At 43.0% G+C, this 230,686-nt stretch carries 228 protein-coding genes, 13 tRNA genes, 3 pseudogenes and 3 riboswitches (2 of these 247 only partly in view); of the genes and pseudogenes, 43 read left to right on the forward strand and 201 right to left on the reverse strand.

Annotated elements, in window-relative coordinates; all coding sequences use genetic code 11:
• The 4 genes in view from GGQ95_RS03815 to GGQ95_RS03830 are tightly spaced (at most 4 nt apart) and all read right to left on the reverse strand, a layout consistent with a single transcriptional unit that may run on beyond the window.
• Nucleotides 1–92 carry the beginning of an AAA family ATPase gene (locus GGQ95_RS03815; protein WP_183186388.1) on the reverse strand. 3,112 nt of this gene lie to the left of the window's left edge, so only the first 92 of its 3,204 coding nucleotides appear in the window; its start codon is at nt 90–92; its stop codon lies off the left edge, out of view.
• Nucleotides 89–763, reverse strand: coding sequence for a hypothetical protein (locus GGQ95_RS03820; protein WP_111646432.1), 675 nt, complete (start codon nt 761–763; stop codon nt 89–91). The genes GGQ95_RS03815 and GGQ95_RS03820 overlap by 4 nt, the downstream gene beginning before the upstream one ends.
• 4 nt (nt 764–767) lie before the next feature.
• A complete protein-coding gene (locus tag GGQ95_RS03825) occupies nt 768–2,183 on the reverse strand; it encodes a hypothetical protein (RefSeq protein ID WP_183186475.1) in 1,416 nt (471 codons plus the stop codon).
• The gene (locus tag GGQ95_RS03830; RefSeq protein WP_183186389.1) at nt 2,168–3,490 is read right to left on the reverse strand and encodes a DUF7281 domain-containing protein; all 1,323 of its coding nucleotides are present in this window, start codon (nt 3,488–3,490) and stop codon (nt 2,168–2,170) included. Before GGQ95_RS03830 ends, GGQ95_RS03825 begins: the two co-directional genes overlap by 16 nt.
• A 695-nt stretch (nt 3,491–4,185) precedes the next feature.
• Between GGQ95_RS03830 and GGQ95_RS03835 the strand changes: the two are divergent.
• Nucleotides 4,186–4,784 (forward strand): annotated as a pseudogene (locus GGQ95_RS03835) (IS982 family transposase); the annotation flags it as partial.
• 37 nt (nt 4,785–4,821) lie between these two features.
• Here the strand turns inward: GGQ95_RS03835 and istB are convergent.
• A complete protein-coding gene (gene istB / locus GGQ95_RS03840; RefSeq protein ID WP_183186390.1) occupies nt 4,822–5,586 on the reverse strand; it encodes an IS21-like element helper ATPase IstB in 765 nt (254 codons plus the stop codon).
• Nucleotides 5,583–7,169, reverse strand: coding sequence for an IS21 family transposase (gene istA, locus GGQ95_RS03845; RefSeq protein WP_312856939.1), 1,587 nt, complete (start codon nt 7,167–7,169; stop codon nt 5,583–5,585). The genes istB and istA overlap by 4 nt, the downstream gene beginning before the upstream one ends.
• A 124-nt stretch (nt 7,170–7,293) precedes the next feature.
• Between istA and GGQ95_RS18250 the strand changes: the two are divergent.
• Nucleotides 7,294–7,560: pseudogene (locus tag GGQ95_RS18250) on the forward strand (transposase); the annotation flags it as partial.
• 54 nt (nt 7,561–7,614) lie between these two features.
• Here GGQ95_RS18250 and GGQ95_RS03850 read toward each other — a convergent pair.
• From GGQ95_RS03850 to brxF, 10 genes and pseudogenes are all read right to left on the reverse strand, one after another.
• On the reverse strand, nt 7,615–9,468 hold the full coding sequence (locus GGQ95_RS03850; RefSeq protein WP_183186391.1) for a UvrD-helicase domain-containing protein: 1,854 nt from the start codon (nt 9,466–9,468) through the stop codon (nt 7,615–7,617).
• A gap of 15 nt (nt 9,469–9,483) precedes the next feature.
• The gene (locus GGQ95_RS03855) at nt 9,484–11,514 is read right to left on the reverse strand and encodes an ATP-dependent nuclease (RefSeq protein ID WP_183186392.1); all 2,031 of its coding nucleotides are present in this window, start codon (nt 11,512–11,514) and stop codon (nt 9,484–9,486) included.
• A gap of 230 nt (nt 11,515–11,744) precedes the next feature.
• A pseudogene (locus GGQ95_RS03860) lies at nt 11,745–12,193 on the reverse strand (restriction endonuclease).
• Nucleotide 12,194: 1 nt separating this feature from the next.
• Nucleotides 12,195–12,371 (reverse strand): hypothetical protein, encoded by a 177-nt coding sequence (locus GGQ95_RS18800; RefSeq protein ID WP_376768702.1) that lies wholly within the window; start codon nt 12,369–12,371, stop codon nt 12,195–12,197.
• Between the two features lie 148 nt (nt 12,372–12,519).
• Nucleotides 12,520–15,720, reverse strand: coding sequence for a DEAD/DEAH box helicase (locus GGQ95_RS03865; protein WP_183186393.1), 3,201 nt, complete (start codon nt 15,718–15,720; stop codon nt 12,520–12,522).
• 38 nt (nt 15,721–15,758) lie between these two features.
• On the reverse strand, nt 15,759–16,472 hold the full coding sequence (locus GGQ95_RS03870; protein ID WP_183186394.1) for a hypothetical protein: 714 nt from the start codon (nt 16,470–16,472) through the stop codon (nt 15,759–15,761).
• Nucleotides 16,473–18,428, reverse strand: coding sequence for a BREX-3 system phosphatase PglZ (gene pglZ, locus GGQ95_RS03875; protein WP_183186395.1), 1,956 nt, complete (start codon nt 18,426–18,428; stop codon nt 16,473–16,475).
• A 104-nt stretch (nt 18,429–18,532) separates the two neighbouring features.
• Nucleotides 18,533–21,367 (reverse strand): DNA methyltransferase, encoded by a 2,835-nt coding sequence (locus GGQ95_RS03880; RefSeq protein ID WP_183186396.1) that lies wholly within the window; start codon nt 21,365–21,367, stop codon nt 18,533–18,535.
• 15 nt (nt 21,368–21,382) lie between these two features.
• Complete coding sequence (locus tag GGQ95_RS03885; protein WP_183186397.1) at nt 21,383–25,084, reverse strand: DUF6079 family protein; 3,702 nt, start codon at nt 25,082–25,084, stop codon at nt 21,383–21,385.
• Between the two features lie 15 nt (nt 25,085–25,099).
• Complete coding sequence (brxF, locus tag GGQ95_RS03890) at nt 25,100–25,543, reverse strand: BREX-3 system P-loop-containing protein BrxF (protein WP_183186398.1); 444 nt, start codon at nt 25,541–25,543, stop codon at nt 25,100–25,102.
• 1,016 nt (nt 25,544–26,559) lie between these two features.
• On the opposite strand from brxF, the gene GGQ95_RS18255 reads away from it, so the two are divergent.
• On the forward strand, nt 26,560–26,715 hold the full coding sequence (locus GGQ95_RS18255) for a hypothetical protein (protein ID WP_244963591.1): 156 nt from the start codon (nt 26,560–26,562) through the stop codon (nt 26,713–26,715).
• A 65-nt stretch (nt 26,716–26,780) separates the two neighbouring features.
• The gene (locus GGQ95_RS18955) at nt 26,781–26,960 is read left to right on the forward strand and encodes a hypothetical protein (RefSeq protein ID WP_231734672.1); all 180 of its coding nucleotides are present in this window, start codon (nt 26,781–26,783) and stop codon (nt 26,958–26,960) included.
• 296 nt (nt 26,961–27,256) lie between these two features.
• On the opposite strand, the gene GGQ95_RS03900 is transcribed toward GGQ95_RS18955, so the two are convergent.
• Nucleotides 27,257–28,141, reverse strand: coding sequence for a LysR family transcriptional regulator (locus GGQ95_RS03900; RefSeq protein WP_183186399.1), 885 nt, complete (start codon nt 28,139–28,141; stop codon nt 27,257–27,259).
• A gap of 123 nt (nt 28,142–28,264) precedes the next feature.
• Between GGQ95_RS03900 and GGQ95_RS03905 the strand changes: the two genes are divergently transcribed.
• Nucleotides 28,265–29,455, forward strand: coding sequence for an MFS transporter (locus GGQ95_RS03905; RefSeq protein WP_183186400.1), 1,191 nt, complete (start codon nt 28,265–28,267; stop codon nt 29,453–29,455).
• A gap of 590 nt (nt 29,456–30,045) precedes the next feature.
• On the opposite strand, the gene GGQ95_RS03910 is transcribed toward GGQ95_RS03905, so the two are convergent.
• Entirely contained in the window at nt 30,046–30,708 is a 663-nt protein-coding gene (locus tag GGQ95_RS03910; protein WP_066150298.1) for a DUF975 family protein, read from the reverse strand.
• A 345-nt stretch (nt 30,709–31,053) separates the two neighbouring features.
• Nucleotides 31,054–32,901 (reverse strand): monovalent cation:proton antiporter family protein, encoded by a 1,848-nt coding sequence (locus GGQ95_RS03915; RefSeq protein WP_183186401.1) that lies wholly within the window; start codon nt 32,899–32,901, stop codon nt 31,054–31,056.
• A gap of 215 nt (nt 32,902–33,116) precedes the next feature.
• Here GGQ95_RS03915 and GGQ95_RS18265 point away from each other — a divergent pair, with 215 nt between their 5' ends.
• Nucleotides 33,117–33,521 (forward strand): heavy-metal-associated domain-containing protein, encoded by a 405-nt coding sequence (locus tag GGQ95_RS18265; protein WP_244963595.1) that lies wholly within the window; start codon nt 33,117–33,119, stop codon nt 33,519–33,521.
• Nucleotides 33,522–33,919: 398 nt separating this feature from the next.
• Nucleotides 33,920–34,393, forward strand: a complete 474-nt coding sequence (locus tag GGQ95_RS03925) for a CBO0543 family protein (protein WP_066145300.1) — start codon at nt 33,920–33,922, stop codon at nt 34,391–34,393.
• A 564-nt stretch (nt 34,394–34,957) separates the two neighbouring features.
• Here the strand turns inward: GGQ95_RS03925 and GGQ95_RS03930 are convergent.
• The 3 genes from GGQ95_RS03930 to GGQ95_RS03940 are packed head-to-tail and all read right to left on the reverse strand — an operon-like array spanning nt 34,958 to nt 36,698.
• A complete protein-coding gene (locus GGQ95_RS03930; RefSeq protein ID WP_066145303.1) occupies nt 34,958–35,746 on the reverse strand; it encodes a YhfC family intramembrane metalloprotease in 789 nt (262 codons plus the stop codon).
• 35 nt (nt 35,747–35,781) lie between these two features.
• The gene (locus tag GGQ95_RS03935) at nt 35,782–36,423 is read right to left on the reverse strand and encodes an SdpI family protein (protein ID WP_183186402.1); all 642 of its coding nucleotides are present in this window, start codon (nt 36,421–36,423) and stop codon (nt 35,782–35,784) included.
• A complete protein-coding gene (locus tag GGQ95_RS03940; protein ID WP_044745815.1) occupies nt 36,420–36,698 on the reverse strand; it encodes an autorepressor SdpR family transcription factor in 279 nt (92 codons plus the stop codon). Before GGQ95_RS03940 ends, GGQ95_RS03935 begins: the two co-directional genes overlap by 4 nt.
• A 369-nt stretch (nt 36,699–37,067) precedes the next feature.
• Here GGQ95_RS03940 and GGQ95_RS03945 point away from each other — a divergent pair, with 369 nt between their 5' ends.
• Together GGQ95_RS03945 and GGQ95_RS03950 are read left to right on the forward strand one after the other, a co-directional pair.
• Nucleotides 37,068–37,340 carry a winged helix-turn-helix transcriptional regulator gene (locus tag GGQ95_RS03945; RefSeq protein WP_044745828.1) on the forward strand — a complete coding sequence of 91 codons (273 nt, stop codon included), beginning with the start codon at nt 37,068–37,070 and terminating at the stop codon, nt 37,338–37,340.
• 58 nt (nt 37,341–37,398) lie between these two features.
• The gene (locus tag GGQ95_RS03950) at nt 37,399–38,640 is read left to right on the forward strand and encodes an aminopeptidase (RefSeq protein ID WP_183186403.1); all 1,242 of its coding nucleotides are present in this window, start codon (nt 37,399–37,401) and stop codon (nt 38,638–38,640) included.
• A gap of 197 nt (nt 38,641–38,837) precedes the next feature.
• Here the strand turns inward: GGQ95_RS03950 and GGQ95_RS03955 are convergent, their stop codons facing one another.
• Nucleotides 38,838–39,110 carry a hypothetical protein gene (locus tag GGQ95_RS03955; protein ID WP_080862439.1) on the reverse strand — a complete coding sequence of 91 codons (273 nt, stop codon included), beginning with the start codon at nt 39,108–39,110 and terminating at the stop codon, nt 38,838–38,840.
• 249 nt (nt 39,111–39,359) lie between these two features.
• On the reverse strand, nt 39,360–39,560 hold the full coding sequence (cspD, locus tag GGQ95_RS03960; protein WP_044745812.1) for a cold-shock protein CspD: 201 nt from the start codon (nt 39,558–39,560) through the stop codon (nt 39,360–39,362).
• A 713-nt stretch (nt 39,561–40,273) separates the two neighbouring features.
• On the opposite strand from cspD, the gene GGQ95_RS03965 reads away from it, so the two are divergent.
• Entirely contained in the window at nt 40,274–41,779 is a 1,506-nt protein-coding gene (locus GGQ95_RS03965; protein WP_183186404.1) for a flavin monoamine oxidase family protein, read from the forward strand.
• Between the two features lie 218 nt (nt 41,780–41,997).
• On the opposite strand, the gene GGQ95_RS03970 is transcribed toward GGQ95_RS03965, so the two are convergent.
• The 13 genes from GGQ95_RS03970 to GGQ95_RS04030 all read right to left on the reverse strand — a co-directional run bounded on the left by GGQ95_RS03970 (nt 41,998) and on the right by GGQ95_RS04030 (nt 43,519).
• Nucleotides 41,998–42,071 (reverse strand) — tRNA-Arg (locus GGQ95_RS03970).
• A 99-nt stretch (nt 42,072–42,170) separates the two neighbouring features.
• A tRNA-Arg gene (locus GGQ95_RS03975) sits at nt 42,171–42,268 on the reverse strand.
• A gap of 5 nt (nt 42,269–42,273) precedes the next feature.
• Nucleotides 42,274–42,344, reverse strand: a tRNA-Cys gene (locus tag GGQ95_RS03980).
• A 5-nt stretch (nt 42,345–42,349) separates the two neighbouring features.
• A tRNA-Gly gene (locus GGQ95_RS03985) sits at nt 42,350–42,421 on the reverse strand.
• Between the two features lie 3 nt (nt 42,422–42,424).
• Nucleotides 42,425–42,499 (reverse strand) — tRNA-Gln (locus tag GGQ95_RS03990).
• Nucleotides 42,500–42,520: 21 nt separating this feature from the next.
• A tRNA-His gene (locus GGQ95_RS03995) sits at nt 42,521–42,593 on the reverse strand.
• A gap of 12 nt (nt 42,594–42,605) precedes the next feature.
• Nucleotides 42,606–42,679: transfer RNA gene (locus GGQ95_RS04000), tRNA-Trp, on the reverse strand.
• Between the two features lie 3 nt (nt 42,680–42,682).
• Nucleotides 42,683–42,767: transfer RNA gene (locus tag GGQ95_RS04005), tRNA-Tyr, on the reverse strand.
• Nucleotides 42,768–42,779: 12 nt separating this feature from the next.
• Nucleotides 42,780–42,852, reverse strand: a tRNA-Phe gene (locus GGQ95_RS04010).
• A gap of 288 nt (nt 42,853–43,140) precedes the next feature.
• Nucleotides 43,141–43,230, reverse strand: a tRNA-Ser gene (locus GGQ95_RS04015).
• A 6-nt stretch (nt 43,231–43,236) separates the two neighbouring features.
• A tRNA-Ala gene (locus GGQ95_RS04020) sits at nt 43,237–43,309 on the reverse strand.
• Nucleotides 43,310–43,320: 11 nt separating this feature from the next.
• A tRNA-Pro gene (locus GGQ95_RS04025) sits at nt 43,321–43,397 on the reverse strand.
• A gap of 50 nt (nt 43,398–43,447) precedes the next feature.
• Nucleotides 43,448–43,519 (reverse strand) — tRNA-Gly (locus tag GGQ95_RS04030).
• A gap of 295 nt (nt 43,520–43,814) precedes the next feature.
• On the opposite strand from GGQ95_RS04030, the gene yoyC reads away from it, so the two are divergent.
• Nucleotides 43,815–44,096: a protein YoyC gene (gene yoyC / locus GGQ95_RS04035; protein ID WP_066145315.1), complete on the forward strand. Its 282-nt coding sequence runs from the start codon at nt 43,815–43,817 to the stop codon at nt 44,094–44,096.
• A 44-nt stretch (nt 44,097–44,140) separates the two neighbouring features.
• Here the strand turns inward: yoyC and GGQ95_RS04040 are convergent, their stop codons facing one another.
• Nucleotides 44,141–46,447, reverse strand: a complete 2,307-nt coding sequence (locus GGQ95_RS04040) for a putative bifunctional diguanylate cyclase/phosphodiesterase (RefSeq protein WP_183186405.1) — start codon at nt 46,445–46,447, stop codon at nt 44,141–44,143.
• A 132-nt stretch (nt 46,448–46,579) separates the two neighbouring features.
• Between GGQ95_RS04040 and GGQ95_RS04045 the strand changes: the two genes are divergently transcribed.
• Complete coding sequence (locus tag GGQ95_RS04045; protein ID WP_183186406.1) at nt 46,580–47,017, forward strand: Hsp20/alpha crystallin family protein; 438 nt, start codon at nt 46,580–46,582, stop codon at nt 47,015–47,017.
• A gap of 65 nt (nt 47,018–47,082) precedes the next feature.
• Here GGQ95_RS04045 and GGQ95_RS04050 read toward each other — a convergent pair whose 3' ends face one another.
• From GGQ95_RS04050 to GGQ95_RS04065, 4 genes are read right to left on the reverse strand one after another with little or no spacing between them, the layout of a single operon-like run.
• Nucleotides 47,083–48,102 carry a LacI family DNA-binding transcriptional regulator gene (locus GGQ95_RS04050; RefSeq protein ID WP_183186407.1) on the reverse strand — a complete coding sequence of 340 codons (1,020 nt, stop codon included), beginning with the start codon at nt 48,100–48,102 and terminating at the stop codon, nt 47,083–47,085.
• A gap of 12 nt (nt 48,103–48,114) precedes the next feature.
• Entirely contained in the window at nt 48,115–49,641 is a 1,527-nt protein-coding gene (gene galT / locus GGQ95_RS04055) for a UDP-glucose--hexose-1-phosphate uridylyltransferase (RefSeq protein WP_183186408.1), read from the reverse strand.
• A gap of 2 nt (nt 49,642–49,643) precedes the next feature.
• The gene (gene galE / locus GGQ95_RS04060; protein WP_183186409.1) at nt 49,644–50,630 is read right to left on the reverse strand and encodes a UDP-glucose 4-epimerase GalE; all 987 of its coding nucleotides are present in this window, start codon (nt 50,628–50,630) and stop codon (nt 49,644–49,646) included.
• Between the two features lie 21 nt (nt 50,631–50,651).
• Complete coding sequence (locus GGQ95_RS04065; RefSeq protein ID WP_183186410.1) at nt 50,652–51,812, reverse strand: galactokinase; 1,161 nt, start codon at nt 51,810–51,812, stop codon at nt 50,652–50,654.
• Nucleotides 51,813–52,106: 294 nt separating this feature from the next.
• Between GGQ95_RS04065 and GGQ95_RS04070 the strand changes: the two genes are divergently transcribed.
• Nucleotides 52,107–52,889, forward strand: coding sequence for an EcsC family protein (locus GGQ95_RS04070; protein WP_183186411.1), 783 nt, complete (start codon nt 52,107–52,109; stop codon nt 52,887–52,889).
• Between the two features lie 5 nt (nt 52,890–52,894).
• Here GGQ95_RS04070 and GGQ95_RS04075 read toward each other — a convergent pair whose 3' ends face one another.
• The 5 genes from GGQ95_RS04075 to GGQ95_RS04095 form a co-directional block, all read right to left on the reverse strand.
• Nucleotides 52,895–55,099, reverse strand: a complete 2,205-nt coding sequence (locus tag GGQ95_RS04075; protein WP_183186412.1) for an alpha-galactosidase — start codon at nt 55,097–55,099, stop codon at nt 52,895–52,897.
• 364 nt (nt 55,100–55,463) lie between these two features.
• Nucleotides 55,464–56,003, reverse strand: a complete 540-nt coding sequence (locus tag GGQ95_RS04080; RefSeq protein ID WP_275900421.1) for a glycerol-3-phosphate responsive antiterminator — start codon at nt 56,001–56,003, stop codon at nt 55,464–55,466.
• Between the two features lie 57 nt (nt 56,004–56,060).
• Complete coding sequence (locus GGQ95_RS04085; protein ID WP_172798628.1) at nt 56,061–56,228, reverse strand: hypothetical protein; 168 nt, start codon at nt 56,226–56,228, stop codon at nt 56,061–56,063.
• Between the two features lie 35 nt (nt 56,229–56,263).
• On the reverse strand, nt 56,264–57,664 hold the full coding sequence (locus GGQ95_RS04090; protein ID WP_044742302.1) for a HAMP domain-containing sensor histidine kinase: 1,401 nt from the start codon (nt 57,662–57,664) through the stop codon (nt 56,264–56,266).
• Nucleotides 57,661–58,335 carry a response regulator transcription factor gene (locus tag GGQ95_RS04095; RefSeq protein ID WP_044742301.1) on the reverse strand — a complete coding sequence of 225 codons (675 nt, stop codon included), beginning with the start codon at nt 58,333–58,335 and terminating at the stop codon, nt 57,661–57,663. The genes GGQ95_RS04090 and GGQ95_RS04095 overlap by 4 nt, the downstream gene beginning before the upstream one ends.
• A gap of 925 nt (nt 58,336–59,260) precedes the next feature.
• On the opposite strand from GGQ95_RS04095, the gene GGQ95_RS04100 reads away from it, so the two are divergent.
• Both GGQ95_RS04100 and GGQ95_RS04105 read left to right on the forward strand, forming a co-directional pair.
• Entirely contained in the window at nt 59,261–59,728 is a 468-nt protein-coding gene (locus tag GGQ95_RS04100) for an Hsp20/alpha crystallin family protein (protein WP_183186414.1), read from the forward strand.
• A 260-nt stretch (nt 59,729–59,988) separates the two neighbouring features.
• Nucleotides 59,989–60,243 carry a sigma-G-dependent sporulation-specific acid-soluble spore protein CsgA gene (locus GGQ95_RS04105; RefSeq protein WP_066145358.1) on the forward strand — a complete coding sequence of 85 codons (255 nt, stop codon included), beginning with the start codon at nt 59,989–59,991 and terminating at the stop codon, nt 60,241–60,243.
• Between the two features lie 254 nt (nt 60,244–60,497).
• Here GGQ95_RS04105 and GGQ95_RS04110 read toward each other — a convergent pair whose 3' ends face one another.
• Nucleotides 60,498–60,905, reverse strand: a complete 408-nt coding sequence (locus GGQ95_RS04110; protein ID WP_044742298.1) for a YppG family protein — start codon at nt 60,903–60,905, stop codon at nt 60,498–60,500.
• Nucleotides 60,906–61,318: 413 nt separating this feature from the next.
• On the opposite strand from GGQ95_RS04110, the gene GGQ95_RS04115 reads away from it, so the two are divergent.
• On the forward strand, nt 61,319–61,495 hold the full coding sequence (locus GGQ95_RS04115; protein WP_082063547.1) for a YppF family protein: 177 nt from the start codon (nt 61,319–61,321) through the stop codon (nt 61,493–61,495).
• Between the two features lie 423 nt (nt 61,496–61,918).
• Here GGQ95_RS04115 and GGQ95_RS04120 read toward each other — a convergent pair whose 3' ends face one another.
• Both GGQ95_RS04120 and GGQ95_RS04125 read right to left on the reverse strand, forming a co-directional pair.
• A complete protein-coding gene (locus GGQ95_RS04120; protein ID WP_044742296.1) occupies nt 61,919–62,287 on the reverse strand; it encodes a YppE family protein in 369 nt (122 codons plus the stop codon).
• Between the two features lie 27 nt (nt 62,288–62,314).
• Nucleotides 62,315–62,548, reverse strand: coding sequence for a hypothetical protein (locus GGQ95_RS04125; protein WP_044742295.1), 234 nt, complete (start codon nt 62,546–62,548; stop codon nt 62,315–62,317).
• 203 nt (nt 62,549–62,751) lie between these two features.
• Between GGQ95_RS04125 and recU the strand changes: the two genes are divergently transcribed.
• A complete protein-coding gene (recU, locus tag GGQ95_RS04130; RefSeq protein WP_066145361.1) occupies nt 62,752–63,348 on the forward strand; it encodes a Holliday junction resolvase RecU in 597 nt (198 codons plus the stop codon).
• Between the two features lie 51 nt (nt 63,349–63,399).
• Nucleotides 63,400–66,090: a PBP1A family penicillin-binding protein gene (locus GGQ95_RS04135; protein ID WP_183186415.1), complete on the forward strand. Its 2,691-nt coding sequence runs from the start codon at nt 63,400–63,402 to the stop codon at nt 66,088–66,090.
• Nucleotides 66,091–66,120: 30 nt separating this feature from the next.
• Here the strand turns inward: GGQ95_RS04135 and GGQ95_RS04140 are convergent, their stop codons facing one another.
• The 18 genes from GGQ95_RS04140 to GGQ95_RS04225 all read right to left on the reverse strand — a co-directional run bounded on the left by GGQ95_RS04140 (nt 66,121) and on the right by GGQ95_RS04225 (nt 83,354).
• Nucleotides 66,121–66,624: a YpoC family protein gene (locus tag GGQ95_RS04140; RefSeq protein WP_312856940.1), complete on the reverse strand. Its 504-nt coding sequence runs from the start codon at nt 66,622–66,624 to the stop codon at nt 66,121–66,123.
• The gene (gene nth / locus GGQ95_RS04145) at nt 66,614–67,282 is read right to left on the reverse strand and encodes an endonuclease III (RefSeq protein ID WP_183186417.1); all 669 of its coding nucleotides are present in this window, start codon (nt 67,280–67,282) and stop codon (nt 66,614–66,616) included. Before nth ends, GGQ95_RS04140 begins: the two co-directional genes overlap by 11 nt.
• A 209-nt stretch (nt 67,283–67,491) precedes the next feature.
• Nucleotides 67,492–68,190 carry a DnaD domain-containing protein gene (locus tag GGQ95_RS04150; RefSeq protein ID WP_044742290.1) on the reverse strand — a complete coding sequence of 233 codons (699 nt, stop codon included), beginning with the start codon at nt 68,188–68,190 and terminating at the stop codon, nt 67,492–67,494.
• A gap of 474 nt (nt 68,191–68,664) precedes the next feature.
• A complete protein-coding gene (gene asnS / locus GGQ95_RS04155; RefSeq protein ID WP_044742289.1) occupies nt 68,665–69,957 on the reverse strand; it encodes an asparagine--tRNA ligase in 1,293 nt (430 codons plus the stop codon).
• A gap of 121 nt (nt 69,958–70,078) precedes the next feature.
• Nucleotides 70,079–71,269 (reverse strand): pyridoxal phosphate-dependent aminotransferase, encoded by a 1,191-nt coding sequence (locus GGQ95_RS04160; protein ID WP_066145378.1) that lies wholly within the window; start codon nt 71,267–71,269, stop codon nt 70,079–70,081.
• 15 nt (nt 71,270–71,284) lie between these two features.
• Nucleotides 71,285–71,764 (reverse strand): cell wall elongation regulator TseB-like domain-containing protein, encoded by a 480-nt coding sequence (locus GGQ95_RS04165; RefSeq protein ID WP_080862421.1) that lies wholly within the window; start codon nt 71,762–71,764, stop codon nt 71,285–71,287.
• A 14-nt stretch (nt 71,765–71,778) separates the two neighbouring features.
• Nucleotides 71,779–71,949: a YpmA family protein gene (locus tag GGQ95_RS04170; protein ID WP_080862420.1), complete on the reverse strand. Its 171-nt coding sequence runs from the start codon at nt 71,947–71,949 to the stop codon at nt 71,779–71,781.
• 575 nt (nt 71,950–72,524) lie between these two features.
• Entirely contained in the window at nt 72,525–75,239 is a 2,715-nt protein-coding gene (gene dinG / locus GGQ95_RS04175; protein ID WP_159720046.1) for an ATP-dependent DNA helicase DinG, read from the reverse strand.
• 217 nt (nt 75,240–75,456) lie between these two features.
• A complete protein-coding gene (panD, locus tag GGQ95_RS04180) occupies nt 75,457–75,840 on the reverse strand; it encodes an aspartate 1-decarboxylase (RefSeq protein WP_044742285.1) in 384 nt (127 codons plus the stop codon).
• Nucleotides 75,841–75,856: 16 nt separating this feature from the next.
• Nucleotides 75,857–76,708: a pantoate--beta-alanine ligase gene (panC, locus tag GGQ95_RS04185; protein ID WP_066145387.1), complete on the reverse strand. Its 852-nt coding sequence runs from the start codon at nt 76,706–76,708 to the stop codon at nt 75,857–75,859.
• Nucleotides 76,708–77,544 carry a 3-methyl-2-oxobutanoate hydroxymethyltransferase gene (gene panB, locus GGQ95_RS04190; protein ID WP_066145391.1) on the reverse strand — a complete coding sequence of 279 codons (837 nt, stop codon included), beginning with the start codon at nt 77,542–77,544 and terminating at the stop codon, nt 76,708–76,710. Before panB ends, panC begins: the two co-directional genes overlap by 1 nt.
• 241 nt (nt 77,545–77,785) lie before the next feature.
• A complete protein-coding gene (locus GGQ95_RS04195; RefSeq protein ID WP_221211993.1) occupies nt 77,786–78,763 on the reverse strand; it encodes a biotin--[acetyl-CoA-carboxylase] ligase in 978 nt (325 codons plus the stop codon).
• Nucleotides 78,733–79,950 (reverse strand): CCA tRNA nucleotidyltransferase, encoded by a 1,218-nt coding sequence (locus tag GGQ95_RS04200; protein WP_183186418.1) that lies wholly within the window; start codon nt 79,948–79,950, stop codon nt 78,733–78,735. The genes GGQ95_RS04195 and GGQ95_RS04200 overlap by 31 nt, the downstream gene beginning before the upstream one ends.
• A complete protein-coding gene (gene bshA, locus GGQ95_RS04205; protein WP_044742280.1) occupies nt 79,947–81,083 on the reverse strand; it encodes an N-acetyl-alpha-D-glucosaminyl L-malate synthase BshA in 1,137 nt (378 codons plus the stop codon). The genes GGQ95_RS04200 and bshA overlap by 4 nt, the downstream gene beginning before the upstream one ends.
• Nucleotides 81,080–81,793: a bacillithiol biosynthesis deacetylase BshB1 gene (gene bshB1, locus GGQ95_RS04210; protein WP_183186419.1), complete on the reverse strand. Its 714-nt coding sequence runs from the start codon at nt 81,791–81,793 to the stop codon at nt 81,080–81,082. The genes bshA and bshB1 overlap by 4 nt, the downstream gene beginning before the upstream one ends.
• Entirely contained in the window at nt 81,783–82,205 is a 423-nt protein-coding gene (gene mgsA / locus GGQ95_RS04215; protein WP_044742278.1) for a methylglyoxal synthase, read from the reverse strand. The genes bshB1 and mgsA overlap by 11 nt, the downstream gene beginning before the upstream one ends.
• A gap of 13 nt (nt 82,206–82,218) precedes the next feature.
• Nucleotides 82,219–83,046 carry a 4-hydroxy-tetrahydrodipicolinate reductase gene (gene dapB, locus GGQ95_RS04220; protein ID WP_044742277.1) on the reverse strand — a complete coding sequence of 276 codons (828 nt, stop codon included), beginning with the start codon at nt 83,044–83,046 and terminating at the stop codon, nt 82,219–82,221.
• A complete protein-coding gene (locus GGQ95_RS04225; protein WP_044742276.1) occupies nt 83,019–83,354 on the reverse strand; it encodes a nucleotide pyrophosphohydrolase in 336 nt (111 codons plus the stop codon). Before GGQ95_RS04225 ends, dapB begins: the two co-directional genes overlap by 28 nt.
• Nucleotides 83,355–83,509: 155 nt before the next feature.
• On the opposite strand from GGQ95_RS04225, the gene GGQ95_RS04230 reads away from it, so the two are divergent.
• Nucleotides 83,510–84,382, forward strand: a complete 873-nt coding sequence (locus GGQ95_RS04230) for a YitT family protein (RefSeq protein ID WP_183186420.1) — start codon at nt 83,510–83,512, stop codon at nt 84,380–84,382.
• A gap of 60 nt (nt 84,383–84,442) precedes the next feature.
• On the opposite strand, the gene ypjB is transcribed toward GGQ95_RS04230, so the two are convergent.
• The 35 genes from ypjB to GGQ95_RS04405 all read right to left on the reverse strand — a co-directional run bounded on the left by ypjB (nt 84,443) and on the right by GGQ95_RS04405 (nt 116,364).
• On the reverse strand, nt 84,443–85,228 hold the full coding sequence (gene ypjB, locus GGQ95_RS04235) for a sporulation protein YpjB (RefSeq protein WP_183186421.1): 786 nt from the start codon (nt 85,226–85,228) through the stop codon (nt 84,443–84,445).
• Nucleotides 85,229–85,286: 58 nt separating this feature from the next.
• On the reverse strand, nt 85,287–85,880 hold the full coding sequence (gene lhaT / locus GGQ95_RS04240; protein WP_183186422.1) for a lipoprotein heptaprenylglyceryl N-acetyltransferase LhaT: 594 nt from the start codon (nt 85,878–85,880) through the stop codon (nt 85,287–85,289).
• A 302-nt stretch (nt 85,881–86,182) separates the two neighbouring features.
• Nucleotides 86,183–86,950, reverse strand: a complete 768-nt coding sequence (locus GGQ95_RS04245) for a menaquinol-cytochrome c reductase cytochrome b/c subunit (RefSeq protein ID WP_159720055.1) — start codon at nt 86,948–86,950, stop codon at nt 86,183–86,185.
• Nucleotides 86,951–86,999: 49 nt separating this feature from the next.
• A complete protein-coding gene (gene qcrB, locus GGQ95_RS04250; protein WP_066145421.1) occupies nt 87,000–87,674 on the reverse strand; it encodes a menaquinol-cytochrome c reductase cytochrome b subunit in 675 nt (224 codons plus the stop codon).
• Nucleotides 87,675–87,677: 3 nt separating this feature from the next.
• Complete coding sequence (locus GGQ95_RS04255) at nt 87,678–88,187, reverse strand: Rieske (2Fe-2S) protein (protein ID WP_159720056.1); 510 nt, start codon at nt 88,185–88,187, stop codon at nt 87,678–87,680.
• A gap of 145 nt (nt 88,188–88,332) precedes the next feature.
• A complete protein-coding gene (locus GGQ95_RS04260; protein WP_066145425.1) occupies nt 88,333–88,782 on the reverse strand; it encodes a YpiF family protein in 450 nt (149 codons plus the stop codon).
• Nucleotides 88,783–88,873: 91 nt separating this feature from the next.
• A complete protein-coding gene (locus tag GGQ95_RS04265; protein ID WP_066145428.1) occupies nt 88,874–89,404 on the reverse strand; it encodes a ReoY family proteolytic degradation factor in 531 nt (176 codons plus the stop codon).
• Nucleotides 89,405–89,461: 57 nt separating this feature from the next.
• Entirely contained in the window at nt 89,462–90,718 is a 1,257-nt protein-coding gene (locus GGQ95_RS04270; protein ID WP_080862409.1) for a tetratricopeptide repeat protein, read from the reverse strand.
• Nucleotides 90,719–90,742: 24 nt separating this feature from the next.
• The gene (locus GGQ95_RS04275; RefSeq protein WP_066145434.1) at nt 90,743–91,642 is read right to left on the reverse strand and encodes a hypothetical protein; all 900 of its coding nucleotides are present in this window, start codon (nt 91,640–91,642) and stop codon (nt 90,743–90,745) included.
• 465 nt (nt 91,643–92,107) lie between these two features.
• Entirely contained in the window at nt 92,108–93,394 is a 1,287-nt protein-coding gene (gene aroA, locus GGQ95_RS04280; protein ID WP_183186423.1) for a 3-phosphoshikimate 1-carboxyvinyltransferase, read from the reverse strand.
• Nucleotides 93,395–93,405: 11 nt separating this feature from the next.
• Nucleotides 93,406–94,509 carry a prephenate dehydrogenase gene (locus tag GGQ95_RS04285; RefSeq protein WP_044742263.1) on the reverse strand — a complete coding sequence of 368 codons (1,104 nt, stop codon included), beginning with the start codon at nt 94,507–94,509 and terminating at the stop codon, nt 93,406–93,408.
• Nucleotides 94,510–94,566: 57 nt separating this feature from the next.
• Entirely contained in the window at nt 94,567–95,664 is a 1,098-nt protein-coding gene (gene hisC, locus GGQ95_RS04290; protein ID WP_066145436.1) for a histidinol-phosphate transaminase, read from the reverse strand.
• A 30-nt stretch (nt 95,665–95,694) separates the two neighbouring features.
• Nucleotides 95,695–96,474, reverse strand: coding sequence for a tryptophan synthase subunit alpha (trpA, locus tag GGQ95_RS04295; RefSeq protein WP_066146492.1), 780 nt, complete (start codon nt 96,472–96,474; stop codon nt 95,695–95,697).
• A 4-nt stretch (nt 96,475–96,478) separates the two neighbouring features.
• On the reverse strand, nt 96,479–97,693 hold the full coding sequence (gene trpB / locus GGQ95_RS04300; protein WP_183186477.1) for a tryptophan synthase subunit beta: 1,215 nt from the start codon (nt 97,691–97,693) through the stop codon (nt 96,479–96,481).
• The gene (locus tag GGQ95_RS04305) at nt 97,674–98,327 is read right to left on the reverse strand and encodes a phosphoribosylanthranilate isomerase (protein WP_066145439.1); all 654 of its coding nucleotides are present in this window, start codon (nt 98,325–98,327) and stop codon (nt 97,674–97,676) included. Before GGQ95_RS04305 ends, trpB begins: the two co-directional genes overlap by 20 nt.
• Nucleotides 98,311–99,087: an indole-3-glycerol phosphate synthase TrpC gene (gene trpC / locus GGQ95_RS04310; RefSeq protein WP_066145442.1), complete on the reverse strand. Its 777-nt coding sequence runs from the start codon at nt 99,085–99,087 to the stop codon at nt 98,311–98,313. The genes GGQ95_RS04305 and trpC overlap by 17 nt, the downstream gene beginning before the upstream one ends.
• Complete coding sequence (gene trpD, locus GGQ95_RS04315; protein ID WP_066145445.1) at nt 99,080–100,099, reverse strand: anthranilate phosphoribosyltransferase; 1,020 nt, start codon at nt 100,097–100,099, stop codon at nt 99,080–99,082. Before trpD ends, trpC begins: the two co-directional genes overlap by 8 nt.
• A complete protein-coding gene (gene trpE, locus GGQ95_RS04320; RefSeq protein WP_066145447.1) occupies nt 100,092–101,615 on the reverse strand; it encodes an anthranilate synthase component I in 1,524 nt (507 codons plus the stop codon). Before trpE ends, trpD begins: the two co-directional genes overlap by 8 nt.
• A 276-nt stretch (nt 101,616–101,891) precedes the next feature.
• Nucleotides 101,892–102,272 carry a chorismate mutase gene (aroH, locus tag GGQ95_RS04325; protein WP_044742257.1) on the reverse strand — a complete coding sequence of 127 codons (381 nt, stop codon included), beginning with the start codon at nt 102,270–102,272 and terminating at the stop codon, nt 101,892–101,894.
• Nucleotides 102,265–103,371: a 3-dehydroquinate synthase gene (gene aroB, locus GGQ95_RS04330; RefSeq protein ID WP_066145449.1), complete on the reverse strand. Its 1,107-nt coding sequence runs from the start codon at nt 103,369–103,371 to the stop codon at nt 102,265–102,267. Before aroB ends, aroH begins: the two co-directional genes overlap by 8 nt.
• Nucleotides 103,371–104,534 carry a chorismate synthase gene (gene aroC / locus GGQ95_RS04335; RefSeq protein ID WP_066145452.1) on the reverse strand — a complete coding sequence of 388 codons (1,164 nt, stop codon included), beginning with the start codon at nt 104,532–104,534 and terminating at the stop codon, nt 103,371–103,373. The genes aroB and aroC overlap by 1 nt, the downstream gene beginning before the upstream one ends.
• Before the next feature lie 121 nt (nt 104,535–104,655).
• On the reverse strand, nt 104,656–105,429 hold the full coding sequence (locus GGQ95_RS04340) for a CheR family methyltransferase (RefSeq protein ID WP_183186425.1): 774 nt from the start codon (nt 105,427–105,429) through the stop codon (nt 104,656–104,658).
• Nucleotides 105,430–105,512: 83 nt separating this feature from the next.
• Nucleotides 105,513–105,959, reverse strand: coding sequence for a nucleoside-diphosphate kinase (ndk, locus tag GGQ95_RS04345; RefSeq protein ID WP_044742253.1), 447 nt, complete (start codon nt 105,957–105,959; stop codon nt 105,513–105,515).
• Between the two features lie 102 nt (nt 105,960–106,061).
• Entirely contained in the window at nt 106,062–107,024 is a 963-nt protein-coding gene (gene hepT / locus GGQ95_RS04350) for a heptaprenyl diphosphate synthase component II (protein ID WP_044742252.1), read from the reverse strand.
• 28 nt (nt 107,025–107,052) lie between these two features.
• Nucleotides 107,053–107,757, reverse strand: coding sequence for a demethylmenaquinone methyltransferase (locus tag GGQ95_RS04355; protein WP_066145455.1), 705 nt, complete (start codon nt 107,755–107,757; stop codon nt 107,053–107,055).
• Between the two features lie 4 nt (nt 107,758–107,761).
• Nucleotides 107,762–108,577 carry a heptaprenyl diphosphate synthase component 1 gene (locus tag GGQ95_RS04360; RefSeq protein WP_066145458.1) on the reverse strand — a complete coding sequence of 272 codons (816 nt, stop codon included), beginning with the start codon at nt 108,575–108,577 and terminating at the stop codon, nt 107,762–107,764.
• 113 nt (nt 108,578–108,690) lie between these two features.
• Nucleotides 108,691–108,912: a trp RNA-binding attenuation protein MtrB gene (gene mtrB / locus GGQ95_RS04365; protein ID WP_044742249.1), complete on the reverse strand. Its 222-nt coding sequence runs from the start codon at nt 108,910–108,912 to the stop codon at nt 108,691–108,693.
• Nucleotides 108,913–108,943: 31 nt separating this feature from the next.
• Nucleotides 108,944–109,510 carry a GTP cyclohydrolase I FolE gene (gene folE, locus GGQ95_RS04370; protein ID WP_044742248.1) on the reverse strand — a complete coding sequence of 189 codons (567 nt, stop codon included), beginning with the start codon at nt 109,508–109,510 and terminating at the stop codon, nt 108,944–108,946.
• Nucleotides 109,511–109,818: 308 nt separating this feature from the next.
• Entirely contained in the window at nt 109,819–110,091 is a 273-nt protein-coding gene (gene hbs, locus GGQ95_RS04375) for a non-specific DNA-binding protein Hbs (protein WP_149917072.1), read from the reverse strand.
• 473 nt (nt 110,092–110,564) lie between these two features.
• Nucleotides 110,565–112,043 (reverse strand): stage IV sporulation protein A, encoded by a 1,479-nt coding sequence (gene spoIVA, locus GGQ95_RS04380; RefSeq protein ID WP_044742246.1) that lies wholly within the window; start codon nt 112,041–112,043, stop codon nt 110,565–110,567.
• A 136-nt stretch (nt 112,044–112,179) separates the two neighbouring features.
• Nucleotides 112,180–112,899, reverse strand: coding sequence for a YphF family lipoprotein (locus GGQ95_RS04385; RefSeq protein WP_044742245.1), 720 nt, complete (start codon nt 112,897–112,899; stop codon nt 112,180–112,182).
• Nucleotides 112,900–112,926: 27 nt separating this feature from the next.
• The gene (locus tag GGQ95_RS04390) at nt 112,927–113,130 is read right to left on the reverse strand and encodes a DUF2768 domain-containing protein (RefSeq protein ID WP_044742244.1); all 204 of its coding nucleotides are present in this window, start codon (nt 113,128–113,130) and stop codon (nt 112,927–112,929) included.
• Between the two features lie 179 nt (nt 113,131–113,309).
• Nucleotides 113,310–114,338 (reverse strand): NAD(P)H-dependent glycerol-3-phosphate dehydrogenase, encoded by a 1,029-nt coding sequence (locus tag GGQ95_RS04395; protein ID WP_044742243.1) that lies wholly within the window; start codon nt 114,336–114,338, stop codon nt 113,310–113,312.
• Nucleotides 114,339–114,359: 21 nt separating this feature from the next.
• On the reverse strand, nt 114,360–115,670 hold the full coding sequence (der, locus tag GGQ95_RS04400; protein ID WP_066145463.1) for a ribosome biogenesis GTPase Der: 1,311 nt from the start codon (nt 115,668–115,670) through the stop codon (nt 114,360–114,362).
• 94 nt (nt 115,671–115,764) lie between these two features.
• Nucleotides 115,765–116,364 (reverse strand): YphA family membrane protein, encoded by a 600-nt coding sequence (locus tag GGQ95_RS04405; protein WP_066145465.1) that lies wholly within the window; start codon nt 116,362–116,364, stop codon nt 115,765–115,767.
• A 489-nt stretch (nt 116,365–116,853) separates the two neighbouring features.
• On the opposite strand from GGQ95_RS04405, the gene GGQ95_RS04410 reads away from it, so the two are divergent.
• The gene (locus GGQ95_RS04410; RefSeq protein WP_080862395.1) at nt 116,854–116,988 is read left to right on the forward strand and encodes a YpzI family protein; all 135 of its coding nucleotides are present in this window, start codon (nt 116,854–116,856) and stop codon (nt 116,986–116,988) included.
• Nucleotides 116,989–117,229: 241 nt separating this feature from the next.
• On the opposite strand, the gene fni is transcribed toward GGQ95_RS04410, so the two are convergent.
• The 9 genes from fni to prsW all read right to left on the reverse strand — a co-directional run bounded on the left by fni (nt 117,230) and on the right by prsW (nt 125,159).
• Nucleotides 117,230–118,279, reverse strand: a complete 1,050-nt coding sequence (gene fni / locus GGQ95_RS04415) for a type 2 isopentenyl-diphosphate Delta-isomerase (protein WP_159720069.1) — start codon at nt 118,277–118,279, stop codon at nt 117,230–117,232.
• A gap of 12 nt (nt 118,280–118,291) precedes the next feature.
• Nucleotides 118,292–119,449, reverse strand: a complete 1,158-nt coding sequence (gene rpsA / locus GGQ95_RS04420) for a 30S ribosomal protein S1 (RefSeq protein WP_066145474.1) — start codon at nt 119,447–119,449, stop codon at nt 118,292–118,294.
• A gap of 135 nt (nt 119,450–119,584) precedes the next feature.
• Complete coding sequence (locus GGQ95_RS04425; RefSeq protein WP_066146498.1) at nt 119,585–120,166, reverse strand: lysophospholipid acyltransferase family protein; 582 nt, start codon at nt 120,164–120,166, stop codon at nt 119,585–119,587.
• A gap of 5 nt (nt 120,167–120,171) precedes the next feature.
• Entirely contained in the window at nt 120,172–120,840 is a 669-nt protein-coding gene (gene cmk, locus GGQ95_RS04430; RefSeq protein ID WP_066145479.1) for a (d)CMP kinase, read from the reverse strand.
• Nucleotides 120,841–120,928: 88 nt separating this feature from the next.
• Nucleotides 120,929–121,111: a DUF5359 family protein gene (locus GGQ95_RS04435; RefSeq protein WP_080862393.1), complete on the reverse strand. Its 183-nt coding sequence runs from the start codon at nt 121,109–121,111 to the stop codon at nt 120,929–120,931.
• A gap of 58 nt (nt 121,112–121,169) precedes the next feature.
• Nucleotides 121,170–121,841, reverse strand: coding sequence for a flagellar brake protein (locus GGQ95_RS04440; RefSeq protein WP_183186426.1), 672 nt, complete (start codon nt 121,839–121,841; stop codon nt 121,170–121,172).
• A gap of 76 nt (nt 121,842–121,917) precedes the next feature.
• Entirely contained in the window at nt 121,918–123,261 is a 1,344-nt protein-coding gene (ypeB, locus tag GGQ95_RS04445) for a germination protein YpeB (protein WP_183186427.1), read from the reverse strand.
• An 18-nt stretch (nt 123,262–123,279) separates the two neighbouring features.
• Nucleotides 123,280–124,014: a spore cortex-lytic enzyme gene (gene sleB / locus GGQ95_RS04450; protein WP_231734580.1), complete on the reverse strand. Its 735-nt coding sequence runs from the start codon at nt 124,012–124,014 to the stop codon at nt 123,280–123,282.
• Nucleotides 124,015–124,484: 470 nt separating this feature from the next.
• Nucleotides 124,485–125,159, reverse strand: a complete 675-nt coding sequence (prsW, locus tag GGQ95_RS04455; protein WP_044742232.1) for a glutamic-type intramembrane protease PrsW — start codon at nt 125,157–125,159, stop codon at nt 124,485–124,487.
• 127 nt (nt 125,160–125,286) lie between these two features.
• On the opposite strand from prsW, the gene GGQ95_RS04460 reads away from it, so the two are divergent.
• On the forward strand, nt 125,287–125,490 hold the full coding sequence (locus tag GGQ95_RS04460; protein ID WP_066145498.1) for an NETI motif-containing protein: 204 nt from the start codon (nt 125,287–125,289) through the stop codon (nt 125,488–125,490).
• 246 nt (nt 125,491–125,736) lie between these two features.
• On the opposite strand, the gene GGQ95_RS04465 is transcribed toward GGQ95_RS04460, so the two are convergent.
• Nucleotides 125,737–126,510, reverse strand: a complete 774-nt coding sequence (locus GGQ95_RS04465) for an SDR family NAD(P)-dependent oxidoreductase (RefSeq protein WP_066145501.1) — start codon at nt 126,508–126,510, stop codon at nt 125,737–125,739.
• A 250-nt stretch (nt 126,511–126,760) separates the two neighbouring features.
• Nucleotides 126,761–129,904, reverse strand: a complete 3,144-nt coding sequence (locus tag GGQ95_RS04470; protein ID WP_183186428.1) for an efflux RND transporter permease subunit — start codon at nt 129,902–129,904, stop codon at nt 126,761–126,763.
• A gap of 151 nt (nt 129,905–130,055) precedes the next feature.
• On the opposite strand from GGQ95_RS04470, the gene GGQ95_RS04475 reads away from it, so the two are divergent.
• Nucleotides 130,056–130,913, forward strand: a complete 858-nt coding sequence (locus GGQ95_RS04475; RefSeq protein WP_183186429.1) for a TetR/AcrR family transcriptional regulator — start codon at nt 130,056–130,058, stop codon at nt 130,911–130,913.
• Between the two features lie 355 nt (nt 130,914–131,268).
• Nucleotides 131,269–131,589 carry a DUF1033 family protein gene (locus GGQ95_RS04480; RefSeq protein WP_139788126.1) on the forward strand — a complete coding sequence of 107 codons (321 nt, stop codon included), beginning with the start codon at nt 131,269–131,271 and terminating at the stop codon, nt 131,587–131,589.
• Nucleotides 131,590–131,776: 187 nt separating this feature from the next.
• On the opposite strand, the gene kapB is transcribed toward GGQ95_RS04480, so the two are convergent.
• The 7 genes from kapB to GGQ95_RS04515 form a co-directional block, all read right to left on the reverse strand.
• Nucleotides 131,777–132,163, reverse strand: a complete 387-nt coding sequence (gene kapB / locus GGQ95_RS04485) for a kinase-associated lipoprotein KapB (RefSeq protein WP_066146501.1) — start codon at nt 132,161–132,163, stop codon at nt 131,777–131,779.
• Between the two features lie 38 nt (nt 132,164–132,201).
• Complete coding sequence (locus tag GGQ95_RS04490; protein ID WP_080862387.1) at nt 132,202–133,173, reverse strand: asparaginase; 972 nt, start codon at nt 133,171–133,173, stop codon at nt 132,202–132,204.
• Nucleotides 133,174–133,207: 34 nt separating this feature from the next.
• Nucleotides 133,208–134,200 carry a YpdA family putative bacillithiol disulfide reductase gene (locus GGQ95_RS04495; protein ID WP_080862386.1) on the reverse strand — a complete coding sequence of 331 codons (993 nt, stop codon included), beginning with the start codon at nt 134,198–134,200 and terminating at the stop codon, nt 133,208–133,210.
• A gap of 72 nt (nt 134,201–134,272) precedes the next feature.
• Nucleotides 134,273–135,550 (reverse strand): Glu/Leu/Phe/Val family dehydrogenase, encoded by a 1,278-nt coding sequence (locus GGQ95_RS04500; RefSeq protein WP_044742226.1) that lies wholly within the window; start codon nt 135,548–135,550, stop codon nt 134,273–134,275.
• Between the two features lie 253 nt (nt 135,551–135,803).
• Nucleotides 135,804–136,391, reverse strand: a complete 588-nt coding sequence (locus GGQ95_RS04505; protein WP_066145521.1) for a genetic competence negative regulator — start codon at nt 136,389–136,391, stop codon at nt 135,804–135,806.
• 610 nt (nt 136,392–137,001) lie between these two features.
• Nucleotides 137,002–137,778 (reverse strand): metallophosphoesterase, encoded by a 777-nt coding sequence (locus GGQ95_RS04510; protein ID WP_139788138.1) that lies wholly within the window; start codon nt 137,776–137,778, stop codon nt 137,002–137,004.
• Between the two features lie 14 nt (nt 137,779–137,792).
• A complete protein-coding gene (locus GGQ95_RS04515) occupies nt 137,793–138,188 on the reverse strand; it encodes a hypothetical protein (RefSeq protein WP_080862384.1) in 396 nt (131 codons plus the stop codon).
• A gap of 91 nt (nt 138,189–138,279) precedes the next feature.
• Here GGQ95_RS04515 and GGQ95_RS04520 point away from each other — a divergent pair, with 91 nt between their 5' ends.
• From GGQ95_RS04520 to GGQ95_RS04530, 3 genes are read left to right on the forward strand one after another with little or no spacing between them, the layout of a single operon-like run.
• Entirely contained in the window at nt 138,280–138,510 is a 231-nt protein-coding gene (locus GGQ95_RS04520) for a spore coat associated protein CotJA (protein ID WP_044742222.1), read from the forward strand.
• Nucleotides 138,507–138,767 (forward strand): spore coat protein CotJB, encoded by a 261-nt coding sequence (locus GGQ95_RS04525; protein WP_044742221.1) that lies wholly within the window; start codon nt 138,507–138,509, stop codon nt 138,765–138,767. Before GGQ95_RS04520 ends, GGQ95_RS04525 begins: the two co-directional genes overlap by 4 nt.
• 25 nt (nt 138,768–138,792) lie before the next feature.
• Nucleotides 138,793–139,362, forward strand: coding sequence for a manganese catalase family protein (locus GGQ95_RS04530; protein WP_066145530.1), 570 nt, complete (start codon nt 138,793–138,795; stop codon nt 139,360–139,362).
• A gap of 70 nt (nt 139,363–139,432) precedes the next feature.
• Here the strand turns inward: GGQ95_RS04530 and GGQ95_RS04535 are convergent, their stop codons facing one another.
• The 5 genes from GGQ95_RS04535 to GGQ95_RS04555 form a co-directional block, all read right to left on the reverse strand.
• On the reverse strand, nt 139,433–139,834 hold the full coding sequence (locus GGQ95_RS04535) for a DUF2663 family protein (protein ID WP_066146504.1): 402 nt from the start codon (nt 139,832–139,834) through the stop codon (nt 139,433–139,435).
• A 135-nt stretch (nt 139,835–139,969) separates the two neighbouring features.
• Nucleotides 139,970–140,548, reverse strand: coding sequence for a LysM peptidoglycan-binding domain-containing protein (locus tag GGQ95_RS04540; RefSeq protein ID WP_066145532.1), 579 nt, complete (start codon nt 140,546–140,548; stop codon nt 139,970–139,972).
• Nucleotides 140,549–140,559: 11 nt separating this feature from the next.
• A complete protein-coding gene (locus GGQ95_RS04545; protein ID WP_183186430.1) occupies nt 140,560–141,150 on the reverse strand; it encodes a CPBP family intramembrane glutamic endopeptidase in 591 nt (196 codons plus the stop codon).
• Nucleotides 141,134–142,642 carry a RecQ family ATP-dependent DNA helicase gene (locus GGQ95_RS04550; RefSeq protein ID WP_066145538.1) on the reverse strand — a complete coding sequence of 503 codons (1,509 nt, stop codon included), beginning with the start codon at nt 142,640–142,642 and terminating at the stop codon, nt 141,134–141,136. Before GGQ95_RS04550 ends, GGQ95_RS04545 begins: the two co-directional genes overlap by 17 nt.
• Nucleotides 142,629–143,690 (reverse strand): YpbB family protein, encoded by a 1,062-nt coding sequence (locus GGQ95_RS04555; protein ID WP_066145541.1) that lies wholly within the window; start codon nt 143,688–143,690, stop codon nt 142,629–142,631. Before GGQ95_RS04555 ends, GGQ95_RS04550 begins: the two co-directional genes overlap by 14 nt.
• Before the next feature lie 603 nt (nt 143,691–144,293).
• Here GGQ95_RS04555 and GGQ95_RS04560 point away from each other — a divergent pair.
• The 3 genes from GGQ95_RS04560 (at nt 144,294) to serA (ending at nt 147,328) form a co-directional block, all read left to right on the forward strand.
• Nucleotides 144,294–144,542, forward strand: coding sequence for a ferredoxin (locus tag GGQ95_RS04560; RefSeq protein ID WP_044742215.1), 249 nt, complete (start codon nt 144,294–144,296; stop codon nt 144,540–144,542).
• Nucleotides 144,543–145,069: 527 nt separating this feature from the next.
• A complete protein-coding gene (locus GGQ95_RS04565) occupies nt 145,070–145,570 on the forward strand; it encodes an inorganic diphosphatase (protein ID WP_044742214.1) in 501 nt (166 codons plus the stop codon).
• Nucleotides 145,571–145,753: 183 nt separating this feature from the next.
• Nucleotides 145,754–147,328 carry a phosphoglycerate dehydrogenase gene (serA, locus tag GGQ95_RS04570; protein ID WP_183186431.1) on the forward strand — a complete coding sequence of 525 codons (1,575 nt, stop codon included), beginning with the start codon at nt 145,754–145,756 and terminating at the stop codon, nt 147,326–147,328.
• A 258-nt stretch (nt 147,329–147,586) separates the two neighbouring features.
• On the opposite strand, the gene GGQ95_RS04575 is transcribed toward serA, so the two are convergent.
• The 16 genes from GGQ95_RS04575 to GGQ95_RS04650 form a co-directional block, all read right to left on the reverse strand.
• Nucleotides 147,587–148,399 (reverse strand): histidinol-phosphatase, encoded by an 813-nt coding sequence (locus GGQ95_RS04575; protein WP_080862379.1) that lies wholly within the window; start codon nt 148,397–148,399, stop codon nt 147,587–147,589.
• Nucleotides 148,400–148,694: 295 nt separating this feature from the next.
• Nucleotides 148,695–149,822 (reverse strand): RsiX family anti-sigma factor, encoded by a 1,128-nt coding sequence (locus GGQ95_RS04580; protein WP_080862378.1) that lies wholly within the window; start codon nt 149,820–149,822, stop codon nt 148,695–148,697.
• A complete protein-coding gene (gene sigX / locus GGQ95_RS04585) occupies nt 149,800–150,348 on the reverse strand; it encodes an RNA polymerase sigma factor SigX (RefSeq protein ID WP_080862377.1) in 549 nt (182 codons plus the stop codon). The genes GGQ95_RS04580 and sigX overlap by 23 nt, the downstream gene beginning before the upstream one ends.
• A gap of 111 nt (nt 150,349–150,459) precedes the next feature.
• Complete coding sequence (locus tag GGQ95_RS04590; protein WP_183186432.1) at nt 150,460–151,176, reverse strand: ATPase; 717 nt, start codon at nt 151,174–151,176, stop codon at nt 150,460–150,462.
• Nucleotides 151,169–151,669, reverse strand: a complete 501-nt coding sequence (locus tag GGQ95_RS04595; protein WP_183186433.1) for an ECF transporter S component — start codon at nt 151,667–151,669, stop codon at nt 151,169–151,171. The genes GGQ95_RS04590 and GGQ95_RS04595 overlap by 8 nt, the downstream gene beginning before the upstream one ends.
• Before the next feature lie 5 nt (nt 151,670–151,674).
• Nucleotides 151,675–152,247, reverse strand: a complete 573-nt coding sequence (locus tag GGQ95_RS04600; protein ID WP_044742207.1) for a cob(I)yrinic acid a,c-diamide adenosyltransferase — start codon at nt 152,245–152,247, stop codon at nt 151,675–151,677.
• Nucleotides 152,248–152,263: 16 nt separating this feature from the next.
• Nucleotides 152,264–152,677, reverse strand: coding sequence for a bifunctional adenosylcobinamide kinase/adenosylcobinamide-phosphate guanylyltransferase (locus GGQ95_RS04605; RefSeq protein WP_044742206.1), 414 nt, complete (start codon nt 152,675–152,677; stop codon nt 152,264–152,266).
• Complete coding sequence (locus GGQ95_RS04610) at nt 152,611–153,264, reverse strand: histidine phosphatase family protein (protein WP_183186434.1); 654 nt, start codon at nt 153,262–153,264, stop codon at nt 152,611–152,613. The genes GGQ95_RS04605 and GGQ95_RS04610 overlap by 67 nt, the downstream gene beginning before the upstream one ends.
• Nucleotides 153,222–153,995: an adenosylcobinamide-GDP ribazoletransferase gene (locus GGQ95_RS04615; protein WP_044742204.1), complete on the reverse strand. Its 774-nt coding sequence runs from the start codon at nt 153,993–153,995 to the stop codon at nt 153,222–153,224. The genes GGQ95_RS04610 and GGQ95_RS04615 overlap by 43 nt, the downstream gene beginning before the upstream one ends.
• Nucleotides 153,968–154,552 carry a bifunctional adenosylcobinamide kinase/adenosylcobinamide-phosphate guanylyltransferase gene (locus GGQ95_RS04620; RefSeq protein WP_080862372.1) on the reverse strand — a complete coding sequence of 195 codons (585 nt, stop codon included), beginning with the start codon at nt 154,550–154,552 and terminating at the stop codon, nt 153,968–153,970. Before GGQ95_RS04620 ends, GGQ95_RS04615 begins: the two co-directional genes overlap by 28 nt.
• Complete coding sequence (gene cobD, locus GGQ95_RS04625) at nt 154,549–155,619, reverse strand: threonine-phosphate decarboxylase CobD (protein WP_183186435.1); 1,071 nt, start codon at nt 155,617–155,619, stop codon at nt 154,549–154,551. The genes GGQ95_RS04620 and cobD overlap by 4 nt, the downstream gene beginning before the upstream one ends.
• Nucleotides 155,594–156,526 (reverse strand): adenosylcobinamide-phosphate synthase CbiB, encoded by a 933-nt coding sequence (cbiB, locus tag GGQ95_RS04630; protein ID WP_159720871.1) that lies wholly within the window; start codon nt 156,524–156,526, stop codon nt 155,594–155,596. The genes cobD and cbiB overlap by 26 nt, the downstream gene beginning before the upstream one ends.
• Nucleotides 156,527–156,543: 17 nt before the next feature.
• On the reverse strand, nt 156,544–158,028 hold the full coding sequence (locus tag GGQ95_RS04635; RefSeq protein WP_183186436.1) for an adenosylcobinamide amidohydrolase: 1,485 nt from the start codon (nt 158,026–158,028) through the stop codon (nt 156,544–156,546).
• 2 nt (nt 158,029–158,030) lie between these two features.
• Nucleotides 158,031–159,083 carry a FecCD family ABC transporter permease gene (locus GGQ95_RS04640; RefSeq protein ID WP_066145570.1) on the reverse strand — a complete coding sequence of 351 codons (1,053 nt, stop codon included), beginning with the start codon at nt 159,081–159,083 and terminating at the stop codon, nt 158,031–158,033.
• A complete protein-coding gene (locus GGQ95_RS04645) occupies nt 159,049–160,014 on the reverse strand; it encodes an ABC transporter substrate-binding protein (RefSeq protein WP_066146510.1) in 966 nt (321 codons plus the stop codon). Before GGQ95_RS04645 ends, GGQ95_RS04640 begins: the two co-directional genes overlap by 35 nt.
• A 137-nt stretch (nt 160,015–160,151) precedes the next feature.
• Nucleotides 160,152–160,365: riboswitch (cobalamin riboswitch) on the reverse strand.
• 215 nt (nt 160,366–160,580) lie between these two features.
• Nucleotides 160,581–161,195: a PH domain-containing protein gene (locus GGQ95_RS04650; protein ID WP_183186437.1), complete on the reverse strand. Its 615-nt coding sequence runs from the start codon at nt 161,193–161,195 to the stop codon at nt 160,581–160,583.
• Between the two features lie 393 nt (nt 161,196–161,588).
• Between GGQ95_RS04650 and GGQ95_RS04655 the strand changes: the two genes are divergently transcribed.
• Genes GGQ95_RS04655 through GGQ95_RS18710 form a run of 3 tightly spaced genes read left to right on the forward strand, consistent with a single transcriptional unit; the run spans nt 161,589 to nt 165,049 of the window.
• Entirely contained in the window at nt 161,589–163,313 is a 1,725-nt protein-coding gene (locus tag GGQ95_RS04655) for an ABC transporter ATP-binding protein (protein ID WP_156450487.1), read from the forward strand.
• Nucleotides 163,314–163,319: 6 nt separating this feature from the next.
• Nucleotides 163,320–163,997: a response regulator transcription factor gene (locus tag GGQ95_RS04660; protein WP_066145579.1), complete on the forward strand. Its 678-nt coding sequence runs from the start codon at nt 163,320–163,322 to the stop codon at nt 163,995–163,997.
• Complete coding sequence (locus tag GGQ95_RS18710) at nt 163,994–165,049, forward strand: sensor histidine kinase (protein WP_311975121.1); 1,056 nt, start codon at nt 163,994–163,996, stop codon at nt 165,047–165,049. Before GGQ95_RS04660 ends, GGQ95_RS18710 begins: the two co-directional genes overlap by 4 nt.
• A gap of 39 nt (nt 165,050–165,088) precedes the next feature.
• On the opposite strand, the gene GGQ95_RS04670 is transcribed toward GGQ95_RS18710, so the two are convergent.
• The 14 genes from GGQ95_RS04670 to GGQ95_RS04735 all read right to left on the reverse strand — a co-directional run bounded on the left by GGQ95_RS04670 (nt 165,089) and on the right by GGQ95_RS04735 (nt 178,969).
• A complete protein-coding gene (locus tag GGQ95_RS04670) occupies nt 165,089–166,882 on the reverse strand; it encodes an ATP-binding protein (protein ID WP_082741628.1) in 1,794 nt (597 codons plus the stop codon).
• Nucleotides 166,882–167,598 carry a response regulator gene (locus GGQ95_RS04675; RefSeq protein ID WP_044742195.1) on the reverse strand — a complete coding sequence of 239 codons (717 nt, stop codon included), beginning with the start codon at nt 167,596–167,598 and terminating at the stop codon, nt 166,882–166,884. Before GGQ95_RS04675 ends, GGQ95_RS04670 begins: the two co-directional genes overlap by 1 nt.
• A gap of 618 nt (nt 167,599–168,216) precedes the next feature.
• Entirely contained in the window at nt 168,217–169,401 is a 1,185-nt protein-coding gene (ccsB, locus tag GGQ95_RS04680; RefSeq protein ID WP_066145586.1) for a c-type cytochrome biogenesis protein CcsB, read from the reverse strand.
• The gene (gene resB, locus GGQ95_RS04685; protein ID WP_066145589.1) at nt 169,385–171,040 is read right to left on the reverse strand and encodes a cytochrome c biogenesis protein ResB; all 1,656 of its coding nucleotides are present in this window, start codon (nt 171,038–171,040) and stop codon (nt 169,385–169,387) included. Before resB ends, ccsB begins: the two co-directional genes overlap by 17 nt.
• 13 nt (nt 171,041–171,053) lie before the next feature.
• On the reverse strand, nt 171,054–171,575 hold the full coding sequence (gene resA, locus GGQ95_RS04690) for a thiol-disulfide oxidoreductase ResA (RefSeq protein ID WP_066145592.1): 522 nt from the start codon (nt 171,573–171,575) through the stop codon (nt 171,054–171,056).
• A 111-nt stretch (nt 171,576–171,686) separates the two neighbouring features.
• Complete coding sequence (gene rluB / locus GGQ95_RS04695) at nt 171,687–172,424, reverse strand: 23S rRNA pseudouridine(2605) synthase RluB (RefSeq protein ID WP_066145594.1); 738 nt, start codon at nt 172,422–172,424, stop codon at nt 171,687–171,689.
• A 314-nt stretch (nt 172,425–172,738) separates the two neighbouring features.
• A complete protein-coding gene (locus GGQ95_RS04700) occupies nt 172,739–173,272 on the reverse strand; it encodes a spore maturation protein (RefSeq protein ID WP_183186480.1) in 534 nt (177 codons plus the stop codon).
• Nucleotides 173,272–173,865, reverse strand: coding sequence for a nucleoside recognition domain-containing protein (locus tag GGQ95_RS04705; RefSeq protein ID WP_044742189.1), 594 nt, complete (start codon nt 173,863–173,865; stop codon nt 173,272–173,274). The genes GGQ95_RS04700 and GGQ95_RS04705 overlap by 1 nt, the downstream gene beginning before the upstream one ends.
• Nucleotides 173,858–175,006 carry a D-alanyl-D-alanine carboxypeptidase family protein gene (locus tag GGQ95_RS04710; RefSeq protein WP_066145597.1) on the reverse strand — a complete coding sequence of 383 codons (1,149 nt, stop codon included), beginning with the start codon at nt 175,004–175,006 and terminating at the stop codon, nt 173,858–173,860. The genes GGQ95_RS04705 and GGQ95_RS04710 overlap by 8 nt, the downstream gene beginning before the upstream one ends.
• Nucleotides 175,007–175,327: 321 nt before the next feature.
• Nucleotides 175,328–176,236: a superoxide dismutase gene (locus tag GGQ95_RS04715; RefSeq protein ID WP_183186438.1), complete on the reverse strand. Its 909-nt coding sequence runs from the start codon at nt 176,234–176,236 to the stop codon at nt 175,328–175,330.
• Between the two features lie 115 nt (nt 176,237–176,351).
• Nucleotides 176,352–176,843: a YpuI family protein gene (locus GGQ95_RS04720; protein WP_066145605.1), complete on the reverse strand. Its 492-nt coding sequence runs from the start codon at nt 176,841–176,843 to the stop codon at nt 176,352–176,354.
• 19 nt (nt 176,844–176,862) lie between these two features.
• Complete coding sequence (locus tag GGQ95_RS04725) at nt 176,863–177,282, reverse strand: hypothetical protein (RefSeq protein WP_066145608.1); 420 nt, start codon at nt 177,280–177,282, stop codon at nt 176,863–176,865.
• A gap of 348 nt (nt 177,283–177,630) precedes the next feature.
• On the reverse strand, nt 177,631–178,212 hold the full coding sequence (gene scpB / locus GGQ95_RS04730; RefSeq protein WP_044742184.1) for an SMC-Scp complex subunit ScpB: 582 nt from the start codon (nt 178,210–178,212) through the stop codon (nt 177,631–177,633).
• Nucleotides 178,193–178,969 (reverse strand): segregation/condensation protein A, encoded by a 777-nt coding sequence (locus GGQ95_RS04735; RefSeq protein ID WP_080862362.1) that lies wholly within the window; start codon nt 178,967–178,969, stop codon nt 178,193–178,195. The genes scpB and GGQ95_RS04735 overlap by 20 nt, the downstream gene beginning before the upstream one ends.
• 251 nt (nt 178,970–179,220) lie before the next feature.
• Between GGQ95_RS04735 and GGQ95_RS04740 the strand changes: the two genes are divergently transcribed.
• Nucleotides 179,221–179,745, forward strand: a complete 525-nt coding sequence (locus tag GGQ95_RS04740) for a DUF309 domain-containing protein (protein WP_376768703.1) — start codon at nt 179,221–179,223, stop codon at nt 179,743–179,745.
• A gap of 11 nt (nt 179,746–179,756) precedes the next feature.
• Here the strand turns inward: GGQ95_RS04740 and GGQ95_RS04745 are convergent, their stop codons facing one another.
• The 6 genes from GGQ95_RS04745 to GGQ95_RS04770 form a co-directional block, all read right to left on the reverse strand.
• Nucleotides 179,757–180,104 (reverse strand): GNAT family N-acetyltransferase, encoded by a 348-nt coding sequence (locus tag GGQ95_RS04745; RefSeq protein WP_066145617.1) that lies wholly within the window; start codon nt 180,102–180,104, stop codon nt 179,757–179,759.
• 104 nt (nt 180,105–180,208) lie between these two features.
• Nucleotides 180,209–180,673: a 6,7-dimethyl-8-ribityllumazine synthase gene (gene ribH, locus GGQ95_RS04750; RefSeq protein WP_044742180.1), complete on the reverse strand. Its 465-nt coding sequence runs from the start codon at nt 180,671–180,673 to the stop codon at nt 180,209–180,211.
• 51 nt (nt 180,674–180,724) lie between these two features.
• Nucleotides 180,725–181,918, reverse strand: coding sequence for a bifunctional 3,4-dihydroxy-2-butanone-4-phosphate synthase/GTP cyclohydrolase II (locus GGQ95_RS04755; RefSeq protein WP_066145624.1), 1,194 nt, complete (start codon nt 181,916–181,918; stop codon nt 180,725–180,727).
• Between the two features lie 19 nt (nt 181,919–181,937).
• Nucleotides 181,938–182,588: a riboflavin synthase gene (gene ribE / locus GGQ95_RS04760; RefSeq protein ID WP_066145627.1), complete on the reverse strand. Its 651-nt coding sequence runs from the start codon at nt 182,586–182,588 to the stop codon at nt 181,938–181,940.
• A 14-nt stretch (nt 182,589–182,602) separates the two neighbouring features.
• Nucleotides 182,603–183,688: a bifunctional diaminohydroxyphosphoribosylaminopyrimidine deaminase/5-amino-6-(5-phosphoribosylamino)uracil reductase RibD gene (gene ribD, locus GGQ95_RS04765; protein ID WP_080862359.1), complete on the reverse strand. Its 1,086-nt coding sequence runs from the start codon at nt 183,686–183,688 to the stop codon at nt 182,603–182,605.
• 288 nt (nt 183,689–183,976) lie between these two features.
• A riboswitch (FMN riboswitch) is annotated at nt 183,977–184,112 on the reverse strand.
• A 539-nt stretch (nt 184,113–184,651) separates the two neighbouring features.
• Nucleotides 184,652–185,089: a peptidylprolyl isomerase gene (locus tag GGQ95_RS04770; RefSeq protein WP_044742176.1), complete on the reverse strand. Its 438-nt coding sequence runs from the start codon at nt 185,087–185,089 to the stop codon at nt 184,652–184,654.
• 478 nt (nt 185,090–185,567) lie between these two features.
• Between GGQ95_RS04770 and GGQ95_RS04775 the strand changes: the two genes are divergently transcribed.
• Nucleotides 185,568–186,455, forward strand: coding sequence for a DUF1002 domain-containing protein (locus GGQ95_RS04775; RefSeq protein WP_044742175.1), 888 nt, complete (start codon nt 185,568–185,570; stop codon nt 186,453–186,455).
• Between the two features lie 192 nt (nt 186,456–186,647).
• On the opposite strand, the gene lysA is transcribed toward GGQ95_RS04775, so the two are convergent.
• From lysA to GGQ95_RS04835, 12 genes are all read right to left on the reverse strand, one after another.
• Nucleotides 186,648–187,967 carry a diaminopimelate decarboxylase gene (gene lysA, locus GGQ95_RS04780; protein ID WP_066145634.1) on the reverse strand — a complete coding sequence of 440 codons (1,320 nt, stop codon included), beginning with the start codon at nt 187,965–187,967 and terminating at the stop codon, nt 186,648–186,650.
• A 224-nt stretch (nt 187,968–188,191) separates the two neighbouring features.
• Nucleotides 188,192–189,667, reverse strand: coding sequence for a spore germination protein (locus GGQ95_RS04785; RefSeq protein ID WP_044742173.1), 1,476 nt, complete (start codon nt 189,665–189,667; stop codon nt 188,192–188,194).
• Nucleotides 189,630–190,223: a stage V sporulation protein SpoVABEA gene (gene spoVAEA / locus GGQ95_RS04790; RefSeq protein WP_280528785.1), complete on the reverse strand. Its 594-nt coding sequence runs from the start codon at nt 190,221–190,223 to the stop codon at nt 189,630–189,632. Before spoVAEA ends, GGQ95_RS04785 begins: the two co-directional genes overlap by 38 nt.
• A gap of 5 nt (nt 190,224–190,228) precedes the next feature.
• Nucleotides 190,229–190,579, reverse strand: coding sequence for a SpoVA/SpoVAEb family sporulation membrane protein (locus GGQ95_RS04795; protein ID WP_044742172.1), 351 nt, complete (start codon nt 190,577–190,579; stop codon nt 190,229–190,231).
• 3 nt (nt 190,580–190,582) lie between these two features.
• Nucleotides 190,583–191,593: a stage V sporulation protein AD gene (gene spoVAD, locus GGQ95_RS04800; RefSeq protein ID WP_044742171.1), complete on the reverse strand. Its 1,011-nt coding sequence runs from the start codon at nt 191,591–191,593 to the stop codon at nt 190,583–190,585.
• A 17-nt stretch (nt 191,594–191,610) separates the two neighbouring features.
• A complete protein-coding gene (locus tag GGQ95_RS04805; RefSeq protein WP_066145637.1) occupies nt 191,611–192,045 on the reverse strand; it encodes a SpoVA/SpoVAEb family sporulation membrane protein in 435 nt (144 codons plus the stop codon).
• Complete coding sequence (locus tag GGQ95_RS04810) at nt 192,042–192,476, reverse strand: stage V sporulation protein AB (protein WP_044742169.1); 435 nt, start codon at nt 192,474–192,476, stop codon at nt 192,042–192,044. Before GGQ95_RS04810 ends, GGQ95_RS04805 begins: the two co-directional genes overlap by 4 nt.
• Nucleotides 192,463–193,086 carry a stage V sporulation protein AA gene (locus GGQ95_RS04815; protein WP_044742168.1) on the reverse strand — a complete coding sequence of 208 codons (624 nt, stop codon included), beginning with the start codon at nt 193,084–193,086 and terminating at the stop codon, nt 192,463–192,465. Before GGQ95_RS04815 ends, GGQ95_RS04810 begins: the two co-directional genes overlap by 14 nt.
• 119 nt (nt 193,087–193,205) lie before the next feature.
• Entirely contained in the window at nt 193,206–193,958 is a 753-nt protein-coding gene (sigF, locus tag GGQ95_RS04820) for an RNA polymerase sporulation sigma factor SigF (RefSeq protein WP_044742167.1), read from the reverse strand.
• A 13-nt stretch (nt 193,959–193,971) separates the two neighbouring features.
• Entirely contained in the window at nt 193,972–194,412 is a 441-nt protein-coding gene (gene spoIIAB, locus GGQ95_RS04825; RefSeq protein ID WP_183186441.1) for an anti-sigma F factor, read from the reverse strand.
• Nucleotides 194,413–194,751 (reverse strand): anti-sigma F factor antagonist, encoded by a 339-nt coding sequence (gene spoIIAA, locus GGQ95_RS04830; protein WP_221212008.1) that lies wholly within the window; start codon nt 194,749–194,751, stop codon nt 194,413–194,415.
• Nucleotides 194,752–194,898: 147 nt separating this feature from the next.
• Complete coding sequence (locus GGQ95_RS04835) at nt 194,899–196,074, reverse strand: D-alanyl-D-alanine carboxypeptidase family protein (protein ID WP_044742164.1); 1,176 nt, start codon at nt 196,072–196,074, stop codon at nt 194,899–194,901.
• A gap of 471 nt (nt 196,075–196,545) precedes the next feature.
• Between GGQ95_RS04835 and GGQ95_RS18960 the strand changes: the two genes are divergently transcribed.
• Nucleotides 196,546–196,956 (forward strand): hypothetical protein, encoded by a 411-nt coding sequence (locus GGQ95_RS18960; protein WP_458294271.1) that lies wholly within the window; start codon nt 196,546–196,548, stop codon nt 196,954–196,956.
• A 64-nt stretch (nt 196,957–197,020) separates the two neighbouring features.
• Here GGQ95_RS18960 and GGQ95_RS04845 read toward each other — a convergent pair whose 3' ends face one another.
• The 9 genes from GGQ95_RS04845 to GGQ95_RS04885 form a co-directional block, all read right to left on the reverse strand.
• Entirely contained in the window at nt 197,021–198,322 is a 1,302-nt protein-coding gene (locus tag GGQ95_RS04845) for a pyrimidine-nucleoside phosphorylase (RefSeq protein WP_183186442.1), read from the reverse strand.
• Between the two features lie 217 nt (nt 198,323–198,539).
• The gene (locus tag GGQ95_RS04850; RefSeq protein WP_183186443.1) at nt 198,540–199,361 is read right to left on the reverse strand and encodes a purine-nucleoside phosphorylase; all 822 of its coding nucleotides are present in this window, start codon (nt 199,359–199,361) and stop codon (nt 198,540–198,542) included.
• A 12-nt stretch (nt 199,362–199,373) separates the two neighbouring features.
• Nucleotides 199,374–200,555 (reverse strand): phosphopentomutase, encoded by a 1,182-nt coding sequence (gene deoB / locus GGQ95_RS04855; protein WP_183186444.1) that lies wholly within the window; start codon nt 200,553–200,555, stop codon nt 199,374–199,376.
• A 172-nt stretch (nt 200,556–200,727) separates the two neighbouring features.
• The gene (gene xerD, locus GGQ95_RS04860; protein WP_044746540.1) at nt 200,728–201,624 is read right to left on the reverse strand and encodes a site-specific tyrosine recombinase XerD; all 897 of its coding nucleotides are present in this window, start codon (nt 201,622–201,624) and stop codon (nt 200,728–200,730) included.
• 6 nt (nt 201,625–201,630) lie between these two features.
• Nucleotides 201,631–201,843 (reverse strand): YqzK family protein, encoded by a 213-nt coding sequence (locus GGQ95_RS04865; protein ID WP_066145649.1) that lies wholly within the window; start codon nt 201,841–201,843, stop codon nt 201,631–201,633.
• Between the two features lie 628 nt (nt 201,844–202,471).
• Nucleotides 202,472–202,927: a ferric iron uptake transcriptional regulator gene (fur, locus tag GGQ95_RS04870; RefSeq protein WP_044746542.1), complete on the reverse strand. Its 456-nt coding sequence runs from the start codon at nt 202,925–202,927 to the stop codon at nt 202,472–202,474.
• A gap of 318 nt (nt 202,928–203,245) precedes the next feature.
• Entirely contained in the window at nt 203,246–203,893 is a 648-nt protein-coding gene (gene spoIIM / locus GGQ95_RS04875) for a stage II sporulation protein M (protein WP_044746543.1), read from the reverse strand.
• A gap of 90 nt (nt 203,894–203,983) precedes the next feature.
• Nucleotides 203,984–205,147, reverse strand: a complete 1,164-nt coding sequence (locus GGQ95_RS04880) for an endonuclease Q family protein (protein ID WP_159720104.1) — start codon at nt 205,145–205,147, stop codon at nt 203,984–203,986.
• Nucleotides 205,148–205,163: 16 nt separating this feature from the next.
• A complete protein-coding gene (locus GGQ95_RS04885; protein ID WP_183186445.1) occupies nt 205,164–205,715 on the reverse strand; it encodes an NUDIX domain-containing protein in 552 nt (183 codons plus the stop codon).
• 254 nt (nt 205,716–205,969) lie between these two features.
• Here GGQ95_RS04885 and GGQ95_RS04890 point away from each other — a divergent pair, with 254 nt between their 5' ends.
• Nucleotides 205,970–206,890 carry an aldo/keto reductase gene (locus tag GGQ95_RS04890; RefSeq protein ID WP_080862350.1) on the forward strand — a complete coding sequence of 307 codons (921 nt, stop codon included), beginning with the start codon at nt 205,970–205,972 and terminating at the stop codon, nt 206,888–206,890.
• Nucleotides 206,891–207,266: 376 nt separating this feature from the next.
• Here GGQ95_RS04890 and GGQ95_RS04895 read toward each other — a convergent pair whose 3' ends face one another.
• From GGQ95_RS04895 to GGQ95_RS04920, 6 genes are all read right to left on the reverse strand, one after another.
• The gene (locus GGQ95_RS04895; protein WP_066146519.1) at nt 207,267–207,485 is read right to left on the reverse strand and encodes a YqkE family protein; all 219 of its coding nucleotides are present in this window, start codon (nt 207,483–207,485) and stop codon (nt 207,267–207,269) included.
• A gap of 126 nt (nt 207,486–207,611) precedes the next feature.
• A complete protein-coding gene (locus tag GGQ95_RS04900) occupies nt 207,612–207,851 on the reverse strand; it encodes a YqkC family protein (RefSeq protein ID WP_044746547.1) in 240 nt (79 codons plus the stop codon).
• On the reverse strand, nt 207,844–208,179 hold the full coding sequence (locus GGQ95_RS04905; RefSeq protein WP_066145657.1) for an iron-sulfur cluster biosynthesis family protein: 336 nt from the start codon (nt 208,177–208,179) through the stop codon (nt 207,844–207,846). The genes GGQ95_RS04900 and GGQ95_RS04905 overlap by 8 nt, the downstream gene beginning before the upstream one ends.
• Nucleotides 208,180–208,277: 98 nt before the next feature.
• Nucleotides 208,278–208,661 (reverse strand): sodium/glutamate symporter, encoded by a 384-nt coding sequence (locus tag GGQ95_RS04910; RefSeq protein ID WP_066145659.1) that lies wholly within the window; start codon nt 208,659–208,661, stop codon nt 208,278–208,280.
• The gene (locus tag GGQ95_RS04915) at nt 208,658–208,906 is read right to left on the reverse strand and encodes a helix-turn-helix transcriptional regulator (protein WP_044744993.1); all 249 of its coding nucleotides are present in this window, start codon (nt 208,904–208,906) and stop codon (nt 208,658–208,660) included. The genes GGQ95_RS04910 and GGQ95_RS04915 overlap by 4 nt, the downstream gene beginning before the upstream one ends.
• Before the next feature lie 387 nt (nt 208,907–209,293).
• Nucleotides 209,294–209,935: a hypothetical protein gene (locus GGQ95_RS04920; RefSeq protein WP_044744994.1), complete on the reverse strand. Its 642-nt coding sequence runs from the start codon at nt 209,933–209,935 to the stop codon at nt 209,294–209,296.
• Nucleotides 209,936–210,561: 626 nt separating this feature from the next.
• Between GGQ95_RS04920 and GGQ95_RS04925 the strand changes: the two genes are divergently transcribed.
• Entirely contained in the window at nt 210,562–210,759 is a 198-nt protein-coding gene (locus GGQ95_RS04925; RefSeq protein ID WP_066145662.1) for a YqzH family protein, read from the forward strand.
• Between the two features lie 104 nt (nt 210,760–210,863).
• On the opposite strand, the gene GGQ95_RS04930 is transcribed toward GGQ95_RS04925, so the two are convergent.
• Together GGQ95_RS04930 and GGQ95_RS04935 are read right to left on the reverse strand one after the other, a co-directional pair.
• Complete coding sequence (locus GGQ95_RS04930; protein WP_066145664.1) at nt 210,864–211,649, reverse strand: SDR family NAD(P)-dependent oxidoreductase; 786 nt, start codon at nt 211,647–211,649, stop codon at nt 210,864–210,866.
• Complete coding sequence (locus GGQ95_RS04935; protein WP_183186446.1) at nt 211,646–212,611, reverse strand: MBL fold metallo-hydrolase; 966 nt, start codon at nt 212,609–212,611, stop codon at nt 211,646–211,648. The genes GGQ95_RS04930 and GGQ95_RS04935 overlap by 4 nt, the downstream gene beginning before the upstream one ends.
• Before the next feature lie 537 nt (nt 212,612–213,148).
• On the opposite strand from GGQ95_RS04935, the gene proI reads away from it, so the two are divergent.
• Nucleotides 213,149–213,982 (forward strand): pyrroline-5-carboxylate reductase ProI, encoded by an 834-nt coding sequence (proI, locus tag GGQ95_RS04940; protein WP_066145668.1) that lies wholly within the window; start codon nt 213,149–213,151, stop codon nt 213,980–213,982.
• A 307-nt stretch (nt 213,983–214,289) separates the two neighbouring features.
• Nucleotides 214,290–215,339, forward strand: a complete 1,050-nt coding sequence (gene namA / locus GGQ95_RS04945; protein ID WP_231734571.1) for an NADPH dehydrogenase NamA — start codon at nt 214,290–214,292, stop codon at nt 215,337–215,339.
• Between the two features lie 78 nt (nt 215,340–215,417).
• Here the strand turns inward: namA and GGQ95_RS04950 are convergent, their stop codons facing one another.
• Both GGQ95_RS04950 and rnz read right to left on the reverse strand, forming a co-directional pair.
• Entirely contained in the window at nt 215,418–215,966 is a 549-nt protein-coding gene (locus GGQ95_RS04950; protein ID WP_066145670.1) for a histidine phosphatase family protein, read from the reverse strand.
• A 23-nt stretch (nt 215,967–215,989) separates the two neighbouring features.
• Nucleotides 215,990–216,916: a ribonuclease Z gene (gene rnz, locus GGQ95_RS04955; RefSeq protein ID WP_066145673.1), complete on the reverse strand. Its 927-nt coding sequence runs from the start codon at nt 216,914–216,916 to the stop codon at nt 215,990–215,992.
• A gap of 163 nt (nt 216,917–217,079) precedes the next feature.
• Here rnz and zwf point away from each other — a divergent pair, with 163 nt between their 5' ends.
• Both zwf and GGQ95_RS04965 read left to right on the forward strand, forming a co-directional pair.
• Complete coding sequence (gene zwf / locus GGQ95_RS04960; protein ID WP_066145676.1) at nt 217,080–218,570, forward strand: glucose-6-phosphate dehydrogenase; 1,491 nt, start codon at nt 217,080–217,082, stop codon at nt 218,568–218,570.
• Between the two features lie 23 nt (nt 218,571–218,593).
• Nucleotides 218,594–219,205 (forward strand): cyclase family protein, encoded by a 612-nt coding sequence (locus tag GGQ95_RS04965; RefSeq protein WP_044744431.1) that lies wholly within the window; start codon nt 218,594–218,596, stop codon nt 219,203–219,205.
• A 487-nt stretch (nt 219,206–219,692) separates the two neighbouring features.
• On the opposite strand, the gene GGQ95_RS04970 is transcribed toward GGQ95_RS04965, so the two are convergent.
• The 4 genes from GGQ95_RS04970 to GGQ95_RS04985 form a co-directional block, all read right to left on the reverse strand.
• Complete coding sequence (locus GGQ95_RS04970) at nt 219,693–220,316, reverse strand: hypothetical protein (protein WP_066145679.1); 624 nt, start codon at nt 220,314–220,316, stop codon at nt 219,693–219,695.
• Between the two features lie 124 nt (nt 220,317–220,440).
• Entirely contained in the window at nt 220,441–220,947 is a 507-nt protein-coding gene (locus GGQ95_RS04975; RefSeq protein ID WP_066145682.1) for a hypothetical protein, read from the reverse strand.
• Nucleotides 220,948–221,660: 713 nt separating this feature from the next.
• Nucleotides 221,661–223,070, reverse strand: a complete 1,410-nt coding sequence (gene gnd / locus GGQ95_RS04980; RefSeq protein WP_066145685.1) for an NADP-dependent phosphogluconate dehydrogenase — start codon at nt 223,068–223,070, stop codon at nt 221,661–221,663.
• Nucleotides 223,071–223,329: 259 nt separating this feature from the next.
• Nucleotides 223,330–223,506 (reverse strand): hypothetical protein, encoded by a 177-nt coding sequence (locus GGQ95_RS04985; RefSeq protein ID WP_156450475.1) that lies wholly within the window; start codon nt 223,504–223,506, stop codon nt 223,330–223,332.
• Between the two features lie 293 nt (nt 223,507–223,799).
• Between GGQ95_RS04985 and GGQ95_RS04990 the strand changes: the two genes are divergently transcribed.
• On the forward strand, nt 223,800–224,132 hold the full coding sequence (locus GGQ95_RS04990; RefSeq protein ID WP_066145691.1) for a hypothetical protein: 333 nt from the start codon (nt 223,800–223,802) through the stop codon (nt 224,130–224,132).
• 292 nt (nt 224,133–224,424) lie between these two features.
• Here the strand turns inward: GGQ95_RS04990 and GGQ95_RS04995 are convergent, their stop codons facing one another.
• From GGQ95_RS04995 to GGQ95_RS05005, 3 genes are all read right to left on the reverse strand, one after another.
• A complete protein-coding gene (locus tag GGQ95_RS04995) occupies nt 224,425–224,745 on the reverse strand; it encodes a DMT family transporter (RefSeq protein ID WP_066146524.1) in 321 nt (106 codons plus the stop codon).
• A gap of 163 nt (nt 224,746–224,908) precedes the next feature.
• Nucleotides 224,909–225,013, reverse strand: a riboswitch (guanidine-I (ykkC/yxkD leader).
• A gap of 585 nt (nt 225,014–225,598) precedes the next feature.
• Nucleotides 225,599–226,060 carry a chemotaxis protein CheW gene (locus GGQ95_RS05000; RefSeq protein ID WP_183186447.1) on the reverse strand — a complete coding sequence of 154 codons (462 nt, stop codon included), beginning with the start codon at nt 226,058–226,060 and terminating at the stop codon, nt 225,599–225,601.
• Nucleotides 226,061–226,443: 383 nt separating this feature from the next.
• Complete coding sequence (locus tag GGQ95_RS05005) at nt 226,444–227,562, reverse strand: tripeptidase T (protein WP_159720113.1); 1,119 nt, start codon at nt 227,560–227,562, stop codon at nt 226,444–226,446.
• 273 nt (nt 227,563–227,835) lie between these two features.
• On the opposite strand from GGQ95_RS05005, the gene GGQ95_RS05010 reads away from it, so the two are divergent.
• Nucleotides 227,836–229,176: a PepSY-associated TM helix domain-containing protein gene (locus GGQ95_RS05010; RefSeq protein WP_159720114.1), complete on the forward strand. Its 1,341-nt coding sequence runs from the start codon at nt 227,836–227,838 to the stop codon at nt 229,174–229,176.
• A gap of 220 nt (nt 229,177–229,396) precedes the next feature.
• Here GGQ95_RS05010 and GGQ95_RS05015 read toward each other — a convergent pair whose 3' ends face one another.
• Nucleotides 229,397–230,686 carry the 3' portion of an acyl-CoA carboxylase subunit beta gene (locus GGQ95_RS05015; RefSeq protein WP_044744440.1) on the reverse strand. 261 nt of this gene lie beyond the right edge of the window, so 1,290 of the gene's 1,551 nt are visible here — the last part of the coding sequence; the start codon falls outside the window, past its right edge — the gene reads right to left on this strand; the stop codon is at nt 229,397–229,399.

The raw sequence follows: 230,686 nt of genomic DNA on the forward strand, positions 1-230,686 counted from the left end.
GTTATAATGACGTGTTCGTCAATTCCCGATAAATCCAATAATGTCGGCGGATAGTCGCGAATTCCTGAAAAAGTAAGTCGCCACGGAATCATTCTCCTTCTCCCTTCTGGTAAAGGTTATACCGCTTGAAAAATTTCAAAACCTCTTCTTTGCTTAATTGGTTCGATTGACTAAATTCCGTTGCTCGACGCAGAAAAGAATCGGAAAACATATGAACACCAATAGCAGTAAGTTGATATGCCTTCTCTTGGGAATTCGTATCATATTCTTCAATCGCCCCAATCTTTTTAAGCGGATCGATATTGGCCAAAATACGTTGATTAGCTTTCGTTGTTTCATGTCCAAAAGCGTTCAGTAATTGGTCAAACAGCGTAAATTCATGCTGTAAAACTTCCTGGTGGTAAAACATGTACAAAAGAATCGCAAGACTTTCTTTCGTTAACGTATTTCGGGCTGCCCGAGCCGGTACTCTCATTAACGCGACTACTTGATCACGACGTTCATCATAAATCACTTTAAAATAACGGCTTACAGCTTGATTGACCCTCGTTAAAAATGAAAAAAATTTGTCATTATCCCCTTGGATATGAAGCAATTTTTCTACTTCTTTTCTGGAAAGGCCAAAGTTCCCCGAACGAATGGAGGCAGAAGACGAAAAAAGTATGTTCATGAATGCTAACTCCTCTTGCTCCGATAAAATCCCTTTCAACGATTGCATAGCATTTAATGGATTGACATTCACATCATCATTGTATTTGTTCATTGAATCATTCTTCTTGTTCTCTCCGATGATTTCGTTTTCGGATGATATAGGATCCATCCTCATGGTTCATCCACTCCCATTTTCTCTCGTACTTTGGAAAATCTTTTTTTTGGTCTGGCTTTAACATGATAATTTTTTTAGTACCGACTAGAGCAGAAATCGCTGTCATTCCATTGATTACATCACTCCATTCAGAAGAAGTTGCCTCAATAATGACTTGTTCTATCGGGACTTCTTCATATTCTTCGAGATAGGTTTCAATCGCCTCGGTCTTTATCATCGTTTTCGTTAACAACCAGCTTGATTCTCTCATCAGTTCTTCTATTTTATCCTGAGATATTTCCTCTGATGAATAAAGGATTTCTTCCTCTATCTCATCGCTTGATTCCACTATAGGTTCATAGTTTTCCAAAAATTCAACCGCTTCACCAATAGCATATGGCGACAGGGGGGCGGGAAATTTAATTGGAATCCATAAGCCGTCAATCTGCTCTTCTTCATACTGGCCCTGCTCCATAAAACTTAATAATTGATGGGCGTTCGGCACATCCGAATCGAGGGGAGGATCGAACATTTGAATAATAAATTCGCGCACTTTTTCCGGTCGAATAGTAGAGGATAACGGTGTTTTTTGCATATGGGTAAATTTCAAATATTTATTAATCATACCTAAGCTCAAGTTTGTTCCTTCTGCAAGAGCGGCTGTCCCTTTTTGCATTAAATCCGCTAGAACGAGACTATCCTCCAATGTTTGAAACTGACGAAAACGCTCTTGAAGCTTCAATTCTAAATCTTGCATTAAATGATGAATAAGTTCGAGCTGAGGAAGCGCATGACGATCAGCAAGCATCTCGAGTTCTCGCTCTTTCATTAATTGAATGGCATTTTCGACATTCCGGATCATACTGGCAATTTTATTTCCACCGGAGATTCCTTGATCATCATATGCTTCACTCAATTCAGCATCACGCCTAGCCTGAAACAAGGATCTTCCAATATCATCATGCATATAATAGGCTAACGAATCGTTAGCTAACCGAATCAATGCATCCATCATTCGTTTCCCTGTATCTCTCATCTTCAACTGACGAGATTGTTTAGAAATCCAGTTATATTTAACAAGAACATTGACAACCTTTTCGACTTTCTCCTTAGTTGGAGGTTCTGGATCATTATATCGGTTGCGATAACGATAATAAACGGTTTCCGCATTTTCAATCGGATCATCTAAACCAAGCGCTTCCTCATAGATTAATTGAATCACTCTTAAAAATCGAAGAATTTCACTAGGTGATTGGAAAGCGTTTTGTGAGCCTAAATCACTTAAAACTCCTGATAGTGAGGCAATATCCCTCATTGTTTGCAGCACTTCAGGGGCTGATTCATTTGCTTGAAAAATCGAGATTAATGATTGATCCATCTTTTCCAACTTTCTACATCCCCTAATATTTGTTCTTGTTCCAATTTATGATCTTTTAAGAATGCTGTCATGTATTTCTCGTACATTTCCCATTGTTCCATGATTCTATGGTCATGGGTAATCCATTTTAGTTTAAGAGAACGATGCGGTGAAATAACGGTATACAATTCTTTTGCAATTTGAAAACCATCCGAGTCATAATCTGTCCAAATCATGGTCTGTTGTATCGGACTGTTCTTTAACAGTTGATGAATACAATGTTTATGAGATGTTCTCAGATGTCCATCTACACACATGACAAGGGAGTTTGTTTCTTTAATAAAATCTCCTTCTGCATTCATTCTTGTTAATATTCCTCTATTTTCAACTAACCATAAAGTCGTTGCCTTCGTAGAATAATCATCTGCTGAAATGGATAAATCCGTTAATGCGTGAACGGGACCAAATTGATATGACGAATAGTTTCCAATGAGTTGTCCAGAAAAATAAAAAGGAGTAATATTTCCTAAGCTAGAAAGACCGAGGAGAGCTGCCGGACATTTTGTCCATTCTTCTAAATGTGTAATAAATTCTTGCTTATTTGAATCAAATTTCTTTGAACCGCCAATTTTTTTAAAATAGCTCGCTCCGATTTCTTTCCAGTCAAAATTTGTTTTTTGAAGACACAATTGTAAAAAAGCAACTACAAAATGAAGAAACTTCAATTTTTTTTGCAATGACCATTTTTCTGGAAATAAATATGATTCTTCTATTTCATAAAAGTCTAAATCAAGCACTTTATTTATAACTTCTATTAAGGAATTGAATCCCCTCTTTCTTTGGTAAGAAAACAACTCTATCTGGTCATCATTTATTTGAATCAATTTTGTCGTATTCTTCCATTCACGAAACTCCCGATCGATGGCATCTTTCTTTTGCTGAATACACTCCTGCTGATATTGATACAACCGATATCCCATTCGATAATACATCGTCTTGATTGTTTTTTCATCTTTTTCAAAGCGAATCTCTTTCATAATCCATCCTTGCTCAAGCCATCTTAATGTTCTTTGAGCATGATCGTCGAGTTTCACTTTTTTTCGAGGTGTGAAATTTAAATCCTTTAAAGAATCATCTATCTTTACTGTTTCTTTTTTGTAAGGAGACAGGGTGAGTAATCCTACAACCCGGTAAGTTCTTTCCGTGCGTTTAACAATTTTTACATCTATAAATGGAGAAGATGTTTGGTCAATGCCTAATGTTTCAAGTTCCTCACCCTTTTTTAAAATATATTTTTGGATATAGTTAACCGTTGCCTGATCAATCAAAGCTATTCTCCTCTTTTTCCTTGAATTTATTGTCGATCATATAAGAACTTTAAAACATTCTATTACCATATTGGCAATAAGCTGTGACATGCTTTTGCTCTTCATATTAATACAGGAAAAATCAAATTTGGATTTATAATATTGGACTTTACACAAAACCTTTATGGTTATTTGAATAATGAGACAACACAGGCAGATTACTAATGAACCTCTTTCACCTACACTCCGTTTAGAGACGGGAGGGAGAATTCTCGGAAAATGTTAAAATTCACTTTACCAAAATTTTTCCGGGGTGTTACTAGGCCATTTACTTTTAAATTTTATCAGTTCTAACCCTTTTGAAATTCTAAAACCATGATTATACCCCTATTGTTTAAAATCCGTTCTTTGTTGTTCAAATGGTCTAATACCAGTCTTTATTGCTTGGGGACTTGGGTGATAGAGTGGATAGGCGAATTGGCCATTCCACTTTGAAAATATTGCTACATTTTTATTTAAAACTAGCGAATGTGGTTCAATTTCTTTTAATGCTTCTAAGGCGGATTGACCTAGTATGACAATCACCTTGTTTAAGGAAAAAAACTTTAACCCGTGGTGCTAGATAAAGACCACGATACATAAAAATATAGCCCTTGCCTGGAAAATCCCTTTAAAATGAAAGTGCCAACCTACATTTCAAAGGAGAATCCTCATTCATGCAAAAGCCCTTTCATTTTACAACAAACAAAACGAACATTCAAAAACCATATGCCGCCATTTTATCGATCGTGATACACGGTTGTCTTATATCGAACCACATTTGAAGAGACGCAATCGGCACTTGTTGAAGCAAACCGATGATGGGACCATGGCGATTCATGTGCTTGGAAAGTTATTCGGCTTTACGTCGGAACGGGCATGGCATCGCTTTGTCGTTGGAAACTTATTCATGGAAGAGTCGTTCCCTGAACGTTCTCGATACAATCATCGATGCCGTTCGTTACGTTGGTCCATCAAATGGATTCGACATCGGCTAGCTAAACGTGGAAAACATCATGTGCATGCTGTCGTGGACAGTTTACCAATCAAGTGGTGTCACTATGCACGCGCTTCACGGATCAAACGATTCCGAGAGGTGGCGGATATGGGGTACTGTGCTTCCAAGAAGATGTTCTTCTACGGATTTAAGTTACACATCCAGATTACGGACCAGTCGCTTCCTATGGGATATGTGGTCACGGCTGCTTCGTATCATGATCGAATCGTGGCAGAAGAAGGCATGACTCAACTTCCGCATCCTTACACGTTAGGAGATATGTAACCGTCAAGTAAAATTGAACACTTTTTGATCATTAATTTTGAACAGTTTCATCATTAAAAATGGAAATTCTGTGCTTCATTCGATAGCTGTCTCCATTTAAATGAATCACTTCGGCACGATGGATGATTCTGTCTAATACAGCTGTGGTGATAGCCGGATCACCGAGTAATTCTCCCCACTCACTCGGCCCTTTATTGGATGTTAGGATAATCGACGATTGATTGTACAAGTCATTAATCAAATGAAAGAATAAATTCGCTTCTCGTTGATCCATCGCTATAAACATTAAGTCGTCGATAATCACTAAGTTCGATTCCCTCAGTCGTTGAAGACGAATTTGTGATTTCCGAGTAATTTCCTCCGTTTTTAACGCTTGAATCAACTCTCCCATCGTAATAAACGTCACTTTATACCCTTGATGAATCGCTTCAATCCCGAGTCCAATCGCCAAATGGGTTTTTCCGACACCTGGCGGTCCTAACAGAATCAAATTAAAGAGTTGGTCTAACCATGAGAGTTCTCGCAATTGGTGAAATTGTCTTTTCGTCAGTGATGGCTGTTCTTGTAGTTGAAACTCATCTAACGTCTTGTAGTAGGGGAAAGACGCCCATTTCAAACGCCTCTCCCGTAATTTCTCCTCCCGACGATGTTGTTCATAACGTAACACATCGTATAAAAAACGTAGATATGTCACCTCATTCGTCTCTGCTTGTTTCACTAATATAGGCAGATGAGAAGCCGTTTCTGTCAAACGTAATACTCGTAATAACTCTTGTACATTCGTTAACTGGCTCATTTCGTTCTTCCCTCCAAAATCCCGATATATTCATTAACGTTTCTTACAGCTGGTTGTGCACAAAGGATAGAATGACTCTCCTCCTGCAATGATTGGATTCGGTTTACCTGAACGGCTTTGCCGGAAGTGTTCAATCGATGTTGCCGTTGTAAGTAACCGACCATATCTGTAAACTCTGAAGCACTATACAGCTGTAATTCGATGCACTTTTGTAGTGCTTGGCTGCAGAGGGACGTCGGAGAGTGAGCCAATTTTTTTTGAATGAGCTGCAATTGATCGCGTATATATCGCGGATAGGCTTTTCGTATGTGTTCTAGATATTCCTTTGCCACATCTGGTTGTTCAAACTGGTTGGCAACCCTTTTGATATAGGCATTGATGCCTTTCGTTCGATCTCGCAAATGGTTTCGGTTTTGAATCAGCTTTCCTTTGCCATGAGCGATCGTGTGCTTTCCTAAGTATTCCCCTGTTTCAGAATCGTAGATGAAGAGCTCCTGTTCCCTTTGTATGACAATTTGTACTGTTTTTCCAAACGGCATATAGGTTCCGCACGGAACCGTATATCGATTCGATTTGTACAGAATCGTATTGTCCTTTCTAACCGTTCTTGTTATACTGTTTGTGAGGTTTGGGTTTTGGACGTAGGTCACGTCCACTGATAGAGAGATCGGTCGTAAGTGTTGTTTTTCGAGTTCAAACACGTCGACTGGTCTCTTTTTTGTTGTGTTATGAACTCTCCCATTACCTGTTCGCCGTAACCATTCCCATCCTTGTTCATTCCACAGATCGAGATTCGTAAATATCCGATGTTTGGCAAAGTTGTGTTTGATAAATCCTATGACATTCTCAATTTTCCCTTTGCTTTCCGGGTCTGCCTTTCGACATACATGAAGAGTGAGGTTGCGCTGTCTTCGATAGGCTTCAAACTCGGCGGTAAGAATGAGGTCCCCGGCATTTTCACTAACCACAATCAGGTTATCCTGATCATAAACAAGTTCGTTTGGGATTCCACCAAACCATTGGAACGCATTCTCATGAGCTTGAATGACATCTCTCGTTGTAAAAGGACGATCCAGCCACTCCATGTATTTATAACGGCAGTGCGAAAGCACAAAGGCGATAAAATATAAATCGATATCCTTGCCTTGTTGATGTTTTACTTTCACTTTTCCAAAATCGACTTGCGCTTGGTGACCCATTGGTGGATCTGGCACTGCTTGATATTGGCGAATCGAGGGTTCCTTTGGGATTTTCCATTCCTCTCGTAAACTACGTACATAACTCCGAACCGTACTTTCTCCCACGCAAAGGTCAGGATAACGTTCCTCTAACCAGTCTTGTACCTGAGACGCTGATAAATCTGGATGCTTCTGAATCCAATGTAAAATAAGCTCTCGATAAGGGTCTAACTTTTTTCTTCGTTGCTTCGTAGAAGCTAACCATGTTGTCATGTCCTCAGGTGAACGCTTTAAATAGTTATATAATGTCGTTCTGGATATCTTTAATTTTTTAGCGACGGATGTTTTACTAAACCCTTGTTTTAAAAGTTGATAAATTTCCATATACATTTCCCACTTATCCACCTTTCAGTCCCTCCAACAGCTAGATAAAATCTCAACATCTATCATAGCTGTTAGGAGTAAAATTGGTAAATAAGTGTCCAATTTTATTGGGCGGAAACTGTCCACTTTATTTTAGCAGTTACAAGATAAAGGATACGTCAGTCAACCATTACAAAAGAAGCTTCATCATGAATATGGGATTGCTTTTTGGACACCATTCCGCAAAAATCAACAGGTTTCTGGGAACAATGGATGCGTCGAAAACGAAAAATCGCGGAAACCATCTTTTCTCCTTGTGGACGTATTTCGTCTCACTTCGATCCGTGCTCACAGCGTCGAAGGGGTTGAAACGGCATTAGACGATATTTTATTAGCTTACACGCTTGTTTCTCTTGAGCTAGTTGAACAGTAGAGTCCAACTAGCTCAAGGGGTAACTTATATAAGTGCTAATGATTCGTCAATGATTTATAGCTTTTTAACAACTTGCACAAGCCCTGATTCTATCAAAACCTGATGTAATTTTTTTATTTTTATACAATGCTGATTCTTGTCTTTTCTAACACGTGAAAAAGTAAAGTCAATTCTCTTTTTTGCTCTGGATATTGCTACGAAAAATGTGCAATTATCTTCGTTAGTTTGTGTATCGTAACTAAAAAATGCCTGATCCTCTAATCCTATAAAAAAAACAAATTCATACTCAAGTCCTTTGCTTTTATGAACTGTCATAATAGGTACGATATTTTTTCCCTCAAAATACTCTATGGCCTCTACCCAATCGTTATTTAGTATGAATTCACTCCATAATAACTGGGCAGTTCGACTAATTAATTCCCTAAAATATTTTTCTTCGTTATACTGTTGATAGATAGTTTTTATCCTTTCGTATCCCCAAAAATCTACGATTTCATTCATTAATTTTAATAAGTCAGTTTCATCTTTTTGAACAGACAATCTTATTAACCTTTTCTTACAGTTTGATATCAATGTATCTATTGAATTGTAAATTTTACCCATATTTTCAAACTGGTTATCATCATCTATTATGCCATCTAATAAAAGCGAAAATTCAGTTAGAAACATCCATTTATCTGCATTACGTTCATTTGCTAAATATAAGACACTTAAAAGGAGTTTAACTATATCTTCCTTTAGTAACTCTTGAAACTCTCCTTCATCTCTTGAACGAATATCCAATTCATTCAATTTATCCTGAATTTTACATGTGTAACTAGCTAAACTCCGTTTCACAAGAATAACAATTTCACGTGGGTCAACATTAGATTGAATTAAATTTTTTATTTCATTAGCTATTGTCTCTGCCTCTTGATCGCAATCATCAAAATAATACAAATTAGCCTCTCCATCCTGCATATCCCATTTGTCATTAGGTTGAATATGAATTTTTCCTTTATTAAGTAATGGATATAAAGATGTTTGAAGTTGAATTAATCTTGGAGCAGAACGATGATTCATTAAAAGTTCTTTTTCGACACTTTTAAAATCATCCTTAAAATCTTCAAATACATCTGTTTTTGCTCCTGCCCAAACCATAATTCTTTGCTTACTATCCCCTACAGCAATAAGCTTAACTGAAGATTGTAAGAAACATGTCCTAACTAATTCATATTGGATAAATGTAGTGTCTTGAAATTCATCCAAAAACACATGACTATATGTAGCGTTTAATGCCCTTAAAATCAATGGATTTGTTCTAATTAAATACTCGGCTAATATCGAAATCATCGAAAACGTTACCTGAGACTTCCCTGTTTCATTATCATTTAGTAAGTCATGCCACAAGTTTTTAAGTGTCTGGCTCTTATGAGGCAAAGATATCTCTTTCTTTATTGTTGCATGAATTCTTTCTTTTAGCTCCGATTTTTTTTTGCAATGAATCGCATCTGGGTAATGTTTAATAAATATCCTTTGTAATATCTCATTATTTGTAATTTCATAATTCCGTGAAGGTCTATATTCTTCTGGAATTGCTAACCGAAACCGATCAACAATAGACTTAGCAAAACTATCAAAAGTCATTGAATCAAATCTTTTGGAAAGCTCTTTTCCACAACGCCTTTCAACTCTTTCAGCTAAATTAGACTTTGCATCTTTTTTAAAACTAATAGCTAAAATCTTCCTTGGATAGGGACATGTATTAGTTTGTAATAAATAACATGCTTTTTGTGCTAATAACTCGGTTTTGCCCGCACCCGGTCCAGCTACAACAAGCAAGTTTTTATTAGTCACAACAGCTTCTAACGCGGCATCTTCTAAGCATACTCCTTCAGGTTTCCAATCAGAAGGACTTATAAACTTCATATAAAAAAATTCCCCCTATCCCTCTATTTTTTTCACAATAGCATTTATGAAACGTTCTAAAGGCTCAGGTAATTGTAATTGGGAGAAATCTAATTTTTCAAGAGCCCTCATGTGAGTTACTGGTTTACTTTTGTATAAAAAAAAGTAGTTATACCAAATCATTAGTTGTTTTTGAGCCTCGCTATAAGTTCTTCCGTCCCCCCCATTTTGTTTTAATGTCGCCTGAATGTAAGAAGTTAATCGTTCTTGATATTCTGAAGAACTATAATCTTCATCGCTAAGGCTAGCTATTTTCTTAGTTACATTATTAATTTTTAATCTAGGTCCCTCGTTTTTATCTAAAGAGTCTATATATTCCTTATAGTATTTTTCGAGCAACATGAAGTCTAGATCTAATGGATAGGAAAAATAAACGTTGTTATCTTCCAAAAAACTAATCCAAGGATTAACTACCTCATCCTTGTAACCTATCTTTTTTTCTATTTGTTCCAAATCATCTGAAAAATCCTCTATACCTTCAACGGTTGACAACTTTTCGTTTGAAAGTCCATTCTCAATTAATTGTTCTATTGCATATTTAATTCTTCCCCATCCTCCACCCTGTCTTTCACGGTCAAAATCAAGAAGTGTTATATGTGGGATATCTAAATCTTTTAATAACTTCCAAAAATGATTCACATGCCGTCCGCCAAGAGGAACAATTGATATACCTTGGACATCAATATCACGTCCCAAAGAAGTCAATATTTTCTTAATAACATACTCTTCACTATCACCTTCACCCAATATAACAAGTTTAGCGAAATACAACTCTGGATAGGCCTCTACTGCTCCTTTGACGTATTTAAAGCAGTCAGATTCTTTTTTAGGTAATTTTATTTCTTTTATTACAGATGATCGTCTCTTATTACATATCCTAAAATGACGAATGCTCTTACAGTCTACTCGTTTTATAATTGCTGGCGAGTGCGAGGTCAGAATGGTCTGAGCATTTTCTTTTGTAGAAATGTCAATTAGGTTTTTCATAACTTTTCCGAGCAAGTGAGGAGCAATATGATTTTCAGGTTCTTCGACTGCCACAATTGTTAAAACGGGTGGGATTATGTTAAAAGAGCGTTGATTAGCTCCTATTTCAGAGAGTGCTTGGTTTTCAATTTCCAATAAAGTATTTACCAGCGACAAATAAAATAAAGATCGTAATCCATCCCCAAGTTCATTTACACTATAATCTCTTTCAGTTTCTGTAGGAAAAAATTTAAGCTCCACTCTTTTCAGAATCGTTTCCATGTCAGTACCATTAAATGTTAAAACAGCTTGATTATATCGGTTATCTCCATGATATTTGTTCCAGTATTGTTGTATCGCTGATTTAAGAGTATTAATACCTGTTTCATTGTTGAAAAGCTTATCTAATTCAGCAGTCTTTTTCCTTATATCATCAACCGTTCTGTCTGCCCAGTTAACTCCATTTAAAATACGATACAGTATAGAGCCTGAAACATTTTTCAGTTGTTCATTTGGATCACGCAAGGCAGGAACATAAATACACTTAATATTTGACAACATTGCTTTCGTAGCCCGTTTCTTATGTTGCTCTTCGATTTCACTGTCTTCCGATGCAGTAATAAAATAAATTTGGCTATCTATATTTCCTTCAAAACTGTTTCCTCTTTCCCAAGTAGCTTCTAATCGAATTCGTATATAAGGAGGTTTACCAACATCCTCTACCACAAAGTTGTCAAAAAACGTTGGAGTGCTATATGTTATAAACCCATGATTGTCTTGTAACTCCGGAAACTCAAACACCGCTTCAATATATAGTTCACATCTATCCATTTCATCTGGTTTTTTATCAAAAGGCAAATGAAAATCTGAGCGTTTCAATGAATTATTCCCTTCACCAAACAGCTTTAATAATGCATGAATAAGAGCTGTCTTCCCAGAACTATTGTTCCCAATAAAAGTAGTTAACTGATCAAAACGTACAACGGTTTCTTTATCTCCAAATGAACGGAAATTTTTCACCTTTAATTTTGTTAACTGCATCCAAAATCCCCTCCCAAAAGTAATAATTAAGCGTATGAAACCAACAAAAAACATTCGAAGAGTGATAAGTATCTTAACAACTTCTATCCATACACTTTAAATTCCTTAACTTCTTTCTCTTAGATGTTTCTGTACCTATATAGAAATATATCGTATGTTTATATAAAATAATGTCGATTTTTGTCATAAAACAAAAAAAGACAAAAGCTCTTCCGCTTCTGTCGTCTCATTCATCGACTCACCGCTCGCAGCATAAATTTATTCACATTATTCTCCGGTCCTATGAACTCGATGCTGGTGCCGATGGCATTAAAGTGTTTGCGAGCAAAGTCGATTTTCGCTTGTTCTTCCGGACGTAAATTCGCTTCATGTTCCGTACCTTTTGTCTCAAGGACAAATACAGTTTTTCTTCACCATCGTTATCGACGACGAGCGCCCAGTCCGGGTTGTAAGAGCCAATCGGCGTGTCGATTTTAAACCAGCCTGGCAGTTTGACGTATACTTTCACATTTTCGTCGTTTTCAAACCGCTGTGCGAAACTCGCTTCGATATCGGAATCGTAGACGACATGGTCAAACGGCGATTTTTCGCTACGAATGGCGTTGTCGTTTAAGTAAGCAGTTCTTCGTTTTGGAATAACTCCACTGCATAATAAGCATCGTTGCCGATTTTGTAATATTTCACACCTTCTTCAATAACAAGCGCATTTCGCGTTGAATGATTGTCGTCACTTCTTCCATAAATTTTTGTGGGTTGTTTTTGAAATCGTCCAAACGCTTGCAGCCGGTCAAAATTTCCACGATCGTCTTCCGCGTTAAGTTCGTGCGGTTTTGCAGCCGTGTAATGATATCCGACATGCTAGGACATTACATGCTCTTTAACACACTCTCTGAAAATTATTCTACATAAATTATATCGAAACCCTGATTCGGTAATATTTTTAACACCAACTCATTCCTCTCCCCTCAGGTTTGGAAGGAGTTGGTGCATTCATATCCTTCCATCTCAAAACACAAAAATTTCCTCGGCCATTGCCCTTTCCTGAACGATTTGACCGTCTTGCACTACATAAATATAGAGCTTGCTCAAGATATCAGCTAAGTCTTCCAGGTGTTCTTCTGACGGCATATAGTCTGGATCATGCGTTAATAGAATATAACGCTCTTCGCCGTTAAAGCGTTCGCTATAAAAATCAACTAGAGCGAGGCAGTCAAACATTTTAATATTCATCCGTCCATTTGCTCTTTCGTATTTCTCTACGACTTCTTTATAATCAGTAGCCATCACTCTTTTGCTGCGTCCTGTAGGTGCTATTTGCAACGAGAAAATCTTTTTTGGTGGCTTCATACTGATATTCTTTTGACGAAGAATAACATTTAGACGCTCTTCTTTTTTCATATCCAAATCAATTAAATGCGCGTTCATCTGGTTAATGAGAGCACTATTGCGATTGTCGATATTTTCCTGTTGGTACTTTTCTAATTTCTCTAGCGTGCTTCGATATTGCTCATTAAAGGATTTCTCTAAAAACTCCTGGAGCTTATCTAACTGTTCTTGACGTTTCAATTGGACCTCATTCCTAATGAAGGAGGCATGTTTTAGCACGTGTCCAAGGCATTCATTTACTGTATCGTCGCTTAATTCAACAACGCTTTCATAAAAATTTCCAACAAATAGCCAGTATGGATCAAGTGAAATGATTTCACCATTTTCTCGTTTCGCCAGGTGGATATAATGGTTTTCTAATTCTTTTCCTGTTCCATCAACAACACTAATATTGTATATCTCTACTCTCAATGGCTCCGGAATATCATAAGTTGCTAAATACCCGCCCCATGAGCGTTTTTCATTTTCTTTTTTCATTAACCCCATACTTAGCCTAAAAATCGGATGATCGCTATTTAATAAAGCTACTTCCTCCGATTCGTATTCACGCACACCTGTAAAACGGTAGCTCTCCCCTTGGTACCGGGATAACTCCGGTAAGCTATCGCGAATAAATTTTGGCAACCGTTCAATACGTTTTACTTTGCCATCATTTGCATCGTATATACGAACTTTTTTCTTTTCCAGAACGTATGTCGCTAAATCTGAATAAGCACGAAACGGAATACGTTTGACTTTTAAGTCATTTTGCTCACGTTTTAAAACGGCTAAATCAAGCGGATCTTCAACCATCCGCTCTTCCTGCATCAACTGTAATAGCTTTTGATGTTCTTCCGACAATGTTTTTTCCATATTGGCGATAACATCGTCTAAGTGTTCTCGATTTAGGATCGCTTCCTGCATTAAATCTGCTAAACTATCGAACCGATCCTCTAGTACTTCGCCAATAAAGTCATAAACTAAGTCGGAACCCAAATCCTCCTTCATTTGCTCCATCTTTTCAAGAAGGCGAATCATCACACTACCTTCACGCGTATTTTGTGCCACTAGGTTAAATATGAATACTTCGTTTTTCTGTCCAATACGATGAATACGTCCCATTCGCTGCTCTAATTTGTTCGGATTCCAAGGGATATCATAGTTAATCATTTGATTACAAAACTGAAGGTTGATGGACTCCCCACCTGCATCTGTTGCGAGCATAATTTGGCATTCGTTTCGGAAAAGCTCAACCTGTCTTCTGCGTTCATCCATCGAAAAACTACCTACAATTTTCGCAACCTTTGGCACATGCTCAAGAAGTTTTCTTTCCAAATAATTCAAAGTATCTGTCGACTCAGTAAAAATAAGGATTTTTTCATTTTGTTGAAGTAATCCATTCGTTCCAAATAACGTTTTCTCTAATTCTTGATACTTTCTCTCGACCGCATATAATTTAAGATTTTCCGCTTGCTCAATCAACTTCTTTAAAACAATCAATTCCTTCTTCAGTTCAACTGTATCAATGGAATCGATAGATTGTTCTAATTGCTTCTCAATCAATTCTCGTTGTTCACTTGCTTCTTCTAAATAATGTTCTAGCTCTAGACTTCCTAATTTTTTTATATGCTTTTTTCTTTCCTCTTCTGTCTGTTTATATAACTGCACTAAACGTTTATATCTTCGTTTAAGTGATAAATGAATGGATTCTAGAGACGAACTCAGGCGGCGTTGCAGCAACATCATGGCAAACGCCGTACTATTGTTTCCTTTACTCATCGCTCTATTAAAGTGCTCTCTCACATATTGGGTGACCGCATCATATAAAGCAAGTTCCTGGTCAGTCAACGTATACTGAATCGTTTTCGTCGTTCGTTTCGGAAAGATCGGTGTTCCATCAAAGTTTTTCATACTTTCTTTCAAGCGGCGGATCATGAATGGATTCGTTTTCTCACGCAAACTTTCATTTCTACTAATACTAGAAAAAATATCCTCGTCAATTAATTTCATTAGATGACGAAAGTTTTCCATATCTCCTTTGTGTGGGGTAGCCGTCAACAATAAACAATGCGGTGTCTTGCGCAATATTGACTCGCCTAATTGATACAGTTTTGTTCTCGAAATGCGCTTCTTTGTTGTTCCACGAGTATACGCCGCCATTTTATGTGCTTCGTCAACAATAATCAAATCAAATTGTGCTTCTTGAATGAATCGTTTGACATCTTCCCGTGCAGCCCAATACATAGAAGCTAAACATAATTCGTTAGCAGCAAAAGGATTTTTTCCACCGTATTCCTTTAATGCATTTCGATTGATAATGTGAAAGTGTTCATTAAATTTCTCTAATAATTCTTCCTGCCATTGTTTCACGACTAATGGTGGAACTAAAATTAGAATTCGCTCTACGCTATACCTAGCTTTTAATTCTTTAATGAGCATTCCCGACATAATCGTTTTACCAGCCCCCGGATCATCAGCCAGCAAAAAACGAATTTCGGGAACTTGCAGCATTCGGCCGTAAACCGCTTCAATTTGATGTGGCAACGGCAATAGTTTTTTATTCCCTAACGCTCTTGTTCGTGAATATTTCACCTCATTGCGTAATATTAAATATTGTAAATATCGCTGGAGGTCAAGCCCTTGAATCGCGCTTTCATTTTTATTTTGTTTTAAACTCCTTAACTCTGTTACTTTGTCTTTTTCCAACATTAATTCGTAAAATTGATTTGTATCCCGTCCGATCGCTTCAACAATATAAAAGTCACCAAACAACTCGAATCGTTTAATTTCAACATTTTCCGGAAAATGCGGCCCATGCACAATTTCACCGATGTTAAACATGATACAACCTCCATGAATAGCAATAAGAGATGTCGCTATCAAGACGATAGCTCGACTATCAATAAATCGATTCCTTGTCTATTGAGCTGAAACTGATCACTCGCTCGTAACTCTGTTGCACTGATATCGAACGAAAACGGAAAAAATAAGGCGTGATTATGAAGCAGATCGATAGGCATTGCCGTAACATCTGTTGCCCGCAAAATGACTTCCGTAATAAATAAATGAAGATCGGTAGATGCTATCGGTATCTTAGAACTTGGTTTATACGAACGGCTTTTTAACAGATCAACAATTCCCCACGTCTTGATGCTGGTTAATACAGCCGATGTTGCTACCTCTACACGTCGCCGATCTCCATACAAAGCTTTCATTTTCCTTCCAATTGCGGAGCTTGGAACCTCATCTTGTAAACGGAATAGCTTTCCTAATTCTTGAACTAGATCTTTAAAAAATGGGTACGCCAAAATCGTCATTCCCCAATGGGCCAATAACCGTTCCTCCTTCGTCAAAGAAGGAAACGCTTCAAGTGCCTTATCGCGTAATGAAATGAACTCTTCATCTACTAAATACCATATTTTCATTAACATCGTAATTGCGTTTTTTCTGGATTTTGCCCCTTGAATATCACTTCGCAAAAAATAATCAAGCGCTTCATACATTTCTTTTCGCGATAACTTCCTTGCTTCATTGGCTGTAAAGTCTAAATGGTGTAACATAATTTTTTGATCAAATCCTACTGGTTTTACCATTTATGATCCTCCTAACCTCGGAATCACTTTGACAAAAGGAACAATGACTTCCTCAATGCTAATACCGCCGTGACTCACAATCCGTTCGTTTTTATTGACAAATGCTTGACCGTAAGGAGCTAACAAAGCATGATAGTCTTCAGGCAGTCCAACGCCCGACCAAGAAATACCGCTCATTTTACCTAGCGCATCGTTCAATAGAAGCGGATTATTATAAATTCGAACTCGTTCCCCTTTTTGCTCAACTAGAACCCCTTCAGAAACGCGCCCGATGCCTACACTTTCCGTATTTCCATGGTCAGAAGTAATATATACGGTAAATTTTTCACGATGCAAATCCCTTAACAACTGTGCTAAATAACCAGTATCTAGCCATAGCTGCAGCTCTAACATTAAACTCTTTTCTCCTTGCACAGCCCCGTGAATCAGTTGGTCAATCATATCAATAACAGCACCGTACACTTTAATAGTAGGGCGCTTAAATGCGGCAATTCCTTCTTTTTTGTAAACTTCCTTTCCTAGACCTTTTTGATAGGACACATACTGTTTTAGCAGTCCATTGTTTTCCCAGAACGCTTTCCAATAGCGTTCTTCTTTTGCTGTTGTATCAAGATTTTGCGAAAACGCTGAAGGCATGAATCCAGAAAAAAGAGCTTGTCGAGAAACAGAAGTTAACGTCGGCACCCACGCAAATACACTGTTTTCTTCAAATGAAAACCCTTGGCTCACTAAATGATGTTTCATTTTTCTCCATTGAACATAGCCCATTCCATCTAACACAAGCAGCGCAATTTTTTCATTTTGCTCCCGCTTGGATGCAAGAAATTGGGGAATATGATGAACCATTTTCGGCTTAGGAACTGGCGGCAAACTGGTTAATGAACGGTAGGATTCCAACATCCATTCTTCAAACTTTTTATTGACTTCCTGAAAAAGAGTGTGTACTTCACTCTCCAGTTCTCCCTTACCTATATCTAAAATCGTACACTTATATTCCCCTAGCCATTCCATGATAGTGAGCCAATCTTTATAGCGAGAAGCAGACGTTAACTGTGCCACAATTTTGTCACGAAGATAACGAATTTTTTCGTTTATGACTCCTTCCTCATCCACTTCTATGCCATGCTTCATCCACGTCGGAAAGGAGCAAGAGCTCGTTATTTTTACTTTTCTTATATACCCCTCAGCAAATAAATCATTCATTAATCTTCTCACGTCTGAATTTGAAAACGGATGAGCCAAATACAGAGGGCTTTCTTCTAATATGCTTCCCTCTTTCAACTCAGTAAGCTGTTCAATAAATTGTGCCCACTGCCTCTCGATATACTGAAAGAAGTAAGCAGAGGATGTAAGCAAATGTTTAACAGGAATGTCGGAAAACACACTTTGACCTGATAATTGATCAGATAAAAACTGCTGGACAATGGTCGGCAATTGCTTCTTTTCATAATGAACAGAAAGAAGCAATTTATACAACTCGGCTTTGTTATCAATGAACTCATAGGCAATTTTATAAACATGTTTCACGATGTATTCTAATGTTTCCCGATCAGAACAAGAACCTTGATATTGCTTATGGGCGAAAAACAGTGCATCAAAGTCTTCTTTGTCAAGATATTTGATAACACTTGGGGAAAATTTCGGAAATAAATCGCTAATTTTTAGTCTGATATGGAACCCTGCTCTTAAAAAATCAAAAGGAAAGCATTCACGATCTTCCTCGTTGCTAAAGGCAAGCAATTTCACTTCATTTTGCTCGATCTTGTCTCTCCATTGCGACTCATATAGGTAACGAACGAGGATGCTGTCGTTAAAATGAACAACTTCATATTGATATTCCCGCAATCGTCGCAAAATAATTTCATCATTTAATAAATAATCAGGGTCATTTACTAATAACAACCGGTTCTGTTGATTTTCCAACTTTTGAATAATTACATCACGCCATGTTCTCATTGTCTCACCTTAAAAATCGTTTCTTTTTATCCTTACCTACCATTATAACAACATTAATATAGAGAAAGCCTGATTTTCCGGCAAAAAATCAGGCTTTCTATCCATTATAATCCTAAGCGAATTTGGGCGTTGTCATAGTACATTAACAGCTTGTCATCCTCTTGAATCACGCTCTCCGGCAAGCGTTCGCCAACTTTAACAATTTTCTCATAGTCTTTTTCGCTCCAAGCCTTCTTAAACCCGGCACGGATCGCTTCAGTGCGGAATTGCTTGAGCTTTTTCTTGCTCTTTTCAAGTTCTTCTAGGTAGCCTTCAAATTCACGCAATAACGCCTTTTCGCGAAGCTTCTCCAAGTCGGCTTGTTTGTTTGGATCTGGCACATACCAGCGATTCAGCGCTTTTTCTTTCAACTGCGCGGCATCATTTTCCAATCCACGCAAATCTTTATAGTTTTTGCGCAGGTAGCTTGCAATTTGATCTGGGACCGGGCCATCGCCTTCGTATTTCAAGAAGTTTTGATGCAGTAGGTCATCTAATTCCGGCAGCTTCTCATGTTTCGCAATATGTTGAATTTCTTTCATAAAGTTTGGATGCAAATCCTGCCGCGTTTGCGGTTTCTTTAATAATTGCTGGCGAAGCCATTCGATCGCGCTTGTTTCATCGGTGACAAACAAGCTTGTTTGAACAAATTCTTTCACTAACGTTCGTTTTTTATCGTACTCGGCAACTTGACTCTCTAAAAACGCCATGCCGTCACGCATCGGGAAGCGTTGTGCCACGCCAGCCTGAAACTCCGCCGATGAAATTGGTACAGGCAAACCGTTTTGCACATGATACGCAACCATACGGTCAAATAGAATACGGGGTGTGCGCTCCGCAATAATCTGCGCTTCCCCTTTATGTCCAATAAATACCGGTAACTGTTCAAGATGTTGGCGGACAAAGGTCCAGGCGGATTCTTCGGTGTTTTGTTGCTCTTTCATTTTTGTTACGGTTTCATATCTCGGTTTATAAGCTGAGATTACCAAATCTTGCTTTACTGCTGTAGTTGATGTTATAGCTTTAAAACTCCCTTGCTTTTTATCTAACACCGAAACATTCGCTATAATAAAACCAGCTTTTTGAATCGCTTCTTGTATTGTGTTCCAAACCGATGCTTGGGAATTACTAAACTCTACGGTTATCCATCGGTTTGGCTTCAAAACTCGATAATACTGCTTAAAACAATCGTAAATCAATTCTTTATAGTCTAAAAGTGACTTATTTTGAGCTTTGTTCACAATTGCTTCCTTTTGATTGTTTGTGCGAATTTTTAGCCACGATTCCCACAAAACGTTTAACTCAGAATACATTAAATTTGCTCCGAAAGGGGGGTCAGTAAATATATAGTCAATTGTTTCATCCCCAATTTGATTTAAATCTTGTGCTGCTTGAGTAGTTATTAAATTGGTTTTATTGAAAGCAGTACGATATTCGGCTAGTATTTTAGCAAGTCTATCAATTTTATTCTTTATTACATATCTTAAAGAAGGATCTACGACTTGTGATCCAATATAAAGTGTACCACTTAGGTACTGATTTACCTGCGAAAAGTGTGTAGGTACGTATCTTGCTATTTTAGCCATTCCCAAAATTGCTTGTTCAAAGGTATAAATTAAGTAATATTTTAGACCACCTTCAATTCTATTAAGTACATCGAATAATTTAGATAGAACATATAACGCCCGCCTAGTATAAAATTGATGCACGTACTCAATTCCGTGACTTTTTCTAGGCTGATCAGTATTTACACCTGCAGGCAGGTTCACTAGTGGTACTACGTAAGGGATTAAAGTATTTTCGACTTTATTTATTAAGTCAATGTCATACTGATCAACTTTTTTTGTAAAGTTCTGTTTTCCAACATTATAGTTAATTAAATAAGGAACTTGTTTAGAAAAGCCCACCACCTTATTTAAAATTGGATCGTAACGGTGTTCTATTACTCTTTCTAACAATCGCTTGTTTAATTTTGCAGAACAATAAGGACAGTTAAACTCACTTCTTACTTTTCCACTTTCAAAGTCTAAAGCTACTTCAGTAAATACTATTTCGTTTGAACAATTAGGGCACATAAAAACATCACTATAAACAGTGTAGTTTATTCTACCTATAATACAATTACCATTCTTATCTACTTGCTTTTGACCATCAATACTATGAATTGTTTCAAACATCCAACCACACTCTTCCTCAACTTCCGAAAGAATGCGAAGAGCTGTTTTTTTATATTCTTCAGCATCGGGTATGTTTGTATAATTATAAGAAATAAAGCTGGCTACTGGGGAGATATCACTTAAAATTGCTTTTCTTTGCCCGATTTTTGAAAAAATACTACCATCCAATAATATTTCACCATTGGAACCAAGTTGAAAGTTCATATCTTCAAGTGTTTTTTCATAACCACTTAACGCCGCAGATACACCGGTCATGCCAGTTCCCGAAAAAGCGTCAAGAATTATATCACCAGGTTTTGTATAATGAAGTATGTATCTTATGATAGCTTTAAATGGCACTTTAGTATGATAACCATGTGCCATATACATCGCATCCGTCTTCCCTTCACTCACATCCGCCGCAAACGGTTCCCGATGATACTCCTCATTCTCATCTCTACCGTACTTCTCTTTTTTCTCACGTTCCCATTCCTCAATAAAATCATTAATCCATGGATTCGGGCACGCTGTGTAGTATGGCGGATCTGATAACGCGATAATGTCCTCGTCATCGCCAATCGGGAAGCCTTCAATTTTTTTTAGTTCCGGCAACTTTTTGCGCAGTTCGTTTCGGAAATATTCTCTTCGCTCTTCGTCATTTTTAAATGTCATGCCTAAGCAGACAACGGGACCGTTGTCTGCTTGTTCATGATTATCAAGTAAAGACAATTGCTTTTCGTCCATTGTTGTTTCCTCCCTTTATTTTTTCACGAGAATGCGAACTCGGTGCGGCTGATTATTTCCGACAATCGCTCTCATTAATTTTTCGAAATTCTTCCTCACATCATCAACCGTTAACGGATTGCCGTCACCCATCATTTGGACCAGCTGGTCGATATGAATCTCTTCTTTATGAATCCCTTTTAATAAATCATTTATAATTTCAAGAAGGCGAATGTCAATCGGCAAATCAAATTTCTGCTTTTGGATAAAGTCGTTCACAAGCTGTTGTTGATCAGCATTTAGTAGAGAAAGGCCTTCTTGTACGATCAGATCATTAAAGTTCGTTAACAGCGTTTCTGTCCATGTCTGAAGCAAGTCCTCGAGCCGCTCCTCTAGTTGTTCCAATGTATGGCGTTGTACCATCCGTTCATCGCGCGGGTTGAACTTGCAGTATGGACATATCGGATCGCGTCGTAAATGTTCGCGCGTTAACTGATAGCAAGATTTTAGCAACTGAATGTTTTTATTCCATTCATCTAGCGCATGGCGAGATAATAGATCAATGTGCGATGCGAGCTCTTTCAAAGCCATATAACGTCTGTCATTTAGCAATGCCTTTTTCTTATTCTCCTCTGTTGCATTCAATCGTGCTTGCTGATGCAACTGCAAATAGTGCTCGATATACTCGTCCTTTAATTTTTCCAACTCACGAATTTCGCTTGTGCAATCGTTATTTCCCTTTAACACAATCGCTAAATTGTCTAACGCTACATCCACGTTTTCAAGCCATTCTTTATTCGTTGACATCACCAATTTCGCCTTTGACAAGTAATCGGCTACTTTTGTATATTCATGGATTTTTTGTTGTAGTTGTTCGAGAGTCGCCACAATTTTTAAGGTTTCGTTCTGCTGTTCAATGTCGGACACGCTGTATTTTAAGTTCGTCATTTTAGCCCGCGAGTTGTATACTTGCAAACCTTCTAAAAAGTTTTTTAGGCTTTCAAGCTTTGCAATATATGCGTTACGCTCCTCATTCGAGAATAAAGGACCGTCCCAAATATCGAATTTATTGCGCACATCATTTACCATTTTTACCGTTTTTTCGATAGCGTGCCGTGATTGACTCATGATTTGCTTGATGGCAAATTCAAGCCAATTGTCATCGGTCACATTTCCTTTGCCTACTTCAAACATTTCAATTAAGGCGTTAATAGCCGGAATTGGCAATCCGCTCGGTTTTTTAATATGGCTAAAATGGGTTAACTTGTTTAAAGGCAGTTTAATAAACTCGTTAAAATTCATTGCTTCGTACGTTTTGTTATCTACCGTTACGACAATTTCACCTTGTTGAATAAGAGCTCCTAGTATAACAACCAGCAGTTCCGGTTCCATACGAAACTCTTTTGTTAATCGAACGTCTTCCGTACCTTGCGCCGTATAAATCGTTTCGATTAACTCGTTTTGGTTTAATACTTGCCCGTGCCCTTTTTCCTCTAATTTTTCAATCACCCAACGGGCATAACCAGAGTTGCGAACATTCACTTCACCCTTTTGATCTAATAACACTAGGCCATTTAGAATGGCTGCCCCTTGATTTGTTTTTCTTCCATTGATATAAGAAAGGGCATCGCTTATATACGTCGCCATATTCTCTTTTGTTAAGTAGCCTCTTTCTAGTTTTCGGAAAGAAGGATAATCCCGATATTTTTCCTCAAACCACTGGCTTAACAAGCCTTCAGCCACTGTATTAATAATTTCGATCAGCGTTGCATTACCCGGCAAAAACATACCAAATTCCATTACCGATCCTTTTTTACCACGGTACTGAATTTCAAACGCCTCTACAAAATTTTCTTTTAGCCAATTAGCAAGACTACGTAGATAGCTTACAGCTTTATCATTATACAATCTCTTTGTCGTAGTTGCCGCATCATTACTCATCTCACGTGCTCCGCCATACAAGCGCAATAAGCGAACAAATCGTTCGTCCTTTTTAGTCATGCGGAAAAATACTTCATCGGCCTTTTCTTCGTCTTTAAATTTCGGTTGTTCAAACGGCCGCAGCATATAAATATAAAAATCGCGCTCAGGCTGCGCCGTTGAACGTTCGTTTGGCGCCCCGAAAAATAAATAACCTTGCCGTTTGACACGGCGATCTTCCCATGGAATTTCATGGAGCCAAATTTTATAGCCAGTAACGTACGTGTTGTCTGCTACTTCGGTTGCTTGCTTCAGCACTTCGAAATAGTAGCGGTCTAATTGATGCTCTGCCAATTCTTCCCCACGTTTTTCAATAAGTTCATCAACCGCAATATCTTTTTTTACATCCAGATAGTACTGTCCGTTCTCCTGGTTTGTAGAAATATATTGGAAACTCACAACTGCCATAATCTCTTTAAGTACGGCTTCAATTGTTGTTTTTAAGAAATCCGCTGCGTCATCATCCATGTCTAGCAATGTCCCAATATTTAAAAATAACTTGTCTCGCAATTCTTCGGATGTTAAACCGACAGGAACGTTAATATCGTCTGTTGCTAAGCGGTAAACAGCAAGCGCATTAACAATACGCAAAGCGGACGGCTTATAAGTGGGACGTTTTAATCCGTTTTGCACGCGATCTTTCAGCGTCTGTACTTTGCCCATCACTTCTTTTACATTCGGGTTACTTCTTAGTGAAGAATCTTCCTCAATATATTGCCAATAACGGTCAAAAGAAATGATGCCTGTTTCATTTTCTGGAACCTCTTCGGTCAATAGCTTGCGGATTTCTCTACTAATTGTTTGTAGTACAACACGTTTTTCGGCAATATTTACTTTTTCAAATGTTTCTAAGTATGCTGGATGAATCGGAAACATGTTCACATATGTCTCTAAATCTTCGCCAAGGCGATGGTATAATGATGTAAATTTACTTAAATGCTCACGGATGAGCGCTTTTTGTTTTTCATCTTTTTTCAGTAATCGCTCTGATACAACATAGGCAATGTCTTCACGGATAATTCTTACTTCTTGGAAACGTTCTTTTACGCGACGTAAAGAATCAGCAACGAATTGAAACTTTGGATTGTCGAATAACATTTCTTGGATTCCAGCGATAAAACGTAAACGAGTTTTACTACAAACTTCGCCAAATTCGCGTAAAAAACCTAAGTCTAACGTGAGTTCTTGCTCTTTGCGGCTGCGCAAGTAGTCTAATAATTCATCTACAACAAGCAGAAGCCCTTGGTCAGGGTATTGTTCATGGAACAATTCCATCATTTCATAAAGCATGTCTTTGTTGTTTGTCACTTCTTCAGCTTTTGGGAAAGTATAATCAATTCCCAAATCCGCTAAACCTTGTTGTAGAGCTTGACAAATGATATCGCGTAAAGACATTTTAACAGCGCCAATTTCGGTGCGGATGACTTTAAACTTTCCCTCAATTTCTTTCGCCTTTTCGGCTACACGTTCATTTTTAATATAGAAGCTCGCACCTGGCTGTTCGGCAATCGTCGAAATAACACTCATTAAGTGCGATTTACCTGTTCCATAGTTACCAACAATCAACAAACCTTTGTTATCGACGATACGGTCGAATTGAAGTTGCTCGATGATGATATCATCGAGTTGTTCCGCCATACGCTCTGAAATAACATACGTGTTTAATAAATGTACTGCCCGTTCTTTATTATCGGCATCGCGCAATTGTACGACTGACTCAATTGGCTCAAATTGAATTAAATCGCTATAACGTAACATAACGATTCCCCTTCCTTATACTGTTATGATTTTCCCTTCAAATTCACTGCACTTAAAATATTCCGGGTGCTCAGGAGTCGCATATATTAATGCGTTTCCCTTGTATTCACCTGGCCAAGACACAAGAAGATTAAACCGCTTACTAAGCTGCTCGAGCAACCGTACTGGATGTTGCTGCAATTGTTGATCGAATAAAATTTCGATATTTCCTAACCAAAGTATAGGTACACTGTAGCTACTGAGGTGATCGTTAAGGACTTCCCCTACTTTCAAAGGATAGCTAGTTTTTGGTAGTTCCTGTAATTTTTCACTTACCAACAAACTAACATTCACATACGGAATGAAAAGAGTATTAGCGAGTTTTTTATCTTCAGCTATTGCAAGCCCAACGATAAAAAGGAGCTTGTGCCAGCATGATTCCAAAGTCTCGATTTCAGCTACAATTTTTTGAAGGCTCATAGCATGCGCACCTTTCATTATACAAAATTCTATATTTCCTAATTAGAAATTTGATTATCATTTGGATAATTTTACATTTTTACTAAAAATAAGAATAAAAGTAAATTTTGTTGGATGATATTACAGTACTAATATTTTTATAATATTATGTTGTTTGTCTCCCCATATACCCTAGGTTGTATATCATATGCTCTATATTTTAGTAGGAAAGGGACACTCTCGTAGATATATTATCTCATAATATAACTTGATTTAAGAGAACCAAAATAAGTGTCATTAGCAGGAAATCACGATTAAGATTAGCCCACTTTTTCATAGAGTAGAGCGATTTTTCTAAAAAAACTTTATACATGTTATCATCTTTCAAACAGGTTAAACAATAGCTTTTCACCACATATTTTTTAATTATAATACTCTTGATATGCCATGATACAATTAGATCATTTGCTTCAATCTCCCTCATTAAACACATAGAGTAATAAATTACTCAAAAAGAACTAACATCTCATACACATGTTCTTTTGAAACAAAGTCCTTTCCAAAAGATATCATAACTCTTTTAAAAAGAAAACGCATATCTCTACATACTGCTTAATTACAAATTTGTTCTGTCCAGTTGTAGAGAATTTTTTCATCTTCATAGTAGGGTTAAAACGAAACATTTATTTGTAAAACGCGACTATATATCCCATATTTTACAAAATAGACAGCCGTTTTGGCACGAAAAAAATGCTCTTGGTTTTTCTGTGGAAGCGCTGGCCGTTTTGAGTGATGAAGGTGGCGGTTTAATCAGCCTCCCCTTCCCGGTTACGATGCTATCCTGTTTAACGCCCTTCCCATTCTTTATGCCTGGCTGCTTGCCTCCTTCTGTTTCCATGCTCTTCGCCGGGGATGGCCCCGCAAGAAGCGTGAAGATATTTGGCTTACAAACTAGCCACTGCGTTCCAGCATTTGTTTGTGAATTCAATATGACAGCACCTGAATATTTCTATATCTATTCATTGGGAGGGGGTGGCATGAAAAGCATCAAACCTGGCCGGGGACCTTCGCTGCAAGGGTTCGTCGGGAGCATCACCGCTGTTGTATTCGGAATTTTTTGGATGGGGATGGTGTTTTCCATCACGCGTGATTCACCGTTTGGAGCCACCCGGTTTTTTCCGTTTTTGGCCTGATTTTTATCGGGCTTGGCATTTTTCAAGCGGTTTATCATTACAAAAATGCTACAGGAAAAAACCGCATGTCCGTGCTGGATATTGTCGACAGCCGCGAAGAACCCGATCCGCTGAACGTTCGATTTGGCCATGAACCAGCGGCCGGAGCGGCAAGAGAGCCGCTATTGCCCCGATTGCGGAAAACAAGTGCATCGCGACTTTCAATTTTGTCCGAGATGCGGGAAAGCTTTATCCCCTTGACGTGAGTCCTGGGGAGTATTTCATAATCTGCGGGCTGCTACGGCGGCGAGGAGGGCTTTACTCGCTTCCTAAACTGTATAGCGATAAAGCGCTTCTAGGTAGGCTGGGACATACCGCCGGCTTGCCCTTCAGCCGCGAGCTTGGGCCGATCTCGTTTCATTTATCGCATGTACCATTGAATCAGCCGCAAGAGCGCCTGATGGCCACACTAAAAAATATCGGTAGCCCCGCCGGAAATCCTCCCTCTTTCGCCGCCAAAATTCGTCGTTCTTTCACGATTCAACGCTATGACAATAACTCACTATTCTGCCAACATCTTTATCAACCGCTGGGCCGCTTTTGATAAATAGCGGTCTTTCAGCCACACCAATGCCGTCTCCGAGCATAATGCTGTATCGGTGATCTCAAGGACTCGCAGTTCCTTGCGAATGAAAGGCGGAATCGCCGTCCGCGGCATGATGCTGGCTCCCATGCCGAAAGCGACGAGCGAGAGCACAATGTGGACATCTTGGCATTCGCATACAACATTGCGGCGAATACCGAAACGCCCCCATTCCGCCATCAGCTGCTCATATAGCCCTTCTCCCTTTTCGCGTCGGACGAGAAGAAGGGGAACGTCCGCCAATTCCGTTATCGACACCGCGGTTTGATTATTCAACATTTCCCAAGACGTTGGAGCCACCAACATAAACGGCTCCGTACCAAGCCGAACCATTGAAAGCCCGCTGTCATCAATCGGAAGGCTGACAATCGCCAATTCGATGTCGCGCCGCTCTAAACGCTCGCGAATGCTGAACGGGTCCCCTCCCCACAAGCGAAATGAGACGTGCGGATATTGCTCGCGAAATCGCTGAAGCTTCTCCGGCAAATAGGATGCACACAATAAAGCGACACCGAGCGACAGTTCTCCCCGCCCTCCATCCCCTGTTTCTTTGACTTCCCGCATTGATTCTTCCAACACATGTAAAACGTGCCGGGCTTTTTCATACAACACTTTCCCGGCTTCCGTCAATTCCACGCTCTTTTTATTTCGCTGTCTCTCAAGCAGCGTTACGCCAAGCTCTTCTTCCATTAGGCGCAGCTGCTGGCTTAGCGGCGGCTGGGCCATGTTTAGCTTTTTAGCCGCCCGCGAGATTTGTCCTTCTTCTACAATCGCAAGAAAATAACGCAATTGCCGAATGTCCATGGCGATCCTCCTATATAGGCAAAACGTATATATCAACTATTTAATAGATATTTAACATATAATTATAGACATGATATGCTAGAGAAGGCAATACCGCAAAGATCCAACAGGAAGGAGAGACAGATGCACCAACAGCCACTATGGACAAAAAATTTTATTCTCGTCGCTTTTGTGAACTTTTTTACATTTTTTATTTTTTATTATTTGCTTGTCACACTGCCGGTGTATGCCGTCCAAGAACTGCATAGCAGCCCGTCATCCATCGGCTTAATTACGACGATATTTCTCATCGCAGCCATTATGGTACGGCCAATTTCCGGAAAGTGGATGGGAAAGTCCGGGAAGTACGTCATCTTTTTAAGTGCGATGATCATCATGGGCGCCGCTTCGCTTTTGTATTTTTTCGCGCATTCGCTTGTCGGTTTGCTTGCGCTTCGCTTTTTTCACGGTCTCGGTTTCGGCATGGCGACGACCGCTAACGGCGCGATGGTGGCCGACCTAATTCCCGATTCGCGAAAAGGCGAAGGGATGGGCTATTTCGGTTTAACGGTCAATCTCGCGATGGTCATCGGCCCGTTTCTCGGCTTAACGTTCATGCGGCACGGGGCGGCCGCTATGTTTAGTATAAACGCTTTATGCGTACTCGTAGCGATTGCCATCGGGCTATTCATCCGCTTGCCAAAGCAAAACGCGGCCAGCCGCTCCGCCCAAGCGCAGAAAACAGCCGGAAAGCTTTGGGAACGCTCCGCCATTCCTGTTTCCCTTTTGGCGGCTTTTTTTGGGCTGGCGTATTCCGGAATCATTTCCTTTGTTTCGATTTACGCGAAGGAAGCAGGGTTTTCAAGAGCAGCCAGCTACTTTTTTATCATCTATGCAGCCGTTCTCCTTATTTCACGGCCGTTCACCGGAAAATGGTTCGACCGCTACGGAGCGAAGGTGATCATCTATCCGGCCATCGTTTGCTTTGCGCTTGGCACTTATTTGCTTAGCACGGCGACAACCTCGCTTGTTTTTCTTGTTTCTGCCGGGCTCATTGGGCTTGGCTGGGGCACGACGTTTCCGAGCTTGCAAACGATCGCGATTCAAGTCGCTCCGCCGCCCAACAGAGGTTTGGCAACGGCAACGTTTCTATCGATTTTCGACTTCGGATTTGGCATGGGTTCCTTTTTCGTGGGGCTTGTCGCTGCCAAAACAGGCTACAGCGTTTTATATCTTGGCAGCACGTTTCTTATCCTTGCCGGTATCGGGCTGTATTACTGGTTCGACCAACGAAGCGGTGGCAAATCCGGCATAACCGTCCGCCAAACAGGCTGATGGCACCAACCATAAGAAAAGCGCCCCCGAAGAGCGCGCGAACCAAGCTTGACCCTGCGCAGACCGCTCAGCGGCGATGGGACTCAGCGTGTCGCCGCCGCAGTGTGGGACGGAGCCTCTCAAGGCGATGGCGCCCTTCTCTCTGGATCAATTTCCATTTAATAAAAAAATCTCTTCCCCACCCGCCAGAGCATTTTCTATGATGAGAGGGCCTTGTTTATGCTGGATTCCTTTACATACTAGCACTAGGGTGAATAGTTACCAAAAAAGCAGCCAACACTCTCTTTCTATCGGAGTTTTAGCTGCTTTTGGCCGGGCCAATCCATCGATCGAAAAACCGGCCTGTCAAATGCTTTTGGCTGGTTTCCTGCGATCCTCTTTATCCAAACACAAGGCCGATTGTTCGTTTCCTTTCAATCTAGCGAAGCATCCGACTGATCCCGATTTTCCCCATAAAATCTATCGGAATTTTTGTCCAAAAAGCAATGGCGGCAACGGAAAGCCCATCACGAGGCAATCCGCTAGCCGCCATTATCTTGTTTCGCATGCGATGGGAGGTGCATGCAGCGATGAGCAGCGATCGTACCTGATTATTCCACGCTTTCTTCTTGCGTGCGGATGAATTCTTCGTAAAAGGCAGCAAGTGAAGCATAGACATAAGGAATAAGCCATAATAGTCCGATGCCAAGGGTGAAAATACTTAAAATTCCCCAACCGATAAAGCTCAAATATAATAAAAACAGCTTCCCTTTATACCCTTTCATCCGCTTGCGGCTTTCTGTAATCGCTTGAAGAGCGCCGTATTCCGGGTGATCTTTCAATAAAAAGAAGGTTTGTGAATATGCCAATGATTTAATGATTCCAGGGATAATAAGCAATAGGCTCCAAAGCAAGACGAAAACGCCAAACAAAATCGAGGTGCCGATCAGTTTAAGCGAACGCTTCCCTTCTCCATAAATGGTGAAGATGTTGGCGATGTTAAAATCGCTTCCTCTATATACCTCTAAAAATAACCAATATACTACGATACTGAATGGAATCGCGGCAAGGGAGTACAGGATGTTAAATACATCGGCCGAAGCGGGCGTGTTCTCCTGCTCAAGCCATACGTCCCATCCCCCGCTTATGATGATCTCTATGACCGTCGGAATGAGCACACTCACCAAAAAATAGATCATCATCAATAAAACAGCTGTGCCCCATTTTCCTTTAAGAGACTGCCTTGCTTGACGCTTCAATGCTGATAAACTCATGATGCTTCCTCCTTGTTCATAAAATAACACCTACAGTCCCAATATACGCTGCTCGTTTCCAATTTATCATAGATTTCATAAAATCTCCACCTTTCATAACAAATAATGGTAAAAAATTACCTTTTTTTAAGCTTGTCGTCATGAAGCCAAACAAAAAGAGTTGATCGAATCCCCTCACTCCTTCACCATCTTGCGTTTGGCAGGCTTCTATATACAAAAGAAAGAAGCGTTGTTCTTCTTTCGCACAACGCTTCCTTCTTTCTCACTAGTGTGGATTACCTATCATTTCATTTAATGGATAAACCTGCTTCTTTTCTATCAAAAGCAAAAAACAGCTCTTTCGCTTCACAATGCTTTCCCGTATTCGAACAGTTCCTTTAGCTCCCACACATATTCTTCCGAGCCCGTAACAATCAGCCGGTCGCCCATGCGCAATTCTGTATCTCCATGAGGAATGAGCGACTCGTTGCCGCGGAAAATGCGGACAATAATACAATCTCCTAAGAATGGAAATTGACGAAGCAAGACCCCATGGTACGCGGAATGATTCATTTCGATTTCATGGAGCGCCACGTTGCTATCTGTCAGCATATCGACAATATGAGGCGAAACAATGAAGGACTTTAAGACCGCAGCCGCCGAAAGAGCAATGGAAGCTGTTTCAATTCCCTTTGCCTGCAATTCTTGAACGGTATTTGGCGAGTCAACAAAGGCGATGACACGTGAAACTCCCTGCTCCTTCGCCCAAGCAGCCACTTGCGCATTAATTGCTTCATTGCCCGTCAGAACGACTACAACATCCGCAGCAAATGCCCCGTTTTCCTCTAATACCGCAAATGAATAATCTTCAATATCAATAATCGGGAACACATGATCCAATGCCAAAAGCTCCAGCTTTTCTTCTTTAATATGGTATAGGGTCGTCTCGTACTGCTGAGCGTTTAAATCCCGGGCGGCCGCCAATGTAAACTGATTCGTGCCAATCAGCTTCACTGCCATTTTCGGTGTTTCCTCCACCTGCTTCTTATATAGCTTCTTAAACATGATCGGCGAAACGACGCTCGTTAATACGGCCACTAAAATAAGCGCGCCTTTCATATTTTCATCAATCATCCCGAGACGTTCGGCAATGGTCGCGGCGGCAATGACAAGCGACAGTGTGGAAACGAGCAAAAACCCCGAAGCAAGCGTGGTTCTGGAATCATACCAAATACGCAGCAAATAGACAGGCACCACCTTCGAGATGACAAGAGCGAGAAAGAGAAGCGGGATGAGCAATAAAATTTTCGGTTCGGCAAAGAGCGGCCGCAAATCCAAGTTCACTCCAACCATCACAAAAAAGATCGGAATGAAAAAACCATAGCCGAAGGAATCGAGCTTATGGACAAAATCTGGATTGGGCGATAACAACGAAACAAGAACGCCAGCTAAAAACGCGCCTAAAATATTTTCAGCTCCAAGCGACTCCGAGAGAGCCACCAGCACAATAATAAGCGTAAAGACGGCGCGAGTGCCGATTTGAATCGTTCCCTTTGCCATCGTTTCAACAAACGAACGGCGTTTAAAATGTTTCCCGGCGAAATAAAACAGAACGCCAGCAACAAACAAGCCAAGAAGCAGCCACGTATTTCCGCTATTGGATTCATTTGCGGAAACAAAAACAGCCAACAACACCATCGTTACTAAGTCAGCAATGACCGCAATCAGCAAAATCGTCTGGCCAACGGATGTTTTCATCAGCTGGGCATCCTTCAACGTCGGCACAACCACCCCAAGCGAGATCGTCGAGATGATCAGCGTCATTAAAAAGGCATTATCCACGTAGCCGGCCCAGACAAATAAATAAGACAGACCAAGTGATACGAGAAAAATTCCGACAAACACTGTAGAGGCCAGAACAAATGTGTTCGGTTCGTCCTCCTTCTTCTTTTTCGTTTTACGCGCAAATGCCGAAAAATCAATTTCCAATCCGCTTAAAAACATCAGAAAGAGAAAACCAAGTGTCGACAATGTTTCAAGCCACATATCGTACTTAACGATATTCAATCCCGTTTTACCGATCATAATTCCAACAACCGTTTCAGCAACAACAACCGGAATAACTTGGAGGCGAAAACGATGCAGGAAAAGCGGAGTAAAAAATGCGACAACAATGACAATGAGCAAAGATGTAATCGATGAATGCTGCCCCATCATCGTTCCTCCTTTCATTTGTTTTCACCATTATATAAAATCGCGAAGAAGTTTACAATTTTCCCGTCCCTATCCAACCATTGGACGATCTCTTTTTTGAGCTAAAAGCTCGCTCTTTATCATTTGCTTCCTTTCCGCTTGACTCTTTGCGAAAAAATGCTCAACCCCTAGACTTGGTCAGACGCCGGAGTTCATTTTATGGATAAAAATTGCAAATGTTTGGTTACACTAGTGTGTGGCGGCATTTGCCTTTATCCCGGATTTGTGTTGTGCTTAACAACCGATCAGCCGTTTCACAGCACGATTTCATGAAGTACGGGGCGGCGGCGTACCTTCCCCCGGTGCAATGGTTCAACCATTTTCAAGTTTGTATGGATGCCACAAAAGAAATTATGAATTTAAAGGAGAAGAGTATGTCAGAAGCAACCTTTTTTGTCACAGAAGCAGTTTCCCAGCAGCCAATTCAGCAAATCGAACAGCTTTTAAACTCACTTGAAGGCGTTGAAAGAGTATTAATCGATACGGCTGATGGGGAAATCAAAGTCGAATTCGACGACAAAAAAATTTCAAAAGAACAAATGATGATTACGTTACAGCAGCATCATTTTCATATCCAGTAAAAAATGGTGATCGACAATGTCCGTTTTGGCTTTGTCGACCACCATTTCAAGTTTTAAAAGCTTCAACCGTCAATTCCAGCATGTCTACCCCGTTTGCTACTCTCATAGATGAACCTCCTAATTGTTCTTTTATGATGAAAAGTACTTACACTATAATATAATGATTTATCATATTTAAAAATTTATTATATCAAAAAATATTTTTCGTCAATATTTTAATTCGTTCCTCCATTTCCAATGAACCTTCCTTAACCCACACTCGGTTAAGAGGAGGGAGATTTCGTATATGGATCGTATCATACGAAGGCTATAGCAGCCATCGTTTATAAATATTCATGAATTCTTCAAACTCGGGCATACTAAACAAAGACAAAACGATTTTAGGAGAGAAGCATGCCATGGACAAACTGATTTTATGGGCATTGCTGTTTCTTGGCATCGCCTTATTGCTCTTTAGTTTCATCAGAAAACCGTTGCTCATCAAAAACTCTTTGCTCGCCTTTTTAATTCAAGCATACTTTTCTACCTTTTTTGGTGTCATTGTCGTCGAAACCCATACGCTTGACTACCCTGTCCGATTTTTACCCGAGTATTTCGATACGAGCATTTTATTTGAATATGTATTATTTCCTGTTGTTTGTGTTTACTTTTATCAAACATCGCTTCGTTCATCATTTTTAGGGATCGTTGGCCAAAGCCTATTGTATACAGCAGCTATGACCGTGATTGAAGTATTATGTGAGAAACATACGGATTTAATTGAATATTACACATGGAAATGGTGGTATTCATTTGTGACGATGTTTTTATTAACGATGTTTGTCCGAAGCATTATGCTATGGGTCGACCATAACAAACTATCGAGGGAATAAAGGAAAAAGATGAGAGAATACCATCTATCGTTCTGTATGGGGGATTGTGAGCGAAATCAATAAATGCTCCAGTCATTTCGCTTCTAATCCCTCCGCTGTCTGGAAAGCCCTTGGCGGACAAGGCACGCGGACGAGCGAAGGCAGTAAAGCAGAGTGAAAGCGTCTATCAACCATTTTTCATGTATTAAAGAGGAGGCATAGAAAAGAAAAACGGTATTTCACCTGTCATATCATCACTGATTCTCTGCCTCTCCCTGATAAAATGGGCTGAGCTCCAAACATTTGTCTGGTCTGCAGCCCATTTTATCGCGGTTTCAAAACAGCAGCGAATCACTCAAAATTCTAAATACTCCACTATTAATCTCTATTAATTGCACACTTTCACCATTTTCAGGATATTTTTGCATCTTTTTTATCCTGCTTTACTTCGATTGACAAGTGTTTGCAAATATTCTTCACCGTTTTTCATTCGTCGAACTTATGAGGAAGCGCAGCACGGCTAAAATTAGCATGCTTCAGCGGCACAAGAAACTAAGCACAATCATCGCCTTCCCTCAATTCCAATCAGCCTTGTTCCTTTACAAACTGCGTTTTCACCCTTCTCGTCCAGATCAGGGCAATGATAGCGAATATAAACGCGACACCTTCAACAAGCCAAATGTTCGTAACAGCTTTCACTTGATACAGCGCCGGAGCGACATCCATCAGTGCGTGAAGCAAAATCGCATAAATCACATAGCGAAACTGACGTCTGCGCACCCCGAACAGCACAAGAAGCGACATCGCAATATGAAAGGAAAGAGCAAAAAGCCGTTCAAAACCGCCAAGCATATACATAGCAAATGTCGTCTGCTGTACTTGCTGCTTCAGCAGCGCTGCCTGATCTGCTGATAAAGATGCAGCGATCACTTGCTCGAAGGCCCCTGATTGAATTAAGTTGGTCAAAATCCAAGCATTGACTGCACCTATTCCGCCAATAAGAATCGCTTCAATGCCGCCATGTCCGATACCAAACGATAGTCCATCCTGATAATCGTGATGTCTCTTCAACAGCCAGCGAAAGCCGAGATAGCGCCCCATCTCTTCAAATATTCCGGCAGCCAACGTTGCATATACTACAAATAAAAACGGATTGTCCGTCCATTTGAGCGATGGGCCAGTAGGGTCAATCACCGCAACATGAAGCAATTTTTCTAGAATTTGCGAAAACAAAATGAAGATGAGAATCCCTACACCTAAAGGCTTCCAGGACAGCCAGCCTTTTCTTCTCCCATAAATCACTAGACCAATTGGAATAAACACCGAAATAATAAATTGAACAATAATCCCTGCCATACTTCCTGCCACGATCATACTCCTCTCTCTTCCCTGCTCTTATTTTTCCACCATCAATGGCCGCTTTGTTCTTTTCGGAAATACAAATACGACTGAATGACCAAATAGAGGACGCCAGCCATCACCGCGATGATAAACGTGAAAAAGCGCCACGCTCCTTCGATAAACACCGTCATCGTCAGAATCATGCCAAGCAGCACAAATACTTTCCCGCCTAAACGATGGGTTTTATTCCATACAGTTTCATTTGCTAACGTCCAAGGTGTCCGAATGCCAATAAAATAGTTAGGCTTCATTTTCGGCATATAATTTCCTAGCACAATAAACAGCAGGCCGATTCCAAGCGGCACAAACAAATTGACATCGACAGGGAAGCCGAGATTGTAGGCAAGCGTTACAACATGAAGAGCGAAAAAGAAAAGAACAAGCACAACAAGAATCACTTGGTAGCTTCCTTTAAAACTCTCATAATTTTTACGTTTTGGATCCATCTTTGGCATTACGTTCATTAAGATGACAACGGCAGTGATCAATACCGGCGACAGAAAGGCGCCAAACCATTTGCTGCTGTAGCCATCCACTTCTCCCTCTGCGTTCCAATGGGTAGCGACTTGGTCAGGCAAATAAAAAATAGCGGCAATGCTCAATACATAACTTAAAACGGTTAAGATGACCACAATCCGGTTCGACCTCATGAGCCCTTCCCTCCTTTATCAAAAAAATCGTAAAACCAGCTCATCAAATCTTGAAACACAGTGGTGTTCAAAGAATAATAAATATGCTGCCCAACCCGTCTATCTTGAACGAGATCGGCCTGCTTCAAAATTTTTAAATGATGTGATACGCTGGGCTTTTGCATTTCGAAATGAGAAGCAATCTCCCCAGCTGTTAAGTCCCCCTTTCTTAACAAAGTAAGAATTTGTCTTCGCGTCGGATCAGCGATTGCTTTAAATGCTTCGTTAAAAGACAATGGTTACATCACCTTTCGATATGATGTAGTTCAATATTTAGAAAATCATCTAAATATAAAACAAAAAAATATTTAGATATTCTTCTAATTTTAATTATATTCTATTTTGTATATATTTGTAAAGAACCATTTTTAGCTGGAGCCTCCTGTCTCTAAACGGAGAATAAACGGAGAATAAACGGAGGGGGAATCAAAAGTGTTCTCCCATGTTTTTCCCTTGTTTTCAGTTGATAAGATCCTCTATTTATGAGAAAATACTACGAAGAAGCAGAACGTTTGCACGGATAGAAGGTGAAAGTTTTGAAAGGGCTTAAAAAGAAAACGGGTTCATGCCACTCATCAAACCTTTGCCCTAAGTTTGAAGCCGCGATGACGTTACTAAGCAAACGGTGGATTGGCTTAATTATCAGCCAATTATTAGAAGGGAAAACAAGATTTTCGGAAATCGAAGCCGCCATGCCGATTAGCGGCAAGCTGCTATCGGAACGGCTTAAAGAATTAGAAGAGGCCGGTATTGTCGAGCGCAACGTCTATCCCGAGACTCCGGTGCGCATTGAATATGTATTGACAGCAAAAGGACAAGCGTTACAGCCCGTCATTGAGGCTATCGAGCAATGGGCGCAAGCTTGGGAGAAAGACTAAAGATGGATTGTCATACAAACTTGCGATTTGATGTTAAAGTGAAGAGGAGGATTTGGTTATGGAACATTTGGAACAATCTCTTGATAAATATGCGGCACTTGCTGTTCATATTGGCGTCAATATTCAAAAAGGACAAACGCTCGTTGTTAACGCTCCGCTCGATGCTGCCGCGCTTGTTCGCAAAATCGCCAAAAAAGCCTATGAAGCCGGAGCCAAGCACGTATATGTCGAATGGAGCGACGAAGAATTGCAATATATTAAATATAAGCATGCACCAGATGAAGCGTTTTCCGAATATCCGATGTGGCGGGCGCAAGGCATGGAAGAGATGGCGAGAGAAGGAGCAGCCTTTCTTTCCATTTATTCTCCTAATCCCGATCTATTAAAGGATGTCGATCCGAAGCGCATCGCGACATTTGCGAGAACATCTTCCCAAGCACTGCAAAATTACCGCAGCGCTTTGATGTCCGACCAAAACTGCTGGTCCATTATCTCCGTCCCAACGGCAGCCTGGGCGAAAAAAATATTTCCTGATTTATCGGAGCAAGCGGCGATCGACAAGCTGTGGGAGGTTATTTTTCAAGTAACACGCGTGCACGAAGAAGATCCAATCCAAGCTTGGGAAAAGCATAATCAAAAGCTGGCCAAAATGGTGGATTATTTAAATCAGAAGCAATACAAACAGCTGATCTACACAGCTCCAGGCACGGATTTAACGATTGAGCTTGTCGAAAACCACATCTGGCACGGCGGAGCGTCAACCAGTGAAAGCGGCATTCGCTTTAATCCAAACATCCCAACTGAAGAAGTATTTACAATGCCGCACAGAGACGGCGTAAACGGAAAGGTCCGAAACACAAAACCGTTGAACTACGGCGGTAACGTCATTGACGGATTCACCCTTACATTTAAAGATGGAAAAGTCGTCGATTTTTCAGCAGAAACGGGCTATGAAACATTAAAGCATTTGCTCGAGACGGACGACGGAGCACGACATCTCGGAGAAGTGGCTCTCGTTCCACACCGTTCGCCGATTTCAGATTCTCATCTCATTTTTTATAACACACTATTTGATGAAAACGCGGCCTGCCACCTCGCTCTTGGGAAAGCCTATCCGACTAATATTCAAGGCGGAACATCCATGGCGAGAGAAGAACTGACCGTGCACGGCATCAACGACAGCCTCATCCATGAAGATTTCATGATCGGCTCCGCCGAATTGAACATCGACGGCGTCACCAAAGATGGCAAGCGCGAACCGATTTTCCGCAACGGCAATTGGGCGTTTAATCCAGAATAAAAAATCCATACCATACAAAATAGGATGACGCTTTTATTTCTGTCTTCCTCTAAAAATATAAGCCGCGGCCCTTTCATACGAAAGGTCGCGGCTGTCTATATGTTATGCGGCGAATGATTCTTTCCTCGTTTTAACAGATACAAAATAAAAAGGGAGCTTCTTTCCCCAAGCAGTCCCTGTCATGATTCAGTCACTTTTTATTTGCCGTTTTGTTTCTCTTCTTTGTAAGTTTTATGATAAAGCTTTAGCCTCTCTAGTTCTTCCCGATAATGCAATAGACGCTTTCGCAACTCCTTCGTCTGGCTCGGCGTGACCACTTTTCCTTCTAGGCTTTTTCCCGTTCTTAGCGCTTGCTTCACTTCTTCCCTCATGGTCACAAGCTTTTGTCCCGTCTCTCTTACTGTTTTTGTTTTATAAGCCCGCATCATCTTAATCAACATACTTTTCGCATCGTCCGCTTTGTTATTCAACTCTCCACCTCCAAAATTGGCCCTTCTTCGCTATGGTCCCATCCCATCATTTCTAATGGAAATCCGTATCCAACAGACTATACCAATATCCGTCATGGCTGTTTCCGATTTTGCTCAATGCTGGCTGAACGCGCTTGTTCTTCATCAGATCCGAAAGGCGGTTCCTATCAAACAAATACGTAAAACTTAAGAAAATAAAAAAGGAGGGCTGTAAAAAAAGAAAAAGCAGCCCACCCTTTCGCATCTCAATTAGCTTTTTCTTACGTTCGTCGCTTGAGGGCCACGGTTACCTTGCTCCACTTCAAAAGTAACTTCTTGGCCTTCCTCTAAAGATTTAAAGCCTTCGCCTTGGATCGCTGAGAAATGGACAAATACGTCCGGACCGCCTTCAACCTCGATGAATCCAAAACCTTTGTCAGCGTTAAACCATTTTACTTTACCATTTTGCATAAAAAAAATCCTCCTAAAATGTACCTTAATGCACATATCCATTTTTTAACCATTTCACAAGTAATAAAAAGACATTAAAAACTGCAACCTCTGAGGAGATTTAACCTTGCCATCCCCTTTGAAGCTACAGCATGTTTAAATCCCTATTGTATTAAAAGTAAAATGGTTTAAAATCACTATAACATACTTTTTATATAAAAGCAAAACATTTTACCAACTTTTTCACTTGATGACTGCTGTTTCCTTCAAGCAGCGAGCATCCCCCCTCTCCTCTATCACTTAAAGACCGAATAAATGGCGTCTATAAAGCCCGCGTTTTTCACACATGAAACAACGCCGCTTTCAGCTCCATTCATGTTTCGGTGAAGCGGTGTTGTTCAACCATCCGACGGCTAAAAACATCCCAAACTTCCCTTTGCTGCCCATGTTAACATAGCAAGAATATGTCATTCCATGCAGACACACTATCCTTCCTTGTATACTTTTAAATGAATCGCTTCTGCCCCCAAACAGCAAAATCATGCGCTCTCCAGCAACTGAAGACTCACGGAACGCCGTTGAAAATACGAGTTACTCGCGCGATCCCTAGGCAAAGATGAGCATAGGCATGTGCATTTTTTTATCATATATGTACTTTCCTTCCGAATACGATAAGTAATAAAGCTTTTCTTCATGAACAGCGCGAGAATTTCCCATAAAAAAGGGGGGAAAGTATGTATAGTTATGTGTTTCCAAAGCTATCCACGGAAAAAATGCTTTCCATTATTAGGAATGGGCTAAAGAAAACGGACGACCCTAAAAAAGTCATTGTGATCGGCGCGGGCATGGCAGGACTTGTTTCTGCTTCTTTGCTGAAGCAGGCGGGACATCAGGTCACCATTCTTGAAGCCTCGGAACGAGTCGGCGGAAGAATATACACGATCCGCTCTAATTTTCGCGGAGAGGATCAATATCTCGAAGCAGGCGCCATGCGCATTCCGCACACTCATTATTTAACGCTTGAATATATTAAAAAATTTAAGCTCCCTGTCAATCCGTTCATCAATAGCACACCTAACGATTGGCTTTACTTGCGGGGAACGCAGGCTCGTTTAAAAGCATACGAAAAAGATCCAAGCATCTTTGGATTTCCTGTTTGGCCACAAGAGCGAGGAAAAACTGCTACTGAACTGTTGCAAATGGCTATTAAACCCGTCATCGATTTTATTCAGAAAAATCCAATCAAAAATTGGCCGATTGCCATTCGTGAATTGGATAAATATTCACTGGATACTTACTTGCGATACAATCCTTTTGGAATGAGGCTGTCCCGCGGCGCTATTGATATGATTAAATCCATTCAGACAGTAGAAGGATTTCCAGAGCTTTCTTTTTTGGAAATGCTGCGCGAATTAATGGTGCTATTTACCCCAAACATTAAATTTTATGAGATTACTGGCGGAAACGATCAGCTTCCTAAAGCGTTTGTCCCACAATTGCAAAATGATATTTTATATGGACAAAAGGTTCGAAAAATTGAACAAAATCAAAATCAGGTTACCGTCTATTCCGTGCATACCAAAATTTTAGAGCCATTTCAAATTACAGGCGATCTCGTCATTGTGACCATTCCATTTTCGATTTTACAATTTGTAGAGATCGAGCCAAGAAACTCTTTTTCCCAAAACAAGTGGAAAGCGATTCGCGAGCTTCACTATGTCGGTTCCACGAAAACTGGTATTCAATTTAAACATCGTTTCTGGGAAAAAGAAGGAATGTTTGGCGGTCGAACCATCTCTGATCTTCCAATTACTTATACGCAATATCCAAGCCACGGACTGGGAAGCTCTGGTCCAGGAGTTGTACTGGCCAGCTACACATGGGAAGACGATACGATACCATGGGATAGTTTAAGTGATGAAAATCGGCTAGAGTATACCCTTAAAAACTTGGCTGTTATTCATGGACAGCAGGTTTATCATGAGTTCGAAACAGGAATTAGCCATAGTTGGGTTCGTTATCCGTATTCTGGAGGGGCGTTTACGATGTTTAAGCCCGAGCAAGTCACTGAGCTTTCGCAATATATCGGTTCTCCCGAAGGAAGAGTCTATTTTGCAGGAGAACACGCTTCAACGGTTCACGGGTGGATCCAAGGGGCGATTGAGTCGGGAATTTGTACAGCATACGAAGTCCATAAAGTGCCAAAATCCTACCTTGAAGCGCAAACCACGCTAAAATAATCAAGGGGCCATATAGAAGCAACCAATGATCCAACGCGCAAACTGCAGCTTCAATAAAAATACGGCTTCCCTTCAAATCGCTCAATATGTTACGATTTCAGAACTCAGAGCTATCTAAAGCAACAACTACAAAAGACCAATCGAACTAACCTGAAGCAAAAGAGCTGCTTTTGCTCATTAAAAAAGGGGTTCCTTTTATAGGAAACCCCTTTTTTCAGCGTCCCAGGAGAGACTCGAACTCCCGACCGACGGCTTAGAAGGCCGCTGCTCTATCCTGCTGAGCTACTGGGACATCATCCTAAGCTTCTGTCACAAGCAATTTGCTATGCCTCTTTCATTTGTTCGAAAAACAGAGCAATGAGACGGTTCGTCGATCCATTGGACCGCCACAAGCGGGTGACGGGACTCGAACCCACGACATCAGCAACTCGTCACATATTCAATGACGTATCGCTCGTGGCTGAAGTTTTGCCACTAAACTACACTCGCAACAAAGGCGGCACCCGGATTCGAACCGGGGGTAAAGGTTTTGCAGACCTCTGCCTTACCACTTGGCTATGCCGCCATCAAAGCGGAAGACGGGACTCGAACCCGCGACCCCCACCTTGGCAAGGTGGTGTTCTACCACTGAACTACTTCCGCATTTGGCTGGGGTAGCTGGATTCGAACCAACGCATCACGGAGTCAAAGTCCGTTGCCTTACCGCTTGGCTATACCCCAATCCTCTTCATATTCAAAAGGGGCGACTAGTGGGAATCGAACCCACGAATGCCAGAGCCACAATCTGGTGCGTTAACCACTTCGCCATAGCCGCCATGCTGGAAAATGGCAGGGGCAGTAGGAATCGAACCCACACCGGAGGTTTTGGAGACCTCTGTTCTACCATTAAACTATGCCCCTAACTGGTGGAGGGGGACGGATTCGAACCGCCGAACCCACAGGGAGCGGATTTACAGTCCGCCGCGTTTGGCCACTTCGCTACCCCTCCAGCTATAAAAAATGGCTCGAGACGGAATCGAACCGCCGACACAAGGATTTTCAGTCCTTTGCTCTACCGACTGAGCTATCGAGCCATGATACGATGTATATTGGTCCTATGTTTAGCCTTTCTCTTTCCATTCGCATCCGTACATTAAAATATGATGCAGAACAGCTATTTTGTCAATATGACATAGGCGACGGGTCATTGATCAAACATTCCAGATAAGTTAACCATAAATCCCCTTTACTTTCCTATACAACAAAGTGAATTCACCGAAAACAGTTAAACATATGTATGTCTTTAAAATTATTGCAATAAAACTTCTATGATTCCGCTATCACTTATATGTATGACATCTAATCATGCGATATGTATAGGACGGAGGAGGAGGGATTCGAACCCCCGCGGGCTGTGACACCCCTATCGGTTTTCGAAACCGACCCCTTCAGCCAGACTTGGGTACTCCTCCATTCGATGGAGCCTATCGGGATCGAACCGATGACCTCCTGCGTGCAAAGCAGGCGCTCTCCCAGCTGAGCTAAGGCCCCAAAAATGAAACTGGTCGGGAAGACAGGATTTGAACCTGCGACCTCATGGACCCGAACCATGTGCTCTACCAAGCTGAGCTACTTCCCGCTCTAAAGCAACCATTCACACATGAGCACCGATTACAAAGATCCTTTTGAAGCGGAAGACGGGACTCGAACCCGCGACCCCCACCTTGGCAAGGTGGTGTTCTACCACTGAACTACTTCCGCATGCTTAAAAACGTAAGCAAGTATTATTATAATAAAACAAGTGAGATTGTCAACATGATTTTTTTCAAGCCGTCACTATCTATATTTAAATAGCGACGATTTTTATTCTATATCGATACAAATAATTTGTCAATATATTTTTTAAGGAAAAACGGCCAAAAACAACCGTCATCTAGCCTTTGCCTAAATTAACGCCTTAGAGCCATTCACATTCGGAATAATCTGTTTTTATGATTTTATCATACAATCGTTGTATAATGAATTTTGTACTTTTGCGCAACAAAGGGGGATCTCTATGGCTGCATTTATGCATTTGTTTGAAGCTTATCGATCACTTTGGTCCAATCGCTCGCTCAACAAAGAGGAAGAGCTGACAGAGGAAAGATGTAAGGCGCTCATTCATGAAGCGATTGAAAAAGAGCTGAGAGATGAAATGACTCATCCACGCGTTCGTCAAGCTCCAGAGGTGAAATTTCATTATGCTGTTAAACGCATTATGGCTTCGCCGTTAGCCAATGAAACAAAATTGGCGCTTATTGAACTCCATTTAGACGTGATGGAATACGTTCAGCGATAGCCTTGGACACCCTATCGCCTCCCTCTTTCCTTTGTTTGGGGAGGCTATTTTAAATACACTTTTTCAAATTCTTCCTTTGCTAACGGTTTTCCCAGAACATATCCTTGAATTTCATCACAATGAAGAGAACGAAGAATTTGCAGCTGTTGAAATGTTTCCACGCCTTCAGCAATCACGCGCAGCTTCAAATTTTTCGCTAAACCGATAACGGAAGCGACAATCGCTTGATCTTCCTCCGTTTGCGCAATTCCATCAATAAATACTTTGGCGATCTTTAAACGATGAATCGGAAATTTACGCAAATAGCTAAGAGAGCTATAACCTGTTCCAAAATCATCAATGGAAATATGAACTCCTAACGCTTTCAGCTGTTTAAGCTTTTGAATCGTGTGTTGCTCATTAAAAATGGCCACTCCTTCTGTGATTTCCAGATCCACGCTGTCTGCTGTCAAATTTGTTTTCTTCAAAATGGCCGTAATCTGTTCAACCAGCTTTTCCTGTAAAAACTGCTTAGGCGAGATATTGACACTGATTCTGAGCGCTCGTCCTGTCTGCTCATTCCATTGCTTCACTTGCCGGCACGCTTCTTCCATCACCCACTCGCCAATGGCGATAATCTGCCCTGTTTCTTCTGCAACAGGAATAAACATATGCGGAGGAATCAAGCCCATTTGCGGATGATGCCAACGAATCAGCGCCTCCATGCCTATCATTTGACCTGTAGCGATATCAAGTTGCGGTTGATAAAAAAGAGTAAATTCCCTCTGTTCAATTGCCTGATAGATCGCTGTTTCAATTATTGTTTTTTGCATGATTCCTTGATCCATTTTGCCATTAAAAAATTGATATTGGTTCTTTCCTTGTTCTTTAGCGCGAGATAACGCAATGTCTGCCTTTTTCATCAGAGATTCTCCTGTTTCTCCATCATATGGAAAAACAGCGATTCCCATGCTCATAGAAACACGCATTTCCAGATCGTTAACCGGCAAAGGCTGTTTAGAAACAGATAAAATCGATTCAACGATCGAACGAAGCTGTTGGAGCTTATACACCGGCGAAACAATTAAGGCGAATTCATCGCCTCCCTGTCGCCCGATGACATCTGTTGGTCGAAGTGACTGCTTTAACCATTCTGTCATTTTCACCATAAGAGCATCCCCCGCTCGATGGCCAAAATAATGATTTACCTGCTTAAAACGATCTAAATCAATGAATATAACAGCGAGCAAATGATGCTGTTGCTTCGCTTCCTGAAGCGCCTGCTCAAGCGCCGCAATAAACGCACTTCGATTGAGCAGACGTGTTAAACAATCATGCCTCGCCAAATAAAGCAATTCCTCGGTCTTTCTTTCTGATTCCGTTGTCTGATTGACCAGCTTTTGCTCCAATCCTCTATTTAAAAGCTGCATGCTCCTAAATAATCGCGTACTCTCATACAAAGCAACAGCTTGTCGCATTATAACAAAGACGCCAATAGCCATAAAAATCACAGCGATCTCTCTAGCCTCACGCGCTTCTTCATGCAAAATGAAGAAAAAAATCGAAGGAATGAACGCCATATATAAGAACAGAACTTTAAATGACAAGAGACTTTTCTGATTTTTTAAGTACAGAGAGATCTCCCTATCAGCAAATACAGCTGACAGCCCCATCATCAATAAACCGGCAAAAATAAGAAAATCCAAAGAATGGCTTGGAGAGGAATAATCGAATAACAGCGTCCTTGCTCGATCCGTCCCATCCGCTGCTATCAAAAGGATAGCCCCTGCTATATGCCAGGCCAAAACAGGTTTTGCCGCTGAACTAGAAGAAAAAAAGAAAATGCCTAATACATATGCAGTCGCTAATTCTAACAGAAAAATACTAGAGAAAATAAAAAGGTCGGAAACGGATAAATACGAAAGAGAGAACAGCCGATTCAAACCAATCGAGCCTACTAACGCCCCAACGGAAACGATAATCAACACATCCAGCAGTTGCTGAAATAAATGGACTCTAGTTTCTTTCGCCGCTGCCAAAGATAGAAGCGCGATAAAATACAAAATCATAGAAATTTCATCCAATCCATTAGTTTGCCATAAAAACCATTCCGTCTGTTTAACGGCCGTTTCATACAACAAGATGCTTTCACGAATCCAATAAGTCGACAGACTGATCAACAGCAGCAACCAAAACAGCCGCTGTTTCGGCCGCAAACGCCGGTAAGCTAGCCATATCCATACCAAAATAACAGATGTGCCACATATAGCAACCAAGATATGAACAATGGGATGGCGAATGAAAAGAAGACAGCAATAGTAAAGAGCAAGATAGATCAAGCTAAAGGTTACACATTTCCATTTATTTCCCATATACTTCATCCTCCTTTCTTTTCTATCATATGTCGCTTCTAGAAAAGCAGCTGGATGAATGATCACATCGTATAAAAAATAAGCAGAGAAAAATACTATAATCGACATGAAGAAAGAAAGGAGGAATGGCCAATGCCATTAGTGCCTTATGATCCATTTCGTCATTTAGAAACGATGCGGCGCGATTTCAATCGTTTATTTACTCATGATTTTTCACCATTATTTCATGATAGCGAAACGATGATGCCGCGCGTTGATGTGCATGAAACCGATAAGGAATATATGATTTCCTGCGATCTTCCGGGGCTTGAACGCAAGGAAGATGTTCATATCGATGTTCATCAGCAAACTCTTCACATCAGCGGAACCATTCAACGAGACGAATCCGTCAAAGAAGAACAAATACATCGGCGCGAGCGTTTTTTCGGCCGCTTTCATCGTTCTATTCCGCTTCCTTCTGACGCAGATGCTGAACAAATTCGGGCAACCTATAAAAACGGCGTCCTCAATATCCATGTTCCGAAAACAAATAATCAGCAACGAAAATCGATCGATATTCAATTTCATTGAACCGTTTGTCTATAAAAACAGGGTGTCCTGCATCAAGAACACCCTGTTTTTCCATATACATAAAATCAATCCTTTTTTATATAAACACCGCTGCTTTCACGGACAACTAAGGCAGTCGGGATGACGACTTTTTTTGACAAATGCCGCTTGGTGGAAAGCCTTTCAACCAACAGTTCAACGGCGGTTTCCCCCATAAATTCCGTATGCACTTTAACGGTTGTCAGCGGCGGCTGAACAAACGCTGATGTGGGAATGTCATTAAATCCGACCAGTGACATATCTTTTGGAACACGAACACCCGCTTCATGCAGTGCTCGCAAGGCGCCGATCGCCATCGAGTCGCTAGCAATGAAAAAAGCAGTCGGACGATCATTTCTCGTTAGCGCTTGTTTCATCAGTATATATCCATCTTCCGCCGTAAAGCGTCCAGTGAATACATAATCCGGACGATAGATTCCTTTTACATATAAATATTCATAAAACGTCGCTTCCCGTTCATCGTTAATCGGTGTCTTTCCATCGATATACTCCCGGCCGCCGATGTAGCCAATACGTTTATGGCCAAGAGAGAGAAGGTAATCGAGCACGCCAATCATCGATTGGCGAAAATCGGCGACAACGGAATCAAACCGCTTTTCATCAGGCGCAAAATCGACAAACACTATTTGTTCCGCGCTTGATGAAAACACCTCAATATCTTTTGGGCCGAATTTTCCGATCGCGATGATGCCATCGAGCCCTGAGAGCCATTCGGACTCATAGGAACCGTCCTGCTTAAACAATTTCACAAGTTCAATTTGGCGATGAAAACATTCTTTTTCCACCCCTAAGCGAATCGCCATATAATAAGGATCACCTAATTCCTGAGCTTCAGAGTACCAATGGACAAGGCCGAATCGCAACCGTTCTTTCGCCGTTTGTTGGCTGCGCTCACGCATCGTTTTATAATTTAGCTCTTGTGCGATTTCAAAAATTCGCTTTCTCGTTTCTTCTGACACAGAGAGCGTTGGATCATAATTTAATACGCGTGACACGGTCGCTACCGACACTCCCGCTTTTTCTGCGATTTCTTTTAATGTCGCCATGGATGAAACATGTCACTTCCTTTCCACATGCGCCTGTTCTGCTACCCTCCGCAAAAACATCCGGAACGCCCGCTTTCCTTCTTCCGTCCGTTTAAACACGCCCGCATGTTCAAGCACGACAATAAAGCGTTGTCCGACTTCATAGCGCAACATCTCTTCCACATTTTCCTCACTGAAACGGTTGTATCGACCGCGCATCCGTTCGATCCAACCGGCGTGCTTCCGCAGCGGCGCATCCCAATGTTCCGTTGGAATATTGCGCACAAGGCACTGCTTGAGCGCATCCAATTCGGCCGCGAGCCGTCCCGGAAGAACCGCAAGCCCCATTACTTCAATCAGTCCAATGTTCTCCTTTTTAATATGATGCAACTCTTCGTGCGGGTGGAAAATGCCGTACGGATGCTCTTCAGATGTCCGATTGTTGCGCAAAACGATATCCATCTCAAATAAATCGCCACGCCGACGCGCAATGGGTGTCACGGTGTTGTGCGGTGTGCCGCCGGTTTCATGGAGAATCCCGACGCTTTCATCGCTATAGGTTCGCCATGTTTGATAAATCAGATCGGCCGCATTGAGCACCTCGGATTTTTGGCCGCGCAAACGGATGACTGACATCGGCCAGCGAACCATGCCGACGGTTAATGACGGATAAGATGGCAGCTGGATCGATTCCTCGATGGCCGCTTTCTCCATGGCGAATCCATAACGCCCGCCTTGAAAATGGTCATGCGCTAAAATGGAGCCGCCGACAATTGGCAAATCAGCATTCGATCCGATGAAATAATGCGGAAATTGTTCGATAAAATCGAGCAAGCGGGCAAATGTCTTCCGTTCCATTTTCATCGGTACATGTTTACCGCTAAGAACGATGCAATGCTCGTTGTAGTATACATAAGGAGAATATTGAAAATACCACTGTTCATCTAATAGCGAAAGCGGAATCATGCGATGATTGGCGCGCGCCGGATGATGCCAAGTTCCCGCATATCCTTCATTTTCCGCACAGAGCACACATTTCGGGTACGACGAAGGCGGCTTCGCTTTTAATTGAGCAATATCCTTTGGATCTTTTTCCGGTTTTGATAAATTAATGGTAATATCAATATCCCCGTACTCCGTTTTCACCTTCCACTGACGATTTTTTGCAATCCGATCCATTTGAATATAGTTAGAAGCGCAGCTCAATGAATAAAACCAGCCGGTCGCCTCCATCGGGCTGTTTCGATATTTGGCCAAAAACTCGCGAATGACTTCTGACGGTCGCGGCATGAGACAATTCATCAGCTTCGCTTCCCATATATCCCGCTCCGTTACCGTGTTGGTTTGCAATCGCCCTTGCTCGTACGCCCAATCGAGAATCGCTGCTAAAATCGGGGAGGGGGAGGACGGAAGCGGCGGAAGCTCTTCAGAGGGGTGCCACTCTTCTAGCCCAAGCGTGGCAAGCAGCCGATTGCGCACATAAATGACATCTTCCCGCTGAATCAGCCCTTGGGCAACCCCGTACTGAACAAGCTGCTCAATCGCTTCATAAATGTTCACATTCACACACCTCGGTACCCGTTCGGTTTTGCATGATGCCACTCCCAAGCAGAGGCCACGATGTCATCGATGTTCGTATACGTTGGCTTCCAACCAAGCTCCCGCTTCGCTTTTTCCGCAGAAGCGACCAATCTCGCTGGATCGCCGGCACGCCTTGGCGCTACAAGCGCTGGAATGTCGCGACCCGTCACGCGACGAGCGGCTTCAATCACTTCCTTCACAGAAAATCCGCTTCCATTTCCGAGGTTGAACACGTCGCTTGTGCCACCGTTTCTCAATTTTTCTACTGCTAATAGGTGAGCATCGACTAAGTCAAGAACATGGATGTAGTCACGGATACATGTTCCATCATGCGTGTCGTAGTCTTCGCCAAAAATTTGTATCTCGCTTCGCTGTCCTAACGCCACTTTTAATATAAGCGGAATTAAATGCGTTTCTGGATGATGATCCTCTCCTAAATAAGCGCCATATGCCCCAGCCACATTAAAATACCGCAGCGAAATATAACGGATACCGTAAGCCTTGTCGGCCCATTTCATCATTTGTTCCATCGCTAGCTTCGTTTCGCCATATGCGCTTTCCGGCACTGTTGGGTTGGTTTCAGAGATCGGTATTTGCGTCGGTTCCCCATATACGGCAGCCGTCGACGAAAAGACGATGCGTTTGACATCAAACTCATTCATCGTCTCTAGCAGCACTTGCGTCCCATACACATTGTTATCATAATACTTTAGCGGCTCCTGCATGCTTTCACCCACAAGAGAATGAGCCGCGAAATGGATCACCGTATCCATGTCATAGCTGCTAAACACATGCCGCAAGAAACGGCGGTCACGAATGTCTCCATGACAAAAGATCGCTTCTGGATGGACCGCTTCACGATGTCCCGTTTGCAAATTGTCCACGACTACGACTTTTTCACCTTTTTCAATGAACCGATACACCGCATGGCTCCCAATATAGCCAGCTCCTCCGCAAACAAGAATCATTATACCATCTCCTTTTCTTCTTTATATTTCTCTCGCTCCGCCGCCGATTTTTGCCACATAAAAGCTCGCTTCATAGCCAATTTTTTGCTTATATTCACATCCGACCCGTTCAATGAATGAAGCGATATATTTGTCTTTCACAATATTCACTGTACAGCCGCCAAAACCGGCTCCCGTCATGCGAGCGCCAATGGTTCCTTCGTGCTTCCACGCTGTTTCTACAAGAGTATCAAGTTCTATACATGTCACTTCATAATCGTCACGCAATGAGACATGCGATTGCCGCATCAGTTCGCCAAAGCGCGCTAGATCGCCTCGTTCTAATGCCTCCGCCGCCTCCATCGTTCGCTCGTTTTCGGTAACGGCATGGCGAACTCGTTTTTGTTCGCTAGGAGAAAGAAGATGTTCATACCGCTCAAACTGCTCGCTTGTCATCTCTCCAAGGGAATGAACGTCGATCTCCTTCTGCAACTTTGCAAGCGCGGCTTCACACGCCGCTCGCCGCTCATTATACGCTGAATCGGCCAATCCCCGTTGTTTATTGGTGTTGGCGATCACAATCGAACAATCCTGAAAGCTTAATGGCAAATAGCGATACGCTAGTGTTTGGCAGTTTAATAGAAGCGCATGGTTAAACTTCGCCATTCCAATAGCGAACGGATCCATGATGCCACAATTCACGCCGATATATTGATTTTCTACCTGTTGGCTCCATTTGACAAGCTCAAGCATATCGATGTTTCCAGCAAATAGCGTATTGATCAGGACAGCTGTGGCCAGTTCAATCGAAGCGGAAGAGGATAAACCAGCTCCATTTGGAATATTTCCATAATAAAGAACGTCAAATCCGGTGTCTATTGAGCATGCTAACTGCATGGTAGCGATCATTCCTTTTGGATAATTCGCCCATCCATGTTCTCGATGATAAGCTAAATCATCAAGCGAAACAGTCACTACTCCATGTTCGAAAAAATTTTTCGAAAACAGGCGAATCCATGAACTGCCGTTTTTTCGGGCAAGCGCATATGTCCCGATATGTAGCGCACACGGCAGGACATGTCCGCCGTTATAATCCGTATGCTCACCGATCAAATTGACGCGTCCCGGAGCGAAAAACACGCGAATGTCTCCTTTGCCTTTACCAAATAAAGAAACAAAATCATCCATTAACTCTTTCATCATTTACATGCCTCCTGCCGGTTAGCTTTATTCCCATCTTTATTGCTAGAACGAATCGAATCTTTAGCCCCACAGTTGAGCGAAATCGGATCATCATCTGCTCGCTTTAGAACAAATGTTGATGTATCTATCTATCAAATAGAACCTTCAGTAAAATATATATTAATGTTTACTAAAAATTTTACTATCGTTTTTACTTAATCACAATGATAAATTTTGCGCTTTGAAACATTTTTTCGCTTTGAACGTATAACAAATCATAAACATATCCACCTTATGAATAAAGGGGGCTCATTCATGGAAAATAAATTTGATCTTGAAAGAGAACTACATAAAATCGAACAATGGGAAAAAGACCAAAAAGATTTATGGTTTTGGGAAAAGCTAGGCCGTCTGCCATTTAAGCTGTTGGACAAGGTCACGCCAGCCATCATCCATAAAAAGCTGGGCCAGCTCTTAGATGAGCTTGGAAGCTATATCCAAACAGGCGGGCAATACCTTGTGCAAAATGAAAAAGTTCTTGAAAGATTTCCCGCGTCATCGATTGAGGAAGTATCTCATCTGCCGCTTGAAAAAATGGATCGCATTTGCGATGAGTTCATTGAATCACGAATCGCTTTTGCACAATATCAAGGAGCAACAACCGGGATCGGTGGCGTTTTTACACTGGCTATTGATATCCCTGTCCTTCTTGGGCTCGCTTTAAAAACCTTACAGGAAATCGCGCTCACGTATGGATATGATCCAAAAGAAAAAAAGGAACGCATTTTCATTGTCAAGTGCCTGCAATTCACTTCGGCCGATATCGTTGGCAAAAAAGCGATTATTGACCAGCTGTCCTCATTTTCCAACGACCATCAGCAAGTCTTTTCACAGCTGCAAGGATGGCGCGAGGTATTAATGACCTTCCGTGATCAATATGGATGGAAAAAACTATTTCAGATCGTTCCGATCGTTGGAATTATTTTTGGATCCATGTTTAACAAAATGTTTATCGAAGATATTGCAGAAACAGGAAAAATGCTGTATCGAAAACGAAGAATTTTGGAAAAGATTCATCAAATAGAATCCGCTGTCTAACCTGACTAGACAGTGGATTCTATTTGATTTGCTTTTAACAGCCATATGACACTTACAAAATCTCCCGATCGTTCCGGCACATTCAGTCCAGCATACATTAACTCATCCCCTCCGTATGTTTCGCCGCTATCCATGATACGGTAATTTTTATGTGGATCAAGCCCTTTCAGGCGAATAAAAGCGAGCGGCGGATTGGCTTCTGCTAGCACCCTGAAGTAAGCAACGAACGCTTCCGTTTGATCTTCAGATACGAACATCCAAGCAGTTTCATTTCCCGAAAATGGGCTCAATATGCGGTAAAAGGTGCCGAACTGGACAAGACGGCGAATTTGTTTGTAAAAAGCGACTTGTTCCTTTATCTTTGCCCGCTCTTTGCCGCTCAATTTTGTGACATCGAGCTCATAGCCAAAATTTCCTGACATCGCTACATGGCCGCGCATATCCAAAGAGGTGATTCGATGGACTTGGCGATTCGGAACGGCCGATACGTGCGCTCCCATCGATATAACCGGATACACAAAGCTCGTTCCGTATTGAATGGCTAAGCGGGAAACCGCATCTGTATTGTCACTGGTCCATGCTTGCGGCATGTAATAAAGCATCCCCGGATCAAAGCGCCCCCCTCCTCCTGAACAGCTTTCAAACAAAATCTGTGGAAATCGCGATATGATTTCTTCCATTACTCGATATAGACCGAGCATATATCGGTGCGCTGTTTCCCGCTGTCGCTCCGGAGGCAAGGAAGGAGAGCCAATTTCTGTCATATGTCGGTTCATATCCCACTTTACATACGAAATAGGAGCGTTGGCAAGCACATTTGTGATCGCTTCAATCATATAATCACATACTTCCTTGCGGACATAATCGAGAACAAGCTGATTTCTTCCTTCCGAACGAGGCCGATTCGGAACATGCAGACACCAGTCAGGATGCTTCCGATACAGGTCGCTATCAGCGGAAACCATTTCCGGTTCTATCCATATTCCAAATCTCAGCCCCATTCCATGGATTTGCTTCGCCAGTCCCTCTAATCCATTTGGAAGCTTGCGTTTATCAACGATCCAATCCCCTAATGAGCTTTTATCATTATCGCGATGTCCAAACCAGCCATCATCGAGCACAAACAACTCAATGCCAAGCTCCGCAGCCGTTTTTGCAATGTGGATGATCCTTTCTTCATTAAAATCAAAGTGCGTAGCTTCCCAGCTATTGATCAAAATCGGACGTTCGCGGTCTCGGAACGCCCCGCGAGCAAGCCGGGCACGATATAATTCGTGGAACGTTTGCGACATCCCGTTCAGTCCTTGATCAGAGTAGACCATGACGACTTCCGGCGTTTGAAACGATTCGCCCGGCTCCAATAGCCAGGCAAAATCGAACGGATTGATGCCCATCACGACACGGGCGGTACGAAACTGGTCAACCTCTATTTGGGCAAGAAAATTTCCGCTATATACAAAGCTCAGTCCATACACTTCTCCCCGATCTTCAGTCGCAGCTTCCCGCAATAAAGCGATAAACGGATGATGCTGATGGCTGCTTGCTCCTCGACGGCTCTCAACCGATTGGATCCCCTCCCTCAGTTTGCTTCGAACCACTGACCGTTCCCTCGCCCAAGCTCCCGACAAATGGATCCACTCATAATCCGCGTCGTGAAAGTCGACATTCATGCTTAATGCCCGTAATAGTTTAATCCGCTCTGTCCCTTGATTTTCCAAACGAACCGAACGAGTGATAGCGCCGAATTCCTCGTATGCGGTGTATAATAAAATCGCTCGCAATCCCGTTTGCCGATCCTCCAAGACGATTTCAAGCGTCTCTGCTTCCTCCTCGCTCTCTACATATGTTGCTGGTAATCCTTTGATCGTTGGTTTTCCTTTATAAATTCGATGCATGTGATAGCGCAAATCAGAAATCGTCGATCCGTTTTCAAGCTGCACTTGATAGGCTGGAGTGCGGAAATCGGTATTGCCGTATGCTGGATATTCTTGCGGCAGCGTGTCTAAAGAAAACGACCGATCGTTCGGCAAAGGATTAGGAGAAAAGGCGCGTCCCCGAAACCGCAGCTTTCTTGAGAGAGAAGCTTTGCGAATCCGCTTTCCCCAATATAAATGAGCTAGGTAGCCTGATTTAACAATTTGCATGACATAGCTTGCCTTGCTTGTTTGCAAATGAAACTGGCTTGTCGCAGGATCAAATGAAATGGCCATCCGCTTTCCTCCTCCGTATGATATATTCGAAAAAATGTGCAAACCAAAATGAACGCACCCGTTGTGCTATAGGGATGGTACGCAATGCTATACATTATAAATAAACCGGATGCGTCAACATCTGTCCCCTTGTGAGCAGGAGATCTTTCGTTGATTACTCATTACATCATATTTCGCTCCTCTCTTCTTTTTCACATCTTTATCGCGTTGGATACTCGAACACAGGCGCTACATCCCCTTTCCTTGTGTAAAAAACAAAAGAGACCACACCAAACACGACAAGCGTTCTGCTTATCATGCATGCGCGGTCTCTCCTAATCTCCTGGCGCCTTATTCACATTATTTTTAAACAAACCCGATCTGCCTATTGAATTTCGTTATATTTTCTATAATATTCCAACAGTTCTTGATTGGAAGTTGTAATCGCTGATGCCCCTGCATTCAATGCACGTTCGACATCCTCTATCGTGCGTACCAGCCCCCCGGCAAAAATCGGAATGCCTGTCCGCTCTTTCACCTCGCGAATGACATGAGGCATGGCCCCAGGCATCACCTCGATAAAATCCGGCTTCGTTTTTTCAATGAGCTGATAGCTTTTTTCCAAAGCGTGAGAATCAAGCAGAAAAATGCGTTGGATAGCCAGCACCTTTTTTTGTCTTGCCTTCATAATCACGCTTCCCCTTGTTGAAATCAATCCGTACGGCTTAAATTCTTGGCACAAATATTCAGCCGCATACTCGTCATGGCTTAGCCCTTGAATTAAATCAGCATGAATGATTAAGCTTTTTTTATGCTGGCACGCATAACGAAACACGCTTTTCAACTGCGAAATATGCAATTCCAGCAACACCCCATACCGATATGGGCTGCTTAAAAAGCGATCAAAATCTTTCATTGTTTTCATGGCAGGAATGATCTTTTGCTGTTCGATATTCAAAATCATCCCTCTCTTCTGCTCTCTTTATGATTCATGGCTTTTTGCCGGCTCCATGATCGTTAGGCAGGATAGCGAAAGCATCGTTCTTGGTTTGCAGGCACTTATTTTAATGCCTCGCTTTTGAAACTTTTCAATCACATGTTGAATGGCTTTCTTTTGGTGATTGATTCCTCCATGCAAGTGGTCTTCCATTCTCTTCTCACCTTTCTTCCTCGCTCTGTCATTTTTCATAAAACAGCTTTAGGAATAAACAGTTCCACTGTTGTTCCTGCGCCCACCTCGCTTTGAATCGAAATCTGTCCGCTATATTTATCCACAATTTCCTTTGCGATCGCGAGACCAAGCCCTGCTCCGCCTTTCTCGCGGCTTCTTACCTTATCGACACGATAGAAACGCAAAAACACCTTTTCTAATTCGTCACGGGGAATTCCAATTCCTTTATCTACAACCGAAATTGATACATATTTTCCTTCTTCTTTTAAACAAACCATAATTTTCTTATTTTGTTGTGAATATTTTACGGCGTTATCCATTAAAATGAGCAACAGTTGTTCTAAATGATGCTTGGCCATTCGAACATGAACCGTTTCCTCAAGCTCGTTATCAATGATAAAATGAAAACTTGGATGAAGAACACGAAAGTTTTTCACAACTTGCTCCGCCGCCTCGCTCGGCGAAATCGGCTGAAGATCAAGAGGAACAGCAATCGCTTCCGCCTTTGATAAATCTAATAGCTCAAGCACAAGCTTTTTCAAACGCACGACTTCTTGGGATGCTGCTTGCAGCGATTCCTCTAAAATGTCGCGATTATTTTTCCCCCAGCGATTTAATAAGGAAAGATGTCCTTCCAAAATGGCGATAGGGGTGCGCAATTCATGGGAAGCATCTTCAACAAATTGCTTTTGCTGTTCAAACGAATCCTGAATCTCATCCATCATTTTATTAAACATGATCATTAATTGGGTCATCTCGTCGTTTGAAGCAGGGACATCCATCCGCTGCTCAAATCCCTTATTTTTGATGTCCATCATCGTTTTCGTTACCGATTGCAGACGTCCGACAAAATGCTGGGCAATGAACATTCCAATCAATGCGCTCATGACCATGGCAATAATACCGATGCATGTCATCATGATGAACAGCATATTCGTCATATGCTGGACTTTGACCAGATGACGAATAATTTCAATGGTCCCGCTCGCCGTTCCGAAATGAAACGGCTTGCGCAGCACAATGGAGCGTTCATCATTTACCAAATGATATTCAATCTCTAATCGTTTCGGTTGCGCTGCAGGAAGCAACGAAACAGATGCATGATTAGAAACGGACACCATCACATTTCCTTTGTCATCAAGAATGCGAATCACCTGATATTTTTCGTTCAACTTTTCAAGCAACGGCTGACCTTCACGAATGCTCTCTCGAGATATATTACGTTTTTCCTCGTAATAAGTTTCAATTTCTTCAATTGTTTTTTTCATTGTTTTTTCTTCTTCATTCAGGAGCCACTGCTTCACAACTTCATATTGCAGGCATGTAAATAAAAAGTACATAACAAAAATCACGGACCCTGAAAGAAAAGTGAGCTTCCATTTTAATGAGACGTTTCCAAGACGAAAAGGTTTCATGACCGCATCACATATCCAGAACCTCGTACTGTTTGAATATAGCGCTCCTTATCTTTTTCATCCAGTTTATGACGCAAATAACGAACATACACATCGACCACGTTCGTTTCGACCTCCGTATCAAATCCCCACACTTTGTCAAGAAGCATATCCCGTGTCAAGACAATATCAATATTTTGTAAAAAGGTAACAAGTAAATCATATTCCCTTTTTGTCAAGTCGATGATTTGCCCTTCTTTTTTCACGATGCGCGCTTTGACATCAACAAGCAGATCCTTAAATGCTAAGCACTCCTGCTCAGAAGCAGGCTGAATGCGGCGGAACAGCGCCCGAATACGGGCAAGCAATTCCTCGATCGCAAATGGCTTGACAATATAATCATCAGCACCGTTATCTAACCCCATCACGCGATCGAATACACTGTCTCTTGCGGTAATCATAATCACTGGGGTTTGCTTAACCGCTCTTAAACGCCGGCATACTTCCATCCCATTGAGGCTCGGCAGCATCAAATCGAGCAAAATAAGCCCCCACTCTTCCGATAAAGCAAGATCAAGGCCTTTCCTTCCATCATTACATACACATACTTCATATCCTTCATGGAGCAGGTCTAGTTCAATAAAACGAGCCAGGTTGGTTTCATCTTCAATAATTAAAATCCGCTTGTTCATTTTTTGCTCCCTCCTACTATCAACGCATTCTATTTGATCAAGGCCTCAGTCAAGAGCCTAGAAGCGGCGGTGGCTGGATCTTTGCTAAGCCTAACTAAAAATCTACAACTTGTCTCCGGCCGCCGCATGGATTTTCCAGCGGTGATTCACTCCATTAAAAAATGGCATTGATATCCGTGATGCTAGCTGAGCATCGCATGCAACGATTATAGATGATTGAACTTGCTCCCTCCATATTTCTCCGCTATGTGAGCAGGCGATGAGCCGCTTTCAATGGCCGCCCGAACATGAATGTTGACAGATGCCGTTCATTCGCCATCACGATGACAGCCCAAAGACAGCCAGTGAGTCGATTGGACTTGACACCACGAGTTACTTCATATATATCATATCAAAAAGAAATGCCAACCGCTTCAAACGGTCAGCAACGATGATGTAGCTGAGCTTAGTTTTGCACAACCTGCGGATCTTTATATAAAGCTTTTTACATTCGTGTAACGAAGGCACCTCTCCCTTATCCAAAACCGGCCGTTCAATTTTCCAGTGATATTCTGTCGTCTTTTTATCAAGAGTGGTGATCAAATAAATCCATAAACGCTTGAACGATTTCAACAAGCTGATACATAAGCAACGATAAAGCCGTTCCTGAGAAAAAAAGCGTAATCAGCATTCTCACATGCTCTCCTCCTTCGTGATGCCGGGTTCGTTGTGTTAAAAGGATGAGCATTCGATTCATGTGTGGATTCATTTCAAGAAATGCTGCTCTTATTCCGGCTTTATTAGCATTTTTCATCATCCATTTCCATCATAAAGGATCAATCTTAAAAACAAATGAAATTTCATTAAAAAAATGGGGAGTGACCTTTTTGGCGAAACGAGAATACATTTAAAGAAGAGAATTTTAACGCGAAAGGAGAGCTACATGATGAACGAGCATTTTCAACCACCTATGCGAAAAAAACGAGACGACGAACCGTTCCAACGCCTCCGTGAAATGGTGGATCAATTTTTTGATGAAAAGCCGATCAGAAAAATGTTTGAAACACTAGATGAATACTTCCATGAAACCTTCTCCCGCTCTTATATTCCAATCGACATCCATGAAACAGCTGCGGAATATGTGATTACCGCCTATCTCCCAAATGTCAACCGCCAGCAAATTCAATTAGAATTCCATGAAAAGGTATTGCAGCTTACCGTCTATAGTGATGAAACACTGGAGACAACAGACGAACAAAAGCAGATTTACAAAAAACGACGCATGCACCACCGTACTACCCGTTCTATCCCGCTTCCTTATCCTGTGACCGAAAAAGAGATTCAAGCCTCCTTTGAAAACGGAGAGTTGGTCATTCGCCTGCCACAAAAGAAAAAATATATTGATATCAACTAAAAAGTGCAGAAAAAGCACCTTTTTAAACACATCGACCGAGAAGTCTCCCACCCCTATGTGAAGTGGAGGTGGGAGAAGCTCATGTAAAATAAGGAATCATCAACACTTGTGTGCGCCCATACATACTTTTTAACGTTCTGACGGACTCTATGAATGAAAGGACTTTCTATGAAAAAAGGAGAGAAGCGCCGTTCTTGATCATATCCCATTGCTGTCAACAGCGGAATCCCCAAAATTTTTACGATAAGGAGATGAAGAAGATGGAAACCACCTTAGCTTATCTGCGGGAAGCGCTATCCAATTATCTGGACTACCATAACGATATTCCAAGTCACATTTATCATAAACTGCTGGAAAAGCCTTACGCGAACGAAGAAGAGTTTGTCCGTCATTTATCGCAAAAAGAAGCCGCTTTTTTAAACCATGTTTTGCCGTATGAAATTCATTATGCGATGAACGAACAAGACATGAAGCGCGCTCACCAGCTCAATGAAGTATACGAGCAGCTACTTTAGCCGAAAAAAGCATGCGATCCAAAATAAGCCTTTATGCGGAGCCGTTTCCTTATGGTGATAAGGAAACACCGCATCCTATCAGGAGTCTTGTCTCTCCATTGGAGAAAGGTTAAGAAAATGGCGTTCTTCATCATAAAGGGACTCCGCCAAAAGCTTTCATGAGACGATTCTTGCTCCTACCATCTTCATAGTAAAAACAGACGATGAATCGCTAAACATCGGCCATCCTCACACAGATAGGAGGATGGCGTTTATTATGCTTTAAATGCCCCGACCAATCCTTTCAGCACTCCACCGATTTGATTGACGGTCTGAATCATTTGTCCCATTGTATTCATCATTTTATTGATATCGTATGTGCCATCGGAATTTTTAAATTGGGACATAATCGACGGAAGGCCTGAAGCAGGCGGCTTTAGCACCGGACCAGATGGTGCGTATGGCACAGGATACGGAGCTCCCGCGTTTTTTCCTACTGGATAAGGCGGATTCGTGCCGTGCATAAAATAAGGCTGCTGATTCATAGAATTTCCCACTGGGTATCCTTGGTGGATTGGCCAATGCGAAAACGCTTGAGAATAGGGCATATGCCATCCCCCTGTTGGATAAGGCCACTGCGGAGATGACGGCGGAAGCGGAACACGATACGGATATTGATACATAACATCCTCCCCCACTTTTCGATATACGTGCAACTTGAAAATCAACGGTCGAAGGCAAGACGACAAAAATTCATGGATCGATGACGCAGTCCGTTATTCGATTCATCCGCCGCCGAAAAGCCACACGCACTTCATCTAAAGTTCCACCTGTAAAAAAGCTAAGTACATTTCTATAGGCTGACACCATTATATGTATAGAATGGGCGAAAAGTGAAAATGGCGCCGTACATCATCCATCCTGAAAATCCTTCATTTATCCATGTGCGCGAACGGAAAAGTTCAGCAACGGGCTATTTTCATCCTTACGAATTGTCATATGTTGTCGGAAGTTTCAATTTTTCGAATTTACATCAACCATTATTTTTTATGATAAGATGAACAAAAAGATGAGATGGATAAAGGGGGCATCGATCATGAATACGACAGAATTAAAGGGGAAATTTATAGCGAAAAGAAACTATGAACCGGCCAGCATCAACGAGCTGCTTGATTTTGCCCGTCAAGTATACCTGCGCGGGGAGCTTACGATTTCTGAATATCGCGATCTCACCCGACAGCTGGAGCTAGCAGGCGCTCATAAGCCTGAATAACCGATGGATCATTCATGAAGACAGGACGGGCTCGCTGCTTTTTCATGATTTCATCCGACCCGGTCGAAACATCCACTGTTCGCGGTTATCGGTTAAGCTGTATAACCTGAACATAAGCCGAGTGAACTAATTCCGCTTTCTGTAGATGTTCTACTTAGAAAACTGAATGATGGGTTCCATGGATAAGCATGTTGAAGCGCCCGCTTTTCTTTCTGGCTTTTGCAAAGGAAGGCCAGAAAAAAGCAGGCCTATTTTTTTGAAAAAAAAGTGAACACTCAACATCTAATCTATGCTGATCAGCCTCCCTCCTTTCAAGCAAACAGCGGATATATACGAAAAAATGCCCCCAAATACAAAGGAGGTCAGGCTTTTCCTTTCATCTCAAATATAAATAAGGCTATCCCTTAACAGATGGATAGCCTTTTATTGATTTGATCTCATTTCCAATCGTTCGCTGACAAGAGTAAGAGTATAGTCAATGGATTGATGAAATTGCTTCAAGCGTCGAAGCTTGACCGCAGGATAAAACGCCTCGACTACAATTTTTTCGATATTTTCGCTTGTTGCTTCGATTTGCTGCGAATGAACATGCTGCGGCCGCTCTGTGCGGATCCAAGCGAGCGCCTCCTGCCTCCATTTCTCTACCGTTTGACTGACAGCATCAGCAAACGGCTTTACCTGCTGGAAAAAATCAGGCTGTTCATGGCTATTAACGGCTTTTTCAGCTATTTGTAAAATTTCATCATTATATTTGAGCAACTCGTTTGTCAAACGTCTAAGCTGTTCATACATGTCGCATTTCTCTCCTTTTGAAAACCATTATACAAAATGAAGCTTCGATGCGACAAACACTTTCTTCTCAGCCTCGTGATCCAGCTGCTTCTCTACATGGTCAAGCTGCGCAGCTAACTCGTTGATTTGCGACTGCTGATTTCGCTGCTGTTCTTTCACGAGATCATCCATCATTTCATCCATTTTTTGATCAATTTGCTGCATCAACTCCAAAATTTCTTCCAGTTGTTTTTCCACTTCCTCTTTTCTCACCCACCGCATATGCGAATCCTCCCCCTTACCCGTTTGCTTTTAAACATTCGCCGTTTTCCGCGTGCTCCCTTCACACTTGACAAAACTAGAAGCGTTTCGGCAAAGAAAGTCGTCTTTTTTATTTCTTCGTGCAATTTCGACATTTTCTTTATTCCCCCTATTCCAGCTCTCCTATGGTATAATAAAAAACATTCAAAGGAGATGAGGAGAATATGTTCAAATATCCCGGTGGCAGACAATATAAAGTGAAGGAAACAGAAGAAGCCGTTCAACCCCTTCATCAAAATTATGGAAACCGCGGGATGACGTTAGAAGAGGATTTAAATTCCACCAATGAGTATTACCGCGAGCATGGCATTGCCATCATTCATAAAAAGCCGACACCGATTCAAATTGTCCGTGTTGACTATCCAAAGCGCAGCGCTGCTGTCATTAAAGAGGCCTATTTTAAACAAGCATCAACAACGGACTATAACGGTGTTTATCGCGGTAAATATATTGATTTTGAGGCAAAGGAAACGAGAAATACAACCTCTTTCCCTTTAAAAAATTTTCACGAGCATCAAATTCAGCACATGAGGCAGGTGCTTCAGCATGGAGCCATTTGCTTCGTTATTTTGCGTTTCGCTTCCTTGGGTGAAGTGTACCTGCTGGATGCTTCGCATTTGCTTTCCTTTTGGGAAAGACAGCAATCTGGCGGTAGAAAATCGCTAACCAAACAAGAAATTGAACAGTATGGCCATCACATTTCACTTGGCTATCAACCTCGAATTGATTATATTAGAGTAGTAGAAAACATCTACTTTTAAGTAAGAAATCAAATCAATTTCTTACAATGATTAGAAAGGTAGGATTTGCTTATGTCTGGTGAATATCGTTCTCGTGCAGAACGGAAGCAAGCAGCAAAACAACCAAAGCAAAAAAAGAAAAAAAAGCGAAAAGCCAACTCGTTATTGAAAACAATCGCACTCTCGCTTATGTTGTTAATCATAATCGGATTAGTCGGAGGGATTGCGACATTTGCCTATTTCGTCAAGGGCACACCGCCGCTTGATGAAGCCAAAATTAAAGACCCTTTATCATCGACTGTCTACGATATGAATGGTCATAAAATCGCTGAGCTCAGCGCGAATGGCCAAAAACGAACGTACGTTTCCTATTCTGACATTCCGAAAGTCTTGGAAAACGCGGTGCTGGCAACAGAGGATGCCCGGTTCTATCAGCATCACGGCGTCGATTTTATCCGGCTTGGCGGCGCGGTGCTGGCGAATGTGAAAGAAGGGTTTGGAGCGGAGGGAGGAAGCACCATCACTCAACAAGTGGTTAAACTCTCCTTCCTTTCATCCGAAAAAACGCTCAAACGCAAATCACAAGAGCTGTGGCTGGCCCTTCGTCTTGAGCAAAAATATTCTAAACACGAAATTTTAGAGATGTATTTAAACAAAATTTATTATTCGAACAGTATTTATGGGGTGGCTAAAGCGGCAGAGTTTTATTTTGGCAAAACCAATTTGAAAGACTTAACGCTCCCTGAAGCGGCCCTGCTCGCAGGCTTGCCGCAAAGCCCAAACAACTATAATCCGTACGAACATCCGGAAGCGGCGAAAAAGCGGCGCGACGTCGTGTTATCGCTTATGGCCAAGCATGGATTTATTACAAAAGAAGAAGCGGAAAAAGCGAAGAAAGTGCCGATTTCCTCCATGCTCGTCGATCGGAAAAAGAACAGCGGCACGGCCTCGCTTCCATATGATTCGTTTATCGACGAAGTGATTAGAGAAGTAACAGATCAAGCGAACGTGAACGTATATGAAGATGGATTAAAAATTTACACGACGCTCGATCCAAATGCCCAAGATTATGTAGAAGACTTGCTTAATTCTAATGAGTTATTTACAAAGAAAAAGGATTTACAATCATCCATTGCTTTAATTGATACAAAAACTGGCGAAATCCGTGCACTTGGCGGCGGACGCGATCCAGAGAACGTTACATTCGGCTTCAACTACGCGATTCAGCCAGTTGGGCAGCCTGGTTCAACCATTAAACCAATTTTAGATTACGGTCCAGCCATTGAATATTTAAAATGGTCGACAGCCCATCAGCTTGTTGATGAACCATATCAATATTCAGATGGCACGCCGATTAAAAACTGGAATGGCAGTTATGAAGGCGCGATGACGATGCGGACGGCTCTTGCCAAATCACGCAACATTCCTGCTTTGAAGGCATTTCAAGCTGTTGGTCGAGAACGTGCGAAACAGTTTGCCAATAAGCTTGGCATGGGATTTGACACCGTTTATGAATCATATTCTATCGGCGGTCTTGAAAAAGGCGTATCGCCGCTGCAAATGGCTGGGGCTTACAGCGCTTTTGGCAATAATGGGGTCTATATCAAGCCGCATGCGGTCACTAAAATTGTCTTTCCTGATAATACAGAGATGAATTTGACGCCAAAACCGAAAACAGCGATGAAGGATTATACCGCTTATATGATTACCGACATGCTCAAATCAGTCGTGCAATCCGGAACAGGTACGCTTGCGAACGTGCCGGGTCTTCATATCGCTGGGAAGACGGGAACCACCAACTATGATAAAGATACGGCCCGTAAATACGGCTTGTCTAGCAGCGCGGTCCCAGATAGCTGGTTTGTCGGCTATACGCCAAATTATACGGCGGCTGTATGGACCGGCTTTAGCAAACGAAGCAGCACAGCGGATTTATCGACATATGAACAAAAGCTGCCGCGCTTGTTATTCAAAAAGGTCATCGCCCATGTAGATAAAGGCGGCAAAGATTTCCCAATGCCAAATAGCGTAGAGAAGCTGCCAATTAAAAAAGGCTCCAATCCGCCGAAGCTGGCAAGCAAATATACGCCAGCCAGCGAAATTACGTATGAATGCTTTATAAAAGGAACAGAGCCGACGGAAACAGCAAAAGATGAGCCGCCAGCAGCACCAGCGAATTTGCAAGCCGTCTATGATGCTGCCACAGATGCCATTTCCCTTTCTTGGAAATATGACAACGGTTCAAATGGAGACATGGCATTTGAAGTGCGTATCAAAAATGATAAAGGCGACTCAAGTGTGATTCCAACGTCCAACTCTTCTTTAACCATTAATCATCCGACTCCAGGAGCCGTTTATACGTTTGAAGTATATGCGGTAAGCAAGGACGGACAAATCAGAAGCAATCCAGCCGTGGCGACTGTCAATGTTCCGGGCAACGAACAGGAGGAACCAAACGGCAACAATAATAACAACGGAAACAATGGGAATGGAAACAACAACGGAATTCCTGGCAATAACGGGAACAACGGAAATGGAAACAATAACGGAATTCCTGGCAATAACGGGAACAATGGGAATGGAAACAATAATAATTCTGGGAATGACGGCAGCGGCAATTCTGGCAACAATAATAACGGAACTGGCGGCAATACAGAAAATGGTGGAAGCGGCGGACCAAATAACAACGGTGGCAGCTCTGGCGGAAGCACACCGCCAACAACCCAAAATACCAGCCCTAATAACTCAACTCAAACCCATTAACGGCCTAATGCCGCTAGAAAAAAGGATGCCTCAACATGGAGGCATCCCTTTTTTTACAATCGCCCGCTTCTTATAAAAAAGCTTCGCCGCTTCCTCAAACAATTCATTTAATTGAACAAATGAAGGATACGTATCACATCGCTGAAAAATGAATTGCAAGCGCTCCATACAGTTCATCGGTTTAAGCGGCAGCGATTCCACTTCTTTTTGCCACATACGAAGCTGGGTGACTTTGCTTTGATTCATCCAAAATAAAAGCATTATAAAATAAGATAACCCGCGAATCATCGGCTTCTGGACAAGCGTTCGGTTTCTTTCCGCAAAAAGTGCCTGAAGCTGCGCTTTTTCCTCATTCCACAGCTTCAGTAAAGCAGGGATCGATTGTTCTGCTTTTTCCCAAGGCACATAAGCGCTATCTACGATATCATAATAAAAATACACTGTTTTAAGTGCATAAGGGAACGGAGCCTCTTCTTGTTTCTCAATCATCTCTTCTTCTTGGAAAAACAACGGATGAACAAAGTCAATCGGCACTTGCAATTTTCTCCCTGCCCTTCATTCTTTTCTTTCCTTCTCGACATAGTTCAAGCAGGGGACAGATTTCGCATTTTGGTGATTGGGCTTTGCAATGATAACGCCCGAAAAAAATCATCCGGTGATGGGTAATCGACCACTCTTCTTTTGGTACCTTTCTCATCAGGATTTCTTCTACTTCAAGCACAGAGTCCTTCCAACGGCAAAAACCAAGCCGTTTGCTAACTCTCTCCACATGTGTATCCACTGCGATCGCTGGGACGCCAAAAGCGACCGAAACCACCACATTCGCCGTCTTGCGCCCAACCCCCGGCAGCTTCATCAATTCGTCGCGATCACAAGGCACTTCTCCTCCATATTGTTCGAGCAGCATGGTGCACAGCTTTTGAATATTTTTCGCTTTGTTCCGATACAGTCCAATCGATCGGATATCTTGTTGAAGCTCTTCCAACGGAACCGATATATAATCTTCAGGCGTTTGATATTTTGCAAATAAATGTTTTGTTACTTTATTTACGAGCGCATCCGTGCATTGCGCCGACAAAACTACCGCAATTAGCAATTCAAAAGGGTTGCGGTGTATCAATTCGCAGTGAGCGTCCGGAAACATCTCTCCCATTCGATCCAAACAAATGCGAATTTGTTGCCGATTCAGCATAAGAATTCTCCTTTCGTTTTACAGCCGCTAACAATAGCGGCGATTCTATTCTTTCTCACATCAAAGCTTGTCCTATTACGTTTCGTCACATAGGTCCGTATGAACCTTCCCCATCTCCATTCCATTAAGAAGTGGGAGACTTCTCGGCGGATGATGTTAAAAAAGTGGCTGCCTCAATCATAGAAAAACGAGAGACGGGGGCCTCTCGCTTACGATTCTAGCCAATTATAAAATGTAACGGTTTGTCGATGCTCTTCCTGTGATACAGGCTTGGCTTTCGATTGATGCTTGCGGAATTTTTGGCCATAATCTTTCGCCTGTTCAATCGTACGCACTCCATTCTTTTTCCACTCAAACAAAATTCGATCAATATAACGGAAATTTAATTTCCCGGACAATACCGCTTCGCGAAGCGCGGCTTTTATGATAGCTGGATCATGCCCATCTTGATCCATCCACATCGCCAGCGTCTCGCATTCAAACGGCGAAAGCGGTCGGCCAAACTCTTGTTCAAACATCGTATACAAGCTTTGTTCCTCTTCCTGGCGCTCTTTCTTGTGTTCGTTCATCGACTCGGAAATTAAATGATGCACTAACTTTTCCCATAGCGGCTTAAGCGAGTATTTTTCGCCCAAAATGGCTCCATCCACCTGTTCTTCAATAGAAACAAATCCTTTTTGCAAAAGCTTCCGCAATGCTTCCATACATTGTGCCGGCGTTAACGTCATCCTTTCTGCCAGCTCATCTGGAGTTGGAAACCATACCCCTTCTCCCATAAATGCATGCAAATGCAAAAGCAGCATAAATTCTACTTCCGTTAAACCTAAACGTTTATAATGCTGCAAAAGCAGCTTTGGAATTGCAATGCTGCCTTGGGCCAGCCATTCCGCCATTTTTTCTTTGTCCATTGGAATACACCTCAACTATAAGTATAACATGGATGCTAAGTATTAGATAATCTATATCGATATAACTTGACACCTTAACAGTTGCGTCGATATAAAGTCGACGGTCGTGTGACTGAACAATACGGCTTACAGACCCATCAATCGGTCTGTAAGCCGCCTGTTGTTCGGTGCTGTGCCACGCTAAGGCATAAGCAGGAAAGTTATTGACTTTTCTTGGACCGTCGAAAAATAGAAGTTTGCTTTTGAATAAATAATCAGTTCAATCTTCTCGTTGTATCTATGCATATAAATACAACTGAAAACAGGTGTCTGTCAAAACCTACACTCGAAAGAATCTCACGACTTGTCTAAATCATGTAATAAGCACGATCATCAAGCCATTGCGTATTAGGAAGATAAGAAAGCCCCCTAAAAGCTTGGGGGCTAATTCAACACGATAAACAAAACATGGATTCAATAAAAATACTGGTGCGATTATGGATATAATCGGTTTAATAGCCGTGGGAACGGAATCGTTTCACGCACATGTTCGACTCCGCAAATCCAAGCCACTGTACGCTCTAACCCTAAACCGAAACCTGAATGAGGTACAGAGCCGTATTGACGCAATTCTAAATACCATTGATACGCTTCAATTGGCAAATGATGCTCCTCTAAGCGCTGTTTAAGCAGATGGTAGTCGTGAATCCGTTCAGACCCACCAATAATTTCGCCGTACCCTTCCGGTGCAATTAAATCCGCACAAAGCACCACATCTGGACGGTTCGGATCAGGCTGCATGTAAAACGGCTTTAACGCAGTTGGGTAGTGGGTAATGAACACTGGCTTGTCAAAGCTCTCCGCAATCGCTGTTTCATGCGGCGCTCCAAAATCATCTCCCCATTGAATATCATCAAATCCTTTGTCATGGAGAAGTTTAATCGCCTCATCATATGTAATGCGCGGAAATGGAGCTTGAATCTGCTCAAGCTTTGATGTGTCACGTCCCAAAGTTTTTAATTCAAGCTGGCAATTTTTCAACACCGCTTGAACGATATACGATACATATTCTTCTTGTATCTTTAAGTTATCTTCAAATTCATAGAAGGCCATCTCCGGCTCGATCATCCAAAACTCAATGAGATGGCGGCGTGTTTTCGATTTTTCCGCACGGAACGTCGGACCAAATGAGAACACTTTTCCAAGCGCCATTGCGGCTGCTTCCATATAAAGCTGACCGCTTTGAGAAAGATAGGCATCTTCATCAAAATATTTTGTATGGAATAACTCCGTTGTTCCCTCTGGTGCACTTCCTGTTAAAATCGGCGGATCTACCTTGACAAATCCGTTGTTATTAAAAAATTCATAGGTTGCCCGGATGATTTCATTGCGAATTTTCATAATCGCATGCTGGCGTTTTGAACGCAGCCATAAATGGCGATGATCCATTAAAAACTCGACACCATGCTCTTTTGGCGTAATCGGATAATCAACCGCTTCATGAATGGTTTGTATGTTTGTCACCGATAATTCATAGCCAAATGGCGAGCGCTCATCCACGCGAACAATCCCTGTCACATATAAAGATGTTTCTTGCGTAATGGATTTTGCCGCCTTAAAGACGTCTTCCGCTACTTGCGATTTTTCAACTACTCCTTGAATAAAACCAGTGCCATCGCGCAGCTGCAAAAAAGCGATTTTTCCGCTTGAACGCTTATTTGCCAGCCATGCGCCGATCGTCACCTCTTGTCCTACATATTTGCTTACTTCTGCAATTGTTGCTTTCACCGAAAATTCCCTCCAACATTTGTTCAAAAAACTATGTATGCATAACTTATATTATACCTTTCAGCCAAAATGTAAGCAATACACGAAGCGGCTCTGTCATCGACAAAGCCGCTTTTGAAGCTTATACACGATTTGCGCGTTGCTCCATAAATTGCTGAATGCGCTCCATCGCCGTTTCTAGCACATCAAGCGATGTCGCATAAGACAAGCGAACATTATCGGGAGCACCAAAGCCAGAACCCGGAACAAGCGCCACCTTTGCTTCTTCTAAGAGAGCTGTGACAAATTCGTCTACATGGTGATATCCAGCCATTGCGGCCGCCTGCCGCGCATTCGGAAACAAATAAAATGCGCCTTGCGGTTTAACGCACGTAAATCCTGGAATTTGAATGAGTTTTTCATAAATAATATTTAACCGTTGTTCAAAGGCTTGCCGCATTTGTTCCACTGGCTCTTGCGGCCCACTGTATGCAGCAATAGCGGCATATTGAGCGATGGAAGTCGGATTTGAAGTGCTGTGGCTTGCAAGATCCGTCATCGCCCGAATGATCTCTTTATTTCCTGCAGCATATCCAATCCGCCAGCCAGTCATCGAATGCGATTTAGACAAGCCATTAATGATTACCGTTTGCGCCTTTAACTCTGGCGACAATTGAGCAATGGACACATGGCGATGTCCATCATAGACCAGCTTTTCGTAAATTTCGTCCGAGACAATGAATACATCATGCTCCAAGCAAATTTCACCAAGCGCTCTTAGTTCTTCTTCCGTATAAATCATTCCTGTCGGGTTACTTGGTGAATTAATAATAACCGCCTTTGTGCGATCAGTAATAACCGATTTTAATTGCTCAGGCGTAATTTTAAATTCGTTTTCCTCAAGCCCCTCGACATAAACAGGCACTCCTCCAGCAAGCTTTACTTGTTCCGGATAGCTGACCCAATATGGCGTTGGAATAACGACCTCATCACCTTCGTCTAAAATGACTTGAAATAAGGTATAGAGCGCATGTTTTGCTCCCACGCAAACGATTATTTCAGATGGCTCGTAGCGAAGCCCTTGGTCTCGTTCAAACTTTTTCACAATTTCCGTTTTTAAGCCCGCTAGTCCACCGGAAGGCGTATATTTTGTATGTCCCTCATTCATCGCCTGAACGGCCGCATCCATAATGTGCTGCGGTGTATTAAAATCCGGCTCTCCTGCTCCTAAACCGATGACATCATATCCAGCTGCTTTCAGCTCTTTCGCTTTAGCCGTAATCGCCAATGTCGCAGAAGGCGTGAGCGATGCCACTCGTTTTGCTAATTTCATGATCCATGTCCCCCTTCATGATTGTTGAAAGCTATATCTTTTCAAAAAAGCACCGTCTTTAAAGCTGAGGTAGTAAAAAGAATAACGATTGTTTTGATCAATATATGTCAGCTCCCAAAGAGGCACTCCTTTTTCCATGCCAAGCTTTGCGGAAACAATCTTTTTCGGATTTCGTTCCGCTGTTAACTTTTTGATGGCTTCTTCCTGTGTAATTCCGCTCTTGGCGTCTTTCACCACGATGCTTCCACTTTTCTCCGGAACCCAAACAATTTTGCGAGCTCCTTTACGATCATCACCCATAAATACAATATAGGTCTTTTCACCGTAATATGTATAAACTTGATCGATACGCGCAAAGGCCACTCTCTCAATCGCTCGCTTTCTTGCTGTTTCCATCAGCGATTGCTTCTGTCCGATCGCTGTGTGATAAACGCTTGCAGCTTGCCAAAAGAAAATACATAGCACAACAAAGCATAAAATACCCCACTTTTTCATAACAAACCACTTCTCTATGTACGGTAAATCGTAAAAACCGCTTTATTTTGATCTTTTTCATCAAGCGCCAATCCAAACATTAAGTTCTGCCTTTTCAGCGTTCGATTCAAGCAGTCAACAACTTTATATAAATCGGGTGAGTGCTGAATTTTGACAGTGGCTAACACCTCGATTTTACTTTCCATTTCACATTTTCCTCCTCCATGCCACAAATTTTGTTACTCATAGGAACAGAGCGGCGTGGCTACACTATACATACAACAAATTTGTGTTGTACCTTTCCATAATTATAACAGGTTCGTTGGACAATTTCATAAAAAAATTCCCCCACCTACATCTTATGGATCCCGCATCGTGTATATATACGATGCGGGATTTAAATGACAATTAGGCTTCCTCTCATTAAAGCTACCCGATCTTTTTGGGCAAAGGAAATGCTCTTTCATCCGTGTTCGTTATCTGATGATCGAAAAGCAAACGATCAAAAAACTTTCAATGGTTCCTCACCATATCTTTATAAAAGCCCTCTTCATCTTACATGCGACAAGATCCAGCGACGCTGCTCTATTCCGCTATCCTACCTATAGATTGCTCATTTGCTCTCTATTTACACGATCAACACTCATCCATTATCTGTATACTATTTTAACGGCCATCACCATTCAAATTTTTTCGTGATGTATCCATGTAACGCAGGCCTAAACAACCTTGTTTAACCATTTGACGAGCGAAAATAAACCGAACCCCATATCTAGCATTGTCATTTTTTCAAGCTTTGCAAAAGCTGCTCTAGCGGTGCTTCATAAATAGATACGGGGGGAAGCGAACCTACAAAATATTTTCCATAAGAAGCAGTGGTTAAACGGCGATCCAATACAAATAGCACTCCGGAATCAGTTGCTGTACGAATGAGGCGGCCAAAGCCTTGCTTAAAACGAATGATCGCCTGAGGCAGCGACAGATCATAAAACGGCCGTCCGCCTTTGGCGCGAATGCGCTCACTTTTCGCTTCTATCACAGGGTCATCTGGCGGAGCAAATGGCAAGCGGACCATGACAATAAAAGATAGCTGCTCCCTAGGTAAATCAATCCCTTCCCAAAAGCTGCTCGTTCCAAATAAAATGGCACGGTCAAATTGTAAAAAGGCCTTTGTGAGCTTTGCCGCATTTCCTCCTTGAATTCCTTGAGCAAGCAACACCAGTGTTTCGTCCTCATTTTTTTCTTTCACAATGGCAGCCGTCATTCGCAGAAGCTCATATGATGTGAACAATACCAGTATTTTCTCTTTGACCTGCTTTTCAATTTCTAGCAATTGTTCAGCTACAGCATGGGCATACTCTGGAAGCGACACATCTACAATAGACGGTAAGTCGCTTGGAATCATAATTTTTGCTTGGCGCTTATAATCAAATGGAGATGGAATCATGCGACAAATGGGATAAAAATCCTCTAACCCAAGCTGTGAGATTGCATAAGCAAATGAATGGTCCGTTGTTAAGGTTGCCGATGTCAAAATAACACTTTTCTTTCTTGTAAACAACCGCTCAGCAAAAAATTCTTCAAGCTCAATCGGCTGTGCATAAATAGCAGTGGCATTAGCGGCCCCTTTCACATCCGCCTCCATCCAGCGAACCACCTTCGAATCCGTATCTTCAAGCAAAAAGCGCAGACCATGAATCATGTCGTTCAGTACCGTCACATCTGTAAAGAACGAAAGGGAGGAAAGCGAAGGGTCGAGCATTTTCAGCTGTTCCGCCTTCTCTGCCAGCTCGGAGGTGTGATGACAGAGCCGCCAAAGCAACTCACGAATAGCGTTCCAATGTCTCCCTTTCTCTTCGCTTGGATGAAAGCGATAGCGCAGCCGCACGGCATTGGAATTCGTTTGTTTTCGCAGCACGTATTGCCGGATCATGCGAAACCATTCATCACATTCCAATTCAATGTCGCTTAACACAGACTGAAAATACATAAAATAGGCTTGTTGTTCAAGCCGTTTTCGAAGCTGAAAGAAGGATCCTTCATCATGACCATTTCCGATGCGAGTTAATAATAATCGAACAGCTACATAATCAACGCTCTGGCCAAAGTATTGAGAAGCAACATCCTCAAGATGGTGTGCTTCATCAACAATGAGCTGCTCATATGGCGGAAACAGCGGCTTATCAGAATTCAGATCCTGCAATAAAAACGCATGATTGGTAATAATCAGGTCGGCCTTACTGGCTCGCTGGCGCGCCCTCTGGAAAAAATCATACTCCGCTTCTTCTTTTTCCTCATCCATATGCAGCATGGTCCAAAGCAGTTGGCCGCCCGAAGATAGCTGAAGCTCATCAACATCGCCTGTCTCCGTTTCTGTTAACCAAACGAGCAACTGGCACTTGGTTAGCACTTCATCGTAGTTTTTGTTTGGTTTATGCAAAAAGTGAACAAATTTTTCGAGTGAAAGATAATTTCGTTTCCCTTTTAATTGCGCGACATGAAATGGAAACGACGCGATACTTTGGAGCAATGGAATATCGCGCTCCATCAGCTGCTGGCCTAGCTGGAGCGTATATGTACTAATCACAACAGGCTTTTGATATTGCCGAGCAAAGTAAAGACTCGGAATAAGATAGGCCAACGATTTCCCAATTCCAGTTCCTGCTTCAATTAAAGCATGTTGTGATGTATCGAGGGCCTCATAAACCATTTCCATCATGTCCCATTGTCCTTGTCGATGTTCGTAATCACGGAAAGGAAGCGTCTCCGTATGGGTGAACCATTCTCGAAAGGAAACGGGACACTCTCCAATTTTTTGAGGAAGAGGAGACGGTTTTCGCAATGCGATTCCTTGGTAGTAACTATATTGGTCATCATGCAAGGATGTTATTTTTTGGGCCAGCATCGCATCCATAATCGAATGGACATCGCTTTTCATATCGCGCGATAAACGGCACAATTGCCGCAATGTCGCGACCGGCAGCGCCTCCAATTTATCAAGTAAAGCGAGCCATAATTGGGCTGTAACCTCCGCATCGCTATCCGCCTGATGAGGATGCTGATGGGGAATATGCAATGCCTTCGCCATATCACTTAATTTATAGCTTTCCATGCTCGGGTATAAAATTCGAGAAAGTTCAACCGTATCAATCATCGGCGGCTCCGGCAAAAAAACTCCCGCTCTGTTCAATTCCTCCTGCAAAAACGGCCAATCAAATGCAACATTATGGGCAACAAAATACGATTGCTTCAATAGTGCAGCAACTGTCGGGGCAAGTTCAGAAAAAAGCGGCGCATGGCGCACCATTTGCTCACCAATTTGCGTCAATTGCTGGATAAAAGGTGGAATGCTGCATTCCGGGTTAACAAAACTGGAGAACCGTTTGACTATTTGTCTATTTTCAATAACGACGAGCCCGATTTGAATAATTCGATCCCCTTTTTTCACTGAATTCCCTGTTGTTTCTAGGTCTATGACTACAAACCGTTCATCCATCGTTTCACCTCAATCGCGCAATAATAGGGGCGTTCTCTACTGAGAAACAGCCCCCTTTTTTATGACAGGAAAAGCGGTAGCATCACCGCCTTCCTGCTTTTATATCCATACAAACGGATCGAATCTCTATCCTGGCCAAACATTTATAATAAGCCGGAACCATTACTTTTCTCCCTAAACATGAGAGGTTCTGTCTTTAGAAAGCTTGAGCTTCAGCTTACATCACTGTATGAGCTGGTTCGGCTACCATTAATTGCTGAATTCGATTATGCTCGTCCATAATCGCGATTTTCGGACGATGCGCCGCAATTTTCTCCTCTGGAATAAGGGCATAGGAAATGACGATGATGACATCATCCTTTTGCACAAGACGAGCAGCCGCTCCATTTAAGCAAAACACACCGCTTCCCCGTTCTCCTGGAATAATATATGTTTCAAAACGTGCGCCGTTATTGTTATTAACAATTTGTACTTTCTCATTTGCTACCATGCCAACCGCGTCCAAAATATCTTCATCAATCGTGATGCTTCCAACATAATTTAAATTCGCTTCCGTCACACGCGCACGGTGGATTTTTGCATTCATTAATGTACGAAACATGATTGTCCCCCCAACATTACGATTCCACATCAAGAGTTATATTATCAATGAGTCGCGCATTTGTAAACCTGACAGCAAGCGCAATGATGATTTTTCCAGATATTTTCTGAAGCGGTTGCAAATCTGGATAAGAATATACTTCAACATAATCAATGATACCATGTGTATAAGTTTGAATATAATCTTCAACAAGAGCACAAATAGCCGATGGATTGCGCTCGCCATTTTCAATCGCCCGCTTCGCTTTTTGCAATGCCGCGTACAGGGCAGGAGCTTCTTTTCGCTCTTCCGGAGATAAATACACATTGCGCGAGCTTTTCGCTAGCCCGTCCGCTTCGCGAACAGTCGGAACTGGAACAAGCTCGATCGGAAAATGGAAATCGCGAATAAGTCCATCAACCACTGCTACCTGCTGCGCATCTTTCATCCCGAAGTAAGCACGGGTCGGCATGACAATATGAAATAGTTTCGTTAATACCGTAGCCACGCCATCAAAATGCCCCGGTCTTGATTTTCCGCATAATACATCAACGCGCTCCTTGACGGCCACCTGCACGCTTAATGGCCGCGGATACATTTCTGTCACGGATGGATAAAACAATAGATCCACCCCTGACGCTTTGGCGATCTTTTCATCTCTCTCCATATCGCGCGGATATCGGTCGAAATCTTCATTTGGCCCAAACTGCAATGGATTAACAAACACGCTTAATACAACAATATCATTTTCCTCTCGCGCTTTTTTCAGCAAGGCAGCATGGCCTTCATGCAAATACCCCATTGTCGGTACAAAGCCAATGGACTTTCCTTGCTGACGGTATTGGGCTGTTTTTTGCTGCATTTCTTGGATCGTTTGAATGATCATCATTACTGCTTTCCTCCATATAGTGCAATCCATTCTTCTTCTTTCATCGTAAACATATGCTCACGTTCAGGAAACTGCCGAAGCTTTACCTCCGTCACATAGCTTGTCAAGGCATGCTGCATCGTTTCTTCAATATTGGCATATTTTTTAACAAACTTAGGTACCCGTTCTACTCCATATCCGAGCACATCATGATAGACAAGCACCTGTCCATCTACTTCATTACCTGCTCCTATTCCAATAGTGGGAATGGTTAATTGCTTAGTAATTTCGGCGGCAATCTGCTTTGGCACGCATTCGAGAACTAAAGCGACCGCTCCGGCCTCCTCGCACCATTTTGCATCTTGTAAAAGTTTGCGAGCGCTTTCAGCGTCTTTCGCTTGCACTTTATATCCACCAAGCACCCCGACAGATTGCGGAGTTAAACCTAAATGGGCAACAACTGGAACACCTGCTTCAGTCAGGGCACGAATGACCTCTATGACTTCGCCGGCCCCTTCAACTTTTACGGCATGAGCTCCAGACTGCTGCATGATGCGCTGAGCATTGCGAAGTGCTTCTTCCCTCGACAGATGGTAAGACATAAACGGCATGTCCGTGACAATGAACGTGTTCATGGCTCCACGCCGCACTGCCTTCGTATGATGAATCATGTCCTCCACTGTTACCGGAATGGTGGAATCATATCCGAGCACAACCATCCCAAGCGAATCGCCGACAAGAATCATGTCTACTCCAGCAGCTTCCGCAAGCTTTGCTGACGGAAAATCATACGCTGTCAGCATCACAATCGGCTCGTTTGTCTTCTTCATCTTCAAAAAATCACTGGTTGTTTTCATGGCATATCCCTCCTCCTTGTTTGCAGAGGAGATGAATCTCCGAATAAAAAAACCTTCTTCCCCACCTTGAGAAGAAGGATGTTGATTGTATCGGCCGAGTTCATCCCTCTGTCCCAGTCCTTTAGCGGATCAAGGCAGATCACATTGACAACACTGACACATTTTTCATGGTGCAGTTCTTCGCTAAAAGATACTGCCCTTGTACATCCATCTATATTTTAACAAAATTCGAACACTTTTGCTACAATGAAATATCGGCGGAATGAATGTGATGAATCGTTCCATCATGGTCTTCCAGGATTAATACGCCTTCATCTGTAATGCCGCGCGCGAAACCACGGATCGTTCCGTTCAAGGTGCGAGCGGTAATTTCTTTACCAATGCTTATAGCGTATCCTTCCCATAGCAGCTTGATCGGCAAAAAGCCATGCTGCAAATATTGCCGATACAATGTTTCCATTTTTAATAGTACTTCCTGGATGAGACGAGCTCGTTTTATTTTTTCTCCCTTTTCAATCGCCAATGATGTGGCAATGCCGCGAAGATCTTCAGGAAATTGATCGCGTTCATGATTGACGTTCACTCCCATTCCAATCGTAACAGAATGAACGCGATCAGGATCAGCCTGCAGCTCCGTTAAAATGCCGACACATTTTTTGCCGTTGATTAAAATATCATTCGGCCATTTAATATCAGGAACAAGCCCCGCCACTTCCTGAATAGCTTGGACAATAGCGACAGCTGTCAGCAACGTCAGCTGTGGCGTCTTTTGCGGCGGAATCGGCGGTCTTAAAATTAAACTCATCCAAACTCCTGTCCCTTTTGGCGAAAACCATTTTCGATCCATTCGGCCGCGCCCTGCCGTCTGCAATTCAGCGACAACAATCGTCCCCTCTTTTGCTCCTTCATGTGCCAACTGATGAGCCATTTTTTGTGTAGAGGTCACTTCTTCTTCAAAATAAATCGTTTGTCCAAACACCTCTGTTTTTAAACCAAGGCGGATTTCATTGGCTGTAATTTTGTCAGGCGTACTCACAATTCTGTATCCAAGGCGGCGCACCGCTTCAAGCTCAAATCCTTCCTTCCGCAAATCTTCAATATGCTTCCAAACGGCGGTTCTGGAACAGCCGAGAATATCGCTGATTTTTTGTCCGGAAATAAAATCGCCATTGGCCTCAGAAAATAATTCTAGCAATTTTTTTCTTGTGTCAGATTGCATGAAATGAGCCACTCCTTTATCCGCTCTTTGTCATTTTCTACTTTTCCTTGAATCACCGCCCGCTCCACTTTCTTCAGCATATTTGCCAGCCACGGACCGCCCGGACGTCCCATCCATCCCATGATATCTTTTCCGGTAATAGCTAAATCACTTCTGCTTTTAATAGGCAATTGAGCAAAGAGAGCGACGAGCCGTTGGCGATTGCTATAAGCATCTTCCATATCAATAAGGGAACGAATGGTTTCTGCCGCTAAAGCATAATCAAGCCCAAACTCATACAACTGCTCTTTTTTCCAATCATCATGTGAGCGAATGAGGGGCAGAATGCGCAAAATATGTTGCACATCCTTCATTAGCCGGTTAGGCAGCTTCCAAAGTCGCAAAAAAGCGGAAGATTCTTGATCGCTTAACAGCAAATAGCACAAAAATCCCCAGCGCTCCATCGAAGAGGACAATGCTTTCCAATCATATTGCGCCAACTTTTTTAACGGCTCTTTTTTTTCGCGAAGTCCCGGCAAATACACATATAATCCTGTTTCCTCTAACAGTGAGAAAGCCTTCTCTGCAAATGGGCCCGCCATCAATTTCTCAAACTCGGCTGTTATTCTTTCCACCGAAATATGCGCCAACAGCGAAGCATGTTCAATAATCGCCTGCTTCGTCTCCATTTCTAACGCAAAACCGAGCTGACTGACAAACCGGATCGCCCGCATCATGCGAAGAGCATCTTCAGAAAAACGCTCGCTCGCCTTTCCAACGGTACAAATGATTTTAGCAGAAATCGCCCGCTGTCCATGAAACGGATCGTATAGTGTTCCATGATCGTCCATCGCAATGGCATTCATCGTAAAGTCGCGCCTTTGCAAGTCTTCGCGCAGGGAACGGACAAATGTCACAGACTCGGGACGACGATAATCTTCATACGTACCTTCCGTTCGAAAGGTTGTCACTTCATATGGAATACCGTCGTTTAACACAACAACGGTTCCATGCTTTAAACCAACGGGAATCGTTTTTGGAAAAAGCTTGATCACTTCTTCGGGAAGAGCGGATGTGGCAATATCAATGTCGCCAAGCGGACGATTTAGCAAATAGTCGCGAACCGCACCGCCGACGAAATAAGCTTCATATCCATGTTGCTTCAGTTTACGAATAATGCCAAGTGCGCGTTGAAACGGTTCTTTCATCGCTTCACCTCTTTTATCAACGAAAAATAAACATCTTCGTATTGCTGTAAGATGTGCTGCGAATGAAATTTTTCATAAACAGCTTTAAGCGCTTGTTCAGCCATATATGTATGCAAATCTTCGTTTGTCAACATTTGTAGCGTTTTTTCAGCTACTTCTTCGATATTGCCAAGCTCGCATAGAAACCCTGTCTTGCCATCTTCAATCACTTCAGGAATGCCGCCAATGTTTGTGCCCACACACGGAACTCCGCAAGCCATTGCTTCAAGCAAAACAAGTCCAAAGCTTTCTTTTTCCGATAAAAGCCATTTGACATCACTCATCGAATAAAGCTCTTCTAAATTTTCTTGTTTTCCTAAGAAAAGAACGTCTTCTGTTAATCCTAGTTGCCGCACTAATCTGCACACAACGGTCATTTCTGGTCCATCACCAACGAGCAGTAGTTTAGCAGGAATTTGGCTGCGAACATGCAGAAAGGCATGCACAACATCTTGAACACGCTTCACCTTGCGAAAATTGGACACATGGATAATGACCTTTTCTTGTTCTGTTATTCCATATTGTTGTTTTAAATGCTTAACATCTTTTTTATGATACACGCGTTCATCAACAAAATTATAAATGGTATGAATATCCTTTTGAACATCAAGCAGCTCGTAAGTTTGCTTAACAAGTGCATTCGACACAGCCGTAACCAGATCCGATTGTTCAATTCCAAATTTTATCATATCGCTTAACGACGGATCATATCCGAGAACGGTAATATCCGTCCCGTGAAGCGTCGTCACAATTTTCACATCGTATCCAACCATTTGCTTGGCTAATACCGCACAAACCGCATGCGGAATCGCATAATGAACATGCAGCACATCCAGCTTTTCCCGTTTGGCTACTTCAGCAATTTTACTTGCTAATGCCAAATCATATGGCGGATACTGAAACACGGAATACTGATTGACTGTTACTTCATGATAATAAATATTGCAATATACTTTATTTAAACGAAAGGGCATGCTTGAAGAAATAAAATGAATTTCATGTCCTTTTTCCGCCAGCAATTTTCCCAATTCTGTGGCGACAACACCGGATCCGCCAACCGTTGGGTAACAGACAATTCCTATTTTTAGCTTCATTGTTTCTCTCCTAGCAAATCATTTGAAATGACGAGCGGCTGTTTCGTCATAAATCCTTCGGCAAACAGCACTCCGACTTGCTTTCCCCATAACCGCTCGCGGCTTTCAACGGTTTCAATATAGCCATTGGTTAACGGCGTATCAACCGACTGAGCTGTTTTTTGAAATTGACTTGCATAAGCTTTCAGGCTCGCCAGCTTTGTTTCCATCGTATGGCTAATATCAACAACAAAATGTGGCCGTTCATAACTGTTAATCATGTAGTAATAAAGCGATGAAACACGATGTGCCGGCAGCTCTCCTGCCTCATAACGGCGAATCCCAGCCGAAAACATCGCTTCTTCGACAAGAAAAGCACAATTTCCATGATCGGGATGACGATCTACCCAATACGGTGCAAAGATGGCTCGTGGACGATATTGGCGAATAACAGCGGCAATACAGCGAATAGCTTCTTCTGTTTTATATAAGCCCCGATCGGGCAGATGAAGATTGATTCTTGCCGCAACTCCGAGCAGCTCAGCTGCTTTTTGCGCTTCTTTTTGCCGCAGCTCTACAGTTCCGTTAGACGACAGCTCTGCCAAGGTTAAATCGCAAATGCCGATTCGACACCCTTGCTTCGCATATTTGGCGATCGTTCCCCCCATCCCGATTTCCACATCATCTGGATGAGCGCCAAATGCTAGTATATCAAGTTGCTCACGCTCCATTTTCGTCACCTTTTCTCTCATGAATAATAGTCCGCCATTGGAAGTCGCCACGCTCAAGTCCTCTAATTAAAATTTCGGCCGTCCCCATATTAGTGGCCAGCGGCACATTATAGACATCGCATAACCGAAGCAGAGCACTGACGTCCGGCTCATGAGGCTGGGCGGTTAAAGGATCACGGAAAAACAATATCATATCGATTTCATTGCGTGCAACCATAGCGCCAATCTCTTGATCCCCGCCTAACGGTCCCGAACAAAACCGATGGATAGGCAAACCGGTTGCCTCCATAATGCGCAAACCCGTTGTTCCCGTTGCATACAGCTCATGCTTTGCTAAAATCGTTTGATAAGCTGTCGCAAACTGAATCATATCCGCCTTTTTTTTATCATGCGCGATTAAGGCAATTTTCACGCTGACACCCCCGCTATTCAATAATATGCTCTAAGCCATACACAAGCGTTTGCAGCTTCATCACGGTTTCGATTGATAGCTTGACTCCAGACATAAATGACCCGCGATGAAACGAATCATGACGAATGGTTAATGATTGTCCATTTCCGCCGAAAATGACTTCTTGATGCGCAATCAACCCCGGCAGGCGGACACTGTGAATCGGAATCCCGTCATAAGAGGCTCCTCTAGCACCTTTAAGCGTCTCTTTTTCATCAGGATGCCCTTGCTTTTTAGTTGGTCGCACCGCCGAAATAAGCTGTGCTGTTTTTACAGCTGTTCCAGACGGAGCATCAAGCTTTTGGTCATGGTGCAGCTCAATAATTTCAACATCAGTAAAATATTTGGCGGCCATTTGAGCAAACTTCATCATTAAAATGGCACCCACTGCAAAATTCGGTGCAATAATCGCGCCCATTTCTTTTTCTTCCGCCAGCTTTGTTAATTGCTCAATCTCTTCTTGACTAAACCCTGTCGTTCCCACTACGGGACGAACCCCATAGCGAAGCGCGATCTCAGTATGGCGCTTGCCCGTTTCCGGAGTCGTTAAATCAACTAAAACATCCGGCTTTGTCTCTTGAAAGCAGCGTTCAATATCCGTATACACTGGCGCATGAATGCCGTTAAAACCATCTACCTCTGCTAAGTCCTTTCCATCATGGATGCGGTCAATCACCGCCACAAGCTGAAAATTCTCCGCATGATGCACAAGCGCTACCGCTTCCCGTCCCATCCGTCCTCGCGGGCCTGCCACTGCTACTTTAATTGGATTATTCACTCTTTCTCTTCCTTTCTTGTCCATCTGTTTTGATCTCTTGTCTGAAACTTTTCCATCACCATATCATGCGCTTTTTCTAAATCAATTTGAAGGGAGTTCGCAAAGCAAATCAAGACAAATAATAAATCGCCAAGCTCCTCTTCGATCGTCTTTTCGGTTTCTGATTTTTTCTTTGGCTTTTCTCCATAATAATGGTTGACTTCTCTCGCTAATTCCCCTAATTCCTCAGTCAACCTAGCCAGCATGGCAAGCGGGCTGAAGTAGCCTTCTTTAAATTGGCCAATATAATCATCAACTTCCTTCTGCAATTGCTGGATCGTTTTTTCCGACATATCGTTGATTCCCACCTTTCATGCTTTCATGTTAGCTAAAAGCAGCCATTTTGACAAATATTTTTGCGTTTCGTTGCTCAAGTCCTCCTCTTCCACTATAATTTATAATTAATGACTGAGATCGCCGGCCTATCATTACTATACGGAGGTGTCATATGGTTTTTGGACTGAAAATTAAAAATGTCTTATTTATTTTACTTGGCGCGGCTATTTTCGCATTTGGACTCGTTCATTTTAATATGCAAAATAATCTAGCGGAAGGAGGAGTAACAGGCATCACGCTTCTCCTTTATTTCTTGTTCGGCATCGATCCCTCCCTCACGAATTTGCTGCTGAACATCCCGCTTTTTTTTATCGGCTGGAAGCTGCTCGGACGCCATTCATTTTTTTATACCATGATCGGGACCGTCAGCTTATCCTTATTTCTATGGATTTTTCAACATTATGCAATCAAGATGCCGCTAAAGCATGATTTAACGCTCGCAGCCTTGTTTGCCGGCGTTTTTGTCGGAATCGGGCTTGGGATCATCTTTCGCTATGGGGGAACAACCGGGGGGGTCGATATTATTGCAAGGCTTCTCTACAAATATCGCGGAATTAGCATGGGAAAAACCATGTTTGCTTTTGATGCGGTTGTCATTACATTGTCGCTTTTATACCTTTCATACCGCGAGGCCATGTACACACTAGTTGCCGTCTTTATTGGCGCCCGCGTCATTGATTTTATGCAGGAAAGCGGTTATGCTGCAAAAGGAGCGACCATTATTTCTGAAAAGAGCGAAGAAATCGCTGCCAAAATTTTAACAGAAATGGAGCGTGGTGTAACCGTTTTAAAAGGACGCGGCTCCTATACCAAAAGAGAACGAGATGTGCTTTATTGCGTAGTAGCCAAAAATGAATTACCGCGCCTTAAAAATGTCATTATTTCCGTAGATCCCCATGCTTTTGTCGCCGTGACAGATGTGCATGATGTACTCGGTGAGGGATTTACCCTCGATGAAAATAAGCAGCCCATTCAAAACGATTAAGAGCAAAAGCATAAGGCCGGTCTGCCAAGCAAAAAGGCTGAGATTCGACCTCAGCCTTTTTTATTGTTTCTCATGTGAGCGAGCTTTTTGCTTTTCTCCACGATATTTGCGAAACCCGACATAGGTTAATGTCAATATAATCATTCCTCCCGTAGAAATCATCACCCACAATAAGGAAGAATCTGCTTCATCCTTTTTCATATGATTAAACAATGCCGCAAGATCTTGCCTCATTTGCGCAAGCTGCTCCTGCTGCTTGGCTTTGTCAAGGGCATGAAAGCTCGGGCTTTGGAGCTGTTCAATGTCTTGATCTGCCTTTTTGGCCCAGGCAGGCTCCACATCAATTTTTACGCTTGGCTCGATGATTTCATATTGATGCAAAAATTGCTGTAGCACCGTTTGAAACTGCTGCTCATCCCCGCTCTCAATCGCTGTTTCAATTTCCTGAAATGCCCCCATAATCGAAGATTCCATTTCCGCCCAAAGCGGCTGATAATTGGAATGAACAGCATCGATTACAAGACGAAACTGCACCACTTGATCAATTCGGTCTTCCGCCGGCAATGTGGAAGCGGTAATGGCTTTTAACGCATTTTCATGCGTGATGGTGATGGCACGCCATTCATCCATCGATTTAAGGCGATCGCGTGCATTTAACTTTAAAAATTCATCAGAAAAATAATTCAACACGTCCTTCGCTTCTTCAAAACGCTTATTTTTAGCAAGCTGCAATGCCTGATCTGAAATTTTATCAAGCCTTTGCCATTCATCATGATGTGTAGCAAAGACAGCTGACGGAAATGCACAAAGGATCATAATGATCCATATGACTGCCATTCGCCTCATTCTTGTCCCTCCTCCGCTAACTACTACAATGTATGAGAGGCTGGACAAGGTTAGACCATTATTTGAGCGAAATTTGTAGACGACCTTCTTTTATTCCCAATATATAAGCAACGGCAATAGAAATCATGCTTAGCCAGAAAGTAAAATAGCCGATTTGCGGGATATACTGTTCAAGCATGCTGTAACGAGGCAGCATCTGAAACACATAATCGATCACATCATTATGCAGGGTCCATATAGCAGCAAAAGCTAAATGCCGCACCTTCATTCGATAGAATGGGGCATACAGCAAGCCTTGAATGGCCATTGCTCCGTGAGAGAAAATAAGCATCCATCCTTGCCATCCAAGCGTTCCAGTCACTTTCCAGACAAGAATGTTCATAACGACCGCCCAAATTCCGTACTTCAATAGAGTCACCATCGCCAGAGCTTCTAATAATGGCCAATTTCTTTTTAATATAAAAGCAAGCAAGACAAAAACAAAAAACAAACTAGCGGTAGGGCTGTCAGGGACAAATAATAAAAATCGGCTTGGTGTTTCCGCAAGCTGCGGTCCATACCATATATATCCGTAAATAGTTCCGGCAATGTTGATCACGAGCAGCAGCCAAAGAACAGAGGGAGCCGCAAGTAAAAGATACCACTGTATCATGTTCCACCTCCTTTCTTCTATGCAAGCTTATATGTTATAGCCGACGAAAATTCTTTGATGATTAGAAACAAGCTAGTGGCTTGCCGCCGTCACGCTTTGGCGTGACCAAGCCCCAAACGGCTGGCTATTCCAGACAAATTCATGTGCCTGGAAAGCGGTGTTATTCGGTCGTCCGACCGTCGAAATCGGTTATCATCCGCTCACTTTCGGATAAGTGTTGAACCATCAAATTGTATTTATTATATAGATGAAAGAAAAAAGCTGACTAATAGTAGCCAGCTTTTTTCCTGTCACTTTTAATCCTACTCTGCTTTCAATCCTGCAATAAATTCAGATAGCTTTTTCAATTCTTCATCTGTTCCTTTGAACACCCCAGGAGGCATGCCGCCTTTACCTTCTTTAGCAATTTTCGCAATTTCTTCTGGCTTTAGCCCCGTGCCGACAAGCGAAGGCGCTGCTGCTCCTCCGGAAAGGTTTTCACCGTGACAAGTTGTACATGTATTTGCTTGGGCAATTTTATATCCGTCCGCGTTTTTGTCGATTTCGACTTCAGCACGGATTTTCCCTTGTTCCGCAGCTTTTTTCCAGTCGTGAGTAACGACCGATTCCCAAGTAAGGAAAACCATTGCTGCAAGCGTTAACAACATCATGCCGACCGCAACTGGGCGTTTCCATGGCCGACGTTCCGGCCCGCGATCTAAAAATGGCGCAAGCAATAATGCTCCAAAGGCAAGACCCGGCATCACGATCGCACCAATGACTGTATAATCACTTGAAGCATATGAGTATTTCAGCAATTGGTATAGAAACAAGAAATACCAGTCTGGAAGCGGAACATATGACGTATCTGTCGGGTCAGCGATCCGTTCCAGCGGAGATGGATGAGCAACCGTTAAACATAAAAAACCAACTAGAAAGACCGCGCCAACCATCCATTCCTTTAATAAGAAGTTCGGCCAAAACGCTTCTGTTTTTCCTGGATATTCCGAATAATCCTTCGGAATATTCGGTTTTCTCACAGCAGAAACACGCGAATCGCCGACGAATTTCATCCCTTTTCCGCGATGCATATCATGTTTCCCTCCTTTATCTTATAGATTCATCCATGAATCATATATTTTACAGTGGACCAGAGATTCCTTGTTTGCGAATCATCAAAAAGTGCACAGCCATTAATCCAAGCAATGCAGCTGGCAAGAAAAATACATGGATCGCAAAGAAACGTGTCAACGTTTGTGCACCGACAATTTCCGGATGACCCGCTAATAGCGTTTTCACTGCCGTACCAATAATCGGAGTAGCCTCAGCGATTTGCAAACCAACCTTTGTTGCAAATAGCGCTTTCATATCCCATGGAAGCAAGTATCCTGTAAAGCCTAGCCCCATCATGACCATAAAGATGAGCACGCCGACAATCCAGTTCAACTCACGAGGCTTTTTATAGGCCCCTTGGAAAAAGACGCGCAATGTATGTAAAAACATCATGACAATGACAAGACTTGCTCCCCAGTGATGCATTCCGCGCACAATTTGACCGAATGCTACTTCATTTTGTAAATAATACACGGACTCCCAGGCATTCTTAATATCTGGAACGTAGTACATGGTTAAAAACATTCCTGATAAGATTTGGATGACTGTAACAAAAAATGTGAGCCCTCCAAAACAATAAACGAATGCAGAAAAGTGATGGGCTGGGTTTACATGCTCTGGCACTTCATGGTCAGCGATATCTCGCCACAAAGGCGTAATATCTAACCGCTCGTCTACCCAGTCATAAATTTTATTTAACACGTATTACGCCTCCCCTCGTGGTTTCGCTTTACCTAAATACAACTTGCCATCCTTCACCTTGTACTCGTAACGGTCTAACGGAGCCAATGGCGGCGTTCCAGGCACGTTTGTACCATCCTTTGTATAACGGCCATAGTGGCATGGACAGAAAAACTGATTTGGGTGCGACTCATCCGCATTCCAGTTAACGGTACAGCCAAGATGCTTACAGATCGGAGACAAGGCAATGATATTACCTTTTTCATCCTTGTACACCCATGCCGATTTTGGCTCGTCCGCTTCATACCATGCGTCTTTCACTTTGACTTTAAAGTCGAAGCGCTGCGGCTCTGTTGTGATGTCTTTCACTTGCGCAACCGCCACCATTTCTGTCGCCTCTTCTTCCCTTAAAATCGGATCTAGCGCGAACCGCACCATTGGCATGAGAATACCAGCAGCCATAAATCCGCCCACTCCCGTTAATGTGTAGTTTAAAAACTGGCGTCTTGATACACGGTGTTTCTTTTCGCTCATCATTTTCCCCCCTCTATGTAAAATTAAGTCCATCCGGACAAAATCTTATAACACATATAAAACTAGGACATTCTAATGATAGCTCAAGATGGAGACAAGGTCAATAAGATCGTCAATGAAAACGCTCGCAAATCAACCGTATCCTCTACGTCCAATGCGAAATGAATGAGCTTAACAGCTTGGATGTTTGTTCACGGACCATTTGCTGCTGATAGACCTCATCCATATGTTCAAGCGGAATAGAAGGCAAAACAAACAGCTTGCCGCCAAGCTCTGTTTCGTTCCACATCCGATCGCTTGTTAAATAAAAGACGTGAGCCATGCCGCTTTTCTTTAATTCATCTGTCCAAACGTTCAACCGTTTCACACATTCTTCCTTCGTTTCGGTTAAAAAGTATGTAAATGGCGGAAGCAAGAAGAGACGCCCCTTCAACTGCCGCTCCACTTCACTTGCAAGCAGCTGAACAAGTTCACCGCCGGCAACAGCCGTTTTCGTCGCATTGGATAAGGTAAGTTGGACCAGAGGAAGCAAAGCTGTATCAATATATTGCTTCTCTTTTTCATACATATCCACATCGCTTACTGTCCACTTCACAATTTTATTCTCCCCTCTTTTTGGTTATCCATTCCTCTTTATCAACATACCATACTTGCACAAAAAAGAAAAACCTTGCATCACGCAAGGTTTACAGCTGTTTTAATTTGTCTGTCAACCGCTTGAACTCCAGTTCATCTTGACGATCCAGCGCTTCATCAATAAGCTTCATCAGCCGTTCTTTTTGAAAGTTATAAAGCGATTTTTCTAAAAATTGCTCTGCAAGTATTTGATCTTTTTCATTCACTTGTGTATATTTTGGGGCATACGGATTTTCTTCCAGCACGGCAACGTATTGCGGCGAATGAAATGAAGCTCGAAAATTAAGCTGGATGTAAATATCTTCTTCGCGGTTAAGGCGAATATCATGAAATGACTTTTCAGCATCTGTCGTCATGACGTTTTCTTTATAAAAGCGAAACGGAACATCGTCAACGCAATGAGTCGACATCACCATTCCCCGCGGGCAATATTGGGCATTTTCCACAAAATGCACTCTGCGCATCAGCTGGTCGTGACTCATTAAGTAGTTTAAAATCCATACACACTCGCGCCTTTTTAACTGGTAGTGGCTCAAAAACCAACGAATGAACTCCTTTTTTTCGTTCACCGATACTGTCATCCTACTCCTCCCCCTCTATTGTTTTCCAAGAAAGAGGTTTATGTTCACCCAAGCCCCTTACTCTTCGAGCTGCCATAACATGTGCAGCGCTTCCGTATGAACCGGATCAATCCGCACAATTTGTTCAAATACTTCTTTAGCACGTTCCCGATTTCCTTCTTCCAGAAGAAAATAACCGTATTCTTCAAGAAAATCAACGTCATTCTTAAAGAAAGTATATGCCTCTTGATAATGGTTTAATGCATCCGAATACATCTCAAGCTTATGTTTAGCACGGGCCAACATCCATTCCATTTGCGGATCATATTCTCCCTGTGCCATCGCCTCTTCAATGCAAGCAAGCACCTCATCATAGCGCTCTTGATGCAGAAGCATATGCATCAAAGTAAGAAACGCTTCGATATATCCTGTATCGATTTCAATGGCCTTTCGGATATACGTTTCTGCCTCATTTTCCTTTCCAAGCTTTAAAGCAAGCTTACCGGCGTATAAAAACAGTTCTTTGTTCCATTCATCTATTTGCAACCCTTCCTTGGCCATTTCGTAGCCTTCGCTTATTTGGCCTTCCTGTTCATATGACTTAGCCAAATATAAGTAAAGAGGGACATAATCCTGATCAAGCTCTTTGAGCTGTGTTAGTTTCTCAATGGCAGTTTGATAATATTCGGCCTGAAAAGCGGTAAACCCGTAGCCAAACAATATATGGCTGTCCACTTTTTGTTGCAGAGCCTCCTCGTAATACGGCAAAGCCTGTTCGAATTCTCCGAGCAAGCTAAACGCCTCTGCCACTCGTTCCGAAATTAAAGTGCCTGCTACCGTTGTCTCCTGCTCAAGAATTTTCCGGTAAAAATGAATGCTCTGCTGATAGTTCCCATTGGCAAAATACAGCTCAGCAAGTGCGAATTGAATAATAGGCTCATCCGGCAGTTTCTCATATGCTTTTTTGAGCTTCTGCTCGCTAACTTCCTCAAGCCCCTGCATTTGATAAAGATCGGCTGCCAGCAAGCATGCCCTCGGAAACAGAGGATCCTGCTCGTCCACATCTGCCAATATTTCTAGCGCCTTCTCTTCTTCATCCAGTTCCATATAGATTTCCGCTAAAAACAGCTGTATTTCACCGTCTTCTGGATAACGGAACGAAAGCTCTTCCGCTATTTCGCAAGCCTCATCGACCATTCCCCACGAAAACAGCTGCTCTGCCAGCATATATTTTTCTTCATCCGTTGCTTCAGCTTTTACTTTCGGGACAAGCGCCAGCGCCTTTTCCACCTCTCCGCCTTCCACAAGCTGAAGAATTTGTTCCATCTGCTTCATAACCGACACTTCCTTACTACAAACTTAAAAATCGGCTGCAAACATTCCCGGTACACGAATCGTTCGCTCTTTTCCAAATCCCGGATAAAAAAACAAGTGATTGCCCGCTCTCATGATTCTTCCATTATGAACCGTAATCATCGGAATATGTTTATCATAATCGACAATCGCCGTTTCGGCAACTGAATCGCTCAGCAATGTGCGAGCATACAGATTATAATCTACTTCGCCACCAATACGCACATCTCCTTTGTGCGGATAAACGCCGATTTTTTTCAACACATCCAATGATAAAGGGGTACGTTCTTGCAGTGCAAACGGAATAAACGGAATGCGATAAGAAGATAGGAGCTCCTTCCAACGCATTTGTAGACGCTTGGTCGCGTCTTGGGTGATCCAATAAGGAACAAGTGTTACCGGATACGATACAAACGCTTCGTACATCCAACTCCATGGGGCTTCTTCCAAGCGCTCCTCTCCCTGCAACTCAACAAACAAAACAGGAACTTTCCATCGCTTGCACGCTCTGATGAAGGAAGGGGTTAACAGACGAAAAGGAATTTTGGCGCCGATGAAATAATCAATGGGGCTGTTTAGCAAACTTTGCCGCAGCTTTTGCAACGCATTGGGAAGTTGTTGCTCATATAAAACATCGCATACAGCCAGCAGTGATGTACATCCTTTAGAAAGGAAATGCTGCTGCATATATTCCTTAAATTCCGGAAAAGAACGTGGCGTTTGAAAGGAGAAATCAAGCATAATATATCCAGGTGTCAATAAAAATTCGTTCACTGGCATGCGGATCCATCGATAAGCCTTTGTCTGTTGGCTTATGTAATCAATGCGGTTTCCATCAACCACAATGGAACAGCGCTGTAACTGCCCATTTTTTATCATATTCGCTTGATCAATAATATATGGCACGGTTTCATTCCTCCCACACTTGTCCTTATGACAAGCTATGAGAGAATCGAACCGCGTATGAATATTTTTTCAAAGAAGAGACAATCCATGCGTGAATGGATCAAACATTAGCAAAATCGTAAAAAATCATGGACACAATCCTGTATGATCTATGAAAAAACCAATTGATCAACGCGGATGGAAGACAAAATAAACAACGTCGGAAAAATCAGCGGTTGAAGGCCAGCCATACGAATGCGGACAAAGACCGAGAATATATAATGCTTCTCGGCGACTCTCCTTATGATCAGCGGACCCCTCTCCATCGATTGATTTCAATCATAGGCTCTGTGCCGTATGATATCAAATGAACCACCTCCACTCCGTTAAGAGGTGGGAAACTTCTCGGTGGATGATGTGAAAAGAGGATGACACCGTCAAGGAAGTTTTGCTCTCTTGCGGTTCATCCCCTTCTTCTTATTTTGACTAGCAAAGCACCTGCAAATGCTCAAAAAACGTCGGGTAAGATACAGCGATTGCTTCCGAGCGCTTGAGCGACACCGTGCCTTCCGTAATGCAAGCAGCGATCGCCAGCATCATGCCAATTCGATGGTCTCCATAGCTATCGACAATAGCTTCTTTCGCCTTCAATGCTGTTTTTCCATGAATTCGCATTCCATCTTCTGTCGCTTCAATTTCAGCGCCTAACTTGCGCAATTCCGACACAACCGTATCGATCCGGTTCGTTTCTTTCACTTTTAGCTCGCTTGCATCCTTAATGACAGTTGTTCCTTCTGCTTGAGTAGCCAACAGAGCAATAATCGGTATTTCATCGATTAAACGCGGAATAAGCGCTCCGCCAATTTCCACCGCTTTTAATTTAGAGGTTCGAATGGTAATGTCGCCAAGCGGCTCCGTTTCTTCATTGCGAATGTTTTCAATGGTTAAATCCGCCCCCATTTGCTGCAGCACATCGATCATTCCTGTTCGAGTTGGATTCAATCCGACATTTTTTAGAACGATTTCGCTGTTGGGCACAATCGCGCCCGCGACTAAGAAAAAGGCGGCTGACGAGATATCGCCGGGAACATAAATATCCGCTCCTCGCAGCTGTTGTTTTCCAGTCACAGAAACGCTGAGCCCATTCGTTATCACTTCACCGCCAAATAATCGCACCATTCGTTCTGTATGATCACGCGACTTGATCGGCTCTGTTACTGTTGTCGTACCATCAGCCATGAGCCCCGCCAATAAAATGGCCGACTTTACTTGGGCGCTGGCAACCGGAGAAGTATAGTGAATCGGCTGTAAACTTCCGCCGCGAATGGAAATAGGCGTATAATTCCCGCCATCTCTTCCATCGATACGGGCCCCCATCATGCGGAGCGGTTCTGTCACTCTTTTCATCGGACGTTTCGCAATGGATTCATCGCCAATAAGGCAAGCATGAAAGGAGCAGCCCGCTAAAATACCAAGCAACAATCGTGTTGTCGTTCCTGAATTTCCGACATTTAAAATTTCCTGCGGCTCCAACAACCCCGCTATTCCATTTCCTTTTACCACCACATCCGTCCCATTTTGTGCAATATCGACTCCCATTTTGCGAAAACAATCAATCGTACTTAAACAATCCTCACCTGTTAAAAAATGAGCAATCGTCGTTGTGCCGCGAGCAATCGCTCCAAGCATAACCGCTCGATGAGAGATGGATTTGTCCCCAGGAACTTCAATGGTTCCCCGCAAGGACTGAACATTGTTTCTTAATGCTTGCATGTTGTTCCTCCTCATCCTTCATATGTTTCATAATTCGTGTGCGCACGGATGCATTGTTTTGCCTTTTCGCGATCCATTTCGCTTTGAAAGCTGAGACGGAGCACACCGTAAATTTCTTTCCTCGTTTCAATAATGCGGATGTTGGTGATACTAATCTTTTCTTGTGCTAGATATCCAGTAATCTCAGAAATAACCCCTGGATAGTCAGGAACATCTACATATAAATCATAAAAAGACGGTATTGCCCCTTTCGTCCTTACAGGCAATCCATCACGAAATTGTTTGGCTTCTAAAAAATAGCGATAGATTTCCTCGCTTTTTTCCTTCTCGACAAGCGAGCGGATCCTATGCATCTCAGCAAGCCATCGATCAAACAACGATAGCAGTTCAGTTTTGTTATGTATCAGAATATCGCGCCACATTTCCGGGTTGCTTGAAGCGATACGCGTAATATCGCGAAAACCGCCAGCCGCCAGCCTGCTGACAAGCTCGTCTTCGCTCTCATATTGCTGGGCCTGATGGACAAGGCTCGCGGCAATAATATGCGGAAAATGGCTGATCACTCCCGTAATCCGATCATGGTCGTTTGGCGATAGAATGACAAAGTTCGCTTTCGTTCCTTTCAACCATTGCTTCAATCGCTCCACTTCACTCATCGGCACCGCCTCTGTCGGCGTTAAAATATAAAACGCATTTTCAAACAAATGCGCTTTTGCCGCTACTACACCGCTTTTATGGGACCCTGCCATCGGGTGTCCGCCAATAAACATCACACCTTGGTCCAGCAACGCCTTCGCCTGCTCGATAATCCGCTGCTTCGTGCTGCCAACATCCGTTACAAGCACAGATGGACGCAAACGGTATGTCAACATATCGGTTAAAATTTTTTCAGTCTGCATCACTGGCGTTGCTAAAATAATGACATCAGCCCGGCTCATCCCTTCTTCAACAGAAGCAGCCGCTTCATCAATGACTGCCAGTGTGCGAGCCATCCTTATTTCATCTTCATTGATATCAAATCCGACAATCGTTGCCTCAGGATGCTCCTTTTTAATGGCAAGCGCCATCGAACCTCCAATGAGCCCAAGGCCGACGACAAAGACCGTTCCTTTCAACAAATTCACCTTCTTCTTTTACATATGCCCGCTGCGCAACTAGGCAGCGGGCTTTTGTCAAACGAGTTGCGTTTCTTTCAACATTTGTCCAAGCACTTGGAAAAGCTTTTGATTTTGTTCCTCCGACCCGATGGTAATCCGCACGGAAGTCGGAAATCCGAGCGCATTTCCAGAGCGCACAATCATTCCTTTTTCTAATAAGTATTGAAATACGCGATTCCCCTCTATTCCGAAATCAATCAAAATGAAATTCGTTTCGGAAGGGTAATAAGATAGACGATGTTCCTGACAGAAACGATAAAACTTTTCCAGCTCTTGTTTATTTTTAGAAACACATTGCTGGATAAATGTCTGGTCACTAAGAGCAGCCAGCGCTGCCGCTTGGGCAACACTCGATGTATTAAACGGCTCGCGGGCCGGTTCAACCTGCTGAATCAACGCTTCGTTTGCTACACCGTAGCCAATGCGCAAGCTCGCTAATCCATAAGCTTTCGAAAACGTGCGCAAAATCATTAAATTGTGATATTCATTTAACAGCGGTACGGTTTCTGGATAGTCTTCCGCCGTGACATATTCATAGTATGCTTCATCTAATACGACAAGCACATGCTTTGGAACTTGTTGTAAAAAGGCGGATAGCTGCTGCTCATCGACATACGTGCCCGTTGGGTTATTCGGATTGCATACCCAAACAATGCGCGTCTGTTCATCAATCGCAGCAAGCATGGACGACAAGTCATGACATCCATCCACAAGCGGAATTTCACGAATTTCTGCTCCCTCAATTACAGCGTTATGGCGATATTGCGGAAAAGTTGGAGCAGCCATCACTGTGTTCGTCTCCGCTGACAGAAAAGCACGGCAAAGAATTTGGATTACTTCATCTGAACCATTGCCAAAAAGAAGCTGCGTTTCTTTCACTCCGAGATGCCGTGCTACTTCTTCCCGGAGAATGCGGGCGTAACCGTCTGGATACAGCTCAAGCTGATCCAAAACCTCGACAATCGCCTTTTTAACAGTTGGAGAACTGCCATATGGATTTTCATTCGAGGCCAGCTTGATGACATCCGTTAGTCCATATTGCTGCTTTACTTCCTCCATCGATTTACCTGGCTGATAAGGGGGCAGCCCTTGCAATTGATTTTTAATTTTCATCTTCTCACCCCATTGCAAATTTTGGCTGATTTAAGGAGTGCAGCGTTTTCCCAACGGCGCCGTCAGCATTTGAGCGTACCGCTGAAATTCATTGAGCGCTTCCTGTTTTGTCTCTTCATGCAACAGCCGATCCCCGAGCTGTTCCATTTTTTGGACAAGCGCGCTGCCAATGATGATACCATCGCTATAGTTTTTCAGCATGCTCACCTGCTCGCTTGTTGAAATTCCGAAGCCGACCGCTACCGGAACCCGGCTGTATTGCTTCACTTCCATTAAAAATGATTCCAATTCATCAGGCAGCGTATCTCGTACACCGGTTACCCCAAGCGACGAAACACAATACAAAAAGCCTTGTGCGCTGGAAGCAATTTTCTCGATTCGCTGTTTGGATGTTGGTGCTACTAACGAAATGCAGGCGACACCAGCCTCTGCGCTCAGCTTGCGAATCGGTCCGCTTTCTTCAAATGGCAAATCAGGAATTAAGACGCCGTCGACTCCATTTTCCTTCACTAAAGTAAAAAAGAATTCTTCTCCTAATTGTAACACAGGATTGTAATAGGTAAAGAGAATAATAGGAATTTTCACACCTTTTTTTCGCAGCACCGGCACGAGTTCAATCGCTTTTGGTAAGTTCATTTTGTGCTTCAGCGCTCTTGATGTTGCCCGCTGAATGATGGGACCGTCTGCGAGCGGATCAGAATAAGGAACTCCCAGCTCCAATATATCGGCACCAGCTTCTTGAAGAGCAAGCGCTAGCTCCACTGTTATATCTGGATGCGGATCCCCGGCCATAATGAATGGAATAAACATCGTTTTAGTCGTTAGAGATAGCTGCAATGTCAGCTCCCCCTTTCTCTCTATTCATAATGGCTTGCACATCTTTATCGCCCCGTCCTGACAAGCATACGAGCACCGCGCTGTCCTTCGGAAGGTGTGGCACTAGTTTAAACGTATGAGCAAGAGCATGAGCAGATTCGATCGCTGGAATGATTCCTTCCTCTCTAGCAAGCAGCTGGAAGGCATGGAGCGCTTCCTCATCTGTGACACTCTCGTATTGCACACGCCCAATGCTTGCTAAGTAAGCATGTTCTGGACCGACTCCAGGATAGTCAAGGCCAGCTGAAATGGAGTAAGGTTCCAGTATTTGTCCGTATTCATCTTGCAACAAATAGGTGAGTGAACCATGAATCACTCCTTTGGTGCCTTTTGTTATTGTCGCGGCATGGTAAGGGGTGTTCGTGCCTTTTCCTGCTGCTTCCACACCAATAAGCGCAACCTCGTCGTCTAAAAACGGATAAAACGTGCCAATCGCATTGCTTCCTCCGCCTACACACGCCACGACGACTTCTGGAAGCTTTCCTTCACGCTCTAAAAATTGCTGTTTAGCTTCATCGCCGATAATGCGCTGGAATTCACGTACCATTTTTGGATAAGGATGCGGTCCGACAACCGAACCGATCATGTAAAAATGATCGTCACAATGCTGAACCCAGTAGCGGATGGCCTCATTGGTCGCGTCTTTCAATGTTCGATTTCCGCTAAAAACAGGCACGACTTCCGCTCCTAAGAGTTTCATGCGAAACACATTTAACTCTTGCCGTTTGATATCTTCTTCGCCCATAAATACGATGCATTCCATGCCAAAGCGTGCGGCGACAGTGGCCGCAGCGACTCCGTGCTGTCCCGCTCCAGTTTCAGCAATCAGTTTCTTTTTGCCCATTCGCTTTGCTAAAAGCACCTGTCCGATCGCATTGTTAATTTTATGAGCACCGGTATGGTTTAAGTCCTCACGTTTCAAATAAATTTTCGCTCCATTGAATTTTTCAGTAAGGTTCTTAACAAATGTGAGCGATGTCGGCCGCCCTGAATACTCTTGCAAACTATCCATATATTCCGTTCGAAACGTTGGATCCGCCATGGCTTTCTCAAGCTCTCTCTCTATTTCTTCAAGCGGGAGCATTAACGTTTCGGGAACAAACTTGCCGCCAAATTCCCCAAATCTCCCATTTTCATTTGGTTCCTTGTACATCATGCTTCACCCTCTTTTCAATCTCCATCATTTTCCGCGCACTTTTTTTACCGTTTTCTTCGATACCACTGCTTATATCCACACCATGGGGGCGATAAGAAAGCAGTTGGGCCACATTATCTGGCGTTATGCCGCCTGCAATGAAACACGGGACTCCCTGGCGATTCGCTTCTTCCAAATAAAAGGGGATTGCTTCCCAGTTAAACGATAGGCCTGTTCCGCCCCACGCTCCTTTCACTCGACTGTCAACAATATAGCCGTCAGCAACTGTTGCATATTGTCTCATTTTACTCAACGCCTCTTCGCTATGATGAATCGCTTTCCAAACAGGCAAATCCGTTGCCGCTTTGATCTTTGCTATCTGCTCCACCGTTTCCGTGCCATGACATTGAATCACAGAAAGAGGAAGCAGCTCTGTGACTGCATAAATGTCCTCTGCTGAACTGTTTACAAACACCCCAACCAGCTGCTTCTTCCCTAAATCCACCATCTTTAACCATGTTTTCGCTTCATGCGCATCGACCTTTCGCTTGCTTTCGGCAAAAATAATCCCAAGATAATCCGCGCAGCTCTTGATCCCTTTTTGCAGATCGGAAAGGGACTGATGCCCGCAATATTTAAGAAGGACGGACATCGCTTCTAACCTCCTTGTATAGCTCGTCAACAGCCTGCATCACATCGTCTTGTCTCATTAACGATTCACCTACTAACACTGCATGTGCGCCGTATGCGCGTACCCGCTGTAAATCATAGGCATTCGCAATACCGCTTTCACTGACTACCACGCATGATGGAGGCACATGCGGGAGCAAATTCTTTGTTGCGTCTAAAGAGGTCGTAAATGTCTGCAAATCTCGATTATTAATGCCCACTATTTCTGGAGTAAATCGTTCTAAAATGGCTTCCAGCGTTTGGCGGCTATGCACTTCGACTAAGCATTCCAAGCCTTTTTCATATGCCTCTTCATAGAGCTCATGCAGTTTTTTTGGTGAAAGTGCTTCTCCAATTAATAAAATGGCATCGGCACCGATTCTTGCACTCTCTTCAATTTGCAGCCGATCAATGATAAAATCTTTACGCAACACAGGAAGACGGACCGTCTCTTTAATCTCGATTAAATATCGGTAATGACCTTGGAAATAAGTTTGATCCGTCAAAACAGAAATGGCATCCACTCCCGCTTGTTCATACGCTTTGGCAATCTCAACAGGCTGGAAATTGGGCCGGATAATCCCTTTGGATGGAGACGCTTTTTTCACCTCAGCAATCATCCCTATGGATCGCTTCGCATTTTTAAGTGCTGTACACAGCGAAAAGCGTGGAAAATGATAGCGAGGCGGTAATTCTATTCGTTCGATCTCATTTTGCTTTGTAGCAAGAATTTGCTTAAGCATAATTTTCCACCTCCCTCGTTTGCAAACGATGCAATTGTGCAAGCGCCCGCTTCGTTCTGATTGCTTCTTTTGCCAGTTTGACCCCTTCATGAATCGTACTGGCTTTTTGGGCAATATAAAGCGCGACACCTGCATTCAGACAAACAATATTCTCAGCGCTCTCATTCGCTGTTCCTGCCATCACCATCCGCAAAAGCGCTGCGCTCTGCGAAGCGTTATAGACTTGAATATCTTCGAGCCTTCCGCGAGGCAGTCCGCACTCCTCAGGAGTCACGACAAAGCGGCGAATGTTTCCATCCTTTAGTTCAACGATATCTGTTTCAGTGGTGATGCTGCATTCATCCAATCCATCTCGGCCAGTTACCAGCACAACATGAGAGGAGCCGAGCCGTTTCAGTGTTTCCGCCAATTTTTCAGCATATGCTGTTGAATATACGCCAATCACTTGTCGCTTGCATCCAGCAGGGTTGGCAAGCGGTCCAAGCAGATTAAATGCGGTGCGAAAGCCGATTTCTTTACGTGGAACTGCTGCATGCTTCATCGCCGCATGGTAAAAGGGAGCAAAGAGAAAGGCGAGCCCTTTTGTTTTTAGCGCTGCTTTCGCTTCCTGCGGTGTTCCTTGAATATGAATGCCAAGCTGTTCCAAGACGTCAGCGCTGCCGCTCGTCGATGATACAGCTCGATTGCCATGTTTGGCCACCTTAACCCCAAGGGAGGAAACGATAATGGCCGCTGCTGTAGAAATGTTAAATGTCCGTTTTTCATCTCCCCCTGTGCCGCATGTATCAATGATTTCCTCATCATACTCAATGCGGAGCATTTGACTGCGCATGCCACGCGCTAATCCTGTTAATTCATCGACCGTTTCGCCACGCAAGCGCAAAATCGATAAAAAGCTGGCAATCTGACTTTCTGTTGCCTCACCTGACATAATGGCAATCATGGCATCATACGCTTCTTGTTCACTTAGCGAATATCCCTCAATACATTTGGCTAATAGCTGTTTAAGCATATAAACGCCCCCTTTTTGTGAACACCTTTTCTGCCAGCTCGATGGATTTTACTAGCGCACTTGCTTTATTATGGGTTTCCTTCCACTCCCGTTCGGGGATGGAGTCAGCCACGACACCGGCGCCAGTCTGCACATAAGCATAACCGTCTTTCACCATCGCCGTGCGAATGGCAATGCAAGAATCGATGTTGCCATCAAAACCGATATAAGCAATTGTTCCGGCGTATATGTGGCGCGCCGTTGGTTCCAATTCATTTAAAATTTGCATGGCCCGGACCTTTGGGGCCCCGCTTACTGTTCCAGCAGGAAATGACGCCAGCAAGGCATCAATAGAATGAACTCCGTCTTTTAGCTCCCCTGTTACTTTCGAAATCAGATGCATAACATGAGAAAATTTACCGATCTCCATCAGCACAGGCGTCTTCACTGTTCCATATTTCGCCACTTTTCCAATATCATTTCTTGCTAAATCTACCAGCATATAATGCTCTGCCTGTTCCTTCGGGTCGTTCAATAATTCAAGCGCTAACGCTTCGTCCTCTTCTTTCGACCTTCCTCGCCGGCGCGTTCCGGCAATCGGATGGATTTCAATTTGGCGCTGTTGCACTTGCACTAGCTTTTCTGGCGAGCTTCCCACAATTTCTTCTTCATCTGTTTGAATATAAAACATATATGGCGACGGATTGATTTTTCTGAGCATGCGATATAATTGAAATCCAGTGATGCGAACGGGAATCGTAAAACGCTGCGACAGCACAGCTTGGAAAATGTCCCCCGCTTCAATGTAGCGTTGGATCGCTTCGACATCCCGCATAAACGAAGCTCGATCATATGTTGACGATAGTTGTTTAAAAGAAATGCGCTGCAGTTCTTCATCATCAAAAAGCGGTAAAATTGGCCGATGAATTCCAGATGTTGCCTTTTTCATCAACGCTTCTATGCTTCTCAATCCTTCTTCATACTTTTTTTGTTTTTCTCGCTCATGATCGTCCTCGTGCAGACGAACATAATGAATCAATACAACTTCACGCTTTATGTGGTCGAATACAATCAGTGATTGACAAATTACAAAATAAGCCATTTTCATTGCAAGATCGCGTTGGGAATGCAACGGCACTTTTTCAATCGTTGAAATAAAATCATAGCTTAAATAACCAACGGCCCCTCCGACAAACGGGATATCCGTTTCAATCGGCTTTACTCGCAGCTTCTTTTCCACATGCAAAAACGCTTCTTTTAATGTGAGGGTTGTAGCGATTTTCCCATGCTCATCAACAACGAAAAACGATTGGCCTGTTTCGCTCTGAATTTTCAAAAAAGGGTCAATCCCAATGAATGAATATCGCGACCATGGCGATTGTTCATCCTTGCTCTCCAGTAAAAAATGGGCCTCATCTTTTAAATTTTCAAAGAGCTGCAATGGTTCCAGTACATCAGCAAAAAAACGGCGCACAATCGGAATCGTGCGAAATTCAGCGGAATCTTCCAAAAAAGTGGTTAATGTGCAGTTTTTCATTTTTCTCTCCTCCGTTTACTCGGATGGAGAATGAGGGTTTATGAGGCATAAAATGAGGAAAACCCAAAGACGTGGCGTCTTTGGGTAGAATCATCCCATACATGCACTCACCTCAGCTAAACTCGCTCATTCTCATCTACCCTATTACTCGTCTCACTCACTTCATTTACTACCATTCATGCTTTGTTACTCGCGGCAAAAAATGCCGTCACACTTCATCTTCTCCACTCTTCTAGTCAACATAGCAGAAGTGCGCTTCTGCTTTTTCCTATAATATTACAAGTCTGTTTTTTTTGTCAATGATAAATCTGGTCGAAGCTGGACCGCGTTGCGCAGATAAATATGAATGACCTCATCTTGCGCTTTAGCAGTTTGTGCGGTCATCATAATCCGAATACAGCCCGGCAAAGAGCCGGGAACCGGGATTTCTCTTGTACACATGACTGGCACATACGTCCAGCCCTCAATTCGGCGCAGCGCTTGAGCAGGAAATGCAGCCGTTAAATCATCGGTAACTGAGATCAGCACAGATACTACATCGCTTGCTTTTATCCCGTTTGCTTGAATCATATGCCTTAGCAACTCTTCAGTAGCATCCACAATTTCTTCGGCATCATTACTCGTGACGGTTGTCGCTCCTCGAATTCCTCTAATCATCAGCTTTCTCCCCACTTTGCCAAAATTCATTTAAAAGCGATAACGCCTGTTTATCATCTATTTCCTCTACGCATACATGTCCAATCTCTCGCAAAAGCACCATGCGGATTTTTCCCGACTTCGCTTTTTTATCTCCCTTCATTTTTTGCAGCAATCGTTCCGGATCAAGCTGCTTCGGCGGAACAACAGGGAAGCCGTACGATTCAAACCATTTGGCGAAATGATGGTCAACAAATGATAAGCGATATGTGCGCTCGCTGACAAAAATCGCAAATAGCATTCCGAGCGCTACTGCATCTCCATGTGTCATCACACCATATCCTAGCTCGCTTTCCAGCGCATGGGCCAGCGTATGGCCGAAATTGAGATGAGCACGAACTCCTGTTTCTCGTTCATCCTCAGACACGATACGCGCCTTTACTTCGATTCCTTTTCGAATACAATGCTGCAATTTTTCCCCTCTAACATCAGCAAGGCTATGAATGTTCATTTTGAGCCAGTTGTAAAACCCCGGATCGCCAATTAGAGCGTGTTTCACAACTTCAGCAAATCCAGAGCGCAGTTCGCGCTCCGGCAATGATTGTAAAAGTTTCACATCATACACAACCGCTTCTGGTTGATAAAAAGCACCGATCATATTTTTTCCAAGTGGATGATTAATCGCTACTTTCCCTCCGACGGCACTATCATGGGCGAGCAATGTGGTCGGCATTTGAATATAAGGAATCCCACGCATAAATGTTGCAGCCACAAAGCCAGCCAGATCGCCAACAACCCCGCCGCCAAACGCAATGATAAGTGAATGGCGATCCAAACCATACGTCAGTGCTGCCGTTTGGCAAGCATAATAATGTTCAAATGATTTAGCGGCTTCTCCGCTCGGAATCACGTGTGTGTAAACATCATAGCGGCGGCTGAGCGGCTCGACAAGCTGGGACAAATAGAGAGCTTTCAGTGTTTCGTCTGTAACAACCATTATCTTTGTCCCGTGCGGAAAGCCGAGCTCTTCAAGCCATTGCGGCAATAATTCAAGCATTCCTTCCCCTAAACAAAGCGGGTACTGTTTAGTCGCTGTTTGTATAGCTATCTGCTCCATCATTAAAACTCCCTTGCATATCGGCGCATCTGTTCCATATTCGCTTTAATTAAATCCATTCGATCTTGGCCAAATTGGTCAACAATGGCCGCGGCAATTTCCCAAGCGACCACTGCCTCAGCAACAACGCTGGCGGCTGGAACCGCGCAACTGTCTGAACGCTCAATGCTGGCGGCAAACGGCTCTTTTGTTTCAATATCGACACTTTCAAGCGGTTTATATAAAGTCGGAATCGGCTTCATCACTCCGCGCACCACAATCGGCATCCCCGTTGTCATTCCGCCTTCAAAACCGCCAGCGCGGTTGGTGCGGCGGCGAAATCCTACTTCCCTATCCCAAGTAATTTCATCATGCACGGCGCTTCCCGGAAGACGGGCGGCTTCAAAGCCGATGCCGATTTCAACTCCTTTAAAGGCATTGATGCTAACCATCGCCGCCGCAATTTTGGCATCAAGCTTTCGATCATAATGAACATAGCTGCCAACCCCTGCTGGGACTCCTTCTACGATCACTTCAACAATTCCGCCGACGGAGTCACCGTTCGCTTTCGCTTGGTCAATCGCTTCCATCATTTTTACGGCAGCCTCTTCGTCAAAGCAACGAACAGGAGATTGTTCCGTAACGCTTTGCAGTTGCTCAAGCGACTCATAAGCAGGAGACTGTGCCCGCACACCGCCGATCTCCAGAACATGACCAGCTACTTGAATTCCAAGCTCCGCTAAAATCCGTTTCGCTACCGCTCCAGCGGCTACACGCGCGGTCGTTTCCCGCGCAGATGAGCGCTCCAGCACATTCCGCATATCGCGATGGCCATATTTGATGGCACCATTTAAATCCGCATGCCCCGGACGCGGTCTCGTCACTTTCCGTTTAACCTCTTCTGTTTCAAGCGGTTCGATGGACATAATATTTGTCCAATGCTTCCAATCCCTGTTTTCGACGACAAGCGTAATTGGTGAGCCAATCGTTTTGCCATGACGCACGCCGCTTAAAATTTTCACTTCGTCTTTTTCGATTTGCATCCGTCTGCCGCGTCCATATCCTTTTTGTCTTCTCGCTAACTCTTCATCAATGTGCTCCTTTAGAAGCGGAAGACCTGCTGGGACTCCTTCTAAAACTGCCGTAAGCTGTGGCCCATGTGATTCCCCTGCTGTTATGTATCTCATTTTCTAGTTCTCTCTCCCTTCAACTCTTTAACGCGTTTATGTAAAAATATATCATAATTTCACAAAATGAAAAGCCCCTATAAAAAAAGAACTCATCAATGACGATGAATCCTTTCGATTTTCAGTCTATTTTCCGATAAAAAAACGTGTCTTCCGTCTCAAATCCATAAGAGAATGGATTGAAAATTTGCTCCGTGCTTCCAACGAAAAAAATACCGTCTGGACGCAGCGCTTGGCTAAATTTATGGTACAGACTGTGCTTCGCTTCTTCGGTAAAATAAATAAGGACGTTTCGGCAGACGATCAAATCGTAGTTCGTATCGAACGGATCCGCAAGTAAGTTATGCTTTTTAAACGTGACCGCGTTTTTTACATTTTCGTCTATTTTATAATACATTCCTTCTTTTGTAAAAAACTTTTTTTTCATATCCTCTGGCACTTCCTGCAACGAACGTTCTGCATAAATCCCTAGCTTGGCACGGCGAATGGCATTGTCGTCAATGTCCGTTGCCAAGACAGATAGTTGTGAAAGCGGTAAAAGCTTGGATAAAATCATCACGAGCGTATAGGGCTCTTCTCCTGTCGAGCAAGCTGCGCTCCATATTTTTAAACGACGGTTTCGCTCGAGTAGCTTAGGCAAAATTTTTTTCTCAAGCACTTCCCATCGTTTAGCATTCCGATAAAACTCCGACACGTTGATCGTCATGCGATCAAGAAACTCGTGAAAAAGCGCTTGGTCTGCCTCTATTGCTTTAAAAAATTCTTGAAAGCTTTTAAATCCTCTCTTCTCATAGAGAGAGGTCAGTCTTCTTTTCATTTGCGCTTCTTTATATTGGGACAAATCAATTCCCGTTTTTTTTCTAACACTTATCACAAATTGCTGGTAATCGTCCATTTGTGTTTCTCCTCTTCCTCATTACCGTGTGTTACGTATAAGAAAAGCGACTGGCCCTTTCTTGGAGCCAATCGCTTGCTATATTAATACACCCATTCATGGATCAACTTTGAATAGTTGACAAGCTCTTCTTTTTGGAAAAATAAGTTGATCTCGCGCTCGGCACTCGCTGGCGAATCCGATCCATGAATCACATTTTTGCCGACCGTTAAGCCGAAATCGCCGCGAATGGTGCCAGGAGCCGCTTCTTGAGGGTTTGTTTTGCCCATCATTTGACGCGCTGTTGCAATGACATTTTCTCCTTCCCATACCATGGCAAATACAGGACCGGATGTAATAAAGTCGACTAATTCTCCAAAAAATGGACGCTCTTTATGCTCCGCATAGTGCTGCTCCGCCAATTCCCGGGAAACTTGCATCAGCTTTGCGCCAACCAACTGAAATCCCTTTTTTTCAAAGCGAGATACGATCTCGCCGATTAAATTACGTTGAACCCCATCAGGCTTGACCATTAAAAATGTTCTTTCCATTGTTTATACGCCACCCCTAAAAAAGTTATGTACTAGGAAAAGGATTCCCACAAAAATAGTAACATTGTTTCTCTTAATTAGCAATATTCAACATGAAAGCGTTTAAAACTTTCTTTTGCCGATATACTTTGCTAAATTTCGCAATGTTGAACGGGCTTTGCTTTTTGGAAGCTCGTCTAATATGTCTAATGCTTTTTGCAAATACCAATCGCTTAATGCATATGATTTTTCAATCGCACCGGATGCTTTGATGCAATCAATAATCTCTTTCATTTCACCGGCCGATGTACCGGGGTGGACGCGTACAATTTTCTGTCTTGCATCGGCATTCTCCATGGCAAACAAAGCAGGCAAGGTAACGTTTCCTTGCAGCAAATCGCTTCCTGCTGGTTTGCCTAACTGCTTTTCTGTACCAATAAAGTCAAGAATATCATCTGTAATTTGAAACGACATACCCACATAATATCCAAATGTATAGAGACGCTCAGCTACTTCTTGGGGAGCGTTTGCAGCGATGGCTCCCAACTGACAGCTTACAGCAATCAGTAGTGCCGTTTTTCGCTTAATACGACGCAAATAACAGCGAAGTGATTGGTCAAAACGATATTTATCTTTAATCTGTTCAATTTCACCGCGGCACACTTCGACAATAGCATGCGCCAAAATGCGATGAGCCACCGGATTTCCTATTCTCGTCATCCGTTCAAGTGAACGCGCAAAAATGTAGTCTCCTGTATACATGGCAAAACGGTTGCTCCACTTCGCTTTGATTGTCTGCCGTCCCCGCCGCAGCTCAGCATCATCAATGACATCATCGTGAACAAGCGAAGCCATATGAATCAGCTCGAGAGCAACAGCCACATGCTTGATTCGCTCAATATCGTATTGCCCAAATTTGCCGCTGAGCAGCACAAAGACTGGGCGAATTCGTTTACCGCCCGCCTGGAGCAAATGAAGAGCGGCTTCGCTCAGCAACGAATAATCGGACTGAATCGCTGCTTCCAGCTCCTTCTCAATCACTTGTAAATCCGCATCCAAAAACGCATACATCGCTTTTAACTTCATTATGTTCACCTTAATCTTTTATAATGCGTCACGGCTTATATCCTAGATGCATGGCAGCTGCGCCAAATGTATACGGCTTGACTTCGATATTGATAAATCCAGCCTTCTCGAACATGCGCGCCAGCTCTTCCATCCCTGGAAAATCTCGTGCTGATTCTTGAAGCCATGAATACTCCTCATAGCTTTTCGCAAAAAGCTTTCCTAACACCGGCATAATAAAGCGGAAATAAAAGTAATACAGCTGGCGAAACCCGATGAGCGTTGGCTGTGATGTTTCTAAACAAACCGCTTTTCCGCCCGGTTTCAGCACGCGGCGCATTTCTTTCAGCACAGTCATATAATCCGGAACATTTCTTAATCCGAATCCGATCGTCACATAGTCAAATGTATTATCGGAAAACGGAAGCTCCATTGCATTCCCGTGGATTAATTCCACATTGTGCAACTGCCGTTCATTCACTTTTTGCTGCCCAATTTGCAACATATTTTGACTAAAATCAAGCCCGTAGACCTTTCCATCCGGACCTACCGCCTCGGCTAAAGCAATGGTCCAATCACCCGTGCCACAGCAAACATCTAGCGCTTTCGTCCCTTTTTGCACCTTCATGCGGTTCATCGTATCTTGGCGCCATTTTAAATGGCGATTAAAGCTGATGACGGAATTCATCCGATCATAATTTTCATAAATTTTTTCAAATACGTGATGAACTCGTTCCTCTTTCGATCGTTGCATCGTCTTACCCTTCTTCCACTGTCTTTTTAACAATGACAGAAAAATTGCTAATAAGCTCAGAAAGCCGTGTTTGCAGCAGTTCGTTGCACTCGAGCTTCATGTTGAGCAGCTCCTCTTTGCAATGCTCAATATAGCGGTTGCAAATATGAGACAAATAATGCTTTTGTTCTTTTGCGATCCCTTTATTTTTTGGAAAAACAATGCTTGCCATCTGATCAAACAAAACCGATGTCCCGTGCTTCATGAGGCGCTCTTTTTCACGGGCAATTCGTTTCAGCAGCAAAAAATAGTAGGCAAATTTTGACCATGACGGTAAGGAGATGTGCTCGCCGATTTTATAAATTAACGACGATTCAATGACGGCAACGCTATGAAACAGCGCTTCGATTCGCGTAATATCCTTTTGGTACAAGCGAATCTTATGTTCATTAATCTCTTTGATGGCTTGAGCAAATACATGAATCATTTCCAAATTGTTCTTTTTGGCTAAATAATCATAATACAGCCCGCTATACAAATCTCCGGCAAGCACCGTCAATTGCCTTGTCTTCAACTCACGATCCTGCTGCTGTGGAAGCGAATTTGTCACTTCATCATGGGTATCAAGGGCGATTTGCACAAGCATCATCGGAACAACGTACCCGTCTATCTCATCAAAAGAAAGATCCGCACTCTCCAGCATTGACAGCGACAATAGAATCCGATCCTCATCAATCACATGAGCAGATATATGCTGCAATAAATACGGATGATGAAGAAAGCGCCCGATTTGTTCTTTTAGAACCGCAATTTTTTTCATGATGTGTTCCAATACGATCACCCTTGCTCCCCAAAATTCGTTTTCAATGCATAGCGCATTTAATTATAGCATAAAAATTCGCGAATGGCTCTAGTTTCGATAGAAAAAGGACAACAGAAATGCACGTTCTACCGCTATTTTTTCGCTTCCGAATGAATTTCACCGTGATTTGTCTGAATCAATGCATTTCCTCTGACCTTAATAGCAGATGTATGCTCTGTAAATTGCGCAATTAGCACTTCTCCTTTATCCAGCTTTTCAGAATGGTGAAAGCGCGTATCTGCCCCTCTTGTTAAACCGATGACACTAACGCCGTCCTCCAGCGCTTTAATGACGATATAGTCACTATTATACATCCAATTGCCCCCTTTCAACTTAACGGCAGGTTTACCCTTTTATCAACGACAGAATTTCCGCACGGGCGGTGGAATCCGTTTCAAGCGACCCGCGTACGGCTGTCGTCACCGTTTTTGCTCCAGGCTTTTTCACTCCGCGCATCGTCATACACATATGTTCTGCCTCTACCACAACCATAACACCATGAGGATCCAACGTTTCCACAATTGCATCCGCCACCGTCGCTGTAATCCGCTCTTGAAGCTGTGGACGACGCGCCACTGCCTCAACCGCCCGCGCGAGCTTACTGAGCCCTGTCACCTTTCCACCGCGCGGAATATAAGCAACATGTGCGACACCAAAGAAAGGAACTAAATGATGCTCACACATAGAAAAAAACGGGATGTCTTTGACAAGCACCAATTCTTCATGCTCTTCGCTAAAAACCGTCTGAAAATGCTCTTTAGGGTCCTCATTCAATCCAGAAAACATTTCCGCATACATCTTTGCTACCCGTTTCGGTGTATCTACTAACCCTTCTCGATTAGGATCTTCACCAATCGCTTCTAAAATCAGGCGAACCGCCTGTTCAATTTGCTCATAATTCACATTTGACATCTTGCTCTACATCCTCCTGCATCGCACAAAATCTCTTTGTAAGTGATCCGAACCGAAATGATCAGCCGTCCGCTCATCTTGGAGCGAGAACTTTCTTTCCACATGCAGCGCCCGAAATCAACTGGGCTTTCCTTTTTTCAAAATGAAAAATACCATAAAGACAAACATGATAAATGATTGATATAGCTTATTATGTATAAATGAGGGGGGCCTGTAATCCGATTCTAGCACATATGGGAAAAAAAAAGCAAAAAAAGAAGGGCGACGAAACCGCCTTGCCCTTCTTTCCAGCTCTTTTTATGTAGCAATTACTTTACAGCATCTTTAAGAGCTTTACCTGGTTTGAACGCAGGAACTTTGCTCGCAGGGATTTCCATTTCTTCCCCTGTTTGTGGATTGCGTCCTTTACGAGCTGCGCGCTCACGAACTTCGAAGTTCCCAAAACCGATTAATTGCACTTTATCGCCATTTTTAAGCGCTTCTGTAATGGATTCAAAAACAGCATCGACTGCTTTTGTTGCGTCTTTTTTAGAAAGGCCGCTAGTTTCTGCAACCGCATTGATTAATTCTGTTTTGTTCATGCCATTCACCTCCTCCCAAGGGCTAATCAACATGCTTATTCCATTTGTTCACAATTTCGCGTATTTCTATACGTATCAAGCAATATTAAATTGTCGACATGCCTATCTTAAACGATTCATCGGCATAATTCAACATATTTTCAGCAAATGAATGTAATTTAGTCACATTTCACCAATGAAACTAAGTTTTGCTGATAAAAGATTATCATATGTCTTATTTGTTCGCAAGATGAAACCCTTGTTTTTTCAAGGCTTTTATTTATTTTCTTTCAATAGGGTCCTTCCTCTTCATAAAAATATGGCTATAAAGCCAGCAAAACTCTCTTCCGGCGAAATGGTATACCAAGCCTCTATGCGGCGGACGATCCTCAAAAAAAAACGGGAATTCCCCTTTTGAAGACATTACGACTAAGTTTATCAAGAAAGTTCGTTCAACAAAAAAAGACCCCGAATCGGAGTCTCGGTTTCTCGTTTTATAAAATAATGGCGATTAATCCTCCAGAACCTTCGTTAATGATGCGTTCAAGCGTTTCTTTTAATTTATAGCGCGCGTTTTCTGGCATTAAAGCGAGCTTCGCTTGAATTCCCTCCCGCACGATGGAGCTAAGTGAACGTCCAAAAATGTCGGAATTCCAAATGGAAAGCGGATCATCTTCAAAATCTTGCATTAAATAACGGACTAGCTCTTCGCTTTGCTTCTCCGTACCAATGATTGGAGCAAATTCTGACTCAACATCCACTTTAATCATATGAATGGATGGAGCAACCGCTTTTAGACGTACACCAAATCGTGAGCCTTGGCGGATGATTTCCGGCTCATCTAAACTCATATCCGAAAGCGCTGGAGCGGCAATGCCATATCCTGTTTGTTTCACCATCTTTAAAGCATCCGCGATTTGGTCATATTCCGCTTTTGCATGCGCAAAATCCTGCATCAGCTGAAGCAAATGATCCTTCCCGCGAATTTCAACGCCAACAACCTCTTTTAGGATTTGGTCATACAGATCATCCGGTGCGTATAAATCGATTTCAGCCACTCCCTGCCCCATTTCAATACCAGCAAGGCTTGCTTTATCAATAAAATCATATTCACCGAACTGTTGCACAACCCGGTCAACATCACGAAGCCTTTTAATATCTTTCACCGTGTCTTTAACGGCTTCTTGGTAGCTTTCACGGAGCCAATGATCTTCACGAAGCACCATGACCCAGCTCGGTAAATTCACATTCACCTCAAGCACCGGAAATTCATATAATGCTTCACGGAGTACGCTGTATACATCTGCTTCGCGCATGCTTTCAACGCTCATGGCCAGCACAGGAATATCATATTTTTCACCAAGCTGCTGGCGGAGCGCTTCCGTTTCCGGATGATGCGGACGGACCGTATTGATAATCATGATAAACGGCTTTCCAACTTCTTTCAGCTCGTTAATCACTCGTTCTTCCGCCTCTACATAGTTTTGCCGCGGAATTTCTCCAATCGTGCCGTCCGTCGTAATCACGACGCCGATCGTTGAGTGTTCTTGAATCACTTTTCTCGTCCCAATCTCCGCTGCTTCTTGAAACGGAATCGGCTCTTCATACCACGGCGTATGAATCATGCGCGGGCCGTTTTCATCTTCATATCCTTTCGCACCTGTTACGGCATATCCGACACAATCAACAAGCCGAATATTGACTTCTAGCCCGTCATCAACGCTTACCTTAACCGCTTGATTGGGTACAAACTTTGGTTCAGTTGTCATGATGGTTTTACCGGCGGCGCTCTGTGGCAGCTCATCTTGTGCGCGTGCCTTATCTGCTTCGGTTCCGATATTCGGAATAACCACAAGCTCCATAAATTTTTTTATAAATGTCGACTTGCCTGTTCTAACAGCTCCGACTACTCCTAAGTAAATATCGCCGCCTGTTCGTTCCGCGATATCTTTGAAAATATCGACTTTTTCCAAATGACTCCCCTCCAGTCTTTGAGTCGTTGTGGCCCTATAGGACACTATATGAATATGATGTTGTCCTATTCATTTATGACTAAAATAAGAAAAAATCCCTTCTCTAGAATGTATTCAGAAGAGAAGGGATCATGACTTATTTCGTTAAAAAAATCGGTTCGTTATGCTCATCGATTGTATAGGGAAGAGAATAAGCCGGAACAAATAAAGAGTTTTTTACTAGCAGATCGCGAATATCATCGCCCGGCTTATATGATGCCTTTGTTTTTTTCAGCATGTCATATAAATCGATCCGGTAATCCACATAAATCTCGCCATTATAATCAATCACAAACGGCAAATTATTTCCGGAAAACGGACTAATCGCATATGGCGGTTCCTTATATCCGAGCTTTTTATAGTCCAGTGTAAACACACCTTTCGCGACCATATTCTTAAATGGCGGATATCCATGGGAATCACGGTACATTTGCAGGCGCAGCTTTAGATCACGGATTTGATCCGCCATCCGCAAATCAAGTAATTTTACTGTTGGATTGGTTTCAGCATCAACAATGACATACTGGAAAATCCCCCCGCTTTCAAACGCATTTCCTGGCGGCTCCTGCATATAGCGTGGAACAAGCATTTGAAAGTCGATCGGATATTTTTGATAAATGGGCGTTTTCATATCTCGTGTTTTAATCGGCAATAGCCCCCCCGTTGCTTGGCGGTATTGATCAACGGCTTGCTGTACACTTGCTACTTGGCTTTCATGCGGAATTTGGTTTTGTTTTAATCGTTCATCCGGATATAAACAACCGGCTAATAGCAGCACCATGACGCTAGCAATCATCCATCGTAGAGCTAATTTCATCCTAATCTCCATCCTTTTGCCTGTCCATTATTCTGGCGTTGGCCCGCTAAACACAACAAAAATAATAATAATTCCAGCTAAAATCATTAATATGTAAGCTATTAGCGCAAGCACTGCTTTCACGGCCTTGTTTTTTACTTTATAACGGCTGATATAAATCGAAAAAACAGAAATAAACATAAAAACCATCGAAGTAATGGCAATCCACATTTTCGCTAATCCCGGCGACATATTCGTTCCCCCTTTTTTCGACAACTATTATACAAGATTGGCAGCAAACTACGCAAAAAAAACTGAAGTAAAGTGGGGCCCTTTACTTCAGTAGACTAGTACCCTTTGTCCGGAAGTTCAAGTCTATGAATGTTCGTGATATTGTATGCATCGGTCAGCACCCTGGCATCATCGAATGCCTATTTTTCTAAAATATTGATTAAATCTTCCATTTCATTCGTTTTCATGCGCGCCATTAATGAATCTGCCCCTTCTTTCGGATCTTTTCCGTTAAACAATACGTCGTAAAGCACCTCAGTAATGGGCATTTTCACATTCAGCTTTTTAGCAAGCTGATGAGCGGCTTTGGTTGTTCTGACTCCTTCGACAACCATTCCCATACTTTGAAGCACTTCATCCAGCGGATTTCCTTTACCGAGTAAATGTCCTGCTCTCCAATTGCGCGAATGCACGCTTGTACACGTAACAATTAAATCGCCAATGCCCGCCAACCCTGAGAAAGTCAACGGATTCGCCCCCAGCGCGCAGCCTAATCGCGCAATTTCCGCAAGCCCTCTTGTAATAAGAGCCGCCTTGGCGTTATCTCCGTATCCTAATCCGTCTGTAATCCCAGCGGCAAGGGCGATAATATTTTTTAATGCTCCGCCAATTTCAATCCCGATTAAATCTGGATTCGTATAGACCCGAAAATACTGCGAGTTCATAAATAAATCTTGAACGCGTTCAGCTGCCGTCATATTTTTCGACGAAACGGTTACTGTCGTCGGATGGCGCAGGCTCACTTCCTCCGCATGGCTCGGTCCCGACAACACAACGACATCCTGCAAAAGCGTTCCCATTTCCTCTTCAATAATCTCCGAAATTCGTTTATGTGTATCTGGTTCAATTCCTTTGCTAACCGTTACAATCGTAATCGGTTGTCGCAGACATTGCTTTACTTTTCTGAGCACCTCGCGAATGGCCTTAGTTGGAACAGCCAGTACAGCTGTGTCAATCGCTTCAAGTGCCTCGCTCAAAGAAGAATACCCCGTAATTCCTTCAGGAAGCTGAATTCCCGGCAAATATTTTTCATTTGTCCGCTTTTCGTTAATTTCTTTGATTTGCTCAGGGCGTTGGCCCCATAAACGAACGCCATGACCGTTATCGGCCAGCACCATGGCCAGCGCCGTGCCCCAGCTTCCCGCCCCCAATACCGCAATTTGCTCCACTCTTACCACTTCCTCACCATATTATTTTCTTGGTCTAGCAATTAGTTTAATGGGCGTGCCTTCAAAGCCAAATGCATCCCGAATCCGATTTTCTAAAAAGCGTTCATACGAAAAATGCATCAGTTCTGGATCATTGACAAACACAACAAATGTCGGCGGCTTGACTGCTACTTGGGTGACATAATAAATTTTTAAGCGCTGGCCGTTATGGGTCGGCGTCGGATTCATCGCTACGGCATCCATAATGACTTCGTTTAAGACATTTGTTTGCACGCGCATTGCGTGATTTTCACTAACCGTTTGCACAAGCGGCAACAGTTTATGCAGACGCTGCTTCGTTTTTGCTGATACAAACAAAATCGGAGCATAATCAAGGAATTGGAAATGATCACGAATTTTTCGTTCAAATTCTATGAGCGTTTTATCATCCTTTTCCAGAGCATCCCATTTATTGACGACAATGACAACTCCCCGTCCTGCTTCATGAGCATAGCCGGCAATTTTTTTATCTTGCTCGATGATTCCTTCTTCTGCATTTAATACGACAAGAACGACATCGGATCGTTCAATCGCTTTGAGCGCACGCAAAATACTATATTTTTCAGTGCTTTCGTAAATTTTGCCCCTTTTTCTCATACCGGCTGTATCAATAATGACGTATTCTTGTCCCTCACGCGTAAATGTTGTATCGACAGCATCACGCGTTGTGCCGGCCATATCGCTTACAATGACGCGCTCTTCCCCTAAAATAGCATTTACTAACGATGATTTCCCGACATTAGGACGGCCAATTAAGCAAAACTTAATGACATCATCCTCATAATCCGATTCAGCTTGCTTAGGAAAATGCTGAGCCACGGCATCCAATAAATCTCCAAGTCCTGTGCCATGCGATCCCGAAATTGGATACGGTTCACCAAATCCAAGAGCATAAAAGTCATAAATCAGATCCCGCATATCCGGGTTGTCGATTTTATTGACAGCCAGCACAACCGGCTTATTGGAGCGATGCAGCATTTTGGCTACCTCTTCATCTGCTGCCGTTACCCCATCGCGCCCATTCGTCATAAAGATAATCACATCCGCCTCATCAATTGCAATTTCTGCCTGCTGGCGAATCTGTACTAATAAAGGTTCGTCACCAATATCAATTCCACCTGTATCAATCACATGAAATTTATAATTTAACCATTCAGCACTGCTGTATATCCGATCTCGAGTGACTCCCGGCACATCTTCAACAATCGAAATGCGTTCGCCAGCAATTCGATTAAAAATGGTCGATTTTCCCACATTTGGACGACCAACAATCGCTACTACTGGATTGGCCATTATATCATCCTTTCCTTCATTCTGATTACGGCGACTCAAAAACACAGCTGTTTTATTTTATCAAAAACGATCACACTCAACAATAGAAAGAGCGCTATAACGGTTTATTTCGTTTCATCTGTTTGTGGACCATATCAGCATAAACAGAAATATTTTCCAATGCTGACCATAAGGCCAGACACACACATGAAAGTGATAGTTCATCCAAAAAGGCAAGCGAACCAATCGCATAAGGAAACGAATACGTCTTGATTACGAATGCATACATCATTTCTCCTTGGCAACTTCCAGCAATGATACATAACAATCTTTCTGGAAAATGATGATGCAACATGAGGCAGACAAATGTTAACATGATCGCGACCATCCACGTTTTGTCAATCAGCATCCAGACAGGATCAATCAAAATAAGCAGATGGAAGGCAGCATACACAAATGAAACCATCATCATCGATAGCAACATATAAACAAGCTTCCAGCCACTTTTTTTAGTGATAAAATAATAGGCAATCACAAGAGCGAATAAAAAAGATAAAGTGATAGAAAAAACGCCAATGGTTATATGATAAATAGAAAGCATAATGGAAATAAGCACAGCGGCGGCTAGCATAGTGCGCGCTTTTGTTTTTTTCATTAAAAATGTAGCAAAAATCCAGCATGCCCACGAGCACCAATAAAAATAGAATCCTTCCACATGAATCCTCCCTTCTCTTTCCATTATTTCACGTTTTCTAAAAACCTAACCCTTGTCATCACCTGTATAGACTCGAATCAAAAAAGAAAGAACCATCGAAAATCATTGGCAACCACCGGAAAATCAAATTGCATTTTTTCACATAGCAAACGTGATGTGTCAACAGTTGCTCCAAAACAAGTGGATGATGCGGTAGAGCATCCAAACATGCCGCTTTTAGAGCGCGCAAAAAGTCCATTAAATCTCTATCGCTCGGTCTTTTGTCGCATATTTGCATGGAAGAGTCACCCCCTCTTTTCCTCACATCGGCATCTTTCCGTCTAAAGTCCGGTTCATTCCATTAGCCAATCGTCTGTAAGTGGTCACCGCGAACAAATCGGATCATGCTCTTTTTTTCACTTTGCTTCTTCAAGCCTGATATCGTTGCATACAAGAAATCAAAACGTGTGAAACTATTCTTGAAGTTTAAGGAGAAAGGGGAGTGTTCTAATGGGAAAGGACCGTCAGGAAAAAAAGCTCAAGCGCTCTGGACGCGTTGAATCTGATCGCGACCAAGCGCTTGAAAACAAGGGGGCGACTCGTCTCGACACACCGGACGAAGCGCAGGAACAAAATCAACATTAACCTCGTCCAATGATCGTTTATGGATACTAAAAATAAAAGCTGACTTTACGAGAAAAGTCAGCTTTTATTTCTTTCGATCTTTTCTATCGCAAACTGTCGTAAGCCTCTCCCGCCTGCACTTCGTTAAGGGGGGAGACTTCTCGGTGGATGATATAAAAAACGCTTGTCAGACAAAAAACATAGCCTAGCAAGGTTCGAAACGCAAGATAAAAGCGATTGCCAGCAGGTGAAAATCCGCTTTTTATCTGCGGCTGTATACTTTCGTATCGAATCCTCTTTCATTGAGCCAATGATGTGTTTGCCCATAAATCACAAGCGGAACATGCCGAAGCTCTTCAATGGTTCGAGTGCCTAAAGCCGTCATCAACAGGCGAAAATCTTTGTGCCATTCATGAATAAGCTCCAGTAACGACTCTGTCCCCTGTTCCATCCATACTTTCAAAAATAACTGTGCGACTCCCACCGCTTGTGCGCCAAGAGCGATCGCTTTTACCGCATCAAAGGCGCTGCGCACTCCCCCGCTTCCAATTACCGACAGAGAGGTGGCGCTTTGTGACACTTCTACAATGGACGCAGCGGTTGAAATTCCCCAATCGTTAAAATAGGATAAGCTGGTCGGGCGCCGATTGTTTTCAATACGAGCAAAATTCGTGCCGCCAAAGCCGCCGACATCGACAATCGTAACACCGATCTCCTCCAGCTTTTGTGCCGTTTCCTTGCTCATGCCAAAGCCAACTTCCTTGACAATAATCGGCACACCGACAGCATGGACCATGCGCTCAATCCGGCGCAAAGCTCCGATAAAGTTGCGGTCACCTTCAGGCATGACCAACTCTTGCACAGAATTTAAGTGAATCTGCAAGCCATTTGCTTCGATCATTTCGACCGCTTGCTTCGCTTCGTCTACTGTCGCTTCACTGCCAATATTCGCAAAAACAACACCTGTTGGATTGACTCGACGAACAATTTCGAAGGACTGCCGCTCTTTTGCATCCTTGACCGCTGCCATCTGGGAACCGACAGCCATGGCAATTCCGCATTCCTTTGCAATTTCAGCTAATCCTTTGTTAATTTCCAGAGTCGGCTGTCCCCCTCCTCCTGTCATCGCATTGACAAAAAGAGGCGAACTTAATGAAAGTTCACCTAAAGTCGTGCTCAAATTCACATCATTTGTACCTATATCAGGCAGGCTTTGATGAACAAATACAATGTCATCGAATCCTGCTTCTCTTTTTTGTTCAAGATTTAGCGCATGCACAATGTGCTCTAGCTTCCGTCTGCCTCTTTCCACTAGCATTCACCGTTATTTCAGTTTCTTAAGCTGGTCACCAACCACTTCCCCAAGTTGGAAGCCTGTTGATTCTGCCTGTTTTGTATATTGGCTGTAATCTTCTTCATTCACTGGCTCTTCCATTAACTCGCGCATGCTTAATGAAATGCGATGCTCCGCTTCGTTGACTTCAAGCACTTTTACTTGAGCCTCATCGCCTTCTTGTAATACCTCGTGCGGAGTGCCAATATGCTTATTAGAAATTTGTGAAATATGCACAAGGCCTTCAACGCCTGGGAAAATTTCAACAAACGCTCCAAAAGGCACAAGACGTTTTACTTTTCCTGTTACTACATCGCCAGGTGCTAGTTTTTGTGAAATATTTTCCCATGGGCCCGGCAGCGCCTCCTTAACAGACAGCGAAATGCGGCCGCTTTCTTCGTTCACTGACAGCACCTTCACTTTTAACGTATCTCCTTCTTGAACAACATCAGACGGATGAGCGACACGTGCGTGAGACAGCTGCGAAATATGTACAAGTCCATCAAAGCCGCCGATGTCAACAAATACGCCAAAATCAGTAATACGGCGAACGGTGCCTTCAATCACTTGCCCTTCTTGAAGCTTCTGGAATGCTTGCTTCCGCTGTTCTTCTTGTTGTTGTTCAATCACCGCGCGATGAGATAAAATCACGCGATTTTTAGCGCGATCCAACTCTACAACCTTCACTTTCAACGTGCGCCCTTTATAATCAGAAAAGTCTTCCACAAAATAAGTTTCAACAAACGATGCCGGGATGAACCCTCTTACGCCGACATCCGCAACAAGACCGCCCTTTACAATATCCTTTACCACCACATCAAACGGCTCGCCGCTTGTAAATCGCTTTTCTAGCTCCTCCCAGGCGCGGTCCGCATCGACTGCCTTTTTAGATAAAATTAATAATCCTTCGTCTTCATTTTCTCCTTCTTCCACTTTTTTCACTTTTGCAACGATCTCATCCCCAACGGATACCGCATCGCTTGTTTTTTCAATATGAAGGCTGGATAGCTCGCTAATCGGAATGATGCCGCTTTGCTTGCTGCCTGCAATATCCACAAGCACTTGTTTTTCTTCAAGCTTGGCGACTTTGCCGTGAACGAGATCACCCACCTTATATACATTTACCTCTACATTCATATCCTCTACCATTAAAAACCCTCCTTCGTCGACTACCCATAGCTACTGTAAAGCATGACCAAAGGAAACAAATGTGCTTATTTTCCCATGAGGTCTACTTTTCTCATTATTATACCATATTTTTTCAAAAAGCATGTATTGGAATGCTCAACGATGTTCATCTAAAAGTGCTTGAATATGATTCATAATGTAATCCGTTGCTTCCTCAGGAGACGCCTTGCGTTCTCTCAGCTCATCCATTGGAATTGGCAAACCGTATACAACTTTCAGTCTTTTCAATGGCCGATATGGCCCGATAATCGCGCAAGGCACTACTTGGGCATCCGTTCTTAAAGCAAAAAAGCCGACACCAGACAGCCCCTTTTTTAATTTGCCGTCCCTGCTTCTTGTCCCCTCCGGAAAAATTCCGAGCACATTTCCTTGCTTTAGCACATCCAAGCCCGTTCGTAGTGCTTGCCGGTCGCTCATTCCCCGCTTAACCGGAAAAGCTTGCAATGACGGAAGCAAGCTTTTTAAAATCGGTACACGAAATAGCTCTTCCTTCGCCATAAAATGAATAGGCCTTGGAGCTGTAATGCCGACAATTGGAGGATCTAAATTGCTAATATGGTTAGAACAAAGAAGTACGCCGCCTTCCTTCGGAAAATGTTCGGTGCCGATGATTTCGACACGATAAAGGGGCTTTAAAATCCCCGATACCACTCCTTTCGCAAACGAATAAAAATTCAAGGCGATCAAATCCTTTCCTCTATGATTTTCATAATCTCGTTCACGACATCATTGATAGATAAAGAAGTTGTGTCAATTTCAACGGCATCTTCCGCTTTTTTCAGCGGCGCAACCTCCCGTTCGGAGTCTATCTTATCCCGGCGGGCGATTTCCTCCTTCAGCTTCTCCAAATCGGAGGCAAATCCTCGAGCCAAGTTTTCCTCATGCCGACGCTTGGCTCGCTCCTCTACCGATGCCTTTAAAAAGATTTTGACTTCTGCCAGGGGCAATACATGCGTTCCGATGTCGCGCCCATCCATGACCACGCCGCCCCGTTCGCCTAATGCCCGCTGCCGTGCCACCATTTCCTCACGAATAAGCGGATGCTTCGCCACTAATGAAACAGAATTGGTGACTTCTTCACTCCGAATAACATCTGTTATATTTTGTCCGTTAACAAGCACAAGCTGACCGCGTTCAGAAGGCTTCAATTCAATATATGTATCGCGTAATACCTGCAAAAGCGCTTGTTGATCATGTAGATCAACTCCCTTTTGCAACGCAAGATACGTAAGAGCACGGTACATCGCTCCTGTATCAATGTAAACATAAGCAAGTTTTTCTGCCACAATTTTTGCAACCGTGCTTTTTCCGGCAGCGGCTGGTCCGTCAATGGCAATTGATATTCGCTTCATATACCCTCCTAATGATCGTTCAAACATATTTTTCAAAGAAAAAAGCAGGACATCTCCTGCATACTTCGATGATATTTTATCACATGACTCAAGGATGGTCGACGGTTGTTTCAATTGTTTTCGTTTTTTCCTGTTTGCTAACTCCTTCATATTCGTAGACTTTGGTCACATACGGAGCCAAAGGCGTATACAATAGCAAGCATTGTGCTAACAGTAAAAAGAGCAGCTGCACAATCACAATTTTAAGCAAAATGCGTTCCATTCGTTTCATCTGACAACCGCCTCTTTCGTTTTTTTGTCATTATCATCCTTTCACATTTTTCTTTCTTTTATTCTGGTAGTCCTTCTGCTTTTTTCCTTATAGCTAGTTGTCTTTCAAAGCTGTAGCGTATCAGTAGAACGCGATCTTGAGAAGAGATGGTCAAAAACTGCAATGATGCCTTCTGAACATAGCTCCCTTCCACCTGAAACACTCGAACAATTTTGGCTGGCACTTTCATATAATGATATTCTCCCGATTTCATAGGCAGGACAAACCAAGCCTCCACTATCATTCCTGACAAAATATGGATTCCTCTTTCCGGCAAAACAATGGCCGCTCCTCCTGCACTGATATCCGTGGTCATGGTGGCAAAGGGAGAAAATTCTCCTTGAAGCGGATGAATCGCAACATCTACTGTAGCTTCCACACGCACATATTGCCTGCGCTGCACACGGATCAGGCGCTGTTCATCTGGATAAGAAAGCATAATCATCGGAATCGGGTCGCGCACTTTTCCCCTTACTTCTGTATCGAATAAATAAAGACTTCCATCTTTACCGACGAAGCTTGCTTTAAATTGCATTCCATTCATTAAAAATACAGTTTTCCCCGTTTTTTGATTAACAGGATAGTCGATATAAATAAAATCCGGGAAAACCTCTGCCACTTTGCATTTATATTCATGCACTTCTTTGTCGTTCCTTGATTCGAGAATGAGCACATCCCCAATTTTTATCATATGTTCTCCCTCACATTCCTTATCACCTTTCCTTTTTATTTAAACAAAAAGGAAAAGCTCTTGACAAGCTTTTCCTTTAATCATACGTTCGTTCGACGCTTTGCATTTTGGTCACTTTTTCCTCAACGCCGTTTTGGGCATTGATGAAAATTTGATACGTATCATCGCCTAATGTGCCTAAAAACTCGTAACAAAGCACTTCTTGATTCAAGTCATTTGTAATCACAGACTGTCTCTCTTCCATCACTTTAACACTTGGATTTAGCTTCTCTCTTGCTTGTTCAAGCGAAATCGCTGGTTTTGGAAAGCGATGAAGGCTAGGGGAGGATAGGTAATCGCGAGCCGAGAAACCGACCACCGTTCCATCATCTAACGCAATTTTCATTTGGATCGCTTCCGGATATATGCGAATACCATGATCATTCGTAACAAAGGTCAATACGGCTACGTTGTCGTATTGAGTACTGTCATATAATTCAACATTGGTAAAATGATGCTTCTTTAAAAAATCCATGCCTTTCATCGTTGCTTCATTCAAACTGATCGCTTGTTTGTGAATGGCGCGGTTATCAATGGCCCAAATCGGGTAACCGCCTCTTTCTGTCACATCCATATACGTTTCTGTTTTTGTTTTTGGATCATAAATCGTGAGACTGTAGAAACGATCTTCCGCTCCTTTTCCACTGTGAACAACCTTGATCTTTTCGTTTCCTTTTAATCCTAAAAAGGATTTAGCAATCTTCTTCGCTTCATCTGCCGTAATTCGCTTTCCTTTCGCTCTAATAAATCCCCGTTCTTGAACAGCAGCGCTTGTAAATGTCGGAGACAGATTCGCTGTTTCGGCAAACGATTCGACATTGCTTTCCACCGTTTTAAATCCATCAATAATCGTGTTATCGCTCGGGCGCTGGTTTGTTGCTAGCGCCAGCTCTACATCCATCCAACGCAAATTATTTTTGATGACTAAATGCTGAACATTGCGCAGCTCATTTTGAATATCAGACGCTTGTTTATAAAGAGTTTGCAACGTTTGATATTCTTGCTTGGTAAGCGGCTCTTTTGTTAAATCGCGAATCGCCGCACGATAACTAAATGTACCGATCTGCGCAAGAAATTGTTGCGTTTTATTAAAGGGAAGAAGCGATAGTGGAAGCTGTCCAACGTCGGAATGCGCTTCCGAGGCAATCCGCCACACTTCTGCCAGCGCTGGAGAGAGCGACGTTTTAGAATTCATCGCTAATGTTGTGCCGATTTGATCGTGCAGCAGATCTATTTTGTAAGCTAAATCATGAAATGAACGCTGATAATTGTTTTCGGCATGCACCAAAATCGCGTTTTTTTCCTGATGCTCACGATAGCCCCAGTAAGCTGTTCCAATAATCCCTAGTGATAAAAAGCCAATAAGCAAAGTCCGCAACATATAAAATCACCTGCCTTTTTATTTACAAAAAATATGCTTACCGATTTTTTTAATTTGAGGTCGACTCCATATCCATCCGTTTGTTGCTGTATCCGGATTAAAATAGTAGATCGCTCCACTGCTTGGATCCCAGCCGTTAATAGCATCCAGCACCGCTTTTTTAGCTGTCTCATTTGGTGTCAGCCAAATTTGCCCGTCGGTAACCGCTGTAAATGCTCCCGGTTGGAAAATGACCCCAGCTACACTGTTAGGGAAAGATGGATGCTCCAATCTGTTTAAAATAACCGCTGCTACCGCTACTTGACCGACATATGGTTCACCGCGCGCTTCTCCGTATACAGCGTTAGCCATTAATTGAATATCATTTTGCGAAAAACCTTTTGGCACGTTCGTTGCTGTTGCAGATCCGCCGCTGCTTGCTGTTCCTTGCTGCTTGACCTGCTGGCTTAACGGTATTCCTCCATAATGTGTAAAGGAATTTCCTTTGCGAATTTGTTCTTTAACAAAGGATTCGTAGTACTTTGACACTTTTACAAGTTTTTGCTTCGTACTTGCACCGACTAGTCCGTCAATCGGTAACCCATATTCACTTTGGAAATTGCGGACAGCCCAGTATGTACTCCAGCCAAATACTCCGTCAATTTTGCTCTTATAAAAGCCAATATATTGCAGACGCGCTTGCAGCTCAATGACATCATCTCCCACAGCTCCGCGCTGAATGACCTGATCAGAAAACGCATGTGCCTCTTTCATCGGCCATTCATATGTCGATAAACAAATAACGAGCAAGCATATAATGATTCGCCAGCGCATTGTATACATACCCCCTTTAATCGATCTGGCTCTATCCGTATTTTTCACCTAAACTTCCTTTTTATGCACATAAAGCAATAACGTGGTTTATTTATAAAACACATGTTAATCAATCAGGGAGTTTGAATAAACGGAAGAACCTATTCGATTCTTGGTCGAAAAGGATCTGTAAACAGCTAAGTTTCATCTATGAAGAATTAGAGGGTTGAACGTACGATTCAAAAACAAAATCCCACTTTTTCGGCGGTCGGAGATTACATCTCATATCTTTCCTGAAAATATTTCCACTCATCAACGAGGAACGCTTCCCCCACATAACAGAACATGAGGTTCATCCTTCTAAATGAAAAATTTACCATACAATAGACCTAAAAGAATACATTGACAGCTCAAAACAAAAAGGCCAAGCTTTAGGCTTGGCCTTTTACAGAAGGAATGACCGCTTCTGCATACATTCCTTTCGCTTGTTTGACTTTTCTCAGTGCCATCCACCACATCGCAAGCATAAAAGGAACCATGTAATAGCCCCATTTTTCTTGTGTGAATAAAATAAAATCGTATGTGCCATGCAAAAGAAAGGGCAGCAAAAAGGAAAGGGCTAAGTGCAAATATCTTTTTCCTTGAAATTTCGCTTTTCCTAAGTAAAATCCCATCATTACGGCAAACAATGCGTGGCTGGATACAGGGAGCAACGCTCTAGTAACAGCAAACTCTACACCGTTAGCAAGCAAATATAAAATATTTTCAAGCGTCGCAAAGCCGAGCGACACACTGGCGCTGTAAACAATCCCATCATATGGTTCATCAAACTCTTCATGGTCAAAAATAAAAAAATAGACGATAAACCATTTTACAAATTCTTCAAGTAATCCGGAAGATAAAAACGCTTGTATCCACTTTTCAGACGCAATTCCTTCTAGCCGCAAAACATGCTGAATAAACATAATCGGAAAAACGAGAATGGCGCCAAATAAAAAAGTTCGCAATACAAGAGAAAGCGGCTCAGTCTCATATTCATCTTTTAAATAAAAATAGCTGAGCAGCGCCACACCCGGGGCGATGCCGGCAGAAATAATTGCAAACATAACAAATCCTCGTTTCCATCTATTTATTTATAATGGTAACATAAGATAATCATGATTGGGAACCATATTTCGTTTGATCGCCCGGAACAAGCGAACCTCTAATTTGGGTCAAAAAGGAGCGAACAAAATGAGGAAACCAGCAAAAAAGAAAACATTTACTGTTGCTGAAAACGAAACAATTGAACAGTGCTTAGAACGGATGAATCAGGAAGGATATAAGCCCGTCCGCCGAATCGAAGAGCCGATTTTTTGCGAGGTAAAAAAAGATGGACATACGATTGTGGAGCCGTGCGGCAGGCGTATCGTATTTGAAGGCGTATGGAAAGAATAGAGCCGGTGCTCTGTCAGCCAACCGCTCGCTCATGCGCTTCTTCGTTTCATACATCGCATTTTTATTGGTAAGGGTTGCATCGTGAGCGCCCTATACATCGTTTTGGCATCATGCAAATGAAACGAACCATCTTGCAAAATGAAAGCGTCGGAGGCAGGGCCGTCCATAGACTTGCCTCCGACGCACGAACATGAGGTTTCCTTCTTATCAACGGGAATCCAAGAGGAAAAGCGCTCGATGTTCATCCTAAAATCCGTGAATCGTCATCCCTCCGTCAACAAATAACGTTTGTCCCGTTACATAATTTCCTGCATCAGAGGCCAAAAATACAGCCGGTCCAACCAGCTCTGGCAATTGCCCAATTCGCTTCAGCGGAGTCACAGCTAAAATATCATTTACGTACTCTTGATTTTGAAGCAGCTTTTCCGTTAATGGAGTTTGAAAGTACCATGGACCAATTGCATTGACTTGAATGCCAAACTTTCCCCACTCGAACGCTAATACTTTTGTCATTTGAATAAGCGCCGCTTTACTGGCAGCATAAGCGACGCCTGTCCGAAGAGCCACATGACCGGCCACAGAGGCAATATTAATAATTTTGCCGCCCGTTCCCTGCTTTTTCATCACCGCACCAACCTCTTGAGACATCATGAATGCTGATTTCAAATTCGTATTCATAATGGTTTCCCATTCAGCATCAGTGACTTCTAAAGCAGCCGTTCGGATATTCATTCCCGCGTTATTAACTAAAATATCAACTTTTCCGGCTTGCTTTATTACCTCCGCTACCGCATTTTTAACAGCTTCTCGATCCGTTATATCCGTTGGAATGATATATGCTCGTCGATCCAGCTGCTCAATGCTTCTAGCTGTTTCTTCAAGCTGCTCTACTGTGCGCGATAAAATCGCTACATTCGCACCAGCTTCAGCAAAACCGATCGCAATCGCTTTTCCAATTCCCCTTCCCGCACCAGTGACAATAGCAATTTTCCCATCTAAACGAAATGAAGGCAAAAACATCGATATTCCTCCTTAATTTTTCTTCATTTTTGACATTTTGAACACTCCCTCATCTACGCTTTACCTTAGAGATGAGGGGTGCTTATTTAATATGTTAAAGCTGTTTTAAGAGATTTCAAACTGTCAGCTACTCCGACTATTTAGAGCTTTTTTATCCTTTGACGTTCTTATGTCTAGTAAAAAAAGCTCTTTAGCAATGTATAGAAAAAAACCTGAAAAGCTTGCTCAACGCTTTTCAGGTTTTTGCTTGTCATTCCTCAACCGTAGTTTTTCTTCTAAATTTGCTTAACACTTCATAGACGATCGGAACGATAATCAGAGTCAACAATGTCGAGCTGGTCAAACCGCCAATGACAGTTAGGCCAAGCCCTCGAGAAATCATGCCTCCATCTCCTTCATACCCTAATGCGAGAGGGAGCAATGCCCCAACGGTCGCCAGCGCCGTCATTAAAATCGGCCGGAGACGCGTTGCTCCCGCTTCAATGAGCGCATCTCTTGTAGAGAGCCCTTCACGCTCTTTATGAATGACGCGGTCAATTAACACAATCGCATTCGTTACAACAATTCCAATGAGCATGAGTGCGCCGATCAAAGCCGAAACGCTCAACGTTTCTCCCCCAAGCCATAGCGCCACAAATCCGCCGATAACGGTAAATGGAAGCGAGAAAAGAATAGCAAAAGGCGCCAGCCCTTGACTGAACGTAACCACTAGCACAAAGTAGACCACAGCAATAGCTGCAAGCATGGCCAATCCCAATTGTGAAAACGACTCATTGATTTGTTCAGTCACTCCGCCTGTTTCAATGTTGACACCAGGCGGCAATTTTAAATCATCGATTTTCTTTTGAATGCTTTCGTTGACTTGGCTAACGTCATTCGTCGTAATTTCCCCGCTGACTGAAACGGTAAATTTCCCTCCGCGTCTCGTAATGGTATTGGATGTCTCGCCTTCTTTGACCGTCGCTACCTCTCCAATTTGCACATTCATGCCGAGAGGGGACTGGATCGTTTTCTTTTTCATCTCATCAATTGAAGCAAAAGTCTCTTCTTCTCCTTCAATATAAACTTTAATATCTTGACCGTCTTTTTGAATGGTCGTTAGAACAGGCCGTTCATGCTGTTGGCTCAATGCCATCGCAATTTGTCCAGCCGTCAAACCGAGTTTACTCATCTTTTCTTGATCAACAACCAATGTGTACTCATCATATGTCTTCGATAAACTTGATTCCACATTTTTTAGATTGGATTCATCTTCCAAGATGTTTTGTACCTTTTGAGCGACAGGCTCAATCTCTTCCATTGAGTCGCCAAATACATACAATGTATACTCATTGCTTGACGCCATCATATCAATGGTGCCCCAATCGCCTTTTTCGTGCGTTAATTTACTTAAATCTTTGACTACCTTCTCCTTTTCTTGTTCAAAATTCGGCGTGTCATCTTCATACATAATAAAGAAAATCGCCTGATTTCGATTTCCGGGATTCATCGGATTTTCGCTGCCGACAGACAATTGAACAGTTTTCACATGATCGCGATCAACCAGTAAATCTTCTGCCTGCAACGCGACATCTTTCACTTCTTCAAGCGTTTGTCCTGGATCTGGATTATACGTAACAATCATTTGTTTTTCCTGTTCACTCGGTAAAAAGCTTACGCCAATGACAGGAATTAAAAATAAACTGGAGACAAGAAGCAAAATCGCAATCAATGATGTGATCCATTTATGATTTAAACACCAATTTAAGATTTTTTTATAGTAAGTAGCCAAAAATCCCGCTTCTTTTTCTTTCTCTTTTTGTTTCGCTCCTTTTCTAAATAAGACGTGAGCCAATGCCGGCACAATTGTAATCGCTACTAAAAGAGACGCTAAAAGCGAGAACACAATCGTAAGAGCAAATGGCATAAATAGCTGTCCAACCATGCCTTCAACAAATGCAAGCGGCAAGAAAACCGCAATGGTGACGATGGTTGAGGACATAATCGGAATAAACATTTCTTTCGTCGCTGCAATAATCAGCTCTTTTCCTTTTAATTGCTCTCCTTTTAATGTCATCCGTCTATAAATATTTTCAATAACGACAATCGAATCGTCGATAACACGGCCGATCGCCATGGTCATCGCTCCTAGTGTCATCATATTCAACGTGATGTCCATTTCATGTAAAACGATCAAGGCAATTAAGATGGAAAGCGGAATGGACACCACAGAAATCAACGTAGAGCGAATGTTGCGCAAAAATAGCAAAATGACCGCAACGGCAAAAATCGAACCGAATAACGCTTTATTTAGCATCGTTGCGACAGATTTTTCAATCGGTTCGGCTTGATCTAGCGTGGAAACGATGCCAAGTCCTTTATATTCATCTTTAAGCTCATCCAGTTTTTCTTTTACTTCATTTACGACTTCAACGGTATTCGCATCAGTAGCTTTTACAATTTGCAATCCGATAGCTTCTTTTCCGTTTGTTCTTGATATCGATTCAGCTTTGCCGACGATTTCAATATCAGCAATTTCCCCCAACTCGACTGTTGGTAATTCCATGTTTTTCTGCGAGAGTGCTTGATTTGGCGCTGCGCCATTAGCTCCAGACAAACCGTTTGGCATCTGGTTCATTTGCGCCCCTCCGGCTTGCTCTCCTTGTGACGCCCCTGTGACAGGGATTTTCAGCTTTTTCAAATCCTCAATGGTCGTAATATTTCCATCAACGACCACAGACTTTTCCGTGTCTTTAAATGTATAAAGACCTAATGGCGCACGAAGATCTGCACCTTGAATATAATTTTTAATGGTTTCTTCATTAAGCCCAAGCTCTTTTAATTTGTCCTGATGAAAAACAATCCGTCCTTCTTCCACTTGTTGGCCAGAAGTGACAATGCTTTCTACTCCATCTATTCCTTTCAATTCTGGAACAATGATTTTTTCCACCAGTTCTGTTAATTCAGGAAGTGTTTTTCCTTCATCAAAAAAACTGACTGTATAAACAGGAAAAGCATTAATACTAAATCTTGCAATTTTAGGCTCTCCGACTCCGTCAGGAAGCTCCACTTGTTTGAGTGCCTTTTCAACTTCCTCTTCCGCTCGCTCCATATCTTTTTCAAATTTATATTCGATTTGAATGGAAGAAGCATTTTCAAACGAATTAGAGCTGACGATTTCCACGCCATTCAAATTACGAACAGCTTCTTCAATCGGAACCGTCACTTTTTCTTGTACTTCCTCAGGTGTTGCGCCTGGATACGTAGTCGTAACACTTATAATGGGAGTATTTATGTCTGGAATCGTTTCCAGCTTCATATTAAACCCAGAAAATAGGCCAGCAAATATCGCAATAACAGTTAAAATCCAAATGGCCAGTTTATTACGGAGCGAAAATTTAATCATGTTCTCCACCACGTTCCATTCCTTTCATGCAGATTTGACAATTTTGATTTTTTTATCCATACTGATAGAGAGTTGACTACATAGTCATTATAATTGACCGGTTAACTACAAGTCAACGAAATGAATGGCATTTTTCCGACAATCAATAAGGGGTGTTTCTGTGAAAGAAAAAGAACGCTTAATTATTGAAGCTGCAATGAAATTATTTGCCCGCAAAGGTGTATCTTCCACCTCCATCCAAGATATTACCAATGCATGCGGCATTCCGAAAGGCTCCTTTTATTTTTATTTCAAATCAAAAGACGAGTTGTTAATTAAATTATTGGAACAGTTTTTTAATCATTTAAAGGAAAAAACAAAGCAAATCGAGACCGTTTATGATGATCCCAAAAAACGTTTTATGAAACAACTGTCGGTTCAATTGAAAGAAATTTTGGAGCATAAAGAGATATTTATCACGCAGATGCATGAAAATTTAAAAGAACATAATCAAAAAATTGAAGCGCTGTTACAAGATATAAGAAGTGATTTTTTTCATTTTTTTACAACCAACCTAAAAAAAATTTATGGACGAGCCATTGACAAATATATAGTCGATGCCAACATTATCATTCAAGGAATCTTTTTTTCATTCATTCAATTTCTCGTTTTGGAAAATGGAGTGAGAGTGGATGAAGAAAAGTTAGCAAAATACATTTTACAAACAACTGATGATTTAATAAAAGGAATGCTGGCAAAACAAGAAGATCCCATCATTCCCGCTGATACCCTAAACAAAATATTGGATCATCCTCAACCGCCGGATCATCCGTTAGATATTTTAAAAAAGATAAAAGACATAAGCCGTCCAATCCTTCATGATGAACAATTCACGATTTCGATTGAAGTTTTAGAAGCGGAAATCATGGCTGAACAACCAAGAATACCCGTTATTAAGGGAATGCTGGCCAATCTCTATGAATATCCAGAGCTGCGCTATTTCGTCAATCAGATGGCTGATTATTTCCAAATCAAATAAGCATCTAAAGGAGCGATTCCTTTAGGTGCTTTTTATTTCTGGCGCGATCCTTGTCCTGCCCCATCATCTGTCTAGCACTTTCCTACAAGGTACCCAGAGACGGGGGACTCGTGGCATTAGTTGGACATTACATGCCAATCATTCGATCCTTCAACATTTGCTCCCAGTGAACAACACCATCACAGACTACTTTATTGGTTTAGAGCTGGTCTTCCCATCGTGTTTTACACATCTCCTCCATTATCTTACGCAATAACAAGAACCATAAGTGAAGCGATTGGGTCTTGCACCACGAATTCCCGATGAATATGATAAAATAAAAATAGAATCGAACGGAAAGGATACTGAAAGCACGATGGAAAATCAAAAACACTGGTCCATCCTTATTACTGAAGGAGAAGTTGAACCATGGTATTTTCTCGATGGCTGGGAGAAGCAAATTAAAGAACAAAAGCAATTCACCAATTCAAAAGAAGCGATGGCACAATACAAGGCGCTCGTTGAAGCGCATCGCCAACGATTTGATCACTATCAAATCAAAGGATCATCCATCGCCTGTTTTTGGAACGATGGCGAGGAAGTGTACTGCGAAGCGTGTGACGAGTTTTTGCAAGTGTATCATGGTATTTTGCTCTTTTATCAAGATCGTCTGTTTGAACCTAGCCACATGGATTAACAAAATCCATCTTTTCGAAAATGTAAAAAGACACGCTGTCTCTCTTGCCTAATAGGAATGACAGTAAAAAACGCTGGGGCATGCTCCAGCGTTTTTTACAAATTCCGGCCATTGTTTAGATCGATTCGGATGGAAAAAACATTTCTCTTCAATTATGATTAAATTTTTCCACTGTAAGCTGAAAGTGTTATTCGCGAAAATAATCTTGCTCCAATACTTTTACGTTCTCCAAACTTTTTAGGGCCCATTCGCTGCCGTCTGCGAGCAGTTCTTCTTTCATAGCATCGACCGCTTGCTTTAATGATTCGTGATAGTCGAGCACTTCTCCCTCGTATAAACGTACCATTGGCTTCGGCATATTCGCTTGTTCATTGAAAGCAAGCGCACGCCGCTCATGAAAGAGAGGGACATCAGCCTGCTTCGGCTGATGCAGATCTCCTTGCATCGGATGCTTTAACACGCTTTTGACACGCACTAAATAATGCTGTGGGCGTATATCGGTAATTTCTCCAATATATTTTCCTGTCTTGTAAATACCGATCACTAGGTCTCCTCTTTTTAATGACTCGCTCATCATTTTCCGCTCCCTTCCCAAGGCAAAGCCGCCATTCTTTACTGTTCAAAAATATTCGCTATGTCGCAATCCGCTGCTAAAGCAACCGCCAGTTTCATTCGCGCTTTTTTTGAATCGTAATCGCTCCCTAATATCACGCCTTTTTTATATAAATCATACGCGCTGCCTAAATAATCATAGGTCGTATATACCGCTCCTTCTTCTGCGCTGGTTGTGATGACAACTTTAATGCCTTGCTTAATGGCTCTCTCGATCTCTTCAGCCATTTTCGGCGCGACTTGTCCACGGCCAACCCCCTCAAGCACTATTCCAGCAACGCCGCTTTCCCTTGCTGCTTTAATAAACTTCCCGTCCGCTTCCAAATAGCATTTAATAATATCCACTTCCGGGATCTCGCGCACAAGCTTATAATGCTCCCTTTTCACCGGCTTTTGATATACATACACTTCATCGTTATCAATAATTCCCAAATAACCAAATCCAAAAGCATTAAAGCCTTGGATATTCGATGCATGCTCTTTTTTTACATATTTGGCTGGAAAAATGCGCTCATTAAAAACAACAACCGTTCCTGCTCCCCTTAACTCGTTGGCGCATGCGACGTATATGGCATGCCGAATATTAATATAGACATCGCTCCCTAAATCAACTGGAGATCGTTGAGAGCCAGTCACCACAACTGTGCGCTCATCAGCAATCGTCAAATCTAAAAAATAGGCTGTTTCTTCAAGCGTATCCGTGCCATGCGTGACCACGACCCCATCGACTGAACGATCTTGGAAATAATATTCAATCCGTTCCTTCAAATGCACCAAATTCGAAAACGTCATATGCATGCTTGGCAGTTGAAAAACACTCTCAATAACGACTTCAATATCTTTGGGCAAATGACACATCGAAGCAAGCTCCTCGCCGGTTAGCACTCCGGCAGATAAACGTCCTGATGCAGCATTCAGTTTGCTAGCGATCGTACCGCCGGTTGTAATAAGAACCACTTTTCGTTTTTTCACGTTTAGATCACCTATACCCCTTTTAGTCTCCCGTTTACAGCTCTAAGCGAACCTCAGCCGCTTTTTCGCGTGCAACGATGCAAGCGGCAATTTGCTCACCATGAAACCGACCGTTTTCAATGAAAATTTCATTGGCATTGTTTCCCGCAGCAATCACTCCGGCAATAAAAATGCCAGCCACATTCGTTTCCATCGTATCCGGATCATAAAGCGGCCGACCTGTTTCTGCATCAATGCCCACACCCATGCTTTTTAAAAATTCATGATCGGGGCGATAACCGGTCATCGCAAATACAAAATCATTTTTTATCTTCTTCCATTCCCCGTCCACTTCATAAATGACGGCGTCTTCTGTAATTTCCTTTACATGGGCATTAAATTCCATTTTAATTGTGCCATGGCGCACAAGCGCATCAAATTCCGGCAAAATCCAAGGCTTAATGCTTGACGAATAAGCGCTGCCACGATACAGTACCGTTACTCGAGCCCCTGCCTTTACTAGCTCCAGAGCTGCATCAACACTTGAATTCTTTCCGCCAATCACCACACAGTCTGTATTATAATATGGATGTCCTTCCTTAAAATAATGCATCACTTTAGGCAATTCTTCTCCAGGAACATTCATATAATTAGGATTGTCATAATATCCTGTCGCAATAATGACGTAATCGGCTTCGTATTGATCTTTTGTGGTCCTGACAGCAAACTTTCCGTTTTCCTGTTTGACAACCTGTTCCACCTTTTCAAACGCATAAACGCGAATTTGCTTGCGCGTCACAACTTCGCGATAGTAAGCGAGCGCTTGGTTACGCTTTGGCTTGCGATTTTCCGTAATAAATGGCACCCCACCAATTTCCAGGCGGTCGCTAGTGCTAAAAAACGTTTGATGTGTCGGATAATGATAAATGGCATTGACGATATTCCCTTTTTCTATCACTAACGGCGTATAGCCCGCATCCTGCATAGCAATAGCAGCAGCAAGTCCGCATGGCCCTCCACCGACAATAATGATTTTTTCTTGCTTCATTTCTTTCCCTCCTTGAGGCAATAAAAAATCCCCTACCTAAAAAATGATAGGGGATTTTTGTATAGATTTCAATTAAATCCATCCGCGGAAACGGCAAGCTTCGGCCATTTTTCTAACGCCAACCATATAAGCGGCCAAGCGCATATCCACTCGGCGTGTCTGAGCGGTTTCATACACGTTGTTGAATGCTTTTATCATCACTTTTTCAAGTTTTTCTTCAACTTCTTCCTCTGTCCAATAGTACCCTTGATTGTTTTGCACCCATTCAAAGTAAGAAACGGTTACACCGCCGGCGCTTGCCAATACATCTGGAACGATGAGAACGCCACGCTGTGTTAAAATTTCTGTCGCTTCCAGCGTTGTTGGACCGTTAGCCGCTTCAACAACAATTTTCGCTTTGATGTTGTGGGCATTTTCTTCAGTAATTTGGTTTTCAATTGCTGCTGGAACTAAGATATCGCACTCTAGCTCTAAAAGCTCTTTATTGGTTATTGTATTTTTAAATAGCTTCGTGACAGTTCCAAAGCTATCTCGACGGTCAAGCAAGTAATCAATATCCAAGCCGTTCGGATCGTAAAGCGCGCCATATGCATCGGAAATACCGATCACTTTTGCGCCGGCATCATGCATAAACTTCGCTAAAAAGCTGCCTGCATTTCCGAATCCTTGCACAACAACACGCGCGCCTTCCAGTTGAATGCCGCGCTTTTTCGCAGCTTCGCGAATGCAAATCGTGACCCCTTTCGCTGTGGCTGTTTCACGACCGTGTGAACCACCCAACACAAGCGGTTTTCCTGTAATGAATCCAGGAGAATTAAACTCGTCAATACGGCTATACTCATCCATCATCCATGCCATAATTTGCGAGTTCGTAAAGACATCTGGAGCCGGAATGTCTTTTGTCGGCCCGACGATTTGGCTGATTGCGCGGACATATCCGCGGCTTAGCCGCTCTAGCTCACGGAACGACATATTGCGCGGATCGCAAACAATCCCGCCTTTTCCGCCGCCATACGGTAAATCAACAATCCCGCATTTTAAGCTCATCCAAATCGATAACGCTTTCACTTCACGTTCTGTAACGTTCGGATGAAAGCGGATACCCCCTTTTGTTGGTCCAACCGCATCGTTATGTTGGGCACGGTAGCCGGTAAAAATTTTTACAGTACCGTCATCCATGCGCACAGGAATTTTCACTGTCAGCATGCGAATCGGCTCTTTTAATAGCTCATATACCTCTTCAGGATAACCGAGCTTTTCCAACGCTCTATGTATGACGATTTGCGTTGCTTTTAACACGTCGTGTTTTTCTTCTTGCTTTTCTTCGCTGGTATGCTTGTCGGCTACCATACGTAAACCTCCCATACAAATCACTTGATAATGATATTGTCCACCTTTCATGTCATAGTATACACCTTCCTCTTGTTTATGCAAAGTAAAAAAATCAATTTTTTATTTGTTTTTCTTGATTTGCAACCGCTTACATTCTTTACTATATCAACAACTGTATTTTTCAGCCTCGTTCTATACATCCATTGTATAATGTTTTCTGAAAAAATAAAAATCAGACTCCTTTGCTCAGGAGTCTGAATCAAAAAAGCGATTAAGCCGGAAAATATCGAACAAGTTGTTCAATGGCACGATGGTCCATTATTTTTTTTCCATATTCTGCAACACGATGAATCGTGATCGTCGATGAGCTGCCAAACTCCGCTAATATAGCGATAAAATCATCGGCAGCAACAGGCGGCTCTTCTGAGACGTGCAAATAAAAGCGTTGATTATACGAATACAGCGTGCCGTCCACGCAGCCAATAGCATAAAGACGATGAGCCAACTGGATGACATCTTCAAACGTTTGGAACTCATAAAATATATCCTCGCTCTCATCGAGCGTCACTTGCATTTCAATATAATCATCAGCAAACTCTTCGTCAAAATCATGCTCTTGGTCTTCGCTCGTTACGATCACAACCATTCCCTGTGCCGGTAAAGAGTATACTTCCACCGCAATGGAGCCATTTACTTCAAAACCAAGTTCTTCGTTGGCTTCCTCAATCATGTCGCGAAACAATTGCTGCACTTTAAACGTGTCTTTCCATAAATCATCTTTCGTTAAGCCGCGATCCATTAAATCATCAAAGGTGAGGAAAATTTTTATTTTGTTGTGGGTTAAGCGTTCAAGGCGCATCAACACCCCTCCTTACCTACACAGCCATCTTCTTATGTTCATTGTATGAAAGAAACTGTAAATGGTTCTATTGTTATTATTGAGTTTACATCGTTTTTATCTATTTAGACAAGCATAATATGTGCAAATATGTAGTTTTTTCTTACTTCCTCATTTATGAAGCAACAAAGCAGCTTAAGAAACGTTCATAAAATTGAATTTGCGGATTTTTTATGCAATCTCCAGCCAAACATCACGATCTGTTCAACGATATTCCTTTGCAAACCAGACAGAATTACGATCAAAGCTTGTCCTGTTGCCGAGCAAAGAAGCTCCCATACCCGTGGCGCTAGTGTGACATTACATGAAACGATGACCATAAGTGAATCCATTTGATTCTGCATCACAAGTGCTCTAAAATAAATCTCCCCCACCTGCACTCCGTCAAGAGGGGGAGACTTTTCGGTGAATGATGTAAAAATGTTCAGGTGCAGCTATCCTGCAAACACTTCCTATTCGCCAATAAGAAAACGTCATCGATTCCATAAAATCCTATTTCTATCTTTCCTAATAATCACTATTTTCGTCATGAACATATATTGACGTATATTATAGATAAAAGCAGAAAAATCTAGGCTCTTGGAGCATCTTCAGCTTTGCACTCAATCGTAATGAGATTCGCTTCAGCAGGCGCTCCAAAACGCAAGGGAATGCGCCTTGTCCCATATCCGTTGCTTATGAACAGAACCGTTTGTTTGATTTGTTTCAGCCCCCCTTTTTCCTTAATTCCAAAACGTCCCAAACGAATTTGCCCCCCGTGAGTATGCCCGCTGAGTACAAGCGCAATGCGGTGAGCGGGACGAATTTTCCTTTTTATTTCTGGATTATGGCAAGCAATGATGCGGAATGCTTCTTCTTCCACGCCAAACAATGCAGAATCAAGGCGTGCCTTCCTCTTGCTAACATCATCAATCCCAATCAATGCTACTTTTTCTCCTTCTTTGGACCGAAGCGTAACTGCTCGGTTATCTAGAACATGGATGCCTTCCTGCCGCAAAAGCGCGTCCAGTCTTTCATAATCCGCTTCATAATCATTATTTCCCCAAACAAAATACGTCGGCGCAATTTGCTTTAAACGCCGTATATTTTCTTTTGTGCGTGCCAATGGCACCCCTTTTTCTGTCAAATCTCCGCCAATAACAACGATATCTGCCTTCTCCTGCGCTTGCTCAATGATTTTTTTAGACACGCGGCGGCGATGAATATCGGAAATAAAAAAGATGGTCAACGCCCGAAAGCTTTTCGGAAAATCGGAAAATGCTACATGTACGTTCACAATCCGATTTCGGTGCGCTTCCCACCACATATATGCGACCAAGCCTATACAAAAAAACAGAACGAGCATCATCATAAATTCTTCTCCTACAAAAGCTTTTTATACCGATGACCAGATGAAAAATCTACCGCTATCATACCATAAACAACAGAAAAAATGAAAAATAAAAGCGATAAGCGTTTATTAAGATGAAACAACCAATAAAAGCTGCCCACTACCGTATAACTCGCTAGCCATTCATACCAATTGACGATTTTCCTAATGAAAAGCTGAACCGCCCCTTCCACCATTGTTCGGATGGCCATGGCATTGGCAAGAAAGCCAATAAAAAAGCAAGCCATTGCCAAAAATGAGTGCAGCGGGCGAAATGTAAAATCAGCCAAAAAATTGACCCAAGTAAACGGAGTCACATCTGGCATCCAGGAAATCATCAAATAGCCACATACGTAGCCAACCGCCACATAAAAAAGCTGCTGCCGCATCTCATCCCTCCCTATTCTTTACATGTATTCATGAAAAAAGAAACGTATGCATAAACATAGACTGAAGCTTGATTGTAAAGGAGGCGTATGCATGTTCACTACGCGAAAGCAATACTATCCATATATCAGCCCATTTGACCCTTGCCCGCCGATCCGTGTCAAAACATATGTGACGGCACCGAATTTGTACCTCGGCTTCCAACCGCCAAACTTGCCGCAATTTTCTCCTCATGAAGCATTACAAAAAGGAACGCTTTGGAAGGTATTTTACGATCCTTATTACAGCCCATACGAAATGGCAAACAAGGGTGATTACAAATGAAGCAGCTACCAAAAGAATATTATGAGTTGCTTGAACAATTGCAGGCTGTTGATTTTGTGCTTGTTGAATTAACTCTCTACCTTGACACTCATCCAAATGATTATCAAGCCATTCAGCAATTTAACCAATTCGCTCAAAAAAGAAAACAATTAAAAAAACAATATGAAGAAACCTATGGCCCTCTCCAGCAATTCGGCAATAGTTATTCGAGCTACCCTTGGAATTGGGACGATACTCCATGGCCATGGCAAGTGTAAATGACGAGATCAAGGGGGAAGCAACATGTGGATTTATGAAAAAAAGTTACAGTATCCCGTGCGTGTCAGCACATGTAATCCCAAATTAGCGAAATATCTAATTGAGCAATATGGCGGAGCTGATGGCGAGCTTGCGGCCGCTCTTCGCTACTTAAATCAACGATACTCTATTCCTGATAAGGTGATTGGATTATTGACTGATATCGGCACAGAGGAGTTTGCCCATTTAGAAATGATCGCCACCATGGTCTACAAATTAACCAAGGATGCAACCCTTGAACAGTTAAAAGAAGCCGGCTTAGATGCCCACTACGTCAATCACGATCGCGCTCTTTTTTATAACAACGCCGCAGGGGTACCATGGACAGCCGCCTATATTCAAGCAAAAGGCGATCCAATCGCTGATTTATACGAGGATATCGCGGCCGAAGAAAAAGCAAGGGCGACCTATCAATGGATTATTAATATGAGCGACGACCCTGATTTAAATGATGGTTTGCGGTTTTTACGCGAGCGAGAAATCGTTCATGCTCAGCGATTCCGTGAAGCGGTTGAAATTTTAAAAGAAGAGCGTGACCGCAAAAAGATTTTTTAATAACGGCAGGACGTGCAAAAAAATCCGTTTGCTTTTCGAAGGACTGAGAATAGCTGAATGATCGCCTCATTCAGCTATTTTCATAAAATAAGTTAATATCATATTTCGCTTTCATCATTTCAAACCATTTATGCCGTTCCTTCCACTCCTCCTCATTTTTCCATAATTCAGCACTTTTTTGAATAATTTCACAGCGCAGCAAATGAAATTCCTCTTCTGCTTTCTCACATTTGTTCTTGTAAAATGATATAGCCCAATACAACGTAAACAAAAGCAATAAAGCATATAAGTGCTCTACTTTTCCAAAAAACTGTGTCATCACATTAGCAACCGTACCGCCCAAAGGCGCGATCTCCCATATAATATATATAAAAAACAATATAAATCCGATACTTGTCACGATTTGTAGCATTTTCACTTTTTGTTTGAATTTCTCCCATTTTTCTTTTTTTTCAATCACTCCGAGCAGCATTTGCTTTGTTACTTCGTCCTTTAGTCCCGAAAGCCATTCATCCACGGCAACCGTTCCCCTTTAACTAAATGGTTACTTCCATCTTATGTACAAGCACAATAAAATAGAACAAAAAAAGAGACGATATTCGTCCCTTCATTTTAATGAAATATTGGGGATTTGCAAAACCTGTCCTTTATGGAGCTGTGAGGTTTGGAGATGGTTCCATTTTTTAATAATCTCCATTCCTTTTTCCGTTTTGTAGTAATCCATCGCAATGCTAAAAAGCGTCTCGTTTTCTTTGACGACATGCGTCGTGACTTGCGGTTTTTCCTGCTTTTTCTCTGCGGCTTCAGAGTTCTCTGTATCGGACTTTACGATCGTCTTCTGCTGTGTTGGCCGCTTTGGTATTTTCTCGCTTTCGCTTTGCTCTCTTTCAATATCAATCGGCTCGTAGCTGCTGCTTGTTTGCACCGTGACGACAGGCAAGTCATCATCATACAGATGATGGACAATTAAAATCGTAACAGGTAAAAGAATAAAAAATACGAATAATAGCCGGATCAGCGGATATTTGATTTTCCATTTTCTTTTTTTCTTCTTTTGTTTCGTCCGTTTCCGTTTATGTACTTCACTGCGAGACGGGAGAGCAAGCACATCCATTTTTTTTTCAGGCTGCCTCCAATCATTGGTTTGCTGACGCAACAGCTCAGCTTGGTCATAAGCATGCTTCAATATTGTTCACCTCAATCCTCTGGATGCTTCGCTTGAAGATAGTCAAGGCGAATATGAACAGCCAGCACAAAATTAATGAAAAAATGGGCGGAAATGGTGACCCAAAGAATTCCGGTCCAAGCATAAAGATAGCCGAGAAAAAAGCTTAGCAGCATCACCATGATAAACGAAAACCATTTTGCCAAATAACGAACATGTAAAACAGCAAAAATAAGGCTTGCTGCCAATAAGCCGAAGCGTGTCTGAAGGACCCCTCGAAACAGCCATTCCTCAGTAAAAGCGATCACAAGGCATAGCCAAAGCAAGTGAGGAAGTGAACGAGTTTGAAACAGCTTCTCATTAATGCCTCCATCGTCATACCACTCTTTTGGCAAATAACGAAGCAGCAAAAACTCAAGCGCCAGTACCAGAAGCGCGCCACCGCCCCCGTATAAAACAACTGTCGCGGTCTCCCAGCGCCACATTCGTTCGAATGACGTCCCATCCAACAAAAACCAGCCTAACCCGCTGGAAATAATGAGGAGCAGCCCTTGCGTCACATATAAATGACGCAGTACTTCTCGATCACTCATGGTTTGAATTTGTTTACTTTGTCTGCTCATGAAGGCTCCCCATTTCAAAAAACATTCGCTGCAGTTCTTTTTGCCAGCTGTGGAACGTCCATGTGTCTTCGTTCTGCGCTGCACGTTTTTCATAGTGATGAAGCGAAAAACCGCATATGTCACAGCACATGCTTGGCTTTTGTACAAGCCGCTGATCAAAATACGATAAAAGCTGTTGGCGGCGGCACGAGGAATGGAACAGCCATTTCAGCATTTGCTGTAGCTTTTTTTGCTTCCATCTCCTTCTCGCCTCGATCATTTGTAATATGTTCGCTTCCACCTTGTCAAGGTTCTGCGAAGCTAGTTGCTCGCTTTCAAACATGTACTGCAAAATTCGCCATTGCGTGTCGCTCAGACCTAGCATCGTACTAGGTACCTGCGAAGACCATTCAGGTTCTGAAAATCTCTTATGCTCTATAAACAACCGAATTTGTTCACGAGCTGGCAGCTCTGTTTCTATAAGTGATTGTACCATTTCCTCATCGCCATGGGTATACAGTAAAATCGCAACACTATTTTTCCCATCTCGGCCTGCTCGTCCAATTTCTTGCATGTACGCTTCTATTTGCCCGGGCAAATGAAAATGAATCACATAACGAACATTTTCTTTGTTTACGCCCATTCCAAAAGCACTTGTACAGCAGACGAGCTGCAGTTGATCGCACAAAAACTGTTGTTGAATAAGCATGCGCTGCTCCGCATCCATTCCTCCATGATAATAAGCCACCTTCTCCATTCCTTCCCCCTGCAGTTTGCGGGCAAGGACCTCGGCCCATTGCCGGCTTGAAACATAGATCATTCCTGGGCCTTGCAATATTTTTACATAATGAAATATCCTCTCTATTTTTTCTTCAACGGATGAAACACACTCCACCTTCATCGCAATATTCGGACGATCGACAGGATGAATGTGCAGCTGTGCCTGCTTCAGCTGCAATGTAGCTAAAATATCATTTATAACTTCAGGAGGTGCTGTAGCCGTTAATGCTAAACAAGGCGGATTTCCAAGTTGATGGCGAATATGGCCAAGCTTCAAAAAATCAGGACGGAAATCATGCCCCCACTGTGAAATACAGTGAGCTTCATCCACAACAAATAAAGAGATTCCCGCTTTCTGTAAGGCTTCTATCCATTTTGGTGATTGCAATATTTCTGGAGATGCATAAATGAAGCGAAATGGGCGCAAATCGGTCAGCGCCGCCTGCTTCAAACTGCTTGCTAGAAAGCTATTAATCGCAATCACTCTCTTTTCCCCGCGCTTTCGTAGCTGCTGCACTTGATCCTCCATCAATGAAACAAGCGGAGAAATAATTAAAATACGACCAGAAAAAATATAACCAGGAAGCTGATAGCAAAGCGATTTCCCCCCGCCTGTTGGCAGCATCGCCAATACATCGTTTCCTTTCAAAACATCTTCGATAATTTCTTTTTGTCCCGGTCGAAACGAACGATAACCAAACGCTTTCTCCAATAATTGTTCAAGATTCACCAGCTTCCCCTGCCTTTGCCAAGATCAACCGAATTTCAAAATAGCTGACATGATCTCCAACAGCCTCACGGATTTTTCTTAATTGTTTGGTTCCCAGTTCTTTTGTTGCTTTCATAACGTTTCTTCTCGTTTTTTCATCAACAAATGGTTCAATCGAAAAACCGGGAACATTCGCAGCAATTTCCACAATATGATCTTCAATTGTACTCCGTTTTAATCCACGAATCCGGGCTATTTCTTCAATATCCTTTTGACTTTGCAGCCACTCATACGTTTTTTGCGCCGATCGCGTCAACGAAACAGGAGAAACGAGATCGCGCGCTAATGCGTGCAAAATCGGAAAGGAAGCGGCATCACGCACCAGCCTTTCCATCATATAGTGAAGAACATGCTGGAGCATAAGCTGAATGTAAAGCGAATCTTTGTTGAAGAAAGCGGCTAACTGCTCATTTGTCCAGCCAATCCGTTCAAAGCTGGTAAGCCGTAGCGTTAACATCTCCGCCTCTTCATCCGACAGCGCTGTAAGCAGATCCACCAGCTCGTTATACAAAGCATGCGCCCATTCAGAAGCTGTTCGTTTTTGTGAAAATATGTATCTCTTTACCCATTCAAATGTTGCTTCATGTCGATGAATCGGTTCAAATCGGCATTTATGAACAAGGTTAGAAATTGTCTGCACAAAAAGCGACAGCCGGTACCAAAATAATGTATCTACCGAATGATATAAAAATCCATTTAAGTGCTGCAAAAAACGAGCAGAGGGGAGCCAACGTTCAAGCTGCTCGTCACCTTTTTCTGTTAATACATAGGAGCGGTCACCGACAAGTGAGAGACATTGGTCGGTCATAAGCTCTGCAGCCGCCTTCTCAAGCTCGTACCCGGAAACATCCTTATATGCTCCAAATAATTTCTCTAGTCGGAACCATTTGCTATCTTGCAGCGTTTGCGCTGATTTCTTTCCTGAAAGTAAATGGTAAACAGCCGATAGAGAACGTTCACCGTTAAAACGCTGTAAACAAAATAAAAGAAGAAAATGCAAGGTCCTATCCATCCATCATCGCCTCTTACAAGTCATATTGCCTCCAAAAAATGAGCATCTATCAGGAACGAGCGGATGTTCTGGTCTTCTTCTTGGACATGGCGGAAGTTGCCCCTGTTCTTCATTCGCGCTTTTGTTGCCAGCAAACGAACAGATCCTCAAAAAGCCGCCAGTCATCCTTCATCATTCTACATCTTTTTATCATATCGATCCCAGCCTACATCGATTGTACCAAAACTCGAATGAAGTGGAAACGTTCATCCTGTTCGTGTATATAATAAATATAAACTTAAGGAGCTCGAATAGAGAGAGGATGGATAGCTGCAGCGGACCGAGGGTTTCATCACTTGTCTTTACCGCTTCTTCGCTTGACAAGTCCCCGGGTACCATCTCAAAAAGACAACTCGGAATCCATCCCCTACGCTTAGAGTTGGAAGACTTCACAATGGATAGATTAGCAGCGATGCTTGATCTATACAGCTATGAGAGCTATTCTCACTTGACTTTTAGGTTGAAAAGTTGGACAAAGCACTTTATTATAGGGATAGAGAATATGTTTTGGTTACATATGCACGGTCTATTCACCGGCGCAAATCGAATTGGGGAGGTCATTTTATGCCAAAGTATACGATTGTTGATAAAGAAACCTGTATTGCTTGCGGTGCTTGCGGCGCTGCGGCTCCAGACATTTACGACTACGATGATGAAGGAATTGCCTATGTAACGCTTGATGATAACCAAGGAATCGTTGAAATTCCAGATATTCTCCTTGATGATATGATGGATGCGTTTGAAGGCTGTCCAACTGACTCCATCAAAGTTGCTGACGAGCCATTTGATGGTGATCCAAACAAGTTTGAGTAAGTCCCCATCCCCCTCTCTTGAACAAGGTAAGAGGGGGATTTTATTTGCTTTTCGTAGTGCCATCGGCTTGAACTCAACAAACCAGCACATTGGAACAAATCCTTTCGTTTAGAGATAGGAGATGGATCGGTGAATGTGTTCAATATCCATTCATCATTCGTGGCGCCAGATCCAACCGATTCCCTTATTGGCTATATATTTAAATGAATGGTATCTGTAAAAGCCCGTGGTCAAAAGGCGAGGGGGGTGACTTGTCACGGCCACACTTTGGCGTGACCGAGCGCCAACTATCGACTGTCATACAAGAGCAATGTTTGAAAGATCAAGTTGTATCGATCATCACGGCTAATAATGCCCAACTAGCTCCACGAGTAATGAATAGATTCATAGACTATATCATATGGATATGAGAGCTGTTTGCAAGAAACGAGCTTTCAGCATCCACTCAGCACCACAGGCATATTGCTATATTTTGCTACTGTGTTTTATAATAGAAGCGCATACATACAAGAAGGAGGAAATGTGTCATGTCGTTTGAAAACAAAGTAGTAGAAGCGTTTATCGAAATTCCGACAGGCAGTCAAAACAAATATGAATTTGATAAAGAGCGCGGCATCTTTAAACTAGATCGTGTATTATTCTCTCCAATGTTTTATCCAGCAGAATATGGTTATTTAGAGAATACGCTTGCTCTTGATGGCGATCCGCTTGATATTTTAGTCATCACAACCAATCCGACCTTCCCTGGCTGCGTTATTGATACTCGCGTCATCGGTTACTTAAATATGGTAGACAGTGGAGAAGAAGATGCTAAACTCATCGGTGTCCCTGTCGAAGATCCTCGTTTCGACGAAGTTCGCAGCATCGAAGACCTCCCGCAGCATAAATTAAAAGAAATCGCTCACTTCTTTGAACGCTACAAAGATTTACAGGGCAAGCGAACAGAGATCGGCACTTGGGAAGGTCCAGAAGCTGCGGCTAAGCTAATTGAAGAGTGCATCGCCCGCTACCAAGAAACAAAAAAATAAATCCATCACTTGAGAAGCCAAGCGGAAAGCATCCGCTTGGCTTTCCTTTTTAGCAAATTCCGAACATTTCTTATAAAAACGCTTACATTTGTATGACTTCTTGATATTTCGTTGACAGACTATTTCTCCTATGATAAATTATCAGAAATTCAGAATTGTTGTTCCTGAAAGGAGTGCATCATTTTGTTTCGCATTTTAGTATCCGATCCAATCAGTGAAGAAGGTCTAGCCCCCCTCAGAAAATCCGAACATATTGAAGTTGTGCAAAAGAAGGTAACAGAAGCCGAAGAGCGATTGCACGAATTCGACGCTTTGCTTGTCCGCAGCGCTACAAAAGTAACAGAAGAGCTTTTAGTGAAAATGCCAAATTTAAAAATTGTCGGCCGCGCAGGGGTTGGGGTCGATAATATTGATGTTGAAGCAGCCACTCGTCACGGTGTCGTTGTCATTAACGCTCCCAATGGCAACACGATTTCCACAGCTGAGCATACATTTGCCATGATGGCCGCACTCGTTCGTCACATCCCCCAAGCACATGTTTCTGTCAAATCGCGCGAATGGAACCGTTCCGCCTTCGTAGGCTCCGAATTGCACGGCAAACATTTAGGCATTGTCGGCTTCGGCCGAATCGGCTCAGAAGTCGCTAAACGTGCGCGCGCATTTGGCATGAATGTTCATGTATATGATCCTTTCTTAACGAAGGAACGGGCGGAAAAGCTTGGTGTTTCGATTTGCTCGCTTGATGAAGTGCTCGCTCTCTCCGATATTATTACGGTACATACACCGCTAACCAAAGAAACAAAGGGGCTGCTTGGCGAAAAAAATCTCGCCAAAACGAAAAAAGGAGTTTACTTGCTAAACTGTGCCCGTGGAGGAATCATCGATGAGCAGGCTCTTGTCAAATTTTTAGAAAACGGCCATGTCGCTGGGGCTGCTCTTGATGTGTTTGAACAAGAGCCTCCTGGAGATCATCCGCTTCTTTCTTTTGATAACGTCATTGTCACACCGCATCTTGGAGCATCCACAATAGAAGCACAGCTTAATGTGGCTACCCAAGTAGCAGAGGAAGTTCTTCAGTTTTTAAACGGAAAACCAGTTACATCTTCGATTAACCTACCAACATTGTCTAAAGATTTGTACGAAAAAATTCAATCATTCTATACTCTTGCGAAAAAAATGGGAATGATTGCTTCCCAATATATGAATCTTCCTGTTCAAGAGATTACGGTGACTTACGCAGGGACCGTGGCTGATTTAGAAACAACCTACATCACGCGAAGCCTGCTTGCTGGCTTTTTAAAACCGCGTGTCGCTTCGACTGTCAACGAAGTCAATGCAGCTATGATCGCTAAAGAGCGCGGCATTACATTCGGGGAAAAATTTTCTGATCAAACACATGGCTATGCCAACTGCATTTCGTTAACCGTGTATGGCGAAAATAAAACATTTACTATTATGGGCACTCATATTCCAAATTACGGAAACCGCATCGTCTATTTTGATGGTTTTTCGATCGATTTTGCGCCAGAAGGATATCTTCTCTATATTCAACATCAAGATAAGCCAGGAATGATCGGAAAGGTTGGAAACGTATTAGGCAGCCATCATGCTAATATCGCAACCATGCAGGTAGGACGGCAACAAGCCGGCGGAAGAGCGATTATGATGCTTTCGTTAGATAAGCCACTCGACGACGAGCTGTTAGAAAAACTGGTTGATATTGAAGATATTGAATCAGCGAAAAAACTGGAGCTATAAAAGAATAATAGAAAAGGAGAACGGGGCCATCGTTCTCCTTTTTACTGGCTAACCTTTGTTCCTTGATGAAAAAGCCATTGCCATTTTCCGTTGATTCGCTTCTAAAGGAAGAAGCCGCTCCTTGAATTCGTCCTTCCTTTGAACTCCTCCCATTTTCGCTTCGAATCAGGAAATTTTGGAAAAACTGAAAGAGCGTCTTCTGTCGGGATACGATAAAAGTCCCGACCTGCCGCTAGCAAATTCGGCCGTTTTCTTTGATTATCCTAGCGGAACCGCCTGCCGCTCACCTTTATGGAAGGTGATCAACTCTGTATAGCCCACTTCGCGAGCAAGCGCAATCGCTTGGTCAAAATCAGCGCCAACATGTTCAGGAACATGAGCATCTGATGAAAGCACAATAGGAATTCGTTTATCATGGCACATTTGCAATAAGCGTCTGTCAGGGTACAGTTCGCCTACAGGTTTGCGCAAGCCCGCCGTGCTGATTTCCACGCACGTTTTCGAATTGGCAAGAGCGGTTGTCGCCCTGTCATACTGCTCATACAAAAACTCTTCATCTTTGGGCACGTAATTAAAGATTTTCACTAGATCCAAATGCCCAATAACATCGAACAAGTTCGATTCCGCCAAGGTTACAACTTGATCGAAATATTTTCGATATGTATCATATAAATCGCGACGCTCCCATTCTTTTCGATACTCAGCCAAATCAATGCCAAAATCATCGATCCAATGAATTGAACCGATGACATAGTCAAAATCATACGCTTGAATAAATGCCGCCATTTCTGCATGCTTTCCTGGTGTATAGTCCATTTCAATCGACATTTTCACATCGATCCCCGCATCCCATGCCTCATGAAACAAACGGACATAGTCAGCCATATCATAATATCTCCGCTCTTCGACCCAAGGGTTGGAAAGAATGTTTTTCGTTTGATAAAAATGATACGCATGCTCAGAAATGCCAAAATGCTGAATGCCTTTCCGTTTCGCTTCGTCGGTGAATTGCTTTAAATAATCAAGCGTCAGCGTTCCCCTTTCCAAATGATTATGGTAATCTGTCAGCATACAATCTCCTCCCACTGTGTTTTCCTCATTATATCTTATTGTTAAGCGGAAGGACAATGATTTGCCTGAATTTTCACCCATTATCCAGCAAGACCAATGAAAAATAACAAGCGAATACACATGACCATGCCAGCCACCGCAAGCAGCCGTTTCATTACATCTTCCATCGCCTAATCCCTCTCCTTTCATTCCTTTGACCATATATGTATTATGTGAAAAGAGAAGCAATTAGAACTGTCCGCTTTCAGTTTTTACGAAACTGTAATAAAACCTCCACCACCACCGATGTTTTTCGCTAGCGTGTGGATAGAGGATTCGGCGCAATCGGGACACGGATGCTTTCTCCCAACCGATAAGGCCCCACCTGTTCCGTGTTGCCTCCCAAAAACGTAACAGAATGAAAACCAAATTCTCTCGCGGTCAGCAGCATTGCTTCAAGCATCCATTGAGATGCAGCCGATTCGTTCAAAACAGAGCTGGGCGTAAATTGAACAATAAGATGCTTGCCTTGTTTTTGTATATCCATGATGTGTACATGTTGCGAAATAGACGGACGAAAAATGGCGCTTTTCATCCTTTGCATGCTTTGAAATGCATCTTCAATAGTTGAAAAAGGCTCAGTCGATGGTGCGAGAAACAAAGGATGGGACGGATCGGACTGATAAAAATAATACGCCCGTTTTTTGTGAGAGACACGCAACGATTCCAGACGACCGATAGATGGCAAATTAATTCCTTTTTTATGTTCTGTGAAAAATTGGACATTCGTTCCTCCAAGCCAACGGATCGTTTCTTCAATGCTAGAAAGAAACACCGTCGTCACGGCCGGATCATTAGAAAAAACCGGATGTTTTTTCGCAACGTGTACCGCCCATTCAGTCTGATCGCCAGAAGCATTAGAAAACGTTATTCGATCAAACCAATGGTTATCTAGCCCTAATTGTCCTGGCAATTGTTCTTTGGCAAATTGAAGCTGCCGTTCTCGAGAATGTTCGTTTGGTGAAGCAGAAACGCTAACGGGAATCACCGCTTTTCTATTAAGATCCGGGAGCGCTAAAACCACCACTTTACGATCTTTAACAACGCGAGAAGCCACTTTGTCCGCTGAATCTGTACTCATCATCACCGCTTGCTTTGGGGACGATTCTTCCGCATTCATCAACACCTTCATTTCGTTTTCATGTTCTTCTGCTTTGTCCTTTTTGGATGACGAAGACAAGTTCAAAGAAGCACCGATCATCATAAAAAAGCAAACAGCAGCAACAGAAACAAGAGCGGAGACGATTCGCCCATTTTTCCGAATTATTTTTTTCTTTTTAAGCATCTGGTTATAAATCTCTTCTTTAGAGCGGCGGTCATGCACCAGCGGCATCTGCTTGAGCACTACTTGAATATCGTCTTCACTCCATTGGAATTTTTTCATGATGCCATCCTCCCTTCGCTGCCTCTTCCTCCATTTGCTGTCTTAGATGCTTTAGCGCCCGATGCTGAGTCGTTTTTACTTTGCTTTCCGTCCATCCTAGCGCCTCAGCCGTTTCTGAAACCGATAGCCCTTGAATAAATCGAAGCACCAGCACGCTTCTTTGATCAAACGTGCACCTTTCCAGACATTGATACATCAATTGAATTTCTTCTTTTTGCAGCGCTACTTCCTCAGGTAACGCCTGCGGATCCTGAATGGGCTTAGCTGTCCAATCAAATGATCCAATGATTTTAGCCCTCCAGCTTCTCTGCTTTCGAAAAAAATCGATGGCGACATGGCGCGCAATCGATAGCAGCCATGTTCTTTCGCTGCTGCGCCCTTCAAAACGTCCATATGAATTCAACACTTTTATGTATACTTCTTGAACAAGATCTTCCGCTTGCTCGCGATCTCGCACCATATAAAATAAAAATTGAAACAGATCATGATGATATTTTTCATATAGTTCGTCAAAAACGGAATCCATTCTTTTTCCTCCCGCTCTGCCATATTCGTCGTTAAAATTATCCGTTTCGTTACAGGCTCCCTAAAAATTTTACAATAAAAAAAGGAAGAACATGACAGATATTCTTCCTTTTTATTGAACAATCTCAATAGGAAAAAAGTAGCGATTTGTCATTTTCCGAATAGCTTCCTCCATCTCCGGCTGAAAACTAATCAACAGCGAAGTAGCTGGACCCGCTGAAGCGTGCAGCGGCAAAGGGCAGTAGCAGCTTGACGCTGTCAGCCCATTATCGTTTAACAGCTGTTGCAGCTCATACCAAATTCCCTTTGACCCGATTGGCACAAGCTCAAAAATTTCCGATCTTGATAATAGTTGACGAAATAATGGCAGCGGAAGCAGACGATCTTGTTTCTTCAACACCTCATCGCCAACAAGCGGCTCGCCAATGACGGCGAATTTGGCATGGCGAGGTGTTATGCCCATTCGCTTTTGCTTGTTTTGAACCTTGCCGACCACCGTAATGCCAAACGCAGATTGCTGTGTGGTAAAGTTCGATTCAGTGCTTCCGACAAGCGGCAAGGAGAGGCTAAGCTCCAGCAAAGCCTGGCGAACTCCTGCACAAAGAGCCCCCCATGATTCATCACCATTAAAATTTTGCAAAACGGCAGCTAGGGGTTCGGCGCCGACACATAACGCTTCCATCAACGCCACACGCGCGGCAAAATAGCTGACTGTCTCATATGATGCGCAAACAAGATCCAGCTCTTTTAGGCCGATCGCAGCAGAGCCGTCGGCAGCAATAACAAGCGCTTCATTTTCGTATAGCGGCAAGAACAATACATCACGCATTGTGCATCTTCCCACGATCCAATATGTTGTTTTTTAGCAGCATCGGCGCTACAATAAAGCAGATAGCAGCATTCAATGCGGTGGCAATAGCAAGAGCCGGCAAAACAGCGACGATGAACATCCCCCCAAAGCTGAAAATAAGCGGAAGCGGCGCAAGAAATACGTTGCCGATAAAAAAAGCAGCATGTGCTGTTTTTCTCCAGCCCTTGTGAAACAGTAAACTAAATATATAAACAAGCACAGCCATTTCCAATGCAATCAGCCCGTGAAAAGCCCCTAACTGAAAACCCGCAAACCAGGCTGATAAAAGGTGGCCAACGGCAGCTACAAGCGCTCCTTCCTTTTTGCCGAGCAGCACACCAGCCACAAGAGCTGGTGCGCTATCAAGAGCAATGCTGCCAAGATGAGTGGGGAATTTTAATAAGGCGCCAACGACAGATAGACTGATGCATAAAATCAAAGCGGCAAACTGTTTCAAATGAAGGTTTCCCATATCACTTATTGCTCTCCTTTATCACGAAAAACGATCGCGCTTCGTTCATATTCAATGTCATTCACGTTTAGTCTTGCATTCACCACGCGAGCGGCTGCAAAAAAGTAATCAGAAAGACGATTAACATATTGCAAAACAATTTCATTGATCGGCTCCGCCTTGCTCAGTGACACGATGCAACGTTCTGCTCGTCTCGTCACCGTCCGTGCCACATGAATGGCTGCAGCCGCTTTGGAACCGCCCGGCAAAATAAATTTTTCAAGCGGTGGCGCTTCTTTAATATATTCATCAATTCTTTGCTCTAAAAAGGTGACCATTTCTGCTTTCACTTTATATGGAAGCTTTTGATTCACAATGGCTAAATCACCACCGCAATCAAACAGTTCATGTTGGATCTTTTGCAATTCGCTATAAATATCTTGAAACTTCTCTTCTTCAAGCAGTGTCATGGCTTGTCCTACTAATGAATTCACCTCGTCTAATGTTCCGTAGGCTTCTACGCGTAAATGGTCTTTGTCTACGCGCCCGCCTATTAAACTTGTTTTCCCTTTGTCTCCCTTTCTTGTATACAATTTCATCTTGATTTTCCTCCCCTTATTTGATTCGTTCGGCCAAACCACACCACAAGCGATCGACACGACTGCATCTGCTTGTCAGCTCTTGGTAGCACCAACCCGTTACATCACGCCAGTTCCGTTCTTCTTCTGTAAGCGGCACAATTCCTTGAGTGATGTCACAACCGATCCATACCACATTTCTTCCCGGCTTATTTTGCTCCCATTGATGCCACGACTGAAAAAACATTGCCCAATGTTCGCGATCTGGCAAGCGCCAAATCAATGCTTCCATCCCTTCAAACACGACAACATTCTCCATCTCTTCCTCGGGAAAAAAATAATCGCCTTTATACCCATTGCACCAACGGTACCACACTTTTTCATTTAATTGATAATAGTCGCAAACCCATTTCCGTTTTCCTTGAAAGGCACCTCCACTAACGAAATGCATCGTTTTCGCTCCTTCCATCGCTCGACTGTCGATTGCAGCATAAAACCGCCGCCAAACGGGATCGACCATTCCCAAAATGGACGTTCTAATGAAGCATATCGCTCCAATACATAGCGAATCGGTCCCCCATGTGTAATGACAACAAGATGAGACGATTTTGTATGGCAAGCGAGTTCGAGTGTTTTGTCCAAGGCTTGCTCCATTCGCCGACCAAAATCTCGATAATGCTCGCCATTGGGCGGGGCAATGGAAAAAGGACTTTGAATCCAGCGCTGATACTCTTTTACTTCTTTCAACTCAGCAAACGTTTTTCCTTCCCAATCTCCAAAATTAATTTCACGCCAGTCACTCATTTCCCAAACTAGCACGTCTTCCTCGCCAAACAGCAGGGCGCATGTTTGCCGACAGCGCAACAAATCGCTTGTCACCACGACCTTCGCGCGAGGATAAGCGCGAGGATCTCGTGCTTGGAGACGTGCCTGCTCTTCTAAAGCGAGCGGCACATCCGTAAAACCAATATAGCGTTTCTCTTTATTTGCTTTTGTCATTCCATGGCGAAGAAATGTAAGAGCCAGATGATAAACCATAGCCATGCCTCCGTTCCCTCCACAAAAGCTCCAAGCATGTCGCCGGTGATACCGCCAAACTGCTGTTTATAGAATGTTCGCGCCATCCAAAAAGAAAGAACAACGCCAATCAATAATACAAACATCAGATGCGGCTGAAACCATCCAAATATCGCAACAGTCAGAGCAAAAAAAGAAAGAATAAACGCTTGATCCGCTCCCGTTACGTGCTCACGGAACGCGGCTGCCATTCCTGTCGGCTTAGCGAGCGGGGCTGCCATCAGCAAAAGCGCCATAAATGTTCGCGAAAAAAACGGAATGACCACAAAGACGAGCGGCGAGATGCCAGAAACGATTGTTTCATATAAAAATAAAAACCGAAACGCTAAAAGAAACACGACAGATAAAACCGCAAACGCCCCAACTCGTGAATCTTTCAAAATCTCCAGTCTCCTAGCTGTATCGCGATACGAAAAAAACGCATCGCTTACATCCATCCAGCCGTCCGCATGCAGCCCGCCCGATAAAAAAATAGACAAAAATAGCAGCGAAAGGGCCAAAAACAGCGAAGACGTCGGTGTCCACCTTAACAGGAGGTACCAGCCGGCCAGAGCTGCACCAATCAATAAGCCGACAGCCGGAAAAAAACGAACGGACCAGCGGGCTGTATCTCTTTGCCAATTCACCTCTTTTCGCAATGGAAAAACGGTTAAAAATTGCAAGGCTAAAATCCATCCATCCCTAACAGCCATGGAAGGCACTCTCCTTTTTTTAAAATCGGCACACCATGGTGTACAAGAATCGCATAGTCAGCGCTATGGACAATACGCTGGTGAAGCCAGCCCAGCATTTTCATAAAATGATAGGTTCCTGCGTCTTGCGGCACTCCCCCGGAAAACAGTTCATTGGATACCATGACAAGCGCTCTCACAACAGTGCTCAATTGTGAAACCGTCCGCAGCATCCTCTCAGCCTTCTGCAAGCAAACCGCTTCTATTTCCCATCCCTCTTCATCAAATAACTCGTTCGCAAGCCAATTCGTTAAACAATCAACAAGAAGGATATCATTCGGCCCAAATTGGGAGGCTAACTCATGTAAATGAAGCGGCTGCTCCCACGTGGTCCACTGGATGGATTGCTGACAGCGCCGTCGCTGATGATGAATGATGCGCTCCTTCATTTCCTGATCGGTTGTTTTCGCAGTCGCAATATAATGGACCGTATTTTGCCGCGAAGCAAGCGCTTGAATGCATTGCTCCGCAATTCCGCTTTTCCCGCTGCGAACACCGCCGCTAATAAAGATCATCATGGCTGCCACCTCGTGAAAAACGATAGAAGCTGATCATTTTCTCTTTTGCTCCTCACAGCAAAACGCAAATAGCGGCCCTCGAGTCCCATGAAATTTTTTGTATGCCGAGGAATGAATCCCTCTTGTAGCAAATCATAAAATAAACGATCCATTGAACCACTAGGCGCTCGTAACAAATAAAAATTTACAGCTGATGGTGATACGTAATAGCCCAATTGCCGCAACGCCGCCGTCATTCGCTCTCGTTCCTTAGCGATCATTCGCTTCGTATGGACGACAAACTCGTTCATTGGCAACAGGCGCAGAGCGAGCTGCTGTGCTACTTGACTTATGCTCCATGGCGGCTGAAGTGCTTCAAGCTGCTCAATGATCTCGTGATGAGCTGCGATATAGCCCACACGTACCCCCGCTAAATGATACATTTTTGTTAAAGAACGAAGCACGATCAGACGCGGAAAAAAATCTAGCCATTTTATAGCGGTAAAAGAAGGTTCGCAAAATGGAATAAACGCCTCATCAATCACGACAACCGTCCGTTTTTGCTCCGCTTTTTCCAACAGCCAACGGAGCTGTTGCGGCTCCATCACGATCCCAGTCGGATTATTAGGCTGGCATAAGAAAATAACATCGGTCTGTTCGATCAGCTTAAGCCAGTCCTCTTGCTTGTACATCCATTGGCTTGCTTCATCAGCCATGATGGAAACAATCTCACAGCTGCGGGCAAGACAAGCGAGGCGATATTCAGAAAATGTCGGTTCCGCAATGCCGATTCGTTTCCCGGAAAATAATTGCGCTAGGAGATCAATACATTGTGAAGCGCCGTTCCCAAGCAGTATTTGCTGAACATCGAGCTGCTCCATACGTGCAAGATAGCGCTTCAATTCTGAAGCTGACGGATCTGGATATTCCATTGCCCATTGATAAAACTCTGTTTGTGTAGGCCAGACAGCAAGAGGAAGGGGGAACGGATTGGTATTGACACTAAAATCAATCCATTCATCCGGAATAGAGAGACCGACGCTTTGATATAATTGTTGCGGATTAGCCCCATGTGCCGGCAGCTTCAACGATCATCCCTCCTAACGAAAGCAGTGCAAGAAATACGACAACCGTTCGAAACATCACATGAACAGCTTGGCGAATGTGCTCTTTTTTCAGCTCAACCAGCGCCTCTCCTATTTTCGGACGTTGCGAGATGACGCCTTGATAAGTGTTGGTTCCTCCTAGCTGTACGCCCAACAAGGCAGCCATGGCAGCTTCGCCCCAACCGCTATTCGGGCTTGGGTGCTTGCGGGCATCGCGCAACACCAGACGAAGGCAGCCGCGAATGTGCCGGCTATTTCCAAGCACCATCACAATTCCCGTCAACCTAGCTGGTATGTAATTTAATACATCATCTAGCCGTGCAGATGCCCAGCCAAAATCGCCATATTTCTCATTTTTATAGCCAAGCATAGAATCGCACGTATTAACAGCGCGATAAACTAAAGCCAATGCTCCGCCGCCGACAAGCGCATAAAAAAGCGGTGCCGTAATTCCATCGCTCGTATTTTCAGCCACCGTTTCGACACAAGCTCTAACAATTTCCGGCTCATTCAGCGTTTCCGTATCGCGGCCAACAATCATGCTTAGCTCGTTTCTTGCCTTTTCTATATCTCCTTGTTCAAGCGGAATCATCACATTCCACGCTGCCTCTTTTAAACTTTTGGCGGCAATCGTCGTAAATATAAGCAAAGCTTCGATTACGACGCCAAATACAACGGAAACGCGGTAGCTTTCATATATGATGATCGAACTGATTCCATAGACCACTGCAACAACGATTCCAATCGTTACGATCCCTTTTACCCGCCGCATTCGTCCACGATTCAGCCGATGATCCAGCCAGGCAATCAATCGGCCCATTCCGCGCACCGGGTGCGGCAACCAACGCGGGTCACCGATGAAAAAATCAATGACGACCGCTAAAGCCATTGCGAGCAAATGATAGGTCACTTCCCATCGCCTCTCCGTTTTTTATATTTGCGCAACGCTTCCGTTGTCGCCTCATACACAAAACGGCCAATCGCTTTGCCAAGCGGCGTAGCCGTTCCAGCATACTCAAACAAGCGTCCTGTTTGTGATGAGGCAATGGCAATGCAATCAGTGGATGTGCCAGTAGCCAGCGTATGTGTTTCCGGATCAAGTACGTGTGCATCATATAACGCTTTCACTTTCGCTTCCGTTGTCGTCATCATGGCCTGTACAAATGCTGTCTCATTTAATTGGCCATCAATAAAAATAAATACGTTAATCGTACCGATTCCTTCCGCTGTCTCCCTTTTTTCCCACGCTTTTGCAGCATCCACCGCATTTCCAACGCCCGCGGTCACCATCACGAATAATGGCACTTCCTCTTCGCTGCTCTTTATCCATACGGCATCCTCTAAATAGACAGCGGTCATCATGCCAATGGTACGATGCACGGCAAAAGAATGGGATTGTAAATATTGCTTCATTTCTGTCTCTGGATCATCACAGCGATAATGCTTCGGCACATGTCTATTCACAAAGTGTGTAGCCCATTGAAAACCAGCGCCAACCACAGCCGATGACAGCACTTTAAAAGGCTGCGGTGTGGTAATGACAATCTGTTCGCCGTCTTGAGCAATCGTTAACGCACTTAAGGAATCGTTCTGTTGCCTCGTATCGGAATAGGTCTGAGGAACAAACGTGAGAAGCGGCTTGGACACAACGGGATGCGCTTGACGCCGCACAGACGCTTGAAATACGGTTTCTAATTGTTTTTCTTCAATCATATCGCTTGGTTCGCCGAGTCCCACCATCTTTCCTTCATGAAGCAACAAAAGCCGGTCACAATATAAGCTAGCTAGATTCATATCATGAAAAATGGCTACAACCGTTAACTGATTTTCTTCTGTCCATTTTTTTAATTGATCTAGCAGTTTGATTTGTTGGGCAATATCCATGTGGTTGGTCGGTTCATCGAGAAAAAGCAAGCTCGGCTTTTGGGCAAGCGCTCTTGCTAAATAGACGCGCTGCCTTTCTCCACCGCTTAAACAGTCGATGGTTTCCTGTTCTTTATGTGCCATCCCCACTTGTTCAAGCGCTTCGGCTACCGCCTGTTCATCCTCCTCTGTCCATGTTGGAAATAACCCTGTTTGATGGGCATAGCGTCCTAACTCTACCGTTTCTTTGACAGTATAGCCAAATGCTGAATCGGCGCTTTGCGGGAGAACAGCGACAAGGCGCGCCAGTTCTTTTGACGAAAAGGAAGCAAGCGGGACGGCGTTCAGTGTAATGGTCCCCTTTTGTAAAGAAAGCTCTCTGCTTAACAGCTTTAATAATGTTGTTTTGCCGCTGCCGTTAGGTCCTAAAATTCCAAAAAACTGTCCTTGTTCCACAGTGAAGGTAATGTTCTGCAACACCGCTTTTTCTCCGTATTGATAGGAAACATCATGAACGTTTAACATCATTTTCACGTCTTCCTTTTCATTCTATTTAAAAATAACCCCGCAAACAAAGGTGCGCCAATTAACGAAGTAATGATGCCGATCGGCAATTCACTCGGTGAAATCATGGTTCGCGCCGCTAAATCGGCTAGCACTAAAAAAGCGCCCCCGTATAAAAGCGATAGCGGTAAAAGCAAGCGATGATTCGGTCCCGCAACAAGACGAATCATATGAGGAACGACCAAGCCCACAAAGCCAATCGCCCCCGACACAGCAACAGCCGCCCCTGTTAATAAGGAAGCGCCGATTAAAATGACCAGCTTGCGCTTGGCAACATGGACACCTATGTGAGCAGCTGCCTCTTCACCAAAGGCAAAAGCGTTTAACTCGCGGTGATTCACTAATAACAGCAAACATCCTATTATAAAAAACGGAAGCATCATGACAACATATTTCCAGCTTCGCATCGCGACGCTTCCCATCAACCAAGTAATAATTTGCCGCAGTTCCTCTCCTGTCAGCGCAATCATAAGCGAGATCAACGCGCTGAAAAATGCGCTGAAAATAATTCCGGTTAAAATGATCGTTTCCACTGACATGCGCGGATCGACGGCGCGAGTAAAAAACAAAACGAGAAAAAGAGTCAGCAATCCAAACGCAATGCTCATGATCGGTAATGTAAACGATCCAAACCACGGCAATTGCAGATGAAAGAACAAAACGACGACCGCTCCGACTGACGCGCCCGATGATACTCCAAGCGTATAAGGATCAGCCAATGGATTTTTTAGCAATCCTTGAAACGCCGCTCCCGCCAACGAAAGGGAAGCGCCGACTAAAAAAGCCAAAACAACGCGCGGCAAGCGGATGGCCATCACAATTTGCACAAGCGTATCAGGAATGTCAGGGGACGGCGCAATTCCCCACCATTGCTCTAAAAAAATGTCAATAATAGACGAAAAGGGAATCGATAGTGAGCCTATCGATATCCCTAACAACATGCACACGACCACCGCCGTAAGAGCGATGACGTAGGCAATTATATTATTTAAAGATTTCCGGATAAATGACTTTGGCAAGTTCCTCTACCCCTTCAACAAGGCGTGGGCCTGATCTTGTGACTAAATCAGAATTCACCTCATATACGCGTTGATTTTTAACCGCCGAAACGTCCTTCCACGCCGGTCGTGCCATCACTTGCTTTACAGCATCTTTCACATAGTCTCCATACGTGACAACAATTACATCCGGATTGAGCGCTACCGCTTTTTCTTCCGTAAACATCGGCCATCCTTCTTGATCGCCAGCCACATTTTCTGCTGAAATCGCTTGCAGCATGTCATTGATAAATGTTCCCTTTCCTGCTGTATAAATTTGTGGCGCCGGCTGCACTTCCACCCATACTTTTACCGGATTTTTCACGTTTTTTGCTTTTTCCTTGATGGCTTCAAGCTTTGATTTCATCTGGTTAACAATTTGATCGGCTTTTTTCGTTGTCCCTGTTGCTTGTCCAATTAATTGGATCGAATGGTAAACATCATCAAATGTTTTGGCATCGTTCACAACAAGCACTGTAATTCCCGCATCCTTCAGCTGCTGCAGGCCGTCCCGCGAATTATGGGCACTCGATGCGTGGGCAAGCACTAAATCAGGCTTGAGTGAAATAATTTTCTCCACGTTAAACTCCATGCCGCCAATTTTTTCTTTATTTTTTACATCTTCCGGATAGTTATCAAAATCACTGACTCCAACAATTTTCTCTCCTAAACCAAGTTCATAGGCAATTTCCGTATTGCTCGGAATTAACGAAACGATTTTTTTCGGTTCGGACTGAATCGTGACCTCTTCCCCTAATCCGTCCTTAACGGTTACCGGGAAAGCAGCTGTTGCTTCTTGCTTCGCATTGGATGAATGAGTGGATTTGTCTGTTTCTTGATTACCGCACGCGGCAAGAAGGCCGAACGTCAGCATCAACACAAGCAGCCACGTATAATACCTCAGTTGCTTCATCATGGTTTCTCCTCCTGCACATATAAATTAAAAAATGCCCATCCCGGACGGAATGAGCAAGAAACGACAAACCATAGAGTTGTGGCAGCATAATAACCACCTTTTGCCGTTTCGCCATCTCACCCCCCGAAGATTGGAAACATCGAGCAGTCAGGGCAGGTCTACTGACTTATGCTTCATCCTACTTTGAACCTTCCCATGCGGCCAACAGCTTGCCCATCAATACCGCACAGTGGTTATTTCATTTCGTCAGCATTTACAGTTGCGGGGACAGTTCTGGATTCGCACCAGATTCCCTATTAAGCCTATTAGCGATTCGCTCACTTCGGCACCCTTCTGCATCGATATACAATTGTAAAAAATAATCGAACAATTGACAGTTACAATATTAAAGGACGAAAGGCTGTTTGGCAACAAAAAAATGACGGAATTCGCCATTTTTCCCGTCTCTATATTATATGGATCTCATTTTTTAACGCATTGGCGTGATGAAAGCACATCCACCGACTTACCGTAAAAACGACTCGAACAGCAGTTTATCGCCATTCGAGTCGTTTGGATCGCTATTAATTGTTAATATAGCGTTCAAATACATCCCCAAAATCTTTCACTGTATACTGCTTCTTAGTCTCAACAAGCCAGTTGAACGCGATTTGATTTAGCTCTTTAAACTGTTCAGCAATGCTGTTTGGAGTGCTGGCGACACGCCCTAGCACGGAGGAGGCAACATCGAGACTTTTTCGCGCAAAGTCGAGCGTCGTTTCATTTTCATGGCAAATTTCTGAAATTTTTAAAAGTGCTTTATATAAATCTTTCACTTCTTCCAGATGCTTTTTATGCACATCAATCGAATAGTGCTCCGATCCGATGGTAAATTTAATCTCTACATCTAAATCGACCGTGCCTGCCGTCTCAAGCGATACGCCGGCAATTGGATACTTATAGTAATCATAACGGCGCAGCGTTCGCTTTTTACTTGTCGCGCTCGTCCCATCTAAATGAATAAGCGCTCGGTTAGTAAAGCAATATTCATCTGATTTGGACTTAATCAAAAAATAAATCTTTTCTCCATCTTCATGCATCACATAATCGTCTGCGTCCACTTTATCATAATTTTCGGGTTTAATGACAGAGCCGATATCACTTAATCCGAGAACATCAGCAGCAACTTTGCCAAACATCCAGCATCTCCTCCCCTTTCTTTTCTTACAATCCCATTATACCATCCATTTGCTTTCCAGATCCGATAAACAGAAAAAATAAAAAATGGATTTATAGCCGATTCAAAAGCACAATCCTTTTTTAACAGATGGAGGCAAATCATAGAACACTGTCCAATACAACTTTTTATAAACGTCATTCTTCGCTGAAACCTCCGTGCCTTGTCACAGGATCAAGAGACGATGCGAGTGCTATAATATATTTATGATGATGTCCCAAAGTTCATATTCTGTTCATAAACATCAAGTACAATACATACACGACAGCATAAAAATCATAGCAAAAAGAGTGGTGATCAAATCGTGCAAAAGCAATCATTAGAAGAAAAAGCAGACTGGCGCTCGTTTATCTGGATGATTCAAGCAACGAAGCCGCCTAAAATGATCATGATTATTGCGCTATTCTTAAGCGTGGCGTCTTCCATCGTCAGCTTAACGATTCCGCTATTTACGAAAAAAATGATCGATGGCTTCACCGTTTCATCATTAAATAAAACGACGATCATTTTGCTTGTTGGCGCCTTTATTGCACAAACGATCGCTAGCGGCTTCTCCATCTACTTGATTAACTATACAGGAGAAACGGTTGTATCCAGACTAAGAGAACAAGTATGGCAGAAGCTGCTGCATTTGACCATTCCGTACTATGATCGTCATCGTACAGGGGAAACGGTTAGCCGAATTACAAATGATACCGCTATTGTGAAAGGATTAATTACAGAGCATACAGCCAACTTTTTCAATGGCATTATTTCCATAACCGGCTCTGTCGCATTATTGCTGTACTTAGATTGGAAAATGACGTTGATTATCTTTATTCTGCTTCCACTAGCCGTTAGCATTATGATCCCGTTAGGAAGACAAATGTTTAAAAACTCTAAAAGGCTGCAGGATGAAACGGCGCAATTTACTGCTTTTATTACACAAGTGCTGTCAGAAATTCGCCTTGTGAAATCATCCAATGCCGAACAGCTTGAATATGAAAAAGGAAAAAAAGGCATTTCGCATTTATTTCGCTATGGATTGAAGGAAGCAAAAGTTCAGGCCATGGTCATGCCATTGATGGGAATTGTGCTTATGCTTCTGCTTGTTGTCATTCTCGGCTTTGGCGGATATCGGGTTTCTACAGGGGCAATGACGGCCGGAGGGCTCGTTGCTTACATTTTATATCTTTTCCAGATGGTCATGCCGCTTGCTGCATTCAGTACTTTCTTTACACAATTGCAAAAAGCGATGGGAGCCACACAACGCATCATAGCCACGCTGCGCGAGCAGGAAGAAGACTATCTGTCTGGAGAAGAAGTCGCTCGCATTGATGAACCGATCCATGTCAATCATTTATCGTTTTCATATGAAAACGGTGAACCGATTTTAAAGAACGTAAACTTTACGATTGAACCGGGAAAAGTGACAGCGATCGTCGGCCCGAGCGGTTCAGGAAAAACGACGTTCTTTTCCATCTTAGAGCGGTATTATACACCGACAAGCGGCAGCATTTTTCTCGGCGAGAAACCTATTCATGCCCTTTCTTTATCTTCATGGCGCCAGCAAATTGGTTATGTATCTCAAGAAAGTCCGCTTATCGCTGGAACGATTCGTGACAATATTTGCTACGGGCTTGATCATCAAGTAAGTGACGAAGGATTAAAATGGGCAGCCGACATGGCCTATGCTTCTCCGTTTATTGAAGAATTGCCACAAAAATATGAAACAGAGGTCGGCGAGAGAGGCATCAAGCTTTCCGGCGGGCAGCGCCAACGCATCGCCATCGCCCGCGCGCTGCTGCGCAACCCGCGCATTTTATTATTGGACGAAGCCACGTCCAACCTCGACAGCCAATCGGAAATGGCGGTGCAAAAAGCGCTGCAAAACTTAATGAAAGGGCGAACGACGATCGTGATTGCCCATCGATTATCGACGGTCATCAACGCTGATCAAATCATTTTCATGGAAAAAGGCGAGATTACGGGAATGGGGACGCATCAAGAGCTGTTTGCCACCCATGCGCTTTATCGAGAATTCGCCATCCAACAATTGCATCTTCATGAAGAAATGCAAAAAAATACGGCTAAAGGATGAGAACGTATGGCAAAGTTATTGATTGTGGATGATGATGATCATATTCGCGAGCTTTTGAAAGTTTTGCTTGAAAGCGCGGGGTTTGAAACTTATGAAGCGGCTGACGGCCGGCAGGCGCTTCGATTGCTAGAAACCGTCAAAATAGATCTGGCCATTCTCGATATTATGATGCCGGTAATGGACGGCTGGGAATTGTGCGAAGAACTTAGGCATTTTGCCGATATCCCCATTTTAATGCTTACCGCTAAAGGCGAGACATCACAAAAAGTGAGGGGATTTGAGCTGGGGGCGGATGACTACTTAGTCAAGCCTTTTGAACCAATGGAGCTGATAGCAAGGGTTAAAGCCTTGTTGAAACGCTACCGCATCGCGAATTCGCACACAGTGCAAGCAGGAAGGCTGTTGCTTGATGAGAAAACTTACACGATCACGTGGGACGATTCTATGCTCACGATTCCGAAAAAAGAATTTGAGCTTTTATTCAAGCTAGCGAGCTATCCTGGAAGGACACTATCAAGAGATGAATTAATTGAAGATATTTGGGGCTATGATTATGAAGGGGATGAACGAACCGTCGACGTCCATATCAAACGGTTGCGCGAACGATTTTCTGAAGAAAAGAGCGGCTTTAAAATCATAACTGTCCGCGGCTTAGGCTACCGCTTAGAGGTGCAGCAGCCGTGAACAAGCGTCCTTCCATCTTTCTTTTCATATGGCGTTTTTTCATCGGGATCTTTTCGTTAATTTCTTGTTGGACGATCGCTTTTTTCTTAACGAATTACTTGTACCGCCATTTTCATTACCATCCGTCCGATTATGTGCGCGAGCTGATTAATTTTATCGTCGGCCTTTTCATTCTGGGAGTAGCCGTTCAATTTCTTGAGAAAATGGGGGGATGGCGGGCAAAACAAATGGAATTTTTCCATTCCATGAAAAAATCATTTGAGCAAATTGCCAACGGAAATTTTAACATCAGGCTTGAATCCATTTCGCCGCATTCTCCGTTTAATGAGCTTGTAGAAAGCATTAACCGAATGGCCCAAGAATTAAGCGAAATGGAACAGCTGCGGCAAGAATTTGTTTCCAATGTCTCTCACGAAATTCAATCGCCGCTAACATCTATTATCGGCTTTATCCATGCGTTGAAAAATGGCAAGCTCAGCGCCGAGCAGCGCGCCCGCTATCTTCATATTATCGAAACTGAGAGCAAACGGCTGTCGAAATTAAGCGATAACCTTTTAAAGCTGACCTCGCTTGAATCAGAGCATCATCCATTTGAACCGAAAAAATACCGGCTGGATCAGCAGCTAAAAAACATTGTGCTTGCTTGCGAGCCTCAGTGGCTAGAAAAAGCCATTGACATCGATATCGTGCTCGATAAAACCGAAATTGTGGCGGACAAAGATTTACTCGATCAAGTATGGATGAACTTGCTCCATAACAGCATTAAGTTTACTCCCCAAAAAGGAAAAATTTCAATCAGTGTGTCTCAAAGCGGACAAAAGATTCAGGTCGCTGTCTCCGATACAGGGATTGGCATGTCTGAAGAGGAAAAAATGCATATGTTTGAACGGTTTTATAAAGCAGACCGCTCGCGAAATCGCTCTGAAGGCGGAAATGGCTTAGGGCTTACAATTGTCAAAAAAATCGTTTCCATGCATCACGGCGACATCAAAGTCGAATCAACGAAAGGAAAAGGAACCACCATTTTTGTTTCTTTGCCGTCCGGCAAGTAAGTGCAAAGGGTGTCTGAAAAGCGAATGTTTCAAACGCTTTTAGACACCCTTTGTTTCGTTCAGCGGCAACGTAAACGTAAACGTTGTCCCCTCGCCGAGCTTGCTATGAGCATGGATCGTACCTTTATGCGCCTCGATAATATTTTTAGCGATGGCAAGCCCCAGCCCTGTGCCAGAACGTCCGCGAGTACGTGCCTTATCCGCCTTGTAAAAGCGCTCAAATACAAATGGTAAATCCTCCTCAGGAATGCCTGATCCCGAGTCCTGCACATGAATGGATACCCCTTCTCCCGTTTGTTCGACAACCACCTTCACCATGCCGTTCTCCTCTGTATGGCGAAGGGCATTGTCAATCAAATTGGTCAATACTTGTTCGATGCGATCCGGATCCATGTTTATATGCAAATCCTCACTCCGAAACTCTGTAGATAAATCAATTTGCTTTTCTTTCGCTAATCCTTGAAATTTGCGAGTCACCCGTTCAATGTATGGCCGAAGCTGAACATCTTCATAATTGAGCGTAATATGTCCGGCTTCCATTCGCGCCAAATCCAATAAATCATTGACAAGTCGCCCCATTCGCAACGATTCATCATAGATTACCTTTGCCATTTCTTTTTTCTCTTCATCTGTTGCCGCAATGTCATCAATGATGGCTTCGCTATACCCTTGTAGCATGGCAATAGGGGTGCGCAATTCATGTGATACATTGGCAATAAAATCCTTGCGCAGCTTGTCCAAGCGGCGCTCTTCCGTCATATCCCTCAGCATCGCCACGGCTCCACGAACAGCGGTTTGATTATAAAGCGGCGTCATTAAAATCACCCATGTCCGCCCTTGCAGCGTCACCTCTGCCACCTGTCTTGTTTCTTCCTTTACCACGCGGGCAAACTGTTCTTTTACTTGCGGCGGCAAGGCTGCCATGGCTTCGCTTTCATTTCCTTGTTCAAAATACCAAGCCTGCAAAAAACGCTCAGCGGGCGGATTGGTAATTAAAATTTCCCCATCGCGATTGAATGTGATGACTCCATCTGCCATGCTGCTTAAAATACTAGCCAGCTGCTCTTTTTCTTGATTAAGGGCATTAATATTAAACTGCAAACGCCTTCCCATCTGATTAAACGCCATCGCCAATTCCCCAATTTCATCATGCGTTAGAATCGGGACTTTGGTGTCAAATTTGCCACGCGCCACTTCAAAAGCGGCTTGCCGCATTTTGCGCAGCGGCGCGGTAATGCGCGTGGACAAAAAAAACGCAAATACGGTTGTCATGACAATGGCAATAAACGCAGCCAGAAAAATGAGCCTTTTCGTTTGCTGGGTCGTATCCTCCACGGCGTTCAGCGATTGGTAAACAAACACGGCGCCGTGTTTTCCATCGTTCAGAGCAACAGGCACACCTACAATCAACCATTCATTATAACGATCTTCTTTTGCTTGAAGACTAGGCAAATAGGTTTTCTTTTTCACTTGCTTTTGCTTTGTGATGACTGCGCGAAGCTCTTGATCTTCTTCCACAAACGATATCGGCAAATCACGAATCTGTGAGCTAGCCGGCAAATACCAATAGTGAGTTTTATCCGCGACAATGATCGCTTTGGATGTATTTCCCACTAACGTTGCCGCAATCGAACGGGCAAGCGCTTCATCCCGATGCTCCTGCATCACTTCTGATACTCTGACGGCCAGCTGTGTGAGCTCTTTTTCTGCCTCCTGCACATGATAGGTTTCGAAAAACTTTAATAATAGAATGGTTAAAATGAATAAAACACATGAAACGAGAAGCAAAATAGTCGCCCATAGCTTCCCGACGACGCTCCGCAAAAACCACATCATTCATTCACAACCTCAAATTTATACCCCACTCCCCAGACGGTGACAATCATCTTAGCAGCGGCTGGGGAAACCTTATTCAATTTTTCACGAAGCCGCTTAATGTGTGTATCCACTGTACGCAAATCGCCAAAAAACTCATAATGCCACACTTCCTTTAACAACTGCTCGCGATCAAATACTTTATCAGGCGATTTAGCTAAAAATAGCAGCAGCTCATATTCCTTTGGCGTCAAGCTGACTTCTTTTCCATCAGCCGTCACGCGATGGGCATCATTATCAATCGTTAAGTGTGGAAACACAAGCACATCCTTCGCTGTTGTATCCGTTTGGACATAAGTCATATTGGCTGCACGGCGAAGCAAAGCTTTGACTCGTAGCACGACTTCGCGCGGACTAAACGGCTTTACAATATAGTCATCCGTGCCGGCTTCAAACCCTTGCACGCGATTCGCTTCTTCTCCTTTAGCGGTCAGCATAATAATTGGTGTTGCCTTTTTTTCACGTATTTCTCGACATACTTCTACGCCGTCCTTACCCGGCAACATTAAATCAAGCAAAATTAAATCATAATCATTTTCCAACGCTTTTTTGAGGGCATCCCCCCCATTATCAGACTCCTCAATCACATACTCCTCACGTTCTAAATACATCTTCAGCAAACGGCGAATCCTCTCTTCATCATCAACAACTAAAATTTTGATTTGTTTATCCATATTGAACATCCTCCCTTGCTCACTATTTTACAAAAACCGCACCATTTTATCTATATAAATACAACTTAAAGATGGAACGAATGGCATCTGCAAAAGCCAATGGTTGAAAATCCTCGTAACGAACGCGGCCATAAAAAACGGCTTAACTCCGTATTCAAACCAATGCGAACATTGTCCATTTGGAACAGCCGAAAGACGTTCAGGCGAAAAAATCCTGAACAACGACCCATTCATGAGAAGATGCGACTGATGCTTTAAAAACGAGAATTCCTATTTTTTTACAATTGAAGTAAATCGGTGATTGTCCTCGGTCATGCCAACGTATGTGATCAAGCACCGATATCGGCTATCGTCTGAACGCTTAGGAACAAATGCTGACGCGGTAAGTTGTGTCGATATAAAATCAATGCGAGCTGATTCCAGATTTCGCAACCCTTTCCCCCTATTCTTTCTATCCATTGAAGCGTTGTCATTGTTCCTTTATGTCGATTGTTCACTCCAAATCGATATCAACATGAACAAATGGGAGTTTCTTCTATAATATGTTGTCCTGAAACTACTATCCAAAAACAAGAAAAAGGGGATCCCTTGAGAGGATACCCCTTTTTTCGCTGATGCTTATGAGCCGGCATAAGAATGCAATCCAGCAATAACTAAATTGACCGCAACGAGGTTAAACATAATAATCGCAAAACCGATCACCGCAAGCCATGCAGACTTTTCCCCATGCCATCCTCTCGATAAGCGCAAGTGCAAAAACGCAGCATAAAAAAGCCATGTGATCAGCGCCCATACTTCCTTCGGATCCCATCCCCAGAAACGTGTCCAGGCAATTTGCGCCCAAATCATAGCAAAGATCAGCGCTCCAAGCGTAAACACAGGAAATCCAATCGCAACTGCACGATAACCAATCTCATCAGTTAAATCTAAATTGACGTTTTTGACAAACGGCTGTAGCGCAGCAGCAACACGCTTCCGCAATAGGAGACGCAGCAGCAAATAAAGCACTGCACCGCCAAATAATGACCAAATGACGGTATTCAGCTTTTTGGCATTAATGATGGCCGGCATTTCTACAAGCGGCTTTAGACGGTCCGCGCTCTGCTTTTCCAGAGTCCATTGATGCGGACCGACAAGCGCCGGCATTTGATACACCACTTCTTGCGTTTCCTTATTTTTATCAACCCATTTAAATTTGGCTTCATAATCAGCGAGTCCAAAGGCGCTAGAAACCGCAACAAACCCGAGAGTCGTAATCAAGCAAAATAGCACAAATTCCAGCCAAAATGTCCGTTTTGACGATTTGGACTGATCGACTACACGAATCAAATAAATCAATCCTGCCGCAAAGCTAATCGCTAATATCGCTTCTCCCGCAGCAGCGGTTGTGACATGGATATGTAGCCAATCGCTTTGCAGCGCCGGAATCAGCGGTGTAATTTCCCGCGGGAACATGCTGGCATAAGCGATCACAAGAAGAGCAACCGGTAGTGTAAAGACGCCAAGAATGCTTGTTTTATAAATGAAATAAATGATAATAAATGCGCCGACAAGCATCATTCCGAAAAAAGTAGTAAACTCAAACAGATTGCTGACAGGAGCATGTCCAGCTGCAATCCATCGCGTAATAAAATATCCTACCTGAGACAGAAAGCCTACAATGGTAATCACAATCCCAATCGTTGCCCAACGGTTCGTTTGTGGTCGATCTTTTTTATCGCGAATCGTTCCACCGAAAAAAAATGTGCCAATTAAATACAGAACGAATGCGATATATAGCAGCGTACTACTTAGTTGCGCCATTCCCTTTTCCCCCTTGCGCTTCTTTCTTCTCTTCCTCTGCCTGATCGATCGGCATCATTAATCCCGTTCCTTCAATAATAGCTCTCACTTCATTTTTCAGACCAAACCAGTTTTTATTGGTATGAGCAGCCAGCAGCACTTCCCCGTTAACAAGTTTAAGCCAAATGCGGCGATGATTCCAATACATTCCCTGAATAACGCCAATCATAAAAATGGCTCCGCCGACTCCCAAAATCCATAAAGTAAAATCTCGGCGCACCGTCAGCGCAGATACATTTCTTGTCTCTACGCCAGCAAACGCCATTTTATATTTGTTATCACCAAACGGTTCAATTGTCTGGCGAATGGCCACAAAGCTTACCTCTCCTTTTGGCTTGTCCGGCGTATACATTTTAAAAACAAAGGCCGGATTGTTAGGAACTCGCGATTTTGTCGCCGGGTTGCCGTCATCATCAAAATAAAAATCAGGAAAGTAGCTGAGCAACTCCACCCGATAGCCTTTTCCTAAATCATAAGATGGCTTCGGATTATTTAAATCGATTGAAAGATTTCCAAATACGGTTTCCGTTTGTTTGTCAATCAGCTCAAAGGACATTTTGTTCAATTCATTCAGCTTAAAATCTACTTGGTACAATGCGTAATGGTCGTACTTAAGCGGGTCGTTGACACGAATGCGATATTCTTTCACTTTTTTTAACTTCGGTTCTTCACCAGGCACAGTTGGACCTACTCGCTTATATAGCACCGCAGTTGTTTGATAGGTTTTCGCCACCATTCCGCTTCCGACACGATCAATCGCTTCATTAAAAGCCGGATTGTCTTTTCCTTTTTCATATGTTTCAAAAACAAATTTTTCATTTTTTAAAAAATACTGGCCGTTTGTTCCGGGAATTTCTTTCGTTTCTCCTTCGCGAATCCAAAGTACCTTATCCACATACATGCCTGGTACAAAGCGAAGCATGGCGCCAATCAAGAAAATGATAAGTCCGATATGGTTGACATATGGACCCCATCGCGAAAACCGGCCTTTTTCCGCCAAAATATTACCGTTTTCTTCGCGAACATGATACCGCCGCTTCGCCAAACGCTGCTTGACGGTTTCTAAAAAAGATTCATCTTCCATGCTTGTTGCGCTAAATAAGCGCTGACGGCGCAAAAATGATTCATGGCGTGTCACCCCTTGCTTTTTTAGCGCACGATAAAGAGGCACAACTCGGTCTAAACTACAGATCACAAGCGATACCCCGATGGATGCAAGCAGCAGAATATACCACCATGAACCATACAAATTATCAAACCCTAGCTCATAGTATAACTTTCCCGCCCAGCCATACTGGTCCTCATAATATTCGGCAGGCGTCACATTAGGCGGCAAATACATTTTTTGTGGAAAAATCGTACCAATCGCCGAAGCAATCAGCGTTATCACAATGAGCCATACTCCGACCTTGACAGACGAAAAGAAATTCCAAATTTTATCAATGATTGTTTTGTTATAGGTTTGGGAACGCCGAGCGCTCCCTTCATAGCGCATATCCAGCAACGGTTTCGCCGTATGCTCCAGCGGCTTTCCGCAAGATTCGCATAACACGGTACCGTATGGATTGACGTGGCCACATTCGCATTTTACTTGTTCCATAATCAAAAACTCCCTACGGTTTAATGCTTTCCATGTATTGTTTAATCATTTCTTCTGTCATGGTTCCGGTAATAATTTTCGTAATTTTGCCATCTTTATCGATTAAAAATGTCGTTGGCAACGGGTCAATCTCATAAGCGTTCATGACTTGGTCCTCACGGTCAATGACAACTGGAAATGTCAACTGATACCGGTCTACGAATTTTTGTACGCTTAATTTCGGCTCCCCTACATTCACCGCCAGCACTTCGACTCCTTGCTTTTTAAAGTTTTCATACTGTCGGCTAATGTAAGGCATTTCCTTTTCACACGGCTTACACCATGTGCCCCAAAAATTCAAAAACACGCCTTTTCCGCGATATTCAGACAGACGGTGCGTTTTTCCTTGCAAATCTGTCAATACAAAATCAGGAGCCTCTGCGCCAACCTTGATCTCTGCTTTTTCCATAAAAAAGTTTGAATAGATGGTATACCCAACCGCTCCTAGCAATACAATTAAAATCACGGTTCGTAAAACAAGTCGCTGCTTTTTCATCACACTAACTCTCCCAAATAAAAGATGTGCCACCTATCATTATAGCAATATTCACTATATTCATAATGAAAATTCTATGAATGTTATGTGACAAATGAGAAAAGTTTCCGGTTATTTGTGAATGCCGTTCCCAGATAACGCAAGCGCGCGCAGCTGCTTCACTTCATGCGGGGATAGTTCGCGATAATCGCCAGGATTCAATCCTTTTAAATCGAGAAAGGCATATCTTTCCCGTTTCAATTTCATAACCGGACAGCCGATTGCTTCAAACATGCGGCGCACTTGACGATTGCGTCCTTCATGTATGCGAATCTCAATGACCGCTGTTTTCTTCCGCTTATCCAATGAAAGCATTTTTACTTTTGCCGGTGCGGTCATCCCGTCCTCAAGCAAAATTCCTTTTTCCAGCTGCTTTAACTGGGCCCTCGCTGGAATTCCTTTAACCTTCGCCACATATACCTTCTCGATTTCGTAGCGTGGATGCATAAGAAGATTCGCGAAATCGCCGTCGTTTGTTAATAATAAGATACCGGATGTATCATAATCTAAGCGCCCAATGGGATAAATTCGTTTATCAATATCCTGGAAAAAGTCAGTAACAACCTTTCGGCCTTTATCATCTTGAACGCTTGAAATCACACCGCGCGGCTTATAAAGAAGATAGTATACAGGCTCTTCTCTCTCGACCGGAATCCCTTCCACTTCGATTTTATCTTGAGGACCTACCTTTAAGCCAAGCTCTGTCACCACTTTTCCATTTACTTTTACTTTTCCATGTAAGATAAGCTCCTCAGCTTTTCGGCGTGATGCAATTCCAGCATGTGCAATCACTTTTTGTAACCGTTCCATCATTTTCACCTCTTCAACCATCTTACTCTTTTCGACAAAAAGATACAAGTACGAGATTGTAGACCACGTCTATGCCGACTTTGTCTACAACGATTTGGCCTCATTCATTTATGAGAATGTTTCATATTTGACTGTCTTGAAAATGCTTGGTAGACAAAAAACACATTCGAATGAAACGATTAATCGGGCCAAGACCATTCATAAGCGAACGGGCAAAAAGAAAGAGTTCGTCAACAGTCTGGCAGGTACACCATCCTATTTTTATCATACCCTTGTTTTTTCAAGCAAATAAAAAAGCAGCCGAGCCGGCCGCTTTATCTTCCAAATACGAGCAATATAATGATAAAGGATACAACAAAACTCAAAATATCAGCTAAAATTCCGACCTTTAGCGCATCCCCCATTTTACGGATGCCGACAGCCCCAAAATAAACGGTCAGCACATATAATGTCGTCTCCGTGCTGCCTTGAATTGTTGAAGCAAGTCTTCCTACAAATGAATCAGGGCCGTATGTTGCAATTAAATCTGTCGTCATCCCTAGCGCCGCTGTTCCTGAAATCGTCCTTACCATGGCTAATGGCACCACTTCTGCAGGAAGACCAATCGCTTCAGCTAATGGCTTTATAAATCTCATCATATAATCTAAAGCGCCGGATTCACGAAAAATAGAGATGGAGACAAGCATACCGACTAGATAAGGAATAATCGAAACAGCAATGGAAATTCCCTCTTTGCCCCCTTCAACAAATGACTCATAGGTAGGTATTTTTTTCCATGTGCCGTATAATAAAATAAAACCAATGGTGAGCGGAATCAGCCACAGCGAAATGATTTGAACAATCTCCATCATCGCTTTCCACCTCTTGTTCGTCTCCAATAATAATAGCGATCAATGAAAATCGCACCTATCGTTGAAATCGCTGAGGCAACAAGAGTCGTTCCAATAATTTCCCCCGGCGCTGATGATTCATAGGTCATGCGGATCGAAATCACTGTGGCTGGAATCAATGTAATTCCCGACGTATTCATCGCTAAAAATGTCACCATTGAACGGCTGGCTGTGTCGCGATTCCCATTGAGTTTCTTTAATTCCTCCATCGCCTTAATTCCCATCGGCGTTGCTGCATTTCCAAGGCCAAACATATTAGCGATCATATTCGAAACAATATATCCCATTGCCGGATGATCCGCCGGCACTTCTGGAAATAAGCGGCGGACGAGCGGCTTGCATAGATGCGCCAGCTTCGTAAGCAAACCTGCATGCTCAGCAATTCTCATCAAGCCAAGCCAAAACACTAAGATACTTATCATTCCGATGCTGATGGTAACCGCTTCTTTCGCTCCTTTGAATACCGCTTCATTCACTTCATTCATGGTTCCGTTAAACATCGCAAAAACAATTCCGACGAGTGCCAGCATAGCCCAAATAAGATTAACCATTGCCGCCCACACCTAAAAAGAAAACTTGCTTCCAAACTGGTTCAGCAGCGTCTTTTGACGTTTGCCGCAAAGAAGGCTTATATAAAAGCGGCACTTCATCTACTGCCTCTCCATTCAAGTACAGAGTGGCCTTACCGACAATTTTGGGAACGAGTTCTTGATCCTTTTTCCATTGCTTTTTTGGACGAATGAGTTGAACATGGAGACGCAGCTTTTTCATTTCTTTGTCAGTAACCGGATATCGCAAATCGCGAGTGGCCTGAATATGATAGCGATAAAAGCGATCGTCCACTTTCCGACCCATTTTTTTGCTGTTTATTTTTGCCACCACATAATGGTCAAAGCCATATTCGTACATAGAAATATGATCATTCCAATCGTCAGGGGCATTCAGTGTCACGGCAATTAAATTCAATCCTTCTTTAGAAGCAGTCGTGACAAGCGTTCGCTTCGCCTTCTTCGTATATCCTGTTTTTCCGCCCGTGCAGTATTCATAAAGGTTCGTTAGTAGTTTATTTTTATTGCGCCAGATACGGTCCCATTTTTCATCAGGGTTTGGCGCGCGATATGTTTTCGTCCCGGAAATCTTGCGAAACTCTTTATTTTGCATAGCATAGCGCATTAATAATGCCATGTCATAAGCGGTTGAGTAATGATCCTCCGAGTCATCAAGACCGTGCGGATTGGCAAAATGCGTATTTTTCATTCCTATTTCCAGCGCCTTTTGGTTCATTAAAAAAACAAACCCCTCCACACTTCCGCCCACATGCTCAGCGATAGCGACAGCGGCATCATTACCAGAACGGAGCATTAAACCATAGACAAGATCGCGCAGCTTGATTTTTTCCCCTTCTTTCAAATAAACGGATGACCCCTCTGTTCGCACTGCACGAGAGCTCACCGTAACGGTATCATTCATTTTTCCTGACTCTATCGCAATAATCGCTGTCATAATTTTGGTAATGCTAGCGATACGCCGTTTCGTAAAAGCATCCTTTTCAAATAAAATGCGCCCAGAGGATTGCTCCATTAAAATCGCACTTTGCGCACTAACTCCTTGGGCCTCCGCTCGCATCGGAATACATGAAAAAATGACCGCAAGCGCTATGATGAACATCATCCATCGTTTCTTTTGCTCCATGTAATCCCCATCCCTTTTGCCGTTTTGTACAAGTGTATGCATCAGCTGAGCGGATATGCTTGGAAATGTCCAAGTCTCCGCAAAGATCACACATCATTGGCAAGGTGGGAAAACGGTCTAGAATCTTTGTCTGAAGATCCGACAGCCCAATCGAATGACAATCATGCGATGTTTGTCACCGTGCTTTTTACAGACACCATTCGTTCCATCTTTATAATAAAAAAGACGTCCCTTTCTTTTGGGACATCCTTCTCTTCGTATAGAATGAACCTCCCCCATCTTCCCTTCGTGTAGAGGTGGGAGGCTTCTCGATGGATGGTGTTAAAATGGCTTCCAACGTAGACGGCTCGCTTGGACAAATCGCTCCTCGACATCGCGCCAGTTCACAATCTTCCAAAAGCTTTCAATATAGGCAGAACGGTCATTTTTATATTGCAGATAATAGGCGTGTTCCCAAACATCAAGCACAAGCAAAGGAATCGTATCCCATTGCGTCATGAATTGGTGCTTTTCTGTGTGTAAAATTTCTAAACGTCCAGGACGCGGCGCCCAAACAAGAATAGCCCATCCCACACCTTCGACGCTTTTGGCTGCTTCAGTAAAATGTCGCTTAAAGCGCTCCACACTTCCAAAATCCTCTTTTATTTGCTCAAGCAGCCTACCGTGTGGATTTCCGCCGCCATTAGGCGTCAAATTGTTCCAAAAAATCGTATGCAAATAATGTCCAGATCCATGAAATGCAGCCTCGCGCTCCCAATGCTTCAGCAAACCATATTGATTAGTTTCCCGCGCTTTTTGCATCATTTTTTCCGCTTGATTTAATCCGTCGACATAGCTTTGATGATGTTTGGTATGATGCAGGCGCATAATTTCTTCGGAAATATGGGGTTCAAGTGCATCATAGCGATAAGGAAGCGGCGGCAATTGATGCCTACCGATTGGGACACGCGCTTCTCTCTGTTCCTCCATCTCGTTTTCTCTATCGGCTACCGAATCCAGCGGTTGTTCTTGAATCAACCGCACGGTTTTTTCATAAAGCTGAGTAGCCATTCCTTGCAGCTCATACACTTCCACGTCTGTCCATTCCTCTTGCTCCTCCAAACGACTCCATAGTCTATTAAAATCGTAGTGAATATCGGGATCATCATGCCCCCTCCACCATGCTTCCAATTGCTTCGCCCATTCAGCCATCTGATCGATATATTCCCGAAGTTGAGCTTGTTTTTCCATGGCAACCTCCTCTTTTTTATTCGCCATTATCCTATGACGAATGAAAAAAAATGGTTCATCTCTCCCACAAAAAAACATCCGCTTTCCTTATTTTAGAAAGCGGATGATGTTCTCGCTATTTCGATTGAATCATTTTGGTTCGATAATCGGTTTCGTAAAATTCCAGCTCTTCGCGGATCGTTTGAAACGGGCCTTCAAGCGAAGCAATCAGCGCCTGAAAAGAAGGAGGAGGAACCTCCCGAAATTTAATCGAATTTCGTCCGGTATAAGCAGAGCGGCTATCTTCATACCACACATCGTTTTTCGGCGCAAAAAACTCAGTAATGCATGAATGATAAATGCGATACAGAATTTTTTCAGCTGCCGCTTTGCGAAATGGCTCATCATTCAACACCACTCGGCACGCTTCCAGCCCTTCCTCGCAATAAACAACGAGACGGCGCAAATTGGAAAGCAGCAGCTCATTATATGTTCGCTTTCCATCCTCCTGCTCCTTTAATAACCCCGTCAGCGTTGTTTCATTTAGATAGTGTGAAATGGTTTGAACCGTTTGTTCCAGAAACGCCTCGACCTGCTTGGTCTGGCTCATGACAATGGAATTTCCCATATAAATAAAGACCCCCATTTTATGATGGTTGTTTTATAAACAAAAGCGGTGATGGAAGCTCATACTCCCCTTTTGTTTCCAAGCTGGCAAAAAGTTCAGGAAGCTTCTCATATTCCATTTGCGCAAAATAGCGACGAAACTCCGTTTCATCATTGATATAAACCCGCTTTCGATGACGAAAGTCCGGATTTTGCAGCAAACATACAAGCGCCACAATATCTTTAAAATAAACCTCACGCTCATGGACGGCAAAAATAGGGTTTTGTTCATATGGAGTCAATGATGAAAACCATTCATCAAAATAGCGCACATATAAAACATGCAACGTCCGCTCCACCCCATCTTCTACAAATGTCACCTCAGAGCGATTGAAAAAATCCTCCGATGTATTCGGTTGCGCTTTTTCTAATTCATACCCTTTGCAGCGGCGAATTCGCATGATCCATGCCTCCTTTATTTACAAATGCAGCTTTGCAGAACCGAAGGAAGGACTTTTGACACCGACAGCCATGGCAGCCCGTGAAGCCATTTGCGTCGACCACCAGCCGTCGAAATACACCATCATCCTCTTGTTTATCCAAATGTTACATCATGCAAATAGAGAAGATTGGATTCAAACTGTTGGCAAACGCGTTGATCCTATGTCACGAGCCTCATTCACCGGTGCTCTTTTTAGGTAAATATTTACAAATAGGTCTGATAAGAAAAAAATCGACATGACTGGATGTTTCATTAACTGCGTCTATTATCTTGTTTTTATAAGTTTATCTTATCATAATTATTTTGATTATTTAAAAGTTTCTTCAAATTTTTCGAAGAATAAATCAGCCTCTCTCTCCGTTTCTTCCTCTTCATTCAATTCTGGAAGCGGCGGCAGCTCTTCAATCGTCTTTAATCCAAAATAATCAAGAAATTCCTTTGTTGTTCCATATAAAATCGGTCGTCCTGTTCCTTCCGCCCTTCCTATTTCTTTCACAAGCGCTTTCGCGATCAGCGTTTGCAGCGGTTTATCGCTTTTAACGCCGCGAATTTCTTCGATTTCTGCTCGCGTAATCGGCTGACGATAGGCGATAATCGCAAGAGTCTCAAGCGCTGCCTGTGATAAAGAGGAAGAGCCCGGCGCTTCGACGAGCTTTTTTAAATATGGAGCATGCTCTTTCTTCGTAGCAAGCTGATATACACCCGCAAGCTCAATTAATTGGATGCCGCGATCCGCTTTGCTGTAGTCGGCCTTCAGTTCATCAAGTACGCTGATCGCTTGTTCCTCTGAAATTTCAAGGACGATCGCGATTTGTTTCAACGATAGTCCCCCATCTCCAGCAGCAAATAACAATCCCTCGATAATGGCTTTATAGCCGTTCATTTCCATGATGTTCCATCCTTTCATTGCTCGCAATGAAAATGTCAGCAAAATTCCGTTCCTGTTCAATAATGATTAAATCTTTCTTCATAAGCTCTAAAATCGCTAAAAAGGTGACAACAATATGCTCACGGTCATAATACGGAAATAAATCAAAAAAGCTTTTCCGCGTCTTTGTTTTCTGCAATTCCTCCAAAATTTCCTCCATTCGCCGTTCAATGGGAATTTCCTGACGCGCCACTTTTGTATGGAGCGGCTTCTGCAACTTTTTCCGGCGTAAAAGCTTTGATAGAGCACCAAGCATGTCATAGACGGTAACATCAAGAGGCCGTTTTTCTATTTCCAGCTCTGATGCATAAGCACTCATATCACTTGGCGGTTTTGTAAATAAAAGAGAGCGATCTTCCTCTCTCTTTTTCAGCTCATGAGCCGCTTCTTTATATTTTTTGTATTCCAATAGACGGTGCATAAGCTCTTCGCGCGGATCTTCGGCTAAGTCGCTGATTTCTTCATCAAGTAGTTCCTCTTCATGTTTAGGAAGCAGCATTTTGCTTTTAATGGCCAGCAGCGTCGCTGCCATCACTAAATATTCACTTGCAATATCAAGCTGCAGCTCCTGCATAGCATGAATATATTCCATATATTGATCGGTGATTTCCGAAACCGGAATATTATAAATATCAATTTCATATCGGTTAATTAAATGCAACAACAGGTCAAGCGGACCTTCAAACGCATCAATTTTTACATTGTACTGCACATTCATCCCACCATTTATAATGACACTACCGTTAAGTATAGATGATAATTGCATGTTGTCCAAGCAAATTTTTCCCGATCCTATGATACAATATGATTAGAAGCAAGAAAGCAAGCTGGTGGCTCAATTCATCTAAGCGGCGCCAACTGCGAGAGCGAATAAAGCCCACCGTTGCCGTTTCGCTCATCCCTCTCTCTGTTTTTATTTGAGAAAGATATCATACCAAAAAACCATTTGGATTCGTCATAGAAAAGAAGGTGGCTATCTTGTACCCGGATGCATATATCGATTATTTGTTTCACTTTCATACAGACCGTGACTATTTTGAATGTCATGAAATATTAGAAGAGCATTGGAAGCAGGATCACAAAAGACCCGTGTGGGTAGGGCTGATTCAAATAGCTGTAGCGCTTTATCATCATCGCCGCAATAACGTCCAAGGAGCAAAACGCATGATGAAAAAGGCAGCTTTGCTTCTTCATCGAGAAAAAGAAGCGGTGGAACAGCTTGGCATCCATTATGAACAGCTGGAGCAGCTTCTACAATGGTACATTCAACGGGTCGAACAAGGGGAAACATATCAAAGCATCAACTTGCCGATCGCTGATGAAGCACTGCTCGCCAAATGCTTGGAATATTGCCAAAAAAGAGGAGGAGCCTGGGGCAAAGAAAGCGATCTTCGCAATGAATTTTTGCTCCATAAGCATGCTTTGCGCGACCGCTCTGATGTGATCGCTGCCCGCATGCAAAGCAAGCAAAAAAAGAGACGGCCTAAACACTAGGCCGCCTCTTCCTACAGCTCACACTTGTCTAAAAATGCAGCTGTATACTCATTCGCCCTTAACTCGCGATCCGGATATAATTCTTTTAATGCCTTTACCATTTGCTTTCCGATCCCTTGATGACGATGCGAAGGGTTCACGCTAATATGCTGAATTTCCGCTACATGCTCACCCGATAATAAAATACCAATACTCCCAAGAATGTCTTCTTCCTTTTTCCATAAAAACAGCTGCCAGTCGTCGCTCGTCTCATATTGCTTAATTGTTTGCTGCAACTTTTTCAAGTCTTTTTCTGTCGGCATAAACGACAGAAGCCCCATCGCAATTTTTTCATAGTTTTTTCGATAACGAATTAACATAAAAAACCCCTCATTACTGGCGATACTTTTCTGCGGCAGAAAAGCGCAAAAGCCGTTTTCTCATTACGTATTATAAACGCTATTTGCTCTCTTGTGAACTCTTTCTATGAAAAAGAGCGAAGCAGGTTCGCCATTTCAATCGCGCCTACAGCAGCTTCCCAGCCTTTATTGCCCGCTTTTGTTCCCGCTCTCTCAATCGCTTGCTCGATCGTATCGGTCGTTAATACGCCAAAAATGACAGGTGTCCCGGTTGTTAAGGATGCGTGCGAAATTCCTTTAGCTACCTCATTGCATACGTAATCATAGTGGCTTGTTGCACCGCGAATCACCGTTCCAAGCGCAATGACTGCATCATACTGCTTAGATTCCGCCATTTTTTTCGCCACAAGCGGAATTTCAAAGGCTCCTGGCACCCAAGCAACGGCAACCTCATTTTCGTCGACACCATGCCGTTTAAGGCCATCTAGCGCCCCTGAAAGCAATTTGCTTGTGATAAATTCATTAAAACGAGAAACCACAATTCCGATCTTTAATCCTGTCCCAACTAAATTTCCTTCCATTACTTTCATCCAAATCTCCTCCTATTTTTTTCAATCATAATCAAAATGATGCTTAGTCCGTCAAAAATGAAGCATGTGCCCTAGCTTCTCATATTTCGTCTTTAAATATTTCTCATTTTCCTTTTTCGTTGGCAATTGCAATGGCACGCGCTCAACCACTTCTAAATCATATCCTTTCAATCCGGCGATTTTGCGCGGGTTGTTCGTAAGTAATCGCATTTTCGTTACGCCTAAATCTTTTAAAATTTGAGCGCCAATTCCGTAATCGCGCAAATCAGCTGGAAAGCCTAGCTTTTCATTCGCTTCAACCGTATCGTATCCTTGTTCCTGAAGCTTATAGGCGCGAAGTTTGTTCAATAAGCCGATTCCGCGTCCTTCTTGACGCATATACAATAAAATGCCTCTTCCTGCCTCTTCAATTTGCCGCAAAGCTGCATGAAGCTGTGGACCGCAATCGCAACGATATGAGCCGAATACATCTCCGGTTAAACATTCGGAATGAACGCGGACAAGTATTGGTTCATCGGGAATCACTTCCCCTTTGACAAGCGCGATATGCTCTTTTCCATCAACTGAGTTTGTGTAGCCGATCGCTTTAAACTCGCCAAATTCCGTCGGCAAGGTAATTTCTACTTCTCTTTTTACTAACTTCTCTTTTTTGTTGCGGTATTGAATTAAATCTTTAATCGTAATCATTTTCAAATCAAATTCATCGGCTATTTTTCGCAAATCCGGTACGCGGGCCATTTCCCCGTCTTCCTTAATGATTTCACAAATGACACCGGCTGGCTTTGCCCCGCATAGACGAGCCAAATCAACTGCTGCTTCCGTATGTCCGGCGCGCCGCAAAACGCCTCCCTTTTTCGCCACAAGCGGAAAAATGTGGCCGGGTCGTTTAAAGTCGCTTGCTTTCGCATTTGGATTCAAAAGCTCCCGAATTGTTGTGGAACGCTCATATGCGCTAATTCCTGTTGTCGTTGATTTATGGTCGATGCTTACAGTAAAAGCCGTTCCGTGCGCATCTGTATTATGGTTGACCATCGGCACTAAATCCAACTTATCTGCCAGCTCTTCTGTGATTGGTACGCAGACAAGCCCACGTCCATATTTAATCATAAAGTTAATGACTTCAGGTGTCGCTTTTTCAGCTAATGCAACAAAATCCCCCTCATTTTCTCGATCCTCATCATCACAAACAATGATGACATTTCCTTGCATGAGCTCATAAATGGCTTCTTCGATCGTATCGAACATGTCGTCCCCACCTTTCCGTTCATTTATATCCATGCTCTTCTAAAAATTCAAGGGTAATCGCGCCCTGTTCCTTCGCTGCTTTGTTTCCTTCTACAAATTGCTTTACATATTTGCCAATGAGATCGCACTCAATATTGACGATATCGCCAACTTGCTTATCGCCCAATATCGTTTCGGCACGCGTATGCGGAATCAGCGAAATCGTAAATGTATCATCGGTCAATCCAAAAATCGTTAAGCTCGTCCCGTCAACAGCGACGGAACCTTTCAAAATCATATAGCTTCGCAGTTCTCTTGGAATTTTAATTTCATAATACACAGCGTTGGCAACCGGTTTCTTGTTGATAATCTCGCCCACTCCATCAACATGCCCGGATACAAAATGGCCGCCAAACCGTCCGCCTGCTCCCATCGCCCGCTCTAGATTGACTTTTGACCCTTTTGACAACATGCGCAATGAGGTGGCTCGAATGGTTTCTGGCATCACATCAACTGTAAAGGAACGAGCGGTAAATGATGTTACTGTTAAGCATACCCCATTAACCGCAATACTATCGCCCAATCGGACATCTTCAAGCACCTTTTCCGCGCGAATCGTAACCGTAATCGCTTCTCCTGAGTGATTCATTTGTTCAATCGTACCCATTTCTTCAATGATTCCGGTAAACATGATGTTCCACCTCTTTATTTTGGTATGGCAATAACCTTGATATCCGGTCCAACCATTTCAACGCGCTTAATCGCTAATTCAGCCGCTTCTGCCATGCGCAAAATCCCTGTGCCGCCAACCGGAGTAGGCGCTTCATGGCCGCCAATCAACTTCGGCGCAAAATAGGCAACAATTTCTTGAAAGGCTCGGCTGCGCACAAAGCTGTCGTGAATGCGTGACCCTCCTTCCACAAAGAGAGAAGTAATTTTGTGCTCCCCTAGCATGCTCAACATCTCCCAAATGTCGATATGCGGCTGGTTCATTTGCATGACTCGCACATGCGATCTTTGGTATAAGGCCATGCGTTCGCTGGATACTTGACTGCCGACAACCATCCATGTTTCCGCTTCATCATTAGATATCACGTTTGCATGAAGCGGTGTGCGCAAGTCTGTATCGAGAATAATCCGAATCGGACTTTTCCCGCCTTCAGGTAATCTCGTCGTTAAATGAGGGTTATCAGCCATGATCGTATTAACCCCCACTAAAATCGCATCATTTGCGGCTCGATAGCGGTGCACATCCTCTCTCGCAGCTTCTGAAGTAATCCATTTGCTATCACCTGTTTTCGTCGCGATTTTTCCATCTAAGCTGCTTGCGTATTTTAATGTAACAAATGGAGTTTTTGTCGTGATATAGTGAAAAAAGACACGGTTTAATTCATCGGCCTCTTCTTTCAACGTACCGAGCACAACCTCAATTCCTGCCTGTTTTAGCCTTTCCATCCCCTTCCCAGCTACAAGCGGATTTGGATCCGTCGTAGCGATGACAACGCGCGCTACTTTTGCTTCCACTAGCAAATCTGCGCATGGAGGCGTTTTTCCAAAATGGCTGCAAGGTTCAAGCGTAACATAAACTGTCGCACCAGCGGCTTTTTCTCCCGCCATGCGAATGGCATGAACCTCAGCATGTGGCTCTCCAGCTTTTAAGTGGGCGCCCAAACCGACGATTTCTCCATTTTTCACCACAACTGCCCCTACCGCTGGATTCGGAGAGGTTTGTCCGCTTCCTATTTTAGCCATTTCAAGCGCCAAACGCATATACCGTTCATCGCTCTGCATGTTCCATCCCTCCTTTTTTACCATAAAGAAAGCCCTAGGAATCGCATCTCCCAGGGCAGAAATATGTAAGAACCACAAACTGACATGTTTGTTTTGCATGCCAAAAAAGCTGCACATTTCATGAACAACACCGTTCTAAAACAAAACCGGACATCAAACACGAATATTTGTTCCGTTTTTTCAGTAAACACCTCCACTATGGGGAGCACTACATCTACCATTCACATTGACAGTGCAAGGAAAAACGGTTTTGGTGCTGCTCCGCTTACGGCAATGTGCTGCCTTTATGTGATCCTTCTCCCATCCAGACTATACTGTCGGCTCCGGAATCGCACCGGATCGTGCCTATTTCGGCTCGCGGGCTTAGAAACGCATCGGTTTCAATACCGCCGGTCGGGAATTACACCCTGCCCCGAAGGATACAAAACGATTATGTAATTTTTTATCATTATATCACAATCCAATCGTTTGTCTATGCTCACGCACTCACTTCGCTATGAATAACCAATAAATAAGCCCCCAAATCAAGCTGACACCGAGCAGAGCAAAGAACAGGATCCAATTTTTCTTCATCGTTTCCTCATCCTTTCAAAAAAGCTCAACACCGTTCATCCTGTTAAGCTTCTATAAAAATTGCGCGTTCCCAGCAGCCTATTTCCCTGTCGTTCTAAACAAAGCGGAAACACTTCACGCTCAAAAACCACTTTCCTTCCATATAAAGTTGTATTGGTGGTATCCAATACAATCGGGTTGGTTGCTCTTTTGCTGTATAAATATGAACAAACCGCAATTTGTACAAACCTACGATCCAAAAAGGGCAAGTCTATGACTTGCCTTGTTCACACCAAAACGTGAACAAGCGTCGGCCATCGAAATCATGCCATCACTTGTTCACGCTAAGACAAATATTGAGGTATTCCTATCCTTATCATGATGCCCAACTAATACTACGAGTAAAAACTTTTACTCTTCCCACACCTTAACTTCTTTCATTACATCGCCATTTTTCATCGCTTTGACCGCGTCCATTCCTGACGTCACTTGACCAAAAACGGTATGTACTCCATCTAAATGCGGCTGCGGCTCATGAACAATGAAAAATTGGCAGCTTCCTGTATCACGGCCGCGATGCGCCATCGAAATCGCTCCTTCTTTATGCTGATGAGGATTGTTGTCCGTTTCACACGGAATCGTATAGCCCGCATCGCCGGTTCCATTTCCGCGCGGACAACCGCCTTGGCTGACAAAGCCAGGGATGACGCGATGGAACGTTAAGCCATTATAAAACCCTTCATTTGCTAACTTTTCAAAGTTTGCCACTGTTTTTGGGGCTTCATTTGGAAATAATTCAAACTCAATTTTTGCACCGTTTTCCAGTAAAATATGACCCTTTTTTGCCATTTTCTCATTCTCCTTTCTTTCATACTCCCTTATCATACCATTGTTTGTTACACAAAAAAAGCAAGTCATTTTATCGGGCGTGTTGAGGATTCAATAAAAACCAACGGATCGTACTAGATTCCTCGCTTTTCTGCTGAAGCCGGCAAACCGATTTGCTTGCCGACTAGGGCATGCCCTTCTTGAACAAGGAGCGCTTTGTAAGCAAATGATGTTGTTCACTGACATTCCCTGTTCGAGAAAGAAGCAGAAAAACGAGTGTTAAGCCCGATCATTTTGCTTTCAAGTAAAATAATGGATAATTAACATTAGTGCTCTTTTATATAAAACACAACTAAAAGACAAAATGAACGAGCGCTATATTCATCCCGCTGCTCATAGAGCAAGTGGCATTTATACGCATCATTTCGCTTCTATCTTATTCCATTTGCATGTAGAATAGGAATGGTGGAAATAAAGAAAGAATAAGGAGGTTGCAAGAATGAAACGGACCTTGATAGGCTGTCTTATGGCGTCTTTGCTCCTTGCGTATCCGATAGCGGCAGCGGCGGATGCAGCAGAAGGCGATGTTATTATTACACTTGGAGAAAACTTAACCGACTCACAAAAGCAGCAAGTATTAAATGAAATGAACGCTCCGGAAAATGCTCAAACCATTACCGTGTCAAACACAGAAGAGCATAAATATCTGGATGGCCTAATTCCAAAAGCGCAAATTGGCACAAAAGCCATTTCATCATCTATGATTACAATTGGAGCGAATGGTTCCGGCCTTGATGTAGAAACGCATAATATTACTTGGGTCACAAAGGAAATGTATACAAACGCGCTCATCACGGCAGGTGTCAAGGATGCTAAAATTTATATTACAGCTCCTTTCCCTGTTTCAGGTACCGCAGCGCTAACCGGTTTAATGAAAGCGTACGAGCTTTCATCCGATAAAGTGATTCCTGACGATGTAAAAAAAGTGGCAAATGAAGAAATGGTAAAAACCGCCCAGCTGGGCAAATCGATTGGAAACGATCAAGCCGTTGCTCTTTTAACAAGAATTAAAGAAGAAATGGCCAAAAATCCGCCGCAAACCGACGCGGATTTGCGCTCCCTTATCGAAAAAGCGGCCAAGGATTTAGGAATTACGCTCACTCAGGATGAAATCAATAGCCTAATATCATTATTTAATAAAATGAAGAATCTCAACATTGACTGGAATCAAGTCAACGATCAACTTAGCAAAGCAAAAAACAAGATTTCCACCTTTTTGAACTCAGAAGAAGGAAAAACATTTATTCAGAATATCATCGATATTTTGAAAGAAATTTGGAATGCCATCAAATCCGTGTTTACTTCATCCAATCAGCAGCAACAATGACCAAAAGGTGCCCAAGCAGGGCACCTTTTGGCCGTTTCGCATATCCATACAATAGGCTTGTAGCTTAATCGGTCAATAGCTAATTATCGCTCTACACGCTTGAGCGATTTTTTCTTTGTTTTATCACACGTTTTCATTTCAAGGAGTACGTGATATCCAATGTACCTTAATTGTGATATTCCTATAGCATGGTCATCTATTGACTTTCGCCCGTAATGGCACGTCTAAACGAACTAAGTCCTCATACGTTTCTCGGCGAACGACGAGCTGCGCCTCGCCGTTTTCAACAAAAACAACAGCCGGGCGAGGCAAGCGATTATAGTTATTCGCCATCGAATAGCCATATGCCCCGGTGCAAAATACAGCCAAATAATCACCTGCTTCTGTCTTTGGCAGCGGCAAGTCCCAGATCAGCATGTCACCTGATTCACAGCATTTTCCGGCAATCGCCACAACCTCTTGCTTCTCATCAAGAACTCGATTCGCCAACACTGCTTCATATTTTGCTTCATACAATGCTGGCCGAATATTGTCACTCATTCCCCCATCAACAGCCACATAATGACGCACATTAGGCACTTCTTTGCGCGAACCGATCGAATAAATCGCGGTTCCGGCATCACCGACAAGCGAACGGCCTGGCTCAATCCAAATTTCCGGCATAGCAATGCCCAGCTCTGCTGCCTGTTTTGCTGCTTCAGCAATAATATTTTCTACGTATTCCGCAGCCGGAAGAGGCGTATCTTCATTTGTATAGCGAATTCCAAAGCCGCCGCCAAGATTGACAACCTTCGGAACAAAATCATAGACCTCTTTCCAATCGGCGATTTTGTGGAAAATTTTTTGCGCCGCCAGCACAAAGCCTGTTGTTTCAAAAATTTGTGAACCAATATGACAATGAATCCCCAGCACGTGGAACGATGGAGAAGATAAGGCTTGCTTTAACGCGCGATCAGCCTGTCCATTGTTTAAGTCAAAGCCGAATTTAGAATCTTCCTGACCTGTCAAAATATAATCATGAGTATGCGCTTCAATTCCTGGTGTTACCCGAATTAAAACAGACGCCGTCATTCCTCTTTCTGCACAAATTTGTTCGAGCAGCTGCAATTCATAAAAATTATCTATTACAATACAGCCGACACCATGCGCCAACGCCATTTCCAGCTCTTGGCGGCTTTTATTATTCCCGTGGAAATGGATGCGCTCAGGAGGGAAATCCGCTTTTAGGGCTGTATATAGCTCTCCGCCAGAAACTACATCAAGCGATAATCCTTCTTCCTCCACTAATTGAACCATAGCAACCGTCGAAAACGCTTTGCTAGCATACGCCACTTGCGCTTTTACCCCGTACTTTTCAAACGTTTCTTTAAACGCGCGGGCGCGCTGGCGAATTAACGCCACGTCATAAATATACAGCGGCGTTCCATATTCCTTTGCGAGATCAACAGTATCAACACCGCCAATTTCTAAATGTCCTTTGTCATTCACACGACTCGTTCCGTAAAAAAACATGCCGATCCCTCATTCCAAAAGATTAAATATTCAAAACCACAAATTTTTATGCGATCTGAAAGCAAAAAAGACAGTTAACAAATAGGGATTAACTGCCTTTTCTGCGGAAAAGATTACGTATAACGTACCATAAAATAAAAAAAGTTGCAATACAAATGTGAATAATCCGTTATTTTTATTGTTTCCTCATTCAGCAAAATCTTTCAGCAACCAAGAGACCCTCCTTACACGGGGCGTCTTTGCTGATTTTGCGGATGAACAATGCTTGGTCGCACTTTTCCGCCCGCCAGTGAACGGCGAACAACAATTTGCATAAACGCAGCTGGATCAAACGGAATAAATGGCCACAAATACGGGGTGTTCAGCGAACGAATTCGAACTAACCAAATTAAATAAATGGTCGTTCCGATAATAAGCCCTGGCACTTTAAATATAGCCACTGCTAAAGCGAGCAGGAGACGGGCGATTTTATTAGCAATGCTTAATTCATAGCTTGGTGTAGCAAATGAGCCAATCGCAGCAATAGAGACATATAAAATGACTTCAGGCACAAACAAGCCGACATCAATCGCAATTTGCCCAATTAATACAGCCGCAATCAATCCCATGGCTGTTGATAACGAGGTCGGCGTATGAATAGCTGCCATTCGCAAAAATTCAATCCCGAAATCGGCAAGGAAAATTTGGACAATGGCTGGAATATTTGTGTGTTTATTTGGTCCGATAAATGCCATTTTGTCAGGCAACAAGGAAGGTTCTAGCACAAATAAAATCCAAAGCGGCAATAGAAAGATGGAGGCTAAAATGCCTAGAAACCGCACCCAGCGCACAAACGTTCCAACCGCAGGATTTTGCCGATACTCCTCGGCATGCTGCACATGATGAAAAAAGGTGGTCGGCGTAATAATCACGCTTGGTGAAGTGTCCACCATAATAATGACATGTCCTTCTAATAAATGAGTTGCGGCTACGTCAGGACGCTCCGTATATCGCACAAGGGGATATGGATTATATCCCTGCTTGACTAAAAATTCTTCAATCGTTTTGTCCGCCATCGTTAAACCATCAATTTTAATTTGTTGAATTTCTTTTTTTACAAGCTCAATCAATCCAGGATCCGCTACATCCTTAATATAAGCAATGCATACATCCGTTTTGGAACGTTCGCCTACTTGCATAATTTCAAAGCGCAACCGTTCGTCACGAATGCGGCGCCGCGTTAATGCCGTATTGACAATAATATTTTCAACATAGCCGTCGCGTGCTCCGCGTACGACTTTTTCCGTATCGGGCTCTTGCGGCTGACGGCCTGGATAACTGCGGACATCAACGACAAATCCGCTTGTTTCTCCTTCCATTAAAATGATGATAAGCCCTGACAACAATTGATTAATCGCATCATTCAAATCCTGAACGGGACTGACTTGCTGATGGACAAGACGATTAGCAAGAATTTGCTTCGCTCGAGCTTCTTGGCGCTCGTTATCATTAATTTGCACAATTTGTTTAAGCAGTTCAATTAAATATTGTGTATCACACAGGCCGTTACAATAATAAATGTGCACCTCTCTCGTTAGCACATAGACTTTGCGAATTCCTAAATCAAAGCTTGTTCCAATCCCGATTTTCTCTTTTAAATAGGCTTCATTATCCGTAAGCTTTTCAAAAATCGGGATGCTGTTTGTGTCTGCTGCCACCATTTTCACTCCTTTCTAAAATAACCTCAACCGCTTTTTTTGTAATGGGCGAACCGTATTTAACGTGGTCGCGATAGCCCATCTTTCCGATATCACCGATACCAACGATAATCGGAATGGGTAGCTGCTCTAAGCAATAAACGGTATCACCATTGATACGCCCCAACTCCATTTCTTGGATTCCTTCTTTATCCACTCCGCGCTCTGTCAATTTTCCATTTCGATCAATGCTGACATGTACCTTTGTCCATTCATTCTGGTGAGTATTGGAGGCGACTGCAATAGCCCCCAGCACCTCAATTTGTTTATGGGTCGCCACGTACTTTAGCGCCTGTTCGCCTGCGCCTTCACCGACTGCTCCACAATCATCAAACATCACAAATACAGGATCATACGGCGTCTGTAAAATAAGCTCCACGAGCTGTTCACCTGTCAGTTTTGATGGATTCCCCCGAGAGCGGCTAATGCAGCGGCCGCCAATTTCCTTCGCAATATGCTGAATCGTCCGCCATGCAAAATCATCGCCATCTGTTACAATAATGACCCGTCTTTTTTTCATCATCGTTATCCCCTTGGTTTGCAAATAAGGGCCGCGACAAATGATAGCGTAATGACAAATGAAAGCTCGAGACCAATATATTGGAACATGTTGGCCCCCATATTCATCCATCCTTGTCCAGCTTCATGGGACGCGATCCCTTTGGCAAGCAAATAGCCGAAGCCGCTCATTGGCAGCAAAGCGCCCGCGCCTGCGACCTCTACTAATTGGTCATATACACCAAGTGCTCCCAGCAGAGCACCGACGCTTACAAGTCCGGCAAGCATATGGATTTGCGATATATTGGCGCGATCCATCAGCCATTGAGCCGCCCCGCAGATCGCTCCACCCACTAAAAAGGCCATCCAATAGTCCATTTCTCATCCTCCTACCGATTCGATCACAACGCCGTGAGCAATCGCTGGAATCGATTGTTTTTGCTGAATCATAGTCTGACTTAATAACGCTCCTGTTGCGACAACAAATATTTTGCGAAACGTCCCCTTTTCCATTTCTCTTAATAAATGGCCATACGTAACAACCGCACAGCAGGCACACCCGCTTCCGCCGGCAAATTTTCTTTGATCCGGCCGGTAGATCATGAGCCCGCAATCGCTGTAACCATCCGTGATATCATAGCCTGCTTCCATCAATAATTCTTTGACAATCACACTGCCGATTCCTGATAGATCCCCTGTTACAATCAAGTCATAATCAGCGGGCGAACGATTTAAGTCCAAAAAGTGCTGCTCGATCGTGTGGGCAGCGGCCGGCGCCATCGCCGCTCCCATATCCATCGGATTTTTTAAGCCGGCATCGATCACTCTTCCAATGGTAGCCGCCGTCACTCGAAATCGGCCCTTTTGGCTGCCGATAAGCGCTGCCCCCGCTCCGGTTACTGTAAATGTTGCACTTTTCGGTTTTTGAATACCAAGCTCCGTTGGATAACGAAATTGTCGCTCCGCTGTCGCGTTGTGGCTGCTTGTTGCCACAAGCGCTTGTCTGGCAAAGCCCCCATCGACAAGAGCCGCCCCGACGGCCAGCGTTTCCATCGAAGTAGAGCACGCTCCAAACATGCATAAAAACGGAATCGGAAGCTCACGCGCTGTATAATTGGCTGTAACATTTTGATTTAATAAATCCCCAGCAAGAAACACATCAATTTCATTTGCTGTCACATTTCCTTTATTCATGCAAATAGTAATCGCTTCTTTCATCAGACGCCGCTCCGCAAGCTCCCATGTTTTTTCTCCGCAATACAAATCGCGATATCCTACATCAAATTGCTTTCCAAGGGGGCCGTCCGCTTCAAAAGGACCAACTGCCGTTCCTGTTGCCTGAATATATATATTGTTCTCAAATACCCATGTTTGTTTTCCAACAAGTCGCACAGAACTCCCCCTTTCATTTACACGATGTAATATATCACTCCTAAAACATAGGCAATGACCATTCCATAGACGATGACGACACCGCCGATTTTAAACATATGATTAGCGATTCCGCTAACCCATCCTTCTGTTCGATGCTCCATAGCCGCGCTCGCTAAAGAATTCGCAAAGCCGGTAAGCAACACGGTCGCGCCGGCACCAGCAAATTGGCTCAAAGCATCATATCGTCCCATGGCTGTCAGCAAAACAGCTAAGCCCATGACGGTTAACATCATTAAATGTTGAGCAGCATCTGATGAAAATCCCCAACTATTCATATATAACGCCCGCAGCCCCTCTGCGCCGGCACAAACCAAACCGCCGCTGATAAATGCTTGAAAGCTATTTGCTAAATAGGAAGGCTTAGGCTGAAATTTTCTGACAGCCTGCTGGTAATGATCGCGCAGTTTCATAATGACATCACCTCTGCAAAATACATCCAATAAAATAAAGAGCCAAACACTTTTCCGAAGACAAGGGCCATCATCAATAAAATAATTTTATCTACCATCCCGATCCGTTTGGCTAAAATAGGCCACACATTCAGCACCTCTGTCAGCGCTGCTGCCAACATCCCAATAAATACTCCGCTAAATAAGCCTAACGGAATAAGCCAATATTTAGAGATATCTAAAGCAGAAGAACGAAGGCTCATCCATCCGCCAGTTACTGCTCCAAAAACAGCACTCCATTCATAGGCATAAATCCATTTCATTGTTTTTGTTAATTGTGTCAGTCTTGGGATTACGCCGAGAACGGCCAAAAAAGCCACAAATCCTGTGCCTACCGCCAGTCCTCCCGCTAAGCCAATCACGATAACAGCAATCGCCTTAACGGTCGTCAATTTGCTTCATGCTTTCCTTATTTTCATGTAAAATCACATATTGATCGAGCGATTGCTGATAATTGAACATTTCGACTTCGAGAGGACTCGGTTCTTCGTTAATCCGCTTACGAAACACATGATTAAAAAAGATAATCATCCCTAATCCCAGACCAATCGAATAGGGAATCTGGAAGAGAAGAGGCTTGTCGGCTTTTTTCCCTGTAATGATCGTGTATAAATGCTGATGCGTTTCCTGCATACTCACATCTTCATGAAAATTAATAATCGCGATGGCCGAGCCAATAAAAAGCAGCAGCCAAACCGCTAAAAAATAGGCAAATGAAATCGTCCGTTTCGGATATACCACCTCTACAATCGTTTGAGCTGAGCCGATCGTTTGAATTTCTAATGAAGGATCAAAACGGACAATCGCGTCCACCACTTTCATTACATCGACAATGACAATATTTTTGTCGCTTCGTTGGATACGATATAAAGGAATTCGCTTTAATTGCTGAAGCATTTGCTTATCACTAGCAATGATTTGCGCCACATCTCCTACCAATATGACATCATCAGGTTTGACTTGAACACGGTGGCGCAATTTCACAAATACGGCTTTTTCCATTTGCCTCACACCCTCAACCTCATTAATTTCTTAATGAATAGTATGTTTGGACAAAAAAGGAATCATTCGGTTTGATGTCAATTACCATCAATTCTATAAAAAAGAAAAAGAATGGATGCTTACTCATCCATTCTTTGTTTCATTTGCTGTAAAATCTTCTTTTCCAGTCGTGATACTTGCACTTGAGAGATGCCTAATCTAGATGCCACTTCTGATTGCGTTTGGTCCTTGTAATAACGCAAATATACAATCAGCCGTTCTCGCTCATCCAGCTCTTCTATTGCTTTTTTTAACGCAATTTTATCGAACCACGAATCTTCATCTTGGTCAGCGATTTGATCAAGAAGAGTGATGGGATCGCCATCGTTTTCATAGACCGTTTCGTGAATGGACGCCGGGGATCGGCTTGCTTCTTGAGCAAGCACGACTTCTTCAGGCGAAATTTGTAAATATTCGGCAATTTCCGTTACGGTCGGCACACGCCCATGACGTTTGGATAATTCATCCTTTGCCTTGCGTATTTTATTGCCCGTTTCTTTGAGAGAACGGCTCACCTTCACGGTTCCATCATCTCGAATAAACCGCTGAATTTCGCCAATAATCATTGGCACTGCATAGGTTGAAAATTTAACATCATACGATAAATCAAATTTATCCACCGATTTGAGCAATCCGATACAGCCGATTTGAAATAAATCATCCGGCTCATAGCCGCGATTCAAAAAACGCTGGACAACAGACCAAACAAGCCGCATATTTTTTTGAATAATTTCATCACGCGCTGCTTGGTCGCCTTCTTGGCTGCGTCGAATCAGCTCTTTCATTGCCTGATCCTTAATTGGCGTCTGTTCTTGCTTGACATCGACATCCATAGGCATGTCTCCCTTAATTGCATAACGCTTTGCTTTTCATAATATATTTCGTTAAATGAACAGTTGTCCCTTTGTTCACTTCCGAGTGAATCGAGATTTCATCCATGAAGTTTTCCATAATGGTAAACCCCATTCCCGATCGTTCTAATTCAGGTTTCGTTGTAAACAATGGCTGCCGCGCCTCTTCAATGTCCGCGATTCCCGCTCCTTCATCTCTGATTGTAATGCGGACAGCCCCCTCCTCTATCACGACAGAAATATAGACCATTCCGTTTGGATCATTGTTATACCCGTGAATAATCGCATTGGTCACCGCTTCTGACACAACCGTTTTGATTTCTGTCAGTTCATCCATTGTTGGATCAAGCTGGGCAACAAATGCGGCCACTGTTACACGGGCAAACGATTCATTTTGACTAAGTGCCGAAAATTGGAGGTGCATTTCGTTTCTCATTTACGCCACCCCCAATGTCTGTAATGCAAATTGTTCATCTTCTTCTAGACGGATAATTTTAAATAGCCCGGACATATCAAACAATCGTTTAACAGCTGGAGAAACAGAACAAACAATCATTTCTCCACCCAAATTTTTGATTTGCTTATAGCGCCCTAAAATAACGCCAAGTCCGGAGCTATCCATAAACATTAAATTTTCAAGATTAAATACAATATGATGAATATGTTCTTTTTCAAGAGTATCGGTCACTTTTTCCCGCAGCTCTTCCGCTGTATGATGGTCGAGCTCACCGGCAAGCCGAATGAGCAACACATCTTGTCTCACTTCAAAGTCCATCACTAGACTCACTACACTTTCCCCCTTGTCATTTCAGATATGGAACTATTTCTCTAAAATGACGGGGAAGTCCTGCCGTTTGACAAAACTAGTGCGAATCCAAAAAAAGTAGAGCAAAATCTACAGAAATCGACGCTATTTGTTTATTTAAGCAGATTTGACAAACGAACTCAGCGTCCGCTTCCATAAATCCCACCAACTAGCTTCTTGGACAGATTGCTTAGCAACAAGCGGGCTCTCTAGAAGTTTTTTTCCATTCTGCTTTAAAACAAGCGTGCCAAGCTCTTCTCCTTTTTGAATCGGCGCCTTTACATTCTCCTTGAGCTTCACCACTTTCTGAATATCCTTAACATTAGCTCCCTTTTTCGTCAATACAGAAATCGGCTCTGCTGTCACCAGTTCAGCTTCCTTTTTCTTTCCTTTGCTGATCTTGACGTGGCTGATGACTTCATTGCGTTTATAAACAGGATGGGTTTGATATTGACTAAAGGCATAATCTAATAATTTGGTAATTTGTTCATTGCGTTCCTTTGGCGTCGGTGCTCCAAATATGACGGCAATCACACGCATACCATCTTTTTTGGCTGTGGCTGTTAAACAATATTTTGCATCCGCTGTGAAACCGGTCTTCACTCCATCCACTCCCGGATAAAACTTCACAAGACGGTTTGTATTCACAAGCCAAAATTTTTTGTCTGTATTTTCCCGTAAATAATCTTCATATTTTCCCGTATATTTCGTAACCTCGTCATATTTTAATAGTTCCTTTGCCATCATTGCCATATCGTATGCGCTACTATAATGACCTTCCGCAGGCAAACCGGTGGCGTTTTTAAAGACGGTATCCTTAAGCCCCATCTGTTTTGCTTTTTTATTCATCATTTCTACGAAAGCTTTCTCGGAGCCAGCAATTCGTTCTGCCATCGCTACTGCTGCATCATTACCAGAACCAATCGCGATTCCGCGCATAAGCTCATCAACGGTCATTTCTTCACCAGGCTCTAAAAAAATTTGTGAGCCTCCCATTGATGCGGCATATTCGCTTGCTCGCACCTTTTCATTCCATTTGAGCTTTCCTTGATCGATTGCATCCATAATCAGCAGCATAGTCATAATTTTTGTCATGCTGGCAGGAGGCAACTTTTGGTGAACGTTTTTTTCATACAAGATGGTCCCTGTATCGCGTTCAATTAAAATAGCCGATTTTGCTTGACTGACGAGATCCGCATTTGGACTCGCTTGTTTTTCAGCTGCTTGAACTCCTGTTGATATTGGTATCGTCCAACAAATCATGAGCAGCAAACCAATAATGGCTTTCTTCATCTCCCAACCCTCCATTCTTTATACATGCCATCTTTTCCAATTTTTATTTTTTTATACATGTGGAGAGTGGTGAGAGAAGCTAATTTATGCGATCAGCCAAAAACGTCGGCTGTCATGATGGTTTCAAACCATGACTTTCGATCTACACAACTTGTTAAAGCACGCTAGTCCGCAAACGAAAATGCTTAGATTTCATCATGTTGAAAAGCAAATCGATCACTGCTTGTCCCCAACAAAAGAGGGTCCCAAAAGTGTTCGCATAGCGTTCGCTTTTGGAGTACTTTTTTGGATAAAGAGGAGAACTACACGTATTGTGAGAAAAAGGAGATCGTCGTCCTGATCAAGTACAATACGTTGGATCGGGAATCAACGAAAGCGTGGGCGAAAGAGAGCCGCTGAATCGAGGACATGACATATGAGGAGGAGCTGGATGAATGATTGGCGCCAAAGGGAGACGGTTGGTGTTTGTGTATGAACGGAAAGAAACGACGGACAACGGGTATGTTGCCGTCAAACGGACGTATCGTTGTATGGCTTGTGCCGGATACCCGTTTCAGGCAGCATGCGCCAAAGGCAAAAGCACGAAAACCATCCGCAATAACAACGGCAGGAGATCCAGGAACAGCTGTCCGCGGAAGAAGGAGCGGCGACGTACCGAAAACGATCAATCGAAAAGGAGCCGGTGTTTGGGCCCATCCAGCACAATCAGCAATTTCAGCGATTTTGGTTAAGAGGGCTCCTAAAAATCACCTTGGAATGGGGGCTTATTTGTGCTGCCCACCATTTGGGAAAGTGGACGACCACAACCGATCCACCAAAGAAAAAAACAGGATAAAATTCAGAAATAAGGAGCCATTCCTGATTCAAAAAAGAAATAAATAATCAAGTAATAAAAAAAGAGGCAGTCCCCAAAAGGTCGATTTAACGACCTTTTGAGACAGCCTCCTTATAAAATTTTGTCATAAATCAGCGTTGGCGCTTGAACAGGCTCTGGAGTAATTTTGATGTTTTCATATAACATGTTCTTGACTTCATCCACTTGTTCGCTATTGCTATAAATCGTCACAAGCGATTCCCCTTTATGAACAGCATCTCCGATTTTTTTGCGCAACACAAGCCCAACCGCCAAGTCGATGGACGATTCCTTTGTCGCCCGCCCAGCGCCAAGCAACATTGCCGCTGTACCGACTGCATCGGCAACAATCTCTGTTACATAGCCATCTTCTTGCGCGATTAGCTCTATTTGATATTTCGCCTGCGGCAGTTTGGACGGATCATCGATGACAGACACATCTCCCCCTTGAGCAGCCAAGAACTTTTTAAATGTATTTAATGCAGAGCCATCTTGCATGGCTTTTTCCAACATGGCCCGCGCTTCCTCTAAAGACGCCGCTTTCTCTGCCAAATAGACCATATGGCTTCCGAGCACAAGGCAGAGCTCTTGCAGATCTTCCGGTCCTTCTCCTTTGAGCGTATCAATGGCTTCTTTCACTTCCAACGCATTCCCAATTGCATAACCAAGAGGCTGGCTCATATCCGAAATAATAGCCATTGTTTTCCGGCCTACACGCTTTCCGATTTCCACCATCGCTTCAGCTAGCGCTCTGGCATCCTCCAAATCTTTCATAAATGCTCCAGCCCCTGTTTTGACATCTAATACAATCGCATCGGCTCCTGCGGCAATTTTTTTGCTCATAATGGATGAAGCAATTAAAGGAATGCTGTTGACTGTTGCCGTTACATCTCGAAGCGCATAAAGCTTTTTATCAGCCGGAGTTAGATTGCCTGTTTGACCAATGACTGCAATTTTATTTTGGTTAACCAATTCGATAAATTGAGAGTTATTTATTTCCACATGAAATCCTGGCACCGATTCTAATTTATCAATCGTGCCACCGGTATGGCCAAGCCCACGCCCCGACATTTTGGCTACCGGCACACCAACAGAAGCAACAAGAGGGCCTAATACGAGCGTAGTTGTATCGCCTACACCTCCCGTCGAATGTTTATCCACTTTTATTCCCTCAATTTTTGATAAATCAATCGTTTCTCCAGAATGAACCATTGCCAGTGTTAATGCGGCTGTTTCTTCTTCTGTCATTCCGCGAAAAAATACCGCCATCGCCCACGCACTCATTTGATAATCCGGAATGTCGCCATTGGTATATCCGTTCATGATAAATTGGATTTCTTCGTTCGTCAAAGACTGGCCATCTCGTTTTTTCGCAATTAAGTCTACCATTCTCATATAAAATCACCTTTTCATTGATTTTTTTCTCTATCAAATACAATCTAAAGAGGGGACGAATGGTCTTTGAAACATCGGCGGTTAAAGACAACTTCACTGGATTGTCTTTGCCACCTAAATGCGTGACAAAAATCCGAACGACGTTGTTTCCGATTCATTCATCATCCTGTGAAGCGGCTCATGATCATCCCACCGTCAAAAAATACGTACGATCGTTTTATTTACGCATTTCGGCGACAATCGCTTTGACAAGACGTAAAAAGTCGGCCTTCGCTTTTTCTGTCGTCTCGATCACCTCATCGTGCGTAAGCGGCTGATCTAAAATGCCAGCAGCCATATTAGAAATGCAAGAAATGCCGAGCACCTCCATATTGGCATGGCGGGCTACAATCACTTCAGGAACGGTTGACATGCCGACCGCATCGCCGCCCATAGCGCGAATCATGCGAATTTCTGCAGGTGTTTCATATGATGGGCCTGTATTCGCTACATATACGCCTTCTTGTATGCGAATACCTAAACGTGAAGCAACGTTTTTCGCCAATTCTCTTAATGATTTGCTATAAGCCTTTGACATATCAGGGAACCGGACGCCGAATGATGGATCATTCGGACCAATGAGTGGATTGGTTCCCATATTATTAATATGGTCTGCGATGATCATTAAATCCCCTGGCTGAAATGATTCGTTGACACCTCCAGCAGCATTGGTGACAATTAATTGTTGAACGCCCAATCGTTTCATTACGCGAACGGGAAAGGTTACTTTATCAAAACTGTATCCTTCATAATAGTGGAATCGCCCTTGCATGGCTAACACAACAGCGCCTTCCAACCGACCGTATACTAACTGCCCCGCATGCCCTTCAACTGTTGAAACAGGGAATCCAGGAATCGCGTTGTAGGGAATTTTTACGGCTTGTTCAATTTCATCAGCCAATACGCCGAGTCCTGAGCCAAGAATGAGCCCGATTTGCGGCGGTTCGGTCCATTTTTCCTTTAAAAACTGCTCCGCTTGTTCAATCGCTGCTTGATTCATGAATGTTCCTCCTTATTTCAAACTGGTTAGAAAGCTTTGACCGTATTTTGGAAGCTTCACTTGAAAATTATCCGCAATGGTAGCCCCAACATCAGCAAATGTGCTCCGCAGCGGCAGTTCCTTTCCGCCATTCATGCTAGGGCTGTACACAAGAAGCGGCACATATTCGCGCGTATGATCTGTCCCATGGTGCACAGGATCATTGCCATGATCCGCCGTTATCATGAGCAAGTCATCCTCTTTTAAAAGCGGCAATACTTCAGCAAGGCGCATATCAAACTCTTCCAGCGCATCACCATATCCTTTCGGATCGCGGCGATGTCCATATAAAGCATCGAAATCGACAAGATTTAAAAAGCTTAAACCTGTAAAATCCATTTTGAGCGTATCGATGAATTTATCCATTCCGTCCATGTTCGATTTCGTGCGCAACGCTTTGGTCACGCCTTCGTTATCATAGATATCGGAAATTTTGCCAATGGCAATCACATCGTATCCAGCATCTTGCAATTCATTCATAACCGTGCGACCAAATGGTTTTAAGGCATAGTCATGACGATTCGCTGTGCGCTGGAAGCTGCCCGGATGGCCGATAAATGGACGCGCGATGACACGGCCGACCATATATTTTTCATCCAGTGTCAGCTCACGAGCAATTTTGCAAATATGATAAAGCTCATCAAGCGGGACCACTTCTTCATGAGCAGCAATTTGTAAGACGGAGTCGGCCGAAGTATAAACGATGATCGCACCTGTTTCCATATGCTCTTTTCCCAGTTCTTCAATAATGGCTGTCCCGCTTGCTGGTTTGTTGCCAATGGCCTTCCGTCCTGTCCGTTTTTCAAGCTCCGCAATTAATTCTTCTGGAAAGCCGTTTGGAAACACTTGAAAGGGCGTATCGATGCGCAACCCCATTAATTCCCAATGACCAGTCATCGTATCTTTTCCAGCCGATGCTTCTTGCATTTTTGTATAGTACGCCATCGGTTTCTCAGCTTTCGCGATTCCCCGAATTTCTCGAATGTTGCTAAGGCCAAGCTGCGCCATATGCGGCATGTTTAAACCGCCGCGATGCTCAGCAATATGTCCAAGCGTATCGGCTCCTTTATCATTGTATTTTTCAGCATCAGGCGCTTCTCCAATGCCAACGGAATCCAGCACAATTAAAAAAACGCGTTTGTATGTATGGCTCATCATTGATTCCTCCTACTTCATCGAGCGTGACGTTCTTGGTAGATCATATCCTAATGATTGCAAAAACCATAAAACCCTTATTTGTCAGAAGTCTGACAACTATATTATAAAACGTTTTCATGCTTATACGCAATAAAAACCGCTGTGAACATTTTGGACAAAAAACCACCCGCTATGCGCGCGGGTGGTATTGTTGATACACATCTTTTAATCTTGTTTTCGTTACATGAGTGTAAATTTGCGTTGTTGAAATGTCGGAATGCCCTAGAAGCTCTTGAACAGCCCGCAAATCTGCTCCATTTTCCAGCAAATGTGTAGCAAAGGAATGCCGCAGCGTATGCGGAGTTAATTCTTTTTCGATGTTCGCTTCCTTCGCTAATTTTTTTAAAATTTTCCAAAACCCTTGACGTGTTAAACGATCTCCGTGATGATTTAAAAATAATGCGTCATTCGCGCGCTTTTTTGGCTGAATCAGCTTCGGTCTTGCCTCTTCGATATATGCTTTTAGCGCCGATAGAGCCATGCGCCCCACCGGCACGATCCGTTCCTTGCTTCCTTTCCCGTAGCATCGAACAAACCCCATAGTCAAATGCACATCCGACAGATTCAAGTTCACAAGCTCGCTTACACGCATCCCTGTTGCATACAATAGCTCAAGCATCGCCTTATCGCGCATGCCAAAGGGCGTATTCGTCTTTGGTGTTTCTAGTAATGCTTCAACTTCTGCCATCGATAGCACCTTTGGCAGCGTTCGCTCCATTTGCGGTGTCTCGATGTGAACAGAAGGATCCTGCTCCGCTATTTTTTCCCGCAAAAGAAATTGGTGAAATGATCGAACAGAGGCAATATGGCGGGCGATCGTTTTGGCAGAGCTTCCTTGTTCTTTTAAAAACTTTAAAAATTGCAAAATATGAAGCCTAGACACATCGTTCCATGAATGAATTTGTTCCGCATGCGTCAAATAGCGGGCATATTTTCTTAAATCACGTTCATATGAAATAATTGTGTTTTGGGCCAAATTCCGTTCGACTGTTAAATAATGAAGAAAATCCTTCAATTCATGTTCCAAGGCTCTCTACTCCCCGTCTCTATAAAAAAATATCAACCGTTCTACCCAATCCGTTGATACGCTTTCCGTTGTCGACACCTTTACCGCAGATCCTTGTGGCTCATTATAGCGATGGTAATTCTCGTATTCTCGATAAAACCATACAAGACTATAGTAAAACAAAAGTGTGCAGCTCGTAAATAAAACAAATACTTTGATCATTTGCCATGCCGTTTTCATCGCATATCCTCCTCATTCGCTCATGCTACTTATTATGAGGATATGCCATTATTTTCTCATTTTATACTATGTATACCCTTGGTGTCCGATAAAATCGATTCACTCGTTTTCCTTATACTGTATAAATTGTGAATGAACGATATGTGTAAAAACCTATATGCGGCAGAGGAAAAGCGACGGCTTGCCCCCGTCACGTCGAAGCGTGACCGAACGCCGAACAACCAGACACTTTCAGACAAATTCATTTGTCTGAGAGCCGTGTCGTTCGGCCATCCGACTATATCAGCGCCCGTTCCTTTTCCATTTCTTCGTCCATTGGAATGCTTTCGTTTTTCCTTATATATAAAATAGACAGGGTGAGAAATCTGTTGGATTCATGATAGATATCATTTGATGATGATCAAAACCTTCCCCACTGGAAAAGGTTTAGACTGCTGACAAACGCTTTTATCCTGCGTTACGGGTCTCGTTCGTCCGCTCATGAACGTTTTGGTTCCATTCGTGTCTTCACTTGGCGGTGTTCCTCGTTTGCCAAGCATGTTCAAGCCAATCTGATAAAAATGGTTGTAGACAAAGTCCGTTTTGACTTTGTCTACAACGTGAAACCTTTCCCGCTGGAAAAGGTTTGTTATTCTTCTTGTTTATCTTTTTCTTGGCAACGATAACAAATCCCGTGAAAGGTGAGACGATGATCTTTAATTTTAAATTTCCAGTCCCGCTCGACAATGGCTTCTACTTCCTCTAACAAATCCTCTTGAATCTCCGCTACTGCTCCGCATTCGATACATACTAAATGATGGTGGAAATGCGCGGCTCCTTCTTGACGAAGATCATATCGCGATACACCATCGCCAAAGTTAATTTTATCGACGATTTTCAACTCCGTTAACAGCTCCAGTGTTCGATAGACTGTTGCTAAACCGATCTCTGGAGATTTTTCTTTAACGAGGAGGTAGACATCTTCCGCACTCAAATGATCTTCTTCATGCTCCAAAAGGACGCGGACAGTCGCCTCGCGCTGTGGCGTCAATTTGTATCCAGCGGTATGCAGGAGCTTTTTTATTCGTTCAACCCGTTCTTCCATCTTTATCCCTCCCTCGTCATTCAAATATCATTATAACAAAAGAGAGAGGAAAGTATCAAAATAAAAATCATTATTAGTAAATAAGTAAAATGGTTATTATATAAAAATAATTACAAGCTAAAAATTTTCATTGGTCATGAAGATGGCGCTGTTTTGAGCACCTAGATTCGATGCAGTTGGAAAATGGACATATATCTCATCAAAAAGCGAAATCTCATGTTTTCGATGGTCAAAGACAAGTCAGTGACTTGCTTGACCATTGACTGCTGACATGGGAAGCGAAGGTTGAAGAATCAAGTGATGCGTTCCATGCTATTGTTATTTGTTATTGATTAGTTGAACGACTTGTTTCATAATGACCGGAGAAATATATGCCTCCAAGCCAGCAGACACAATCAAGGAAGCACTAATAGCCAACATAATGAGTGTGTAACGGATAATCATCGGAAAAATCGGTTCATGCATCCGCTTCATAAATTGATTCCGCACCATTTTTAATGAGAAGGAAACTGAGACAGCTCCCATTATAATAAAAGCGGGAACCACAACAAAGTTTTGCGGCATAACTGAAACAAACGATAATAGGAACCCTTGCCACCCCATTTGATTAACTAGAAATCCGACCGTAAAGCCGACAACAATTCCTTTTAAAAAGAGCAAAATTAAAATAAGCGGCAATCCAATAATCGAAATACCAAGCACCCACATAAACCCAATATACTGTAAATTATGGAAATAGCTTTGTTGAAACATATCGCTCGCACTCGCAAACTGCCCTTTGGATACTTGTCCGAAAAACTGCATTAAATAATAATATAAATCTTGTTTTTGATTAAAATTCAAGCTATTGACGACAATCGCTCCAAAAATCACGCCCATGAGAAACAGGACAATAATAAATAAATAAATCGACGCATGCTCTTTTAAATGCATCGCAATCACTGACTTCAATGGCTGTTTTCTCATTGCTCTCCGTCCTCCTATCTGCCTCTTACTAGATTGTATGAGGAAAGAGCAAATCTATGACACCTTGAAGAGAAAAGAAAAGAATCGCTTCTATCGAGAAGCGATTCTTCCATATTTGCCGCCGCCTCCTGCTGTCATGGAAAGCTTTCCGTCTCTAGCAAGCAAAATGAGCTGGGCAAGCTTTTCACCGACGGCCTCTTCCAACTGTAATCCTGTCGCTTCATGAAGAATGTACATTTCTGTTTTGAAACGCTCAAGCAGCTTTTTATACGTTTTGTGTCCAATGCCCGGAATAAATTCAAGTGGCACCTGATGTACGTATGGCGGACGTTTGGGTGGAATCGTGTCCGTTTTTAATTCTTGAAGCCGATCAAATACGCCTTTTACATATCGCTCGTGCCCACAGCTCGGACAGTATTCGTCATAGATTTTCATCAGTGCCGCACAACGCTCACACGCCGTTTGATGATATTTCCCCAGCTTAGGATTTAGTCCGTAATTAGCGACAATTCCGCGATTTTCTTCCTCTTTGAGCGCTTTTTTAAGCTCGGCAAACGTTAAGCTCTTCATGCGAATAACTTGATATTCCCGCGCAATCTTCCGCAACGAATGAGCGTCTGAATTCGAAAGATAGGGATAGCGATGCAATTCAGCAATCTGATCAGCCATGCTCGAATCAGCACTCAGCCCAAGCTCGATCGCGTCGATCCATTCAGGATCAAACACCTCTTGCAAGCTTCGTTTCACTCCTTTTCCATACAAGCTTTTAAATGGAGTAAAAACGTGAGCCGGAATAAACAAGCCGTTCAATTGTTGAATCAGCTGCTGCAGTTCTCTTCCTGTCCCATACATTCGCTGTGAGCTCAACGAAACATTCTTCACTCGTTTTTTTAACCAGTCTGAAAAGAAACGCATGGCGGCGATCGTCGGCAAAAAAACAAGAACATGAAGCGGTCCTTGGCAGTGTTCGTCGTAAATTTCAATTTCGCTTCCCAGCAGCAAGGTAAGATCTTTCGTTGACACCCCGCCTTCTTCATTTTCACGCCAGTCATTTTCAGTCATCGCTCGTTCCAATTCATCAAGGATCTCAGGAACATGGCTATCGATAATGCCAATCATATTCAGTCCTTTAATCCGCGCCGCTTCATCTATAATATTGGCAAGGGTCAGCGTTCGGGCGCCTGTAATTTTCACTGGTCTGCCAGAAGCTGTCCGTCCTATATGAATATGTAAATCCACGTAATAATTTTTCATGCTTGCAACTCCCGTTTTACTTTTGTAATGCATACTGCAGTTGTAAATATTGCAAGGCATAGGCTGTTTTCGCATCATAAATTTCTTGTTTTTGTAGCATCGCCAATGCTTCCTCCAACGTCACTTCCAACAGATCGACAAATTCATCATCATCAAGTGGTGCAGCCGATTCTAGTTTTTTTAATCCTTTCGCCACGTATAAATGAATGATTTCGTCAGCAAACCCAGGCGAGGTGTAAAACGACAACAAATGATGCAGATCTTGGGCAGCATAGCCGGTTTCTTCCTCCAGCTCACGGCGTGCAGTCATCGCAGGTTCTTCGTTTTTTTCTAATTTTCCTGCAGGAATTTCAACTAACACCCGCTCAAGCGCTTTTCTATATTGTCTGACAAGCACTAGCTTTCCTTCATCTGTAATTGGAATAATCGCCACCGCGCCCGGATGCTTGACGATTTCCCGCTTGCTCGTCTTTCCATTTGGCAGCTCAACATCCTCCACATATACATCAATGACTTTGCCTTTGAAAATTTCTTCTTTGTGAATCGTTTTTTCCATTAGATGATCCATTTCTTTTCTCTCCCGTCTCTTCATCATATTCTTTTTTATTATACTATATTGAATGATTTTCCACTCCCCTTTTTTTCCAATCATCTAAGCCGTTCAAATGTATTGGATTCATGTTTTGGATAAAAAGGGGGACGATTTCTTACGTGAAAAAGCCAACGCCAACAGTCTTCCCTTCCCTGCCTGTTTCAGAAAAAGAGATTTTCTCTTTTATGTGATAAAATGAAGAAAATACAGATTGCAAGGAGGCATGTGCGATGAAGAAACGGCGGATTGGAACATCGGATTTATATGCCAGCGAAATCGGCCTTGGCTGTATGTCGCTCGGAACAGATGAGAAACAAGCCATTCGCCTTATTCATGAAGCTTTAGAGCGAGGCATTAACTATTTGGATACCGCTGATCTTTACGATCGCGGGTTAAATGAACAATTTGTCGGCAAAGCGCTGAAAGGCAAGCGCGATCAAGTAATCCTTGCGACAAAAGTCGGGAATCGTTGGGAGGAAGGAAAAGAAGGATGGTTTTGGGATCCTTCAAAAGCATATATTAAAACAGCTGTAAAAGAAAGCCTGCGCCGTCTGCAAACGGACTACATTGATTTATACCAGCTTCACGGCGGAACGATCGAGGATCCGATCGATGAGACCATCGCAGCGTTTGAAGAATTAAAAAAAGAAGGGGTTATCCGCTATTACGGCATTTCTTCGATTCGTCCCAATGTCATTCGCGAATATGTGAAACGTTCGAATATCGTCAGCGTCATGATGCAATATAGCTTGCTGGATCGCCGTCCAGAGGAGCTTTTCCCGCTTCTAAAAGAACATCGCATTAGCGTCATCATTCGCGGCCCGGTAGCCAAAGGGCTATTGACTGAACGTCCGCTGGAGGCAGCTAGCGACTCCATCAAACAGCATGGTTATTTAAGCTATACATACGAAGAACTGCAAACACTGCTGCCAAACTTAAAAAAGCAAACCGCTTTGCACCGCTCCTTCACAGCTACCGCTCTCCAATTTTGCTTATACGATCCAGCGGTCGCGGTCGTTGTTCCGGGAGCCAGCAGCAGCGAGCAGCTAGCGGAAAACGCAGCAGCGGCTTCTGCCTCAGGATTGACAAAAGAGGAATACGAATGGCTTCGGGAGCAAACAAAAACGGCAATCTATACAGAACATCGCTAATATAAAATGGAAAGTAGAAGGGTGGTACAACGTCCGTTTTGACTTTGTCCACCACCACTTTAAGAGATCGATTCATTTCTTTTTTCGTCCTGGACCGTTCTTGAATCTACTGGACAGACAAGGCATTATGTTTTAGCCAAGAGACGAATCGTTCCGAAACGTTCGCAAAAGTAGGCGAGCGAGGCCCGCGACGCAGAGTGAACGGTTGATCAACAATCTGATCCATGATCCGGCTTCACGCTCTGACCGTCCTCAAACAGGCGCCTCTTCCTTTTCAGAGTCCATGCGTGCCATCATCAATGGTCGCCGATATAAAATCCGTTAACATAAATTTTCTATGGTGAACATAACAAAAGCCGCTGATGGATTCAGCGGCTTATTTAAAACGGCGCCAATCAAGGTTGCTTTCATTTAATAGTTCTTCAAATGTTTTTTGCTTTTCGCGCTGCCTTTTTTCCTCTCGTCTTTGCGCCTCTTCCTCCTCTTTTTTTCGCTGCTCGACTTCCTCCAACGATTTCTTTTTAGCTCGCAGCTGTTCATACAAATCCACATGTAGACGATCTTGCAATGTGATCGCTTCATCCTGTTGCTTCATGGATGATGCTTTTTTCGCCACTGTTATTCCCCCTCCAACAATTGAACTACTCCCGCCTTCGCTTGGCTTAGAGGTGGGAGACTGCTTGGTCGATAATGTTAAAGGCATCATTTCAACGACCTATGCTTACAAAATTTCTGTAATATGAGGCATATGTTCATTCAGCCAAGCAATCGCTTCATCGAGCGTCGCAAACTCTGTTGCTTCAAATGTCATTTCATCCTGCAGCAGCCAAACATCCTTTTTTTCCTGGTAAACGCCGGCAACCGACCAATGCAGTAAACTATATGGATCATTTTCATGCAAAAATGAGACCCATGTCTTTTGTCTTGCAATGTTGGCAATCTGTTTTAGCTTATCATTCATGCTGTTCACTCACTTCCAAAAGCGACATACGCGGATTTAAAATTTGATTGGGACTCTTCAGTTGAAAGCAACCCGAGCCTTTCACGACATCAATCGTCATCGTTTCATCGTAAAATACGAGACGAGATTTTTCGAGTAAAATGGGCACAAAATTCGTCTCTACCACGATATCGTCTTTATCAGCGCGATCGACGAGCCAGAGCGTCGGCACGCCGTTAACGGCACAGCCGCAGCCGTCGGTATCATATTTTAGCTTTAACCGGCGCCCTGTTTTCGTTACAATAGGAGCGAGGGCGGCAATCGCTTCGTCAGTCCATAGGATATTCACTTCTACAAAAGCTCCTTTTTGCCAATTTGCCTCTATTTTACCTACTGAAGCGCGATGCTGTCAAAGCAGAAAGGGGAAGGGATCTTGACAAAAGCACGTTATTTTCTTTTCGCAATTTCCGGAACAATAAAAAAGGCAATGATAAAGGTGATAATCAGATATAGCGCTAAATAATCAGCATTAATGAAAGATATCTTGAATATATAGCTACCCATAATTAAGTAAAGTAATAATAAAAGATTAGAAATAAAAAATGTGTTCGTTATATAATTTTTCATATGATCATTGATTCTTTCATCGTACTCTATCTCATCTTTTTGATCGCGTATCTTACTGCTCATTTTTCTGACTAATTTAGTGACGACAGTTCCTATGATCCCCCCCACTAAAACAGCCCATTGAATTTTATAGGTGATGATGCTTAAAATTCCAAAAGCCACAGTAAACCCAATAAGAGTTAGCATAAAATCATGGTTTTTCATTCGCTCAGTCCACTCCTTTTTTCGTTATTCTCCTCAAGCCAAAAAAGCTCATCCAAGCTTTTTTCTAAATATTTACTCAAAAGCAAACAAACTTTTAGCGATGGGTTATATTTTTGCGCTTCAATTAGATTGAGTGTTTGTCTTGTTATGCCTACTTTTTTTGCCAATTCTATCTGCGTCAAATTTCCCTTTTCAATTCGAGCCATTTTAACTCTATTTCTGACTTTTATATGATCATTCACCATCCATAACACCTCTCTTAAATAAAGTAACATATATTTTAATTTTGTCAATTATATATTACATACATAATTATAACTTTGCATATGGAGTGTATAGGCCATAGAAAAAAGATATTCTAAAAAATCAATATCCTGCCTGCAACTGACACCATATTCCCCAAAAAATCTCTGAGCAAAGGTGATTTTATCACTCAAACAAAAAAGCCCCTCATTGAATGTGGGACTATATCAATACAGGTCGATTTTCCGACAGAAATCCATTGCTTTCTTCTCTTTTTAATTTACTTCGTATCTTGCTTCTGTCAGACCTTTTCATCTGAGCTTATGAAAATAAGGCACATAAACCATCTCCAAACAACAAAATTTTGTTTATTCATCGACACATATAATCTAGATAAGCTGACAAAGCGCATCACAACCATACGCACATCCAAAAGTCACTAATAATGTACAGAGTACCGTACAAAATGGAGTACCAACTGGGCCTGTAGCTAAACATCCAGCAACACAGCGTGGAATAGAACCAGCCAGCCCCCCAGAACAAAGCCCAGTACAAATTGTTTCACAGGATAATTGCTGAATAGAAATGCTTTCATTATTTAGATCATTTAAATTAATATCAATAGTTGACTCATATAGATTACCATTCTTATCAAACACAACTCTTTGAACTGCATTATTCTCTATAAAATAATAGGAGGTTGTACTGTTTAGATTACTAATTACACTAAAAGCAATAGATTGTTTCGGACCAGAAACCATGTAGGCTTCGCCAACTAATAAGCTCTCTTCATAGACATTGTAAACAATTAAATCAATGGCAGGATTTACTGCATCCTCTTTCCCTACAGGCAATTCAACAGTCCGGACTGTTTTAAATGATACAGTATATCCGTTCTGCTGAAGTGCAGCCACCATCGCTTGAAAATCTCCATTCTTTTGGCTCAAAGAAATAAATTTGGACTGATTTTGAAAAAAATCTTCCAAGATAATTAAGTCGCTTGGATTTACACCATATAAAGTAAATGACATAAAAAATCCCTCTTCCTTGATATAATATAAAACTATCTGTCCATTAAGACATTATAAAATATTCGGATATGCATACGTTCGGAAGGGGGAATGAACTAATAAAGATAAAAATGATTCATGTTCACTAAGGCAAAGATCCTATCGATTCGCCCTTAAAATAGTCATAAGATTTTACGTTTGTTTGACTTATTATGTGGCTAGTGACACTCTACTAAATAAGTCGACATCAGGCCACATAAGCTTCTGTCTCCTTTTGCGGCCAAAAAAACCGGAAACAATGTACCATTACTTAAGAAAAATGGTTCATTTTTATAAACTCCCCCTTATTCCTAAAAAGCTAAGGGGGTTTTATATCGACTCTATAAACGATTTCATGATCACAACCATCAGTATCATCCTTTTTACTTTAACCATCATCTCATTTTCGCTACAATAGGAGCGAGGGCGGCAATCGCTTCGTCAGTCCATAGGATGTTCACTTCTACAAAAGCTCCTTTTTGCCAATTTGCCTCTATTTTACCTACTGAAGCGCGGTGCTGTCAAAGCAGAAAGGGGAAGAAGAGAGAGAACAGACCGTTTTAAAATGAACATCGGTCTTGTTCCACTGTAAGAAGGAGATACGCATGATGAACGAACAATGGCTGCGAAAACTAATTCGCAATGTTTTGCACCAATATGGCTACCATCCGGAAACATGGAATCTTGATGAAGACGAATGGCATCGTCTGTGTGCCTATGTCACAGCAGAAAAAGAAAAAAATAGGAGCGCTGACATCTACGAGCTTGTTCATGATGCTGTCTACGAGTTCATTACAAACATGTAAAAAACCGTTGTCTCATCTGAATGGCTTGGTTTCCCTGCTGTCTTCCCCTAAGCCAATATCCCCTCTTGCTGTCTGAGCGTCCCCATATTCGCGTTTGTTGAAGCTTATTTTTGAAAAAATGCTCGTTTTGCCACTTTTTCTACAAGACTAGGAACCAGCTGATACAAGCGACTTCCCACACTCATCCAGCCCGGCATATTTACCTCCCGCGCTGGCGTCATCATCACATCAACCACGCGGCGAGCAACCGCTTCTGGACGAAGCATCCATTTTTCGATGTTTTTCACATAGCTGCCCGATGAATCTGCGATCGCAAAAAAGCTCGTAGCGATCGGTCCCGGATTGACGGCCGTCACAAATACACCATGCTGCGCAGCCTCCATGCGCAAGCTGTTTGTAAATCCAAGCACAGCATGCTTTGTGGCAGCATATACACTGGATTTCGGTGTCGCCATTTTTCCTGCCTGTGAAGCAATATTAATGATGTGTCCGCTGCGCCGGTTAATCATATGAGAATATACCGCTTTTGTACAGGCGATCATACCGAGCACATTGACCTCCAACATTTTTTCCGCTTCCGTTAAATCAATGTCTTCTATATGGCGAAATACGCCAAATCCCGCATTATTGACAAGCACGTCTATTTCCATCTCCTGCAACAGTTTGTGAAACGTTGCTTCCACCGCTGTGATATCACTTACATCAAGCGCCTCATAGCGGCATGGAACGCTATATGTTTGTTGAATATGCTCGGCCATATCAGCCAACTTTTTCTCATTGCGCGCCAACAAAATCGGAATCGCTTTTCGCTTCGCAACCTCATACGCCATTTGCTCTCCGATTCCACTTGAAGCGCCAGTAATCACGATCTGCTTCCCTTCAATTCTCAACGCATCGCCACCGCCTTATACACATATGAGTTCCCTTCCTTCTCCTTCATAACAGCCCCCAGCTGTTCCAAATAGTCAAGCTGGCCGACCGCTTCCGACATCGTCAATAAAAATTCCTTTTCATAAACAGCCGGAAAGAGCTCCCGGCATACATCAAACGCGGTCATCGGACGCTGCTGCAACATATTCCATACTTGCTCGGCCCGCTCTTTTTGTCTAGCTAACCGTCTTTCTACTAATGGAGGCACATCTGTCACATCACGGCCATGCCCCGCCATAACACGAGTCATTTTATATCGCAGCAGTTTGCGCAATGAATCGTTATACTGCAAAAGTGGTTTTGGACGTTCATCCTCCCCTTCATCCGGCGGTTCTAGCATCGGATTGGAGGAAACGGTTGCAAGCAAAAGATCTCCTCCTATCATTCTGCCATCCTTTTCACAATATAAGACGATATGGCTTTGCGCATGTCCCGGCATTTCTAATACCGTCCAGCCTGGGAGTCCATCGACAACCTCTCCTTCGAGCACCTCGATATCGAGCGAGCGCTCGCACGAATAGCGCAACGAACGACGAAAGCTAGGGAGTCGATGGAGAGAAGCCGGTTCAAGTCCGCACTCCACGAGAAAGCGGTGAAAATAACGCTCATGCCAAGCTAAAAATTGCGGATCTTTGCTGATCCACGGCCTTGCCTTCGGATGGCCGATAACAAGAGCAGAATGGGGCAAATAGTCTAACAATCCGACATGATCAGGATGATGATGTGTAATCACCACCTGCTCAATATCAGCGGGTTCATAACCAATCTCCGCCAGCTGATGCTTAAATGCCTGCCAAGCTTCCTCTGTTTTAACTCCAGCATCAATCAGCGTCAAACTATCCGTTTTCACTAGATACATGTTGACATTGCCAACGGCAAACGGCGTTGGCACCACTATTGGATAAATGGTTTCTTTCGCCATTTATAACGTCCCCTTTGTCATTATATTATCATAATATTTTAGTGCTCATATTAGTTTAAAGTTTACACGCATTTTGTCGATTTGTCATTTTCTTGTTATCACTTGCACAAAAATTCTAAAAAATTGCTTTTTCCTATTGACAACTAGCTTGTTTTCAGTGCATAATTGCAAACAAATCAAGCGCATTGATGATGGAACCATTTTATGCAGAGAAAGCTCGCTGAACAATCGAAAATGACTTTGCGTTCACGCATAAATTTCATAAATGCAAGGCGATGAATGGGACCAGTAAATGATGAACGACAACAAGAGAGTGAAGCCCACAGGCTGAAAGGCTTCATTGTCCTCTTCATCATTGAACCTATCCCATGAGCTGTTAGGAAAACCTAACCGTCCAGCCGACGATACCGGCTATGAGGTGGGCACTGCTTGTGCCAACAAAGGTGGTACCGCGGAAAAACAAGGCCTTTTCCGTCCTTTATGAGGACGGGAAAGGCTTTTTTATTGGGATCATAAACAAATTCAGGAGGGATTGACATGGAAAAAAGAACAACGATTGCCTTTATGGGGGCCGGTTCAATGGCGGAAGCTCTGATTGCTGGCATGACAAAAACGCTTTATCAGCCGGAACAAATCATTGTCACCAATCGCTGCAATACAGAACGTCTTGCCTATATACAAAAAACCTATCACGTACGGACGGAAATCAATAAGGACACGGCATTGAAAGAAGCGGATATTGTGATCTTGGCTATGAAACCAAAGGATGCGGCGGAAGCCATCTCCTCTATCGCTCATGCTATTGGTGAGCATCAGTTGATCATCTCTGTATTAGCTGGAGTCACCACTGATACCATCGTATCTCTTATTGGAAAGCCCGTAGCTGTTGTGCGGGCAATGCCTAACACATCAGCCGCGATCGGACAATCTGCCACCGCGATTTCATGCGGACGTTACGCAAATGACAGCCATTTAGCCACAGCTCAAGCATTATTTGAAACCGTCGGAATTGTCACGGCTGTCAATGAGGAAGATTTACACGCGGTAACAGGGCTTTCCGGAAGCGGCCCCGCTTACGTTTATTATTTGGTGGAAGCGATGGAAAAGGCAGCCGATGAGATCGGGCTGGAGCGTGAAGTAGCGAAAGATTTGATTTTGCAAACGATTATCGGAGCTGCCCATATGTTAAAAACAACAGACAAACAACCGGCTATGCTCAGAAAGGAAGTCACAAGCCCAGGTGGGACAACAGAAGCAGGTATCGGCGTGCTTGAGCGTTATCACTATCAAGAAGCCGTCATCTCCTGCATCAAACGCGCGGCTGAACGCTCTCAAGAGCTCGGAAAAGCCCTTCTCTCGCTCCATCGGTAAAAATCTCGTTCATCTGCATGAGCATCTCGCTCTCAAGCTCATGAAATCACTCCAGCATTTGACGCTCCCTCTCCTCCATTTTGTTGAAAGGAGGGGAACTTTCAAGCTATTGGTAGCCAGCTTCCTGACTCTCGACAATCAGAAGCTGATTGGCACTGTAATGATTCATACAGGCGAAAAGAAAAGGACCGAACGGAAGCATCTCCCTCTTCTGCCTGCACTGGATGCGACAAAAAGTTTTCTTAGCTTCACGATTCATTCTTAAAGCATTGAAGCAAAATGTTTTTCTTTTCCAAATCGAGATGATATGATTCTAACTGAAACTGATACGATTTGGAGGGGAAGAACCATGCTTTTTTCACCATATGATGTTCGAGGAGTGACACTAAAAAATCGAATTGTCATGTCGCCAATGTGCATGTATGCATGCGATACGCAAGACGGCACTGTGCGCAACTGGCACCTCATCCATTACCCTGCACGTGCCGTCGGCCAAGTCGGACTTATTATCGTCGAGGCAACAGCTGTTACACCACAAGGAAGAATTTCAGAGCGCGATTTAGGAATTTGGAGCGATGACCATGTGAAAGGCCTCCAATCGCTCACAGCACTCGTTCAAGAACAAGGGGCCAAAATTGGCATCCAGCTCGCTCATGCAGGAAGAAAAGCCATGATTGAAGGAGAAATTATTGCGCCTTCAGCACTTCCGTTTAATGAAAAAATGCAAACGCCGAGGGAAATGACGAAAACCGACATTGAAGAAACCATTCAGGCGTTTCAAGACGGAGCGCGCCGTGCGAAACAAGCGGGTTTTGACGTGATCGAAATTCACGCGGCCCACGGCTATTTAATTAATGAATTTTTATCGCCGCTATCTAATAAACGAACAGACGAATATGGTGGCACATTCGACAATCGCTATCGTTTTTTAGGTGAAGTGATTGCTGCCGTTAGAGAAGTATGGGATGGTCCTCTCTTTGTCCGCGTGTCCGCTTGCGATTATCATCCAGAGGGGTTGACCGTCGAGGATTACATCAAGTATGCGAAACGAATGAAAGAAGATGGCGTAGATTTAGTCGATGTTAGCTCTGGAGCAGTCGTTCCGGCCTCCATTGACAGCTATCCGGGCTATCAAGTGCCGTTTGCCGAAGCGATCCGAAACGGCGCCGATATCGCCACAGGCGCAGTCGGCCTTATCACCTCTGGGCGTCAAGCAGAAGAAATTTTACGCAATAAACGAGCGGATCTCATTTTTATTGGCCGTGAATTGCTGCGTGATCCATATTGGCCAAGAACAGCCGCAAATGAACTTGGCGTATCCATCGAAGCACCAATACCGTATACGCGCGGGTGGTAAAAGCTGTGTTTTTTCCTTCACTCAACATAAAAAAAGAGTCAAGCCTCTTCAATCTCCAGAGAAGCTTGACTCTTCATTTTAACGCCAAATCCGCGTGACTTCTCCTTTCCCAGCGGATATGGCAATTTCAAACACATCCGGATTCGATAAACTCTTCCACTCTGCAAACCCATAACGTTTGTCAAACAGATGCAACATCAATATAGTTAGATTGCCATGGCTCACAATGACGGTATGCGCCGCATCCGCCTGCAAAACTTCCCCAATAGCTGCTTTGGCTCGTTCCATGGCTTGACGATTCGATTCCCCACCGCTGTATGCCAGATCAAAATCAACAAACGTGCGTTCAAATTTTTCGAGCCAGTCCTCCGTAAACTGGCCATCCCCAAATAACACGCGCTCCCCGAAGCGTTCATCGCGTTCAATCGATAAATTCCGTTGACGCGCTAACGGTTCAATTGTTTGAACTGCACGAACATATGGACTTGAAACAATTCGATCAATCGGCTTGTCTGCGAAAAAATGCACAAGCTCGTTTGTCTGCTGCTCTCCCTCCTCCGTTAGCGGTGCCGTAAACTCCTGCCCCGCTGCTTTACAATGCCGAACAATATAAAGACGTTTTTCCACTGATGCTTCTCCTCTCTACCCATCTACTTCTTCTTAGCAAGGGAAAACGACATAAAATCGGAAGCAATCGCTGTGTTCGGAAAAATTGCTTTTGCTTCTTCCAAAAGCTTATCGCACATATCGCCTTGATATCGCGAGCTAATATGCGTCAAGATGAGCTGCTTTGCTTCCGCCCGCTTCGCAACTTCTGCCGCTTGCACCGTCGTTGAATGAAAGTAATCGTGCGCCAGCTGGGCTTCCGCTGCGCCAAACGTCGCCTCATGAACAAGCACATCCGCCTCTTTAGCCAGTTCGATGCTCGCTTCACAATAACGAGTATCTCCCATAATCGCCACCACTCTCCCTTTTTGTGGTGGTCCAACAAACTCGCGTCCATCAATCACCTTGCCATTTTCTAGCGTGATCATCTTCCCTTGTTTAATTTGCTGATAAATCGGCCCCGGTCGAATGCCGAGTGCACGCAACTTATCTACTAGTAGCGTGCCCGGCAAATCCTTTTCAACAATTCGAAACCCGTACGAAGGCATGCCGTGATCGAGAAGTTGCGCCGTCACCACAAACTGATGGTCCTCGAATACGGTTCCTTCGACAAACTCCATCACTTCAAGATCATACTTGAGCCGTGTTCCGCTCACTAAAAGCGCTGTTTCTACAAACGCTTCAATTCCCTTTGGCCCATAAACGGTAAGCGGTGTGTCTCCGCCTTGAAACGAGCGGCTTCCAAGCAAGCCCGGCAATCCGAAAATATGGTCGCCGTGAAGATGGGTAATAAAAATTTTTTCAATTCTCCTTGGGCGTATAGATGTATGTAAAATTTGATGCTGTGTTGCTTCACCACAATCAAACAGCCATGTCGCTCCTCTTTCTTCAAGCAGCTGTAAAGCTAATGCCGACACATTTCGGCCTTTCGATGGAACACCTGATCCCGTTCCTAAAAATGATAATTCCAATGAGCCCACCTCTCCTTTATGTGTCTGTTGTTAGCGTATCAATGTTTAAGCAGCAATTCAACACTGTTTTCCCTTTCGGGTCGAAAATGTTTGCGTTCAGCAACAGAAATCTCTACAATTAAATATTTGAAGAGACAATTTTAGCTAAAGCGAGGTACATATCGTGAGCAACGTGAATCCAAAGTCACTGATCGTTATCTTCGGCGCTACAGGGGATTTGGCAAAGCGCAAACTATTTCCTTCGATTTATAGTCTGTATCAAAAAGGAAAATTATCAGAAGAGTTTGCTGTTGTCGGTGTCGCTCGTCGTTCACTATCAGATGACGCCTTTCGCCATTATGTAAGCGAAGCCATTGAACACTCTACGAAACAGCAGTTTCTTGATGAAGCCTTTATTTCACATTTTTATTATCATTCCCTTGATGTAACGAACACCGCTTCCTATCAAGAACTCAAGCAGCTGCTTGAACGCTTGGACAGTACATACAACATCGAAGGTAACCGCATTTTTTATTTAGCCATGGCACCAGAGTTTTTCGGCACCATTACAGCCCATCTGAAATCAGAAGGATTGACAAATGTAAACGGATGGAAACGGCTCGTGATCGAAAAACCGTTTGGCCATGATTTAAAAAGCGCCCAGCATCTAAATAAGGAAATCCGCAAGGCGTTTTCAGAAAAAGAGATTTTCCGTATCGACCATTACTTGGGCAAAGAAATGGTCCAAAATATTGAAGTCATCCGTTTTGCTAATGCCATTTTCGAACCGCTTTGGAACAACCGATTTATCGCCAATATTCAAATTACGTCTAGCGAGACGCTAGGGGTGGAAGATCGCGGCCGCTATTACGATCATTCAGGAGCGCTGAAGGACATGGTTCAAAACCATATGCTGCAAATGGTCGCTTTGCTGGCCATGGAACCGCCAATCAAATTAACAACCGATGATATTCGCAGTGAAAAAGTAAAGGTGCTTCGTGCCCTTCGCCCTATCTCACATGACGAAGTCGGACAGTATTTCGTTCGCGGGCAATATGGACGAGGAATCATTCGGGAAAAAGAAGTGATCGGCTATCGTGAAGAAAACAATGTGGATCCAGATTCCAATACAGAGACATTTGTCGCTGGCAAATTAATGATCGATAATTTCCGTTGGGCGGGCGTGCCGTTTTATATTCGCACAGGTAAGCGAATGAAAGAAAAATCAACGAAAATCGTAGTCCAATTTAAAGATGTGCCCATGAACCTATACTATCGTACAAGTGAAAATGTTCATCCAAACTTGCTTGTCATTCATATCCAGCCAGATGAGGGCATTACATTGCATTTAAATGCTAAAAAAAGCGGCGAAAGTATGAAGACGACGCCAATTAAGCTTGATTATTGCTACAACTGCATCGACGGCATTAATACTCCTGAAGCATATGAGAAGTTGCTTTATGATTGCATGCGCGGCGATGCCACTAATTTTACTCATTGGGATGAAGTAGCGGCATCTTGGAGCTTTATTGATCCGATTGCTGAAGTATGGACAAACACAAAAGCGGCTGATTTTCCAAACTATGAAGCAGGATCAATGGGACCAAAAGCGGCCGATGAGCTGCTGCAAAAAGACGGATTCCATTGGTGGTCCATTCATTATAATGGACAGTAATGTCGGATGAAAGGAGAAACGCCATGAAAATGTATGATGTAACAGCCCCGATTTTTGAGGGAATGCCCGTCTATAAAAACAAGCCTGAAAAACAGCCGAAGCTGATGACGGTAACGAACGATTATGTAACCGAATCACGGATTGACATGGATTTACACACAGGAACTCATATCGATGCGCCGCTCCATATGGTTAAAAATGGGGAAACATTTGAAACGATTCCGCTAGAAAAGCTAGTAGGAGCATGCAAATTGTTTGATCTTACACATGTAACAGATAAAATTTCAAAAGAAGATCTAATGGCGCTTGATATCCAAAAGAATGATTTCATCTTGTTCAAAACCAAAAATTCGTTAGAAGAGGCGTTCCATTTCGAGTTTATTTATGTAGCTGAAGATGCCGCGAAATACTTGGCAGAAAAACAGATTCGCGGCGTTGGCATTGATGCCCTTGGCATTGAACGCAGCCAACCGGGACATCCAACTCATAAAACATTATTCGGCCACGGCATTATCGTCATTGAAGGGCTGCGTTTAAAAGACGTGCCATCCGGAGAATATTGGATGGTCGCTGCCCCATTAAAACTTGTCGGTACCGATGCCGCGCCAGCACGTGTTCTTTTGTTTGAGCAATAAAACACCCCCCCTCATCATGCAGTGAGGGGGACAAAATCTATCCATAAAATAAAATCAATAATTTATATCATTTTACGTTTTTTAATTCTTGATGGTTCATATCAAACATTTTTAATACAGCCGTACATTTTTTATCGGTCTCCATTAATTCAAAATGCACTTTTCATCATTTAACTTTACTTTTTGCCTGCTTTCGTTCTGTAATGATTTCAACACGATATTACTTACTCACTAATTAACATTTTCCTCATAAAATTGTTCAGTTCTATATTTTCATAATTAGTCAGCTTGCTACGAAATCCTACTCTTGATACTTCTACTTTTCCAAATAGTTTTTGCTCCACAAGAGCAGAGCACGTCCACTTCCTCCATCAACTGCTGCTACATTTTCACTTTACTTAACTTATAACAGATAACTACTCTTCCCTTACAAATTATGTAAGGAGTTCAAAAACTATTCAACAATAATCTGAATAGTTATCGTGTTTTAATTAAGTTGATATTTTTCTTTTACTTGTTTTTTGAGTTTGTTAAATTCCTCAATATGATCACCGAAATATTCAATATCCTTTAAGTTCTTATATTCTTTAATACTTGAAATACGCTTTACAGGATCAGGTGAGTCTAAGTCATACTTTCCTTGGTACATCCCAACAATAACATATGTGTCATCATCAATCATTGGTTTTAGAAACAATAAATAATTATGTCTTTCTTGCATCAAATTATACCCTTCAATACTTACAAAAGTATCATTCATAAAGTATGCTGGCTCATAAACTGCAATTTCTTTCTTTTTCAATTCTCCTTTTAAAACTTTCTCTACTCGAATTTCAGATTTAGAAGCAGTTGCAGTTACTGTATTAGTTGGTTCATCAACCCATTCTTTCAAAGTTCGATTTCCTATAAACTTACCTTTTACTATAAGAGTAGCATTTCTATCTACTTCATTAATGTCATTCATCAAATCGTAGTCAGCATCTAAAACGGCAACTTTAGTTTGTGAACTCTGATTATTGTAAGTTACACTTGAAAAATGCCAATAACTTATCATCGCAGCTATTGTCACAAGTAACAGAACAAACCCAAAAATAAACTGTTTTTTCTTCATTAGTATACGTATATCCCCCTCCAGAAATTTCTTTTACTAATATTTATAGGCTATATTGGATTTATCTAATTCTTGAGGACCACTATAAGATAATTTACCTTGAACCATGATTGAGATTGTACCACTAGGTTGGTGACGCAAAGCCTAGCACATGTCCAAACTCATGTATTGTTGTTTTATTTCTATTCGCATTTGTATAGTTATAATAATCCATATAATAATCATTTAAGTAGATTTTCACGAATGACCAATTGGTAGTTGTTGCATCTGGATCTGTTACCAAAGAATCGCCTTGGTAAGGTTGTGCAAGACCGGCATAGTCCAATCCGTAGTTTCCAGCATAAACCCTAATATCAGCGTCTGTTGCACTACCAGCAGGCCAAAAGTCTACATCTGCATTTGATATTCCTCCCCATCCACTTTTAGCATTAGATACATAGGTACTATAACCATAGTTTGAAACAGAATCAGAAACGAATACATAACAATCACCAACAACATATTTTGGCAATCCACTTTTGAAAAACGCATCATTATTAGTATAGGCAGCAAAAGAGAGTATCGGAACCAGCATAGAAAAAGTAACAAACAGTACGATTACACTTACTATTTTTTTAATGAACTTAGCCATTTTATACCTCCTTATCAATAAAAATGAACCTCCCTCTAGAAATGTTGGTCTATCAAAGTCCCTTGGCATCTCAGGGGGGGGCAAAAAAATTTTTTTCGACAACATTTCATACATACACTCCCATTTTTGTTTATATATAATAGACCACGGTGCGCTTCGCAGTCACTGCTAGGTATTTTTTACTGAAGTGAGTGGAATGGTATGCGATGCACTCTGGATCTCTGCGAATTGGATGAGGACGAACCCTCTCCCACCTACACTTCACTTAGAGGTGAAAGATTTCTCAGTGGATTATGCTAAAAATGTATTTACTCAAGTGAGCATCTAAATCTGTGACGAACCATCTTTACAATTCTCGTAAACCATTGATACAGTGCAGTTGGCTTTTATGAATCTTCTTCAAATAGGTGGGTATCACGGAAGACTTCCCCGTTCACTTTATGATGAAGCAGATACTCCAAGTGATGAGCTTGTCCTTGTCGAGTGCTTGCTTTCTCCTATGAATCTTGATTAGTGGTCAAACAATACTTGTGGAAAGTGGTAGACATAAAATTAAACGAAGTACAGTCAAAGTGGACTCGTTACGGATTTAGGAGCATTATAAAAATTTTTAAAAAACATGTCGATTATTTATTCAAAAAATTAATAATATTAAGATAAATATATTTGCCATCAAAAATCCCCTAAGGCAAATTGCCCTAAGGGTTTTTCGTTTACTTCAACCATTCCGTATGGAAAATTCCTTCTTTATCAATGCGTTCATAGGTATGAGCACCGAAATAGTCGCGCTGTGCTTGGATCAAGTTAGCAGGCAGCGTCTCCAGCCGATAGCTATCATAGTAAGCAAGAGCGCTCGCAAACGCCGGTACAGGAATCCCACGCATGGCTGCCGTCGCAACAATCTCGCGCAGCGCTTGTTGATAGCTTTCGACGATTTCTTTAAAATACGGATCAAGCAATAAGTTAGGCAATTGTGGATCACGATCGTACGCATCTTTAATTTTCTGTAAAAATTGTGCGCGAATAATGCAGCCGCCGCGGAAAATCATCGCAATGTTGCCATATTGCAAATTCCAGTTGTACTCTTCTGATGCGGCTTTCATTTGCGCGAATCCTTGAGCATATGAACAAATTTTGCTCATATAAAGCGCACGCCGTACCGCTTCGATAAAATGCTTTCGATCTCCTTCATACGGAGCGACAGAAGGACCGGAAAGAAGCTGGCTCGCCTTCACACGCTCTTCTTTCATCGCTGAAATAAAGCGGGCAAATACCGACTCCGTGATGATTGGAAGCGGAACGCCCAAGTCAAGCGCATTTTGACTTGTCCATTTTCCTGTTCCTTTTTGACCAGCTTTATCCAAAATCACATCCACGAGCGGCTTGCCTGTTTCTTCATCTATTTTCGTAAAAATATCGGCCGTGATCTCAATTAAATAGCTGTCCAATTCACCTTTGTTCCATTCGGCAAACACTTCATGCAGTTCTTGAGCGCTCAAGCCAAGCACACTCTTTAATAAAAAGTAGGCTTCCGCAATCAACTGCATGTCACCGTATTCAATGCCATTATGCACCATTTTCACATAATGTCCCGCACCATCTGGACCGATATAGGTGGTGCATGGCTCTCCATTCACTTTAGCCGCAATCGCTTCAAAAATCGGACGTACAAGCTCATGCGCTTCCTGTTGCCCTCCTGGCATAATGGAAGGACCTTTTAATGCTCCTTCTTCTCCTCCAGAGACGCCTGTTCCGATAAAATGAATGCCAAGTTCAGACAGTTCTTGATTGCGGCGCTGTGTGTCTTTAAAATACGTATTGCCGCCGTCAATTAAAATATCTCCTTTTTCTAAGTGTGGCTTCAACTGCTCAATCGTGGCATCTGTCGCTGCTCCCGCCTTGACCATTAGCAAAATTTTACGCGGTTTTTCAAGAGATTGAACAAATTCTTCAACACTATATGTACCAATTACATTTTTTCCTTTGGCTTCCTTTAGAAACTCATCCGTTTTTTCCGGTGAACGGTTGTACACAGCCACTGAATATCCGCGGCTTTCAATATTCAAGGCCAGGTTTTTCCCCATTACCGCTAGACCAATGACACCAATTTGCTGCTTTGCCATCGTAAAACGTTCCTTTCTATTTTTAATTGTTCATGAAAGAACATACCACAGTCCATTTTCTCATTCAAGTTTTGTGAATGCATTTTTTACGCTTTTATATAAAGATAACGGAAAAAGGGAACAAACGATGGCTGTAAAAATCCAAGATGGATGACTTGCCTTGTCACGAATCGAACGAACCCTGATCATTGAACCAAGTGATGAATCTATGCCTAATAGGAAAAGAGCCCGAATTTTGGGCTCTTTTTCTTTACCGTTTTTAGTATCCTCTATATGGATAGTGCGGATAAGAAGGATAATACGGATAATGATGATGGTGGTACGGATAATGTGGATAATACGGATAATGGTGTCCATGCGGATAGTGCGGGTAATATCCTCCTCCATATCCTGGATATGATCCATATGGCCATTGTTGTCTTTCATCCATAATCATAATAAAATTCCTCCTCATGTCATTTCCATTATTTTTTTGCCATGTCGCTATATAGGATATGTGCGGAGGAAAAAAATGTATAGGCAAAAACCCATACCCATGTTTTCTTTCTCTTATCCCATTCTCCATCCACACCATATAGCGAACGGCTCGAATCGTGACAGGTTGCACTCTGCATTTTGAACAATCTCTCCGATCGTCTACTACAAGTTTCCGTATATAAAAACTAGTCTAATATTCTCATAGCTTGTCTATAATAGTAACAAAACGGAAAAAAGGAGGCGCTCGCAATCATGATGCTTTATGACCTTCACAACAAGCTATATTATCAAGCAATCAATACTTCCAAACCGAAAATGGCCATGTCTCAACAAGGAAGATCATGGGGATATGTCATCAAGAGGCTAAACGGAGAACAAACAAAATTTTGGATTGATTTCACTCGCGGGCGTTTTATGTACTTTGAATACCAAGGAAAATGGTATCGTGTACAATATTTGCAATCCAACTATAAAAAGAACGCTCATGATGTGTGCCAAGGGTTAATGATCGATTTAATTATCGACGGCAAAGAATTAAAGCTCATCAAAGGAAATATTAAAAAAATGCCCCTTTTAGCAATGTAAATCGAAGGGATCATCCTTTAAATTTCTTTATGATGTTACATGCTTGACAGTCACATTACTTCAAAGAGGGGACTATCCGTTTCCCATCTACACTTCGTTAAAGGAAGGGAGGCTTCTCGATGGATGGGTTAACATTAGAACGAATGGTGCCTATGAAACTCTGCGGTCAGAAGAGTCTCGTGATTCACCTTTTCGTCACGTGGATACGTGACGAAAAGGTCCTTCGAAAAACAACATAAGCTCCGTAGAAAAAACGAAGTTTGATGATAAGTAAACATAAACGCCATACTTCTTAATGTCCAGATGTAAATTTCAGACCAATAAGTCCAACCAAAAGTAACAGCAAAAAAACCACTCTTAAAATTGTAACTGGTTCATTAAAAAACAAGATGCCGGCTATCACCGTTCCTGCCGCTCCAATTCCAGTCCATATTGCATAGGCCGTGCCAATCGGCAACATTTTGATTCCAAGCGACAAAAAATAAAAGCTGACAAGCATTCCAGCAATGGTGATGATAGATGGAATCATCCTCGTAAACCCAAATGTATATTTTAAAGCGATCGCCCACACAATTTCAAATAGGCCAGCAATGATTAAATATATCCACGCCATCATCTAAATCCTCCTTCTGTTTATATCAATACAACTTAAAAATCTGTAAAAACCTACGTTTCAGCCTTCGGAATACAAATGTCCATGTGCCAAGCTGCAGCTCTATATGGTTTAGTAAGAAAAAAATAAAAAGCCTCGAAAGAAATATCTCTCTACAAGACATTCCTCCCGGGCTTTTATCCCTCCGTGTACACAAGCGTGGCTTGTGCGTTTTCTCTCGGTCACAGTCTGGCTGCTAAGCAACCACGGAACCCTAGAAAACTTTTTATATTTTATATTTCGTGTTATATTTCGTGAACTTTCCCTTCACCTACGCTTCGCTTAGAGGTGGAGGCTTCAAACGCCTTGTGCATGTTCGCTGAACGGTAAGCCACACACAAGGAACCTTTATGGCTTTCCTTCGTTCCGAAGAGGTCTGTTTGAACGATAGAGGATCCTATCTGTTGGCAATCCCTCTCCCACTTTCATTGGCGCTGGCACGCCTTCATGTTTAGAAGTGGGAAACTGCTTTTGGAGTAAGGTTAAAAACATTCTACGTGATTCTAGCACACAGCGAGAAATTTGTCCAACCAAAAGCGTGTCACTTACATTGGCCAGCCATCTGAATGCGTGCTCTTCACTATTATAGATGCAGTTAGAAGACTGAGCTTATTGAAAGCAGCATTCCATTTTTTTGACGATCAGAAGCAAGTTCGGTGACTTGCCTTTGTCACGCCAAAGCACCATTTTCACCTTTCCAATAGTGACAAAATCGTTTATCATGGACGTCTATATGACAAAAAACAAGTTGAAATTTCTCGAAATGCATTGCCGCTGATAATTCAATAAGCACATCAATCCAGTCGCGCTATTTTCATGATTGATTCTCTTTTATGCGCTCCTTAATCACCTGCATTCCTTCTAGACTCTCAAACAGGCGGTTGGCATCAATAAGAGTGATCAATCGCTCCGGCAAATTGGCCACTCCAAGAAAATAAGGTGTTTGCCGGTAGGCGAGCATATTTAACTTCTTTATTGCTTCGCTAGGAATATCAAGGATTTCTTTCGCATCGTCGGCAATAAACGCCACGACCAAATCTTCCGTCTGGACAACAATCAATCTTGTTTTCTCCGTTTGGATGTATGAATGACGATATAAAATTTTCACCATATCAAGCACCGGCACTAATTCACCGCGAATGCGCACAACCCCAAGCATATAATCAGGCATTTGCGGAATCACGGTTGGTGCCGCCATCTTTTCGATGGAAACGACTTGCTCGATCGGAATCGCATATTGCTCGTTCCCGAGCTGAAATACAACTACTTTATTCATCTTCCATTCTCTCCCCAACAAACACTATATATTCATCATACTCCAGCCTCTGCTGAATATCAAAATTTTCTATCTAAGTCTTTGTTGTTTATTCTCATATGCTCTAACTGCTGTTCGCAAAATCAATATAAGCTGAAAATGGATAGCAGAAATGCTCGCTCGCTTGTATTCTTCATCTGTGTGCTTTCCTCTAGCCGCAACTCTTATCCAAATTTAACTGCATTCGTTCAATAAACGAGGCAAAAGGCATTTGGTCACTTTACTATCCTAATATAACTACCGCATAAATGAAACGGAAAAATTAGTGGTAAACCCAATCATAATCCCATGTAACATAAAAGGGTGCCTTAAATCCAACTGTCTTTTAAGACACCCCGTCTTTCTTATTTCGCTACTTCTTCGATAATCGCAATGACCATTTCCGCCGTTTTTACAAGCTCTTCAATTGGCATCTTCTCATTTGTGGTGTGAATATCTTCATATCCTACAGCTAAGTTCACGGTTGGAATGCCGAAGCCAGCAATTACATTGGCATCACTGCCTCCTCCGCTGTGCAAAAGCTCGCACGAACGACCAATTTTAGCGGCAGCACGTTTCGCTATTTCTACCACATGATCCCCGTCGCCGAACTTGAAGCCCGGATACATGACTTCTACTTGGACATGTGCACGTCCTCCCATTTCCTCTGCTACCCGTTCAAACGCCTCTTTCATCTTCGCTACTTGTGCTTCCATTTTTTCTGGCACGAGCGAGCGCGCTTCTGCTAAAATATTAACGCGATCGCAGACGATATTCGTTTGTGTTCCGCCTTCAAAGCGGCCAATATTCGCTGTCGTTTCTTCATCAATGCGGCCAAGCGGCATTTGGGCAATTGCCTTCGATGCGATGGTGATTGCCGATACCCCGCGCTCAGGTGCCACCCCCGCATGCGCTGTTTTCCCATGAATCACCACTTTTAATTTTGCCTGTGTCGGCGCAGCAACCACGATATTTCCTACTTTTCCGTCGCTGTCCAATGCATAGCCGAATTTAGCCGTAATCAGAGATGGATCAAGGGCTTTCGCGCCAACAAGACCAGATTCCTCACCAACCGTAATAATAAATTGAATGGTTCCGTGTGCCATATTTTGCTCTTTAAGGACACGGATCGCTTCAAACATTGCCGCAAGCCCTGCTTTATCGTCGGCGCCTAAAATGGTCGTGCCGTCTGTTACAACATAGCCATCCTGAATCGAAGGCTTCACTCCTTTTCCCGGAACGACGGTATCCATGTGGGATGTAAAGTAAATAGGGTCAATTCCTTCTTTTGTGGCTTCAAGCGTGCAAATTAAATTTCCTGCCCCATGTCCTGTTTGACCTGTCGTATCATCTTCGATCACATGAAGTCCAAGCGCTTCAAATTTTTGTTTTAATACTTTGGCGATTTCTCCTTCATATTTTGTCTCTGAATCAATTTGAACAAGCTCTAAAAACTCATCCACTAAACGTTGTTCATTAATCATCTAACAAGCCCCCTGCACTAGTATGTAAAAATCATTATTATAGAAAAATTATACACCATTGTTTCATCAATGTCATATAATCGTCACATCCTTTCTATTATGCCCACTTCAAACGATAAACCGCTCTCCCAGCTATACGTCGTTTCAAAGTGAGCGGCTTCTCAATAGGCATATTAAAACTTCATAGAAGCTTCACTTTTTTATCACAACTAGCTGTTATGCTTCCACTGGCCAATAAATTTTTCATATCATGCTGAAAAGGAGATTCATATCATGAAAACCTTCTTGTCACCAAAAGATGTATACAAATCCATATGGCGCTGGCATTTTTATGCGGGAATGATCTTTGCGCCACTTCTCATCCTTTTGGCTATTACAGGGGCCATTTACTTGTTTAAACCACAAATAGAATCCGTTTTATATAAAAATTACTATTACATCCCAAAAGAAACTCAGGAGCTGACACCAAGCGAATTAATCGCAAATGTCAAACACCGATATCCGAGCGCCACCATTACACGCTACAAACCAAGTGATGCGGCAAACCGTTCCACAGAAGTGGGGATCGTTTGGAACAACAAAGCCTATACCGTTTTTATCAATCCGTATAACGGGAGCATTTTAGGGAAGCTAGCAGATGAATCCAGGCTGATGAATATCGTGGTCAAGCTTCACGGGGAGATCATGGCTGGTACCATCGGAGATCGTTTAGTTGAATTGGCTGCATGCTGGGCTATTATTCTATTAGTCACCGGCCTCTATTTATGGTGGCCTCGTAACCGTTCTTTATATGGAATAATCAAAATTCGCCTGCATGCCGGAAAACGCGCAATGTGGAAAGATTTCCACTCCATCGTAGCGATTTGGCTTTCTGCCTTCATTTTATTGCTCATCATAACAGGATTGCCTTGGGCTGGGTTTATGGGAGACAAAATTAACCGCATAGCAACAGCTACACAATCTGGATATCCTTCTGGTTTATGGGATGGTAACATTCCAGAATCCTCCATACCGACGAAATCAGTAGCCAAAGTGCCTTGGGCAGCTGAAAATATGCCCGTTCCGCAATCCCAAGAAAATGGACCGGCGGCACTTCCTGTTGAAAAAATCATTGAAATTGCCAAAGAGAGAAATGTACATCCTGGATTTGAAGTGAATTTTCCGGAAGGAGAAAAAGGCGTATATACGGTTTCGGTATTCCCCACACTTCCGCAGGATCAAGCCACATTGCATATCGACCAATACAGCGGAAAGGTGCTAGCAGATTTACGGTTCAAAGATTATGGATGGATGGCTAAATGGATTGAAATTGGCATTGCTCTTCATGAGGGACGCTACTTTGGGTTATTTAATCAAATATTAGGACTGATTGCCTGTCTTGGGCTCATCTTCATTGCTTATAGCGGTGTAGTCATGTGGTGGAAGCGCCGGCCGCAAGGAAAATTAGGAACGCCTCCGGCACCGCAAAATAAAAAAGCCATGCGCGTAGTAACAGCGCTCATCGTGATCCTCGGAATTGCGATGCCTTTGGTTGCTCTTTCCTTAGCAGCCGCTCTTATTTTTGATTGGTTGATCATTCGACGCATTCCAAAATTACACGCTTGGTTTTCATAAGAAAGGGCGAACAGGCTGCAGCCTGTTCGCCCAAACTATTGACAAACGCTTTCATCCCCTGTCATTAGCCGCGCTCGTTCGCTCATCAACGTTTTTATTTGATTTGTGTCTTCGCTCGTCTATGTTCCTTTTCCGTTCTAGTCCGATATGGAAAATAACAGGAGACAAAGCCTAAATGGACTTTGTCTCCTCTCTGAGCGACCGCTCAGTGTTACACAAATTATAATGGAATGTTTCCGTGTTTTTTCTGCGGACGCTCCTCCTGCTTATGACGGAGCATGTCGAGTGCTTGAATCAGCTTCACTCTTGTATCGCGTGGATCAATCACATCATCCACCATTCCGTATTTGGCGGCGACATATGGATTTGCGAATTTATTGCGATACTCCTCAATTTTTTGTGCTCGCGTTTCTTCTGGATTTGCGCTTTTCTCAATTTCGCCGGCGAAGATGATATTAGCGGCTCCTTGAGGCCCCATGACAGCAATTTCTGCGTTCGGCCAAGCGTATACAACATCCGCTCCAATCGCTTTGCTATTTAGTGCCACGTACGCGCCGCCGTACGCTTTGCGCAAAATGACAGTGATTTTTGGAACCGTCGCTTCAGAGTAGGCGTATAAAATTTTCGCTCCGTGACGAATGATGCCGCCATGCTCCTGTTTAACCCCCGGAAAGAAGCCGGTCACATCTTCAAATGTAATAATTGGGATATTGAATGAATCACAAAAACGAATAAAGCGGGAGGCTTTATCAGACGAATCGATATCAAGACCGCCGGCCATAAATTTCGGCTGGTTGCACACAAGCCCAACCACTTCTCCTTTAATGCGAGCAAAACCAACGACAATATTTTTAGCAAAGTCTTTATGCACTTCCATAAATGATCCTTCATCGACGACCTGAAGCACCACATTGCGCACATCGTACGGACGTACCGCATCCACTGGAATCGCGTCAGCTAAGTCTGGCCGATCATCATCATCGTCTGGGACAGAGCTAGCCGGCGGTTTTTCTTGACAATTTTGCGGAAGATAGCTTAACAGCCGACGCACTTCCTCTAGCACTTCTTCCTCCGATTTTCCAGAAAAATGCGCATTACCGCTGATTGTGTTATGTACACGGGCTCCTCCCAAATCCTCAGCGCTGATTTTTTCGCCCGTCACTGTTTCAATGACTTTTGGGCCAGTGATAAACATCTGACTCGTTTTTTCCACCATGAAAACAAAGTCTGTAATCGCCGGCGAATAAACGGCACCGCCCGCACAAGGTCCCATAATCACAGAAATTTGCGGAATCACTCCAGAGTAAATGGCATTTCGGTAAAAAATATGCCCATATCCATCAAGTGATAAAACGCCTTCTTGAATGCGAGCGCCTCCTGAATCATTTAGTCCGATGACGGGCGCTCCTGTTTTCGCCGCCAAATCCATAATATTCGTGATTTTTTTGGCATGCATTTCTCCCAGCGCACCGCCAAAAACTGTAAAATCTTGCGAAAAGACGAATACGGT

The organism is Anoxybacteroides rupiense (assembly GCF_014196195.1).
GTDB classification, from domain to species: Bacteria; Bacillota; Bacilli; order Bacillales; family Anoxybacillaceae; genus Anoxybacteroides; species Anoxybacteroides rupiense.

Coding starts and splice junctions, on each gene's coding strand:
- ribD (WP_080862359.1), bottom strand. CDS start 183,688: ATGCAGAGCGATGAACGGTATATGCGTTTGGCGCTTGAAATGGCTAAA.
- GGQ95_RS04715 (WP_183186438.1), bottom strand. CDS start 176,236: ATGGAAAAACAAGCTCAACTTCGGGAATATATCGATCAGATGGCTGAA.
- panD (WP_044742285.1), bottom strand. CDS start 75,840: ATGTTTCGTACATTAATGAATGCAAAAATCCACCGTGCGCGTGTGACG.
- GGQ95_RS04480 (WP_139788126.1), top strand. CDS start 131,269: ATGGAAAATCAAAAACACTGGTCCATCCTTATTACTGAAGGAGAAGTT.
- GGQ95_RS04500 (WP_044742226.1), bottom strand. CDS start 135,550: ATGGTAGCCGACAAGCATACCAGCGAAGAAAAGCAAGAAGAAAAACAC.
- trpB (WP_183186477.1), bottom strand. CDS start 97,693: ATGTACAAGGAACCAAATGAAAATGGGAGATTTGGGGAATTTGGCGGC.
- GGQ95_RS04040 (WP_183186405.1), bottom strand. CDS start 46,447: ATGGGAAATAAATGGAAATGTGTAACCTTTAGCTTGATCTATCTTGCT.
- GGQ95_RS04985 (WP_156450475.1), bottom strand. CDS start 223,506: ATGATTATGGATGAAAGACAACAATGGCCATATGGATCATATCCAGGA.
- GGQ95_RS04935 (WP_183186446.1), bottom strand. CDS start 212,611: ATGGCGAAAGAAACCATTTATCCAATAGTGGTGCCAACGCCGTTTGCC.
- ribE (WP_066145627.1), bottom strand. CDS start 182,588: ATGTTTACCGGAATCATTGAAGAAATGGGTACGATTGAACAAATGAAT.
- GGQ95_RS04700 (WP_183186480.1), bottom strand. CDS start 173,272: ATGGAGATTGTTCAAATCATTTCGCTGTGGCTGATTCCGCTCACCATT.
- GGQ95_RS04725 (WP_066145608.1), bottom strand. CDS start 177,282: ATGCGAATTCGCCGCTGCAAAGGGTATGAATTAGAAAAAGCGCAACCG.
- GGQ95_RS04095 (WP_044742301.1), bottom strand. CDS start 58,335: ATGAACAAGCGGATTTTAATTATTGAAGATGAAACCAACCTGGCTCGT.
- GGQ95_RS04510 (WP_139788138.1), bottom strand. CDS start 137,778: ATGATGCTCGTTCTGTTTTTTTGTATAGGCTTGGTCGCATATATGTGG.
- GGQ95_RS04720 (WP_066145605.1), bottom strand. CDS start 176,843: ATGGGAAATTCCATTGTCATGAGCCAGACCAAGCAGGTCGAGGCGTTT.
- GGQ95_RS03965 (WP_183186404.1), top strand. CDS start 40,274: ATGTATAGTTATGTGTTTCCAAAGCTATCCACGGAAAAAATGCTTTCC.
- GGQ95_RS04545 (WP_183186430.1), bottom strand. CDS start 141,150: ATGAGCAGACAAAGTAAACAAATTCAAACCATGAGTGATCGAGAAGTA.
- GGQ95_RS04655 (WP_156450487.1), top strand. CDS start 161,589: ATGATTCAAGCAACGAAGCCGCCTAAAATGATCATGATTATTGCGCTA.
- cmk (WP_066145479.1), bottom strand. CDS start 120,840: ATGAAGCGAATATCAATTGCCATTGACGGACCAGCCGCTGCCGGAAAA.
- aroA (WP_183186423.1), bottom strand. CDS start 93,394: ATGCAAGCATTAAGAAACAATGTTCAGTCCTTGCGGGGAACCATTGAA.
- cbiB (WP_159720871.1), bottom strand. CDS start 156,526: ATGGCTTTAGCGGTCGTCATTGATTTTTTCATCGGTGACCCGCGTTGG.
- GGQ95_RS04770 (WP_044742176.1), bottom strand. CDS start 185,089: ATGGCAAAAAAGGGTCATATTTTACTGGAAAACGGTGCAAAAATTGAG.
- ndk (WP_044742253.1), bottom strand. CDS start 105,959: ATGGAAAGAACATTTTTAATGGTCAAGCCTGATGGGGTTCAACGTAAT.
- GGQ95_RS04580 (WP_080862378.1), bottom strand. CDS start 149,822: ATGAAAAAATTCCAATGGAGTGAAGACGATATTCAAGTAGTGCTCAAG.
- GGQ95_RS04900 (WP_044746547.1), bottom strand. CDS start 207,851: ATGAATGATAAGCTAAAACAGATTGCCAACATTGCAAGACAAAAGACA.
- dapB (WP_044742277.1), bottom strand. CDS start 83,046: ATGGACAAGAAAGGAAGAGAAAGAGTGAATAATCCAATTAAAGTAGCA.
- GGQ95_RS04710 (WP_066145597.1), bottom strand. CDS start 175,006: ATGGAGCAAAAGAAACGATGGATGATGTTCATCATAGCGCTTGCGGTC.
- resB (WP_066145589.1), bottom strand. CDS start 171,040: ATGGAACAAGTAAAATGCGAATGTGGCCACGTCAATCCATACGGTACC.
- GGQ95_RS04845 (WP_183186442.1), bottom strand. CDS start 198,322: ATGAGAATGGTAGACTTAATTGCGAAAAAACGAGATGGCCAGTCTTTG.
- GGQ95_RS04200 (WP_183186418.1), bottom strand. CDS start 79,950: ATGAAAGAACCGTTTCAACGCGCACTTGGCATTATTCGTAAACTGAAG.
- GGQ95_RS04910 (WP_066145659.1), bottom strand. CDS start 208,661: ATGAAAAACCATGATTTTATGCTAACTCTTATTGGGTTTACTGTGGCT.
- GGQ95_RS04385 (WP_044742245.1), bottom strand. CDS start 112,899: ATGAAATTAGCTCTACGATGGATGATTGCTAGCGTCATGGTGCTGCTA.
- GGQ95_RS04660 (WP_066145579.1), top strand. CDS start 163,320: ATGGCAAAGTTATTGATTGTGGATGATGATGATCATATTCGCGAGCTT.
- hisC (WP_066145436.1), bottom strand. CDS start 95,664: ATGAAAATTAAAAATCAATTGCAAGGGCTGCCCCCTTATCAGCCAGGT.
- GGQ95_RS04890 (WP_080862350.1), top strand. CDS start 205,970: ATGAAGAAACGGCGGATTGGAACATCGGATTTATATGCCAGCGAAATC.
- bshB1 (WP_183186419.1), bottom strand. CDS start 81,793: ATGGAGCGTGAGCAACTTGATATACTAGCATTTGGCGCTCATCCAGAT.
- GGQ95_RS03900 (WP_183186399.1), bottom strand. CDS start 28,141: ATGGACATTCGGCAATTGCGTTATTTTCTTGCGATTGTAGAAGAAGGA.
- GGQ95_RS03945 (WP_044745828.1), top strand. CDS start 37,068: ATGACGTTACTAAGCAAACGGTGGATTGGCTTAATTATCAGCCAATTA.
- GGQ95_RS04255 (WP_159720056.1), bottom strand. CDS start 88,187: ATGAGCGAAAAGAAACACCGTGTATCAAGACGCCAGTTTTTAAACTAC.
- nth (WP_183186417.1), bottom strand. CDS start 67,282: ATGCTGAATCGGCAACAAATTCGCATTTGTTTGGATCGAATGGGAGAG.
- ypjB (WP_183186421.1), bottom strand. CDS start 85,228: ATGAGGCGAATGGCAGTCATATGGATCATTATGATCCTTTGTGCATTT.
- bshA (WP_044742280.1), bottom strand. CDS start 81,083: ATGAAGCTAAAAATAGGAATTGTCTGTTACCCAACGGTTGGCGGATCC.
- dinG (WP_159720046.1), bottom strand. CDS start 75,239: ATGGATGAACGGTTTGTAGTCATAGACCTAGAAACAACAGGGAATTCA.
- GGQ95_RS04895 (WP_066146519.1), bottom strand. CDS start 207,485: ATGAAGCAACAGGATGAAGCGATCACATTGCAAGATCGTCTACATGTG.
- GGQ95_RS04150 (WP_044742290.1), bottom strand. CDS start 68,190: ATGGACAAAGAAAAAATGGCGGAATGGCTGGCCCAAGGCAGCATTGCA.
- GGQ95_RS03930 (WP_066145303.1), bottom strand. CDS start 35,746: ATGATCGTGGCAGGAAGTATGGCAGGGATTATTGTTCAATTTATTATT.
- GGQ95_RS04075 (WP_183186412.1), bottom strand. CDS start 55,099: ATGGCCATTTCATTTGATCCTGCGACAAGCCAGTTTCATTTGCAAACA.
- GGQ95_RS04495 (WP_080862386.1), bottom strand. CDS start 134,200: ATGAAGCAAGAAAAAATCATTATTGTCGGTGGAGGGCCATGCGGACTT.
- ypeB (WP_183186427.1), bottom strand. CDS start 123,261: ATGTTGCGGACTTTGCTTATTGGCTTTTTATCACTAGGGATTATTGGA.
- GGQ95_RS04555 (WP_066145541.1), bottom strand. CDS start 143,690: ATGGATAGGACCTTGCATTTTCTTCTTTTATTTTGTTTACAGCGTTTT.
- GGQ95_RS04085 (WP_172798628.1), bottom strand. CDS start 56,228: ATGGAAGACCACTTGCATGGAGGAATCAATCACCAAAAGAAAGCCATT.
- yoyC (WP_066145315.1), top strand. CDS start 43,815: ATGGCTGCATTTATGCATTTGTTTGAAGCTTATCGATCACTTTGGTCC.
- spoIIAA (WP_221212008.1), bottom strand. CDS start 194,751: ATGGACTTTGAAGTGAGACAAGATGTGTTGCTCATTCGGCTTGCCGGT.
- GGQ95_RS04410 (WP_080862395.1), top strand. CDS start 116,854: ATGGGAAAGGACCGTCAGGAAAAAAAGCTCAAGCGCTCTGGACGCGTT.
- GGQ95_RS03855 (WP_183186392.1), bottom strand. CDS start 11,514: ATGCAGTTAACAAAATTAAAGGTGAAAAATTTCCGTTCATTTGGAGAT.
- GGQ95_RS03935 (WP_183186402.1), bottom strand. CDS start 36,423: ATGAGGTCGAACCGGATTGTGGTCATCTTAACCGTTTTAAGTTATGTA.
- GGQ95_RS04440 (WP_183186426.1), bottom strand. CDS start 121,841: ATGATAAAAATTGGGGATGTGCTCATTCTCGAATCAAGGAACGACAAA.
- proI (WP_066145668.1), top strand. CDS start 213,149: ATGGAAAAAAGAACAACGATTGCCTTTATGGGGGCCGGTTCAATGGCG.
- GGQ95_RS04915 (WP_044744993.1), bottom strand. CDS start 208,906: ATGGTGAATGATCATATAAAAGTCAGAAATAGAGTTAAAATGGCTCGA.
- ribH (WP_044742180.1), bottom strand. CDS start 180,673: ATGAAAGTAATGGAAGGAAATTTAGTTGGGACAGGATTAAAGATCGGA.
- hepT (WP_044742252.1), bottom strand. CDS start 107,024: ATGAAGTTAAAAGCGATGTATGCGTTTTTGGATGCGGATTTACAAGTG.
- GGQ95_RS05005 (WP_159720113.1), bottom strand. CDS start 227,562: ATGATTAATGAACAACGTTTAGTGGATGAGTTTTTAGAGCTTGTTCAA.
- GGQ95_RS04620 (WP_080862372.1), bottom strand. CDS start 154,552: ATGATGATCTTTATTAGCGGCGGTGTTCGCAGCGGGAAAAGCGGAATT.
- GGQ95_RS04045 (WP_183186406.1), top strand. CDS start 46,580: ATGCCATTAGTGCCTTATGATCCATTTCGTCATTTAGAAACGATGCGG.
- GGQ95_RS04615 (WP_044742204.1), bottom strand. CDS start 153,995: ATGGCTGTTAGGGATGGATGGATTTTAGCCTTGCAATTTTTAACCGTT.
- GGQ95_RS04595 (WP_183186433.1), bottom strand. CDS start 151,669: ATGGGAAACCTTCATTTGAAACAGTTTGCCGCTTTGATTTTATGCATC.
- GGQ95_RS03820 (WP_111646432.1), bottom strand. CDS start 763: ATGAACAAATACAATGATGATGTGAATGTCAATCCATTAAATGCTATG.
- GGQ95_RS04110 (WP_044742298.1), bottom strand. CDS start 60,905: ATGTATCAATATCCGTATCGTGTTCCGCTTCCGCCGTCATCTCCGCAG.
- GGQ95_RS04610 (WP_183186434.1), bottom strand. CDS start 153,264: ATGGTTTATCATCTGGCTCTTACATTTCTTCGCCATGGAATGACAAAA.
- GGQ95_RS04090 (WP_044742302.1), bottom strand. CDS start 57,664: ATGAAACCTTTTCGTCTTGGAAACGTCTCATTAAAATGGAAGCTCACT.
- GGQ95_RS04965 (WP_044744431.1), top strand. CDS start 218,594: ATGAAAATGTATGATGTAACAGCCCCGATTTTTGAGGGAATGCCCGTC.
- GGQ95_RS04560 (WP_044742215.1), top strand. CDS start 144,294: ATGCCAAAGTATACGATTGTTGATAAAGAAACCTGTATTGCTTGCGGT.
- GGQ95_RS04575 (WP_080862379.1), bottom strand. CDS start 148,399: ATGCTGACAGATTACCATAATCATTTGGAAAGGGGAACGCTGACGCTT.
- GGQ95_RS04530 (WP_066145530.1), top strand. CDS start 138,793: ATGTGGATTTATGAAAAAAAGTTACAGTATCCCGTGCGTGTCAGCACA.
- GGQ95_RS03905 (WP_183186400.1), top strand. CDS start 28,265: ATGCACCAACAGCCACTATGGACAAAAAATTTTATTCTCGTCGCTTTT.
- GGQ95_RS04435 (WP_080862393.1), bottom strand. CDS start 121,111: ATGAAACGAATGGAACGCATTTTGCTTAAAATTGTGATTGTGCAGCTG.
- GGQ95_RS03880 (WP_183186396.1), bottom strand. CDS start 21,367: ATGGACGAAAAGCAATTGTCTTTACTTGATAATCATGAACAAGCAGAC.
- folE (WP_044742248.1), bottom strand. CDS start 109,510: ATGTCAAATGTGAATTATGAGCAAATTGAACAGGCGGTTCGCCTGATT.
- GGQ95_RS04355 (WP_066145455.1), bottom strand. CDS start 107,757: ATGCAACGATCGAAAGAGGAACGAGTTCATCACGTATTTGAAAAAATT.
- GGQ95_RS04970 (WP_066145679.1), bottom strand. CDS start 220,316: ATGAAGAAAAAACAGTTTATTTTTGGGTTTGTTCTGTTACTTGTGACA.
- GGQ95_RS04705 (WP_044742189.1), bottom strand. CDS start 173,865: ATGGTTAATCTTATTTGGGCTATGCTGGCACTCGTCGGAATTGTTTTT.
- GGQ95_RS04865 (WP_066145649.1), bottom strand. CDS start 201,843: ATGAAAACGGCATGGCAAATGATCAAAGTATTTGTTTTATTTACGAGC.
- trpA (WP_066146492.1), bottom strand. CDS start 96,474: ATGTTTATTCCATTCATTATGGCCGGGGATCCGCATCCAGATATAACA.
- rpsA (WP_066145474.1), bottom strand. CDS start 119,449: ATGGTAGAGGATATGAATGTAGAGGTAAATGTATATAAGGTGGGTGAT.
- GGQ95_RS04225 (WP_044742276.1), bottom strand. CDS start 83,354: ATGTCGGAAAAAACGATCCAGCAATTGCAGAAGGAAGTTGATGATTAT.
- brxF (WP_183186398.1), bottom strand. CDS start 25,543: ATGAGCCTTCAAAAAATTGTAGCTGAAATCGAGACTTTGGAATCATGC.
- GGQ95_RS04065 (WP_183186410.1), bottom strand. CDS start 51,812: ATGATGAAAGAGTTAATGGATGATTTTGTTTCTTTATTTGGTAAAGGC.
- spoVAEA (WP_280528785.1), bottom strand. CDS start 190,223: ATGAAAAAAAGACGGGTCATTATTGTAACAGATGGCGATGATTTTGCA.
- GGQ95_RS04525 (WP_044742221.1), top strand. CDS start 138,507: ATGAAGCAGCTACCAAAAGAATATTATGAGTTGCTTGAACAATTGCAG.
- der (WP_066145463.1), bottom strand. CDS start 115,670: ATGGCCAATCCAGTAGTAGCGATTGTTGGTCGTCCAAATGTGGGAAAA.
- GGQ95_RS04520 (WP_044742222.1), top strand. CDS start 138,280: ATGTTCACTACGCGAAAGCAATACTATCCATATATCAGCCCATTTGAC.
- trpD (WP_066145445.1), bottom strand. CDS start 100,099: ATGCTTAAACAGCTATTAGCCAAATGTATTGAGGGATATTCGCTAAGT.
- GGQ95_RS04080 (WP_275900421.1), bottom strand. CDS start 56,003: ATGAAAACAATGAAAGATTTTGATCGCTTTTTAAGCAGCCCATATCGG.
- GGQ95_RS04230 (WP_183186420.1), top strand. CDS start 83,510: ATGGTTTTTGGACTGAAAATTAAAAATGTCTTATTTATTTTACTTGGC.
- GGQ95_RS03865 (WP_183186393.1), bottom strand. CDS start 15,720: ATGTTTAACATCGGTGAAATTGTGCATGGGCCGCATTTTCCGGAAAAT.
- GGQ95_RS03885 (WP_183186397.1), bottom strand. CDS start 25,084: ATGTTACGTTATAGCGATTTAATTCAATTTGAGCCAATTGAGTCAGTC.
- namA (WP_231734571.1), top strand. CDS start 214,290: ATGATTCTAACTGAAACTGATACGATTTGGAGGGGAAGAACCATGCTT.
- GGQ95_RS04885 (WP_183186445.1), bottom strand. CDS start 205,715: ATGGATCATCTAATGGAAAAAACGATTCACAAAGAAGAAATTTTCAAA.
- panC (WP_066145387.1), bottom strand. CDS start 76,708: ATGATGATCATTCAAACGATCCAAGAAATGCAGCAAAAAACAGCCCAA.
- GGQ95_RS04785 (WP_044742173.1), bottom strand. CDS start 189,667: ATGGTGGCAGCAGACACAAACAGCATCCCGATTTTTGAAAAGCTTACG.
- GGQ95_RS04515 (WP_080862384.1), bottom strand. CDS start 138,188: ATGCGGCAGCAGCTTTTTTATGTGGCGGTTGGCTACGTATGTGGCTAT.
- spoIIM (WP_044746543.1), bottom strand. CDS start 203,893: ATGAGAAAACAGCCATTGAAGTCAGTGATTGCGATGCATTTAAAAGAG.
- ccsB (WP_066145586.1), bottom strand. CDS start 169,401: ATGGCGCAACTAAGTAGTACGCTGCTATATATCGCATTCGTTCTGTAT.
- istB (WP_183186390.1), bottom strand. CDS start 5,586: ATGAGCCAGTTAACGAATGTACAAGAGTTATTACGAGTATTACGTTTG.
- GGQ95_RS04465 (WP_066145501.1), bottom strand. CDS start 126,510: ATGTTTTTGCCTTCATTTCGTTTAGATGGGAAAATTGCTATTGTCACT.
- GGQ95_RS04805 (WP_066145637.1), bottom strand. CDS start 192,045: ATGAAACTGCGCGATCATTACCAGCAGGCTGTCAGAAAATTTCAGCCT.
- galE (WP_183186409.1), bottom strand. CDS start 50,630: ATGATTCTTGTTTGCGGAGGAGCTGGCTATATTGGGAGCCATGCGGTG.
- GGQ95_RS03950 (WP_183186403.1), top strand. CDS start 37,399: ATGGAACATTTGGAACAATCTCTTGATAAATATGCGGCACTTGCTGTT.
- GGQ95_RS04815 (WP_044742168.1), bottom strand. CDS start 193,086: ATGGAAAAAGCCGTATTTGTGAAATTGCGCCACCGTGTTCAAGTCAAA.
- lhaT (WP_183186422.1), bottom strand. CDS start 85,880: ATGATACAGTGGTATCTTTTACTTGCGGCTCCCTCTGTTCTTTGGCTG.
- GGQ95_RS04675 (WP_044742195.1), bottom strand. CDS start 167,598: ATGGATAAACAAATCAAAATTTTAGTTGTTGATGATGAAGAGAGGATT.
- GGQ95_RS04835 (WP_044742164.1), bottom strand. CDS start 196,074: ATGAAGAAAGCCATTATTGGTTTGCTGCTCATGATTTGTTGGACGATA.
- GGQ95_RS04120 (WP_044742296.1), bottom strand. CDS start 62,287: ATGTATGAACAGCTTAGACGTTTGACAAACGAGTTGCTCAAATATAAT.
- GGQ95_RS04115 (WP_082063547.1), top strand. CDS start 61,319: ATGAATACGACAGAATTAAAGGGGAAATTTATAGCGAAAAGAAACTAT.
- GGQ95_RS04270 (WP_080862409.1), bottom strand. CDS start 90,718: ATGAAGCAGATGGAACAAATTCTTCAGCTTGTGGAAGGCGGAGAGGTG.
- GGQ95_RS03910 (WP_066150298.1), bottom strand. CDS start 30,708: ATGAGTTTATCAGCATTGAAGCGTCAAGCAAGGCAGTCTCTTAAAGGA.
- GGQ95_RS04070 (WP_183186411.1), top strand. CDS start 52,107: ATGGAAAATAAATTTGATCTTGAAAGAGAACTACATAAAATCGAACAA.
- GGQ95_RS04775 (WP_044742175.1), top strand. CDS start 185,568: ATGAAACGGACCTTGATAGGCTGTCTTATGGCGTCTTTGCTCCTTGCG.
- GGQ95_RS04165 (WP_080862421.1), bottom strand. CDS start 71,764: ATGAAAAAGTGGGGTATTTTATGCTTTGTTGTGCTATGTATTTTCTTT.
- GGQ95_RS04160 (WP_066145378.1), bottom strand. CDS start 71,269: ATGAAATTAGCAAAACGAGTGGCATCGCTCACGCCTTCTGCGACATTG.
- trpC (WP_066145442.1), bottom strand. CDS start 99,087: ATGCTTAAGCAAATTCTTGCTACAAAGCAAAATGAGATCGAACGAATA.
- sigX (WP_080862377.1), bottom strand. CDS start 150,348: ATGGATTCCGTTTTTGACGAACTATATGAAAAATATCATCATGATCTG.
- GGQ95_RS04990 (WP_066145691.1), top strand. CDS start 223,800: ATGATGCTTTATGACCTTCACAACAAGCTATATTATCAAGCAATCAAT.
- GGQ95_RS04265 (WP_066145428.1), bottom strand. CDS start 89,404: ATGACAGTATCGGTGAACGAAAAAAAGGAGTTCATTCGTTGGTTTTTG.
- GGQ95_RS04925 (WP_066145662.1), top strand. CDS start 210,562: ATGAACGAACAATGGCTGCGAAAACTAATTCGCAATGTTTTGCACCAA.
- GGQ95_RS04340 (WP_183186425.1), bottom strand. CDS start 105,429: ATGGACGATTACCAGCAATTTGTGATAAGTGTTAGAAAAAAAACGGGA.
- spoIIAB (WP_183186441.1), bottom strand. CDS start 194,412: ATGAGAAACGAAATGCACCTCCAATTTTCGGCACTTAGTCAAAATGAA.
- GGQ95_RS04880 (WP_159720104.1), bottom strand. CDS start 205,147: ATGAAAAATTATTACGTGGATTTACATATTCATATAGGACGGACAGCT.
- GGQ95_RS04305 (WP_066145439.1), bottom strand. CDS start 98,327: ATGTCCGTCCTTCTTAAATATTGCGGGCATCAGTCCCTTTCCGATCTG.
- hbs (WP_149917072.1), bottom strand. CDS start 110,091: ATGAACAAAACAGAATTAATCAATGCGGTTGCAGAAACTAGCGGCCTT.
- GGQ95_RS04460 (WP_066145498.1), top strand. CDS start 125,287: ATGAGGAAACCAGCAAAAAAGAAAACATTTACTGTTGCTGAAAACGAA.
- GGQ95_RS04135 (WP_183186415.1), top strand. CDS start 63,400: ATGTCTGGTGAATATCGTTCTCGTGCAGAACGGAAGCAAGCAGCAAAA.
- aroC (WP_066145452.1), bottom strand. CDS start 104,534: ATGAGATACATAACAGCAGGGGAATCACATGGGCCACAGCTTACGGCA.
- GGQ95_RS04635 (WP_183186436.1), bottom strand. CDS start 158,028: ATGATGTTAAACGTTCATGATGTTTCCTATCAATACGGAGAAAAAGCG.
- GGQ95_RS04650 (WP_183186437.1), bottom strand. CDS start 161,195: ATGTTTGGCAAAGTTGCTGCTGATGTTCTCGGATTAAGTGATATCGGC.
- GGQ95_RS18255 (WP_244963591.1), top strand. CDS start 26,560: ATGAAAAGCATCAAACCTGGCCGGGGACCTTCGCTGCAAGGGTTCGTC.
- GGQ95_RS18960 (WP_458294271.1), top strand. CDS start 196,546: ATGAACGGAAAGAAACGACGGACAACGGGTATGTTGCCGTCAAACGGA.
- GGQ95_RS04590 (WP_183186432.1), bottom strand. CDS start 151,176: ATGCGTGATGTATTGTTCTTGCCGCTATACGAAAATGAAGCGCTTGTT.
- GGQ95_RS04975 (WP_066145682.1), bottom strand. CDS start 220,947: ATGGCTAAGTTCATTAAAAAAATAGTAAGTGTAATCGTACTGTTTGTT.
- resA (WP_066145592.1), bottom strand. CDS start 171,575: ATGAAAAAGCAGCGACTTGTTTTACGAACCGTGATTTTAATTGTATTG.
- GGQ95_RS04605 (WP_044742206.1), bottom strand. CDS start 152,677: ATGCATTTCGTTAGTGGAGGTGCCTTTCAAGGAAAACGGAAATGGGTT.
- deoB (WP_183186444.1), bottom strand. CDS start 200,555: ATGAGCCATACATACAAACGCGTTTTTTTAATTGTGCTGGATTCCGTT.
- GGQ95_RS03915 (WP_183186401.1), bottom strand. CDS start 32,901: ATGGGGCAGCATTCATCGATTACATCTTTGCTCATTGTCATTGTTGTC.
- kapB (WP_066146501.1), bottom strand. CDS start 132,163: ATGAGCGAGTCATTAAAAAGAGGAGACCTAGTGATCGGTATTTACAAG.
- GGQ95_RS04600 (WP_044742207.1), bottom strand. CDS start 152,247: ATGAAATTGTATACAAGAAAGGGAGACAAAGGGAAAACAAGTTTAATA.
- GGQ95_RS04670 (WP_082741628.1), bottom strand. CDS start 166,882: ATGTGGTTTTTGCGGAGCGTCGTCGGGAAGCTATGGGCGACTATTTTG.
- GGQ95_RS04505 (WP_066145521.1), bottom strand. CDS start 136,391: ATGCGCCTTGAACGCTTAACCCACAACAAAATAAAAATTTTCCTCACC.
- mtrB (WP_044742249.1), bottom strand. CDS start 108,912: ATGTATAATAGTGACTATATCGTCATTAAAGCGCTGGAGGACGGCGTT.
- GGQ95_RS04920 (WP_044744994.1), bottom strand. CDS start 209,935: ATGTCATTTACTTTATATGGTGTAAATCCAAGCGACTTAATTATCTTG.
- GGQ95_RS18800 (WP_376768702.1), bottom strand. CDS start 12,371: ATGTCGGATATCATTACACGGCTGCAAAACCGCACGAACTTAACGCGG.
- GGQ95_RS04755 (WP_066145624.1), bottom strand. CDS start 181,918: ATGTTCGATACGATCGAAGAAGCCATTTATGAGCTCATGCAAGGAAAT.
- aroB (WP_066145449.1), bottom strand. CDS start 103,371: ATGATGGAGCAGATAGCTATACAAACAGCGACTAAACAGTACCCGCTT.
- GGQ95_RS04645 (WP_066146510.1), bottom strand. CDS start 160,014: ATGAAGCAACTGAGGTATTATACGTGGCTGCTTGTGTTGATGCTGACG.
- GGQ95_RS04735 (WP_080862362.1), bottom strand. CDS start 178,969: ATGAATGTGCAGTACAATGTAAAAATTGATGCGTTTGAAGGTCCGCTT.
- GGQ95_RS04745 (WP_066145617.1), bottom strand. CDS start 180,104: ATGTTAATTCGTTATCGAAAAAACTATGAAAAAATTGCGATGGGGCTT.
- GGQ95_RS18265 (WP_244963595.1), top strand. CDS start 33,117: ATGTTTGGTTACACTAGTGTGTGGCGGCATTTGCCTTTATCCCGGATT.
- GGQ95_RS04535 (WP_066146504.1), bottom strand. CDS start 139,834: ATGCTGCTCGGAGTGATTGAAAAAAAAGAAAAATGGGAGAAATTCAAA.
- GGQ95_RS03870 (WP_183186394.1), bottom strand. CDS start 16,472: ATGGTAAAACCAGTAGGATTTGATCAAAAAATTATGTTACACCATTTA.
- prsW (WP_044742232.1), bottom strand. CDS start 125,159: ATGTTTGCAATTATTTCTGCCGGCATCGCCCCGGGTGTGGCGCTGCTC.
- lysA (WP_066145634.1), bottom strand. CDS start 187,967: ATGTTTTTTTACGGAACGAGTCGTGTGAATGACAAAGGACATTTAGAA.
- GGQ95_RS05010 (WP_159720114.1), top strand. CDS start 227,836: ATGAAAACCTTCTTGTCACCAAAAGATGTATACAAATCCATATGGCGC.
- GGQ95_RS04050 (WP_183186407.1), bottom strand. CDS start 48,102: ATGGCGACATTAAAAGAAATCGCAGAAAAAGCGGGAGTGTCGGTAGCG.
- GGQ95_RS05000 (WP_183186447.1), bottom strand. CDS start 226,060: ATGAATAAAGTAGTTGTATTTCAGCTCGGGAACGAGCAATATGCGATT.
- sigF (WP_044742167.1), bottom strand. CDS start 193,958: ATGGATGTCGATGTCAAGCAAGAACAGACGCCAATTAAGGATCAGGCA.
- trpE (WP_066145447.1), bottom strand. CDS start 101,615: ATGAAAAACTGCACATTAACCACTTTTTTGGAAGATTCCGCTGAATTT.
- GGQ95_RS04795 (WP_044742172.1), bottom strand. CDS start 190,579: ATGGACTATTGGATGGCCTTTTTAGTGGGTGGAGCGATCTGCGGGGCG.
- GGQ95_RS04195 (WP_221211993.1), bottom strand. CDS start 78,763: ATGCAATCTGACACAAGAAAAAAATTGCTAGAATTATTTTCTGAGGCC.
- panB (WP_066145391.1), bottom strand. CDS start 77,544: ATGAAAACAACCAGTGATTTTTTGAAGATGAAGAAGACAAACGAGCCG.
- GGQ95_RS04565 (WP_044742214.1), top strand. CDS start 145,070: ATGTCGTTTGAAAACAAAGTAGTAGAAGCGTTTATCGAAATTCCGACA.
- GGQ95_RS04105 (WP_066145358.1), top strand. CDS start 59,989: ATGGAAACCACCTTAGCTTATCTGCGGGAAGCGCTATCCAATTATCTG.
- GGQ95_RS18955 (WP_231734672.1), top strand. CDS start 26,781: ATGTCCGTGCTGGATATTGTCGACAGCCGCGAAGAACCCGATCCGCTG.
- GGQ95_RS04995 (WP_066146524.1), bottom strand. CDS start 224,745: ATGGCGTGGATATATTTAATCATTGCTGGCCTATTTGAAATTGTGTGG.
- GGQ95_RS04850 (WP_183186443.1), bottom strand. CDS start 199,361: ATGAATCAAGCAGCGATTGAACAAGCGGAGCAGTTTTTAAAGGAAAAA.
- GGQ95_RS04100 (WP_183186414.1), top strand. CDS start 59,261: ATGAACGAGCATTTTCAACCACCTATGCGAAAAAAACGAGACGACGAA.
- sleB (WP_231734580.1), bottom strand. CDS start 124,014: ATGAAAGAGGCACATGCGTTTTCTGATCAGGTCATTCAGCGCGGAGCT.
- GGQ95_RS03925 (WP_066145300.1), top strand. CDS start 33,920: ATGGACAAACTGATTTTATGGGCATTGCTGTTTCTTGGCATCGCCTTA.
- fur (WP_044746542.1), bottom strand. CDS start 202,927: ATGGAAGAACGGGTTGAACGAATAAAAAAGCTCCTGCATACCGCTGGA.
- GGQ95_RS04245 (WP_159720055.1), bottom strand. CDS start 86,950: ATGCATCGCGGAAAAGGGATGAAATTCGTCGGCGATTCGCGTGTTTCT.
- pglZ (WP_183186395.1), bottom strand. CDS start 18,428: ATGAGAACATGGCGTGATGTAATTATTCAAAAGTTGGAAAATCAACAG.
- recU (WP_066145361.1), top strand. CDS start 62,752: ATGTTCAAATATCCCGGTGGCAGACAATATAAAGTGAAGGAAACAGAA.
- gnd (WP_066145685.1), bottom strand. CDS start 223,070: ATGGCAAAGCAGCAAATTGGTGTCATTGGTCTAGCGGTAATGGGGAAA.
- GGQ95_RS03825 (WP_183186475.1), bottom strand. CDS start 2,183: ATGGATCAATCATTAATCTCGATTTTTCAAGCAAATGAATCAGCCCCT.
- rluB (WP_066145594.1), bottom strand. CDS start 172,424: ATGGAACGGTTACAAAAAGTGATTGCACATGCTGGAATTGCATCACGC.
- GGQ95_RS04125 (WP_044742295.1), bottom strand. CDS start 62,548: ATGCGGTGGGTGAGAAAAGAGGAAGTGGAAAAACAACTGGAAGAAATT.
- GGQ95_RS04170 (WP_080862420.1), bottom strand. CDS start 71,949: ATGGAAAGTAAAATCGAGGTGTTAGCCACTGTCAAAATTCAGCACTCA.
- aroH (WP_044742257.1), bottom strand. CDS start 102,272: ATGATTAGAGGAATTCGAGGAGCGACAACCGTCACGAGTAATGATGCC.
- GGQ95_RS04390 (WP_044742244.1), bottom strand. CDS start 113,130: ATGTCGCCGGGATTAGCGAAAATGTGGATTGCCATTACTTCGATGGTT.
- GGQ95_RS03850 (WP_183186391.1), bottom strand. CDS start 9,468: ATGAAGTTTATAAGTCCTTCTGATTGGAAACCTGAAGGAGTATGCTTA.
- cspD (WP_044745812.1), bottom strand. CDS start 39,560: ATGCAAAATGGTAAAGTAAAATGGTTTAACGCTGACAAAGGTTTTGGA.
- scpB (WP_044742184.1), bottom strand. CDS start 178,212: ATGGAAATGAACGGCTATAAAGCCATTATCGAGGGATTGTTATTTGCT.